Origin of the sequence: Curtobacterium sp. VKM Ac-2922 (assembly GCF_022815645.1) — a bacterium.
Taxonomy (GTDB): Bacteria; Actinomycetota; Actinomycetes; order Actinomycetales; family Microbacteriaceae; genus Curtobacterium.
Genome location: NZ_JALGRO010000003.1, coordinates 1 through 230,686 on the forward strand (window position 1 = coordinate 1; position 230,686 = coordinate 230,686).

Annotated in this window: 198 protein-coding genes, 4 tRNA genes, 1 other RNA gene and 1 pseudogene (1 of these 204 cut by a window edge); 78 read left to right on the top strand and 126 right to left on the bottom strand. The window is 71.6% G+C overall.

The features are described from left to right. Window positions 1-520 precede the first annotated feature (520 nt). From MT346_RS03785 to otsA, 13 genes are all read right to left on the bottom strand, one after another. Entirely contained in the window at window positions 521-1,291 is a 771-nt protein-coding gene (locus tag MT346_RS03785) for a fumarylacetoacetate hydrolase family protein (RefSeq protein WP_243561458.1), read from the bottom strand. Between the two features lie 30 nt (window positions 1,292-1,321). Then, the gene (locus tag MT346_RS03790; RefSeq protein ID WP_243561459.1) at window positions 1,322-2,446 is read right to left on the bottom strand and encodes a branched-chain amino acid aminotransferase; all 1,125 of its coding nucleotides are present in this window, start codon (window positions 2,444-2,446) and stop codon (window positions 1,322-1,324) included. Between the two features lie 15 nt (window positions 2,447-2,461). Further along, window positions 2,462-3,529 (bottom strand): 3-isopropylmalate dehydrogenase, encoded by a 1,068-nt coding sequence (locus MT346_RS03795; protein WP_243561460.1) that lies wholly within the window; start codon window positions 3,527-3,529, stop codon window positions 2,462-2,464. Between the two features lie 12 nt (window positions 3,530-3,541). Next, window positions 3,542-5,131, bottom strand: a complete 1,590-nt coding sequence (gene serA, locus MT346_RS03800) for a phosphoglycerate dehydrogenase (protein WP_243561461.1) — start codon at window positions 5,129-5,131, stop codon at window positions 3,542-3,544. A 155-nt stretch (window positions 5,132-5,286) separates the two neighbouring features. Further along, window positions 5,287-5,661, bottom strand: a complete 375-nt coding sequence (locus MT346_RS03805; RefSeq protein ID WP_243561463.1) for a hypothetical protein — start codon at window positions 5,659-5,661, stop codon at window positions 5,287-5,289. Further along, window positions 5,658-6,122, bottom strand: coding sequence for a hypothetical protein (locus tag MT346_RS03810; RefSeq protein WP_243561464.1), 465 nt, complete (start codon window positions 6,120-6,122; stop codon window positions 5,658-5,660). The genes MT346_RS03805 and MT346_RS03810 overlap by 4 nt, the downstream gene beginning before the upstream one ends. 96 nt (window positions 6,123-6,218) lie before the next feature. Next, window positions 6,219-7,409 (bottom strand): mannitol-1-phosphate 5-dehydrogenase, encoded by a 1,191-nt coding sequence (locus MT346_RS03815; RefSeq protein ID WP_243561465.1) that lies wholly within the window; start codon window positions 7,407-7,409, stop codon window positions 6,219-6,221. Window positions 7,410-7,577: 168 nt separating this feature from the next. Continuing rightward, window positions 7,578-8,603, bottom strand: a complete 1,026-nt coding sequence (gene ilvC / locus MT346_RS03820) for a ketol-acid reductoisomerase (protein WP_243561466.1) — start codon at window positions 8,601-8,603, stop codon at window positions 7,578-7,580. A gap of 45 nt (window positions 8,604-8,648) precedes the next feature. Beyond that, window positions 8,649-9,149 carry an acetolactate synthase small subunit gene (gene ilvN / locus MT346_RS03825; RefSeq protein ID WP_243561468.1) on the bottom strand — a complete coding sequence of 167 codons (501 nt, stop codon included), beginning with the start codon at window positions 9,147-9,149 and terminating at the stop codon, window positions 8,649-8,651. Beyond that, window positions 9,146-10,969, bottom strand: coding sequence for an acetolactate synthase large subunit (locus tag MT346_RS03830; RefSeq protein WP_243561469.1), 1,824 nt, complete (start codon window positions 10,967-10,969; stop codon window positions 9,146-9,148). The genes ilvN and MT346_RS03830 overlap by 4 nt, the downstream gene beginning before the upstream one ends. A 41-nt stretch (window positions 10,970-11,010) precedes the next feature. Then, entirely contained in the window at window positions 11,011-12,705 is a 1,695-nt protein-coding gene (ilvD, locus tag MT346_RS03835; protein ID WP_243561471.1) for a dihydroxy-acid dehydratase, read from the bottom strand. Window positions 12,706-12,824: 119 nt separating this feature from the next. After that, window positions 12,825-13,622, bottom strand: coding sequence for a trehalose-phosphatase (gene otsB / locus MT346_RS03840; RefSeq protein ID WP_243561472.1), 798 nt, complete (start codon window positions 13,620-13,622; stop codon window positions 12,825-12,827). Beyond that, window positions 13,615-15,201, bottom strand: a complete 1,587-nt coding sequence (gene otsA / locus MT346_RS03845; RefSeq protein ID WP_243561475.1) for an alpha,alpha-trehalose-phosphate synthase (UDP-forming) — start codon at window positions 15,199-15,201, stop codon at window positions 13,615-13,617. The genes otsB and otsA overlap by 8 nt, the downstream gene beginning before the upstream one ends. 179 nt (window positions 15,202-15,380) lie before the next feature. On the opposite strand from otsA, the gene MT346_RS03850 reads away from it, so the two are divergent. Next, on the top strand, window positions 15,381-17,888 hold the full coding sequence (locus tag MT346_RS03850; RefSeq protein WP_243561477.1) for a hypothetical protein: 2,508 nt from the start codon (window positions 15,381-15,383) through the stop codon (window positions 17,886-17,888). An 85-nt stretch (window positions 17,889-17,973) separates the two neighbouring features. Then, window positions 17,974-18,945 (top strand): magnesium transporter CorA family protein, encoded by a 972-nt coding sequence (locus MT346_RS03855; protein ID WP_243561480.1) that lies wholly within the window; start codon window positions 17,974-17,976, stop codon window positions 18,943-18,945. Window positions 18,946-19,089: 144 nt separating this feature from the next. Here the strand turns inward: MT346_RS03855 and MT346_RS03860 are convergent, their stop codons facing one another. Continuing rightward, window positions 19,090-20,241 carry an SLC13 family permease gene (locus tag MT346_RS03860; RefSeq protein ID WP_243561482.1) on the bottom strand — a complete coding sequence of 384 codons (1,152 nt, stop codon included), beginning with the start codon at window positions 20,239-20,241 and terminating at the stop codon, window positions 19,090-19,092. A gap of 87 nt (window positions 20,242-20,328) precedes the next feature. On the opposite strand from MT346_RS03860, the gene MT346_RS03865 reads away from it, so the two are divergent. After that, the gene (locus MT346_RS03865; protein ID WP_243561484.1) at window positions 20,329-20,547 is read left to right on the top strand and encodes a hypothetical protein; all 219 of its coding nucleotides are present in this window, start codon (window positions 20,329-20,331) and stop codon (window positions 20,545-20,547) included. Window positions 20,548-20,604: 57 nt separating this feature from the next. On the opposite strand, the gene MT346_RS03870 is transcribed toward MT346_RS03865, so the two are convergent. Continuing rightward, the gene (locus tag MT346_RS03870) at window positions 20,605-21,765 is read right to left on the bottom strand and encodes a mechanosensitive ion channel family protein (RefSeq protein WP_243561486.1); all 1,161 of its coding nucleotides are present in this window, start codon (window positions 21,763-21,765) and stop codon (window positions 20,605-20,607) included. 75 nt (window positions 21,766-21,840) lie between these two features. Here MT346_RS03870 and MT346_RS03875 point away from each other — a divergent pair, with 75 nt between their 5' ends. Then, window positions 21,841-23,373, top strand: coding sequence for an amino acid permease (locus MT346_RS03875; protein WP_243561488.1), 1,533 nt, complete (start codon window positions 21,841-21,843; stop codon window positions 23,371-23,373). A gap of 71 nt (window positions 23,374-23,444) precedes the next feature. Beyond that, on the top strand, window positions 23,445-23,750 hold the full coding sequence (locus tag MT346_RS03880; protein WP_243561489.1) for a hypothetical protein: 306 nt from the start codon (window positions 23,445-23,447) through the stop codon (window positions 23,748-23,750). A gap of 98 nt (window positions 23,751-23,848) precedes the next feature. Here the strand turns inward: MT346_RS03880 and MT346_RS03885 are convergent, their stop codons facing one another. From MT346_RS03885 to MT346_RS03930, 10 genes are all read right to left on the bottom strand, one after another. Continuing rightward, complete coding sequence (locus MT346_RS03885; RefSeq protein ID WP_243561490.1) at window positions 23,849-24,679, bottom strand: VOC family protein; 831 nt, start codon at window positions 24,677-24,679, stop codon at window positions 23,849-23,851. 88 nt (window positions 24,680-24,767) lie between these two features. After that, window positions 24,768-25,382, bottom strand: coding sequence for a PepSY domain-containing protein (locus tag MT346_RS03890; RefSeq protein WP_243561491.1), 615 nt, complete (start codon window positions 25,380-25,382; stop codon window positions 24,768-24,770). Window positions 25,383-25,458: 76 nt separating this feature from the next. After that, a complete protein-coding gene (locus MT346_RS03895) occupies window positions 25,459-26,796 on the bottom strand; it encodes a cell wall metabolism sensor histidine kinase WalK (protein ID WP_243561493.1) in 1,338 nt (445 codons plus the stop codon). After that, the gene (locus MT346_RS03900) at window positions 26,789-27,466 is read right to left on the bottom strand and encodes a response regulator transcription factor (protein WP_243561494.1); all 678 of its coding nucleotides are present in this window, start codon (window positions 27,464-27,466) and stop codon (window positions 26,789-26,791) included. Before MT346_RS03900 ends, MT346_RS03895 begins: the two co-directional genes overlap by 8 nt. 126 nt (window positions 27,467-27,592) lie before the next feature. Beyond that, window positions 27,593-27,805 carry an SCO4848 family membrane protein gene (locus MT346_RS03905; RefSeq protein ID WP_243561496.1) on the bottom strand — a complete coding sequence of 71 codons (213 nt, stop codon included), beginning with the start codon at window positions 27,803-27,805 and terminating at the stop codon, window positions 27,593-27,595. 132 nt (window positions 27,806-27,937) lie between these two features. Then, window positions 27,938-28,849 (bottom strand): alpha/beta hydrolase, encoded by a 912-nt coding sequence (locus MT346_RS03910; protein WP_243561497.1) that lies wholly within the window; start codon window positions 28,847-28,849, stop codon window positions 27,938-27,940. Then, entirely contained in the window at window positions 28,839-29,765 is a 927-nt protein-coding gene (locus MT346_RS03915) for a hypothetical protein (protein WP_243561499.1), read from the bottom strand. Before MT346_RS03915 ends, MT346_RS03910 begins: the two co-directional genes overlap by 11 nt. 31 nt (window positions 29,766-29,796) lie before the next feature. Continuing rightward, the gene (locus MT346_RS03920; protein WP_243561500.1) at window positions 29,797-30,255 is read right to left on the bottom strand and encodes an ImmA/IrrE family metallo-endopeptidase; all 459 of its coding nucleotides are present in this window, start codon (window positions 30,253-30,255) and stop codon (window positions 29,797-29,799) included. Then, window positions 30,252-30,689 carry a hypothetical protein gene (locus tag MT346_RS03925; protein ID WP_243561501.1) on the bottom strand — a complete coding sequence of 146 codons (438 nt, stop codon included), beginning with the start codon at window positions 30,687-30,689 and terminating at the stop codon, window positions 30,252-30,254. The genes MT346_RS03920 and MT346_RS03925 overlap by 4 nt, the downstream gene beginning before the upstream one ends. Window positions 30,690-30,750: 61 nt before the next feature. Then, window positions 30,751-30,826: transfer RNA gene (locus MT346_RS03930), tRNA-Lys, on the bottom strand. 111 nt (window positions 30,827-30,937) lie between these two features. Here MT346_RS03930 and bcp point away from each other — a divergent pair. Next, the gene (bcp, locus tag MT346_RS03935) at window positions 30,938-31,408 is read left to right on the top strand and encodes a thioredoxin-dependent thiol peroxidase (RefSeq protein ID WP_243561503.1); all 471 of its coding nucleotides are present in this window, start codon (window positions 30,938-30,940) and stop codon (window positions 31,406-31,408) included. 70 nt (window positions 31,409-31,478) lie between these two features. Here the strand turns inward: bcp and MT346_RS03940 are convergent, their stop codons facing one another. Next, complete coding sequence (locus MT346_RS03940; protein WP_243561505.1) at window positions 31,479-31,913, bottom strand: hypothetical protein; 435 nt, start codon at window positions 31,911-31,913, stop codon at window positions 31,479-31,481. A 263-nt stretch (window positions 31,914-32,176) separates the two neighbouring features. Here MT346_RS03940 and MT346_RS03945 point away from each other — a divergent pair, with 263 nt between their 5' ends. After that, window positions 32,177-32,425, top strand: coding sequence for a WhiB family transcriptional regulator (locus tag MT346_RS03945; RefSeq protein ID WP_017888820.1), 249 nt, complete (start codon window positions 32,177-32,179; stop codon window positions 32,423-32,425). 242 nt (window positions 32,426-32,667) lie between these two features. On the opposite strand, the gene MT346_RS03950 is transcribed toward MT346_RS03945, so the two are convergent. Further along, window positions 32,668-34,167, bottom strand: coding sequence for a sensor histidine kinase (locus MT346_RS03950; protein WP_243561506.1), 1,500 nt, complete (start codon window positions 34,165-34,167; stop codon window positions 32,668-32,670). A gap of 117 nt (window positions 34,168-34,284) precedes the next feature. On the opposite strand from MT346_RS03950, the gene MT346_RS03955 reads away from it, so the two are divergent. Then, entirely contained in the window at window positions 34,285-34,755 is a 471-nt protein-coding gene (locus MT346_RS03955; protein WP_243561507.1) for an Rv3235 family protein, read from the top strand. Window positions 34,756-35,431: 676 nt separating this feature from the next. On the opposite strand, the gene secA is transcribed toward MT346_RS03955, so the two are convergent. The 6 genes from secA to mtrA all read right to left on the bottom strand — a co-directional run bounded on the left by secA (window position 35,432) and on the right by mtrA (window position 44,120). Next, complete coding sequence (secA, locus tag MT346_RS03960; protein ID WP_243561508.1) at window positions 35,432-38,212, bottom strand: preprotein translocase subunit SecA; 2,781 nt, start codon at window positions 38,210-38,212, stop codon at window positions 35,432-35,434. Window positions 38,213-38,355: 143 nt separating this feature from the next. Continuing rightward, window positions 38,356-39,066, bottom strand: coding sequence for a ribosome hibernation-promoting factor, HPF/YfiA family (hpf, locus tag MT346_RS03965; protein WP_243561509.1), 711 nt, complete (start codon window positions 39,064-39,066; stop codon window positions 38,356-38,358). Between the two features lie 161 nt (window positions 39,067-39,227). Beyond that, a complete protein-coding gene (locus MT346_RS03970; RefSeq protein ID WP_243561510.1) occupies window positions 39,228-39,929 on the bottom strand; it encodes a phosphoribosyltransferase family protein in 702 nt (233 codons plus the stop codon). A gap of 107 nt (window positions 39,930-40,036) precedes the next feature. Beyond that, window positions 40,037-41,779, bottom strand: coding sequence for an LpqB family beta-propeller domain-containing protein (locus MT346_RS03975; RefSeq protein ID WP_243561511.1), 1,743 nt, complete (start codon window positions 41,777-41,779; stop codon window positions 40,037-40,039). Then, entirely contained in the window at window positions 41,776-43,440 is a 1,665-nt protein-coding gene (gene mtrB / locus MT346_RS03980; protein ID WP_243561512.1) for an MtrAB system histidine kinase MtrB, read from the bottom strand. Before mtrB ends, MT346_RS03975 begins: the two co-directional genes overlap by 4 nt. Window positions 43,441-43,445: 5 nt before the next feature. Next, window positions 43,446-44,120 carry an MtrAB system response regulator MtrA gene (gene mtrA / locus MT346_RS03985; RefSeq protein WP_243561513.1) on the bottom strand — a complete coding sequence of 225 codons (675 nt, stop codon included), beginning with the start codon at window positions 44,118-44,120 and terminating at the stop codon, window positions 43,446-43,448. A 145-nt stretch (window positions 44,121-44,265) separates the two neighbouring features. Between mtrA and MT346_RS03990 the strand changes: the two genes are divergently transcribed. Genes MT346_RS03990 through MT346_RS04010 form a run of 5 tightly spaced genes read left to right on the top strand, consistent with a single transcriptional unit; the run spans window position 44,266 to window position 49,898 of the window. Then, window positions 44,266-45,654 (top strand): glycerophosphoryl diester phosphodiesterase membrane domain-containing protein, encoded by a 1,389-nt coding sequence (locus MT346_RS03990; RefSeq protein WP_243561514.1) that lies wholly within the window; start codon window positions 44,266-44,268, stop codon window positions 45,652-45,654. Next, on the top strand, window positions 45,651-46,292 hold the full coding sequence (locus MT346_RS03995) for a DUF4129 domain-containing protein (protein WP_243561516.1): 642 nt from the start codon (window positions 45,651-45,653) through the stop codon (window positions 46,290-46,292). The genes MT346_RS03990 and MT346_RS03995 overlap by 4 nt, the downstream gene beginning before the upstream one ends. Then, complete coding sequence (locus MT346_RS04000; RefSeq protein ID WP_243561518.1) at window positions 46,289-47,590, top strand: DUF4350 domain-containing protein; 1,302 nt, start codon at window positions 46,289-46,291, stop codon at window positions 47,588-47,590. Before MT346_RS03995 ends, MT346_RS04000 begins: the two co-directional genes overlap by 4 nt. After that, entirely contained in the window at window positions 47,587-48,564 is a 978-nt protein-coding gene (locus MT346_RS04005) for a MoxR family ATPase (RefSeq protein WP_243561520.1), read from the top strand. Before MT346_RS04000 ends, MT346_RS04005 begins: the two co-directional genes overlap by 4 nt. Further along, window positions 48,564-49,898: a DUF58 domain-containing protein gene (locus tag MT346_RS04010; RefSeq protein WP_243561521.1), complete on the top strand. Its 1,335-nt coding sequence runs from the start codon at window positions 48,564-48,566 to the stop codon at window positions 49,896-49,898. Before MT346_RS04005 ends, MT346_RS04010 begins: the two co-directional genes overlap by 1 nt. A 117-nt stretch (window positions 49,899-50,015) precedes the next feature. Here MT346_RS04010 and MT346_RS04015 read toward each other — a convergent pair whose 3' ends face one another. Then, entirely contained in the window at window positions 50,016-51,011 is a 996-nt protein-coding gene (locus MT346_RS04015; RefSeq protein WP_243561523.1) for a stage II sporulation protein M, read from the bottom strand. Between the two features lie 47 nt (window positions 51,012-51,058). Between MT346_RS04015 and MT346_RS04020 the strand changes: the two genes are divergently transcribed. Next, window positions 51,059-51,928 carry an RDD family protein gene (locus MT346_RS04020; RefSeq protein WP_243561524.1) on the top strand — a complete coding sequence of 290 codons (870 nt, stop codon included), beginning with the start codon at window positions 51,059-51,061 and terminating at the stop codon, window positions 51,926-51,928. 34 nt (window positions 51,929-51,962) lie between these two features. Here MT346_RS04020 and ahcY read toward each other — a convergent pair whose 3' ends face one another. Further along, window positions 51,963-53,438 carry an adenosylhomocysteinase gene (gene ahcY / locus MT346_RS04025; protein ID WP_243561525.1) on the bottom strand — a complete coding sequence of 492 codons (1,476 nt, stop codon included), beginning with the start codon at window positions 53,436-53,438 and terminating at the stop codon, window positions 51,963-51,965. Window positions 53,439-53,569: 131 nt separating this feature from the next. Beyond that, window positions 53,570-53,791: a DUF3499 family protein gene (locus MT346_RS04030; RefSeq protein WP_243561526.1), complete on the bottom strand. Its 222-nt coding sequence runs from the start codon at window positions 53,789-53,791 to the stop codon at window positions 53,570-53,572. A 56-nt stretch (window positions 53,792-53,847) separates the two neighbouring features. On the opposite strand from MT346_RS04030, the gene MT346_RS04035 reads away from it, so the two are divergent. Next, a complete protein-coding gene (locus tag MT346_RS04035) occupies window positions 53,848-54,288 on the top strand; it encodes a metallopeptidase family protein (protein ID WP_243561528.1) in 441 nt (146 codons plus the stop codon). A gap of 64 nt (window positions 54,289-54,352) precedes the next feature. Here the strand turns inward: MT346_RS04035 and MT346_RS04040 are convergent, their stop codons facing one another. The 5 genes from MT346_RS04040 to manA all read right to left on the bottom strand — a co-directional run bounded on the left by MT346_RS04040 (window position 54,353) and on the right by manA (window position 61,501). Continuing rightward, window positions 54,353-55,747, bottom strand: a complete 1,395-nt coding sequence (locus tag MT346_RS04040) for a DUF5719 family protein (protein WP_243561529.1) — start codon at window positions 55,745-55,747, stop codon at window positions 54,353-54,355. Continuing rightward, window positions 55,744-58,596 (bottom strand): glycosyltransferase family 2 protein, encoded by a 2,853-nt coding sequence (locus MT346_RS04045; protein ID WP_243561531.1) that lies wholly within the window; start codon window positions 58,594-58,596, stop codon window positions 55,744-55,746. The genes MT346_RS04040 and MT346_RS04045 overlap by 4 nt, the downstream gene beginning before the upstream one ends. 140 nt (window positions 58,597-58,736) lie before the next feature. After that, window positions 58,737-59,066, bottom strand: a complete 330-nt coding sequence (locus MT346_RS04050) for a WhiB family transcriptional regulator (protein ID WP_374202500.1) — start codon at window positions 59,064-59,066, stop codon at window positions 58,737-58,739. 214 nt (window positions 59,067-59,280) lie between these two features. After that, window positions 59,281-60,243: a UDP-glucose 4-epimerase GalE gene (gene galE, locus MT346_RS04055; protein ID WP_243561535.1), complete on the bottom strand. Its 963-nt coding sequence runs from the start codon at window positions 60,241-60,243 to the stop codon at window positions 59,281-59,283. A 46-nt stretch (window positions 60,244-60,289) separates the two neighbouring features. Continuing rightward, window positions 60,290-61,501: a mannose-6-phosphate isomerase, class I gene (gene manA / locus MT346_RS04060; protein ID WP_243561537.1), complete on the bottom strand. Its 1,212-nt coding sequence runs from the start codon at window positions 61,499-61,501 to the stop codon at window positions 60,290-60,292. Window positions 61,502-61,545: 44 nt separating this feature from the next. On the opposite strand from manA, the gene MT346_RS18320 reads away from it, so the two are divergent. Further along, a complete protein-coding gene (locus MT346_RS18320) occupies window positions 61,546-62,925 on the top strand; it encodes an O-antigen ligase (protein ID WP_243561539.1) in 1,380 nt (459 codons plus the stop codon). Between the two features lie 9 nt (window positions 62,926-62,934). On the opposite strand, the gene MT346_RS04070 is transcribed toward MT346_RS18320, so the two are convergent. Further along, window positions 62,935-64,272: a hypothetical protein gene (locus tag MT346_RS04070; RefSeq protein WP_243561542.1), complete on the bottom strand. Its 1,338-nt coding sequence runs from the start codon at window positions 64,270-64,272 to the stop codon at window positions 62,935-62,937. A 199-nt stretch (window positions 64,273-64,471) separates the two neighbouring features. Here MT346_RS04070 and MT346_RS04075 point away from each other — a divergent pair, with 199 nt between their 5' ends. From MT346_RS04075 to MT346_RS04085, 3 genes are all read left to right on the top strand, one after another. Then, window positions 64,472-65,785: an exopolysaccharide production protein gene (locus MT346_RS04075; protein WP_243561544.1), complete on the top strand. Its 1,314-nt coding sequence runs from the start codon at window positions 64,472-64,474 to the stop codon at window positions 65,783-65,785. A 112-nt stretch (window positions 65,786-65,897) separates the two neighbouring features. After that, window positions 65,898-67,205 (top strand): hypothetical protein, encoded by a 1,308-nt coding sequence (locus tag MT346_RS04080; RefSeq protein ID WP_243561545.1) that lies wholly within the window; start codon window positions 65,898-65,900, stop codon window positions 67,203-67,205. Further along, on the top strand, window positions 67,202-69,070 hold the full coding sequence (locus MT346_RS04085; protein ID WP_243561547.1) for a hypothetical protein: 1,869 nt from the start codon (window positions 67,202-67,204) through the stop codon (window positions 69,068-69,070). Before MT346_RS04080 ends, MT346_RS04085 begins: the two co-directional genes overlap by 4 nt. A gap of 12 nt (window positions 69,071-69,082) precedes the next feature. Here the strand turns inward: MT346_RS04085 and MT346_RS04090 are convergent, their stop codons facing one another. Together MT346_RS04090 and MT346_RS04095 are read right to left on the bottom strand one after the other, a co-directional pair. Further along, window positions 69,083-69,817, bottom strand: coding sequence for a polyprenol monophosphomannose synthase (locus MT346_RS04090; RefSeq protein WP_243561548.1), 735 nt, complete (start codon window positions 69,815-69,817; stop codon window positions 69,083-69,085). Further along, complete coding sequence (locus MT346_RS04095) at window positions 69,814-70,857, bottom strand: glycosyltransferase family 2 protein (protein WP_243561549.1); 1,044 nt, start codon at window positions 70,855-70,857, stop codon at window positions 69,814-69,816. Before MT346_RS04095 ends, MT346_RS04090 begins: the two co-directional genes overlap by 4 nt. Before the next feature lie 124 nt (window positions 70,858-70,981). Between MT346_RS04095 and MT346_RS04100 the strand changes: the two genes are divergently transcribed. Beyond that, the gene (locus MT346_RS04100) at window positions 70,982-71,458 is read left to right on the top strand and encodes a GtrA family protein (RefSeq protein WP_243561550.1); all 477 of its coding nucleotides are present in this window, start codon (window positions 70,982-70,984) and stop codon (window positions 71,456-71,458) included. Between the two features lie 46 nt (window positions 71,459-71,504). On the opposite strand, the gene MT346_RS04105 is transcribed toward MT346_RS04100, so the two are convergent. The 3 genes from MT346_RS04105 to MT346_RS18325 all read right to left on the bottom strand — a co-directional run bounded on the left by MT346_RS04105 (window position 71,505) and on the right by MT346_RS18325 (window position 77,001). Continuing rightward, window positions 71,505-73,613: a hypothetical protein gene (locus tag MT346_RS04105; protein WP_243561551.1), complete on the bottom strand. Its 2,109-nt coding sequence runs from the start codon at window positions 73,611-73,613 to the stop codon at window positions 71,505-71,507. A gap of 49 nt (window positions 73,614-73,662) precedes the next feature. Next, complete coding sequence (locus MT346_RS04110) at window positions 73,663-75,756, bottom strand: hypothetical protein (RefSeq protein WP_243561552.1); 2,094 nt, start codon at window positions 75,754-75,756, stop codon at window positions 73,663-73,665. Between the two features lie 222 nt (window positions 75,757-75,978). Then, window positions 75,979-77,001: a glycosyltransferase family 2 protein gene (locus tag MT346_RS18325; RefSeq protein WP_243561553.1), complete on the bottom strand. Its 1,023-nt coding sequence runs from the start codon at window positions 76,999-77,001 to the stop codon at window positions 75,979-75,981. Window positions 77,002-77,111: 110 nt separating this feature from the next. Here MT346_RS18325 and MT346_RS04120 point away from each other — a divergent pair, with 110 nt between their 5' ends. The 6 genes from MT346_RS04120 to MT346_RS04145 all read left to right on the top strand — a co-directional run bounded on the left by MT346_RS04120 (window position 77,112) and on the right by MT346_RS04145 (window position 85,092). After that, a complete protein-coding gene (locus MT346_RS04120; RefSeq protein WP_243561558.1) occupies window positions 77,112-79,679 on the top strand; it encodes a glycosyltransferase in 2,568 nt (855 codons plus the stop codon). Between the two features lie 70 nt (window positions 79,680-79,749). Then, entirely contained in the window at window positions 79,750-80,646 is an 897-nt protein-coding gene (locus tag MT346_RS04125; protein ID WP_243561559.1) for an ABC transporter permease, read from the top strand. A gap of 4 nt (window positions 80,647-80,650) precedes the next feature. After that, window positions 80,651-81,895, top strand: a complete 1,245-nt coding sequence (locus MT346_RS04130; protein ID WP_243561560.1) for an ABC transporter ATP-binding protein — start codon at window positions 80,651-80,653, stop codon at window positions 81,893-81,895. 2 nt (window positions 81,896-81,897) lie between these two features. Continuing rightward, complete coding sequence (locus MT346_RS04135; RefSeq protein ID WP_243561561.1) at window positions 81,898-83,025, top strand: glycosyltransferase family 1 protein; 1,128 nt, start codon at window positions 81,898-81,900, stop codon at window positions 83,023-83,025. Beyond that, window positions 83,022-83,876, top strand: a complete 855-nt coding sequence (locus MT346_RS04140; RefSeq protein ID WP_243561562.1) for a glycosyltransferase family 2 protein — start codon at window positions 83,022-83,024, stop codon at window positions 83,874-83,876. Before MT346_RS04135 ends, MT346_RS04140 begins: the two co-directional genes overlap by 4 nt. A 73-nt stretch (window positions 83,877-83,949) precedes the next feature. After that, the gene (locus tag MT346_RS04145; protein ID WP_243561563.1) at window positions 83,950-85,092 is read left to right on the top strand and encodes a glycosyltransferase family 2 protein; all 1,143 of its coding nucleotides are present in this window, start codon (window positions 83,950-83,952) and stop codon (window positions 85,090-85,092) included. A 269-nt stretch (window positions 85,093-85,361) separates the two neighbouring features. Here the strand turns inward: MT346_RS04145 and MT346_RS18330 are convergent, their stop codons facing one another. The 6 genes from MT346_RS18330 to MT346_RS04175 all read right to left on the bottom strand — a co-directional run bounded on the left by MT346_RS18330 (window position 85,362) and on the right by MT346_RS04175 (window position 93,115). After that, window positions 85,362-87,161 carry a glycosyltransferase gene (locus MT346_RS18330; protein ID WP_243561564.1) on the bottom strand — a complete coding sequence of 600 codons (1,800 nt, stop codon included), beginning with the start codon at window positions 87,159-87,161 and terminating at the stop codon, window positions 85,362-85,364. Window positions 87,162-87,283: 122 nt separating this feature from the next. Continuing rightward, entirely contained in the window at window positions 87,284-88,147 is an 864-nt protein-coding gene (gene rfbA / locus MT346_RS04155) for a glucose-1-phosphate thymidylyltransferase RfbA (protein WP_243561565.1), read from the bottom strand. Then, window positions 88,144-88,752: a dTDP-4-dehydrorhamnose 3,5-epimerase family protein gene (locus tag MT346_RS04160; RefSeq protein WP_243561566.1), complete on the bottom strand. Its 609-nt coding sequence runs from the start codon at window positions 88,750-88,752 to the stop codon at window positions 88,144-88,146. The genes rfbA and MT346_RS04160 overlap by 4 nt, the downstream gene beginning before the upstream one ends. Next, on the bottom strand, window positions 88,734-90,323 hold the full coding sequence (locus MT346_RS04165; protein ID WP_243561567.1) for a DUF2142 domain-containing protein: 1,590 nt from the start codon (window positions 90,321-90,323) through the stop codon (window positions 88,734-88,736). Before MT346_RS04165 ends, MT346_RS04160 begins: the two co-directional genes overlap by 19 nt. Further along, window positions 90,320-91,948 (bottom strand): DUF2142 domain-containing protein, encoded by a 1,629-nt coding sequence (locus MT346_RS04170; RefSeq protein WP_243561568.1) that lies wholly within the window; start codon window positions 91,946-91,948, stop codon window positions 90,320-90,322. Before MT346_RS04170 ends, MT346_RS04165 begins: the two co-directional genes overlap by 4 nt. A 72-nt stretch (window positions 91,949-92,020) precedes the next feature. Next, window positions 92,021-93,115, bottom strand: a complete 1,095-nt coding sequence (locus MT346_RS04175) for a hypothetical protein (protein WP_243561569.1) — start codon at window positions 93,113-93,115, stop codon at window positions 92,021-92,023. A 130-nt stretch (window positions 93,116-93,245) separates the two neighbouring features. On the opposite strand from MT346_RS04175, the gene MT346_RS04180 reads away from it, so the two are divergent. The 6 genes from MT346_RS04180 to MT346_RS04205 all read left to right on the top strand — a co-directional run bounded on the left by MT346_RS04180 (window position 93,246) and on the right by MT346_RS04205 (window position 101,876). Beyond that, on the top strand, window positions 93,246-94,187 hold the full coding sequence (locus MT346_RS04180; protein WP_243561570.1) for a glycosyltransferase family 2 protein: 942 nt from the start codon (window positions 93,246-93,248) through the stop codon (window positions 94,185-94,187). After that, the gene (locus MT346_RS04185) at window positions 94,180-95,772 is read left to right on the top strand and encodes a glycosyltransferase family 39 protein (RefSeq protein WP_243561571.1); all 1,593 of its coding nucleotides are present in this window, start codon (window positions 94,180-94,182) and stop codon (window positions 95,770-95,772) included. The genes MT346_RS04180 and MT346_RS04185 overlap by 8 nt, the downstream gene beginning before the upstream one ends. Window positions 95,773-97,475: 1,703 nt before the next feature. Further along, window positions 97,476-98,462, top strand: a complete 987-nt coding sequence (rfbB, locus tag MT346_RS04190; protein ID WP_243561805.1) for a dTDP-glucose 4,6-dehydratase — start codon at window positions 97,476-97,478, stop codon at window positions 98,460-98,462. 14 nt (window positions 98,463-98,476) lie between these two features. Further along, complete coding sequence (gene rfbD, locus MT346_RS04195; RefSeq protein WP_243561572.1) at window positions 98,477-99,328, top strand: dTDP-4-dehydrorhamnose reductase; 852 nt, start codon at window positions 98,477-98,479, stop codon at window positions 99,326-99,328. Then, window positions 99,325-100,347, top strand: a complete 1,023-nt coding sequence (locus MT346_RS04200) for an NAD(P)-dependent oxidoreductase (RefSeq protein WP_243561574.1) — start codon at window positions 99,325-99,327, stop codon at window positions 100,345-100,347. Before rfbD ends, MT346_RS04200 begins: the two co-directional genes overlap by 4 nt. Continuing rightward, window positions 100,344-101,876 (top strand): hypothetical protein, encoded by a 1,533-nt coding sequence (locus MT346_RS04205; protein WP_243561575.1) that lies wholly within the window; start codon window positions 100,344-100,346, stop codon window positions 101,874-101,876. The genes MT346_RS04200 and MT346_RS04205 overlap by 4 nt, the downstream gene beginning before the upstream one ends. On the opposite strand, the gene MT346_RS04210 is transcribed toward MT346_RS04205, so the two are convergent. Next, complete coding sequence (locus MT346_RS04210; RefSeq protein ID WP_243561576.1) at window positions 101,840-103,021, bottom strand: glycosyltransferase; 1,182 nt, start codon at window positions 103,019-103,021, stop codon at window positions 101,840-101,842. The two genes, MT346_RS04205 and MT346_RS04210, sit on opposite strands and share 37 nt — an antisense overlap. Before the next feature lie 29 nt (window positions 103,022-103,050). On the opposite strand from MT346_RS04210, the gene MT346_RS04215 reads away from it, so the two are divergent. The 4 genes from MT346_RS04215 to MT346_RS04230 all read left to right on the top strand — a co-directional run bounded on the left by MT346_RS04215 (window position 103,051) and on the right by MT346_RS04230 (window position 107,113). Then, window positions 103,051-104,100, top strand: coding sequence for a YbhN family protein (locus tag MT346_RS04215; RefSeq protein ID WP_243561577.1), 1,050 nt, complete (start codon window positions 103,051-103,053; stop codon window positions 104,098-104,100). 61 nt (window positions 104,101-104,161) lie between these two features. Further along, window positions 104,162-105,304 (top strand): glycosyltransferase family 1 protein, encoded by a 1,143-nt coding sequence (locus MT346_RS04220; RefSeq protein ID WP_243561578.1) that lies wholly within the window; start codon window positions 104,162-104,164, stop codon window positions 105,302-105,304. Between the two features lie 89 nt (window positions 105,305-105,393). Then, window positions 105,394-106,071 (top strand): hypothetical protein, encoded by a 678-nt coding sequence (locus MT346_RS04225; protein ID WP_243561579.1) that lies wholly within the window; start codon window positions 105,394-105,396, stop codon window positions 106,069-106,071. A 94-nt stretch (window positions 106,072-106,165) separates the two neighbouring features. Beyond that, window positions 106,166-107,113 carry a GH25 family lysozyme gene (locus MT346_RS04230; RefSeq protein ID WP_243561580.1) on the top strand — a complete coding sequence of 316 codons (948 nt, stop codon included), beginning with the start codon at window positions 106,166-106,168 and terminating at the stop codon, window positions 107,111-107,113. 30 nt (window positions 107,114-107,143) lie between these two features. On the opposite strand, the gene purE is transcribed toward MT346_RS04230, so the two are convergent. The 6 genes from purE to MT346_RS04260 all read right to left on the bottom strand — a co-directional run bounded on the left by purE (window position 107,144) and on the right by MT346_RS04260 (window position 113,578). Then, the gene (gene purE / locus MT346_RS04235) at window positions 107,144-107,653 is read right to left on the bottom strand and encodes a 5-(carboxyamino)imidazole ribonucleotide mutase (RefSeq protein ID WP_243561581.1); all 510 of its coding nucleotides are present in this window, start codon (window positions 107,651-107,653) and stop codon (window positions 107,144-107,146) included. A 58-nt stretch (window positions 107,654-107,711) separates the two neighbouring features. After that, window positions 107,712-109,409: a glycoside hydrolase family 6 protein gene (locus tag MT346_RS04240; RefSeq protein ID WP_243561583.1), complete on the bottom strand. Its 1,698-nt coding sequence runs from the start codon at window positions 109,407-109,409 to the stop codon at window positions 107,712-107,714. 111 nt (window positions 109,410-109,520) lie between these two features. Further along, window positions 109,521-110,657, bottom strand: coding sequence for a 5-(carboxyamino)imidazole ribonucleotide synthase (locus MT346_RS04245; RefSeq protein ID WP_243561585.1), 1,137 nt, complete (start codon window positions 110,655-110,657; stop codon window positions 109,521-109,523). Between the two features lie 191 nt (window positions 110,658-110,848). Continuing rightward, window positions 110,849-112,156 carry a UDP-glucose/GDP-mannose dehydrogenase family protein gene (locus MT346_RS04250; protein WP_243561586.1) on the bottom strand — a complete coding sequence of 436 codons (1,308 nt, stop codon included), beginning with the start codon at window positions 112,154-112,156 and terminating at the stop codon, window positions 110,849-110,851. A gap of 38 nt (window positions 112,157-112,194) precedes the next feature. Further along, entirely contained in the window at window positions 112,195-112,743 is a 549-nt protein-coding gene (locus MT346_RS04255; RefSeq protein WP_243561587.1) for a PH domain-containing protein, read from the bottom strand. A gap of 4 nt (window positions 112,744-112,747) precedes the next feature. After that, the gene (locus MT346_RS04260) at window positions 112,748-113,578 is read right to left on the bottom strand and encodes a biotin--[acetyl-CoA-carboxylase] ligase (RefSeq protein WP_243561588.1); all 831 of its coding nucleotides are present in this window, start codon (window positions 113,576-113,578) and stop codon (window positions 112,748-112,750) included. A gap of 74 nt (window positions 113,579-113,652) precedes the next feature. Here MT346_RS04260 and MT346_RS04265 point away from each other — a divergent pair, with 74 nt between their 5' ends. Both MT346_RS04265 and MT346_RS04270 read left to right on the top strand, forming a co-directional pair. Next, window positions 113,653-115,248, top strand: a complete 1,596-nt coding sequence (locus MT346_RS04265) for an acyl-CoA carboxylase subunit beta (RefSeq protein ID WP_243561590.1) — start codon at window positions 113,653-113,655, stop codon at window positions 115,246-115,248. A 10-nt stretch (window positions 115,249-115,258) separates the two neighbouring features. Further along, entirely contained in the window at window positions 115,259-115,513 is a 255-nt protein-coding gene (locus MT346_RS04270) for an acyl-CoA carboxylase subunit epsilon (RefSeq protein WP_243561591.1), read from the top strand. A 584-nt stretch (window positions 115,514-116,097) separates the two neighbouring features. Here MT346_RS04270 and MT346_RS04275 read toward each other — a convergent pair. The 4 genes from MT346_RS04275 to MT346_RS04290 all read right to left on the bottom strand — a co-directional run bounded on the left by MT346_RS04275 (window position 116,098) and on the right by MT346_RS04290 (window position 120,552). Next, window positions 116,098-117,150 (bottom strand): hypothetical protein, encoded by a 1,053-nt coding sequence (locus tag MT346_RS04275; RefSeq protein ID WP_243561592.1) that lies wholly within the window; start codon window positions 117,148-117,150, stop codon window positions 116,098-116,100. Continuing rightward, complete coding sequence (locus MT346_RS04280) at window positions 117,147-118,397, bottom strand: sensor histidine kinase (RefSeq protein WP_243561594.1); 1,251 nt, start codon at window positions 118,395-118,397, stop codon at window positions 117,147-117,149. Before MT346_RS04280 ends, MT346_RS04275 begins: the two co-directional genes overlap by 4 nt. Window positions 118,398-118,469: 72 nt before the next feature. After that, the gene (locus MT346_RS04285; RefSeq protein WP_308221871.1) at window positions 118,470-119,132 is read right to left on the bottom strand and encodes a response regulator transcription factor; all 663 of its coding nucleotides are present in this window, start codon (window positions 119,130-119,132) and stop codon (window positions 118,470-118,472) included. Window positions 119,133-119,292: 160 nt separating this feature from the next. After that, window positions 119,293-120,552 carry a class I SAM-dependent RNA methyltransferase gene (locus MT346_RS04290; protein ID WP_243561596.1) on the bottom strand — a complete coding sequence of 420 codons (1,260 nt, stop codon included), beginning with the start codon at window positions 120,550-120,552 and terminating at the stop codon, window positions 119,293-119,295. Window positions 120,553-120,566: 14 nt separating this feature from the next. Between MT346_RS04290 and MT346_RS04295 the strand changes: the two genes are divergently transcribed. Both MT346_RS04295 and MT346_RS04300 read left to right on the top strand, forming a co-directional pair. Then, on the top strand, window positions 120,567-121,397 hold the full coding sequence (locus MT346_RS04295; RefSeq protein WP_243561597.1) for a nucleoside triphosphate pyrophosphatase: 831 nt from the start codon (window positions 120,567-120,569) through the stop codon (window positions 121,395-121,397). A gap of 79 nt (window positions 121,398-121,476) precedes the next feature. Then, window positions 121,477-123,258 (top strand): biotin carboxylase N-terminal domain-containing protein, encoded by a 1,782-nt coding sequence (locus MT346_RS04300; protein ID WP_243561599.1) that lies wholly within the window; start codon window positions 121,477-121,479, stop codon window positions 123,256-123,258. Window positions 123,259-123,351: 93 nt separating this feature from the next. On the opposite strand, the gene MT346_RS04305 is transcribed toward MT346_RS04300, so the two are convergent. The 18 genes from MT346_RS04305 to MT346_RS04390 all read right to left on the bottom strand — a co-directional run bounded on the left by MT346_RS04305 (window position 123,352) and on the right by MT346_RS04390 (window position 141,644). Then, a complete protein-coding gene (locus MT346_RS04305) occupies window positions 123,352-124,311 on the bottom strand; it encodes a hypothetical protein (protein WP_243561601.1) in 960 nt (319 codons plus the stop codon). Between the two features lie 218 nt (window positions 124,312-124,529). Further along, window positions 124,530-126,191 carry a phospho-sugar mutase gene (locus MT346_RS04310; protein WP_243561806.1) on the bottom strand — a complete coding sequence of 554 codons (1,662 nt, stop codon included), beginning with the start codon at window positions 126,189-126,191 and terminating at the stop codon, window positions 124,530-124,532. A gap of 44 nt (window positions 126,192-126,235) precedes the next feature. Continuing rightward, window positions 126,236-127,063, bottom strand: a complete 828-nt coding sequence (locus MT346_RS04315) for a purine-nucleoside phosphorylase (protein ID WP_243561602.1) — start codon at window positions 127,061-127,063, stop codon at window positions 126,236-126,238. A 9-nt stretch (window positions 127,064-127,072) separates the two neighbouring features. Further along, on the bottom strand, window positions 127,073-127,360 hold the full coding sequence (locus MT346_RS04320) for a PTS sugar transporter subunit IIB (protein ID WP_243561603.1): 288 nt from the start codon (window positions 127,358-127,360) through the stop codon (window positions 127,073-127,075). Next, entirely contained in the window at window positions 127,357-127,803 is a 447-nt protein-coding gene (locus MT346_RS04325) for a PTS sugar transporter subunit IIA (RefSeq protein ID WP_243561604.1), read from the bottom strand. The genes MT346_RS04320 and MT346_RS04325 overlap by 4 nt, the downstream gene beginning before the upstream one ends. Window positions 127,804-127,807: 4 nt before the next feature. Then, window positions 127,808-128,923 (bottom strand): adenosine deaminase, encoded by a 1,116-nt coding sequence (locus tag MT346_RS04330; protein ID WP_243561605.1) that lies wholly within the window; start codon window positions 128,921-128,923, stop codon window positions 127,808-127,810. 151 nt (window positions 128,924-129,074) lie between these two features. Further along, a complete protein-coding gene (locus tag MT346_RS04335; RefSeq protein ID WP_243561606.1) occupies window positions 129,075-130,364 on the bottom strand; it encodes a thymidine phosphorylase in 1,290 nt (429 codons plus the stop codon). A 5-nt stretch (window positions 130,365-130,369) separates the two neighbouring features. Beyond that, complete coding sequence (locus MT346_RS04340) at window positions 130,370-130,873, bottom strand: cytidine deaminase (RefSeq protein ID WP_279396683.1); 504 nt, start codon at window positions 130,871-130,873, stop codon at window positions 130,370-130,372. Between the two features lie 16 nt (window positions 130,874-130,889). Further along, on the bottom strand, window positions 130,890-132,173 hold the full coding sequence (locus MT346_RS04345; protein WP_243561808.1) for an ABC transporter permease: 1,284 nt from the start codon (window positions 132,171-132,173) through the stop codon (window positions 130,890-130,892). A gap of 5 nt (window positions 132,174-132,178) precedes the next feature. Continuing rightward, window positions 132,179-133,510 (bottom strand): ABC transporter permease, encoded by a 1,332-nt coding sequence (locus MT346_RS04350; RefSeq protein WP_374202501.1) that lies wholly within the window; start codon window positions 133,508-133,510, stop codon window positions 132,179-132,181. Further along, complete coding sequence (locus MT346_RS04355) at window positions 133,507-135,027, bottom strand: ABC transporter ATP-binding protein (protein WP_243561607.1); 1,521 nt, start codon at window positions 135,025-135,027, stop codon at window positions 133,507-133,509. The genes MT346_RS04350 and MT346_RS04355 overlap by 4 nt, the downstream gene beginning before the upstream one ends. A 73-nt stretch (window positions 135,028-135,100) precedes the next feature. Then, the gene (locus MT346_RS04360) at window positions 135,101-136,174 is read right to left on the bottom strand and encodes a BMP family protein (RefSeq protein ID WP_243561608.1); all 1,074 of its coding nucleotides are present in this window, start codon (window positions 136,172-136,174) and stop codon (window positions 135,101-135,103) included. A 242-nt stretch (window positions 136,175-136,416) separates the two neighbouring features. Beyond that, window positions 136,417-136,629: a hypothetical protein gene (locus tag MT346_RS04365; protein ID WP_243561609.1), complete on the bottom strand. Its 213-nt coding sequence runs from the start codon at window positions 136,627-136,629 to the stop codon at window positions 136,417-136,419. Window positions 136,630-136,982: 353 nt separating this feature from the next. Next, window positions 136,983-137,432 carry a hypothetical protein gene (locus tag MT346_RS04370; RefSeq protein WP_243561610.1) on the bottom strand — a complete coding sequence of 150 codons (450 nt, stop codon included), beginning with the start codon at window positions 137,430-137,432 and terminating at the stop codon, window positions 136,983-136,985. 55 nt (window positions 137,433-137,487) lie between these two features. Continuing rightward, complete coding sequence (locus tag MT346_RS04375; RefSeq protein ID WP_243561611.1) at window positions 137,488-137,955, bottom strand: hypothetical protein; 468 nt, start codon at window positions 137,953-137,955, stop codon at window positions 137,488-137,490. 68 nt (window positions 137,956-138,023) lie between these two features. Then, window positions 138,024-138,521, bottom strand: coding sequence for a hypothetical protein (locus tag MT346_RS04380; protein ID WP_243561612.1), 498 nt, complete (start codon window positions 138,519-138,521; stop codon window positions 138,024-138,026). A 25-nt stretch (window positions 138,522-138,546) separates the two neighbouring features. Next, on the bottom strand, window positions 138,547-140,469 hold the full coding sequence (locus tag MT346_RS04385) for an alpha/beta hydrolase (RefSeq protein WP_243561613.1): 1,923 nt from the start codon (window positions 140,467-140,469) through the stop codon (window positions 138,547-138,549). 62 nt (window positions 140,470-140,531) lie between these two features. Further along, the gene (locus tag MT346_RS04390) at window positions 140,532-141,644 is read right to left on the bottom strand and encodes a mannose-1-phosphate guanylyltransferase (protein WP_243561614.1); all 1,113 of its coding nucleotides are present in this window, start codon (window positions 141,642-141,644) and stop codon (window positions 140,532-140,534) included. A 150-nt stretch (window positions 141,645-141,794) separates the two neighbouring features. Here MT346_RS04390 and MT346_RS04395 point away from each other — a divergent pair, with 150 nt between their 5' ends. The 6 genes from MT346_RS04395 to MT346_RS04420 all read left to right on the top strand — a co-directional run bounded on the left by MT346_RS04395 (window position 141,795) and on the right by MT346_RS04420 (window position 147,336). Continuing rightward, window positions 141,795-143,030, top strand: coding sequence for a glycosyltransferase family 1 protein (locus MT346_RS04395; RefSeq protein ID WP_243561615.1), 1,236 nt, complete (start codon window positions 141,795-141,797; stop codon window positions 143,028-143,030). Window positions 143,031-143,105: 75 nt separating this feature from the next. Continuing rightward, the gene (gene sdhC, locus MT346_RS04400) at window positions 143,106-143,585 is read left to right on the top strand and encodes a succinate dehydrogenase, cytochrome b556 subunit (RefSeq protein WP_279396684.1); all 480 of its coding nucleotides are present in this window, start codon (window positions 143,106-143,108) and stop codon (window positions 143,583-143,585) included. Window positions 143,586-143,599: 14 nt separating this feature from the next. After that, complete coding sequence (gene sdhD, locus MT346_RS04405) at window positions 143,600-144,046, top strand: succinate dehydrogenase, hydrophobic membrane anchor protein (RefSeq protein WP_243561616.1); 447 nt, start codon at window positions 143,600-143,602, stop codon at window positions 144,044-144,046. Between the two features lie 55 nt (window positions 144,047-144,101). Then, window positions 144,102-145,895, top strand: a complete 1,794-nt coding sequence (sdhA, locus tag MT346_RS04410) for a succinate dehydrogenase flavoprotein subunit (protein ID WP_243561617.1) — start codon at window positions 144,102-144,104, stop codon at window positions 145,893-145,895. Beyond that, entirely contained in the window at window positions 145,895-146,668 is a 774-nt protein-coding gene (locus MT346_RS04415; protein WP_243561618.1) for a succinate dehydrogenase iron-sulfur subunit, read from the top strand. The genes sdhA and MT346_RS04415 overlap by 1 nt, the downstream gene beginning before the upstream one ends. Before the next feature lie 23 nt (window positions 146,669-146,691). Further along, complete coding sequence (locus MT346_RS04420; RefSeq protein ID WP_243561619.1) at window positions 146,692-147,336, top strand: TNT domain-containing protein; 645 nt, start codon at window positions 146,692-146,694, stop codon at window positions 147,334-147,336. Window positions 147,337-147,408: 72 nt separating this feature from the next. Here MT346_RS04420 and MT346_RS04425 read toward each other — a convergent pair whose 3' ends face one another. The 3 genes from MT346_RS04425 to MT346_RS04435 form a co-directional block, all read right to left on the bottom strand. Then, window positions 147,409-148,044 carry a DUF805 domain-containing protein gene (locus MT346_RS04425; RefSeq protein ID WP_308221872.1) on the bottom strand — a complete coding sequence of 212 codons (636 nt, stop codon included), beginning with the start codon at window positions 148,042-148,044 and terminating at the stop codon, window positions 147,409-147,411. A gap of 83 nt (window positions 148,045-148,127) precedes the next feature. Then, window positions 148,128-148,790, bottom strand: a complete 663-nt coding sequence (locus tag MT346_RS04430; protein WP_243561620.1) for a DUF805 domain-containing protein — start codon at window positions 148,788-148,790, stop codon at window positions 148,128-148,130. A gap of 45 nt (window positions 148,791-148,835) precedes the next feature. Then, the gene (locus MT346_RS04435; protein ID WP_243561621.1) at window positions 148,836-149,768 is read right to left on the bottom strand and encodes an NADP-dependent oxidoreductase; all 933 of its coding nucleotides are present in this window, start codon (window positions 149,766-149,768) and stop codon (window positions 148,836-148,838) included. Between the two features lie 39 nt (window positions 149,769-149,807). Between MT346_RS04435 and MT346_RS04440 the strand changes: the two genes are divergently transcribed. Further along, window positions 149,808-150,779: a diacylglycerol kinase family protein gene (locus tag MT346_RS04440; RefSeq protein ID WP_243561622.1), complete on the top strand. Its 972-nt coding sequence runs from the start codon at window positions 149,808-149,810 to the stop codon at window positions 150,777-150,779. 85 nt (window positions 150,780-150,864) lie between these two features. Here MT346_RS04440 and MT346_RS04445 read toward each other — a convergent pair whose 3' ends face one another. The 4 genes from MT346_RS04445 to ptsP all read right to left on the bottom strand — a co-directional run bounded on the left by MT346_RS04445 (window position 150,865) and on the right by ptsP (window position 155,833). Continuing rightward, the gene (locus MT346_RS04445) at window positions 150,865-152,028 is read right to left on the bottom strand and encodes a mannitol-1-phosphate 5-dehydrogenase (protein ID WP_243561623.1); all 1,164 of its coding nucleotides are present in this window, start codon (window positions 152,026-152,028) and stop codon (window positions 150,865-150,867) included. Continuing rightward, on the bottom strand, window positions 152,025-152,462 hold the full coding sequence (locus MT346_RS04450) for a PTS sugar transporter subunit IIA (RefSeq protein ID WP_243561624.1): 438 nt from the start codon (window positions 152,460-152,462) through the stop codon (window positions 152,025-152,027). Before MT346_RS04450 ends, MT346_RS04445 begins: the two co-directional genes overlap by 4 nt. 92 nt (window positions 152,463-152,554) lie before the next feature. Then, entirely contained in the window at window positions 152,555-154,111 is a 1,557-nt protein-coding gene (locus tag MT346_RS04455; RefSeq protein ID WP_243561625.1) for a PTS mannitol transporter subunit IICB, read from the bottom strand. A gap of 66 nt (window positions 154,112-154,177) precedes the next feature. Continuing rightward, window positions 154,178-155,833, bottom strand: a complete 1,656-nt coding sequence (ptsP, locus tag MT346_RS04460) for a phosphoenolpyruvate--protein phosphotransferase (protein ID WP_243561626.1) — start codon at window positions 155,831-155,833, stop codon at window positions 154,178-154,180. A 282-nt stretch (window positions 155,834-156,115) separates the two neighbouring features. On the opposite strand from ptsP, the gene MT346_RS04465 reads away from it, so the two are divergent. The 10 genes and pseudogenes from MT346_RS04465 to MT346_RS04510 all read left to right on the top strand — a co-directional run bounded on the left by MT346_RS04465 (window position 156,116) and on the right by MT346_RS04510 (window position 165,442). Continuing rightward, the gene (locus MT346_RS04465; protein ID WP_243561627.1) at window positions 156,116-156,886 is read left to right on the top strand and encodes a DeoR/GlpR family DNA-binding transcription regulator; all 771 of its coding nucleotides are present in this window, start codon (window positions 156,116-156,118) and stop codon (window positions 156,884-156,886) included. Window positions 156,887-156,957: 71 nt separating this feature from the next. Continuing rightward, window positions 156,958-157,230 (top strand): HPr family phosphocarrier protein, encoded by a 273-nt coding sequence (locus MT346_RS04470; RefSeq protein WP_243561628.1) that lies wholly within the window; start codon window positions 156,958-156,960, stop codon window positions 157,228-157,230. Window positions 157,231-157,359: 129 nt separating this feature from the next. Further along, window positions 157,360-158,202, top strand: a complete 843-nt coding sequence (locus tag MT346_RS04475; RefSeq protein WP_243561629.1) for an exodeoxyribonuclease III — start codon at window positions 157,360-157,362, stop codon at window positions 158,200-158,202. A 40-nt stretch (window positions 158,203-158,242) separates the two neighbouring features. Further along, window positions 158,243-159,253, top strand: coding sequence for a tryptophan--tRNA ligase (gene trpS, locus MT346_RS04480; protein WP_243561630.1), 1,011 nt, complete (start codon window positions 158,243-158,245; stop codon window positions 159,251-159,253). A 1-nt stretch (window position 159,254) separates the two neighbouring features. Beyond that, complete coding sequence (locus MT346_RS04485) at window positions 159,255-159,869, top strand: GNAT family N-acetyltransferase (RefSeq protein ID WP_243561631.1); 615 nt, start codon at window positions 159,255-159,257, stop codon at window positions 159,867-159,869. Between the two features lie 44 nt (window positions 159,870-159,913). After that, complete coding sequence (gene ribD, locus MT346_RS04490; RefSeq protein ID WP_243561812.1) at window positions 159,914-160,969, top strand: bifunctional diaminohydroxyphosphoribosylaminopyrimidine deaminase/5-amino-6-(5-phosphoribosylamino)uracil reductase RibD; 1,056 nt, start codon at window positions 159,914-159,916, stop codon at window positions 160,967-160,969. 11 nt (window positions 160,970-160,980) lie between these two features. Beyond that, a pseudogene (gene ribA / locus MT346_RS04495) lies at window positions 160,981-161,622 on the top strand (GTP cyclohydrolase II); the annotation flags it as partial. A gap of 200 nt (window positions 161,623-161,822) precedes the next feature. Then, window positions 161,823-163,211, top strand: a complete 1,389-nt coding sequence (locus MT346_RS04500; RefSeq protein WP_243561632.1) for an MFS transporter — start codon at window positions 161,823-161,825, stop codon at window positions 163,209-163,211. Window positions 163,212-163,375: 164 nt separating this feature from the next. After that, window positions 163,376-163,591, top strand: a complete 216-nt coding sequence (locus MT346_RS04505; protein ID WP_056118685.1) for a hypothetical protein — start codon at window positions 163,376-163,378, stop codon at window positions 163,589-163,591. 6 nt (window positions 163,592-163,597) lie between these two features. Next, on the top strand, window positions 163,598-165,442 hold the full coding sequence (locus MT346_RS04510; RefSeq protein ID WP_243561633.1) for an ABC transporter ATP-binding protein: 1,845 nt from the start codon (window positions 163,598-163,600) through the stop codon (window positions 165,440-165,442). Between the two features lie 42 nt (window positions 165,443-165,484). Here MT346_RS04510 and MT346_RS04515 read toward each other — a convergent pair whose 3' ends face one another. The 3 genes from MT346_RS04515 to MT346_RS04525 all read right to left on the bottom strand — a co-directional run bounded on the left by MT346_RS04515 (window position 165,485) and on the right by MT346_RS04525 (window position 168,761). After that, window positions 165,485-166,105, bottom strand: a complete 621-nt coding sequence (locus MT346_RS04515) for an isochorismatase family protein (RefSeq protein ID WP_243561634.1) — start codon at window positions 166,103-166,105, stop codon at window positions 165,485-165,487. Window positions 166,106-166,146: 41 nt separating this feature from the next. Then, complete coding sequence (dacB, locus tag MT346_RS04520) at window positions 166,147-167,694, bottom strand: D-alanyl-D-alanine carboxypeptidase/D-alanyl-D-alanine-endopeptidase (protein WP_243561635.1); 1,548 nt, start codon at window positions 167,692-167,694, stop codon at window positions 166,147-166,149. Window positions 167,695-167,765: 71 nt separating this feature from the next. Next, window positions 167,766-168,761, bottom strand: a complete 996-nt coding sequence (locus MT346_RS04525) for a Gfo/Idh/MocA family protein (RefSeq protein ID WP_243561636.1) — start codon at window positions 168,759-168,761, stop codon at window positions 167,766-167,768. Window positions 168,762-168,938: 177 nt separating this feature from the next. On the opposite strand from MT346_RS04525, the gene MT346_RS04530 reads away from it, so the two are divergent. The 3 genes from MT346_RS04530 (at window position 168,939) to MT346_RS04540 (ending at window position 172,473) form a co-directional block, all read left to right on the top strand. Continuing rightward, window positions 168,939-170,651: an alpha-glucosidase gene (locus MT346_RS04530; RefSeq protein WP_243561637.1), complete on the top strand. Its 1,713-nt coding sequence runs from the start codon at window positions 168,939-168,941 to the stop codon at window positions 170,649-170,651. A gap of 68 nt (window positions 170,652-170,719) precedes the next feature. After that, a complete protein-coding gene (locus MT346_RS04535; RefSeq protein WP_243561638.1) occupies window positions 170,720-171,637 on the top strand; it encodes an ABC transporter ATP-binding protein in 918 nt (305 codons plus the stop codon). Further along, window positions 171,634-172,473 (top strand): ABC transporter permease, encoded by an 840-nt coding sequence (locus MT346_RS04540; RefSeq protein WP_243561639.1) that lies wholly within the window; start codon window positions 171,634-171,636, stop codon window positions 172,471-172,473. Before MT346_RS04535 ends, MT346_RS04540 begins: the two co-directional genes overlap by 4 nt. Window positions 172,474-172,532: 59 nt before the next feature. Here MT346_RS04540 and MT346_RS04545 read toward each other — a convergent pair. The 10 genes from MT346_RS04545 to MT346_RS04590 all read right to left on the bottom strand — a co-directional run bounded on the left by MT346_RS04545 (window position 172,533) and on the right by MT346_RS04590 (window position 181,108). After that, window positions 172,533-172,608: transfer RNA gene (locus MT346_RS04545), tRNA-Thr, on the bottom strand. A 45-nt stretch (window positions 172,609-172,653) separates the two neighbouring features. Beyond that, complete coding sequence (locus MT346_RS04550; protein ID WP_243561640.1) at window positions 172,654-173,289, bottom strand: TetR/AcrR family transcriptional regulator; 636 nt, start codon at window positions 173,287-173,289, stop codon at window positions 172,654-172,656. A gap of 81 nt (window positions 173,290-173,370) precedes the next feature. Continuing rightward, a complete protein-coding gene (locus tag MT346_RS04555) occupies window positions 173,371-174,513 on the bottom strand; it encodes a DNA polymerase III subunit delta' (protein ID WP_243561641.1) in 1,143 nt (380 codons plus the stop codon). Window positions 174,514-174,538: 25 nt separating this feature from the next. Continuing rightward, entirely contained in the window at window positions 174,539-175,171 is a 633-nt protein-coding gene (gene tmk, locus MT346_RS04560) for a dTMP kinase (protein ID WP_243561642.1), read from the bottom strand. Then, window positions 175,168-177,972 carry a type I DNA topoisomerase gene (gene topA / locus MT346_RS04565; RefSeq protein WP_243561643.1) on the bottom strand — a complete coding sequence of 935 codons (2,805 nt, stop codon included), beginning with the start codon at window positions 177,970-177,972 and terminating at the stop codon, window positions 175,168-175,170. Before topA ends, tmk begins: the two co-directional genes overlap by 4 nt. A 128-nt stretch (window positions 177,973-178,100) precedes the next feature. Next, on the bottom strand, window positions 178,101-178,466 hold the full coding sequence (locus tag MT346_RS04570) for an Rv3654c family TadE-like protein (protein WP_243561644.1): 366 nt from the start codon (window positions 178,464-178,466) through the stop codon (window positions 178,101-178,103). Continuing rightward, on the bottom strand, window positions 178,463-178,795 hold the full coding sequence (locus tag MT346_RS04575) for a TadE/TadG family type IV pilus assembly protein (RefSeq protein WP_243561645.1): 333 nt from the start codon (window positions 178,793-178,795) through the stop codon (window positions 178,463-178,465). The genes MT346_RS04570 and MT346_RS04575 overlap by 4 nt, the downstream gene beginning before the upstream one ends. Continuing rightward, a complete protein-coding gene (locus MT346_RS04580; RefSeq protein ID WP_243561646.1) occupies window positions 178,776-178,937 on the bottom strand; it encodes a DUF4244 domain-containing protein in 162 nt (53 codons plus the stop codon). Before MT346_RS04580 ends, MT346_RS04575 begins: the two co-directional genes overlap by 20 nt. Window positions 178,938-179,144: 207 nt before the next feature. After that, window positions 179,145-180,086, bottom strand: a complete 942-nt coding sequence (locus MT346_RS04585) for a type II secretion system F family protein (protein WP_243561647.1) — start codon at window positions 180,084-180,086, stop codon at window positions 179,145-179,147. After that, the gene (locus tag MT346_RS04590; RefSeq protein ID WP_243561648.1) at window positions 180,083-181,108 is read right to left on the bottom strand and encodes a TadA family conjugal transfer-associated ATPase; all 1,026 of its coding nucleotides are present in this window, start codon (window positions 181,106-181,108) and stop codon (window positions 180,083-180,085) included. Before MT346_RS04590 ends, MT346_RS04585 begins: the two co-directional genes overlap by 4 nt. A gap of 610 nt (window positions 181,109-181,718) precedes the next feature. On the opposite strand from MT346_RS04590, the gene acs reads away from it, so the two are divergent. After that, the gene (gene acs / locus MT346_RS04595; RefSeq protein WP_243561649.1) at window positions 181,719-183,689 is read left to right on the top strand and encodes an acetate--CoA ligase; all 1,971 of its coding nucleotides are present in this window, start codon (window positions 181,719-181,721) and stop codon (window positions 183,687-183,689) included. 79 nt (window positions 183,690-183,768) lie between these two features. Here acs and MT346_RS04600 read toward each other — a convergent pair whose 3' ends face one another. After that, window positions 183,769-184,230, bottom strand: coding sequence for a RidA family protein (locus MT346_RS04600; protein WP_243561650.1), 462 nt, complete (start codon window positions 184,228-184,230; stop codon window positions 183,769-183,771). After that, on the bottom strand, window positions 184,227-184,385 hold the full coding sequence (locus tag MT346_RS04605) for a DUF4177 domain-containing protein (RefSeq protein ID WP_111227112.1): 159 nt from the start codon (window positions 184,383-184,385) through the stop codon (window positions 184,227-184,229). Before MT346_RS04605 ends, MT346_RS04600 begins: the two co-directional genes overlap by 4 nt. A 50-nt stretch (window positions 184,386-184,435) precedes the next feature. Between MT346_RS04605 and MT346_RS04610 the strand changes: the two genes are divergently transcribed. The 5 genes from MT346_RS04610 to MT346_RS04630 all read left to right on the top strand — a co-directional run bounded on the left by MT346_RS04610 (window position 184,436) and on the right by MT346_RS04630 (window position 189,871). Beyond that, window positions 184,436-186,997, top strand: a complete 2,562-nt coding sequence (locus MT346_RS04610) for a transglycosylase domain-containing protein (RefSeq protein WP_243561651.1) — start codon at window positions 184,436-184,438, stop codon at window positions 186,995-186,997. Beyond that, window positions 186,994-187,950, top strand: coding sequence for a metallophosphoesterase (locus tag MT346_RS04615; RefSeq protein WP_243561652.1), 957 nt, complete (start codon window positions 186,994-186,996; stop codon window positions 187,948-187,950). The genes MT346_RS04610 and MT346_RS04615 overlap by 4 nt, the downstream gene beginning before the upstream one ends. A gap of 81 nt (window positions 187,951-188,031) precedes the next feature. Beyond that, a tRNA-Pro gene (locus tag MT346_RS04620) sits at window positions 188,032-188,105 on the top strand. 120 nt (window positions 188,106-188,225) lie between these two features. Continuing rightward, complete coding sequence (locus MT346_RS04625) at window positions 188,226-189,251, top strand: sensor histidine kinase (protein ID WP_243561653.1); 1,026 nt, start codon at window positions 188,226-188,228, stop codon at window positions 189,249-189,251. Next, window positions 189,248-189,871, top strand: a complete 624-nt coding sequence (locus MT346_RS04630) for a response regulator transcription factor (protein WP_243561654.1) — start codon at window positions 189,248-189,250, stop codon at window positions 189,869-189,871. Before MT346_RS04625 ends, MT346_RS04630 begins: the two co-directional genes overlap by 4 nt. Window positions 189,872-189,996: 125 nt before the next feature. On the opposite strand, the gene MT346_RS04635 is transcribed toward MT346_RS04630, so the two are convergent. The 12 genes from MT346_RS04635 to ffs all read right to left on the bottom strand — a co-directional run bounded on the left by MT346_RS04635 (window position 189,997) and on the right by ffs (window position 204,002). Beyond that, window positions 189,997-191,034 (bottom strand): LLM class flavin-dependent oxidoreductase, encoded by a 1,038-nt coding sequence (locus MT346_RS04635; protein WP_243561655.1) that lies wholly within the window; start codon window positions 191,032-191,034, stop codon window positions 189,997-189,999. A gap of 117 nt (window positions 191,035-191,151) precedes the next feature. After that, window positions 191,152-191,784 carry a thymidine kinase gene (locus MT346_RS04640; protein WP_243561656.1) on the bottom strand — a complete coding sequence of 211 codons (633 nt, stop codon included), beginning with the start codon at window positions 191,782-191,784 and terminating at the stop codon, window positions 191,152-191,154. Then, a complete protein-coding gene (locus MT346_RS04645; protein WP_235515382.1) occupies window positions 191,784-192,485 on the bottom strand; it encodes a response regulator in 702 nt (233 codons plus the stop codon). Before MT346_RS04645 ends, MT346_RS04640 begins: the two co-directional genes overlap by 1 nt. Then, window positions 192,472-193,704 (bottom strand): hypothetical protein, encoded by a 1,233-nt coding sequence (locus MT346_RS04650; protein WP_243561657.1) that lies wholly within the window; start codon window positions 193,702-193,704, stop codon window positions 192,472-192,474. Before MT346_RS04650 ends, MT346_RS04645 begins: the two co-directional genes overlap by 14 nt. Further along, window positions 193,701-194,906: a sensor histidine kinase gene (locus tag MT346_RS04655; protein ID WP_243561658.1), complete on the bottom strand. Its 1,206-nt coding sequence runs from the start codon at window positions 194,904-194,906 to the stop codon at window positions 193,701-193,703. The genes MT346_RS04650 and MT346_RS04655 overlap by 4 nt, the downstream gene beginning before the upstream one ends. 181 nt (window positions 194,907-195,087) lie before the next feature. Then, entirely contained in the window at window positions 195,088-196,329 is a 1,242-nt protein-coding gene (locus tag MT346_RS04660; protein WP_243561659.1) for an Rv2578c family radical SAM protein, read from the bottom strand. 46 nt (window positions 196,330-196,375) lie between these two features. After that, on the bottom strand, window positions 196,376-197,863 hold the full coding sequence (locus tag MT346_RS04665) for a malate:quinone oxidoreductase (protein ID WP_308221873.1): 1,488 nt from the start codon (window positions 197,861-197,863) through the stop codon (window positions 196,376-196,378). 97 nt (window positions 197,864-197,960) lie between these two features. Then, entirely contained in the window at window positions 197,961-199,013 is a 1,053-nt protein-coding gene (locus tag MT346_RS04670) for an aspartate-semialdehyde dehydrogenase (RefSeq protein ID WP_308221874.1), read from the bottom strand. Window positions 199,014-199,055: 42 nt separating this feature from the next. After that, entirely contained in the window at window positions 199,056-200,318 is a 1,263-nt protein-coding gene (locus MT346_RS04675; protein WP_243561660.1) for an aspartate kinase, read from the bottom strand. 138 nt (window positions 200,319-200,456) lie between these two features. Next, window positions 200,457-201,056: a recombination mediator RecR gene (gene recR / locus MT346_RS04680; RefSeq protein ID WP_243561661.1), complete on the bottom strand. Its 600-nt coding sequence runs from the start codon at window positions 201,054-201,056 to the stop codon at window positions 200,457-200,459. After that, entirely contained in the window at window positions 201,056-203,821 is a 2,766-nt protein-coding gene (locus tag MT346_RS04685) for a DNA polymerase III subunit gamma and tau (protein ID WP_243561662.1), read from the bottom strand. Before MT346_RS04685 ends, recR begins: the two co-directional genes overlap by 1 nt. Window positions 203,822-203,905: 84 nt before the next feature. After that, window positions 203,906-204,002: signal recognition particle sRNA small type (gene ffs, locus MT346_RS04690), an RNA gene on the bottom strand. Between the two features lie 36 nt (window positions 204,003-204,038). Between ffs and MT346_RS04695 the strand changes: the two genes are divergently transcribed. Further along, window positions 204,039-204,713, top strand: a complete 675-nt coding sequence (locus tag MT346_RS04695; RefSeq protein WP_243561663.1) for an NAD(P)H-binding protein — start codon at window positions 204,039-204,041, stop codon at window positions 204,711-204,713. 100 nt (window positions 204,714-204,813) lie between these two features. Here MT346_RS04695 and MT346_RS04700 read toward each other — a convergent pair whose 3' ends face one another. Further along, a complete protein-coding gene (locus MT346_RS04700) occupies window positions 204,814-206,010 on the bottom strand; it encodes an acetate/propionate family kinase (RefSeq protein WP_243561664.1) in 1,197 nt (398 codons plus the stop codon). A gap of 64 nt (window positions 206,011-206,074) precedes the next feature. After that, window positions 206,075-208,207, bottom strand: a complete 2,133-nt coding sequence (gene pta / locus MT346_RS04705) for a phosphate acetyltransferase (RefSeq protein WP_243561665.1) — start codon at window positions 208,205-208,207, stop codon at window positions 206,075-206,077. A gap of 121 nt (window positions 208,208-208,328) precedes the next feature. Between pta and MT346_RS04710 the strand changes: the two genes are divergently transcribed. The 10 genes from MT346_RS04710 to MT346_RS04755 all read left to right on the top strand — a co-directional run bounded on the left by MT346_RS04710 (window position 208,329) and on the right by MT346_RS04755 (window position 217,476). Then, window positions 208,329-208,413: transfer RNA gene (locus tag MT346_RS04710), tRNA-Ser, on the top strand. 276 nt (window positions 208,414-208,689) lie between these two features. Next, entirely contained in the window at window positions 208,690-209,241 is a 552-nt protein-coding gene (locus MT346_RS04715; protein ID WP_243561666.1) for a hypothetical protein, read from the top strand. Between the two features lie 558 nt (window positions 209,242-209,799). Beyond that, window positions 209,800-211,032, top strand: a complete 1,233-nt coding sequence (locus MT346_RS04720; RefSeq protein WP_243561667.1) for a choice-of-anchor G family protein — start codon at window positions 209,800-209,802, stop codon at window positions 211,030-211,032. Beyond that, a complete protein-coding gene (locus MT346_RS04725) occupies window positions 211,032-211,205 on the top strand; it encodes a hypothetical protein (RefSeq protein ID WP_243561668.1) in 174 nt (57 codons plus the stop codon). Before MT346_RS04720 ends, MT346_RS04725 begins: the two co-directional genes overlap by 1 nt. A 214-nt stretch (window positions 211,206-211,419) precedes the next feature. Next, window positions 211,420-212,769, top strand: a complete 1,350-nt coding sequence (locus MT346_RS04730) for a glycosyltransferase family 2 protein (RefSeq protein WP_243561669.1) — start codon at window positions 211,420-211,422, stop codon at window positions 212,767-212,769. Beyond that, entirely contained in the window at window positions 212,769-213,365 is a 597-nt protein-coding gene (gene xrtS / locus MT346_RS04735; protein ID WP_243561670.1) for an exosortase S, read from the top strand. The genes MT346_RS04730 and xrtS overlap by 1 nt, the downstream gene beginning before the upstream one ends. Then, complete coding sequence (locus MT346_RS04740; protein WP_243561671.1) at window positions 213,362-214,219, top strand: septum formation family protein; 858 nt, start codon at window positions 213,362-213,364, stop codon at window positions 214,217-214,219. Before xrtS ends, MT346_RS04740 begins: the two co-directional genes overlap by 4 nt. After that, window positions 214,182-215,657 carry a hypothetical protein gene (locus MT346_RS04745; RefSeq protein WP_243561672.1) on the top strand — a complete coding sequence of 492 codons (1,476 nt, stop codon included), beginning with the start codon at window positions 214,182-214,184 and terminating at the stop codon, window positions 215,655-215,657. The genes MT346_RS04740 and MT346_RS04745 overlap by 38 nt, the downstream gene beginning before the upstream one ends. Continuing rightward, window positions 215,654-216,841, top strand: coding sequence for a non-hydrolyzing UDP-N-acetylglucosamine 2-epimerase (gene wecB, locus MT346_RS04750; protein ID WP_243561673.1), 1,188 nt, complete (start codon window positions 215,654-215,656; stop codon window positions 216,839-216,841). Before MT346_RS04745 ends, wecB begins: the two co-directional genes overlap by 4 nt. Next, the gene (locus tag MT346_RS04755) at window positions 216,838-217,476 is read left to right on the top strand and encodes a class F sortase (protein ID WP_243561674.1); all 639 of its coding nucleotides are present in this window, start codon (window positions 216,838-216,840) and stop codon (window positions 217,474-217,476) included. Before wecB ends, MT346_RS04755 begins: the two co-directional genes overlap by 4 nt. Before the next feature lie 37 nt (window positions 217,477-217,513). On the opposite strand, the gene MT346_RS04760 is transcribed toward MT346_RS04755, so the two are convergent. Together MT346_RS04760 and MT346_RS04765 are read right to left on the bottom strand one after the other, a co-directional pair. Then, window positions 217,514-219,511 (bottom strand): helicase HerA-like domain-containing protein, encoded by a 1,998-nt coding sequence (locus MT346_RS04760; RefSeq protein WP_243561675.1) that lies wholly within the window; start codon window positions 219,509-219,511, stop codon window positions 217,514-217,516. 215 nt (window positions 219,512-219,726) lie between these two features. Beyond that, the gene (locus MT346_RS04765; RefSeq protein WP_243561676.1) at window positions 219,727-220,983 is read right to left on the bottom strand and encodes a multidrug effflux MFS transporter; all 1,257 of its coding nucleotides are present in this window, start codon (window positions 220,981-220,983) and stop codon (window positions 219,727-219,729) included. A gap of 226 nt (window positions 220,984-221,209) precedes the next feature. On the opposite strand from MT346_RS04765, the gene MT346_RS04770 reads away from it, so the two are divergent. Further along, complete coding sequence (locus tag MT346_RS04770) at window positions 221,210-221,791, top strand: TetR/AcrR family transcriptional regulator (protein ID WP_243561677.1); 582 nt, start codon at window positions 221,210-221,212, stop codon at window positions 221,789-221,791. A gap of 113 nt (window positions 221,792-221,904) precedes the next feature. Here MT346_RS04770 and MT346_RS04775 read toward each other — a convergent pair whose 3' ends face one another. From MT346_RS04775 to MT346_RS04800, 6 genes are all read right to left on the bottom strand, one after another. Continuing rightward, window positions 221,905-223,899, bottom strand: coding sequence for a protease pro-enzyme activation domain-containing protein (locus MT346_RS04775; protein ID WP_243561678.1), 1,995 nt, complete (start codon window positions 223,897-223,899; stop codon window positions 221,905-221,907). Between the two features lie 349 nt (window positions 223,900-224,248). Beyond that, the gene (locus MT346_RS04780; RefSeq protein ID WP_243561679.1) at window positions 224,249-224,821 is read right to left on the bottom strand and encodes a substrate-binding domain-containing protein; all 573 of its coding nucleotides are present in this window, start codon (window positions 224,819-224,821) and stop codon (window positions 224,249-224,251) included. Between the two features lie 28 nt (window positions 224,822-224,849). After that, a complete protein-coding gene (locus tag MT346_RS04785) occupies window positions 224,850-226,328 on the bottom strand; it encodes an MFS transporter (RefSeq protein ID WP_243561680.1) in 1,479 nt (492 codons plus the stop codon). Between the two features lie 82 nt (window positions 226,329-226,410). Continuing rightward, window positions 226,411-227,556 carry a cystathionine gamma-synthase gene (locus MT346_RS04790; RefSeq protein ID WP_243561681.1) on the bottom strand — a complete coding sequence of 382 codons (1,146 nt, stop codon included), beginning with the start codon at window positions 227,554-227,556 and terminating at the stop codon, window positions 226,411-226,413. A gap of 79 nt (window positions 227,557-227,635) precedes the next feature. Next, a complete protein-coding gene (locus MT346_RS04795; protein ID WP_243561682.1) occupies window positions 227,636-229,000 on the bottom strand; it encodes a cystathionine beta-synthase in 1,365 nt (454 codons plus the stop codon). A 103-nt stretch (window positions 229,001-229,103) separates the two neighbouring features. Further along, a protein-coding gene (locus tag MT346_RS04800) for an ABC transporter ATP-binding protein (protein ID WP_243561683.1) crosses the window boundary here: on the bottom strand, window positions 229,104-230,686 show its 3' portion. 283 nt of this gene lie beyond the right edge of the window; only the last 1,583 of its 1,866 coding nucleotides appear in the window; its start codon lies off the right edge, out of view; its stop codon occupies window positions 229,104-229,106.

Below are 230,686 nucleotides of genomic sequence, written 5' to 3' on the forward strand. Positions count from 1 at the left end.
CCGAAAGCATCAGACCGAGTTGATCTTGACTGTTGACTGTCTACTGACAATCTTCAATCCAAAAGGAATTGTCTCCGGACGTCCCACAAGTGGAACGCCACGGGGTCAATAAATTGGCATTGACAATGTGCACGCTGTTGAGTTCTCAAGGACCAGACGCACCGAGCTTCTTCTCCGTCAAGGAATGCCTGCTCGGGCAACTTCGGTACTGTACCACTACTTCAGTGGCGGTCGAATCGACCGGCTTCATTGGAGTGGGTGGTCCCGCTTGAGGTCGGCTCCGTCGGACTGCATTTTCCGTGAACTCGCGTTCCGGGTGACCGTCTCGGCTTCTCCGCCGCACCTTTGGGGTGACGAGTAAGAACTCTACGGGCGATCCCCCGATCGGGCAAACCGGGCGCGCACCACGGCGTGTCGCCCGGAACGACGGGGAACAGGTGTCGTCGAACGACAACGGCCCGACATCCGGGTGGATGTCGGGCCGTCGGTGTTCGTGACCGGACGCGCAGGGGTCCGGAGCTCAGTGACGCGCGATGACCGGGTTCTTCAGGGTGCCGATGCCGGAGATGGTGACCTCGACGACCTCGCCGTCACGGATCTCCCCCACACCGGCGGGTGTCCCCGTCAGGATGACGTCACCCGGCAGCAGTGTCCAGATCGACGACACGAACTCGACGAGCGACGGGATGTCGTGGACCATCTCGTTGGTGGACGCGACCTGACGCAGGTCGCCGTCGACGCGGGTCTCGAGTCGGATGTCCGACGGATCGATCTCGGTCTCGATGACGGGGCCGAGCGGGCAGAACGTGTCGAAGCCCTTGGCCCTGGCCCACTGGCCGTCGCGCGCCTGCAGGTCGCGAGCGGTCACGTCGTTGGCGATCGTGTAGCCCAGGATCACGCTCGCGAAGTCCTCGCGCTTGACGTTCTTGGCGAGGGAGCCGATCACGATGGCGAGCTCCCCCTCGTGGTCGACGCGGCCGATTCCCTCGGGCAGACGGATCGGCTCGTCGGGTCCGATCACCGAGGTGTTCGGCTTGAGGAACACCACGGGGTCGTCACCCGACACGTCGTCCATCTCGGCCGCGTGCTCGGCGTAGTTGAGCCCGACACCGATGACCTTCGAGCGGGGGATCACCGGGGCCAGGAGCTTGGCCTCGGAGAGCGGGACGCGCTCCCCCGTCGTCTCGAACCCCTGGTACATCGGGTCACCCGCCAGCACCACCAGAGCGCGCTCGTCGAGGATGCCGTACCGGGGGTCTTCACCCTTGCTGCTGAACCGTGCGATCTTCACCGTTCGACCCTACCGACGTCCGCGCCGCGATCAGGACGCGTCGGTCAGCTTGGTCATCCACCCGTGCGGGTCGGGACGCCGGCCGGACTGGATGTCGGTGAGTTCCTGGCGCAGGGACATCGTCAGCTCGCCGGCGCCCTCGGTCGGGGAACCGATCGTGAAGCCGTCGCCCCGGAGCTCGGCGATCGGCGTGACCACGGCGGCAGTGCCACAGGCGAACGCCTCGGTGATCGTGCCGTCGGCCACTCCGTCACGCCACTCGTCGAGCGTCACGCGACGCTTCTCGACGCGCAGCCCGCGGTCTTCGGCCAGCTGCAGGATCGAGTCGCGGGTGATGCCCTCGAGGATCGAGTCGGAGTCGGGGGTGACGAGCGTGCCGTCGGCCTTGACGAGCACGACGTTCATGCCGCCGAGCTCTTCGAGGTACTTGCCCTGTTCGGAGTCCAGGAACATCACCTGCTGGCAGCCGTGCTCGTACGCCTCTTGCTGCGGGAGCAGCGACGCCGCGTAGTTGCCACCGGTCTTGGCGGCCCCGGTCCCCCCGCGGCCGGCCCGGGCGTACGTCGTCGACAACCAGATCGAGACGGGCTTCGGCCCCGAGGTGAAGTACGCACCGGCGGGACTGGCGATCAGGTGGTACGCGACGGCCTGGGCTGCGCGGACCCCGAGGAACGACTCGGTCGCGATCATGAACGGGCGCAGGTACAGGCTGGTCTCGGGCGCGGACGGCACCCAGTCGACGTCGGTCTGGACGAGCTGTCGGATCGACTCGACGAACACCTCGGTCGGCAGCTCCGGCAGGGCCAGGCGCCGCGCGGACCGCTGGAACCGACGGGCGTTCGCGTCGGGTCGGAACGTCCACACGGATCCGTCGGGGTGGCGGTACGCCTTGAGCCCCTCGAAGATCTCTTGTGCGTAGTGCAGCACGCTCGCGCTCGGGTCGAGCGAGAGCGGCCCGTACGGGTGGATCGATGCGTCGTGCCAGCCGGCGTCGAGGGTCCACTGGACGGTGGCCATGTGGTCGGTGAAGTGCTTGCCGAAGCCCGGGTCGGCCAGGATGACCTCGCGCTCGGCCTCCGCACGCCGCTCTGCCGACGGGGTGGTGGAGAACTCGAGCCCGAAGACGGGTTCGGCGCTGACGGTGTCGGTGCTCATCGGTGTGGCTCCTTCTCAGGCGGTGGTGGTGCGTGCCGTGGCCGCGGCGGCGATCGCGTCGCCGATCTGGGCCGTGCTGCGCTGCGATGTGCCCCGGTCAGCCAGGTCCGCTTCGACGGCCCGCGTCACCGCCGTCGCCAGGTCCCCGCGACCGATGTGGTCGAGGAGGAGTGCGACGGAGAGGATGGCGGCCGTCGGATCGGCCTTCTGCTGACCCGCGATGTCCGGCGCGGATCCGTGCACCGGCTCGAACATGCTGGGGAAGGTGCCGTCCGGGTTGATGTTGCCCGAGGCCGCCAGACCGATGCCGCCGCTGATCGCGCCGGCCAGGTCGGTGATGATGTCGCCGAACAGGTTGTCGGTGACGATGACGTCGAACCGCGAGGGCTCACGCACCATGTGGATGGTGACCGCGTCCACGTGCTGGTAGTCCACGGTGACGTCCGGGTACTCCTGCCCGACGGCGGCGACGGTCCGCTGCCAGAGGGCTCCGGCGTGCACGAGCACGTTGCTCTTGTGCACGAGCGTCAGGTGCCTGCGTGGGCGGCGGTTCGCCAGGTCGAAGGCGTACCGGACCGTGCGTTCCACCCCGTACGCGGTGTTCAGGGAGACCTCGGTCGCGATCTCGTGCGGGGTGCCGACGCGGATCGCCCCGCCGTTGCCGACGTACGGGCCCTCGGTTCCTTCACGGATGACGACGAAGTCGACGGTGCCGGGTGACGCGAGCGGTGTTTCCACGGCGTCGTAGACCTTGGTCGGACGCAGGTTGACGTAGTGGTCGAACGCGAACCGGAGCTTGAGCAACAGCCCGCGCTCGATGATCCCGCCGGCCAGCCGTGGGTCGCGGGGGTCCCCGCCGACGGCACCGAGCAGGATCGCGTCGTGCGCGGCGATCGCCGCCATGTCGTCCTCGGTGAGGATGTCGCCGGTCTCGAGGTACCGGGTGGCACCCAGCGAGAACGGGGTCTCGTCGATCACCAGGTCGTCGGGTGTGACGGCGCGCAGGACCTTGAGGGCCTCGTCGACCACCTCGGGTCCGATGCCGTCGCCGCGGATGACCGCGAGCCGGAGGGTCTGCGTCATGTGGGTGCTCCCCTACAGGGTGATGTCGATCTCGCGGAGCGAGGAGGCGTCGATCGTCCGGCGGACGTGTTCGAGGATCTCGGTCGGGACGGGCGAGTCGACGGTCAGGACGCTGAGGGCCTGTCCGCCGGCGGCCTGACGGGCGATCTGCATGGCGGCGATGTTGATGCCCGCCTCGCCGAACTCCTTGCCGTAGACCGCGACGATGCCCGGTCGGTCGGTGTAGTCCATCACGACGTGGTGCTTGTCGAGCGCGACCTCGACGTCGTAGCCGTTGATCTCGACGAGCTTCTCGACCTGCTTGGGGCCGGTGAGCGTGCCGGAGACGCTGATGGCCGGTCCGTCGGACTGGGCACCGCGGATCGTGAGCACGTTCCGGTACTCAGGGCTGTCGACGTCGGTGATGAGCCGCACGCTCACACCACGTTGCTCGGCGATCAACGGTGCGTTGACGTAGGACACCTGGTCGCTGACGACGTCGGTGAAGACGCCCTTGAGCGCAGCGAGCTTGAGCACGCTGACGTCGTACTGGGCGAGCTCGCCGTGCACCTCGACGTCGATGCTGGTGACGGGCGAGGTGGCGAGCGCCGTGAAGACCTGACCGAGCTTCTCGACGAGCGGGATGCCGGGACGGACGTAGGGGTCGATGATGCCGCCGGCGACGTTCACCGCGTCCGGGACGAGTTCGCCGCCGAGTGCCAGACGGACCGACCTGGCCACGGAGACGCCCGCCTTCTCCTGGGCTTCGCCCGTGGACGCGCCGAGGTGCGGGGTCACGACGACGTTCGGCAGCGCCACGAGCGGCGAGTCGGTCGGGGGCTCGGACACGAAGACGTCGAGTCCGGCACCCGCGATCTGCCCGCTGATGAGCGCACGGTGCAGCGCGTCCTCGTCGATGAGGCCGCCGCGGGCCACGTTCACGACGAAGGCCGTCGGCTTCATGATCGCGAACTGCTCGTCCGAGATCATGCCGAGGGTCTCGGGGGTCTTGGGCATGTGGATCGTGACGAAGTCCGCGCGGCGGAGCAGGTCGTCGAGCGGGACGAGTTCGACCCCGAGCTGCTGGGCACGGGCGGTCGTGACGTAGGGGTCGTACGCGATGACCGAGACCCCGAAGGCCTGCAGCCGCTGCGTGATCAGCGCGCCGATCCGGCCGAGGCCGATGATGCCCACCGTCTTCTCGTAGAGCTCGACGCCGGTGTAGGCGGACCGCTTCCACGCGCCGGCGGCGAGCGACGCGTGCGCTGCCGGGATGTGGCGGGCGAGCGACAGGATGTGGCCGACGGTCAGCTCGGCGGCCGAGATGATGTTCGACGTCGGCGCGTTCACGACCATGACCCCGGCGGTGGTCGCCGCCTTGATGTCGACGTTGTCCAGGCCGACCCCGGCGCGCGCGACGACCTTGAGGTTCGGCGCGGCGGCGATCGCCTCGGCGTCGACCTTGGTGGCGGAGCGCACCAGCACGGCGTGCGCGTCGGCGAGGGCGGCCAGGAGAGCCGGACGGTCGGTCCCGTCCACGTTCCGGATCTCGAAGTCGGGCCCGAGGGCGTCGACGGTGGCGGGCGAGAGTTCTTCGGCGATCAGGACGACCGGCTTCGGCACAGTTGCTGTTTCCTCACACGAGACGGGCGATGTCCGACCATCGTATCGACGCGACCGGTCCGTTACGACCGCGCGTCACGGTCCTGGGGACGCCGGAACCGACAGGTGGCCCGTGGCGGGATCGCCACGGGCCTCCTGTCGGTGGGGATGGTGCGTCAGGCACCGATCCGGAGCGTCGAGGACACGTACTGCAGGAGCGTGAACCAGAGTGCCGACACCGCGCAGAGCGCGGCGACGAAGACCACGACGGTCCGGACCAGGTCCATCCGCCGCGACACCAGCCAGGCCACGACGAAACCGACCGGCGCGATGAGCACGTCGATCATCAGGACGGTCCAGGGGGTGGCGGTCTCGAGGCCCTTGCCGCCGTTCTGGCGCACGAAGGCGTTGAAGTCGGACACCGACTTCGCGACGCCGACCAGGTTGCCGACGGCCTGCCAGGTCACCCAGGCCAGGCACACGGCGGCGACCACCCACACGGCGACCTTGCCCGGTGTGACGGTGCGGGGACGGTCGGTCACGACGCTCACCCGAAGCTCCTGGTCATGATGAAGGGCCACGGGATCAGCACGAGGGCGCCGACCAGCAACCACGTGAACTTGGTGCGGTCCCGGCTGCCCTGACCGAGCCAGAGCGTGGCGGCGAACCAGAACGCCGGCGCCATGATCGCCAGGACGCGCATGGCCTCGGACGCGATGCCGGCGACGCCCGTGCCGGTGACCGTCAGCAGGCTCGCACTGACGAGCCAGGCGACCGTGTACAGCAGGTAGATGCCACCGAAGACGCCCATGCCCACCAGGGCACCGGAGCCCAGCGGGCGTTCGGCGTCGGGTTCGGGTCGGGCCTTCGCACGGACCGGGTTGTGGGCGGCGTCGACGTGGGTGGCGTCGTCGGCGTCGTCCCAGGACAGCGCGGCTTCGTCGTCGTGGTCGACCGCGCCGTCCGGCGGGGACGCCGCGTGGCCGTCGCGTGCGGGAGGTGCCGGAGTCATGCCGTCGATTCTACGAGAGCCACGGCCTCCCGTCCGACGTCGGCCGACTCAGACGTCGGCCGACTCAGACGTCGGCCGGCTCAGACGTCGGCCGGCTCAGACGTCGGCGGCCTGGGCCTGCAGGACCTCGGCGACGACGTCACGCACGGCGGGGAACAGCGGGTGGCTCTCCATCAGGCCCGTGAGGATCTCGGTGAGCGCGTGTGCGGTCGCGCCCGAGCGGAGCAGCGCGTGCAGCTCGATCGACTCGGGGTCGTCCTGGTCGTCGAACGCCAGCGCCACGCGGATCGCACCGAGCAGGTGGTCGACGGGCATCCCCCGCTCGGCGAGCTGTGCGGCCGGCCCGACGAACCGTTCGCGGCGCCCGAGCTTGCGGAGGGGGTTGCGTCCGACGCGGACCGTGGTGTCGGGCAGGTGCGGGTTCGCGATGCGGGACAGGTTCGCCGCGACGTAGCGCGCGTGGTCGGCCGGGTCGAAGCCGTGCTTGGCGACCAGGAGCTCGGTGGTCTCGGCGAGGACGCCGTCGACCTCGGCGCGGACGTCGTGGTCCTCGAGCGCCTCGCGGATGAGCCCGATACCGCGCACGTACCCGTGGTACGCGGCCGTGGCGTGCGCGGTGTTGACCGTGTAGAGCTTGCGCTCGACGAACGGCTGCAGGTCGTCGACCCAGGTGACCCCGTGGATCTCGGGCGGTTCGACGTCGGAGTCGGCGAAGGGCGTGCGCTCGATGACCCACTCGTAGAACGGCTCGAGCACGACGTCCAGACCACCGGACTGTCCGAGCACGCCGGACTGGTCGGGGACGATCCGGTCGATCGCGCAGTTCGCGAAGACCGCGGCGATGTCACGGTCTTCGAGGATGGGGGCGCGACGGATGCTGGCGTGCAGCGAGTCCGTGGCGTTGAACGCGTTCTCGCAGGCGACGATGGTCACGTCACCGCGCTCGAGCGGGCGGGCAGCCAGACCCTCGGCGATGACGGGTGCGACGAGCGGCAGGGTCCGGGCGCCGACGGCCGTGGTGACGACGTCGGCGTTCGCGATGGCCTGCACCACGCGGGCGCGGTCGGTCTTGCTGTTGAGCGCCGTGAAGCCGTACACCAGGTGCTCGACCGGCATCTCGCCGACCTCGTGCACGACGAACCGGCCCGCTTCGTTGAGCGCGGAGACGACCCGGTCGTCGACGTCGACGAAGGTGAGCTCGTAGCCGCTCGCGACGAGGAACTGGCCCACGAAACCGCGCCCGATCTTGCCGGCGCCGATGTGGACCGCTCGTTTCGTCACCGCCATCCGATGATCATCCCATGCGGAACGGGCGTGCTCTGACGCAGGGCAGGGGCGTGCTCGGGTGGGGCGCTCGTGGTGGTGGAGAGTTGCTGCATACCGTTCGGGTCACATCGAGAGGCGGCGGTGCACCGGAGCACACCGCCGCCTCGTCATCGAGTGGTCTCCGGAAGACTACCGCGCGGCGGAACCGTCGACGTAGTCGGAGTCCGTCTGCTTCCACGCGAAGAGCGCACGCAGCTCGCGACCGGTGGCCTCGATCGGGTGGCCCTCGCCCTTCTCGCGCAGGGCCGTGAACTCCGGAGCGCCGGCGTCCTGGTCCTCGATGAAGCGCTTGGCGAACGTGCCGTCCTGGATGTCGCTCAGCACGGCCTTCATGTTCTCCTTGACCTCGGGCGAGATCACGCGCGGGCCGGAGACGTAGTCACCGAACTCGGCGGTGTCGGAGATCGACCAGCGCTGCTTGGTGAGGCCGCCCTCCCAGATCAGGTCCACGATGAGCTTGAGCTCGTGCAGGACCTCGAAGTAGGCGATCTGCGGCTGGTACCCGGCCTCGACCAGGGTCTCGAAGCCGTACTGGATCAGCTGCGAGGTGCCACCGCACAGGACGGCCTGCTCGCCGAACAGGTCGGTCTCGGTCTCCTCGGTGAACGTGGTCTTGATGCCGCCGGAGCGCAGACCGCCGATGGCCTTGGCGTACGACCATGCCAGGTCCCAGGCGCTGCCCGAGGCGTCGACCTCGACGGCGACGATCACCGGGACGCCGCGGCCGGCCTCGTACTCGCGGCGGACGGTGTGGCCGGGGCCCTTCGGCGCGACGAGCGACACGTCGACGCCCTCGGGAGCCTGGATGTAGCCGTAGCGGATGTTGAAGCCGTGGCCGAAGACGAGCGTCGCGCCCGGCTGCAGGTTCGGCTCGATGTCGTCCTTGTAGACGATGCGCTGGACCTGGTCCGGAGCCAGGATGACGACGACGTCCGCCCACTTCGTGACCTCGGCCGGGGTGTGGACCGCGAAGCCTGCCTCTTCGGCCTTCTGGCGGCTCTTCGAGCCCTCCTGCAGGCCGATCTGCACCTCGACGCCGGAGTCGCGGAGGTTGAGTGCGTGGGCGTGGCCCTGCGAGCCGTAGCCGATGACCGCGACCTTCTTGCCCTGGATGAGCGTCAGGTCGGCGTCGGCGTCGTACACGATGTCAGTCACGGTGCGTGATCTCCTTGTTGGTGGTTCGTTGATCGGCCGGCGCGCTCAGCGCACGCGGTCGGTGATGCTCTTCGGTCCGCGGCCCATGCCGAGGAGTCCGGCGCGTGCCAGCTCCTTGATGCCGTAGGGCTCGAGCACGCGGAGGATCGCCTGGATCTTGCCGGGGTCGCCGGTCACCTCGACGATGAGCGAGTCGTTCGCGACGTCGACCACCTGGGCACGGAACAGGGTCACTGCTTCGAGCACGGCAGAGCGCGTCTGGTTGTCGACACGGACCTTGACGAGCATGTGCTCGCGTTGGACCGACTGCGAGAAGTCGAGTTCGACGATCTTGATGACGTTGACGAGCTTGTTGAGCTGCTTGGTCACCTGTTCGAGCGGCAGGTCCTCGACGTCGACGACGACCGTGATGCGGGACAGGCCCGCGACCTCGGTGTTGCCGACGGCGAGGGACTCGATGTTGAAGCCCCGTCGGGCGAAGAGCCCGGCGACGCGGGTCAGCAGGCCCGGCTTGTCCTCGACCAGGAGTGACAGGACGTGGCTCATGCGGGTTCTCCGGTCATGTCGGCGTCCTCGTCGTCCCACGTCGGAGCGAGGTCGCGGGCGTACTCGATCGAGGAGTTGCCGGTGCCCTGCGGGACCATCGGCCACACCATGGAGTCACGGCTGACGACGAAGTCGATGACGACCGGACGGTCGTTCGTGTCGAGCGCGAGCTGGATGGCGGCGTCGACGTCCTCGGCCTTCTCGACGCGGATGCCGAGCGCGCCGTACGCGTCCGCCAACTTGACGAAGTCCGGGACCCGGCGGGTGCCGTGGCCGGTCTGCAGGTCGGTGAACGAGTGACGACCGTCGTAGAACAGGGTCTGCCACTGCCGCACCATGCCGAGCGACGAGTTGTTGATGATCGCGACCTTGATCGGGATGTCGTTGATGACACAGGTCGCGAGCTCCTGGTTGGTCATCTGGAAGCAGCCGTCACCGTCGATCGCCCACACCACGCGGTCGGGCTGAGCCACCTTGGCGCCCATCGCGGCCGGCACCGAGTAGCCCATCGTGCCGGCGCCACCGGAGTTCAGCCACGCGTTCGGGCGCTCGTACTTGATGAACTGCGCGGACCACATCTGGTGCTGCCCGACGCCCGAGGCGAAGACGCCCTCGGGTCCGGTCATCTCGCCGATGCGCTTGATGATCGCCTGCGGGGCGAGCAACCCGTCGGTGGGCTCGGTGTACCCGAGTGGGAACTCGGTGCGGAGCTGCTGCAGGTGCGCGTGCCAGTCGGCGGTCGACGCGCGCTCGGCGACGGGGACCTCGGCCCACGCGGCGGTGAGGTCGACCAGGACCTCGCGCGCGTCGCCCACGATGGGGACGTCGGCGTACCGGATCTTGGAGATCTCGGCGGGGTCGATGTCGACGTGCACGACCTTGGCATCGGGCGCGAAGTCGTCGACCTTGCCCGTCACGCGGTCGTCGAACCGGGCGCCGAGCGCGATGATCAGGTCGCTCTCCTGCAGCCCGAGCACTGCCGGCACCGTGCCGTGCATGCCGGGCATGCCGAGGTGCTGCGGGTGCGAGTCGGGGAACGCGCCGCGCGCCATCAGCGTGGTGACGACGGGTGCGCCGGTGGCCTCGGCGAAGGCGAGCAGCTCGGCGGAGGCTCGGGAGCGGATCACGCCACCACCGACGTAGAGCACGGGCTTCGACGACTCGGCGAGCAGCTGCGCGGCCGCGGTGATCTGCTTGCCGTGCGCCTTGGTGACCGGCCGGTAGCCGGGCAGGTCCACCTTGGGCGGCCACACGTAGGGTGCCGACTTCTGCTGGGCGTCCTTGGTGATGTCGACCAGCACCGGGCCCGGACGGCCCGTCGTCGCGATCTGGTACGCCGCGGCGAGCGTCGCGGGGACGTCCTCGGGCTTGGTGACCAGGAACGAGTGCTTGGTGATCGGCATCGTGATGCCGACGATGTCGGCCTCTTGGAAGGCGTCGGTGCCCATGAGCGTCGAGAACACCTGGCCGGTGATCGCGATCAGCGGCACCGAGTCCATGTAGGCGTCCGCGATCGCGGTGACCAGGTTGGTCGCACCCGGACCGGACGTGGCGATGGCGACCCCGACCTTGCCGGACGAGGACGCGTAGCCCTCGGCCGCGTGCCCGGCGCCCTGCTCGTGCCGGACCAGGATGTGCCGGATGGTCGTCGACGCCATGAGCTCGTCGTAGAACGGGATGATCGCGCCGCCGGGCAGACCGAAGACGTCGGTGATCCCGAGGTGCTCGAGCGACCGCAGGACGGCGCCCGAGCCGGTCAGGACCTCCGGCGAACGGCGTGTTCCGGTGGCCGCGGAGAGCGGTGTGGCTTCCGTGGGCATGAGGGGTTCCTTGCCTGACGAGATGGCGATGGTGCGAACGGCTAGCCGGTGACCGCGCCCTTGGCGGCGGACTGCACGAGCTTGGCGTACTTCGCGAGGACTCCGCGGGTGTAGCGCGGGGGCAGCGGTGCCCAGCCGTCACGGCGGGACTCCAGCTCGGCCGGGTCGACCAGTAGGTCGAGCGAGCGAGCCGCGATGTCGACACGGATGCGGTCGCCATCGCGCACGAAGGCGACTGGACCTGCGTCCACCGCTTCTGGTGCGATGTGGCCGATGCACAGGCCGGTTGTGCCGCCCGAGAACCTGCCGTCGGTCAAGAGTAGTACATCCTTGCCCAGCCCAGCGCCCTTGATCGCGGCGGTGATGGCGAGCATCTCGCGCATCCCCGGCCCGCCCTTCGGGCCCTCGTAGCGGATGACGACGACGTCGCCCTTGGCGATCCCGCCCTCGGTCAGGGCGTCCATCGCGGCGCGCTCGCGGTCGAACACCCGCGCGGGGCCCTCGAACACCTCGGCGTCGAAGCCGGCGGTCTTCACGACGGCGCCCTCGGGCGCGAAGGTGCCTTGCAGCACGGTCAGCCCGCCGGTGGCGTGGATCGGGTTGTCGAGCGTGCGGAAGACCTTGCCGTCGAGCGCGGGCGGGTCGATCTCGGCGAGGTTCTCGGCGACGGTCTTGCCCGTCACGGTCATGCAGTCACCGTGCAGCAGGCCGGCGTCGAGCAGCGCCTTCATGATGACCGGGATGCCGCCGTTGCGGTCGACGTCGACCATGACGTACTGGCCGAAGGGCTTCATGTCGGCCAGGTGCGGGACCTTCGCGCCGATGCGGTTGAAGTCGTCGAGGTCGAGTTCGACCTCGGCCTCGTGCGCGATGGCGAGCAGGTGCAGCACGGCGTTGGTCGAGCCGCCGAGCGCCATGAGCACGGTGATCGCGTTCTCGAACGCCTGTCGGGTCAGGATCTGCCGCGCGGTGATCCCGTGGCGCAGCATGTTCACGACGGCTTCGCCCGAGCGGTGGGCGTAGTAGTCGCGGCGGCGGTCGGCGCTGGGCGGTGCCGCGGAGCCGGGGAGCGACATGCCGAGGGCCTCGGCCAGGCTCGCCATCGTGTTGGCCGTGTACATCCCGCCGCAGGCACCTTCGCCCGGGACGATCGCGCACTCGATCTCCTTGAGCTCGGCCTCGGTCATCGTGCCCGCCTTGCAGGCGCCGACGCCCTCGAAGGAGTCGATGATCGTGACTTCCTTCATCGAGCCGTCGGCCTGCTTGACGTAGCCCGGCATGACCGATCCGGCGTACAGGAAGACGCTCGCCAGGTCGAGGCGCGCGGCGGCCATGAGCATGCCCGGCAGCGACTTGTCGCAGCCCGCCAGCAACACCGTGCCGTCCAGGCGCTCGGCGCTGACCACGGTCTCGACGCTGTCCGCGATGACCTCGCGCGAGACGAGCGAGAAGTGCATGCCCTCGTGACCCATCGAGATGCCGTCCGACACCGAGATGGTGCCGAACTGCAGCGGGTACCCGCCGCCGCCGTGGACGCCTTCCTTGGCGCCCTGGGCGAGCCGGTCGAGGCTCAGGTTGCAGGGGGTGATCTCGTTCCACGACGAGGCGATGCCGATCTGCGGCTTCTCCCAGTCCTCGTCGCCCATCCCGACGGCCCGCAGCATGCCACGCGAGGTGGTTGCTTCGATCCCGTCGGTGACGACCCGGCTGCGCGGCTTCACGTCGATGTCAGGCATGGCCTGAGTCTAGGACGGATTGGGATACCAGTGGTGCACCTGCATGCGTCCGCATGTTCCGGCCCGACGGACGCACCGGCCTGGAGGCACGGATCACCCGGGCGGGCGCGCCCGGTCCGTCAGCGTGTCGCCCGCAGGCGAGCGAGCTGCTTCAGCACGTCGGTCAGGGCCGCCGGGTCGGCGACGCGGTACCCGGCGACGGTGTCGCCCGGGCCGACCTTCACGCCGACGTCACCGGCGCCGAGCACCCGGAAGGCGTCCTCGTCGGTGACGTCGTCCCCGGCGAAGAGGACCGAGTCCGCGCGGCGGAGCTCGCGCAACCGGGCGATCGCGTCGCCCTTCGTGACGTGCCGGACGGCGAACTCGACGATGTCCTTGCCGCCGCGCTCGAGCACCTGGGGGTCTGCGTCGTGCGCGGCCTGGCTGGCGGCGGCGTTCGCCTGGGCGGCGACCTCGGCGCTGACCCGGCGGGTGTGCACGCCGTGCCCCGCGGGCTTGTGCTCGATGACGACGCCGGGGAAGCGCTCCCCCACGGCGTCGAGCGCGGCACCGATGCGGGCGACACGCGCCCGTTCGTCGTCGGTCAGGGCCGCTTCGTCGTGGCCGTCCACCCGCCACTCGACGCCGTGCGACCCCACGAGGGACATGTCGTCGGGTGCGTGGCTGACGCGGGCCAGGCTGTCCAGGGGACGCCCGGACACCAGCACGACCTCGGTCCGTGCCGCGCGCTGCAGGGTCAGGACGGCCGCCCAGCTGCCGGGGAGCGCACCGACCTGGCCGGGGTCGTCGGCGAAGGGTGCCAGCGTGCCGTCGAAGTCGAGCGCGACCAGGAGCGTGCCGGAGCCGGCGAGGTCTGCCAGGGCCGTGTCGAGCCCTGGGGCTGCCGTCTCGTCGACGTGCGGGGTCTGCTCAGGCATCACGGTCCTCCCGGGTGTCCTCGGCGGCACGCGCGGTCTGCGCGTCCTGGTCGAAGATGGACATGTTGTCGGTCTGTGCCTCGCGGTGTGCGGGCTCGGTCGCGGACGGATCGATCCGCGCGTCGCGGGGGGCGTGCCGGTCGAGCGCCTCGAGGAACGACCGCGACCAGCGCGCCACGTCGTTGTCGCGGACGCGCTTGCGGAGCGCGCGCATGCGGGTCGAACGCTCGCGGCGGGGCATCTCGATCGCGCGTTCGATCGAGTCCTTCAGCGCGCCGATGTCGTGCGGGTTGATGATGACCGCCTGCTTCAGCTCGTCGGCGGCACCGGCGAACTCGGACAGGATCAGCACCCCGTCGTTGTCGAACCGACTGGCGACGTACTCCTTCGCGACCAGGTTCATGCCGTCGCGCAGGGCGGTCACGAGCATGATGTCGGCGGCCAGGTAGAGCGCGACCATCTCCTCGCGCGGGTAGCCGTGGTGCAGGTACGAGATCGGCTGGTGACCGATGGTGCCCAGGTCGCCGTTGAGCCGTCCGACGCTCAGTTCGATCTCGTCGCGGAGCAGCCGGTACGAGTCGACCCGTTCGCGGCTGGGGCTGGCGACCTGCACGAGGGTGGCGTCCTCGACCGCGACCCGGCCGTCCTCGACCAGTTCACCGAACGCCTTGATGCGGTGCCGGATGCCCTTGGTGTAGTCGAGTCGGTCGACCCCGAGCAGCACGGTCTTGGGGTTGCCGAGGCCCTCGCGGATCGCACGGGCCCGTTCCTGCACCTCGGGGCGGCGGGCGATCTCCTCGAAGCTCTCGGCGTCGATCGAGATCGGGAAGTGGCGCGCCTCGACGTGACGGACGGTGATCCCCTTGCGGCTGCGCGGTGCATCCGGGTCGTCGACCGGCACGTCGATCGTCGTGCCCTTGGTCGTGTAGCCCTTGATGTGGCGGACGGCCCGCAGGAAGTCGCTGGCGTCGTCGTGGCGCTGGAACCCGATGACGTCCGCCCCGAGCAGCCCGTCCAGGATCTGCGCACGCCACGGCAGCTGCGCGTAGATGCCGACCGGGGGGAACGGGATGTGGTTGAAGAAGCCGATCGTCAGGTCGGGGCGCAGTTCGCGCAGCAGCGCGGGCACGAGCTGCAGCTGGTAGTCCTGCACCCAGACGATGCCGTCCTGCTCGACGATCTCGGCGATCTGCTCGGCGAAGCGCTGGTTGACGCTCTTGTACGCGTTCCACCAGTCGCGGTGGTAGCTCGGGTGCTCGATGACGTCGTGGTACAGCGGCCACAGGGTGTCGTTGCTGAAGCCCTCGTAGTAGTCCTCGACGTCGCTCGCGCTGAGGGGCACCGGGACGATGTGGATGCCCTCGTTGTCGAACGGCTCGACCTCGACGTCCGGCTGGCCGACCCATCCGACCCAGGCGCCGTCGTTCGCGCGCATGACCGGCTCGAGCGCCGTGACCAGCCCGCCGGGCGAGTGCCGCCAGCCCTCGTTGCCGTCCTCGTCGACGACGCGGTCCACCGGCAGGCGGTTCGAGGCGACGACGAAGGAGTACTTGCTGGACGAACTGGAAGGAGCAGACACGGCTCGCAACCTACCAGCGCGCCGACACCCGGTTCCCGGCTGCCCTGCGGCTGAGCGTATGCTGAGCGTCGTGTCGGGGGGACACGGCGTGCCGGAGGGCGGTGCGCGGCCGCCCGGCCGGAGAGGAATCCGCCGTGAGCGACGTCCCGCCCGAATCCTGGGGTCCTTCAGGACCGCCCATGCCCGGTCCGGGGGCCGACGGCAGCGGTGGTGCCGGTGCTGCCGGTGGCCCTGGTGGCCCTGGTGGCCCCGGTGGTGCCGGTGCCGCCGCTGGACCGCCGCGTGAGCCGGACGCCCTCGGTCGTCTGCTCGGCTCGATCGGCGGACGCGACTGGCTCGCCGCCGCCCTGGCCGGAGTCGGCGCCTGGGTGGCCGCGTACGTCGTCGCCGGGATCTCGCTGCTGCTCACCGTCGCCGTGGTGGCGGCCGGCGGATCGGGCGACTCGTTCGGTGGCGCCACACTGCCGGAGACGGGTGGCGCTGCATCGACCCCGGACGTGCAGAGCCTGCTGTCCGGTGTCAGCGTGCTGCTCGGTGCCCCGGCGCAACTCGTCGCGCTGGCCGACTTCGGCCGGTTGCACGTGTCGGGGTCCGTCGCCCTGTTCGGGGTGTCCGGCGCAGCGTCGATCGGGGTCGTCCCGCTCCTGGTGCTCGTCGCCCAGGTCGTGCTCGCCGTGGTGCTGACCCGTCGGATCCGCAGCCGTGTGCTCGGACTCCCCCAGGTGCTCGTCACGTCCGCTGTGACCGGGATCGTGCTGACGGCGTTCACGACGATCGCCGGGCTCGTGCTCGCGATCCGCTTCCCGGCGACCTCCGGCGTCACGATCGGGGCGGTGCACGCCGTCGGTGCGAGCAGCATCGTCGGCGCGTTCGTCGTCGGTGCCGCGTCGGCGTTCCTCGCCCGTCCCGCGATGCTCGTCCGGGGTCGTGTGGTGCTGGCCCGCGCGCTCGGGACCGCACGGGTGGCGACCCTGCAGCTCGGGTCCCTGACCGTGGTGGTCGCCGTCGTGCTGGTGCTCGTTGCGCTCGTTACCCAGCCGTCGTGGGGGTCGGCGCTGCCCGTCGCCATCGGCAACCTCGCGCTCGCACTCGTCGCACTCGGGTTCCTCGGGGGCATCGGGGCGTCCGGCTTCGGCAGCGCGGCACAGACCGGCTCGGCGTTCGGCGGGACCACCGGGTGGATCTGGCTGGTCGTCCTGCTCGTCGTCGTCGCCGCGCTCGTCGCCGGGCTGTTGCTCGCCGTGCGCCGCAACGACCGGGTCCGCACGACGCTGGACTGGGTGGTGACCCCGGCGGTCTGGCTGCTCGCCGGTGTCGTGGTGTTCGTGCTCGGGACGGTCGTCGTGTCGTACAGCGCGACCGGGTCGAGCGCGGTGTCCGGCGCCGGGTCGGCGGGCGTCGCGCCGTGGACGCCCGTCGTGTTCGCCGTCTGGGGTGCGGTGATCGAGGTCGTCGCACGGTTCCTGGCGCCCCTGCTGCTGCCCGTGCTGGGTGGGCGCGTCGTGCTGCTGGCGTCGAAGGTCGTCGGCGCTGATCCGCGTGCGGTCGTCGCCCCGGCGTGGGGAGCCGCTCCTCCGGCGTGGGACGGCGGCCGGTCCGGTGTCGGCACGGCTGGCCCCGCCTCGGCTGCCGACACCGGTACGGTCGGTACCGGGTCGCAGGACTTCGCCGGTGCCGGGTCGCGGGCCTTCGTCGGGCCGGAGGCGGCGAGCGCCGCTGCGCCGATGTCGCCCCGCGCCCGCAAGGTCCTCGTCCGCTCCCTGGTCGCGGCCGGCGTGGTCGTCGTCGTGGTCGTCGCGGGAGCGGTCACCACCGGCGTGCTCCGGTCGAACGTGTGGGGCCCCGCCCCGACCGTCCGCAGCTACGTCGCGGCGATCGCCCGCGGCGACGCCACGGCCGCCGACCGCATGAGCGAGGTCCCGGGCGACGCGTCGATGCTCGACGCCACGGTGCTGCGGAGCGCGACGGACCGGCCGGCCGACGTCCGCGTCGGTCGCGTCGTGACGAGTGGTGACACCGCGACCGCGACGGTGAGCTACACGCAGGGCGGCAAGAACCGCTCCGGGCAGGTCGCGCTGCGCCGCACGGGCACCAGCTGGCTGGTCAAGGACGAGTGGCGGATCACGACGCCGCTCGCGACCCGGCTGTCGGTGGCCGCGTCGTCGGCACTCGAAGGCGCTCCGGTGACGGTCGCGGGCAAGCGCGTCGGGAAGATCGAGGACGGCACGTTCGCCTCGCTCGCCTACCCCGGCACGTACCGCATCCAGGTCGGTGGGTCGAAGTACTTCGTCGGCGGCACGAAGACGGTGTCGGCCGGCTCGTCGGCGTCGAGCTCGTACGTGGACTTCGAGCCGAAGGCGACGGAGCAGCTGACGACCGACGCCCAGAAGTGGGTGGAGGACCTCATCACCACCTGCGCCGCCAAGACCGACGTCGACGCGCTGGACGGCTGCCCCTGGTACGGGCCGTACGACGCCGACGGCCCGGTGAAGTACACGGTCACCACGATGCCGAAGCTCGAGATCGAGGCGACCGGGTCGGGCACGGTCGAGGTGCGGAGCACGTCGGACGGCGTCATCGGGTACGACTACACGTCGTTCTTCGGGGACTCCGGCCACGCCGAGGACAACTTCGACGTGAACGAGTACCTGAAGGTGCAGGACGGCAAGCTCGTCAGCGCCTACTGACGACGATCCGGACCCTGTCCGTCCTGCGAGCCCCGGGCACCACGTTGCCCGGGGCGCGCAGTCGTCGCTCACTACGCTGTGGCACATGGTCAGCACGCGCTCGTGGCGGAACGGATCGGCAGCCGAGCGGGACTTCCCGGTGGAGCGGGTGTCGGACTGCATCGCGGACGGTGACGGCTTCGTGTGGGTGGACTACACGGACCCACAGGCGTCGGACCTGCGACAGCTCGAAGAGGAACTCGACATCCACGCGCTCGCCGTCGAGGACGCGGTCGAACGGGGGCAGCGACCGAAGCTCGACCGGTACCGCGACAGCCTGTTCCTGGTCGTCTACGACGTGCAGGGACGCGACGACGCCGGCGCGCTGGTCACCCGCGAGGTCAAGGCGTTCATCACGAAGCACGCGCTGGTGACGATCCACGGACCCGAGGTCGACACCGGGGCGATGGAACGCCGGCTGGACTCGAACGCCGACCTGGCCGGGCACGGTGTGCCCTGGTTGGTGTGGGCACTGCTCGATGCGGTCGTCGACCACGCCACGGCCGAGGTCGAGGCGATCGAGCAGGACATCGACGAGCTCGAGGACGACCTGTTCGAGCGCAGCGACCCGCGCGAACAGCAGATCCAGCGCCGGTCGTTCGCCCTGCGGAAGGCCCTCGGGGTGCTCCGGCGGCTGGTCGTGCCCACCAGGGACAGCGTGGCGTCGCTGCTGCACGGCGACGCCGACACGATCGTCGACGGCGTGCGTCCGTACCTGCGCGACGTCGAGGACCACCTGGTGTCGATCGCCGACTCGGTCGACCAGCTCCGCGACGCCGTGTCGAGCGTGCTGGACACGAACTTGAACCTGGCGTCGAACCGGCAGAACACCGTCATGAAGAAGGTCACGAGCTGGGCAGCGATCATCGCCATCCCCACCGCCATCACCGGCTTCTTCGGGCAGAACGTGACGTTCCCGGGCGAGAGTTCGTGGAGCGGGCTGTTCCTGTCGCTCTCGCTCATCGTGGTGACGTCGCTCGTGCTCTACCGCGCGTTCAAGCACCGCGACTGGCTGTAGCCGCAGCGCACGACCTCGCACGGCGCTGGCGAGCACCGTGCGAGGTTCGCGCCACGTGCCCGGTTGACGGCGTGGTGCGAGGAAACAAGCACGCACGGGGCGAACAAGCTCGCACCAGCAGACAACCGAGCACGGCGCGCTCCGCTACAGCCGCAGCGCGAGGACGCCGGCGACGACGGTGAGCGGGGCGACGACGCAGCCGAGCGCCATGTACCGACCCCACGACAGGTGCACACCCTCGGCGGCGAGCCGCGCGTGCCACAGCAGCGTCGCGAGCGAGGCCCACGGCGTGATGAGGCAGCCCGCGTTCGCGCCGATCAGCAGGGCCGCGTAGCGCAGGGCGTCGTGCCCGGCCGCCGGCTCGAGCACCAGGTACGCCGGCAGGTTGTCGATCGCGTTGGCGGCGACCCCGCCAGCGCCGGCCAGCGCCAGCAGCGAGCCGGTGCCCGAGCCGCCCGGCAGCGCGTTCACGAGCGGGTCGGTGATGCCGGTCGTGTGCAGCGTCTCGACGACCACGAACAGCCCGGCCGCGAACACGAGCGTCGACCATGGCACGCGCGAGGGCTTCAGTTCGGACGGTGCCCGGAACGCGGCGACCACGACGAGCGCGAGTGCGGCGAGGACCGCGGCGATCCACACGGTGACACCGGCGGTCAGCGCGATCACCAGGGCGACCAGCACGATCGACGCGGCGGTGAAGAACACCCGGTCGGCCGGCGGGCGCACCGACACCGGTGTGTACCGGCCGAAGAGCTTGCCGCGGAACACGACGAGCAGCACCGCGCACGGCACGACGACCCCCGCGAGCGCCGCCCACACCATCAGCCCGGCGAACGGGATGGGTCCGTCGAGCCCGATCTTGTCGACGGCCAGCAGGTTGGTCAGGTTCGACACGGGCAACAGCAGCGACGCGGTGTTCGCCAGCCACACGGTGGTGAGCGCGAACGGCATCGGCGGCAGGCCCACCCGGCGGGCGAGGGCGATGACGATGGGTGTCAGCAGCACGGCGGTGGTGTCGATGGACAGGAACACGGTGCACAGCACGGCGAGCACGACGACCGCGCCCCACAGCCCGATGGCGCGGCCACCACCGACGCGCGCGGCCAGGTCGGCCAGACGGTCGAAGACCCCGGCGTCGGCGGCGAGCTCGGACACGATCGTCAGGCCGAGCACGAACCCCAGCACGGGCAGCACCCGGTCGGCGAGTTCGATCAGGTCGGGAACGGGCAGCAGGCCGAGCGCGACGCACACCGCGCCGATGACCAACAGCACTGCACCGATGACGGCTTGACGCACGACGACTCCTTGTGTGGGGTACCGCCACCGGCGGCGCTCCAATGTAGCGACCAGTAGCGTGGCCTGAGACGACGACAGGAGGAATCCGTGCGCAAGTTCTTGTTCAACGGTGCGGTGTGGAGTTCGATCATCAGCGGCTACAGCGTGATCCAGACGACGCGTCAGGGTCCGCGTGACTGGCGCCTCGCCCTGACGTGGGTTGCCTGGCTGGCGACCACGGTGGTGGCGATCGGCACGGTGGTGGAGGACGACCGCGCGGTCCGCGCGCGGCAGCCGTGCCCTGCGGGGTCAATCATCGGGGGCTGAGGGACCGGAGGCCGGGTGCCTGCTGGCACCGGGCCTCCTGTGTGTCCCGGGTCTGGTCTACCGCTCGGACGGCGGGATGTGCGCGGTCTGGATCGGTCCGGTGAAGAGCGCTCCGCGCTCGTCGTCCTCGCGGAAGAGCGAGCTGTCCCCCTCGGTGGAGCGGCCGCGTCGGCGCAGCGGCGTCGCAGGCTCGGCGAGCTGCACGCGTTGGACGGGCAGGGCGTCCGGGTGGGTGCGCTGCAGCCAGTCGACCATCTCCTCGCGGACGTAGCACCGCAGGTCGAACAGGCCGCCCGCGTCCGGGGCGGTGACCAGGACACGGACCCGGACCAGCCCGCCCACGGCGTCGGTGACCTGCAGCACCTTGGTCCGGCGGTCCCAGATCGTCGACGTCTCGAGGATCCGGTCGAGTTCCTTCCGCATCTCGGCGGGGCTGACACGCCAGTCCAGGTCGAACTCCACCGCGCCGAGCAGTTCGCTGCTGGTGCGCGTCCAGTTCTCGAACGGGGTGGACGTGAAGTACGTCGAGGGCAGCACGAACCGGCGGTCGTCCCACAGGTGGACGACGACGTAGGTCAGCGTGATCTCCTCGATCCGGCCCCACTGGGTCTCGACCACGACGACGTCGTCGACGCGGATCGACCCGGAGAACGCGAGCTGCATGCCGGCGATGACGTTGCCCAGGGTGGACTGCGCTGCGAGGCCCGCGATCACGGAGATGAGTCCGGCCGAGGCCAGGACGCTCGCGCCGGCGGCCTCGACCCCGGGGAAGGTCAGCAGGATCGCGCCGACGCCGATGATGACGAGCACGGCGACGGTGACCCGCCGCAGGATCAGCACCTGCGTGCGGACCCGTCGCGCGACGCGGTTGTCCGGGACGTCGACGCGGTAGCGGTGCAGGCCGAGGCTCTCGAGGAACACCGCGAGCTCGCACGCCAGCCAGGTCCCGACACCGATCGTGACGACGAGGAACGCGTGCGAGACGTGGTCACGCCACGGGTACGCGTCGGTGTTCGGGATGGATGACGCGAACGCGATCCAGAGCAGCACGACGAGCAGCATCGTGCGGACGGGGTGCTTGGTGCGCCGCGAGAGCGCGGCGGCCCAGCGTTCGCGTCGACCGAGCCCGCGGAACACCAGGTGCAGGACGAGAGCGGCCACGGCGGTCGCCAGCAGGGCGAACCCGACCGCGACCAGGAGCTGGAGGAGGATGTCCATCCGCCCATGGTGCCAACTCGACGACGGGCGTGGCCCAGTCGCCGGACGACTCGGTGCGCATGTAGCGTGTCGGCCATGACAGCGCAGAACGACACAGGCGTGGAGCAGGCGCCAGCGAACGACTTCTCGCACGAGCAAGAGGGCTACCAGCACGGGCTGAAGCCCCGGCAGCTGCAGATGATCGCGATCGGCGGTGCGATCGGGACCGGGTTGTTCCTGGGTGCCGGTGGACGCCTGCACACCGCCGGGCCCGCCCTGGCCGTCGTGTACCTGATCGCGGGCGTGTTCGCGTTCTTCATCCTGCGGGCGCTCGGCGAGCTCGTGCTGCACCGTCCGTCGTCCGGGTCCTTCATCTCGTACGCGCGCGAGTTCTACGGCGAGAAGTTCGCCTACGCCGCGGGCTGGATGTACTTCCTGAACTGGGCGATGACCTCGATCGTCGACACCACCGCGGTCGCGCTCTACCTGCAGTACTGGCGGGCCTTCACCGCGGCGCCGCAGTGGCTGCTCGCCCTGATCGCGCTCGTGGTCGTGCTCGCCGCCAACATGGTGGCCGTCAAGGTCTTCGGTGAGCTGGAGTTCTGGTTCGCCATCATCAAGGTCGTCGCCCTGGTGGCGTTCCTGGTCGTCGCCCTGATCTGGCTGATCTTCGCGTTCCCGGTCGAGACGGGTGGCGAGGCCGTCCGGACGGGCTTCTCGATCTGGCAGGACAACGGCGGCCTGATCCCGAACGGCCTGCTGCCCGCGGTGCTCGTGGTGCAGGGCGTCGTCTTCGCCTACGCCGCGATCGAGCTCGTCGGTACGGCGTCCGGCGAGACCCAGGACACCGAGAAGGTCATCCCCCGCGCCATCAACTCCGTCGTGTTCCGCATCGCGGTGTTCTACGTCGGGTCGGTCGTGCTGCTGTCGCTGCTGCTGCCGTACACGTCGTACAAGGAGGGCGAGAGCCCCTTCGTGACGTTCTTCTCGTCGCTCGGCAACCCGCAGGTCGGGGTGATCGTCGGTTCGATCATGAACTTCGTGGTGCTGACCGCGGCGCTGTCGTCGCTCAACGCCGGGCTGTACTCGACCGGCCGCGCACTGCACTCGATGGGCATGAACGGTTCGGCGCCGAAGTGGACCACGAAGATGACCAAGGGCGGTGTGCCGTTCGCCGGCATCCTGCTCACCGCGGCCTTCACCGTCGCCGGTGTCGCCCTGAACTACTTCGTCCCGAAGCAGGCCTTCGAGATCGCGCTCAACATCGCCAGCCTCGGCATCATCACCGCCTGGGGCACGATCATCCTGTGCCAGATGCGGCTGCGGCAGTGGGCGAAGCAGGGCAAGGCGAAGGAACCGTCGTTCAAGCTGCCCGGCGCCCCCGTGACCGCGTGGCTCACGCTGGCGTTCCTGGTGTCGGTGCTCGTGCTCATGGCGATCGACTGGCCCGTCGGCACGCTCACCATCGCGTCGCTCGTGATCATCATCCCGCTGCTGATCGTGGGCTGGTTCCTGCAGCGCGACCGCATCCTGCGCATCGCCCAGCTGCGCGAGGGGGTCACGGGCCCGTACCCGATCACCGGGCGCGACCCCGCGAACCAGGTGCGCCGCGACGGCGACGGGAACTGACCCTGTCCATCCAGCGCGAACCGCGCGGCGACAGCGTCGGCCGGTCGGGCACCCGCCAGTACGATCAGCGGGTGCCTGACCGTGCCGCTCCCCCGATGCTCGACCTCCAGCTGACCTGGCGGGGCTGCTTCGGGCGCGTCCGGGTGTTCCCCGACCGGGTGCACGCCGAGACCAGCTTCGAGCGGGACGCCCTCGAGCCGGTGCCGATGGACGCGGTGCGCGGCTGGCGCATCGAGCCGTGCGACTTCGATGCCGTGTGCGTGGAGTTCCTCACCCCGGACGACACCTGGCGGGTGCTGCTCGACACGTCCGACGAGCAGGTCGCCGCGCTGGCGCTCCGCCGGGTCCTCGGGCAGCCGGCACCCACCGAGTCCTGACCGACCGGCGCAGCCCACCCCGCGGCGCGGACCGGTGCGGGTCCACCCCGCGGCGCGGACCGGCGCGGGTCCACCCCGCGGCGCGGGCCGGCGCGGGTTCAGCCCACGGCGTACTGCATCACCCGGAACGGTGCCCCCTGCGGGTCGACGTCGTCCGCGGCGCGGGTGAACGGCCCCTCCCACGTCGAGCGCACCTGGCCACCGAGCGACTCGATCAGCGCCGTCGTCCGGTCGCGGTCGACGACCCCGAACGTGACGTACCAGTCGTCGGGGCCGGCGTCGATGCGGGCCAGGGCGGCCACGACGTCGGCGAACCCGGGCGGCGCACCGGCCTGACGTTCGCGGATGTGCGGGTCCGACGTCGCGGCCAGGTGGTCGCCGTACCCGGGGAGCAAGAGCATCGTGCTCGGCCCCTCCTGCACACCGGAGAGCTCCCAGCCGAACAGCTGCTGGTAGAACGAGAACGCCGCGTCGGGCTCGGTGGAACGCAGGTCGCTGAACACCCAGCCCCCGGGCGCGTTGATGTGCTGCGCGCCGAGGCGGTCGCGGGCCTGCCACAGCGCGAAGGCTGCCCCGCGCGGATCGACACACGTCGCGCCGCGTCCGGCGCTGCCACCCGGTCCGGCGTCCGTCGGCGCGGTCGCCGTCCCGCCCAGGTCGACGACGCGGGTGACGACCTGGTCGACGTCGTCCACCGCGATGGTGGTCCACCACGCGGCGGGGTCGTCGCTCGAGGCGATCGCGCCGACGTCACGGCCGTCGAGTGTGGCGATCCGGTACGACCCCGGCACGGACGGCGGCAGTCGCTCCTCGAGCTGCCAGCCGAACAGGGCGGCGTAGAAGTCGGCGGCGGCGTCGGGATCGGGGAAGCTCCCCTCGATCCAGCTCGGGACGCCCTGCGGGTACGTGCGCGGTGTCGCGTCGGTCATCGTGGCCTCCGGTCAGGTGCGGCGGATGCGCCCCGGTCTACTCCGTCACCGTGCTCCGTGACCAGCTCCCGGACCGGGACTGAGCGCCTCAGTCGTCGGTGTCGACGGTGTTCGTGACGACGTCACCGGACCCTGCGTCGATCCGGATGCTGTGCTTCGTACCCGAGGCATCGCGGACGTCGCCCTCCCAGACGACGGTGCCGGCGTGGTCGTCGAGTCCGAGCTCGGTGACCGAGCCCGCGACGGCGCCGGTGAGTCGGTCGGCAGCTTCCGCCACGTCGAGCTCGGCAGCGTCGACGATCCGCTGGTTCTCTTCGACGTCGTCGGGGTCCGTGCCGTCGGTCCGCGGCGCACCCTCGGCCCCGGTGCCCGCGGCGTCGGTGTGGACTTCGCGCTCGGTGCCGTCCTCGGCGACGACCAGCACCTCCCAGGCTGAGCCGTTCCGCTCCTGCTCGATCGACACCACGGTGCCAGAGCCGACGGCCTTGCGGGCGGTGGCGGCTGCGTCGACGAGGGCGTCGTTCGACCGGGCAGCGGCGCTGGGAGCGGTCGTGGCCCCGCCGGGGGTGTCGCCGGCGGCCACCGTGGCGCCGTCCGAGGGGTCGTCAGCATCGGCACAGCCGCTGACGGCGAGGCCGCCTGCGAGGAGGACGGCGGCGGAGAGCGCGATGCGGCTGGTCCGGGTCATGTCGGTGATCATCATGGGAGCGAGCCTGGCTGGCGAGTGCTGAAGCAGACCTGAAGTGGGCTGAGCGGAGACCGGGCGCCCGGGACGCGCGTCAGTCGCCGACCGGCATACGCACGACGAACCGTGCACCACCACCGGGCGCGTCCTCGACCACCACGCTGCCACCGTGCGCGCTCACGGCGTCGCGGACGATCGCCAGGCCCAGGCCGGACCCGCCGTCATCGCGACCACGGGCCTCGTCCAACCGGACGAACCGGTCGAACACCCGCTCCCGCTCCGCCACGGCGATCCCGTCGCCGTCGTCCTGGACCGTCAGCTCGGCGATGGTCCCGACCTGCCGCACCCCGACCGCGACGATGCCGCTGGCATGGCGTGCAGCGTTGTCGACGAGGTTCCGGACGACCTGGCCGAGCAGCCGCCGGTCGCCGCTGACGCGAGCAGGGCCGATCCCCGAGCCGTCCGCGCGCACCCGGCCCTCGGCGCGCACCCGTGACACCTCGGACAGCGCCAGGTCGTCGAGGTCCACCGGCCGCCGCTCGACGAGCCCGCGTTCGTCCAGGCGGGAGAGTTCCAGCAGCCCGTCGACGAGCGCGGCCAACCGGTCGTTCTCGGCGAGCACGACGTCGGTCAGGTCGGTCAGACCGATCCGGTCCGGATGTGCCCGGGCAACCGACGCGTGCTGGCGCACCGAGGCGATCGGCGACCGCAGTTCGTGGGAGGCGTCCGACACGAACCGACGCTGCGCGGCAGCCGACCGGTCCAGTCGCTCGAGCATGTCGTTCATGGTCGCGGCGAGCCGAGCGACCTCATCGCCCGTCGACGGCACCACGACGCGAACACCTCGGGACCCACCGCCGACCTCGGCGACCTGGCTCCGGATCCGTTCGACCGGTCGCAACGACCGGCCCACGACGACCCACGTGCCGATGCCCATGAGCAGGACCAGCAGCGGCACCCCGACCGCGAGCAGTGTCACCACCGTGGTCGTCGCCGTGTCCGCCGCCTCGAGCGACGACCCGAACACCACGGTGGCCTCGGAACCGTCCGGCAGGTCGACGTCGTCCGCCACGAGCAGCCACCGCTCCCCGTCGTGCGACCACCGAGACTCGTCGGTGCTCGGCAGCGCGGGTGGGTCGGCGTCGTCGCCGTGCGCCAGGACCCGACCGTCATCGCCGACGACCTGCACGAGCACGTCGTCGTACCCGTCGACCGCCCGTGCGCCGTCGGTCTCGACCCGGGCGGTTGCCTGTTCCAGTCCGCTCTCGGCGCTGGTCCGCACGCCGTCGAGCAGCACCAGCCGCAGGACCGTCACGAACAGCACGGACCCGACGACCAGCGCGGCGGACACCAGCAGCACGGCGGCCAGCGTCGTCTGTGCCCGCACACTCCGCGGCGGCCGCAGCAGGGAGCGTGCTGTGCGCTCACCCACCGTGCACCGCCAGCCGGTAGCCGGCACCGCGTACCGTCTCGATCGTGGCTCGCCCGAACGGCCGGTCGACCTTGCGCCGCAGGTGCCCGACGTACACCTCGACGATGTTCGGGTCGCCGTCGAAGTCGACGTCCCAGACGTTCTCGATGACCTGCCGCTTCGAGCAGACCTGGCCTGCCCGGCGGACCAGGAACTCGAGGACCGCGAACTCTCGACTCGTCAGGTCGAGCGGGACGTCGCCGCGCGAGACGGTGCGGGCCGCCGGGTCGAGCGCCAGGTCGTCGACGGTCAGGACCGCCGGGCGCTCGCGAGCACCACGACGCACCAGGGCACGCAGGCGCGCGACGAGCACCGGGTGCGAGAACGGCTTCGTGACGTAGTCGTCGGCGCCGGCATCGAGCGCCTCGACCTGGTCCCACTCGCCGTCCTTCGCGGTGAGCATGAGCACCGGCGTCCAGTCCTGCTCAGCGCGCAGTGCGGCGCAGACCGCCCAGCCGCTCAGGCCGGGCATCATCAGGTCGAGGACGATGGCGTCGTAGTCGAACTCCCGCGCGTGCCAGAGGCCGTCGACGCCGTCGTGCGCCACGTCGACCGCCCATCCCTCGGCCTCGAGCCCTCGGCGGACGCCGTCCGCCAGCCGGACCTCGTCATCGACCACCAGGACACGCATGGACGGCAGTCTGTCGGGTGCCGCTGAAGCGCCGCTGAAGTCGCGGCTGGCGCCGAGATGGACGGGAGGCCCGTGGCGGCGTCGCCACGGGCCTCCCGTCCGGTGTGGGCCGGGGTCAGACCGCGGTCAGACCAGTAGCAGGATCCCCGCGACCACTGACGCGAGCGTGATCGCCATCGCGATGACCAGCAGGACCAGGTGCACGCGGTAGAAGGTGGTCGGACGGCCCGATGCGTCGCGTGCGCGGGTGTCCTTGGCGACGCGCTGGAAGAAGCGCGGCCAGGCGACCAGGTTGAAGAGGGCACCGACGAACAGGACGACTGCGGCGAAGACGAGCACCCGTTGATCCTACCGATCGGCCGAGCGGGCCTGATGCCAGCGGGCCAGATGCCAGCGGTGGCGCTCGGCCGCCCCCAACGCGGCCGAGTCCCACCGGCGATCACCACACGGATGTAGCAATTGCTACAGACCTTACACGGTGGTCGAGACGTCGTCGAGCCACCCGTTCGGGGCGACGTCGCGTTCGGCGCCGTGCCGGGCTCCGTGCACGATCCGCAGTCGTGCCGGACCGGTCCACGCCGCGACGAGGGCACGACTGGTCGCCAGGGGAACGGTTCGATCGGCGTCGCTGTGCACGACGAGCAGCGGCATCGCGTGCCCGGTCACCCTGGGCCGTCGGAGCTGGACGGGTGCGGCCTGTCCGGCGAGTCGCGACAGTCCGGGCACCGCGAGCACCACCGACACGGCACGACCCAGGCTCCGTCCCAGCACGCCACCGCCGACGCCGTGCGCGATGGTGGGGACCCAGTCGGTGAGCGGTCCGGTGAGCACCACGGCGCGGACCGTCACCGGCAGCGGGTCGTCGGACGCCAGCGCTCGCAGCCACAGGAACGCGCCGAAGGACCAGCCGAGCAGGACGACCTGTTGCGCACCGTGCTCGGCGGCGTACCGCAGCCACGCGCGGGCCTCGTCGGTCTCCCGCACGCCGAAGCCGTGGCGCCGCGTCGGCCAGTGGGCGGAGTGCGCCGCGAACAGGCAGGTGTACCCGAGCACGGCGAGACCCGGGGCGATCTCCTGGTGGCGGAGCGGGTGCGAACCCAGGCCCGGCAGAGCCAGGGCCCACCGCGAACCGTCGCCGACGCTCGGCGCGACCCACCCCCGCAGCTCGTGTCCGTCGACGTCGTGCACGTGCACGCCACGCAGTCCGGCGTCGGGCTGCGGTGCGGGCGCGGGTGGCTCGTGCACCGCAGCCGCACGGCGGGCGACGAGCGCGGTCGCCGTGAGCGCGAACGTGGCCGCGGCGAGGGCGACTCCGACCGCGGTGGCACGAGCCGGTGGGCCGGGTCTGCCGACGACGAGCGCGGGGCGGCCGCTACGCCACATCGAGCGCGGCTTCGGCGCGGGCGAGCACCGCGCGCTCGCGATCACTCAGCGAGGACCGTGTGCTGCGGACGCCGTCGTTGATCTCGACGATGAGCCGACTGAGCCGCGTCGCCGGGTCGTCAGTGTCGGGGTACTCGTTGTCGCTGCCGAGCCGGGCGTGCAGCGGCGCGAGGGTCTGGATCGCCCGTTCGACCTGGCGTGACCGTCGCGCACGGGCGGTCCGGTGTCCGATGACCAGCAGGAGCATGCCCGATGCGACGAAGACCACCGCGCCCGGGGTCAGGACGTCGTAGGGCAGCGAGAGTGCCCGCGTGACGGACAGGTCCCCCAGCACGTGTGCCAGGTCCATCACCACGACGACGACCATCCGCACGACGCCGAACACCCCGCCGACCACGAGCACCCACAGTCCGACCAGGTCGGTGCGGGAGCGGGCTTCGCGCAGGCGCAGCACGCAGATCACGCCCGTGGCGCCGAGCGCGACGCCCAGGTACACCGTCTGCGCGATCGAGTACACCGCCGCCGCAGCGTGGCCGCCGGCGTCGAGCATGAAGGTCGTCGTGGTCGGGGGCTTGTCGAGCACGGTGAACGCGGTGACGATCACGATGCCGACGACCGCGCACGCCACGATGATCGCGTTGCGCAGCCAGGGCCCAGCGGCACCGACGGCCTTCGCCACGCCCCACAGCAGCGTGCTCGTCCCCGCGATCATCAGGCAGTCGCTGATCACCGTCACCAGGTTGAACCCGCCGAACACCGGGTCGAGCCAGCGGTACAGCGGGTCGATGTTGGTGACGATCGTGGCGCAGAACAGCAGGAAGGTGACGGCGAGGGTGCGATCCTGCCCGCGCTGCAGCACGAAGAGCACGACGGCCCCCACGACCAGCAGCGCCGCCTGGACGACGGCCAGGATCACCGCGACGCTCCCGTCGGCGAGCGACGCGGCATCATCCGAAGACGCCGCGGAACGCGCTCGGGCGCCCGCGGTGGTCGCGGATCAGGGCGGCGAGTTCGTCGGCGAACAGCTCGGCTTCGCGCTCGAAGTCGTTCTCGAACAGCCCGCGGGCCATCGCCCGTTCGACCTTGTACTCGGGCAGGTCGGGGATGACGTCACGGATGTACGCCGCCTGCGCCGAGGCCTGGTGGTGCGCGTGCAGCACGTGGCCGAGCTCGTGGCCGATGACGAACGACCGGAAGGTCGAGGAGGGGGTGGGCGAGATCATGATGAGGTGCTGGTGCTCGAGCGTCGCGACGAACCCGCACACGGGTTCAGCGGCCAGGAAGGCTTCTTCGCGGACGACGATCGGCTTGCCGACCACCTGCGCAGCAGCGGAGACGGCCTGGTCGACGCTCGACCATCCCTCGGCACGACCCCGTGCCCAGAACTCGGCGACGTGGTCGCTCACGGCACGATCCCGCGCTGGGACTCTTCCTCGATCACCGAGGCGATGCGCCGGAGTGCCTCGGGCGAGAGCTCGCCGGGGAACGTCCGCGCTGCGAACCCGCTGACCCGGGCGGACCGCAGCGAACGGACGAGGGCGAGCTGGGCGCCGATGCGCTCGGGGACGTCGCTGTCCTCGAGCAGGAAGCGCTCGTCGACCTCGAAGAAGCCGGCGAGCAGCTGCAGCAGCGCGGTGTCCCGGTTGCGCCGACCGTCACCGGAGAGCATGTAGGTCCACTTGGCCCGCGAGAGCGACCCTCCGCGCGAGTCGACGTAGTCCTCGATCGCCGAGAACGGCACCGGCGTGCCGCGCTGGGACTCCTCGAAGTCGAGCAGCAGGTTGAGACGGCGAGCGAGCTCGGCCGCGTCGAGGGCACCACCCTTGGGTTCCCGTGTCATCACGTTTCCCGACCCCCTCGGATACACGGGAACCCCCGCCGGAGCGAGGGTTCCTTGTTCGTGGTGCACCCCCTCGGACTTGAACCGAGAACCCACTGATTAAGAGTCAGTTGCTCTGCCAATTGAGCTAGAGGTGCATGCCCGTGATGCTTGGGCGGTGTTGTGGTGTGTGCCGCAACGGGAATCAACAATAGCATGGGTTTCGCGTGCCGGAGACCACCTGTCGGCACCGACTGAACAGGAGCACCATGACCGATCGTCTCGCCGCCGGCGACACCGCACCCGACTTCACGCTGCCCGACCAGGACGGTGTCGAGCACGCCCTGGGATCGCTCCGTGGGCGCAAGGTCATCGTGTACTTCTACCCCGCCGCGTCCACCCCGGGCTGCACCACCGAGGCGTGCGACTTCCGCGACAACATGTCGTCGTTGCAGGCCGCCGGGTACCAGGTCCTCGGCGTCTCGAAGGACGACCTGCCGGCGCTCAAGCGGTTCCAGCACGAGCAGGCACTGACCTTCCCGCTGCTCAGCGACCCCGACCTGGCCGTGCACCGGGCGTACGGCGCGTGGGGCGAGAAGAACAACTACGGCAAGGTCGTCACCGGCACCATCCGTTCGACGATCGTCGTCGACGAGGACGGCCGCGTCGAGCTGCCGCTGTACAACGTCAAGGCCACGGGCCACGTGGCGAGCCTGCGGAAGAAGCTCGGCCTGGTCTGACCGGACGCAGCGCACGGACCGGAGGCGCGGGGGGCGCCGGGCCCCCGCCCCCGGTCCGTGCGGTGCGGGGCTACTCGACGCGACGCGCCAGCGCGGCCGTCACCGACTTCGACAGCACCAGCGTGATGGCGACCAGGGCGGGTAGCAGCAGCGCCCAGCCGACCGACGGGACGCGGAACACGCCCTGGAACGCACCGATCGCCAGCGCTCCCTGCAGGACCTGCCACACGATGATGCCGCTGCGCACCCACGAGCGAGACCGCCAGAGTCCGACGAGCATCGAACCGAGCCAGAGCGCGGCGATGGCCGTCAGCACCGTGAGCGCGATGCCCGAGGCGATGCTCGACGCCGGCGAGACCAGGACCTCGACCAGCAGGAACACCGTCGCTGCCACCAGGGCCGCGAACTCGAGCGCGACCACCACGAGCAGCACGAGCATCGCCCGGGAACGCGGCTGGCGCGGCGGCTCGTGGGGGTCGAGCAGATTCGAGGTGGGCTCAGACACAGTGATCCTCCAGCATTGCAACCCTTGATTTGGCCATATCAGTATGGAACGATGTTCGAGGTCGTTTGGACGGCACGATGTGGTGTGCGTCTCCCGTGGTTCGATGCTCCTCCCCTGAGCATCTGCGGGCGTCGGACTCTCCCCGCACGGTTTCCTCCCCACAGGATCCTCCCGTACGTCACATGAGCATGTGCAGAGTCCTCGAGCCCCGAACCACGGCCCCGGCCTGCCGTTCGAGCATCGACATCAAGGAGCACCACCACATGGACTGGCGTGACAAGGCAGCCTGCCTCACCGCGGACCCCGAGCTCTTCTTCCCCGTCGGGAACACTGGTCCCGCGGTGGACCAGATCGAGAAGGCCAAGTCGGTGTGCGCACGGTGCACCGTGACCGAGATGTGCCTGCAGTACGCCCTCGAGAACAACCAGGACTCGGGCGTCTGGGGCGGCCTCAGCGAGGACGAGCGTCGCGCGCTCAAGCGCCGCGCCGCTCGCGCTCGCCGCGCCTCCTGACGCAGCAGCACTGACGCACCAGCACTGACGACGACGCCCGCCGGGCCCCTCGGGGCGCGGCGGGCGTCGTCGTGCGCGCGCGGTGCGGGGTGCATGCCGGCCCGTTCGCACAACCAGGAGCACGGCGCACCACGCGAACACGTGGCGCGGGGTGACTTCCGTTGTGCGGGGGCAGTCGCAACCGCCTGGAGGCCCGCGACCGGTCCGACGGATCGGTGGCGGGCCTCCAGGCGGTCGCGTCGCTACGCGGCGGCGGTCTCCCACCGGAACGGGATCGAGATCGTGACCTCGGTGCCGCTGCCGGTCAGGGTGTGCCAGTCGATCGTGCCGCCGAGCTCACCCTGGATGAGCGTCCGGACGATCTGCGTGCCGAGCCCCGAGCCGACCTTGCCCTCGGGGAGCCCGACGCCGTTGTCGCGGACCTGGATCGACAGGTGGTCGTCGGAGCGGTGCGCGACGATCTCGACCTCGCCGTCACGACCGTCGAGGCCGTGCTCGACCGCGTTGGTCACGAGCTCCGTGAGCCCGAGGGCCAGGGGTGTGGCCGCTTCGGACGGCAGCACGCCGAACTCCCCCGTCTTCTTCGGGTGCACCGTGGTGTTGTGCGACGCCGCGACCTCGGTGACGAGCTTGAGCACGGAGTCGAACACCTCGTCGAAGTCGACGTTCTGGCTGAGCCCGGTCGACAGCGTGTCGTGCACGACGGCGATCGCGGCGACGCGGCGCATGGCGTTCTGCAACGACGTGCGGGCTTCGTCCGAGTGGGTCCGCCGAGCCTGGATGCGCAGCAGGGACGCCACCGTCTGCAGGTTGTTCTTGACGCGGTGGTGGATCTCGCGGATCGTCGCGTCCTTGGTGATGAGCTCGCGCTCCTGGTGCCGCATCTCGGTGACGTCGCGGCAGAGCACCACGGCGCCGATCCGCTCGCCGTGGTCGCGGAGCGGGATCGACCGCAGGGTGACCGTGACGCCCTTGGACTCGATGTCCGCGCGCCACGGTGCGCGACCGGTGACGACGAGCGGCAGGGACTCGTCGACGTCGAGCTGCTGCCCGAGGAGCTCGGTGGTGACCTCGGCCAGGGACTTCCGCTCGAGCTCTTCCTCGTAGCCCATGCGGTTGAAGGCACTGAGTCCGTTCGGGCTCGCGAAGGTGACGATGCCGTTCGTGTCGAGGCGCAGCAGACCGTCACTCGCGCGCGGGGCACCGCGGCGCGGGCCGGCCGGTGCGCCGAGGTCCGGGAAGTCCCCGGTCGCGATCATGCCGAACAGGTCGTTCGCACTCGCGGTGAAGTTCAGTTCCTGACGACTCGGCGTGCGGGACTCGTCCTGGTTCGAGTGGCGGGTGACCACCGCGATCGGACGGTCGGTCGTCTGCTTGCTCTTCGGGCTGAGCCGCCGCAGCACCGGGATGGCGCGGACGCGGGTCGGGGTGTCCTCGTACCAGTCCGGCTCGGCGGAGTCCGTGACGCGCGCGCTGGCGAAGCTCTGGGTGACCTGCTCGCGCCACTCCTCGCGGATCTCCTGCCCGACGATGTCGCGGTAGAACAGGGTCGCAGCGGACGACGGACGGGCGTGGGCGACCGCGACGAACGAGCCGTCCTCGGCAGTCGGGACCCACAGCACCATGTCCGCGAAGGACAGGTCCGCCAGGAGCTGCCAGTCGCCGACGAGCAGATGGAGCCACTCCACGTCGGCTTCGGAGGACCGGCCTTGCGCGAGGACGAGATCACTGAGGGTCGACACCGCATCAGTCTAGGTGCGACGGCCTGTGGAGAATCGCTCTCCGTCCACAGGTGAACGGTCGATGAAATCTGAATGTTGCATTCCCCATACGCTCGATCTCCGACGGAAGGGGCCCGGGTGGCGCGGGAAGCACAACGGATCGATGACGATGCGGAGGAGCCGCGACGAGCACTGCGGCCGGGCTCGGGCGGCGCAGTCGCACGCCGGCCCGACCAGCCAGCGGGCGGGGCCGACGGCCAGGCGACCGGGCCAGGTGACCCGGCGGAGACAGCCCGCGCGCTGGCGCTCTGCGTCGCCGAGATCCTCACGGGAGCACGAGAGGTCGACAGCATCGCGCGGTGGATCACCGAGGACGTGCATCGACATCTGCAGCAGCGTGCCGCGTACGCCGCGCGGGCTCGATCGGCGGCGCGACGACACAGCCGGCGGGCGTCGATCCGCGTCGGCGGTGCCGTGGTCAGCCGTCCGGCAGAGGGCGTGGCCGAGGCGAGTGTCGTGGTGCACACGCGGTCGCACGCCCGAGCGGTGGCGATCCGGCTCGAGGTGCGGTCGGGCCGGTGGCGGGCGACCGCGGTCGCCATGCTCTGACGGCGGCGACGCGCTCGACGGGGTGTGCCCGGCGTGGTGTGCCCGGCATGCGACGCGCCCGGCGGGGCGTGCCCGGCGGGGCGTGCCCGGCGGGGCGTGCCCGGCGGGGCGCGAGCACGGTGTGCGACGCGCCCGGCGTGCCGTGCCGCGAGCACGGTGTGCGACGCGCCCGGCGTGCCGTGAGCGGCACGCCGCGACGCGCCCGGCTTTGCGCCGCACCCGCGTGCGGACGTCGCACCCCGTCACCCCCGGGCGCGACGTCCGCCCGGGGGTGCGACGGAACCGCCCCGGGGCAGGTTCGACCTGCCAGACCCACACCGAGCCTCCACAGCGGCACACACGCGCGCACCGCACCCCCCGTGCGCACATCGCACCCCGTCAGCCACGGGCGCGACGCCTGCCCGGGGGTGCAACGCGCCCACCCCGGGGACAGGCACCACCCGTCAGACCGACGCCGAGCCTCCGCAGCGGCACACACACGCACCGCACCCCCGTGCGCACGTCGCGCCCCGTCACCGACGGGCGCGATGTCCGCCCGGGGGTCCGACGCGACCGCTCGGCGGCAACGGCGCCGACGCCGACGCCGGCCACGACGAAGCCGCCCTGAGTCCGGCGCGGTCGTGTCGGACCGTCGCCGGGCCCCTGAGCGGCTCGTCGTGGGCGGTGTCCGGGAGCGTCAGCCCTTCTTGGCGGCCTGACGACGGTCGGCACGGTTGGTCGCCGTCGCCTGGCCGGTAGCCGTGGCAGCCGAGCCGAACGCCGAGCCCTTCTCGGGCGCGACTTCCGCTTCTTCCTCGGCCTGGGCGCGCTGCGCGAGCGCGGTTGCGGCCTGTTCGAGGCGCCCCTGCTCGTCGCGGACCTCGACCTCGCCGTCGATGGACGGTGCCGAGAACTCGAGGCCAGCGACCTCTTCTTCGTCCAGGCCCTTCGCCTGGATGACCGCGTTCTCGCCGTCGGACTGCACCTGCACCTCGAGGTTGAACAGGAAGCCGACCGACTCTTCGCGGATCTGGCCCATCATGCTCTGGAACAGCGCGAAGCCCTCGCGCTGGTACTCGACGAGCGGGTCGCGCTGCGCCATGGCACGCAGGCCGATGCCGTCCTTCAGGTAGTCCATCTCGTACAGGTGGTCGCGCCAGCGGCGGTCGACCACGGAGAGGACCACGCGGCGCTCGAGCTCACGCATGGCCTCTTCGCCGAGGGTCTCCTCGCGCTGGGTGTAGGCCAGCTTGGCGTCGGAGAGGATCTCGCGACCGAGGAACTCGCGCGTCGCCTTGCCCTTGGAGCCGGCCTCGGTGATGACCTCGTCGATGGTGATCGAGATCGGGTACAGCGTGCCGAGCTCGGTCCACATCGCGTCGAGGTCCCAGTCGTCCGGGGAACCTTCGCTGGTGTGGGTGTCGATGACGTCGTCGATGACGCTCTTCAGGAACGACTGCGTGCGTTCGTGCAGGTCGTCGCCCTCCAAGATGTGGCGACGGTCACTGTAGATCGCCTCGCGCTGGCGGTTCAGGACGTCGTCGTACTTCAGCACGTTCTTGCGGATCTCGGCGTTGCGGCCCTCGACCTGCGACTGGGCCGAGCGGATCGCACGCCCGACGAGCTTGTTCTCGATCGCCAGGTCGTCCGGCACGTTCGAGCGGCCCATGAGGCTCTCGGCGGCGCCGGAGTTGAAGAGCCGCATCAGGTCGTCGGTGAGCGAGAGGTAGAAACGGCTCTCGCCCGGGTCACCCTGACGGCCGGAACGACCACGGAGCTGGTTGTCGATGCGACGCGACTCGTGGCGCTCCGTGCCGAGGACGTACAGTCCGCCGGCTTCGCGGACCTTGTCACCCTCGGTCTCGACGATGGCCTTCGTCGCGGCGAACACCTCGTCCCACGCGGCCTCGTACTCGTCCGGGGTCTCGGTCGGCGACAGGCCCTTGGCGTGCATCTCCTGGACCGCGAGGAACTCCGCGTTGCCGCCGAGCATGATGTCGGTACCACGACCGGCCATGTTCGTGGCGACGGTCACAGCGCCGACGCGACCCGCCTGGGCGACGATCGCTGCTTCGCGTGCGTGGTTCTTCGCGTTGAGGACCTCGTGCTTGACGCCCTTCTTGGCGAGCAGCTTGGACAGGTACTCGGACTTCTCGACGCTGGTGGTACCGACCAGGACCGGCTGGCCCTTCTCGTGCCGCTCGGCGATGTCCTCGGCGACCTGCTCGAACTTGGCCTTCTCGTTCTTGTAGACCAGGTCGGTCTGGTCGAGACGCTGCATCGGCTTGTTGGTCGGGATCGGGACCACGCCGAGCTTGTAGGTCGACATGAACTCGGCCGCTTCGGTCTCGGCGGTGCCCGTCATGCCCGAGAGCTTCTGGTACAGCCGGAAGTAGTTCTGCAGCGTGACTGTGGCCAGCGTCTGGTTCTCCGCCTTGACCTCGACGCCTTCCTTGGCCTCGATCGCCTGGTGGATGCCCTCGTTGTAGCGACGGCCCATCAGGATGCGACCGGTGTGCTCGTCGACGATCAGGACCTCGCCGTTCATCACGACGTAGTCCTTGTCGCGCTTGAACAGGGCGTCGGCCTTGATCGCGTTGTTGAGGAACGAGATCAGCGGGGTGTTCGCCGACTCGTAGAGGTTGTCGATGCCGAGGTAGTCCTCGACCTTCTCGATGCCGGGCTCGAGCACGCCGACGGTGCGCTTCTTCTCGTCGACCTCGAAGTCCTCGCCCGCGGTCAGACGACCCGCGATCGAGGCGAACTCGGTGAACCAGCGGTTGGCTTCGCCAGAAGACGGGCCGGAGATGATGAGCGGCGTGCGGGCTTCGTCGATGAGGATCGAGTCGACCTCGTCGACGATCGCGAAGAAGTGGCCGCGCTGCACCATGTCGGCGGCCTGCCACGCCATGTTGTCGCGCAGGTAGTCGAAGCCGAACTCGTTGTTCGTGCCGTAGGTGATGTCCGCGGCGTACTGCTCGCGGCGTTCGATCGGCGACTGGTTCGCCACGATGCACCCGGTCGTCATGCCGAGCGCGCGGAACACGCGGCCCATGAGCTCGGACTGGTACGACGCCAGGAAGTCGTTGACGGTGATGACGTGCACGCCGCGGGACGGGATCGCGTTGAGGTACGCGGCGGTCGTCGCGACGAGGGTCTTGCCCTCACCGGTCTTCATCTCGGCGATGTTGCCGAGGTGCAGTGCGGCGCCGCCCATGAGCTGGACGTCGAAGTGCCGCATGCCGAGCGTGCGCTTGGCGGCTTCGCGAACGGCGGCGAAGGCCTCGGGCAGCAGGTCGTCGAGGGTCTCGCCGTTGGCGTACCGCTCGCGGAGCTCCTTGGTCTCGTCCTGGAGCTCGGCGTCGGTGAGACTCGCGAAGTCGTCCTCGAGGTCGTTGATGGCCGAGGCGTACGCCTTCAGCCGACGGAGGGTGCGCCCTTCACCGATGCGGAGGACCTTCTCCAGCACGTTTGCCACGTGAACTCCTTACGGGGTCGTCGCGCGCGGGTGGCGCGCCGATCAGCCAGTCATGCTAGCAACCCGCACGAGCGGGCTGCTGTGAGCAGCGGTGTGCACGGCCCGCGGACGAACCGTGCACACCGACTGGTCGTCGTCCGTTGCTAGGCGATGGCGCTGGCCGGCTCGGTGCGGCGGTCCTGGGCGTCGGCAGCTGCGGTGCTGTCGGTGCCGTCGAGACCGATGACGCCGTAGTCCCAGCCCTTGCGCCGGTAGACGACACTCGGACGGTGGGTGTCGGCGTCGACGAACAGGTAGAAGTCGTGCCCGACGAGCTCCATGTGGTAGAGCGCGTCGTCGACGGTCATCGGGGCCGCTTCGAACACCTTCTCGCGGATGACGACGGGCGAGTAGACCTCTTCGGCGTCCTCACGCGCGGCTTCGTCCACGACGCTGATCGTCCCCGTCGCCACGTCCTCGATGAGCTTGGCGTCGGCCGGGACCACACCCATGCCGTCGAAGGCCGACCCCGACGCCTCGGCCACCGAGGTGGGACGGTGACGCCCACGGTGGACCTTCTTGCGGTCGCGTGCCCGACGCAGCCGTTCCGACATCCTGGCGAACGCCAGGTCGAACGCCGCGTACTTGTCCGATGCCGCCGACTCGGCCCGGACGAGCGGCCCGGGTCCGATCAGGGTCAGCTCGACGCGGTCCTCGCCCTGGCTGCTGCCGCTCTTCTCGTGGTGGCGGCTGATGCGCACCTCGAAGGCGAGGGCGCGGTCGGCGAGCACGTCGAGCTTGTCGGACTTCTGTTCGACGTAGGTGCGGAATCGATCGGTGATCCCGACGTTCCGGCCCGTGATCGTCACGTCCATGGCGGCTCCCATCCGTACTTCGGCGCGTCGCCTCCATCCGGCGATCTACGGCGCCTTGTCGCCACACGCTAGACCCGCAGACCATCGCGCGTCACGTCGGAACCGTGGTTCGCGAAGACACCCACCGGATGCACAGTGGACACCGGGCGTTCACCCGGCCGTCAGCGCTCGACACTGGCCGTCGCCACGCACCGCACCACCCGACCGCCGGCCGCCCGGACGGCCCGGACCGCCTCGGCCATGGTGACGCCCGTCGTGACGACGTCGTCGACCAGCACGACGTGCCGCCCGCGGACACCGACCGCGCGCAGGGTGCCGACCGTGGCGTCGACCCGCTCGAGCGCCGTCCGTTCCTTCTGTCCGCCACCACCGCCGCCCGTCCGGTCGGACACGGACCGCCGCGACCGGCGCAGTCGTCCGGTGCGGTGCACGCCGCCCCGCGCCAGCAGGAGCACCACGGTGTCGAACCCGCGGCGTCGACGGCCCCGGGGAGACGGAGGCACCCGGAGGACGCGGGTACCCGGCGGTGCTCCGGCGAGCGCCTGACGCACGAGCGCGGCCGTCGGTCGTCCGAGCGGTGTGGCGACGTCGACCCGCCCCCGGAGCTTGAGTTCGAGCAGCAGCGTGCGGACGAGCCCCTCGTACTCGAAGGCGGCATCGAGCCGGGCGCCGGCGACGAGCCGGACCCGTCGGGGTCGGGCGGCGAGGTCGGCGCGACACCGCCGACAGAGGGCCCGGTCGGGTGCCCCGCACCCCAGGCAGGCGACGGGCAGGAACAGCCCGACCACCGCGGCCACGGCGTCCGACCAGGGACGCGGTGGGGAATCGGTGTCGGGTCGGGGTGGCGGCGGTGTCGATGACATGCGCCGAGTCTGGTGGCCGGAGCCCACCGGACGGCGGCCGACCCCGGGGACGGTGGACGAGCCTCCGGTCCGGCGGGGTGTGGGGGACCAGCCGACGGGACCGGTCGTCAGCGCTGCGTGCCGAGCACCGAGGCCTTGATGCCGGTGCGGTCCCATCCGCCCCCGGCCGACTGCAGCACCTGGCCGTCGGACATCCGCAGCAGCAGCGCTCCCCCGCTGCCGCCGACGATCTGCTTCGCCGTGCCGTCCGGCTTCTGCAGGGTCGTCGCCTGCCCGCCGATGGTCGACCGGACGATGCTCGGCCCGCTGGCGGTCTGCCCGAGCGTCGCGACGTCGAGGTCGCTCACCCAGGTGGCACCGACCGCCGTGCCCGTTGCGGCCTGCAGACGGACCGGGGCACCGAGCGCGGTGGGGGCGCGGTCGGAGTCGCGGACGATCGCCATGACGTAGAGCGCCGGGCCTCCGTCCGTGTCGATCAGGGCGAGCGCCCTGGTCGAGTCGCGGGACACCTGGAACGACACGAGCTGGCCGTCCGGCAGCGTCGAGGTCACCTGGTGCTGCTCGCCGCGGAAGCTCCACGCGGTGATCGCCCGCGGGTTCGTGGACTGCGCCGTCCAGACGAACCCCTGGTCGTCGACGGACGGCGGGACGAGGTCCTGGCTCGAGGTGACGCGGACGGGCTTCTTGCCGCTCTGGACGACGAAGACCCCGTCGCCGTTGCGCACCGCGGCGTCGGTCCCGGCCGCGTTCAGGGACAGCGCGTCCGGGGTGAGTGCGGCGATCGCGTCGCCGAGACCACTGCCGAGCTTCGCGACGTCGCCGGTCCCGGGAGCGGCGTAGCCCACCCCGTCGGAGGACACCACGAGCGGCCTGGGGTCGACGTCGGGGTTGACCACCGCGCTCGTGCCGCTGGAGTCGGGGATCGAGAAGCTGCCGCCCTCGATGGTCAGCTCGACCGACGAGATCGTCGCGACCGAGGACAGGGACCGGGCGAGCTGCTCGCGCATCCGCACCTTGTCGACGGTGCTGGCCCGGAGCGCTTCGCTCGACAGGTCCACCTGGGCGCTGCCGTTGTCCACCGTCACCGCGTTCAGCGAGAGCTGCGTGCCCTCGGGGAACGACGACAGCACGGCACCCTTCATCCAGTCCGCCGGGCCGGCCAGCAGGGCGCTGACGATCCGCGTGCTGGTGGAGGACCTGGCGAGGAACCAGCGCTCGTCGGGGACCAGGTAGCGGTAGGTCGGGTCGTAGAAGTACAGCGCGTGGGGCTGGAACACCTGCCCGAAGCTGCCCGGTGTCAGGATGATGCCGTCGGGCGCGTAGCTGATCCGCCACTCGCCGTCCTGCTTCGTGAACTGGAACGTGAGCGTCGACGACGTCGGTCGGACCGCCTGGGTGTACTCGCCGTCGCTGTCCACCGTGGCACTCGCGGTGAGCGTGTAGGTCAGCTCGCGGTCCCCCACCTGTTCCACGTCGCCGTCCCCCTGCCGGATCGTGGTGCTCTGGCGCGGGTTCCACTTCTGGGCGAACCCATCGCTCAGGAACTCGCGGGCGACGGCGTAGTTGTCCTGCGCGCCGGTGGCGGCGTTCACGAACCCGCGCAGGATCGCACTCTGCGTGGAGCCGTCCTCGGGGGCGCTCGGCCGGTAGTCGACACCGGAGACCGACTCGTCCTTGAGGCTCTGGCCGGTGCGGACCGGACCGCCGGTGGGGATCGCCGCACAGGCGGACACGGCGACGAGCGTCAGGGCGGCGAGCGCCACCGCGAGGGCGCGGCGGACGGGGCGCGTGCGGACGCGTGCGGGGCGCGTGCGGACGGGTGCGGACGTGGCGGGGCGCGTGCGGCTCATCGGGTGGGCTCCTCTCGCGGGCCGTCGTAGGACTCGTCGAGCTCCGGCAACCGGATCGCACTCGTCGCGGTGGGTTCCTGCCCCTGCCGTGGGACGGTCAGCACGAACGCCGATCCCTCACCGAGCCGCGACCACACGTCGATGCGGCCCCCGTGCAGCTTGGCGTCGCCGAGGCTGATGGCCAGTCCCAGGCCGGTCCCGCCGATCGTGCGCTTGCGGCTGGGATCAGCCCGCCAGAAGCGGTCGAACACCCGCGTGGTGTCCTCGGCGGGCATGCCGACGCCGTGGTCCCGCACGGCGATGGCGACGGTCTTCGCGTCGCTGTCGACGACGACGTGCACGGGCTTGGCGTCCCCGTGCTCGATCGCGTTGCCGACCAGGTTGCGCAGGATCCGTCGGATGCGGCGGGCGTCGAGCTGCATCGTCGTGTGGCCCCCCGGCGTCGCCAGCCGGAGTTCCACGCCGGCGCGTTCGGCGAGCGGCCGGAACTCGTCGACGATGTCGGTGGCGAGTGCCGCGGGGACGACCGGTTCGGTCTCGAGCTCGACCGCCTGGGCGTCGTACCGCGAGATCTCCAACAGGTCGGACAGCAGCAGCTCGAACCGCTCGATCTGGTCGTGCATGAGCTCCGCCGAGCGACCCGCCGACGGTTCGAACGCGTGCCGCGCGTCGTACAGGACGTCACCGGCCAGGCGGATGGTCGTCAGCGGCGTCCGGAGCTCGTGGGAGACGTCGGACACGAACCGCTGCTGCACCCGCGAGAGCTCGGCGAGCTGGGTGATCTGCCGGCTGACGGCGTCCGCCATGCCGTTGAAGCTCCGAGCGAGGGTGGCGACGTCGTCCTGCCCGCGGACCGGGATGCGTTCGTCCAGGCGTCCGGCGGCGATCTTGCGGCTCGTCTCGGCAGCACCGCGGATCGGGACGACGACGAGCCGGACGACGAGGGACGTGACCAGGGCGATGAGCACGATGAGCGCGACGCCGCCGATCGACAGCGTCTGCGACACGAAGTCCAGGGTCTTCTGCGCGTCGGACAGGTCGTACACCAGGTACAGCTCGTACTGCCCGGCGCTCGGCACCTGCAGCGTCGACCCGACCGCGATCCCCGGCTCGCGCCGACCGCCGTCGTCGAGACGGACCGCCTGCAGGTGCAACCGCCCGGTGTCCTTGCCCACCTCCTTCCGGAGCGCGTCGGTGATGACCGCGTCGGGGAAGTACTGGCTCGCCCGGTTCTGCAGGGTCTGCGGCGTCGACTGGTTCGGGGACCGCTCGATCGCGATGCTCGTGCCGCCCGGGCTGGTCGTGTTCGACAGGATCGCGCGCTGCGCCTCGTTCTGCAGCGTCTCGAGTTCGGACTGGTTGTTGTCCTCGGCCGCGGTCGCCGCGTCGAAGATGCCCTGCGCGACGTTCGTCGCCCGAGCGGACTCCGCCTCGATCTGGTCGCGGCGCTGCGCGTACACGTTGCTCGAGATGCTCAGCATGACCGCGGTGCCGATCACGACCACCGCGAGTCCGGTCGTGGTGACGGTGATGGCCACCGACCGGAACATCAGCGATCGACGCCACAGGTACGCGACGGCGCGCCACCCGCGTCGGGCCCAGTGGCGCAACCGCCGGCGCACCTGGCCGAGGCCCGACGCACCGGACGTCGTCGGCGGCACGGTGCTCAGGCTCCCCCGGCGCGGTACCCGACGCCGCGGACGGTGGTCACGATGCGCGGGTTGTCCGGATCGTGCTCGATCTTCGCGCGGAGGCGCTGCACGTGGACGTTCACCAGACGGGTGTCGGCCTTGTAGTGGTAGCCCCAGACCTGTTCGAGCAGCATCTCGCGGGTGAACACCTGGTTCGGCTTCTCGGCGAGGGCCCGCAGCAGGTCGAACTCGAGCGGGGTGAGCGCGATGACCGCGTCACCGCGACGGACCTCGTGCCCGGGGACGTCGACCGTCAGGTCCCCGACGTTCAGGACGGTGGCGTCCGAGGCCGCCGGTCGCAGCCGCGTGCGGATCCGCGCGACGAGCTCCTTCGGGTTGAACGGCTTCACCACGTAGTCGTCGGCGCCGTTCTCGAGCCCGGCGACGACGTCCGAGGTGTCGCCTCGGGCGGTCAGCATGATGATCGGCGTGCCGCTCTCGGCGCGGATCCGACGGCACACCTCGATGCCGTCGATCCCCGGCAGCATCACGTCGAGCAGCACCAGGTCGGGCTTGGTCGCGTGGAAGGCGTCGACGGCGTCGTTGCCGTCGGCGCTGAACTCGGGCTCGTAGCCCTCGGAGCGGAGGACGATGCCGATCATCTCGGCGAGGGCCTGGTCGTCGTCGACGACGAGGATGCGCGGTGTCATGGTGATGGCTGCTCTTCGGTGGCGTGCGGACGTACCCGAGCGGGCACGTGTCGTTCACGATAGCCGAGGCCCCATCACGACGGGTTTTCCGCCAGGATGGACGTGTCCGCGTGTCCCAGCGCGGCCGACGTGAGGGGGCGGTCCGATGGCGAACGACGAATGGCGTGCACCCGGGGCGTCCGACGGTCCGGACGACCGACCAGGAGGCCCACGGCAGCCGCCGACGCAGCCGCCGTCCCAGGGCACACCAGCAGCCCCCGCATGGTCCGGCCAGCAGGGCTGGTCCGGGCAGCAGGCTCCGTCCGGCCAGCAGGGTCCGTCCGGCCAGCAGGGCCCGCCGCCGTCGCAGCGTCCGGTCATCCCGCTCCGTCCGCTCGGGTTCGGGGACGTACTGGCCGGAGCGTTCACCGTCTTCCGCCGGAACCCCCGCGTGCTGGTCCTGTGGGCGGTGCTGCTGTCCGGCGTGCTCGGGCTGGTATCGACCCTCGTGACGACGTTCGGGCAACGCTCGCTGCAGTCCCGGATGCTGTCGGCGTTCGACGGTGGGGACGACGGCACCAGCATCATCGCGGGCAGTCTGACCCTGTACCTGGTCCTGGCCACCGTGGTGCCCTTCCTGGCCTACCTCGGCCGCGGCTTCCTGGTCGCACCGGTCGCCGTGGACACCGGGCAGCGTGTGCTCGGACGTCGCGGCACCTTCCGCGGACTCTGGTCGCTGCTGGCCGGGCGCCGGTGGAGCGTCGTGTGGTGGATCCTGCTGCAGCTGGCGGCCGGCATCGTCGTCGCCGTGCTGTTCCTGCTGGTCGTCGTCGGGCTGGTCGGTGCCGTCTCCGCGAACAGCGGCGGCACGATCGCGGCCTTCGTGCTCGGCATCATCGGCATGGCGCTCGGGTTGTTCGTCCTGCTGGCGTTCCTGAGCACCCGGTTCGCCTTCACCGTCCCCACCATCGCGCTCGAGGGCCGCGGCGTGTTCGCGGCGGCCGCGCAGTCCTGGCGGCTCACGCGCGGCGCGTTCTGGCGCACGTTCGGCATCCTGCTGCTCGTGCAGATCGGGTTCGGCATCGCGGCGGGCATCGCGGGCATCCCCCTGTCGCTCGGAGCGAGCCTGGTGTCGGGGGTGTTCGACCCGCTCGGCCAGACGAGCACCGGACCGGGCGCGTCGGTCGGAGCGGTCGTCGCACTCGTCGTCGGCAGCCTGCTGGTGATCGCGGTGCAGTGCGTCACCGACGTGCTCAGCGCCGCTGTCACCACCTTCCTGGCGATCGACCGGCGCATCCGGACCGAGGCCCTCGACCAGCGCATCGCGTCGCACCTGGAGACCGGGTCGCCGAGTGACCCGTTCGCCCCGGCCGAACCCGTCGCACGCCCGCCGTGGGGCGGACCGCAGCCGAGCCAGCAGCAGTGGCAGCAGCAGCCGGGCCCGTGGCCGCAGCAGCCTCCGCAGCAGCAGTGGCCCCAGCCGCCGCAGCAGCCGGGCCCGTGGCCCCAGCAGCAGCCGCCGTGGGGACCCCCCGGTGACGGCGGGCGCGGATGACGGGCGTCGACCCGGACCAGGCTCGCCGACTGCTCGAACGCGAGCTCGCCAAGCAGGACTACAGCGGCGCCCACGTGACCTGGTGGGACCGTGCCTCGCGGTCGTTCCTCGACTGGCTCGGTTCGCTGCGCCCGGACGGGCTGGGCTCCGAGGGCTTCGGCCGCACGGTGCTGGTCATCGCCGTCGTGGTGCTCGTGGCGGTCGTCGTGCTCGTCGTCGTCGCGCGCGGTCTGCCCCGGCGTCGGGCGCGGCTCGCGGCCGAGGGTCCCGGCGGGGTCTTCGACGGCGACGACCAGCGCAGCGCCGCCACCATCGCGGCCGCAGCTCGCGCGGCACTGGCAGCGGGCGACCTCGACCGGGCCGTGCTCGAGGGCTACCGAGCGCTCGCGCGCGGCCTCGGCGAACGCGACCTGGTCCCCGACGTCCCGGGAGCCACGGCGCGGGCGATCGCCGTCCGTGCCAGCACGCCGTTCCCGGCGCTCGCCGATGCCGTGCACACCGCCGCGACGACGTTCGACCGGGTCCGGTACCTCGACGAGCACGCCGACGACGCCGCGGCCCGCCAGGTCCTCGAGACGACACGCGCAGTGCAGGACGCCCGACCGACACGAGTCGACGGTCCGGTGGTGCCCGCATGAGCGCGCCGACGGTCGCACCCCGACGCACCGACGAGCGGCCACACGACACCGAGAGCGCCGAGGCGCCGGTGCGGGCGGGCCGTGGACTGCGCATCGTGTCCTGGGTCGCGATCGTCCTGATCGGGGTCCTGCTCGCCGCGCTCACGGCGGCCATCGGCGGCGGCACGGGCCCGACGGACACACCGCTCGACCCGACCTCGACCGCGGCGAGCGGGTCCCGCGCGCTCGTCCGGGTCCTCGAGCAGCAGGGCACCGACGTCGACGTCGTCCACGACGCCGACCGGCTCGGCGCCGACCCCGGCACGGTGTTCGTCGACGACTCGGCCGGTGTGCTGGCCCCGTCGGTCGCCCGGCGCATCGCCCGCACCGTGCCCGACGTCGTGCTCGTGACGACGGACAGTGCCGTGCTCGAGGCCTTCCGCACGCGGGCCACCCCCGCCGCACAGGTCGAGTCGGACGACACCGTCAGCACCGCGTCGTGCGGCATCCCGGCAGCCGGCTCGGCGCGCCGGGTCTCGACCACCGGGGTCGCCTACAGCGCGCACGGGAGCGGAGTGGTGCGCTGTGCCCCCACCGGGACCGGGAGCGACCGGGCGTGGGGACTCGTCCAGGCGTCGACGCCTGCCGGTCAGGTCACCCTGGTGGGCACGACCGGTGCCTTCCGGAACGACTCGATCACGACCGCCGGCAACGCCGCCCTGGCGCTCGGACTGCTCGGTGGCGACGACCGGCTGGCCTGGTACGTCCCGACCGCGGGCAGCACGGACGCGGCGCCCTCGCTCGGCGAACTCGCACCGCTGTGGGTCCCGAGCGCGATCGCGCTGCTGGCAGCCGTGGCGGTCGCCGCCGGGATCTGGCGGGGCCGTCGGCTCGGCCCGCTCGTGGTGGAGCAGCTACCGGTCGTGGTCCGTGCGTCGGAGACCACCGAGGGTCGCGCTCGCCTGGCTGCGCGGACCCGCGACCGCACCCACGCCCTCGACACCCTGCGGATCGCGGCGGTCCGTCGCCTGGGTCGTGCGCTCGGGCTCCCCCGCTCCGCCCACGTCGACGAGGTCGTCCGACGGGTCGCGGCGGCCACCGGTCGTCCGGCCGACGCGGTCGGGGCCGTGCTCGTCGGTGGTCCGGCCACCGACGACCGGAGCCTCGTCGGCGGCGCGCGGGCACTGGACGAACTCGAGCACGCCGTGACGCGCGCCGTCGCCGGGGACGCACCACGGGCCTCCCGTCCGACCGACCACACGACCGGACCACCGCAGCCGGAACCGCCGACCGACCCCCGACCAGGAGGACGACCATGACCGACCTGCCCACCACCACCAGCACCACGGACCTGCGCGACGCCTTCGGCCAGGTCCGCGCCGAGGTCGGCAAGGCCGTCGTCGGGCAAGAGGGGGCGGTCTCCGGCATGATCGTCGGCCTGCTCGCCCAGGGCCACGTCCTGCTCGAGGGCGTCCCCGGCGTGGCGAAGACGCTGATGGTCCGCAGCCTGGCCGCCGCGATGTCGCTCGACACCAAGCGGATCCAGTTCACGCCCGACCTGATGCCCGGCGACGTCACCGGTTCGCTGGTCTACGACGCCTCGACGGGGACGTTCCCGTTCCGCCAGGGGCCGGTGTTCACGAACGTGCTGCTGGCGGACGAGGTGAACCGCACACCGCCGAAGACCCAGTCCGCCCTGCTCGAGGCGATGGAGGAACGCCAGGTCAGCGTCGACGGGTCCCCCAAGCCGCTGCCCGACCCGTTCTTCGTCGCAGCGACCATGAACCCGATCGAGTTCGAGGGCACCTACACGCTGCCCGAGGCCCAGCTCGACCGGTTCCTCATGAAGCTCACGCTCGAGATCCCGCCGCGGGACGTCGAGTGGCAGGTGCTCCGCCGCCATGCCGACGGTTTCGTGGCACGCGACGTCCGGTCGGCGGGCATCACCCCCGTGGTGGGTGTCGACGAGGTCCTCGCCGCACAGCGCGCCGTCCGCGCCGTCGGAGCACGCGACGACGTGCTGGCGTACGTGGTCGACCTGGCCCGTGCGACCCGCGCGGCACCGTCGGTGCGGGTCGGCGTGAGCCCACGCGGCGCGACGGCGCTGCTGGCCGCCGCCAAGGCCTGGGCGTGGCTGACCGGCTACGACGCGATCACGCCCGACCACGTGCAGGCCATGCTGCTGCCCGTGTGGCGGCACCGGATGCGGGTCGCCGCGGACGCCGAACTCGAGGGAATCGGGGCCGACGGCGTGCTGCAGCAGGTGCTCGAGCAGGTGCGGGTGCCGATCTAGTGGCGATCTCCGGGCGGTTCGTCGCGCTGCTCGCGGTCGCGATCGTCCCCACCGTGCTGCTCGGCAGCGGGTGGGGTGGTCTGGCGTGGGTCGGCGTGATGCTGGTCGCGGCGACCGCCGACGTCCTGCTGGCCGCAGACCTGCGCGCCGTCCGCGTCGAGCGCCGGATGCCCCGGCTCGCCCGGCGCGACACCACCGCCGAGGGCACGCTCGTGCTGGAAAACGACGGCCAGCGCCCCCTGCGCGCCCTGGTCCGCGACATGTGGGAGCCGTCAGCCGGGCACACCCCGAACCGGATCCGCCTGACCGTGCCGCCCGGCGAACGACGCACGGCGCGGATGCGGTTCACACCGTTCCGCCGCGGCCGTCGCCGGAGCGCCGGGGTCGCCGTGCGGGCGTTCGGTCCCCTCGGGCTGGCCGCCCGGCAGCGCGTCCTGGTCGCCCCGGCGGAGCTGGTCGTCACGCCGCCGTTCCGGTCACGCCGACACCTGCCCTCGCGGTTGGCCCGCCTGCGCGAGCTCGACGGTGAGACGACCCTGCAGCTGCGCGGGCACGGCACCGAGTTCGACTCGCTGCGCGACTACGTCCGCGGCGACGACGTGCGCTCGATCGACTGGCGGGCCACGGCGCGGCGGCAGGACCTGGTCGTGCGGACCTGGCGACCCGAGCGCGACCGCCGCGTCGTGGTCGTCGTCGACGCCGGTCGCGCGGGTGCGGGCCGGATCGGTGACGAACCCCGGCTCGACACCGCGATCGAGGCCGCGCTGCTCACCGGGGCCCTGGCCGCGGCGGCGGGCGACCGGGTCGACCTGGCCGTCGTCGACGACCGGGTCCGGGGCCGTGTGCACGGCGCCACCCGCGTGGACGTGGTGCAGCGGTTCGGCGAGACCCTCGCGCTCGCCGAGCCGGGCCTGGCGGCGACCGACTGGGCCGGGGTGCCGGCGCTCGTCGACGCTGTCACGACGCAGCGCTCCCTGGTGGTGCTCGCCACCAGCCTGGACTCCGTCGGCGCCTCGGGCGACCTGCTCGCGGTGCTCCCGACGCTGGCGCGGCGGCACGCCGTCGTGGTGACCGCGATCGAGGACCCGGCCGTGACGATGATGGCGAGCGCCGGCGGCGGCGCGGGGCGGGACGGGGGCGCCCCGGGCCTCCCGACCGCTGCCGGACGTGATGTCTACCGCCGGGCCGCCGCCGCACGCACGCTGCTCGATGCGGACGGCGTGGCCGACGTCGCCCGCCGCGCGGGCGCGGAGGTGGTCAGCGGCACGCCGGAACAGGTGCCGCCGCTGGTCGCGGACGCCTACCTGCGGGCCAAGGCGGCCGGGAGGCTCTGACCGGCCGCCGGCCAGGCGCGGGGTCAGGTCGTGCCGTTTCGCGCCCGGGTGCGGACGTCGCGCCCCGGTGCGCAGGGGCGCGACGTCACCCCGGGGGTGCGATCTACGGCGGACCGCTCAGCCGGCGACGATGGCCGACGCGCCACGCTCGAACTCCTCGACGTCGCCACGCTCGCCCGCCCGGGCCGCACGCCCGCCGATCACCCACTGGTAGTACAGGACGAGCGCCAGGGCCACGGTGCCGATGCCGATCTTCACGGGCCAGGGCCAGTCCTGCCGCGTCACGGTGCCCTCGACGATGCCCGAGAGCAGCAGCGTCAGCACGAGTCCGGCGGCGACGGCGATGAGCGCTCGACCGTCCTGCGCCAACGCGTCGGCGCGGGTCCGGGCACCGGGTGCGACCCACGACCAGAAGATCATCAGCCCCGCGCCACCAGCCAGGAAGATCGAGTACAGCTCGAGCTGCCCGTGCGGGGCGATGTACAGGAAGAAGTCGCCGAGCCGGCCCTGCGAGTGCATGATCGACGCCGAGACGCCGAGGTTCAGCGCGTTCTGCACGATCGAGTACGGCACGAACAGCCCCGTGATCCCGAACGCCACCATGCTCGCGGCGATGTACGCGTTGTTGGTCCAGACCTGCGCCGTGAACGCCCCGAGCCCGTGGGCGGAGTAGTAGTCGACGAAGTCCTGCGTGGCGTACTGCCGCAGCGCCGCATCGGTGCCGAACGTCGCCACCGCGCCGGGGGTGGTGCTGATCCAGACCGCAGTGATGCCGGCGATGGCGAACGTCGCCACGGCGACCCAGATCGTGACCCAGCGGATCCGGTGGAGCGCCGCGGGCAGCTGTCGGCCGAAGAACGTGGTCAGCACGGTCAGGGGGTCGGTCGGGGTCCCGGTGAACCGCAGCCGGGCGCGGTGCAGCGTCAGCGAGAGGCGGTCACCCGTGGTCGAACGGGGCGCGACACCGCGGATCCGCGCCAGGTCGGTCGCGGCGGACTGGTACCCGGCGACCAGGCGGTCGACGTCCTCGCCCGTGCGGGGCCGCCGCGCGGCCAGCGCGTCGAGGTCCTGCCACGCGTCGCGGTGCACCTCGGAGTACGCGTCCAGGTCCATGCGGCTCCCCCTCGTGCGCTGTGCGGTCCTTCCGCCAGTATGGTCCCATGCCGAAGCGATCGACGCCCCGTGACCTGACGGACGCCCGGTTCGTCCGGGCGCTCGACGACGCCGGGGACGAGCTCGTCGTCGGCGAGGCCGTGGCGCTCGACGTCCTGCCCGCCGGCATCGTGCTCCGCCTGGCCGCGGCGCTGCTCGACGGCCTCTGCCTGGTGGTGCTGTACGTGATGCTGCTGCTCGGGCTCGCCCGGCTCTGGCCGCGCGGGCTCGACGACGCGTGGCTGGCGGCGGCCCAGATCGCGTCGCTCGTCGTCGTGCTCGTGCTGGTGCCGGCGGCGGTCGAGACCGTCACGCGCGGCAAGAGCGTCGGCCGGTACGCGTTCGGCACCCGGGTCGTGCGGCTCGACGGGGGTGCGGTGTCGTTCCGGCACGCCGTCACCCGGGCCCTCGTCGGCCTGCTCGAGCTGTGGAGCACGTTCGGCTCGGTCGCGCTGCTGGTGGCACTGTTCGGGTCACGGCCCCGGCGGCTCGGGGACCTGCTCGCCGGCACGGTCGTGCAGCACGAACGCCTCCCCCGCACCCGCGACCCGATCGTGCTGATGCCGCCGACCCTGGCGGGGTGGGCCTCGGTCGCCGACGTCCGGGCGCTCCCCCAGGGTCTGGAGAACCGGCTCGGGGCGTTCTTCCGCGGGGCCGCGACGGTGCAGCCCGCGCTCCGCGACGCCACGGCCCGGTCACTGGCCGCCGAGGTCGCCGCCTACGCCCACCCGGTGCCGCCGGTGCCCGCCGAGGAGTTCCTGGCCGGTGTCGTCGCCCTCCGCCGCAGCCGCGATCGCCGGGCGTTCGAGACCCGCGCGCGGGTGCTCGCCGACGCTGCCGTCACCGCCACGGCCCGCCCGCCGGGCTTCCCGCGCTGACGCCGGGGCCGGCGTCGACGGGACCGGCCCGCCGTCAGTAGCGGTAGTGGTCGGGCTTGAAGGGGCCCTCGACGGGGACCCCGATGTAGGCGGCCTGCTCCGGGCGGAGGGTGGTGAGCCGGACGCCGAGCGCGTCGAGGTGCAGGCGCGCGACCTTCTCGTCCAGGTGCTTCGGCAGCACGTACACGCCGGTCGGGTACTCCGACCGCCGGGTGTGCAACTCGATCTGCGCCAGGACCTGGTTCGTGAACGAGTTGCTCATCACGAAGGACGGGTGCCCGGTGGCGTTGCCGAGGTTCATCAGCCGGCCCTCGCTGAGCACCAGGATCGACCGGCCGGTCGGCAGCCGCCACTCGTGCACCTGCGGCTTGATCTCGACCTTCTCGGCACCGGCCAACGACTCGAGCCCCGCCATGTCGATCTCGTTGTCGAAGTGCCCCACGTTCGCCACGATCGCCAGGTGCTTGAGCGCCAGCATGTCGTCGACGCCCACGACGCCGAGGTTGCCCGTGCACGTCACCACGATGTCGACCTGGTCGGCGACGTCGGCCAGCCGCGCGACCTGGTAGCCGTCCATCGCGGCCTGCAGCGCGCAGATCGGGTCGACCTCGCTGACGATGACCCGGGCACCCTGGCCGCGCATCGCCTCGGCGGCGCCCTTGCCGACGTCGCCGTAGCCCACCACGAACACGACCTTGCCGCCGATCAGCACGTCGGTGGCACGGTTCAGGCCGTCGGGCAGCGAGTGCCGGATGCCGTACTTGTTGTCGAACTTCGACTTCGTGACCGAGTCGTTCACGTTGATCGCCGGGAACTTCAGCTCGCCGGTGCGGAACAGCTCGTACAGCCGGTGCACGCCCGTCGTGGTCTCCTCGGTGACGCCCTGCACGTCGGCGGCGATCCGGGTCCAACGGTCCGGTGACGACGCGAGCGAGGCGGCGATCGTGTCGAGCACGATCCGGTGTTCGGCACTGGCGTCGGGGCCGGCGTCCGGCACACGACCGGCGGCCTCGGCGTCCGCTCCGGTGTGCACGAGCATCGTCGCGTCGCCACCGTCGTCGAGGATCAGGTTCGGGCCGGTCCAGGACGCCCCGGCCGCGGCGGCCTCGGCGCTCCAGTCGAAGATCCGGCTGGTGCACCACCAGTAGTCCTGCAGGGTCTCGCCCTTCCAGGCGAACACCGGCACGCCCGCGGGTGCGTCGGGGGTGCCGGTCGGCCCGACGGCGACGGCCGCGGCGGCTTCGTCCTGCGTGGAGAAGATGTTGCAGCTGGCCCACCGCACCTGGGCGCCGAGCGCCGTCAGGGTCTCGATGAGCACCGCGGTCTGCACGGTCATGTGCAGCGACCCGGCGATGCGGGCACCGGCGAGCGGCTGCGTGGGGCCGAACTCCTCGCGCAGGGACATCAGCCCCGGCATCTCGTTCTCGGCGAGTCGGATCTGGTGACGACCGGCCGCGGCGAGGCCGAGGTCGGCCACGCGGAACGGTGCGGCCTGGGTGTCGGTGGTCATGCCGCAAGTCTGGCACGGGCACCGTGCCGGGGGCCCCGGACTGCGCGGGATGACGGACAGGAGGCCCGTGGCGGGCCCGGCCCGTGCCTCCCGTCCGGCCGTGGCCCGGTCGCGGACCGGTCGTGGCCAGGTCAGTCGGCGGTGCGCTCCTCGCGCAGGGGCGCTCGGCGGATGACGTGCCAACCCTGCGGGACGCGCAGGCCGGCGGCGTGCCGTGCGCAGAGGTCGTAGCCGTGCGGCTCGACCCGGGTGGAGAGGGGCCCGACGACGACCATCGAGTCGCCGTAGTCGTACGTCAGGGTCGCCGATGCACTCGCGCCACACGCGACCTTGCTGCAGATCCGTACGTCCATCCCGACCTCGACCCTACCGGCCCGGCCCCGGGGCGCCCGCCGCGTACGATGTGGGGATGCGCCGCAAGCCCCGACTCGTCATCCCGGTCGACCGCGGACGGGGACGTTCCCGTCACGGTCGCGGCTCGCGGTCGAGCGTCACGGGGCCCGAGCTCGCGCCGATCATCACGCGGGCCGAGGCCTTCGACCGCATCGTCGGCGACACCGCCCACTACCTGCTCGGGCTGTGGCCGGAGGAACTGCACGGCGTGGTGTTCCAGGTGGCGGACATGCCGACCGACACCGCCGTCCCGGACGCCATGCCCCGGTGGCGGGTCGAGCACGACGAACGCCGTGTGACGGTGTTCCGGATCCCGGTCGAGCGGGTCACCCGGTCGCCGGAGAAGGACGACACCGATCGTCGGGTGATCGTCGAGACCGCGGTGTTCCGCGCCGTCGCCGAGCTGCTCGACAAGGACCCGTGGGACCTGGCGCCGGACCGCTACCGTCACTGGTGACGACGCGGTTCCGGGCCGGAGAGCTCCGCCGTGTCCGCCCCGCGCGGGACGACGGCGTCGCGGGTCAGGGGTAGACGCGCAGGGGGGTCGAGACCTCGCTGGCCGGCCGGACCGGGAACCCAGCGACCCCGTCGCGTCCGGAGTAGGTCACCCCGACCGAGAGTCCGCGCGCTCCGGTGATGACGAGCTGCTTCGACGTCGGCACGGACACCGACGCGGTGGACTGCGACGGCACCTCGACGCGCTGTCGGTCGTCACCGGAACGGATCGTGACCTGGGCGTCGCGCGTGGTCGGGTTGACCAGGTTCATCCGGCTGGTGTCCCCGGGGGCGACCGCCGTGATCACGCGGCTGCCGAGGGGCTCGGCCGATGCGAACCACCCCACGTCGGTCGCGCCGTCCTCGGTCGGGGTCGTGGTGCGCGCACCCGTGACGACCGGCTCGGTGGAGCTCACGGTGAACGAGTACCGACCGTCGGGGAAGTCGTCGAGCGCGACGTCGGTGACGACACCCGGCTCGGCGGTGGTGTTCACGGTCGTGCCGCCGCCGTCGGCCGTGGTGATGCCGAGGGTGACCCGCGCCGCGGTCGTGCCCGGCACGAAGATCCGGACGACGGGCGCGGCGTCGGCGGTGTCGTCGCCGCGCTGGGACTCCTGCGCACCCCGCAGTGCGACCGCGGGGATGACCTGGTTGCGTGACGGTGCGGCGCCGCCCGAGACGATGTCGAACCCGCCGGGGGTGAGTGTGCGCACGACGCTCTCCTGCAAGTGGGCGACGATCTGCCCGCCGGACGAGGTGACGTGCACCACCGTCGAGCCCTGGTCCGAGACGAAGCCGGACAGCGGCACGACCTTCTGCGAGTTCGGTGCGACGACGATGCCCGTCGTGCCCGGGGCGCTGACGGAGCCGGTCGCGTCGTAGATCGCCAGGTCGACCGTCGCGTTGACGTCCGTCGGGTTCGACAGCGTGATCAGGCTGGTGCGCCCGGTCTCGGTGGAACCGCCCACCAGCCAGGTCGACGGCGACGGGTCGTCGCAGGACGCTGCCGCGATCCCGACCAGGTCGCCGTCGGAGACGCTCTGGTAGCTCGACCCGGCGACCTGCGGGGTGGTGTCCCCCGCGGGCGCGGTGAGCAGGGTCGGGTCACTGCTGCCGGTCGATCCGGCCTGCAGGTCGGTCCGGTCGACGGTCTGCCCGGTGGTCGCCGTCGCGATCGTCGGGCGGCCCACCGTGCTGGCCGTGGTCGCGTCGTTGCCCGACTCGTCGGAGAGCCGCAGGGCGCTGCCGGCGCAGACACGCTCGGCGTCCGCGGGCACCGGCGTGACGGTGCGGCCGGCGGGGCGACCAGGGGTCTCGGTGGTGCCGAGCGTGTGCGCGGCGGCGATGGTGCCCGCCGCGACGACGACGGCGATCGCGGTGGCCGTGCCGCGGAGGACCCAGCGGCGAGCGGTGGAGGTCATTCGTCGCGCTCCTCGTCGAAGGTGGTGGCGGGTTCGTCGGCCTCGAGGACGTTCGAGGTGGCGCGGCGTCGGCGCGGTGCGGTCGGCACGGCGAGCAGTGCCGCTGCGCCGAACACCACCCCGAGCACGACCAGGTACAGCGCGTGGGTCGCCTTCGACGCGCTGGAGCCACCGCCCGTGCGGTCGACCGTGCCGTCGTAGTGGAACAGCTGGCCGTTCGTGGTGTCGCCGATGCTGGTGAACCGGGCGTCCTGCCCGATCGCACCGGCAGCACGGTCGTGCACCTGCTGGGCGAGTGCGTCGTCCGAGGCGTCGTCGAGCAGCACGAAGCTGATGCCGAGCTCGCGGAGCGCGGGTTCCGGGTCGTAGCCGCTGCGGCTGGCCAGGTTGCCCGCGAGCGTCGCCAACCGCGACCCGGACGGGCTCAGCGACAACGCGGTCGCGTCGAGCGTCGACTGGTCGTCGAGGGTGGACCCCTGCCCACGCTCGAGCGACACCGCGAGGGAGCCGTCCGACTGCGGTTCGACGACGAGCGTGCCGACGTCGGGGTTCGCCTGCGCCTCGGCGTTGACGTACGCGCTGAGCACGCGGCCGGTGGTCGGCTGGATGACCGCGGTGCCGAGGTAGAAGGCCGCGAAGGCCGGCGCGACCGCGACCCCGGCGAAGACCGTCGCGACGAGGCCGACCACGGGCGCCTGGCGTGGCACGGTGTCCACGCCGATGCAGGCCGCGACGACGATCGCGAGCCAGTACACGCTGAGCCCGCTGCCCGGCCAGACGATCGTGGTGGTCGACCCGACGCCGGTGACGGTCACGTGGGTCGCGGCGAAGGCGGTCGCGAACCCGAGCAGCGCCGCGAGCAGCGCCGTGCCGGCGACCGACCAGCGGTGCCCGAGCACCGCACCGATCGCGGTCGCGGCGATGGGCAGTGCCAGGACGGCCAGGGCGACGGGGAGCGCCGCGGCGACCAGGTCGAGCGGGGAGCTCGCCGACAGCCAGCCGTTCCAGTCGGGCAGGGGCTGCCCGATCGCGAGTTGCAGCGCCGAGGGCGCCCGGGTGGCCGAGGGCACGCCCGGGTCGGCGAAGACGCCGAGCAGGTTGCCGCGGGCGACCTGGGTCAGGACGAGCGGGACGAACAGCACCGCGGCCGGCACGGGGATGAAGACCCGGCGGTGCGCGTGACGCCATCCAGCAGCCAGCGCGACGAGCCACCCGATCAGCAGGACGGGCAGCAGCGACGGAGCACTCGCTGCGACGGCGGCGAACAGCAGCGCGGCGCCCGAGGCCGAGGCCCACGACCGGTGCGCCTCGAGCACGGTGAGGAACAGCCACGGCAGCAGCACGTGGGCGATGACCGCGCCGAGGTGCCCCGTGGTCACGGCACCGACCAGCGTGGGAGCGATCGTGTAGAGCGCCGCGCCGATGACGGGCACCCACATGCGGGTGGTCAGCTTCCGCACGACGAACCACGCGCCGAGCGCGGACACCGGGAACGCCAGCAGCACGACGACCACGACGGCGGTCGACGGCGACCAGAACACGATCGAGCCGAGCACCGCGAGCACCGCGGCGAAGGGGTCGCTCGGCCCGGTGAACCCCGTGCCCAGCGAGTGCCAGCCGTAGCCGACGTTCTGCCACAGCTGCGCGACCGAGGTCGACAGCGGCAGCAGACCCCCGCCGGTCAGCGCCGGCGAGCCGAGCAGCGGGAAGAGCGTGACGACGCTGAGCAGGGCGGCCGCCAGCACGACCCAGATGCCGCCGTCGCCCAGGAACGACGCGCGGGCCAGCGGTGCGTCCTCGACCCGCGCGAGTTCGACGTCGCGCGAGGTCGTCCGCCGCTCGTGCACCCGCCGCCAGCTGATGCGCAGGGGTTCGACCGCGGCCCACCCGAGGCGCTTCGAGCGCGCGAGTGCCGTGCGGGACCGCGCGGTGCCACCGCCGAACGCGACCGCGAACGCCGCGGCGAGTTCGCCGGACACGGCGGCCGGGTGCTTCGCGACGAGGTGCCCGACCGCGCGTCCGACCGCGAACGGCACGAGCGTCAGCCAGTGCAGCCACAGCAGGCCGGCGGGCGCGTAGGTCATGCGACGGTGCAGCTGCGCCTGACGGTGCAACCGGACCCGGCGGGCCTCGGACACGCGCTTGCGGCCGAACTCCTCGATCGGGCCGGCCGTCGTCGCGCGGGCGTCCGGGACGACGGCGACACGGTGGCCGGCGAGGCGGACGCGCACGCAGAAGTCCAGGGCGGCGTCCACGTCGGGCAGCGCGGGGTCGAAGCCGCCGAGCACCTTCCAGACCGAACGACGCACGAGCATGCCGCCGGCGGCGACGGCCATCACGTCGGTGTTCCGGTCGTGCTGGCCCTGGTCGAGCTCGTCCTGCACCAGGACGAGCGACCGGCCGAACCGGGTCATGCTCTCGCCGAACGCCCGGATGCGGGACGGGTCGTCGACCGCGGTGAGCTTCGGGCCGGCGACCGCGACGGACGGAGCGATCTCGACCGCGGCGAGCATCTCGGCGAGCGCGGTCGGCGCGGGCGCGTTGTCGTGCCCGACGAGCCAGAGCCACTCGTCGACGGACTCGTCCGACTCGGGGTGCGGTGCGGCCTGTTCGCCGACGGCGACCGCGTCGCCGAACGACCGTCCGGCGGGGATGCGCGTCAGCTGGGCCGAGCCGCCGAACTCGAGTTCGGCGGTGGAGCCGTCCGTGGACCCGACGTCGACGACGACCAGGTTGTCGGGGTGGCGGGTCTGGCTCGCGAGGGCTGCCAGGGTCCGGTCGAGGTGGTCGGCCCCGTTCGCGACCACCAGGACGGCTGTGACACGGGGCTGAGCGGAACTGGGCTGCATGACGGGCGTCACTCTACGGTCTGGAGGCTCGGCACCGGCCCGCCGTGGCGGCGCGCCGTGAACCTGTGGAGACGATCACCGCAGGGTGCGGGGCGGGCCCGCACCGGGCCTCCACGGCGGGTTCCCGTCGCGCTGACCGCTCAGGCGCGCTTCCGCAGCTTCCGGCGCTCACGCTCGGACAGGCCGCCCCAGATGCCGAACCGCTCGTCGTTCTCGAGCGCGTACTCCAGGCACTGCGACCGGACCTCGCACGACGTGCAGATCTTCTTCGCTTCGCGGGTGGAGCCGCCCTTCTCGGGGAAGAAGGCCTCGGGGTCGGTCTGCGCGCAGAGCGAGTCGACCTGCCACGCGAGGGCGTCGTCCTGGTCGGTGTCCGCTCGTCGGACACCGGGGACGCCGAGCGCCACGGGGTCGACGTGCCAGTCTTCCGGAACTCCGGCGTGGAAGTCGGAACCGCTCACCCTGATCACCCCTTGGTTTCTCGCTCGCAACGCAGCGCCCCGGACCCTGTCGGACGATGTCGTTGCCTGTAATTACAGCGGTGTGATTCCGAAAGGTCAAGTCGCGGATCATAGAACGCACTGACCGTTCCGGCGTGTCATGTCCCCCGTACGGGCGTGTCGCGCCGGTTCTGTCGGCCGAGCGGGGGACAGTTCCTGTCCCTCAGGACACGCGCCCTGTGCCTCAGGCCACGCGTCGGCGGGCTTCCCAGGCACTCGTGACCATCTGGTCGAGCGTGTGCCGCATCGCCCAGTCCAGGTCGCGCGCCGCTGCCTCGCCCGTGGCGACGATGCGGGCGGGGTCCCCGGCGCGTCGCGGCGCGACCTCGGGCTCGAAGGCGATGCCGGTGCCCCGCGCCATGGCGTCCATGATCTGGCGGACGCTCACGCCGTCCCCGCTGCCGAGGTTGTAGGCGCGGTCGAGGGGCGCACCCGCCTCGAGCTTCGCGGCCGCGACGGCGTGCGAGTGCGCCAGGTCGGCCACGTGCACGTAGTCCCGCACGCACGTGCCGTCGGGCGTCGGGTAGTCCGTGCCGTTGATGCGGGGCGTGCGACCGGCCAGCAGCGCGTCGAACACGAGCGGGAACAGGTTGTGCGGGCTGGCGTCGTACAGGTCGGGCTCCCCCGAGCCGACGACGTTGAAGTAGCGCAACGACGTCGTGGTGAAGCCCCGGGCGACCTCCATGTCGCGCAGCAGCCACTCGCCGATGAGCTTGGACTCGCCGTACGGCGACTCCGGGGCCTTGGGCGTGGACTCGACGACGTTCTCGACGTCGGGCGTGCCGTAGACCGCGGCACTCGACGAGAAGACGACCTTGTCGACGCCGACCTCGGCCATCGCGCGCAGCAGCGTCGCCATGCCCGTGACGTTCTGCTCGTAGGTGTGCAGCGGGCGCTCCACCGAGACGCCGGCGTACTTGAAGCCCGCGACGTGCACGACGCCGGTCACCGCGTGCTGGCGCATCGTGTCGGCCAGCAGCGCGCCGTCGAGGATCGTGCCCTCGACGAACGGGACGTCCCGGGGCACGAAGCCGCGGAACCCGCTCGAGAGGTCGTCGAACGCGACGGTGTCGATGCCGGCGGCGCCGAGGGCGCGGACGACGTGGGACCCGATGTACCCGGCACCGCCGGTGACCAGCCAACTCATGCTGGTCACGGTAGCGGACCCGGACGACGCGGTCGGCGTCCGTGCGTCAGTCGGTCGGCGTGCCGGTCGCGATGAAGACCGTCGAGGTGAGCCCGGCCGCCGAGTCGGCCTCGACCGTGACGTCGCCCTCGTCCGGCGTGATGAAGCAGGACTCCCCCTGGCGCAGCAGGGTCGCCGACGTCGCGCCCACCAGCGTCACGACCCCCTCGGTGCAGACGGCGATCGAGGGACCGGACAGCGGGGCGACGCCGCCGGTGCTCAACCCGACGGGCGCACCGTCCCCGGTCACCCGGACCAGGGCGAACCCGACGCCGGCCGGGGCGAAGCGGTCGACGCCGACGGCGAGCTGCTCGGGTTCGAGCAGCGGCGCCGGGTACGCGGTGAAGTCGAGCACGCGCAACAGCTCCGGCACGTCGACGTGCTTGGGGGTGAGACCGCCGCGCAACACGTTGTCCGACGGCGCCATCAGCTCGATGCCGAGTCCGTCGAGGTACGCGTGGATGTTGCCTGCCGGCAGGTACATCGCCTGGCCGCGGGTCAGGGTGACGCGGTGCATCAGCAGCGAGACCACGATGCCGGGGTCACCGGGGTACGACGCAGCGAGCGACGCCACCGTGGCGGTGTTCGGGCTCGGGTCCGGCACGTCCTGGGCCAGGTGGCTGGCGGCGTCGACGACCGCCTGCGCCGACGGGTCGGCCGTCTCGAGCCAGCGGACCGTGTCCTCGAGGCCCTGCTGCAGGTGCGCCACCAGTGGGCCGAGCCGCCCGCTGCCGGCGTCGAGCGCCCGGACGTCGGCCAGGGTCTCGGCGACCGGTCGGAAGCCGCTCAGGGCCTCGAACCGGTCGCTCAGGGCCACCACGAGCTCGGGCTTCGGGAACGGGTCCTTGTAGTTGCGCGCCGGGTCGTCGATCGGGACGCCCGCCGCCTGTTCGCGGTCGAAGCCCTCGCGCGCCTGCTCGGGTGTCGGGTGCGCCTGCAGCGACAGCGGTGCCGCGGCGGCCAGGACCTTGAGCAGGAACGGCAGGCCCGTGCGGTCCGCGCCGAGCGCCGTCTGCGGCTCGTCGGCGATCCAGTCGAGGACGGTGTCGGCACCACCGACCATCGCCGGGTTCACGACGACGCTCGGGCTGCCCGGGTGGGCGCCGAGCCAGAGTTCGGCCTGCGGGGCGCCGGTGACGGTCCGTCCGAGCAGCTCCGGGAGGGCCGTGACGGACCCCCAGGCGTAGTCGCGCGGGGTGTTGGTGATGCCGAGGAACATGCCCCGAGCGTATCGGCCGCTCGCGCGGCGTTAGCCTGGACCCCGTGACGAACACCTGGCCGCTGGCCCGCGGAGCCGTGTCCGAGCGCGAGGCCTTCGCCTTCGGCGCCGCCGTGCTGTTCACGGTGTTCGCCGGCGACGCCGTGCCGAACGCGCTGACCTGGTACGGAGCCGCACTCGTGTGGGCGGCCATGGGCGCCTGGGGCGTGGTGCTGACGGTGCGCGCGAAGCCGACCGTCGCCCGGACACCGCGCGCGCTGTGGATCTTCCTGGCGTGGTGCCTGGTCACGGTGGCGTGGTCGCACTGGCACGCCGCGACGCTCGCCAGCATGGTGGCGCAGGTGCTCTGCGCGCTGGTCGCCTTCGTGATCGCCTCGACCCTGACGTGGCGCCGCATCCTCGACGCGGTGAGCCTGGCGATGCGGTGGGTGCTGCTGCTGTCCCTGCTCTTCGAGGCCGTCGTCGCCGTGGTCGTCCGGCACCCGATCGCCCCGATCTGGACCGACTACGGCGACCGGACGGTGCCGGACGCCTTCTACTTCTCGCGCGCCGAGCTGTTCACCGGCGGGCGCATCCAGGGTCTGCCCGGCAACGCCAACCTGCTCGCGATGGTGGCGCTGCTCGCCGCGATCGCGGTGGCGGTCCAGCTCGCCGAGGGCCGGATGCGTCGCGCCCGGGCGATCGGCTGGCTCGTCGTCGCCGCGGTCGTGTTCCTGCTGACGCGTTCGTCCACGGTGGTGGTCGCCGCCCTGGTCGTCGGGGTCGTGTTCCTGGTGGCCGTGTGGATCCGTCGCACGCCGACGGACCGCCGGACACCCCGGTACCTCGCGCTCGCCGGGGTCGTCGTCGTGGTGGCCGGCGTCGGCGTCGCAGCGCGCGGCGTGCTGCTCGGACTGCTCGGCAAGAGCTCGGACCTGACCGGCCGCGGCGAGATCTGGGGGCACGTGCAGGGCCTGATCGACCAGCACTCGGTCATCGGCTGGGGCTGGATCGGGTACTGGTGGCCGTCGATCCCGACGCTCGCCGACCTGGCCCACCGCAAGGGCGTGACCTACCTGCAGGCGCACGACGCGTACCTGGACGTCTGGATGCAGACCGGTGTCGTCGGGCTCGCGCTGTTCGTCGTCTACGTCGCCACCACGCTCGCCCGGTCGTGGGCGTGCGCGACGCGGATCGGGTACGACGCCGCACTCCGACCCCGCTCGTTCGACCCGGTGTCCCTGCTGCCCCTGCTCGTCGTGGTCGCCCTGCTCGTGCAGTCCGTCGCCGAGTCACGGCTGCTGTACCAGGGCAACTGGATCCTCTTCGCGCTCATCGCGATCAAGTCCCGCATCGTGCTGGTCGGCGAAGAGCCGGTGTCGATCGGTGACGGCCCGCGCACACCGCCGGCGAAGCGGGAGTTCCGCTGGGCCGGCACCCGCTGACGCGTCCCGTCAGCGCAGCACGAGGGCGCAGGGGACGGCCGTGCTCCACGGTGCCGTCCGGACCTCGACGGATCCGGACGGGTCCGCCCGGCAGGCGGTCACCCCCGCCTGCACCTGTGGGGCCCAGGCCGGACCGTCACTGCGCTGGGTGACGCCCGGCGCGACGTTCGTGACCGCCGCGGCGACCACCACGGCGATCGCGACCCAGGCCGCGGTGCCGCCGGCCAGCCCGGCGACGACCCCCCGTCGCGAAGCCGGCCGTCGCAGGGACCAGGTCCGTGCGTCGGCGAGGACCGCCGCCGCGAGCACGACCGCGGACGTGAGCAGCACCGCCGACGCGGCCCCGTAGCGGGACGGCTCGGCGCCGACGAACTCGGCGACGGCCCGCTCACCCCACCCGCCGTTCGCCGTGACGTTGGCGACGAGCCCCGCGGTCCAGACGGCGACCGACCCGCCCGCGAGTGCGACGACCTGGATCCGGGCACGCCAGGTGCCGACCACCAGGGCTGCGACGACCAGGACGGCCACCACGGCCACGGGGACCGCCAGGACGACCCAGCCGTGTCTGCCCACCGCGTCGGCGACCGAGCCGACCCCGCGGGTCCAGGCGCCAGCGACGGGCTGCAGCAGGTAGCCGCGCACGACGTCGCGGACGGTCGGGTCACCCGGGTGCGACGGCCGGTACGTGGTGAGCGCGGTGACGACCTGCAGGGTGCCGGCAGCGACGACCACGATCGTCACCGGGAGTGCCCGCAGGCGTTCCGCGGTTGTCGGCCGCCACCACGCGACGGCGAGCAGCGGCAGGAACAGCAGCGTCTGCGGTTCCGTGAGCACCGCGGCGGCCGCCAGCAGCGCGACGACGGCCGACGACCACCACGTGCGCACCCGTGCGCTGACGAGCCACGGGACGAGCACGAGCATGAACCAGTGCAGGTTGGCCGCGTTCCCGCTGATCTCGTACGGCACGACCGGCACGAGCACGGGGACGGCGGCCAGCACCAGCCGGAGTGGCCACGCGGGCACGAGGTCACGGGCCAGGACGAACACCGACCCGGCGACGATCCCGACGACCACGCAACAGGTGGCGGCGACCGTCACCGCGTACTGCTCGATCGGACGGGCGAACCCGACGTCGACGACCAGCCGCGGGAGCAGGTGCAGGTACCCGGCGTACGGGTGGAACAGCGACTCGCCGGCGCCGTACGCCACCCGGTCCCGGAAGAAGGGGCCCCCGTCCTCGGCCCAGACCGTCGCACGGGTGAGGGGCCCGAGTCGGTACCAGGCCACACCGGCGGCGCACACCGCGACCACCAGCGCGGCGATCGCCGTCGACAGGGTCCTCGGCACGCGCTCCATCGCCCGCCGACGCTACCCGAGATATCGCGTCCCGCGATATCGACGCACCGCGATGCCGACTCGGCACGAGCCCGACGCACCGCGATGCCGACTCGGCACGAGCCCGACGCACCGCGATGCCGACTCGGCACGAGCCCGACGCACCGCGTCAGCGGCGGCGACACCCAGAGGGGTGCGAGAGGATGGAGCGGTGACGGACCACCGGGTGACCAGGCGCGCGCTCGCGCGCCGGTACCTGTCCGCGTGGATCGGGTTCTCGGCGGGCGGGCGGTTCAGTCAGGCCCTCGCCACCGTGGTGCTGCTGTTCGCCTTCGGGCAGCCGACGGTGCACGCATTGGTCGGCACCGCGGGCACGTGGGCGATCCTGGTCACGCTCGTCGTCCTGGCCGGGCTCAGCCTGCTCGGCCAGCGCTACCGCATCGAGTGGCACGGCGTGCTCCCACTGTCCCTGCTCGCCTTCGTCGGCTACTGCGCGCTGAGCGTCCTGTGGAGCGAGTACTCGTGGGTGGCGCTCCGCGGGTTCGTGGCCACCGTGTGCTTCATCGGCCTCGGGCTCTACCTGGCGCTCGGCCGCGACCTGGTGCAGGTCATCCGCGCCGCCGGCGACGCGTTCCGCATCCTGCTCGTCGTCGCCCTCGGCCTCGAGGTCCTGTCCGGGCTGGTGCTGGACGTCCCCCTCCCCGCGTTCGGCATCCGCGGCGACATCGCGTACGGCGGCCCGATCCAGGGCATCGGGGGCACCCGCAACGTCATGGGGTTCGTCGCCGCGGTCGCCCTGGTGACGTTCGTGGTCGAGTTCCTCACGCGCTCGGTGACGATGTGGCGCGCCGTGACCTCGACGGCACTGGCCGTGATCACCCTGATGCTGGTGCAGTCCCCCATCACGGGCCTGGCGATGATCGCGCTGGCCGTCACCGCCCTGGCACTGTGGTCGCTCCGGCACGCGCAGCCCCGTACCCGACCGGTCGTCAACACGGTGCTCGGGGCCGTGGTCGTGGGGATGGGGATCGTCGGGGTGCTCGCGCGGCACCGGATCCTGGCCGAGATCGGTGCCGCCGGCGGCAGCGCCATCCGCCTCGACCTGTGGGCACAGATCCGGCTGCTCAGCACGCAGTACCCCATCCAGGGCTGGGGCTGGGTCGGCACCTGGCCGCACGAGGCCGTCGTGCCGTACTCCACGTTCATCGGTCCCGACGGGGTGCGCTTCACCTCGGGCCTGAACGCCTTCGTCGACGCCTGGCTGCAGATCGGCCTGGCCGGCATGCTCATCCTGCTCGCCACCGCGCTGCTGGCCTTCGCACGCGCCTGGGTCACCGCCACCACCTTCCCCGGCGTGGCGTACGTCTGGCCCGCGGCGATCCTGGTCCTGCTCGGGGTGACGAGCACCGCCGAGAGCTACCTGCTGCACGGCGCCGGCCTGATGCTCTTCGCCACCGTCATCGTCGTCGCGGCGCGCCGCCGCTCCTGGCGGCGGCACCTGCCGCGCACCGAGCACCCGACCTGACCCGTCGGGTGCGGGCCGGTCCCCGTACCGGACAGGAGGCCCGGGACCCGACCGCCACGGACCTCCCGTCCGTCGCGGACCGGTCCGGGCCGTGAACGGCTACCGTGTTCGGGTGCACCCCCGCCTGCCCGAACGTCTCGCCATGTGCGTGGTCGCCGCCGTCGCCACGGTCCTGAACGTGCTGCTGAAGCTGCCGTGCACGGTCCCGGGGCCACCGGACGTGCCACGTGGTGCCTTCGTGTCACGGTACGGCTGCTGGTCGGACGTGGCCGCGCTGTGGAACTCACGGCAGCTCGTCGGGCACGTGTTCCCCTACGTCACCGGGTCCCAGCTCGGCAACGGCACCGTCGAGTACCCGACGCTGACGGGCGTCTGGGTCTGGTTGACCGCGCTGCCCGTCGGCTCGGCGCACGGCTTCCTGCTGGTGACGGGCGCGGTCGCCGGCGTCCTCGCGGTCGTCGTGACCCTGCTGCTGGTGCGCGTCGCCGGTCGTCGCGCCTGGATCTGGGCGGCCACACCCCCGCTCGCGCTGTACGCCGCGTACAACTGGGACCTGCTGGCCGTCGTCTGCACGGTCGCCGGGCTGGTCGTGATGCTGCGCCCGCCGTCGTCGTGGTCGACCACCACGCGGTACGCCGTCGCCGGGTTGGCCTTCGGGCTCGGGGGCGCGTTCAAGCTCTACCCGCTGATGTTCCTGGCACCGCTGGCGATCGCCGCGCTGCTCGACCAGGACGCCGTGCTCCGCGTCCGCGTCCGGCGGACCGTCGCCGCCCTGGGCTCCGGGGTCGGGGTCGTGCTCGCCGCGAACGTGCCCTTCGTCCTGGTCAACGCCCCCGGCTGGCTGTCGGTGTTCGAGTTCCAGGCGTCCCGACCGATCGGCGCGTCGACGATGTCGGTCTGGTACTACGGTCTGCTCCCCTGGTCCGCCGACCTGGACGGACCGGCCCAGCAGGCGATGGGCACCATGTCGACCCTGGCGACGGCCCTCGGCATCATCGCCGTGCTCGTGGTCACGGTCGTGCTCGCCCGGCGCCGTGGCAGCGCACCGTGGGTGCAGTCCGCCGCCGCGCTGCTGGCCGTCTACATGGTCTGCAACAAGGTCGCCTCGCCGCAGTACGTCCTGTGGCTGCTGCCGTTCCTCGTCGTCGTGCGGATCTCCGGGTGGTGGATCGGGGCGTACCTGGTCGCCGACGTCTGCGCCGTCGTGGGGTTCTTCCGGAACACCTACTACCAGGCGATCGGCGCCGGCACGGACACCTGGGCGTACCAGGCGATGACGGTGGGCATCTGGGGTCGGGCGGCGTTGCTCGTGGTGTTCGTGGTGTTCTTCCTCAGGTCGACGGTCGTGACACGGCCACCGGGCCCCAATACACTGCCGGTGGCCGTCAGGGGGACGGTCGTGACCGAAGGAACGCCATGACGCGTCTGCTCCACAGCTCCGCCGTCCGCCCGCTCGTCACCGCCGTCGTCGCGGTCGTGCTCGTCGCCCTGGCCGTCCTGGCGGGCCCACCGGCACCGGCGCACGCGGCGGCACCGTCGACCGGCCGGTACGTCCCGCTCGACACGTCCCGGGTCTTCGCCGGCACCGTCGGCACGACGCCCCGGGTCGTCCCCGTCGCCGGGACCGGTGGCGTGCCGGCGAACGCGACGGCCGTCGTGGTGAACGTCGAGGTCGCGAACCCGACCGCAGCCGGGTACGTCCGCGTGACCGCCGCGGGGACCGACGCCCAGGTCGCGACGCAGGAGTTCGGCGCCGGGCAGAGCATCTCGAACCTGGCGACGGTCAAGCTCGCTCCCGGCGGCGTCCAGCTGAAGCTCTCCGCGGGCTCCGCCACCGTGTTCCTCGACGTCTCCGGGTACTACGTCGACGGAGACGGGGCGACCTACACGCCCGTCGCCGCGTCCCGTGTGTTCCGGCAGCAGGTCGGCACGAGTCCGGTCGCGGTCCCGCTCGCCGGTGCCGGTGGCATCCCCGACGACGCCACCGCCGTGGCCGTGAACACGCAGGTCGAGGCCACCACGGCCAACGGCTACGTCCGTGTCACCCCGGCCGGTCAGGACCCTGCCGTGGCCGCCCAGGTGTACACCGCCGGCGCAGCCGTCTCGAACCTCGTCATCGTGAAGCTCGTGGGCGGTGCGGCACAGGTGAAGGTGTCGGCCGGCACCGCGGTCGTGTCGATGGACGTGACGGGCTACTACAGCGACTCGGACACGGGCTCGGTGTTCGTCCCGATCGACACCACCCGCGCGTACGCCGGTCCGGTGACGACGACGCCACGCAGCATCCGCCTCACCGGCACCGCGGGCGTGCCCGGCACGGCCACCGCGGTCGTGGCCAACGCCGAGACCGAGAAGACGACCTCGGGCGGGTACCTCCGCATCACCCCGGCGGGCACCGACGCCCAGGTCGCGACGCAGGTGTTCCGCGCCGGCCAGGCCATCTCGAACCTCACGATGACCGGCGTCACCGGCAGCACGGCGGACCGCCGGGTGCAGGCGAAGGTCTCCGCGGGCTCGGCCACCCTCGACCTGGACGTCTCCGGGTACTTCATGGACGGCTCCACCGGCGCCGGGACCGGCGCCGACGTGTCGTGGCCGCAGTGCGACGCCCCCTCCTCGTGGCCCGCCGACGCGGCCTTCGGGATCGTGGGCGTGAACGACGGCATCGCGAACACCACGAACCCCTGCTTCGCCGAGCAGCGCGCCTGGGCCGAGCAGACCACCGGCGGTGCCGGGCAGGCGCAGCTGCAGCTGTACGTCAACACCGCGAACCCGGGCAACAAGGCCTCGGTGTGGCCCCGCAGCAACACCGTCCCGAACGGCCCGACGCTCACCGGCAGCCAGAACCCGTACGGTGTGTGCACGGGCGCCTACGACCTCGCGTGCACCTTCATGTACGGCTACACGCGCGCGTACGAGGACGGGACGGTCCGTGGCGTCGCCGACCCGGGCGCCCACCGCTGGTGGCTGGACGCCGAGACGGACGGCACGTGGCAGAGCAGCACCGCGCTCAACCGCGCGAGCCTCGAGGGGATGACCGCGTACTTCACCAGCGTCGGCGGCAGCGTGGGGCTGTACTCGTCGCCTGCCGAGTGGACGCAGCTGTTCGGCTCCGTGCCGCAGTCCAGCTCGCTGTACAGCCTGCCGACCTGGCGTCCGATCGGCACCGGCACGCTGGCCGCAGCGCAGGCTGCGTGCTCGTCCACGCCGTTCAAGGCCGGTGGCCGCGTCGAGATGACCCAGTACCAGTCAGCCGGCGTCCTGCGCGACGTCAGCTGCGTGTGAGGACCGGTGGGGTCAGCCGCGGCGGGTGAACCGTCGCTGCAGGCCCCACTGCGTCACGCGCAGCATGGCCTCGGCCACGATGGCCTGACTCATCTTGGAGACCCCGTGCAGGCGGTCGCGGAACCGGATCGGGACCTCGACGATGCGGCCGCCCAGGTCGTGCACCCGCAGCGTCATGTCGACCTGGAAGCAGTACCCCTTGGAGTCGATGGTGTCGAGGGCCATCCGGGCGATGACCTGTGCCCGGTAGACCCGGAACCCGGCGGTGATGTCCCGCACGTCGATCCGCAGCATCCACCGGGCGTAGGCGTTGCCGCCACGGCTCAGGGCCTGGCGGTACCAGGGCCAGTCGACGACCGATCCCCCGGGGACCCAGCGCGACCCGATCGCGAGCTGCACGTCGGGCTGCGAGCGGACCGCGTCGACGAGCGCGGGCAGCCGATCGGCCGGGTGCGAGCCGTCCGCGTCCATCTCGACGAGCAGCTCGTAGCCGCGTTCCAGACCCCAGCGGAAGCCCGCGACGTAGGCCGTGCCGAGCCCGAGCTTGCCCGTCCGGCGCAGCAGGTGCACGCGGTCGTCGGACGCGGCGATGGCCTGCACCACGTCGCCGGTGCCGTCGGGGCTGGCGTCGTCGACGACCAGCACGTGCGCATCGGGGACCGCGGCGAGCACGAGGGCCAGGGCGTCCGTGATGTTCTCGGCCTCGTCGTACGTCGGGACGATGACCAGGGCGGACGGCACCGTCATCGGGCCGTGCTGTCGTCTGGTCGCTCACGACCCATCGTCTGCCGCGCGACCTCGGACGGGGTGTCGCCCTCGGGTGCGGAGTGCTCCGTCAGCAGCCGTCGGACCGTGCCACCGGGTGCCGAGTAGGTCAGGTAGTTCAGTCGGCTGGTCTCGCGACGCAACCGGGTGACGCCCTCGAGGATAAAGCCGAGGGTCCACGTCAGGAAGGCGATGACCATGAGCGACGCGGCCAGGAACGCCGTCGGGAACCGGGGCACGAGCCCGGTGCGGCCGAACTCGATGAACAGCGGGATCGCGAGGACGATCGCGACGACGGCGAACACGGCACCGATGAGACCGTGGAACAGCACCGGGCGCTCGAAGCGGATCAGGTGCGCGATCAGCGAGAGGATCTTGAAGCCGTCGCTGTAGGTGTTGAGCTTGGACTCGGTGCCCTCGGCGCGGTCCTTGAAGCCCACCGGGACCTCGGTGTGCGGGACGCGCAGGTTCATCACGTGCACGGTGAGCTCGGTCTCGGTCTCGAACTCGCGCGACAGGGCGGGGAACGACTTCACGAAGCGGCGCGACATCACGCGGTAGCCGCTGAGCATGTCGGAGACGGGGGTGCCGAACAGCTTGCCGACCACACGGTTGAACATCCGGTTGCCGGCTTCGTGACCGGGCCGGTAGGCGGTGGCGTTCGGGTCGTCCTGCCGCACGCCGAGGATGTGGTCGTAGGGGCCCTCGAGCAGGGTCCTGATCATCTCGGGTGCCGCGGACGCGTCGTAGGTGTCGTCGCCGTCGATCATCAGGTAGACGTCGGCGTCGATGTCGCCGAACGCGCGGCGGATGACGTTGCCCTTGCCCTTGGTGTGCTCGTACCGGACCTCGGCCCCGGCGCGACGGGCTTCCTCGTCCGTGCCGTCGGAGCTGTTGTTGTCGTAGACGTACACGTGGATGCCCGGCACGGCGGCCTTGAGGTCGGTCACGACCTTGTGGATCGCCGGTGCCTCGTTGTGGCAGGGAACGATCGCGGCGATGACGAGGTCGTCGGGAGTCACGGGATAGGGTCCTTCAGTGGTCGCGGATCCGTCGAGCGGCGGGGCCTGCGGTCACGAAACCCCTGCGAGAGATTAACAGTTCCCCGGGTCGACGGCGCTCGCCACCCGGGACGGGAAGGACAGCGTGTCGAACGCATCGGAGTGGTTCCTCGGGCACCTGAAGCGCGGGGGCTCGTTCCTCGTCGTCGGTGGGATCGGCTTCGTCGTCGACGCGGTCGTGTACAACGCCCTGGTGTTCTGGGGCGGACACGGCCCGCTCTTCGCGCTGCCCCTGGTGGGCAAGATCATCGCGATCGCCGTCGCCAGCGTGGTCACCTACTTCGGCAGCCGGCTCTGGACCTACCGGGACCGAGCGGACGCGCAGACCCTCAGGAGCTTCCTGGTGTTCGCCCTGCTCAACGTCGTCGCGATCCTGCTGCAACTCGGCTGCCTCGGGTTCTCCCGCTACGTGCTGCACCTGGACTCACCGCTGGCCGACAACGTCTCGGGCACGCTGATCGGGCAGGGCGTCGCGACCGTGTTCCGCTACTTCGCCTACGGCAAGTTCGTCTTCAAGGACGACAAGGAAGGCGCTGCCGAGGCGGTCGCCGAGATCGTCTGACCCCGGGCAGGAGAGCGCACCGGTCGACCCGGCGCGCTCCCCGCCGTCAGCGCCGGTCGACCCGGTAGATCCAGAGCGACTGCTGCCCCTGGGTCACCTCGCGCACCTCGGAGACGCACTGGTCGGTGACGGGCTGGTCGGAGAGCACGTACTGCACGTTCTGCTGCGCGAACCGGCTGCAGCCGTCGAAGCTCACGCGGATCTGGTCGCGGACCGGCAGTGAGAGCTTCGGCGCGCCGTCACCGTCGAGCCAGTTCACGTTGGCCAGGCGGTTCCAGATCGGTTCGTACCGGCCACTCGGGTCGATCTCGTGCCACATCTCCTCGGGCGGGTAGGTCTGCACGCCGTTGTACGAGTGCGCCCCGGTCTCCAGGAGCATCGCCGTCGGCACGTAGCCGCCGATGCCCACCCAGCGGGCATCCGGCTGCCGGTCGACGATCCGGCTGACGGCCTTGCCCGCCGTCGTCTGTGTCGCCAGGTCGAACACGCCGCGGTACAGCGGGTTGACGCCCCCACCGACCACGACCGCCGCGACGAGCAGCAGCAGGGCGCCCGGGGCGATCCACCGCCGGGCGACCAGCAGGACGCCCACGGCGAGCAGTACGACGACGATGCGCCATGCGTGCGAGGCGCCGAGGACGTTCGAGCCACCGATGCGCAGGCCGATGTAGACGAAGCCGGCGCTCACCAGGACCAGGACCGGGCCGTAGCCGGCGGTCCCCCACGGCACGCGCGAGCGCACGGGTGCACCGACGTCCCCGGTCGGTGCGTCCTCCACCGGACGCGCGCCCACCCCGGCGTCGAGCCGCGCCGCGACGAGCGCCACCGCGACGAGTCCGAGCAGGTCGAACGCCAGCCGGATGCGTGCGTCCGTGCTCCGGTCGAGCAGCAGCAGGTGGGCGACGGCGTCCCAGTGTGGGACCAGCAGGAAGGCGAACAGCACGCCGAGCACGACGACGGTCGCCAGGACCGGCCAGTCCATCGCGCGGCGGCGACGGAGGCCCGCCCACAGGACCCAGAGCAGGGCCGGCAGCAGGAACACCACGACCATCAGGGGTGCAGCGGCCTCGGACTGGTTGACGGACAGGCCGCCGACCGCGCCGTACTGCAGCGACCGCTGGAACGGGCCGCTGAACAGGGAGCCGAGCGCCTCGACGCTCGTCGCCCCGGTCAGCTCGAGGCGCTGCCCGGGGTAGACCGTCCCCAGGACGGCCTTGATCGTGTCGAGCCGTGTGAGGGCCCAGACGCCGATGACGACGACGGCGCCCGCGGCGGCGAACGCGAGGGGCACGAGGCTGCGGACCGTGCGCCACCACGTCGTGCCGGGGGTCCGGAGCCGCTCGACCAGGAACCCGACCGCCACGGCGACCAGGACGACCGCCGCCGGGACCATGTACGGCACGTAGATGCTCATGACCATCGTGACCGTCAGGTACCCGGTGACGACCGCCGCGACGACCGCCGGCCAGCGCCGTGACGACCGGAAGGCCCAGAGCACCGCCGTCAACCCGGCGAACGCCCAGGCCACCGGCCAGATCGTCGTCGGCAGGAACCACCACTGGATCATCGGCGACAGGCAGAGCGCGATCGCCAGGAACGCGGCGGTCGCGGGGCGGCGCGGCATCACGGTCACGGCGAAGACGTAGGCCGCGATCAGCGCGGACACCACGGGCAGCCACCAGCGGACCGCCATGCCCTGGTCGAGGGGCAGGAACAGGAAGCCGACGACGTGCGGGCGGAACAGGCTGGACCAGTCCCACGTGGGCAGGTCGTTCTGGATGGTGGCGTCCATCCCGCCGGGGAACGACTGGTTGACGACCGGGAAGCCCTCGCGGACCTGCGAGAGGATCCAGCTCGACTGCACCAGCCACTCGTCGCTGCGGATGCCCTGCGGCCGCCCGGCGAGCAGGTCCGGGTCAGCGCCGCCCGTCCCGAAGGACTGCCAGTACACGCCGCTGGAGTTGCCCGAGACCCCGAGGGCGACGAGCACCACGACGATCAGCAGCGCGACCACCGGGAAGCCGACCAGGACGAGCAGGTTCGGCAGACCTGACGGCCGCGGTGCGACCACGCGCTGCCAGGCGGTCTCCGTCCGCATCCACAACGCGAGCAGACGGTTGTCGGGTCGAGGTCGGTCGACGGTGGGACGGCTCACGCGGTGGGTCTCTCGGTTCGGGGGCGGTGGTCGTCGCCGACCGCCGGCGTCACCGAACGGTGACGACCTGGCAGCCGAGCAACACGTTCTTCCCGGCCCCGACATTTATCGCATACGAGCAGACCGTGTGCGAACCGGCTCGCGCAGCGAAGGACTGGTTGATGCCGTGCGCGGCCCCGGCGGCCGGGTACTTCCGTCCGATGTCCGACCGTGCGGCGTTCGCGGGCCCGGACGCGACGCCCACCCCGTCGAGGTAGGTGTCGACGCGCAGCGCGGTGGCCTGCTGGTCCGGGTCGATCGTCCACCCGTTGACCTGCACACGACCGGCGACGCTCGACGCCGCGTCCATGCCGCCGAACGGCGACGAGCTCGCGCCGATCGTGACGGTGTCGCACCCGAGGGCCTTGTCCGCGCCGCCGGCGACGTTCACCGCGGTGACACAGATGGTGTGCGCTCCGGGACGCAGGTCGTAGACGGCCTTGATCCCGTGGTTCGGACCCGCCGCCGGGTACCGACGACCGACGTCGCCACGCGGGGCGTTCGCGGTCGAGGTGCCGACCTGGACGCCGTCGATCGCGACCCGGACCTGCAGTGCGTTCTTGGTGTCGGGGTCGATCGTCCAGCCGTTCACGGTCGCGGTCGACCCGCTCGTGGTGACGTCCATGCCGCCGAAGGGTGAGGTGTCCGCGACCGTCACGGTGTCGCAGCCGAGCCGTGTGGTCGCACCCGTCCCGACCATGTTGAAGGCGTAGGCGCAGACCTGGTGCGTGCCGCCGGTCGCGGCGACCGTGGTCGCGATCCCGTGCGCGTCCCCGTAGTTGACGTAGCGGCGGCCGACGTCCGGGCGCGAGGCGTTCGCCGTCGTCCGGCTGGCCATCACGTCGTCGACGTACACGTCCACGACCACGGGCGACGCGGTGTCGGGGTCGATCGTCCACCCGTTCACCGTCACCTGGCCGGCGGTCGCCGACGCCGCGTCCATGCCACCGATCGGCGAACCGCTCATCACGGTCACGGTCTGACAGGCACCGATCTGGGCGTTCGAACCGGCGCCGATGTTCACGCCGACCGCGCAGATGGAGTGCGTGCCGCCGCCCACGGTCAGCGTGCTCAGGATGCCGTGGTTGTTCCCCGTGCCCGGGTAGCGCCGTCCGACGTCGGGTCGGGACGCGTTCGCGGGCAGGGTGCCGAGGAGCTTGCCGTCGGAGTACCACTGCACCTGCACGGTCTGCGTGCCGGCGTTCGGGTCGAGCGCCCAGCCACCGACCTGCACGTAGCCCGGGCCGAACTGCTTGGCGTCGATGCCGCCGAAGGGGTTGTCGGCGGTCGAGACGCCGAACCAGTCGTTGTACAGCCGCCAGAAGTTCCGGTTGCCGTACGCCGAGCACGAGTCGCCCGAGCCGTAGAGGTTGGTCAGCGCGGCCTGGTTCGGCGTGTAGGGCGTGTAGTAGTACAGCGCCGCGGTGGCCTTGTTCTGGATGTAGACGGTCTTCGTGCCGCAGCCGGCGTTCGGGTTGTACTGCACGGCGCGGTTCGCTCCGGGGCCGAACCACGTGAAGTAGTTGCTGGTGCCGGCGGGGTTGCCGTACCGCTTCCACTGCCACGACGCCCAGAACACCTGGTTGCCGACGCCGCCGTACGCCGGGTCGCAGCCGCCGTTGGCGCTGTCCGGGCAGGCGTAGCCCATCGCGCGGTCCAGCCGACCGGCCGACGGCCCGCGAGCAGTGGAGCCGTTGATGAGCGTCTGCTCCTTCTGGAGCGTGACGATGATGACCTTCGGGTTGATCCCGCACGCGGCACCGACGCGGGCGATGATCTGCGCGGCGGAGAGCGAGGAGCCACCCGTGAGCGCGTTGCACATCGCGTCGGCGCCGTGACTGTTCAGCGAGAAGCGTCCGACGTTCAGGCAGGATGAGTTCGAGCACGTGCCGATCTGCGCGTTCAGGAACGTCTGGATCGCGGACTCGCTCATGCCGGAGCCGTTGTAGAACTCGGAGTCCGGGATGATGTTGCCCGGGTCGAACTGCGATCCGCTCAGGGCAGAGGCCGGTTCCACGGACGCCTGTGGTCCGGCGATCTGGAATCCGACGAGGATGCTCGCGACTGCGAGCACGCTCGCGACGGCGGCGATGGCCTTCTTCACGACGGGGTGCCTCCCTGGGCGGCGACGCGGTGTGGTGAGCACGCGGGCTGTGGGGTGCGGTCGGTCTGGCCCTGTCCGGACCGAGTCACACGAGTCACATCAGGCTACCTGGATCACAGCGATCACACAGCCCCCAAGTGCACCCCCGAACGGGAGGGGCGCCGTGCGTCCGCCGCGGACCGCACCTCGAGCGCCTGGTCGCGCCTGAGTGCCCACTCAGTGTCAGCCCGCCAGGAGCGTTTCGACGCGGCGACGCGCCGCCGCGTCGTGACCGTCGTCGCGCCGGGCGCGACGCGCGTGACGGAGGACGGCAGGGGCCTCCAGGACGAGCCGCCGCCACGCGGCCGGTGCGAGCTGCGCCCGACGCGGCTGCGCCAGGTCGCGCACCATCCGCACCAGGGTGCGGAACACGACCCGCGTGACCAGGGCCGGCGAGCCGTTCCGCACCACGACCGCCAGGCGGTTCCGCATGCTCTGGTACCGGACCAGCGGACCGTTGCTGCCGGAGCTGGCGGCGTGGCGGTGCACCACGACCGCGTCGGGCGCGTGCCGGATCTCGTACCCGGCCAGGCGGAGCCGCCACGCGACGTCGAGGTCCTCGTAGTACATGAACAGCGTCGGGTCGAAGCCGCCCACCTCGGCCACCGCAGCGCGGCGCAGGAAGGCGGCGCCACCGGAGAACCCGAAGAGCGGCGCAGACTCCGGGGCGTCGTCGATCGGACGCAGCCAGTCGCGGTCACGGCCGTTGCCCGAGCGGTCGAGCACGACGCCGGTGCCGTTGACCAGTGTCTGTCCCACCTCGGCGCGACGCCACCGACGCCCGTCCCCCGCGACCAGGTCGTCCGGGGCGCGCGAGTCCGACGGCGCGGCGACGAAGCGCCCCTCGAGCACCGCCGTGGCGGCGACGACGGCCACGCCGGGTCCACCCGCGGCGAGGACGGCGAGCCCCCGGTCGAGGAACCCGTGGTCGGCGACGGCGTCGTTGTTCACCAGGACGAGCACGGCACCACTCGATGCGGCGATCCCGCGCTCGACCCCACCGGCGAACCCGGCGTTCGTCGGTTCGGCGACCAGGACGACGTCGGGGTACTCGGCACGGTAGGCGTCGACCGTGGCGTCGTCGGCCTCGTTCACCACGAGCACGACCTCGACGGAGGCGTCGACGCGCTGCGAGAGCACCGAGTCGATCGCGCGGCGGGTGAGGTCCGGCTGGTGCCAGTCGACGATGATGACGGAGAGGTCCACCGGGCCAGTCTCCCAGGCGCGCGCCGGCCGACCGGGACCCCGGTGGTCTGGTCGGTATAGTGGTGCCGCCTTCCGAGGCACCACCGCCTGCCGACGTATGGAGTCCTTCCGTGTCCACTTTCGCGCCCCGCGTGTCCGTCGTCGTCATCAACTTCCGCGGCACCGACGACACGCTCGAGTGCATCGCCCGTCTGAGCGAGGTCGACTGGCCGGCGGACCGGCTCGAGATCGTGGTCGTCGAGAACGGCTCCGGCGACGACAGCGAAGCGCGCCTGCGGGCGGCGCTCGGCGGCCAGGCGAACGTGCGCATCATCGTGTCGCCGGAGAACCTCGGGTTCACCGGCGGCAGCAACCTCGGCGCGCGTGAGGCCACCGGGGACGTCGTGGCGTTCCTCAACAACGACGCCAAGCCCGACGTCAACTGGGTGAAGGAGGGCGTCGCCGGGTTCGCGCCGAGCCCCCGCGTCGCCGCCGTCGCCAGCAAGGTGCTGGACTGGGAGGGCAAGACGATCGACTTCGTCGAGTCCGGCCTGAGCTGGTTCGGCATGGGCTACAAGAACCACATCGCCGAGCTCGACGACGGCCGTTTCGACGAGCCGCAGGACCTGCTGTTCGGTACCGGCTCGGCGCTGTTCGTCCGTCGCGACGTCTTCTTGGAGGTGGGCGGCTTCGACGAGGGCCTGTTCATGTTCTACGACGACGTGGACCTGGGCTGGCGCCTCAACCTGCTCGGCTACCGTGTCCGGTTCGCGCCACGCTCGGTCGTCTACCACAAGCACCACGGCTCGATGAAGTCGTTCGGCGACCACCGCGAGATGTACCTGCTCGAGCGGAACGCCCTGCACCTGCTCTACAAGAACCTGTCGGACGAGAACCTCGGCACCTTCCTGCCGGCAGCCCTGGCGCTGCTGGCGCGTCGCGCGGTCGCCAAGAGCGGGCGCGACTCCGAGGAGTTCGACATCCGCCGGTTCACGGGTGCGCCGGACGAGTTCGACCCGACGACGCCGATGTCCAAGGAAGCCGTCGCGGGGCTGTACGCGCTCGACCAGTTCGTGTCCGACCTGCCGCGGTTGTCCGAAGAGCGCCGCCGGATCCAGGGGCAGCGCGTCAAGACCGACAAAGAGGTCTTCCGCCTGTTCGGGGACGCCTTCAAGCCACTGTTCGAGGACGGCTACTTCCTGGAGGGCTACCAGGCCATCATCGAGGCCTTCGACGTCGAACAGCCGATGCACCGCACCCGCGTGCTCGTCATCACCGGCGACGCGCTCGGCGAGAAGATGGCCGGTCCGGGCATGCGCGCGTGGAAGATCGCCGAGGCCCTCAGCGAGCACAACGACGTCCGACTGGTGACCTGGAACGTCGCGAACCGCAAGTCCACCGCCTTCGAGGTTTCCCGCGTGCCGCTGCAGCACGAACGCGCGATGCGGGAGCACGAGGAGTGGGCCGACGTCATCTTCTTCCAGGGCTACGCCCTGCACCACTTCACGACGCTGCAGCACTCGAACAAGATCATGGTCGTCGACCTGTACGACCCGATGCACCTCGAGCAGCTCGAGCAGGCCCGCGACAACGGCGACGTCGGCTGGCGCAACCAGGTGACCTCGACCACCGACGTCATCAACCGCCAGCTCGAGCGCGGCGACTTCTTCCTGTGCGCGTCCGAGCGGCAGCGCCTGTTCTGGCTCGGACAGCTGGCCGCCGTCGGTCGCGTCAACCCGGACAACTACCTGGCGGACGACAACCTCAACAAGCTCATCGCGATCGCGCCGTTCGGCATGGACTCCACGCCGCCCGAGCACACCCGCAAGGCGATCCGCGGCGTCACGCCCGGCATCGGTGAGGACGACAAGGTCGTCATCTGGGGTGGCGGCATCTACAACTGGTTCGACACCCCGTCGCTCGTCCGCGCGATCGCCAAGGTCGCCGAGACGCACGACGACATCCGGCTCTTCTTCCTGGGCGTCGCGCACCCGAACCCGGACGTGCCGGAGATGGCGATCGTCTCCGAGACCCGCCGGATCAGCGAGCACCTGGGGCTGACGAACAAGCACGTCTTCTTCAACGAGCAGTGGGTCGCCCTCGACGACCGCCAGAACTACCTGCTCGAGGCGGACGCCGGCGTCAGCACCCACTTCGCGCACATCGAGACCACGTTCTCGTTCCGCACCCGCATCCTCGACTACATGTGGGCGAACCTGCCGATCGTCACGACCGACGGCGACAGCTTCGGCGACCTGATCGGTGCCGAGGGCATGGGCGTCGCGGTCAAGGAGCGCGACGTCGACGGACTCGCCGCCGCGCTCGAGTCGATGCTGTACGACCCCGAAGCGGCCCAGGCGGCTCGCGACGCGGTCAGCCGGGTCCGCTCCGACTTCACGTGGGAGCGCGCCCTGGCGCCGCTGGTCGAGTTCTGCAAGGACCCGCACGTGGCCGCCGACCGCGCCCACGACGCCGCCGTGCCGGCCGGATCGCTGTCGGCCGCGAGCCGTCCGCGGGTGGCACTCAGCCCGGCACGGCAGCGTGAGCTGCAGTTCCACCAGATCGCCAACAGTCGTCACGGGATCTCCCGCGACGTGCGCCTCGCCACGTGGTACCTCCGCGAGAACGGCGTCTCGGGGCTGCGGAACAAGGTGCAGAACCGCGTGCGCATCATGCGCGAGAGCAAGAACGGGCGCTGATGCCCCGGTGGTCGCCCCGGGCCGCCGATGTACAGTTGTCCGTCGCCCGCGTCGAACGTAAGGACCCCCTTTGAGCAACATCGTCACCGAGCGGTTCGAGCGCCTCCGGGAAGAACGGATGGTCCCGGCCGGCCGCCCGGCCACCGCCGTCATCGGGTCGATCCGCGAGATCTTCGCCCACCGGCAGCTGCTCGACCTGCTGATCCGCCGCGACCTGAAGTCCCGGTACAAGGACAGTGCGCTCGGCTTCGCCTGGACGCTGATCCGCCCGCTGGTGCAGCTGGCGATCTACTACTTCGTCCTCGGCAAGATCCTCGGCGCGTCGCGCAACATCCCCGAGTTCGCCGTCTACGTGTTCGCCGGGCTGACCCTCTACGGGCTGTTCAGCGAGATCGTCGCCGCCGGGACGGCGTCGATCGTCTCGAACGGCGGGTTGATCAAGAAGATCTACCTGCCGCGCGAGATCTACCCGCTGGCGAGCGTCGGAGCAGCGCTGTTCAACTTCGGCGTGCAGATCGTCGTGCTCCTGGTGGCGACGATCCTGCAGAGCGGCTTCGCGTGGGTCCGGCTCGACCTGCTCTACTTCTTCCCCGCCACGCTCGTGATCCTGATCTGGGCGACGGCTCTGGCGCTGCTCCTCGCCGCTGCCAACGTGTACCTCCGCGACATGCAGTACCTCGTCGAGGTCCTGGTGCTCCTGCTGATGTGGGCGTCGCCCATCGTCTACAGCTGGCAGCAGGTCGCGAACGCTGCGCCGCAGTGGCTGCTGAACCTCTACACCGCCAACCCGATCACCCTCGCGGTCCTCGGGTTCCACCGGGCGTTCTGGACCGCTGGGCCCGACTCCGAGTACCCGACGCACCTGCTGATCCGTCTCGTGGTCGTCGGTGTCGTCGGCCTGATCGCACTCCTGCTGTGCCAGCGCGTGTTCGCCAAGCTGCAGGGCAACTTCGCCCAGGAGATCTGACCCGATGAGCATCGACAGCAACATCGCCACGCAGGAGACCGCGTCGCCCTTCAAGGACGCCCCCGCCGTCGTCACGGTGAAGAACGTCTCGAAGCGCTTCACGATCCGCAAGGACAACTCGCTCAAGGAGCGCGTCGTCACGCTGGGCCGCGCCGGCCGCCGCCACAGCGAGGACTTCTGGGCGCTGCGCGACATCAACCTCGACATCCCCGCCGGCACCACGATCGGTCTGCTCGGCCCGAACGGCTCGGGCAAGTCGACGCTGCTGAAGACCATCGGCGGCATCCTCGAGCCGACCACCGGATCCGTCGAGCGACGCGGTCGCCTGGCCGCGCTCATCGAACTCGGTGCCGGGTTCCACCCCGACCTGACGGGGCGCGAGAACGTCTACCTGAACGCGGCGATCCTCGGCCAGACGCAAGAGGAGACCGAGGCCCGGTTCGACGACATCCTGCAGTTCTCGGGCATCGGCGACTTCATCGACACCCAGGTGAAGTTCTACTCGTCCGGCATGTACGTCCGACTGGCCTTCGCGGTCGCGATCAACACCGACCCCGACGTCCTGCTGGTCGACGAGGTGCTGGCCGTCGGCGACGAGCAGTTCCAGAAGAAGTGCCTCGACAAGATCCGCGAGTTCCAGGCGCAGGGTCGCACGATCATCCTGGTGTCGCACTCGCTCGGCCAGGTGCAGGAGCTCTGCGACTCCGCGGTGGTGCTGCACCACGGCGAGGTCAAGTTCCAGGGCTCGGCCCGGCTGGCCGTCAAGAACTTCCGCGAGATCCTCGAGGGACGACGGATCGCCGAGGCCGAGGCCGCGCACCCGGAAGAGGACGCCAAGCCCGGCAAGGTCGAGCACGTCACGCTCGAGATCCCCGGTCGCGCCCCCGGCGCCGAACACCACCACGGCGACGACCTGGTCATCCGCGCGACGTTCTCGCACAAGGACGTCCTGCCCGAGTGGCGCGCCGGCATCAAGATCGAGAACCACCTCGGCAACCCCGCGTTCGGCGTCGACAGCCGCCAGACCCAGGTCCGGCACGACCCCCTGCGCGGTTCGGCCACCATCGAGTGGCGCCTGAGCGACCTGCGCCTGGGCGGTGGCCAGTACTTCGTGCACGTGTTCCTGGCGAAGCCGAACGGTGAGCACATCGTCATGGAGCGCGAGGCCGCACGGTTCGTCGTCGCCGACGAGGACACGCAGTCGGGCATCGCCTGGACGAAGAACACCGAGCGACAGGTCAAGGGCTGACGTTGCGGGACCTGCCGGTGCTGGTCGACGCCACGTCGATCCCGCCGAACCGCGGAGGCGTGGCCCGGTACATCTCCGGCCTGCTCACCGGGCTCGCGGAACTCGACGTGCGCGTGCAGGTCGTCGGCAAGGCGGCCGACCTCGACTGGCTCCGCGGGCTCGCACCCGTGCACGGGTACCACGCGGCCCCGGCGTGGACGTCCTCGCGTCCGCTCCGCCTGCTGTGGGAGCAGACCGGCCTGCCCGCCCTGGTGGGGCGGGTCGGGGCGACCACCCTGCACAGCCCGCACTACACGTTCCCGGTGACCAGGGCCTCCCGGACGGTCGTCACCCTGCACGACGCGACGTTCTTCAGCGACCCGGCCGCGCACTCGCGCCTCAAGGTGCTGTTCTTCCGGACCTGGACGCGGCTCGCCCGTCGACGGGCCCGCGCGACCGTGGCCCCGAGCGCGGCGACCGTCCGCGAGCTCGACCGGTTCACCGGTCGGCCCCGTCGCCCCACCGTCGTCGCGCACCTCGGCGTCGACGCCACCCAGTTCCACGAGCCGACCGCTGACGAGGTCAGCGCGTTCCGGCGGGCCCACGACATCGCGCCGGACACCGAGTGGATCGCCTTCCTGGGCACCATCGAACCACGCAAGCGCGTCCCCGAGCTCATCGCGGCGCACCGGGCGCTCGACACGGCATCGGGCGCAGCACCCGCGCTGCTCGTCGCGGGTGGCCTCGGGTGGGACGACACCGCCGCCGCCGAGCTCCGCACGGCCGGGGACGTGCCCGGCGAACCGCTGCGGTACCTGGGGTACCTGCCGGTCGACGAGCTGCGGGCGTTCCTCGGCGGCTCGCGTGTCGTGGCGTACCCGAGCATCGCCGAGGGCTTCGGGCTGCCCGTACTCGAGGCGATGGCCTCGGGTGCCGACGTCCTGACCACCGACCGGCTGGCGATCCCCGAGGTCGGCGGCGACGCCGTCACCTACACCGAACCCGACGCCGGACCGATCCGCGCCGCTCTCGAACGCCTGCTCGCCGACGCCCCCGGGGCCCGCGCCGACCGCGTCGGCCGTGCCCGCGCCCGCGCCGCCGGGTTCACGTGGTCCGCCTGCGCGCGCGCCCACCTCGAGGTGTTCGGATGAGCGGCGGCAGCGCACGAGCCGCCATCGTCACCGTGACGTACGACTCGGTGGACGTCCTGCCCGCGTTCCTGGCGTCGACCCAGGACGCCAGCGCCGGGCGCGTCGAGGTCGTCGTCGCCGACAACGACTCCGCCACGGCCGACGAGCTCCGGCAGATCACCGAGGCCGCGTCCGCACGCTTCTACGCGGTCGGGGCGAACCGGGGCTACGGCACCGCGGTGAACCGCGCGGTCGCGACGCTCGACCCCGACGTCGGGTGGGTGCTCGTGTCGAACCCGGACGTCGTGCTCGAACCGCTGGCCCTCGACCGGATGATCGACACCGCCGCGGCGGACCCGAGCATCGGCGCGGTCGGACCACGGTTGCTCGAGCCCTCGGGCGAGGTCTACCCGTCGGCCCGGGCGGTGCCCTCGCTGCGCACCGGACTCGGGCACGCCCTGTTCGCCAACGTCTGGACGAGCAACCCCTGGACCAAGCGGTACCGGCAGGACGGCGACCACTCCGGTCGGCGCGACGCGGGGTGGCTGTCCGGCGCGTGCGTCCTGGTGCGCCGTGACGTGTTCGACCGCCTCGGTGGCTTCGACGAGGACTACTTCATGTACTTCGAGGACGTCGACCTCGGATGGCGCATCGGCCGGGCGGGGCTGCGCAACGTGTACGAGCCCGCCGCCACAGCGATCCACATCGGCGGCACCGCCACACAGGGGTCCTCGGACCGGATGCGCCGCGCACACCACCACAGCGCGTACCGGTTCCTGGCGCAGAAGTACGCGGCCTGGTGGCTCTGGCCGCTGCGCGCCGTGCTGCGGGTCGCACTCGCCGTGCGCGCCCGCGCCACGCACACGCGCTGACGCGGTAGCGTCGCTGGGACGCCCCGGCGCCCGCCCCGAACGACTCCTCCCCCGAACCAGCACAGGAGTGCCCATGAACCTCGCTGTCACGCTGATGGTCCGCGACGAAGCGGACGTCATGCCCGCCTGGCTCGACCACCACGTCGCCCAGGGCTTCGACGTGTTCGTGATCACCGACAACGGTTCGGTCGACGGCACCACCGAGATCCTGACCGCCTTCGCCGCCCGCGACGACGTCACCGTGGACCTGCGGCACGACCCGTTGCACCACAAGCAGCAGGGGGTCGTCGTGACCGGCATGGCCCGCGACGCCGCCAGCATCCACCACGCCGACTGGGTCGTCAACGCCGACGCCGACGAGTTCATCCTGCCCGTCGACCGGTCGCTGACCGTGCGCCGGGTGTTCGACCAGCTCGACCCGGCGATCGGTGCCTTCACGGTGCCCGTGGTCAACCTGACCGGACGTCTGGCCGAGTCGGGCAGCGGCGTCGAGCGGCTGCACTGGCGGGACGAGCGTCCGCTCGACGCGCTGCACGCCGCGGGGCTGCTCGCACCGCCCTCGACGAACGCGGTGCACGTCGGCGACCCCGAGGTCACCGTCGTGCAGGGCAACCACCAGGTCAGCGTCGCGAACGGCGCCCCGGTGCCCGACGGGCTGCGGCTCGAGGTCCTGCACCTGCCGTGGCGGTCCTGGGCGCAGTACGAACACCGCGTCGAGGTGAGCGGCCGCGCCTACGAGGCGAACCCCGACCTGACGCCGAGCCCGCGCCACCACGGCATGCGCGACTACCGGCGGCTGCACGAGGGCGTCCTGCAGGCGACCTTCGCGCTGCGCTTCGTCACCGACGAGGACGCCGAGGCCGGCCCGTTCACCCGCGACGACGGCATCGCCGAGGTCCTGCGGCGCGCTGGTTCGCCGGTGCTCGACGGTCCGGCCGACCCGCTCGTGCCCGTCGACGACCTGGCACGGCTGCAGGCGCTCGGCCGGGCCGTCGTGACGCGGGACCTGCGCATCGAGGAACTCGAGGACGCGGTCCGCGCCGGCGAGGCCACGGCGGACACGCTGCGCGCCACGGTGCAGTTCGAGCGCGACCGGGCGATGGCCGCGCAGCGCGAGACCGCCGCGCGCGACGCCGAGCTCACGGCGATGCACGCGCGGCGGGTCGTCCGGCTCGCCGACAAGGTGGGCGAGGTCGCACGGCGCGTCCGCCGCTGAGCCCCGGCGGGCGCGTGCGCCGCGCCGGCGCACGTGGCCGCCGCGCCGCGCGTCCGCCGCGCTGGCCGCCGCGCCGCGCGTCCGCCGCGCTGCCCGCCGCGCCGCGCTGGCCGACGCGTCCGCCGCACGGCGTGCACGGCGCGGGTCGCACCCCCGCACGGACATCGCGCCCCGCGGCGACGGGGCGCGATGTGCGTGACGGGGAGCGACGCTGCCAGCGGCAGCCAGCGCCAGCCACCGGCGGCGGGCCCGGCCTGCGGGAACCGCGCTCAGCGCCCCGACCGCGCCGCGTGCGCAGCCCGCACGGCGTCGAGCAGCGTCTCCGCCCGGCGTGTGAAGGAGTGTTCCGCGCCGATCCGAGCACCGCGCGCGGCACGGTCGTCCGACGACACGGACTCCCCCGCCCGCACCAGCGCACCGAGGCCCTCCACCGAGTCGTACGTGCGGACCGCCCCGTGGAACAGTTCGTCGACGCCGGGCACCGGGTCCGTGACCACGAGCGCGCCCGAAGCAGCGGCGTCGAACAGCCGGTTCGACAGGAAGCCGTCGCGCGCCATGTCGTCCCAGTGGTCGTTGAGCACCACGCGGGCACTCCGGTACAGGGCCGGCAGCGCGTCGTTCGCCACGAACACGCCCCGGTGGACGCCGTCCGGCAGCAGTCCTTCCCACCCCTCGCCCCACACCGCCAGGTCGACGCCGGCATCCACCGCGTCGCGGACCACCGGCCGGAAGACCGCGCGCGTCTTGCCGACGAAGGCGGTGTCGAGCCCGGCGTACGCGGGGTCGACCGGGCCCGGGTGGAACCGGGTCGGGTCGGTGGCCTGCAGCAGCGGTGCGACGGGCAGCCCCGTCTGCTCGGCGACCCGGGAAGCCCAGACCGGTCCGGCGGCGAACCGCAGGTCGTACCGGGCGAGCTCGGCTGCGGTCACCAGGTCGGGGTGCGAGATCACCCAGAGCACGTTCACGGCGCTCGGGTGCACCGGGGTGTCGTCGAGCCCGCGCAGCGTCAGGGCGACGTCGTCGAGGTGCTCCGAGAACGGTCGGACGTGCGACTCGCGGTGGTCGACCACCACCTCTTGTCCCAGGCCCCGGAGCGCAGCGGCCAGGTCGCGCGCGAAGAACGTGTCCCCCCAGTCGTCGCCGCGTGGCCCGGGGTGCGCCGCGATGCGGATCGACCACCGCAACCGCTCGCCCCGGTCGCGCAGCGCGATCCGATCGGCGCCGCGCTCGGCCCGCACGACGGGTTCCCGCAGTGCGACGGGCGCACCGGCGGCGTCGGCCGAGGGCGTGCCCGGGACGAACCCGGCGGCCGCCAGTGCCCGGACGGCCGCGTCGTCCGTGCGCGCACGCCACACGGCCAGGGCCTCGGCAGCGTCGGTGTCGTAGCGCTGCTCGCGCATGGTCCGCGACCGGTACACGCGGCCGAGGGGCACGACGACGCACCGGCCGCCCGCGGCGTCGGCGGTGTCACGGGTCAGGCGGGCGACCGCGGTGCGGGTGTCGACGGTGCGGATCGGCACGGCCAGTGCATCGGTCCGTGCCGCGAAGCAGGGCTCGTCGGCGGCGAAGACGGCGACCCCCGCCAGCGCCTCGGCGTCCTCCGGCGGGTGCCCACGCAGGAGCGACGCGACCGGCGCCGATCCGCGGACCAGGGCGGCGCCCGCACTGGCGACCACGTCGTCGACGGTCCGGACGACGGCCACGGCGACCGGGGCCTCCTGGTCGGTCGCGGCGACCAGCACGTCGTACCCGCCCTGCGGCAGGGTCACGGAGGCGTCCTGCACCACCACGACCGCGCTCGCGAGCAGCGGGCGGGCGGCAGCGACCGCGCCGCCCCACGTTGCCGCCACCGTGGGCCGCGCGACGACGTGGTCGGCTCCCCCGGTGACCGCCGGGTAGGTGCTGGTCGGGCCGGCGTGCACGTCGTACGGCGCCACCACCACGACGACGGCACCAGCTGCCCGGGCCGCGGACACCGCGGGCAGGTGTGCGCCGTCGCGGAACGACGACTCGGCGACCGTCACGACGACGTCGAACCCGCCGTCACCGGGGTGCGGCGGGTCCGACACGAGCGACGTGTCGACCGGGAGGCCCGGGTCGGCTCCGCCCTGCGTCGCCGGTTCCGACGGGGTCGCCTGGACCGCGCCTGGCCGTCCCAGCAGCCGGCCGAGTCGCGACGGCCGCACCATCGTCAGCCGCGCAGCAGGTTCTGCAGGTAGACCCCGTAGCCGCCCTTGACGAGCGGTGCTGCGAGGTCGGCGAGCTGCGCGTCGTCGATCCACCCGTTGCGCCAGGCGATCTCCTCGATGCAGCCGATCTTGAAGCCCTGACGGTCCTCGATGACCTTGACGTACTCGGAGGCCTGCATCATCGACTCGAACGTGCCGGTGTCCAGCCATGCGGTGCCACGGTCGAGCACCTGCACGCCGAGCTCGCCCGCGTCGAGGTAGCGCTCGTTGACCGTCGAGATCTCGAGCTCGCCGCGTGCGCTCGGCTCGATGGTCTTGGCGATCTCGATGACCTTGTTGTCGTAGAAGTACAGCCCGGGGACCGCGTAGTTCGACTTCGGCGCGGTCGGCTTCTCCTCGATGGAGACCGCGGTGAAGTCGTCGTCGAACTCCACGACGCCGTACGCCGTCGGGTCGGCCACGTGGTACGCGAAGATCGTCGCGCCCTGCACCCGGGTGTTCTGCTTCAGGCTGGTGCCCAGGCCCGTGCCGTGGAAGATGTTGTCGCCGAGCACCAGTGCGACGCTGTCGTCACCGATGAAGTCCTCGCCGATGACGAACGCCTGGGCCAGGCCGTCCGGACTCGGCTGCACGGCGTACTCGATCTGCATGCCGAGGCTGGACCCGTCGCCCAGCAGCGCCTTGAACTGCTCGTTGTACTCCGGCGTCGTGATCACGAGGACCTCGTTGATGCCGGCCATCATGAGCGTCGACAGCGGGTAGTAGACCATCGGCTTGTCGTAGATCGGCATGAGCTGCTTGCTGATGCCCTTGGTGATGGGCCACAGGCGCGTACCGGAACCGCCGGCCAGGATGATGCCCTTCACTTGCTGCTCCTCAGGGACTCCGTGTAGGCGATGCACTCGTCGTAGGTCGGCAGGAGGCCCTGCTCGGCGGCCTGCACGAGGGTCGGGGCGCTGGTGTCCTTCTCGCTCAGCACCGGCTCGCCGATGCCGTCGGGCAGGACCAGGCCGACCGTCGGGTCGAGGATGCTGATCCCCTTCTCGCGCTGGGGGTCGTAGTGCGCACTGACCAGGTAGTTCACCGTCGACTGGTCCTCGAGCGCGACGATCGCGTGGCCCAGACCCTCGGACAGGTACACGGCCTTGCGGTCGACGTCGTCGATGCGGACCGAGTCCCACTGCCCGAACGTCGGCGACCCGACGCGGATGTCGATGATGTAGTCGATGAACGCCCCGCGCACGGCGGTGACGTACTTCGCCTGGCTGGGGGCGACGAGCGCGTAGTGGATCCCGCGCGCGACACCGCGCGACGAGATCGACATGTTCACCTGACGGAGGTCGAGGGGGTGTCCGACGGTGGTCTCGAGCACGTCGGCGCGGTAGGCCTCGAGGAAGGCTCCTCGTGCGTCGCCGTGCTGGACGGGGGTGAACTCCCACGCGCCTTGGATCTTCAGTTCGCGGATCTGCACCCGGACACCCTAGCAACCCCGCTCACGGCGGAGACCTCGGTCCGCAGCGCGTCCCGGGAACGCGGGCCGAGGGCCACCAGGATCGCCACGGCGAGCAGTCCGGCCGAGCCGATCACGTCCAGGGCGAGCCACGGCGCGAGACCGTGCGGCGCCTGCCATCCGCCACCGCGCCACACGACGTCCCATGGCCCCCCGACCCCCACGGAGTACCGGTGGTAGACCATCACGAACGACGTCACCTGCGCCACGCCCCAGGCGGTCCACAGCACGGCGGTGAGCGGTACCGGTGAGGTCCGGACGGAGGCCGCACGTCCGCCGAGCGCGACGGCGACGAGCACCAGGGCGACCAGGACCGGCAGTCCGTAGCGGCCCTGCCAGACGTACCCGAGCCGGTGCGCGGACGTGGCCTGCAGCAGAGCCGGCAACAGCAGCACCGAGGCCGACAGCAGCCCGACCGGCATCCAGGCCCGTCGGATCGTCACGAGACCGAGCACGACGGCAGCGCCGATGCCCGCCGTCCACCCGGTGAGGACCGGTCCGGGCGCGACGGAGTCCTGCCATCCGAAGACGCCGATCATCCCCTGACCGTAGGAACCCAGGCTCCAGAGCGCGTGCCAGACCGCAGCACGGATGCCCGGGCGGGCGGGGTCCGACGAGGGGATGTACCCGCCGGGCACCGCCACGGCTACGGTCCACACCAGCGCTGGGACCACCAGCACCGCCGCCACGATCGCCGCGCGCCAGACCGTCCGCGTACCGGCGACCGCGAGCAGACGCGCCCAGGGCACGGTGCAGCACAGCGCGACGAGGACGATGACCACGAAGAGCGGTGAGGTCGTCCTGGCGCTCGCGGTCAGGACGACCGCGACGGCGAACAGCACCACCTCACTCGTGGCGGGTCGTCGTCGCCCGTGCAGGATCGACCAGCCGAGCGCCGTGACGGCCGCGGTGCCGCTGACCTCGAGGCCGCTGGCGTTGACGACCGCACCGAGGTAGAGCACCATCGGCGTCGTCGCGATCGCCGCACCGATCACGAGCGGCCGCGAACGGTCGGACCGTGCCGCGACCCAGAACACGATCGCGAGCAGGAACGTGCTGAGCAACGCCGACGTCGCGCGCATCGCGAAGAACGAGTGCGCGCCGTGCAGCACCAGGGACGGCCAGCCGACCAGCGCGTAGTACAGCGGGTCGTAGGAGCCGACACCGGAACGGACCACGTGCGCCGCGCGGGACAGGCTGTCGGCCGACGGCGCGCACGCCGCCCACCGGTTCGGGTTCCCGGCGAAGCACGTCATCGCGCCGCCGACATCACCGACGTCGGCGGGGACCCGGAACGTCGTGACGCCCGCGCTGGAGGTCGGAGCGCCGTCGAGCTGGTCGCGGACCACGCCGGCGGCCTTCGCCACGTGCCCGCTCTCGTCCGGGCCGGAGGACAGCGGACTCGCGACGACCCAGGCCATGGCGACGACGAAGAGCGCCGCCCAGGCCCCCAGGAAGACCAGCGTCGACCGGGTGGCGAGCCGGCGGCGGAGGCCGACCCGTCCCCGGACGGCGAGCGAGGACCTGGTCATCCCCAGAACGGTGTGACGGACTGGTAGAAGTGCAGGTCGATCGTCACGATCGCCGCGACGAGGGACACGGCCGCCACCGCGAACACGACGACCCGCACCCCTCGCGTGGACACCAGGCGTCCGCCGATGAACAGCAGCATCACCGCCGGGACGACCGGCAGGAAGTACCGGCCCTGCAGGCCCTGCAGCCACTGGCCACGGTCCTCGGTGTAGTAGACGTACAGCGCCAGGCAGACACCGGCGACGACGATGGTGATGGCGACCACGACGACGACCCGCCAGAGGACGCCGGACCGCAGGCGTGCGACGGCGCCCCGCTCGTGCCGCTCGACGACGAGCATGGACAGCACCAACGTGATGACCAACAGGATCACGAAGGCCATCGGCAGGGGGGCGCGCAGCCACGAGAAGGACCCGAACACGCCGCGCCAGATCTCGCCCTTCTGCGTGGTGAGCCCGGTCGGGTAGTCGAGGACGATCGACCGGAACACGGCCTTGACGAAGACGAGCGGGTGCTCGAGCAGGAACGCGCGCTGCTGGTCCGGGTGGTTCAGCGGGTTGACGCCCTGCGTCACCCACGAGGTCGCGCGCAGCCAGCCGAGCGTCACGCCCGCTGCGATCGCGATGACGGCCCCGGCGCCGACCAGGTGCCACAGCCGACGAGCCGCCGGGTTGAGGACGGGGATGACGGCAGCCACCACGGCGATGGGCGCGTAGGTCGGTTTGACGAGCGCCACGGCGACGAACAGCACCCCGAGCAGCACCCATCGCCACCAGGTCGGTGCGCCTTCGCGCAGGGCCCACCGCAGCGCCAGCGCCGTCGCCAGGAAGCACAGCGCGATCGTGACGCCGTCGGCACTGAAGGACGCTGCCTGCCCGACGACCGACGGCAGCAGACCGACCGCGAAGAACGCCAGCCGTCCGACCGGGGTGAGCCGGGCTGCGGCGAGCAGCAGGCCGGCGACCGCGAGGAGCCCGAGGGCACGGCCGAGTTCGAGCTGGGCGAGCACACCGAGGCCCAGCGCCTCGCCGACACGGAGCGCCACCGCCTGCGGCACGTACGCGACCGGGGGGTACTGCACCGTGTTCGTGAAGGTCTGCCATCCCGTCGTCCCGTCCTCGTGGAGCGCGGCGAGCGCCGACCAGTCCAGGTCGCGGAAGGAGGTCTCGTCGTCGAACCCGCGGGTGAAGTGGGACTCGGAGAAGAGCTTCGGCCACGCCGTGGGGATGTACCCGCCCGGGTCGCCGTCGTGGATGCCCTCGATGCCCTTCGCCTCCTGCGCGACGAGCCCACCGTGTGCCACCTGGTAGGCGCGGTAGACGTGGGCGGGCTCATCCGGGTTCAGCCCCGGCGGGGTCACCGCGATGAACGTGGCGCCGCCGAGCACGAAGAGCAACAGGAACGCGATGTACTGCCAGAGCGCGCCGGGTCCGGTGAACCCGCTGCGGACCGGAGTGCGTCGTCGGGGGTCGTCGACACGGTGCGCGGTCGTGGGTGTCTCGGCACCGAGGGGGACGGTCGGGCTCGTCGCGGGCGTCGACTCCGTCGCCGGCACCGGGTGCGAGGACGTCTCCCCGGGGGTCGCGGTCGTCGACGCCATCGGCGTGGGTGCGGTGTCGGACAACGGTTCTCCTCTGTCGGGCGGCGCGCGGGCAGCGCGGTCGGGCAACCCGGACGACGATACCGGCTGCGCGCCTCAGATCCCGAGCGCCACTCGCCACTGCGGCTCGGCGCCGTCGACGACGACGCGTTCGGCGAGCACGTGCTCCCGAGCGCGCGCCACCAGGGCGTCGGCGTCGCGGAAGGCCGTGCGGAGCGCACGCCGCCACGACTCCGGATCGTCGGCCGCCAGCAGACCGCCGACAGCGTCCACCCCGGCGTACGACGGCCGGTCCGATCCGACGAAGGGCAGTCCGAGCATCGTGTACTCCAGGAACTTCAGGTCGCTCTTGGCGTCGTTGAACCGGTCGTCGGTCAACGGGGCGACGCCCGCCGACCAGCGGCGCGTGTGCTGCCGCAGGAACGCGACGAAGTCCGGGTAGTGCGTCCCGCCCTCGGGCACCGGCAGGCGGTCGTACCACCCGTCGTCATCGGAGGTGACCCCGACGACCTCGAGCCGCACCGGTCGGCCGTCGTCGTCGACGAAACCGTCGAACACCGGCCGCAGCAGGTCGAGGTCGCCACCGTGCGTGGCCGTCCCCATGTAGAGGACCCGCCGGGGGCCGTCCGTGTCGGGCCGGACCGGCTCCGTCGACCACAGGCCGGGCTGCACAGCGTTCGGGACGACGACGGATGCGATGCCCTCGGCCGCCAGGACCTCCTGCAGCGCCGTGGTGGAGACCACGACGGCGTCCGCGGACCGGACGAGCCGGTCGACCGACGCGAGCCGCTGCGGGTCGTACTCGGCCCGCGCGAGCCGGGCACGGGCCTCCTGGGAGAAGAAGTCGTCGTCGACCTCGGCCACGATGCGGGTGCCCTCGGACCGGGCGCGGGCGAAGGCCGCGTCGAGGGCGGTCACCGGGAACGCGTCCCGTTGGACCAGGACGGCGTCGAGGTGCGCGGTGTCGGTGCCGTCTGCCCAGCGGACCGGGTCGACCTGGGCGACGCGGGCGGCGCCCGAGGCGGCCAGCGCCGACATCCGACCGGTCACGCGGATGTGGGCGGACGCCGGGTGGACACCGCCTGCGCCGTGCACCACGAACCCGATCAACGGGGTCGGCGGCGGCGTGGGCGCGGTGGGACGGGCATCCCGTCCGAGCAGGCGAGCGAGACGGGAACGCATGGTCGACACCGCGTCATCCTGCCACGGCATCCCCCTTCGGGATGATCTCGCATAGGGTGTCGGTGGCCATGTGACCACCAGGGACGACCATGACGCTGCGCAGCCGCCCACCCGAGACAGAACGAGACCGCAGAACTCCGTGAAGCTCTTCATCCAGATCCCGTGCCTGAACGAGGAGCAGACGCTCCCGTCCGTGCTCGAGTCCATCCCGACCGTGATCGACGGCGTCGATGAGATCGAGATCCTCGTCATCGACGACGGATCGACCGACCGCACCGTCGAGGTCGCCCGTGCCCACGGGGTCCGGCACGTCGTCCGACACACGACGAACATGGGACTCGCCCGGTCGTTCCGGGACGGCGTCGACTACGCCCTGCTGCACGGTGCGGACATCGTCGTGAACACCGACGGGGACAACCAGTACCCGCAGGCGCAGATTGCCGACCTCGTCCAGCCGATCGTGCACGGCGACGCGGAGATCGTCATCGGCGACCGGCAGACCCGCACGATCGAGCACTTCTCCGGCTTCAAGAAGGTCATGCAGCGGTTCGGCTCCTGGGTCGCCAGCCGTGCCGCGGGGCTCGACCTGCCCGACGCGGCCAGCGGGTTCCGTGCCTACTCGAAGTACTCGCTGATCCGGCTCAACATCGTGACGCGCTTCAGCTACTGCATGGAGACCATCGTGCAGGCCGGCTACAAGCGGCTGGCGATCGCGAGCATCCCGATCACCACGAACGCGAAGACCCGCGAGTCCCGGCTCTTCAAGAACATCTGGCAGCACATGTTCCAGTCCGGATCCGCGATCGCGCGCGTCTACCTGATGTACCGACCGATGGCCCTGTTCGCCGGGGTGAGTGCGGTCTTCGGCGCGGCGGGGCTCATCCCCTTCGTGCGGTACCTGGTGTTGCTGTGGACGGACAGCGGCGGCAACCACCTGCAGTCGCTGATCCTCGGCGTCACCCTCGTGATCGCCGCCCTGCTCTCCATCACGATCGGTGTGGTGGCGGACCTGACCCGGCTGAACCGCACGCTGGCGGAGGAACAGCTCGACCTGCAGAAGCTCCAGCGGTACGGTGACTGACCGGCCGGCCGTCGGGCGCCGCGAACGTCTCGCGGTCGCGTCGCTGACGGTCGTCTTCGTGCTCGTCCTGCTGCTGTTCGCGGTCGTCACGAAGCCGTACGACGCTGCTGACGAGATGGCGCACTTCGACGCCGTGATGCAGCTGGCCCTCGGCAACGGGTGGGGAACGCCCGGGACCGTGCACGTCCTCGACGCCGTGCGGGCCAGCGTGACGTCGCCCTCGGCGGCGACCGCGACCTGGGGCGACCTGCTGCGGGCCTACCCGGGCGCGTCGGACCCGGCGGTCGACCAGATGACCCAGCACCCGCCGACCTACTACCTCGTCGCCGCGGGCCTGCTGCACCTCATCGGGTTCCGCGACCTGCTGTGGTCCGACGCGTTCCTGGCCGTCCGCTTGCTCGACGTCGCGATCGTCGCCGCACTGCCGGTGATCGCCTGGGCCACCGTCCGCCGGCTCACCCGGTCCGCACGCGGCGGGGTGGTGGCCGCAGCGGCGGTGCTCCTCGTGCCGCAGATCGCCGTGGTGGGCAGCGTCGTGACGAACGACGCACCCGTCCTGCTGCTGGCCGGCCTGGTGACCCTGGTCACCGTCCGCGTCCTCACCGGGGACGACCGACGGCGCACGCTCGTGCTCCTCGTCCTGCTGCTCGGCGCGCTCGTCTGGGTGAAGGGGACCGGCCTGCCGGCGGTCCCCTTCGTCCTGGTCGCGGTGTTCGTCGCCGGCCGCCGTGTCAGCTGGCGGCGCGCGCTGGTCCGCACGGTCGCGGTCGGCGCCGGGACCGCCCTCGTCGGTGCGTGGTGGTGGCTGCAGAACATCGTCGTCTTCGGGCGTCTGCAGCCCGACGGGTTCGTCGGGCGCACGGACCAGTCGTTCCCGAAGGGACAGGGGCCCGACCTGGCCGAGTTCGTCCAGGTGAGCTGGGACACGATCACCCGGACCTTCTGGGGCAGCAGCGGCCACAACGCCGGTCACGCGGTGTCGCCGGTGCTGAGCGACGTCGCCACCGTGCTGACCGTCGTCGTCCTGGTGGCCTACGCCTTCCGACGTGGACGCACCCTCGTGCCGGCCGTCGTCCTGGCGGTGTTCCCGCTCCTGCTCATCCTGCTGCAGACCGCGACGACCTGGTCCTCGTACCTGCGGACCACCGGCGTGAACGGCACGCAGGGCCGGTACTACTTCCCCGCACTCATCGCACTCATCGCACTCAGTGCGCTCGCCTGGCGGCGCCTGCCGCGGACCGACGCCGGACGCGGGCGGCTGGCGTCCGGCCTGGTGGTCACGTCCCTCGTCGTCGCCGCGTACGGCGTCTGGTTCCAGTGGCGTGTGAGCTGGGAAGGCGGGACCATCCTGGTCACCAGGGGCGGCATGGACGCCTACGCCGACGCGGGTCCGGTGCCCGGTGCCGTCGTCCTCGTGCTCGTCGTGCTGCTGGGCGTCGGAGCCGTCGTCGCGGGCGGACTCGCCCTGCGGGTGACCGGCGGGACCGCGACCACGTGCCCGCCCGACAGGCCCGCGCCGTCGACAGCGACGTCGACGTCGGCGTCGGCGTCGTCCGGCACGTCCCACTCGGAGGCCCCCCGGTGAGCGCCGCGACGACCCGCCGTCCCGTCGACGTCCGCCGCGCCACCGTGCTGCTGCTCGTCGTCACCACGCTCCTCTGGGTGGCGCTCCTGACGCTCTGGGCGCTGGTCACCCCGCTGTTCGGCGCACCGGGAGAGACCGACACCGTCGACGCGGTGTTCCGGACCGCTCTCGGTGCCGGCTGGCCGCCGCCCGGTTCCATGCACGCGCTGGCCGCCAGCCGATGGGTCATCGACAACCCCGGCGACCGGTCGACCTTCGCAGCCGTCCTGGCAGCGCACCCGGGCGAGACGTCGATCGTGAACCCGCTGTCGCAGAACCCGCAGACCTGGTTCCTCGCCGCCGGCGCGGTCCTGCGCGTCCTGCACTTCGAGACGCTGCGGTGGGACCTCGCCGTCCTCGCGCTCCGGCTCGTGGACGTGGTCCTGCTGGCCCCGGTCCCCGTGCTCGTCTGGGCGATCGCCCGTCGGTTGTCCGGCATCCGGCTGCTCGCGGCCATCGCACCGGTCCTGATGCTCGCGATCCCCAAGGCGGCGCAGTTCGGTGCGGCGGTCACGATCTGGACCGCCGTCGTCCTGCTCGCGACCGTCGCCGTCTGGCTCGCGGCACGGGTGCTCACCGGCGACCGCTCGTGGTGGGCGTCGATCGGGCTGGCACTGGTGGCTGGGGCTGCGGCGACCCTCAACGCGATGGGCCTGGTGCTCCTCGGCTTCGCCCTCGTCGTGCTCGTGGTCGCGCGACGTCCCCGTGCTCGCCGGCTGGTCGACACGGCCGTCGCCGTCGTCGTCGACCTGGCCGTCGGGCTCGCGCTGTGGCGGTCCCTGCGCTCGGGGTGGGTGCCGGACGGCGCGCCGGCCCCGGCGACTCCCCCGGCCGACGTCCCGGGCGGGCTGAACATCGGGACCTTCCTCGACGTCCAGTGGCGTGGCGGCATCGGGTCCTTCTGGGGCTCGCTCGGACTCGAGACGTACGGGCTCACCCCGCCGCTCGTCACCGGCCTGTCCGCGACCGCGCTCGGGCTCCTCGTCTGGGCTGCGCTGCGCCGGGACCGAGCACTCCGACCCACCTGGACCGTGCTGGTCTGGCCAGCGTCGGTCGTGGTGGCGACGCTCGTCTACGCGTGGCGGAACGCCGTCGCCGACGGGCAGATCGCGACGTCGAACGGCAGCGTGCTGCTCGTGGCAGCGCCGGTGCTCGCCGCTTCCTTCGCGGTGGTGACCGCCAGCGTCTGGCCCGCACGACGGACCCGGCGGCGCGCCGCGGTGGTGGGGACCATCGGGTCCGTGCTGATCGCCGGGTACGGCCTGGCGGTCGGTGTCGCCGGCGCCTACCAGGGCGGACGGCTCACGCCCACCACTGCCGGCCTGCACGCCCTCGCCGCCGCGACACCGCTCGGCATCCGCCCTGTCGCGGCCGTCGGCCTGGTCGTGGTCGTGGCGGCGGTCGCGCTCGTCACACTCGTCGTCCTCGCGACCCGCCCCGCCCACCAGTCCGAGGACACCGTCACCGGCACCGCCGCCGATGCTGGTTCGGCTGCCGATCCGGACGCGGGTGCGGCCGGCGAGACCGACGCCGATCCCGGGCACGTGGCGGCCCAGACCACCGACGACCCCCGGGCACGTGGCGGCCCAGACCACCGACGACCCCGGGCACGGCGCCCCGCTAGACTCTCCGCCGACCGTGGAACCGACCAGAAGGAACAACGCGTGAAGATCCTCGTCACCGGAGGGGCCGGTTTCATCGGCTCGAACTTCGTCCGCCGCACCCTGCAGGACGCCTACCCCGGCCTCGAAGGCGCCGACGTCGTGGTGTACGACGCGCTGACCTACTCGGGCAACCTCGAGAACCTGGCGCCCGTCGCGGACTCGCCGCGCTACTCGTTCGTGCAGGGCGACATCACCGACGCCGCGAAGCTCGACGAGGTCGTGCCGGGCATCGACGCGATCGTGCACTTCGCCGCCGAGTCCCACGTCGACCGCTCGGTCCGCGACTCCGGCATCTTCGTCGAGACCAACGTCGTCGGCACGCAGCGTCTGCTCGACGCGGCGCTCCGGCACGGCACCGAGCGCTTCGTGCACGTCTCCACGGACGAGGTCTACGGCTCCATCAGCGAGGGCTCGTGGGCCGAGGACCGTCCGCTCGAGCCGAACTCGCCGTACTCGGCGTCGAAGGCCGGCAGCGACCTGCTCGCCCGCAGTTACCACCGCACGCACGGGTTGAACCTGTCGATCACGCGCTGCTCGAACAACTACGGGCCGTACCACTTCCCCGAGAAGGTCATCCCGCTCTTCGTCACGAACCTGATCGACGACCGGCACGTCCCGCTCTACGGCGAGGGCAACAACATCCGCGACTGGCTGCACGTCGACGACCACACCCGTGGCATCGCGATGGTGCTCACCAGGGGCCGCGCGGGCGAGATCTACAACATCGGCGGCGGCACCGAGCTCACGAACAAGGAGCTCACCGAGATGCTGCTCGAGGCGACCGGCAAGGACTGGTCGTACGTCGACCGCGTCGCCGACCGTCTGGGGCACGACCTGCGCTACTCCGTCGACATCTCCAAGATCCAGGCCGAGCTCGGCTACGAGCCCCAGGTGCCGTTCGAGCAGGGCCTGGCCGACGTCGTGCAGTGGTACCGCGACAACCGCGCGTGGTGGGAGCCCCTCAAGGAGCGCGCGGCGCTCGCCTGAGCCGGACGGACACCATGACCCGCTACCTGATCACCGGCGCTGCCGGCATGCTCGGCCAGGACCTCCAGCAGGCCCTCGCCGGGCGTGACGTCACCGCGCTCGCGCGCGCCGATCTCGACATCACCGACCCGGACGCCGTCGCGGCGGCCGTCGCCGGACACGACGTCGTCATCAACGCCGCCGCCTACACCAAGGTCGACGACGCCGAGTCCCACGAGGACGACGCGTACGCCGTGAACGCGCGCGGCCCCGAGGTGCTCGCGACTGCCGCGGTCGCTGCCGGCGCGAAGCTCGTGCACGTGTCGACCGACTACGTGTTCGACGGCAACGGCACATCGCCGTACGCCGAGGACGAGCCGACCGACCCGATCGGTGCCTACGGTCGCACCAAGGCCGCCGGCGAAGCCGCTGTTCGCCGGATCGCACCGGACTCGTCGTACATCGTCCGCGCCGCCTGGCTCTACGGGGCCGGTGGCCCGAACTTCGCGAAGACCATGATCCGGCTCGCCGGCTCGCACGACACCGTCAGCGTCGTCACCGACCAGGTCGGCCAGCCGACGTGGACCGGCGACCTGGCACGGCAGATCGTCGCGATGCTCGACGCCGACGCACCGGCCGGCATCTACCACGGCACGAACGCCGGCCAGGGGTCGTGGCTCGACTTCACGAAGGCGATCTTCGCCGAGGTCGGACTCGACCCCGAGCGGGTGCTGCCGACCGACAGCTCGGCGTTCGTCCGACCGGCACCCCGACCGGCCTACAGCGTCCTGGGGCACGACGGCTGGGCACGCGCGGGCGTCCCCCCGATGCGCGACTGGCGCGAAGCCCTGCACGCCGCTGCCCGGGCTGGGGTCCTCGCCGCGTGACGGCGTCCACCGCACTCGTCGTCGGGGGCGGCGGCTTCCTCGGTCGCGCCGTCGTCCGCGCACTCGTGGCCGCGGGCACCGACGTGGTCGTCCCCCGCGTCCGCTGGTCGGTGACCGCGGACGCGGCAGCCGACCTGGTCGACGCGATCCGGTCGATGCGTGCGGGCGGCCGCCCGTGGTCCCTGGTGTGGTGCGCCGGGACCGGCATCGTGGCGACCGGCGCCGACGCGTTCGCCGCCGAGGCCGAGCTCCTCGAGCGGGTGCTCGACCCGGTGGCCACCGCACCCGCGGCAGCCGGCGCCCCGGGCGCCGTGTTCTTCGCGTCCTCCGCCGGGGCTGCCTACGCGGGGTCCGTCGGTGTCCCGTTCGACGAGACGAGCGAGCCGCGCCCGCTGGCGCCCTACGGGTCCAGCCGGCTGCTGGCCGAGCAGCGGTTCCGTGACTGGGCCGAGGCCGTCGGTGCCCGTGCGCTGATCGGCCGCATCGCCAACCTCTACGGGCCTGGCGCGAACCTGGGCAAGCCGCAGGGACTGGTCTCGCAACTCGCGCTCGCCCACGTCGAAGGGCGCCCGTCCTCGCTGTACGTCCCGCTCGACACCACCCGCGACTACCTGTTCATCGACGATGCCGCCGCGATGGTCGTCGACGCCCTGGACCGCGTGCGTGCGGAGCCCGGCGCACCGGTCACCAAGATCTTCGCGTCGCAGCAGGGCCGCACCATCCGCGAGGTCCTCGACGCCGTCGGGGCCGCCGTCGGCGTGGATCTCGACGTCCGCACGGGCGAGGACCCCTCCGCGTCGGCCCAGGGCCGGGACCTGCGGTTCCGGTCGATCGTGCTGCCGGAGGTCGACGACCGCCTCCTGACGCCGTTCGACGCGGGCGTGCGACGTACCGTCGACGACGTCCGACGCACCGTCGACGTCCAACGCACCGTCGACGACGTCCGACACGCTGCCCGAGCCGACGGCCACCCGCCTGCCGGACCCGTGCCGCCGCACCGAGGAGACCTGTCACGATGACCCGCACCGAACCCCGCTGGGCACGGACCACCGCCTGGATCGCACGGCACCCGTGGGCCGGCCTCACCGTCTGGGCCGCCGTGGTGTTCATGCTGGCGGCCTCCGTCGCCCGTGCGTTCACCTACCCCCCGCTGAACGGCGGTGACGAGCCCGCACACCTCGACTACGTCATCAGCGTGTGGCACCTGCACCTGCCGGTGTTCGAGAAGGGCATCACGTACCACGCCCCCTTCGGCGCGACGACGCCCGTGCAGTGGGTCTCCCAGCACCCGCCCCTGTACTACCTGGTGCTCGCGCCCGTCGTCGGCCCGCTCTTCGACGGCGGCCACCCGCTCGTCGCGGTCATCGCCGGACGCCTGATGAGCGGCCTGATGGCCGGCGGTGTCGTCGTGGCGTCCGCGTGGGCGGCCTGGCGGTGCTTCCCGGGTTCACGTCGGCTCCCTGGTGCGGTCGCCGTCGTGACGGCGTTCGCGGGCATGGTCATCCAGCAGGGCGGCTCCATCTACAACGACATCCTGTTCGTGCTGCTCCTGGTGCTGGCCTGCGGCGTCGCCGGCGCGGCGATCCGCACCGGCATGGGGCCCGGTCTCGCCGTCGCCTCGGCGGTCGTCGGCGCCGCGGGCATGACGACCCGTCTGTCCTTCGCGCTGTGGCTGGTCGCGCTGGTCGTCGCCACCGTGCTCGCCCGTCGGGTGCAGCTCTGGGGGCTCGGCGGCGTGTGGGCGAGGATCGTCGCCGCGGCCGCTCCCGTCGTCGCGGCAGGAGCGGCGTCGGGGTGGTTCTACCTGCACAACAAGGCGACGTCGGGCAACTTCAGTGGCCGGCACGCCGAGTGGGGCATCGAGAACATGGGCCGTGTCGTCCGCCCCGTGCGCGAGGTCGCACTCGACGGCGGCTTCTGGACCGGCCTGTTCGGCATCTACCGCGGCGTGCTCCCCCCGAGCACCCCGGTGCAGTGGGTGCTCATGATCCTGCCGATGCTGCTCGCAGCGGTCGTCGGCGTGGTCGTGCTCATCCGACGTCGCCGCTCCCCCGCCGTCGGCCGCGCCGCCGCACGGTTCCGGCGTCGCGACCGCCTGTCCACCTGGCTGATCGTGGCGATGTTCGTCGTCGTCTCGGCGCTGCTGACGGTGATCGAGATCGACTACGTCCACGGCGGCGGTGCGGCGAACACCCGCTACGCCCTGACCATCCTGCCGGTGATCACGATCGCGATGGCAGCGGGACTGACCGGCTTCCGCCGTGCCTCCGGCGCGCTCGTCCTGCTCTGGGTGGCCGTGTCGTTCGTGCCGTACCTGTCCCTGGTCGACCTGCACGTGGCGGGGATCGTCCCGCATGCCGCTCGCGTGGTGCAGCTGATGTTCGCCGTCTCGGTCCTCGCCGCGGTCGGCTGCGTCGTCGGTGCCTTCGTCGACCAGCGCCACCGGGAACCGGCCGCTCTGCCCGCCGGACCGCGGGCCTTCCGCGACACCCCGCCGGCGTCCGCGGTCGATCAGGAGGCGCGGGCCTCGGCCAACAGCGTGCGGTAGCGGTCGGCCACGGCGTCGACGGTGTGCGCTGCCGCCGTCCGCGCGGCCGCCGCCCCGAGGGACGCGGCCCACTCCGGGTCGCCCAGCAGTCGGTCCACGGCGGCTGCCAGGTCGTCGGCGTCCCCGGGCGTCACGAGCAGCCCGTTGACGCCGTCCTCGATGACGTCGACGATGCCGGGGACCGCGGACGCGACGATCGCGCACCCCGCGCTCATGGCCTCCAGGAGCGCCACGGGCAGTCCGTCACGGTCGCCGTTCGCTGCGGGGACGGACGGGTAGAGCGCGACGGCGGCACGGGCGTACTCCGCGGCCAGGGCGTCCTTGCCCTGCGCACCCACGAAGGAGACCTCGGCTCGGGCGCGACGTTCGAGGTCCGCCCGGAGCGGCCCGTCCCCCACCACGACGACCGTCGCCGGGCGCTCGGCCATCCGGTCGAGGGCATCGAGCAGGACGACGGCGCCCTTCTTCTCGACGAGCCGTCCGACGAAGAGCACCCGCCCGGCGACCCGGTCCTCGCGTGCCACCGCGGCGGTGATCGGTGCCAGGTCCACCCCCATCGGGACGACGTGGACCTGGTCGGCGCGGGCACCGAGCGCGCCGAGCTCGCGGGCCATGTCCGTGCTCATGCACGTCACCGACGATGCGTTCCGCACGACGGCGCGCTTGACGGCCTGGAGGACCGGGTGCCGCAGCGCGTACAGGTCACCACCCAGCGTGGTCACGACGCGGGGCAGCCTGCCCAGCACGAGCCGGCCGACGGCACCCTGCGGGATGATCCAGTGCAGCAGTGCGACGTCGGGACGCGACCGGCGCCGTTCGCGCACGAGTGCGGCGGCCATGGCCGCGAAGAAGGACGGGACCTGCAGCCACCGCGCGGGCTCCGCCCGCAGGTTGTCCACGATCGCACCGTCGGCCAGGTCACGCCAGCGCGCCGGGAAGTACCCGTACCGGTGGACCTCGACGTCACCGATGCGCTGGTGTGCCGCTGCACCGCGGGTCATGGGTGCCACGACGACCACGCGGTACTCGTCGGAGAGCGCCAGTGCCAGGTCGAGCACGAACCCCGGGGTCCCGTCGCCCGGCTCGGCCGGGAACGTCGACGCGGCGACGAGCAGGGTCGGACGGACGGCGGAGTCGGGTTGCATGCAGCGCGCTCGCTTAGAGTTGTCGGTCGATGGACGCACGACAGCCTACGGGGTCCCAGGCGGCACACCCCGGACCGACGACCACACCCGCCGCGGACGGCACGCCCGCCCGCCGTGGCCGCCGCGCGCGCGCCCTGACGGCCGTCAAGTGGGCCGCTGCCGTGGTCGCCGTCGGTCTGCTCGTGCTCGGCATCGCGCGGCAGTGGGACGCGATCGTCGCGGACTTCGCCCGGTTGGACGTGCTCACCGTCGTCGTCGGCCTCGTCGCCACGGTCGCGGCCCTGGTGGCGAACATGCTGTCCTGGCGCGCGATGATGGCGGCCACCGGTTTCCGGGTGCGACTCGCGGCGGCGGCGTCGATCTTCTTCGTGGGGCAGCTCGGCAAGTACATCCCCGGCGGTGTGTGGTCGATCGCCGCGCAGGCCGAACTCGGGCGGGCCCACGGTCTCGCGCGGACGGGCAGCGCGGTCGCCTCGCTCGCCTCGATGCTCGTGAGCATGGTGACGGCGGCACTGGTCGGCATCGTGGCGCTGCTGGCCTCGGCGAGCGACGGTCTGGCGCACTACTGGTGGCTGGTCGTCGTCGTCGCCATCGGTCTGGTCGCACTCACGCCGCCGGTCCTCGGTCGCCTCATCGCCCTGGCCCTCCGGCTGCTCCGTCGCCCTCCCGAAGCGGTCGCGCTCACGTGGAGCGGCACCGCGGCGTCGATGGCGTGGTCCGTCGTGATGTGGCTGCTCTACGGCATCCAGGCGACGTTCGTCCTGCACGCCTTCGGCGCGGACTCGCCGTCGGTGTTCGCGGTGTCGACCGGTGCGTACGCGGTGGCGTGGCTCGTGGGCTTCCTGGTCGTGGTCGCTCCCGCCGGGCTCGGGGCACGCGAGGGCGTCCTCGTGCTGCTGCTGGCGAGCGTCGCATCGCCCTCCGGGGGTGCAGCCCTGGCGCTGGCGGTGGTGAGCCGGGTGTTCATGACGATCGGCGACGTGCTGCTCGCCGGGGTGGGGTCCGCGCTGGCGGTCCGGCACCGCAGGGCCGTCGCACGGTCCGCGGCGACGCCGCCCGGTGCACACGACCGCCACTGATACCCTCGCTGTCGACCTTCCCGGGGACGTCCCCGCCCGAACCCTCGAGGAGCCCCACGAGATGACCACACTCCGCGTGATCGTGGACCAGGTGATCGCCCCGGTCCCCGGCGGCATCGGCCGCTACGCGGAGGAACTCACGCGGCAGCTCATCGCGACGGCTCCGGCGGGGTGCGACGTCGAAGGGGTGGTGTCCGCGGCACCCCCGGCCGACATCGAGCACCTGCGCACCCTCCTGCCCGGCCTCGCCGGGCTGGAACGCCTCGCGCTCCCCCGTCGCGAACTGGCGCTCGCGTGGCAGGGCGGCATGGCGCGTGGCGCGTCGCGCGGGATGGTCCACGCACCGAGCGTCCTCGCGCCGCTGGTCGGGCACAACCGCTTCCAGGAGCCGGGACGGCAGACCGTGGTCACCGTGCACGACACGGTGCCGTGGACGCACCCGGAGACCCTGACCAGCCGGGGGGTGCACTTCCACAAGGCGATGGTGAAGCGGGCGTTCCGGCACGCCGACGCCGTGGTGGTCCCGACGCACGCCGTGGCTGCGCAGCTCAACGAGATCCGCCGCTTCGACGACCGTCTGCGCGTCATCGGGGGTGCACCGAGCGGACGCCTCCGGGTCCCCGTGGACGCCGACCTGCGCGCCGAACGCCTCGGTCTGCCGGACCGGTACGTGCTGGCCGTCGGCACGCTCGAGCCGCGGAAGGGACTGACCGCGCTGATCCAGGCGATGGCCCACCCCGATGCGCCGCAGGACGTCCCGCTCGTCATCGCGGGCCCGGACGGCTGGGGGGACGTCGACGTGGTCGGCACCGCGGAACGGGCTGGGCTGGCAGCGGACCGGGTGAAGGTGCTCGGCCGTGTCGACGATCCGGACCTGGCCGTGGTGTACGACCGGGCGACGGTCTTCGTCTTCCCCAGCCTGGCCGAGGGGTTCGGCCTGCCGGTCATCGAGGCGATGTCCTTCGGCACGCCGGTCATCCACTCCGACGACGACGCCGTGCGCGAAGTGGCGTCCGACGCCGGGGTCAGCGTCGCCCGAGAACCGCGGGACAGCTACCCCGAGCGACTCGCGCAGGCCGCCTACCAGGTCGTCAACGACACCCACCTCGCCAGTCAGCTCGCGGTCGCCGGACCGGACCGGGCGCGGATGTTCGACTGGCACGACTCGGCACTCGAGACCTGGCAGCTGCACGCCGACCTGTAGGCGGCCCTGCATCACGGGACGGCATCGATCCCTGGACGGACCGTGTGTCGGCGAGCGGCGCGACACGTGCGGACTGCCATCATCGGCGCATGGCACGCCGACACCACGCACCGGTCCTGACCGCCTCGATCGTCATCGCCGTCGCCCTGACGACCGTGCTCAGCGCGTGCTCGGGCGGGTCGGACCCGGCCCCGAGCGCCTCGGCGACCTCGTCGCGCAGCAGCTCGCCCGCACCGTCGGCGAGCGGCGGCGCGGCGGCACCGAGCGCGACCCCGTCGGACGACCAGACCGGATCGGCCGACGACGGGACCGGTCCGGGGACGGGCAACGGCAGCGGAGTCGACGCTCCGACCTCGGTCGACTGGGCAACGGTCACGCAGCAGGGCATCGCCGCCGCGGGGGGCGGCGCGGTCCTGTCGCTCGCCGGTTCCGGGGACTCTTGGACGGTCGTCGTGGTCAACGGCCCGGACGGTGCCGAGACCCAGTCCGTCGTGTCGGCGACGCTCGGCCGTGTGACCTCGGGTCCGTTCCCGAAGTCCGTCGACGCGGCCACCGGGACGGCGGACCTCGCGCGCGCAACGGCGGCGAAGACGACCGCCTCCGCCGCCGCGACCGCGGCCGAACGGGCCGTACCGGGCAGCACGTTGGCGTCGCTGGTCCTCGGCGGCGCTGCCGGCGCACCGGTGTGGACGGCGACCGTCACGGCCAGCGGCGCGACCCGCACCGTGACCGTGGACGGCCTGACGGGCGCTGCCACGGCCTCCTGACCGACCTCGGAACGTCGTCGGTCAGGCGTATGCTCGCCGGACGCGACCGAGGTGGGTCCGCCGCGGTCGTCCTCGACAGGGAGCACGAGACGGCATGCAGAAGAACACGTTGACGAGCATCGCGACGACGACGGTCCTGGGGATGGCCGTGGTCACCGCGCTGGCCGCGGGACCGGCGAGCGCCGCACCCCCGGTGAGCACACCAGCACCGACCGCCGCTCCGGCGGCCGGGTCGGCCCAGGCGACGACCACTCCGGATCCGTCACTCGCCACGATGGACGCCACCGGCAACCACGCGATGGGTGCCAGCATCGCTGCCCACGTGGCGCCCGTGGGTACTGCGGCCGGTGCACGGGCGCAGGCGAGCGTGCAGGCGACCGCCGGGGGGCCTCCGCCCGGCCGGCTGCAGGGGATGGACGTCAGTGCCTGGCAGCACGACGTCGACTTCGGTGTTGCATACGCCAAGGGTGCCCGGTTCGCCTACATGAAGGTGAGCGAGGGCGTCAGCTACACCAGCCCGTACTACGTGCGGCAGTACAACGCGTCGGCGGTCTCCGGGTTGATCCGGGGTGGGTACGTGTACGCGCAGCCGTCCCAGGCGAGCGGGGCCGCCACGGCCGCGTACTTCTTCGCACACGGGGGCGGCTGGAGCAACGACGGCAAGACCCTGCCGCCGCTGCTCGACATCGAGTACGGCACCGCCGCCCAGGGCACCTGCTACGGGATGACCCAGGGCGCGATGTCGGCGTGGATCTCGCAGTTCTCCAACGCCGTGTACCAGCGGATCCACCGCTGGCCGGCGATCTACACCACGACGGACTGGTGGAAGCGCTGCACGGGCAACTCGTCGTCGTTCGCCGGGAACCCGCTCTTCGTGGCGCTCTACCCGGTCAACGACTTCACGACCCCGGGCACCGTCGGCGCGAGCTGGGGTCGGTGGACCTTCTGGCAGTGGGCAGCCGAGGGCACGTTCCCGGGCGATCAGGACGTGACGGTGCACTCGATCCGGTCGCTCCGGATCTTCGCGGCGCGGACCGACTGACCACGCGACGCGTGGCCGTCCGCGACGGGCTCAGAGCGCGTCGCGGAGGGCCTGCGCCTTGCGCTCGACGACCTGCTCGAGTCCCTCGGCGTAGCGTGCCAGCCGGCCGGCCACGACCGGGTCGGCGCTGCCGATGATGCGGGCGGCGAACAGGCCGGCGTTCGCGGCGCCGTTGATCGCCATGGTCGCGACGGGGACGCCTGCCGGCATCTGCACGATCGACAGCAGCGAGTCCAGACCGTCGAGCCGGGCGAGCTGCACCGGGACGCCGATGACCGGCAACGTGGTCACCGCGGCGACCATCCCGGGCAGGTGCGCGGCGCCGCCGGCACCGGCGATGACGACCCGGATGCCCCGCGCAGCGGCGCCGCGTCCGAACGCCATCATCTTGTCCGGGGTGCGGTGTGCCGAGACGACGTCGGCCTCGAACGGGATGCCGAGCTCGCCCAGCAGGTCCGCCGCGGCCCGCATGGTGGGCCAGTCCGAGTCGGAGCCCATGATGATCGAGACGAGCGGTGCGGGAGCAGTGGTGTCGGTCACGGGTCGAGCCTAGCGGCGGTCGTGCGGGCCCTCCGGACGCTCGTGCGCCGCCGGCCGGTCAGCGGACGGTGACCGTCCGGCACCCGAGCACGGTGTCGCCGCCGGCCCCGAGCCCGGACGCCGTCACGCAGAGCCGGTGCTGCCCCGAGGGGCTGACGACCCGCGCGGCGAACCCGTGGGCGGGGCCGGACGCGTACGACCGGTCGACGTCGGGTCGGGCGGCGTCGGCGGCGAACCGGGCCGTCCGCGATCCGTCCACGGTGACCGTGACCGTGACCGCCGAGGCGATCTGGTCGCGGTCGAAGACCCACCCCGCCACGTCGACGCGACGCTTCGACGGCGATGATGCGGAGCCGAACGTGCCGAAGGGGGCGCTCGCCGTCACGCTCACGGTCCGACAGGTCTCCGGGCTGTCGCTGCCCGGCCCCAGGTTGCGTGCGACGGCACAGACACGGTGCGTCCCCGCCCCACCGGGGACCGTCGCCGACCACCCGTGTGCCGTGCCTGCCCCGGTCGGCAGCCCGACCAGGTCCGGGCGCTGGGCGTCGGCGGTCAGCGTCGCGACGGACCGCCCGTCGACGGTGACCGCGACGGTGACGGCCGAGGCCGGCTCGTCCTCGTCGATGCTCCAGCCGGACACGGTCATGCCGGAGCGTGCGACGCCAGCCCGGTCGAACGCCAGGACCGGGGTGTGTGGGACGTCGTCGGTCGCGTCGTCCCCGGGTGCCGACACCGACGACGCCGGGGACCCCTGCGGGCCACCGAGCTGGGCCGCGCCGACCAGACCCTGTGCGGCGGCCGACCACCACGTGCCTGCTGCCGGACCGCCGTTGCAGGTCCCGTCGCTCGCGCCCGGGGTCTTGACCCACAGCAGCGCGTCGAGTCCGGTGCCGTCGGCAGCGACCCGTGGCGACGTCCCGAGCCCGGCGCCGGGCGCGTTGCACCAGGTCCCCCGCCAGCCCGTGCCGTTGCGCGAGGTGTCGATGACGTAGTGCGAGCCTCCGGTGAGGGCCGAGACCTGCTCGGCGTACGCCTGCTCCCGTGCCGTCGGGTAGTAGTTCGCCACGTTCGTGAAGAACCCGCGCCCGCCGCGCACCCCGGCCGCCTGCAGGCGTTCGGCCATCAGCGCCGGGCGGATCCAGTTCGAGTTGCCGGCGTCCAGGTACGCCGGCACGCCCGCCGCGGTGAACGCGGCGATCTCGCGGGAAAGGATGCGGAAGCGCTGTTGCCCGAGTGCTGCCGTGCACCGGGAGTCGCTCAGCATCGCGAGCGAGTCGGGCTCGACGACGACGGCCGCCCGCTTGCCGGCGACGGCGCGCACGACCTGGTCGATCCACGCGTCGTACGACGCCTCGTCGAACCCGCCGGCCGAGTACCCGCCGCAGTCGCGGTCAGGGATCGCGTAGGTGACGAAGACCGCGGTGGTCCCCGTCGCGTCGGCGCCGGCAGTCGCGGCGGCGATCGTCTTCGTCAACGTCGCCCCCGTGGTCCACTCCCCGAGCCAGGTCGCCACCGGGTAGCGGGCGATGGTCGCGGCCGCGTCCGCGCCCGCCGGGTCGGTGGCGCGGAGGGCTGCCGCGGCCTTCGCGGCCTCGCTCGTCGGCGACCGGTACTGCCCGGCGCCGAAGAGCTGCGATGCCGTCCGGGCGCGCATGTCCGTGGCCGTCGTGGCTGCGTCGGCGCTGATCGGTGTCAGCACGCCGCACAGCACGGCGACGAGCGCGATCGCAGAAGCGGCGACCGTGGTGGTGCGCATGTGGTGGTTCCCCTGGTCGGTCGGTGTTCCCTGGCCCCCCATGGGACCATCCGCGGGTCCCGACCGCCAGCCGCCAGTCCGGGTGCCACCCGTCGAGGTGGCATCCGCAGGTCAGTCGTCGAAGTGCGCCGCGGCGGACCGTGCCCGGTACACGACGTCGTCGACGTCGTCACCGGTCACCGTCACGTGTCCGATCTTCCGGCCGGGCCGCGGGGCCTTGCCGTAGAAGTGGTACTTCGCCTCGGGGAACGCGGCGAGCGCGGCGGGGTACCGGGCGGCGAGGTCGCCGTCGGCGGGGCCACCGAGCACGTTCACCATCACGGCGTGCGGGGCGTGCATGCCCGTGGCGCCCAACGGCAGGTCGAGCACGGCGCGCAGGTGCTGTTCGAACTGGCTCGTGGTCGCACCGTCGATCGACCAGTGCCCGGTGTTGTGCGGACGCATCGCGAGCTCGTTGACGAGGATGCGTTCGTCGCCGGTCTGGAACAGCTCGACGGCGAGGACCCCGGTGACACCGAGTGCCTCGGCGACGCGGACGGCGATGGACTCGGCCACGTCGGCGATCCGTCCGGCGCTGTCCGGAGCGGGGGCGACCACCTCGGCGCAGACCCCGTCGCGCTGCACCGTCTCGACGAGTGGCCACGCCACGATGTCGCCCGAGGGCCGGCGTGCCACGGACTGGGCGAGCTCGCGGGTGAACGGGACGAGTTCCTCGACCAGCAGCGCCTGGTCCCCGCCGGACTCGGCCGCGGCCGCGAACCAGTCCTCGACCTGGTCCGGGTCGGACACGACGCGGACGCCCTTGCCGTCGTAGCCACCGCGCGGGGTCTTCACGACCGCTCGGCCCCCGTGCTCGGCGATGAACGCACCGAGGGTGTCGGGGTCGCGCACCGCCGCCCAGTCCGGGACGGGGAGCGCGAGCTCGGACAGCCGGGCGCGCATCGTGATCTTGTCCTGGGCGACCGCGAGCGGCTCGGGCCCGGGGCGCACCGCCACGCCGGCGTCGACCAGCGCCCGCAGGACGTCCTGGGGGACGTGCTCGTGGTCGAACGTCACCACGTCGACCTCGCGTGCGAAGGCGAGCACGGTGTCCACGTCGTGGTAGTCCCCTTCGGCCGTCGCGGCGATCGCGGCGGACATGCCGGGTCCCTCGGCGAGCACCCGGATGTCGATCCCGAGTTCCACCGCCGCCGGCACCATCATCCGAGCGAGTTGCCCGCCACCGATCACACCCACGCGCAGGGTCATGCTGAACGTTCCTTCCGCGCTCTCCCACGTTGACGGGAGCAGCGCACCTCGACGATTCCGGAGGCTGCCACGGCAGCACCACCGCCCGACCGGGCGGTCGGCTCAACTCTACGGATTCCCGGAGGCTCCGTGCTGCGACGCATCCCGCGGCCGGCCCGATCGCGTTCGGGTGTTCCTCGTCCCCCGGGCGCTCAGCGACCCATCCCGCGCACGGTGAACCCGGCAGCGGTCCACGCGTCCCGGTCCAGGCAGTTGCGTCCGTCGACCACGACCGGCCGTGCCACCAGGTCAGCGACCGTGGCCGGGTCGAGCGTGCGGAACTCCGACCACTCGGTGAGCACGAGCACCAGGTCGGCGTCCTGCACCGCCTGGGTGGCGGAGTCGACGTAGGTCAGCTCCGGGCGGATGCGGGCCGCGGTGCCGTTCGCCTCGGGGTCGTACGCGCTGACGACGGCGCCGAGCTCGTGCAGACGGGCCGCGATGTCGAGCGCCGGCGAGTCGCGGACGTCGTCGGAGTTCGGCTTGAAGGCGAGCCCGAGCACCCCGACGCGCTTGCCGGTGACGTCGCCGTCGAGCAGCTCCTGGGCGAGGGTGACGACGTGCGCGCGGCGGCGCAGGTTGATCGCGTCGACGTCGGCCAGGAAGTCGAGCGACTCCCCCACGCCGAGCTCGGTCGCCCGGGCCTGGAACGCGCGGATGTCCTTCGGCAGGCACCCGCCGCCGAAGCCGAGCCCGGCGTTCAGGAACTTCCGTCCGATGCGCTCGTCGTGGCCGATGGCGTCGGCGAGCGCCGTGACGTCGGCTCCGACGACCTCGGCGATCTCGGCCATCGCGTTGATGAACGAGATCTTCGTCGCCAGGAACGCGTTCGCGCTGACCTTGACGAGCTCGGCGGTGGCCAGGTCGACGACCAGGCGCGGGGTGCCGGCAGCGATGGTGGTCGCGTAGACCTCGTCGAGTGCGTCGACGGCAGCCTGGCCGTCGGGCCCGGACGGCACGCCGTACACCAGGCGGTCGGGCGAGACGGTGTCCTTGACCGCGAAGCCCTCGCGCAGGAACTCCGGGTTCCACACCAGCGTCGCGCCGGGCACCGCCTGGGAGACCGACGCTGCCAGCCGTGCGGCCGTGCCCACGGGGACGGTGGACTTGCCGGCGACGACGTCACCGGCGGACAGGTGCGGGACGAGGGCAGCGACGGCGGCGTCGACGTAGGTGACGTCGGCCGCACCGGTCGGGCCCTGGGGCGTGCCGACGGCGACGAAGTGCACACGGGACCCGGCGACCTCGGCCACGTCGGTCGTGAACCGGATGCGCCCGGACGCGATGGCCTCGGACAGGATCTCGGGCAGTCCGGGTTCGAAGAACGGGGCGTCGCCCGCGGCGAGCCGTTCGATCTTCACCGGGTCGACGTCGACGGCGACGACCTCGTGTCCGAGCTTGGCCATGGAGGCGGCGTGCACGGCACCGAGGTACCCGCAGCCGATGACGGAGATCTTCACGCCACGACGCTACCGGACGTCGACCGGCTGCCGGACGTTCAGCGCCGCACGTCACCCCACGGCGGCCGGTCGGGTCCGCCGACGATCTCGTCCCAGTCCGGTTCGCGGTGGCGGCGACGGGCCTCGTACGTCTCGACCAGGTCGTGCAGCACGGCGACGACCAGGTCGGCGTGCGGGACGTCCGCCAGCACCACGGCGGGGTCGTCACCGGGGAACACCAGCACGTCACCGGAGCGGAACAGCCCCTGCAGGCCGCGTCGGCGCACCGTGACGTCGTAGCCGCGCGAGTGCAGCAGTTCCTGGCGCGTCCGGGTGCCGAGTCCCCGCACGACGACGAGCCGCCGCGTGGTCACGACGTACCGCTGGGTGAGCCACCGGACCAGGGGCACGAGGCCGCCGAACAGCACCAGCACGACCACGAGCACCGCGATCACCACGTTGATCCACGCGAGCTGCGCCTGGAAGACCCCGAAGCCGAAGCCCCCGGCGACGGCCACGAGCACGACGAACACCGCCGGTCGCACCAAGCTCCGGGCGTGCGGCCGGAGGCGTGCGACCACGCGTTCCGGCGGCGGCTCGGCGGTCATGGCGTCATGCATACCGCAGGTGGGTGAGGTCTCCCACGGCGACGCCCCTGGTCGAGCCGTCTCGGTCCCGGATCGTGATGCGACCCTCGTCGTCGATGCCGACCGCGTCCGCCTCGACCACCGTGCCGTCGGGCAGCTCGAGCCGCACCCGCGCGCCGATGGTGCCGCAGACCGCGCGGACGTGGGAGCGCACCGACTCGGCGGCCGCACCGCCGGCCGTCAGGCCGACCACCGCCTGTCGGACGGCGACGACGAAGGCGGAGAGCACGGCGTCGGCCAGCGCAGCCGCGTCGTCCGTCGCGCCGGCGACGGCCAGCGAGGTCGCGGTCGGCGTCGGCAGCCGGTCCGCCGGGATGGTCAGGTTGACACCGGCGCCGACCACGACGGAGCCGTCGGGCGCGACCTGGCAGAGGATCCCGCACACCTTGCGGCCGTCGACGAGCACGTCGTTCGGCCACTTCACCGCGACCCGGGAGGCGCGCCCCACGGCCGTCACGCCGGTCGCGTCCGCCGGTGCGGGCCCCAGGGCCGCCGCCACCGCGTCGCGCATGGCCGCGCCCGCCACGAGCGGCAGCCAGCCGCGGCTGCGGTCGTCGAGGTCGGCACGGACCAGCAGGCTGGCGGCGAGGGTCTCGCCGGCCGGGGCGGACCACGTCCGGTCGAGCCGTCCGCGCCCGGCGGTCTGGTCGAGGGTCACGACGACGCTGCCGTCGGCCAGGTCCGGCGCCGCGCTGAGCAGGTCGGCGTTGGTCGAACCGGTCGTCTCCCGCAGGTCCAGGACGGCTCCGGCGGACGCGACGACGGCACGGGAGCGCGGGAGCGCGGGTGTGGACATGCACGCAAATGTACGGGCAGGAACCGTGGGGGTCCTCCAACCGTCGGCCGTGGGTCCCCCGGTAGGGTGAGCGGGTGACTCAAGGCGACACCCCCGATCTCTCCACGACGGCCGGCCGGCTCGCCGACCTGCGCGTGCGGTACCACGAAGCCGTGACCGCCGCAGGCGAAGCCGCCATCGCGAAGCAGCACGCCAAGGGCAAGACCACGGCGCGCGAGCGGATCGAACAGCTCCTCGACGAGAACTCCTTCGTCGAGCTCGACGAGTTCGTCCGGCACCGCACGACCGCCTTCGGCATGGACGCCAAGCGCCCGTACGGCGACGCGGTCGTCACCGGCTTCGGCACGATCCACGGCCGTCAGGTCGCGGTCTACGCGCAGGACTTCACGGTCTTCGGCGGCTCGCTGGGCGAGGTCGCGGGCGAGAAGATCATCAAGGTGATGCAGCACGCGCTGAAGACGGGGGTGCCGATCATCGGCATCCTCGACTCGGGCGGCGCCCGCATCCAGGAGGGCGTCGTCGCCCTCGGCAAGTACGGCGAGATCTTCCGGCTCAACACGCAGGCGTCCGGGGTCATCCCGCAGATCTCGATCGTGATGGGGCCGGCGGCCGGCGGTGCCGTGTACTCCCCCGCCCTCACCGACTTCGTCATCATGGTCGACAAGACCAGCCACATGTTCGTCACCGGGCCCGACGTCATCAAGACCGTCACGGGCGAGGACGTCGGCTTCGAGGAACTCGGCGGCGCGCAGACCCACAACGCGATCTCCGGCGTGGCGCACTACCTGGCCGAGGACGAGTCCGACGCACTGGACTACGCCCGGTCGCTCATCGGCTTCCTGCCGGACAACAACCTGTCGGACCCGCCGGCCTACGACGTCGCCCCCGAGCTCGAGACGACCGACGCCGACCGCGAGCTCGACGTCGTGATCCCGGACTCCGCCAACCAGCCCTACGACGTCCGCCAGGTCATCGAGCACGTGGTGGACGACGGCGACTTCCTCGAGGTGCAGCCGCTCTTCGCGCCGAACATCCTGATCGGGTTCGGCCGGGTCGAAGGCCGGACCGTCGGCATCATCGCCAACCAGCCGCAGGCGATGGCGGGCACCCTCAACATCGACGCGGGCGAGAAGGCCGCGCGCTTCGTCCGGTTCTGCGACGCGTTCGGCATCCCGATCCTGACCCTCGTCGACGTGCCCGGGTACCTGCCCGGCACCGACCAGGAGTGGACCGGTGTGATCCGCCGCGGCGCCAAGCTGCTGTACGCCTACGCCGAGGCCACGGTCCCGCTCGTCACCGTCATCACGCGCAAGGCCTACGGCGGCGCGTACATCGTGATGGGGTCGAAGCAGCTCGGCGCGGACATCAACCTGGCGTGGCCGACGGCCGAGATCGCGGTGATGGGCGGCCAGGGCGCCGTCAACATCCTGTACCGGTCCGAGATCAAGCGCGCCGAAGAAGCCGGCGAGGACGTCGCCGCCGTGCGCTCCCGACTGGCGAACGAGTACACCTACAACGTCGCGTCGCCGTACCTGGCGGCCGAGCGCGGGGAGCTCGACGGCATCATCCAACCGCACGCCACCCGCGTGTCCGTGATCAAGGCCCTCCGTGCACTCCGGGGCAAGCGTGCGTCGCTGCCGCCGAAGAAGCACGGCAACATCCCGCTGTGACGGTGCGCTGATGGCCAAGCACGCAGCAGCGGTCCCCGCGGACGAACCGGCATCGGTGGCGGACGTGCGGGTCGTGTCCGGCGACCCCACACCCGAGGAACTGGCCGCGGTCGTCGCCGTCCTGCAGCGACAGGCCGACGAGGCCGCCGCATCCGGTCGAGCACGGATCACGGTCTCGCCGCGCGCATCGTGGGACGCATCGGCGCGTGGGCTCCGCGGTTCCCTGCCCGCGGGTCACGGGGCCTGGTCGCGCTCGTTGCGGTAGCCCGCAACCCGCCCGCACGACGCTCGAGCCCCCTTCCGTGGCGCGGGAGCTCCGTGCAACGATGTACCCCTGCCCTCGACCACCCCGTCGGCGTCGTCCCCTGCACTTCCCGGTCCGTCTCCCCTCGATCGGGGGGCAGGATTCCTGAGGAACTCGGCGAAATGGGCAGAATTGTCCCCCGAAATGACGACTGACATGCGGGATCGCAGTCGGCATAGTAGTCAGTGTTCGGTGTCCTTCTACGAAGTACATCGCCGGACGGTGGCCGACTAGGGTACGACGCCATCGTCCATTGCGAGTCAGGGCGATATTCGGGTTGTCGCTCTGCCTCGGGTCGTGAACGGGCCGGTCGGGTTCTCCGGCCGGCCCGTTCCCCGTTCCCTCGTCGTCCACGGCCGACTGGTCGCGACACCCCGCTCAGTACCGCCGACTGATCGAAGAAGGTCGGCTCGAGTCCTGCGGACCGACGATCTGCGACCACTCGACGTTCGGCTCCGGATCCGGCGACGTGACCGGCCAGCCCGGGCGAGGTCCTTGGCGGACCCACACCGAGCCTCCAGACCGGGTCGGCGGCCCCGGCCGCCTCAGACGGACTCGTGCCGCGGGATCTCGAGCCACAGGGCGACGGAGTCGTCCTCGTCGCCGTCCTCGTCGTCGTCGTTGCCCGCGCCCAGCGCCGCCGACTCGCTCGCCGCCAGGTCCAGCCGCAGGCCCACGACCGTGACGGCCGCGCCGGAGCCCTCGGGGACGGTGCGCACGATGACGTTGTCGGCGTCGTGGGCCTGCCGGAGGGCATCGGCCAGGCGCAGGTGGATGCGACGCAGGTCGTCGACCGGCAACTCGTCGAGACCACCGTCGTCGTGCAGCTGCACCACGGCCCCGCGCCGACGCAGGCGCATCACCTCGTCGCGGACGTCGTCGGACAGCAGCGAGCGACCGCGGATCTCGTCGCGGATTGCCTGTTCGAGGTGCAGGCACTCGGTGCGCTCGTCCTCGGTCAGGTCGCCGCGGACGTCGATGATCCGCTGGAGCATCGGCAGCGCCATCCGCGTGGTCTGGCTCAGGCGGAACTGCCGCTCGAACACGTGCGCGTCCTGGGCGGCCTGCCAGTCGGCGGTCTCCTGTTCGGCCCGCATGAAGTCCCGGGTGACGCGGGTCGCACGGTTCATCGCCGCGGTGAACACTGACGCCACGCCCAACCAGGCGGTGCTGCCGAGCACGCCGAGCGACACGAGCGCGCCCGGGCCCGCCCAGAACAGCGTGTAGACGGCCAGGAACAGGACCCCCGCCCACGCGAACGGTGCCCGCCCACGGACCGCCAGCACGACCATCAGCGTGCAGACGGCGGCGACCCACCACGTGGTGTGGCCGAGCGGCTCGCCCACGTCGACCGTGGGTGACGCGACGACGGGGATCGCGACCACCGTCGCCAGCGAGAAGCACGCGACCCACACGGGCAGCGCACGCCCGCGGACGAACAGCGCCGCACCCGTGGCAGCCGCGTACAGCACCATGCACGCCACGACCGGCCCGACCGAGGTCATCTGCGGCAGCGTCGTCAGCGCGAGGACCAGGTGGTAGACGGAGAACAGCGTCGCCAGGCCGGTCGCGATGCTCGCCGGGATCGAGACCCTCATCCGCGGAGCTCCTCGTCGTCATCGTGCCGCTGGGTCCCGGTCCAGGTCAGCACGATCCGCGTCCCGGCTCCCGGTGCCGAGTCGATGTGTGCGACCCCGCCCGCCGTCGCGACCCGTTCGATGATCGACCGTCGGACGCCGAGTCGCTCGGGCGGGATCGAGCCCACGTCGAAGCCGGCACCGTCGTCCCCGACCTCGACCCGCACCGTGTCACCGTCGACGTGTCGGACGGCCACCCACCGGTCGACGCAGTCACCGGCGTGCTGCACGCTGTTGACGGCTGCCTGCAGCGCGGCGGATGCGATCGCGTCCGCCACCGACGCCGGCAGACTCGTGGCGGCGGCACCGGCGGGGGCCGCCGTGACGCGGACCGGGGCCGCCAGGGCAGCGACGCCCGCGGCGATCCGCTGTCGGAGCTCCACCAGGGTCACGGGCGGCACGTCGCCCGGGGCGTCGGCAGCCGCCGCGCCCAGGTGGTCGATCGCGTTCCTGGCCATCCGCGCGGACAGCTGCATGCCGTCAGGCGTGTCGGCGCGTGCGGAAGACAGCAGGGTCGTCAGGACGCTGTCGTGCACGATCGAGTCGACCTGCACACGCTCCACCTCGGTCGCGTGCGCGCGGATCGCATCGGCGTACCGCCGGACCGCGGTCGCCTGGGCCGTGTCGACCGCCGCGGCTGCACGACGCAGCACGACGATGATGACGAGCCCCGCGCCACCGAGGATCGCGACGTACACGCCGTCCAGCAGCGCACGGGTGAACCCGAGACCACCACCGGCCGGCAGCATCCGGATGACGACGTACCCCGCCGGCACGACGACGTTGTACACGGTCGCGCGCCACGGTGCCATGCCGATCGCGGCCGCGATGGTCCCGACGTTGCAGAACCACCACGGCCACGGCGCCTTGCCGGGGTCGAGCGGATCGACGACCGTGGCCGGCCAGGTGAAGAGCGCGACCACGAAGAGCAGTGCGCAGACGATCTGCGCCGGCTGCGCCAGCTGCGGGGCGAACGCCGAAGCGCCCACGAACAGCAGCGCCGCGCCGAAGACGCCGACCGCGACCGGACCCCAGAACGGATCGAGGTGCGGGAGCTGGTCGAGCACCTGGGCCGCGTTGACCAGCCCGAGGCACACGCCGCCGACGGCGAGCATGATCGAGAGCACCCGTTCGACCGACCGCTCGGAGATCGTCGCCCGCACGCCACGTGCGGGGTCCGACCCGAAGGGTGCGACCTCGGACGTCATCGTGTCACCGCCGCGGATCGACGGTCCATGGTCGAGTCAGCGCCCGCCGCGGATCGACGGTCCATGGTCGGGTCAGCGCCCGTCGCCGTCGGTGTCCAGCCCGGAGTCGAGGCCGGGGAGGATGCCGTCCTCGACCGCACGACGGAGCAGGTCGACCTTGGTCGGCGCGGGACGCCCCACCTCGACGTACTTGACGCGGATGCGGTCGAGGTACTCACGGGCGGTCGAGTACCCGATGCCGAGCTGCTGTGCCGCGAGCTTGAGCGGCAGGCCCGATGCGTACAGGTGCAGGATCTCGCGCTCACGCCGACCCAGCTGAGCCTTGGCGAAGTCACGGTCGGCGTCGATCGCGCTCGCCCACTCGAGGTTGTTGAGCACGTCACCGCGCGCCACGGTGGCGACGGCCGCCATCACGGTCTTCGTCGCCGAGGACTTCGGGATCACGCCGGCAGCCCCTGCTGCCAGCGCCTCACGCACGTTCGCGACGCGGTCGGCGATGCTGTGCACCAGGACGGCGGACCCGGTGCCCTGGACGCCCTTGACGTTCTCGGTGACGGTCGAGCCGTCACCGAGCGACAGGTCGAGGACGACGACGTCGACCTCGCGGCCGTCGAGGTTCGCGATGTACTCGGGGACGCTCGCCGCGGTCAGCACGACCTCGAAGCCCTCGTTCTGACACGCGGCCTGGATGCCGAGCCGGACGGACTCGTGGTCGTCGACGATCGCGACGCGCACCGGCCTGGTGGTCAGTCCGGTCGTCCCTGTGGTTGTGGTCGTTTCTGCTGGCACGGTGACCTCTCGTTCCGACGGGCCCGGCCCCTGAAACCGGGTTGTCGTCAGCAACGAGGATACCCAGGTCGCCAGGGGGTCTGAGCCCCGACCCGGCCACCCGGCGCTATGCGATCGGCACGAGGCGTGCGACGGCCTCCATGTGGTGCGTGTGCGGGAACAGGTCGAACGCCCGCAGCGCCTGGAGCCGGTAGCCCAGGTCGGCGAACGTGGCGACGTCACGCGCCAGGGCGACGGGGTCGCAGGCAACGTAGACGACCTGCGCCGGCTGGAGTGCCGCGATCTGCACCACCACCTCACGCCCGGCTCCGGAGCGCGGCGGGTCGAGCACGATCGTTCCCGCGCGGTACCGCTGCCGCTCGGCGGGCGTGGCGGTCGACGCGGTGCGGGCCAGCCAGCGGTCGACCCGGGCGGTCTCGGCGCGGGCGCCGATCCACTCCGCCAGGTTCTCCTGCGCGTGCTCGGTCGCCCGGCCGGAGCTCTCGACGCTCGTGATGCGTGCCTTCGGGCCGACCAGGTCGCCGAGCGCCGCCGCCAGCAGTCCGACGCCGCCGTACAGGTCCAGGTGGGTGCCCTCGGCATCCAGGCGCTCGCGGTCGACCAGGTCCTGCACGGCCTCGGTCAGCACGGCCGCCGCGGCGTGGTGCACCTGCCAGAACCCGGTGTCGTCGACCTGGAACGTCCGCTCGCCGACCGTCTCGGTGATGACGGTCGGCTTCTGGTCGTCGATGACCAGGCGCGCTCCGTCGACGTCGCTCGGCGCCAGCACGTCGATGACCGACGCGCCGGGCATCGCGGCACGGCCGAGCGGGGCGCTCTGCTGCACGGCGGCGGTCGCCAGGGGCAGCGAACGGACCGGGACCACGTCGTGCGACCGTGCGGCGAAGGGGCCGGCCGTGCCGTCCTCGGCGACGTGCAGCCGGACGCGGGTGCGCCAGCCCAGGCCGTTCGCCGCGTCGTCGCCGGGTGCGGCCTCGACCACGACGTCGTGGCCGAGCGTCTCGGCCAGGTCGAGGTGGGCGAACCGCGCGAACGCGTCGACCAGCACGTCGTGCTTGAGCGTGCGCTGGTGGGCCAGCGCGATGTGGCCGAACTCGGCGCCGCCGGGACGCTCGGCGGGGTCGCGGTCGAGCGCGGCCTCGGGCCAGACGTGGTCGACGCGGTGCTCGCTGGGCGTGACGACGCTGACCGTGTCCGCGCGCCAGAACGACTTCTTGCGGTCCTCGGTCACCCGGGCCACCACGCGCTCACCCGGGATCGCATCCGAGACGAACACCACGCGCCCCTCGTGTCGTGCCACCGAGATCCCGCCGTGGGCGATCCCGGTGACGTCGAGCTCGAGCAGCGTTCCGACCGATTCACCCATGGTTCGATGTTCCCATGCGTCTGTACCTCGCGAGTACGTCCCCCGCCCGCCGAGCCCTGCTCGCCCAGTCCGGCATCGAGCCGGTACTGGTGTCGCCGGGGGTCGACGAGGACGCCGCCGCGGCCGCCGAGTCGGCGCGGCTCGGGCGCGCCCTGACCGGACCCGAACTCGTGTCGCTGCTCGCGATGGCCAAGGCGTCGGCGGTCGCGGACGCCGCCGTCGCCGGGTCGCCGGTGGACGGGTTCGTGTTCGGGGGCGACTCGGCGTTCGAGGTCGACGGGCGCCTGTACGGCAAGCCCCACGACCCACAGGTGGCTCGGGAGCGCTGGCGGGGGATGCTGGCCGCCGGCGGCGGGACGCTGTGGAGCGGGCACTGTGTGGTGGACCGGCGCCGCGACGTGGACCCGGCCGCGGTCCGGACGGGAGGCCCGGGTGCGGCCCGCACCGCGCCTCCCGTCCGTCGCGGTGCCGGTGCCGACCCGGTGGCCGGTGCCGACGCGATGGCCGGTGCCGACACGGTGGCCGGTCCGGACCCGCTCGCCGCGCTCCGTGACGTCGCGCCCGGCGGGTCCGCGCTCGTCGTCGACGGCGACCGTGTCGTCGCGGTCGACAGCGCGGTGCTCACCTTCGCCGACGACGTGTCCCCGGACGAGATCGACGCGTACGTCGCGACGGGCGAACCGCTCGAGGTGGCGGGGGCGTTCACGATCGACGGCCGGGCCGCCGCGTACATCACCCGGATCGACGGCGCCCCGTCGGCCGTGGTCGGACTGTCGCTGCCGGTCCTGCGCTCGATGCTGCTGCGGGGGTTCGGCGTGGCGTGGCACGATCTGTGGGCACTGTAGACATCCACACTGCTTCGGGGCCGTTCTTTGTGGATGCCGCTCAATTCACGGGTGCGCTGCACGAATACGCTGGCTTACCATGCCCCGTATCAGCAAGGTCCTCATCGCGAACCGCGGCGAGATCGCCGTCCGCATCATCCGTGCGGCCCGCGATGCTGGAAAGGCCTCGGTCGCCGTCTACGCCGACCAGGACCGTGACGCCCTGCACGCACGCCTCGCTGACGAGGCCTACGCGCTGAACGGCACCACCAGCGCCGACACGTACCTGGTGATCGACAAGATCATCTCGGTCGCCCGTCGCTCCGGCGCGGACGCCGTGCACCCCGGGTACGGCTTCCTGGCCGAGAACGCCGACTTCGCCCGCGCGGTCATCGACGCGGGTCTGGTCTGGATCGGCCCGTCGCCCGACTCGATCGAGCGCCTCGGGGACAAGGTCTCCGCGCGCCACGTCGCCGAGAAGGTCGGCGCGCCGCTCGCCCCCGGCACCATCGAGCCGGTGCAGGACGTGTCCGAGGTCGTCGACTTCGTCGACCAGGTCGGCCTGCCCGTCGCGATCAAGGCGGCGTTCGGCGGCGGCGGCCGTGGCCTCAAGGTCGTGCGCTCGCGCGACGAGGTGGAAGCGCAGTTCGAGTCCGCGACGCGCGAGGCCATCGCCGCCTTCGGACGCGGCGAGTGCTTCGTCGAGAAGTACCTCGACAAGCCCCGGCATGTCGAGACCCAGTGCCTGGCCGACCAGCACGGCAACGTGGTCGTCGTGTCGACGCGCGACTGCTCGCTGCAGCGCCGCCACCAGAAGCTCGTCGAAGAAGCACCCGCGCCGTACCTGACCGACGCCCAGACGGCCGCACTCTACGACTCGTCGAAGGCGATCCTGCGCGAGGTCGGCTACGTCGGTGCCGGCACGTGCGAGTTCCTCATCGGGGCCGACGGCACCGTGTCGTTCCTCGAGGTGAACACGCGCCTGCAGGTCGAGCACTGCGTGTCCGAAGAGGTCACCGGCATCGACCTGGTGCGCGAGCAGTTCCGCATCGCCGAGGGCGGCGTGCTCGACTACGACGACCCGGCGCCGCGCGGGCACTCGTTCGAGTTCCGGATCAACGGCGAGGACGCTGGCCGCAACTTCTTCCCCGCGCCCGGACCCGTGCACGTGTTCCACGCACCGTCCGGCCCCGGCGTGCGCGTCGACTCCGGCGTGGTGTCGGGTGACGTCGTCTCCGGGTCGTTCGACTCGATGCTCGCGAAGCTGATCGTCACCGGGGCCACCCGCGCCGAGGCGCTCGAGCGGTCGCGGCGTGCCCTCGCCGAGTTCGAGGTCGCCGGGCTGCCCACGGTCATCCCGTTCCACCGCGCCGTCGTGTCCGACCCGGCGTTCGCCACCCCCGACGACGTCCCGTTCAGCGTGTACACGCAGTGGATCGAGACCGACTTCGTCAACGAGATCCCGGCGTGGAGCGGCTCCCCCGAGGAACTGCCGTCGCCCGTCGAGCGCGACACCGTCGTGGTCGAGGTGCAGGGCAAGCGCATCGAGGTCACCATGCCCGCGATCGTCGGCGGCGGCGCTGCCGGTGCCGCGGGTCGTCGCCCGGCCGGTCCGTCCGCTCCCCCGCGTCGTCGTTCGTCTGCCGTGCGCGGAGGCCTGGCGTCCTCGGGTGCCGCGGTGACCTCGCCGATGCAGGCCACCGTGGTCAAGCTGGCGGTCGCCGAGGGTGACACCGTGGTGAAGGGCGACCTGCTCGTCGTGCTCGAGGCCATGAAGATGGAACAGCCCGTGCAGGCCCACAAGGACGGCGTCGTCACGTCGCTCAACGCCCCCGTCGGCCAGACGATCTCGTCCGGCCACGTCCTGCTCGAGCTCGCGTAGCCGCGGCGCGGCCGCGGCCGGCGGCCGCTGCGCCGCGCCGCTTAGCACCCCTGCACGAACATCGCGCCCCGTTGCCACGGGGCGCGATGTTCTTCAGAGGGCGCGAAGCGCTGCGGCACGCCAAGCACCCGCCCAGTTCGGCCCGAGAGCGACCCCGGCGTCGTGGAGTCGCCGCGGCAGCTGCCCGCCCGGCATGGCATCAGCCCAGACGACTCGGCCGAAGTGCATGACCCCGGGCTTCCGGCGGAGGGAGTCCTCGCGTCGCTTCTCTTCGACGACGACCTCGTCAGGCGACCGCCCCTTCCGGAGTCGAGGATCCAGGTACTTCACGTCACCGTCGAACTCGATCACCGTGCCCGATGCAGGGAACCAGAAGTCGACCCGCTCCTGCCCGCCCCATTCGGTGTCGAAGGCGTGCTGCAGGACCGGCTCTGGTGCCCCGAGGACGTGCGCACCCCATCGCGTGATGCTCTCGCCGGGTGACTCTGCCCCGGCATCAGCGACCTCGATGAGCTCCGCAGCACGCCGCCGCGCTCGTGCCGCGCCTCGACTGGCGAGTTCCGCGCACAGGGCGGCTCGTGTGATGCCACGACGGAGGACGGCGTCGAGGACGACGATCGCTCGCCACGGATGCTCCGAGAGCGCAACATCGACCGCCGTCACGACGAGGGACGTGGTCGCGACCCCCGACAGCAGCACCATGTCCGGGATCCGGCCCGCCGTACCGACTCGCCGGATGACACCCTTGCTCTGCCCACGGTCGCGCGACGGGTCGGTGACGATCACGTGGTCGCCGAACGCGCCGATCCACGGCAGGCCGTGCAGCGCGACGGCCGATCGGTGGGACACGACGAGCCCCGATCCGGGCAGCCAGTCCACGGCCCGGACGAGCGCTGCGTGACGATCACGTGCACTCGCTCCGTTCCACTGCGTCGCGTCTGCGAAGTGCCCTCGGCGGACCCTGACCAGGACGCCGCGGTCCGCACTGCGTCGGACCTGAGCGGCTGACGCGGCGTCCATGCCGGCGCCCGTGGAGACCAGTTCGATGCACATCGGTCGACGATCGCACTCGTCACGGGTGCCGGGGACTGACCGAGCGAGCCGGTGGACGGGGCTGAGCGGAGCCTCCGCTGTGGAGGAGCGGGCTGATCGACAATGCACCCCCGCACGAACATCGCGCCCCGAGGAGACGGGGCGCGATGTTCGTGCGGGGGTGCGAAGCGGCGGGGCGGCCGGGCGGCCAGGCGGCCGGGCCGCGGGGCCCGCGGCCCCTACGACACGCGGGGGCGGATCGCCTCGGCGAGGGCGTCGACCAGCGACTGGGCCTGGGCGGGCGTCCCTGCGACGGTGTCGATGTAGACCTTCACCTTGGGCTCGGTGCCACTCGGGCGGACGATGACCCGCGCCTCGCCCTGCAGGTCGTAGCGCAGGATGTCGGACGGCGGGAAGCCGTCCACCCCACCGGCGTAGTCGGTGCTCCGGAGCACGGTCAGCGGCCCCAGCATCGACGGCGGCGACGACCGGAGTTCCTGCATGATCGTGCCGATGCGGGCGAGGTCGTCCACCCGGGTCGCGACCTGCCCGGAGGCGAACGCACCGAACTCCGTCGCGAAGGCCTCGAGCTCCCCGGCGATGCTCGAACCGGCTGCCGCCACGGACGTCGCCAGGTCGAGCAGCACGAGCGCCGCCGAGATGCCGTCCTTGTCGCGGACGACGTCGGGGTCGACCAGGTAACCGAGGGCTTCTTCGTACCCGAACAGCAGGTCGGGCACGCGCGAGACCCACTTGAAGCCCGTGAGCGTGTCGCGGTACCCGAGACCGTGCCGGGCCGCGACCCGGGACAGCGCCGGCGACGACACGATCGACGCGGCGAGCACACCGGAGCGCCCTGCCGCTGTCGCACGCTTGGCCGCGCTCCACCCGAGCAGCCACCCGACCTCGTTGCCGGAGAGCCGCCGGTACGATCCGGCACCGTCCGGGATCGCCAGTGCGAGCCGGTCGGCGTCCGGGTCGTTCGCGATGACCAGGTCGGCGCCGACGGCCACGCCGCGGGCGATCGCCAGGTCCATCGCTCCTGGTTCTTCGGGGTTCGGGAACGCCACGGTCGGGAAGGCGCCGTCGGGCTCGATCTGCTCGGTCACGACGGCCGGCTCGGCGAACCCGGCAGCGGTGAACACCGCGCGGGCGGTCTGCCACCCGACCCCGTGCATGGCCGTGTAGACGACGCGTGGCTGCGCATCGACCGGGAGGGCCGGGGCCGGCACGATCGCGGCCGTCGCGGCCACGTACGCCTGGACCAGGTCCGTACCCGCCACGACGAAGTCAGTCGCCCTGGGCAGGTCCCCCAGCGGCGCTGCCGCGACGGCATCGATGGCCGCGGCGATCGCACCGTCGACGGGCGGCACGATCTGCGAACCGTCGTCGTCGCCACCGAGGTAGACCTTGTAGCCGTTGTCACGCGGTGGGTTGTGGCTCGCGGTGACCATCACACCGGCACCGACGCCCAGGTGCCGCACGGCGAAAGCCAGCACGGGTGTTGGCAGCGCCGACGGCAGCAGCGTGACGTCGAGGCCCAGGCCCCGCATGACCTCGGCAGAGTCGCGCGCGAAGACGTCGGAGTTCACCCGGCCGTCGTACCCGATCACGACGCTGCGGTCACGACCGGTGTCGATGAGGAACCGGGCGAGCCCGGCCGCAGCCTGTGTGACGACCACGCGGTTCATCCGCAGCGGTCCCCACCCGAGCTCGGCGCGGAGCCCGGCCGTGCCGAACTGCAGCCGACCGGCGAACCGTTCCTGCAGCTCGGCGAGGGCCGACGTGTCCCCGCTGCCGGCCGCCGCGACCACGGCGTCGAGCGCGTCGCGGGTCTCGGGGTCGGGGTCCTGCACGAGCCACGCCCGCGCGGTGTCGAGCGGCGTGGTGTCGGCGGTCAGGTCACCGTCGGCGATCGCGCCGTCCGAGGGGCCGGCGTACCCGGTCACAGTGCAGCCACGACCCGGGCGAGCAGGTCCGCGATCACCGGCTCGGCCTGACGACCGGCCTCGAGCACCTCGGTGTGGGACAGCGGCGTCGTCTGGATGCCGGCTGCCAGGTTCGTGATGAGCGAGAAGCCCAGGATCTCCATGCCGGCCTGGCGCGCGGCGATCGCTTCGAGCGCGGTGGACATGCCGACGATGTGCCCGCCGATCGTCTTGGCCATCTGGACCTCGGCCGGGGTCTCGTAGTGGGGCCCGCGGAACTGGGTGTAGACGCCCTCGTCCAGCGAGGGGTCGACCGTGCGCGCGATGTCCCGCAGCCGGGCGGAGTACAGGTCGGTCAGGTCGACGAACGTCGCGCCTTCGAGCGGGCTGTCCGCCGTCAGGTTGATGTGGTCACTGATGAGCACGGGCGTGCCGGGCGTCCAGTGTTCCTTGATGCCACCGGCTCCGTTCGTCAGCACCATCGTGCCGGCACCGGTCGCTGCCGCGGTACGGACGCTGTGCACGACCCGACGGACGCCGTGGCCTTCGTAGTAGTGCGTGCGCGCGCCGATGACGAGCGCGTGCCGCCCGTCGGCCAGGCGGATGGACCGGACCGTGCCGGAGTGCCCGGGCACCGCCGAGGCGCTGAAGCCGGGGACCTGGTCGGCCGGGATCTCGGAGACGGTCTCACCGATCAGGTCGGCGGCCTTACCCCACCCGGAACCGAGCGTGAGGGCGATGTCGTGCCGCTCGATGCCGGACGTCGTGGCGATGACGGCGGCGGCATCGCGAGCGACGTCGAAGGGGTCGACGGAGGGGTCGTTGAGCGGGTTCGTGCTTGCCATGCCGCAATGCTACGGGGCGGTCGGATCCCCCAGGGACTTCTCCACAGCCGCGGTGATCTCGCTCTGGTCGAAGTGGTTCCGGATGACGATGACCTCGGCGTAGGTGTCGCCGATCGCCGCGACGAACTCCTGCGACGTCAGGATCACGTTCGCGTCGTCGGAGACCTGTCGCACGGATGCCACGTCGGCCGCCACGACCTCGGCGGACAGGCCGAGCGTCGCCAGGGCCTTCTCGGCGTTGACCTTCAGGATGCCGCTCGAGCCGATGCCCGCGCCGCAGATCGTCACGATCTTCATGCCGAGACCCCCATGATGGCGCGCACGTCGGACGCCGAGGTGGCAGCGGCGAGGCGCGAGGTCACCGAGGCGTCGTTGAACAGGTTGGCGATCTCGCCGATGGACTCGAGGTGCGTGCCGATCCCCGCGACGGCCAGGCCGAGCACGACGCTGACGGGGTCGTTGTGGGGGTGCCCGAACGCGACCGGCGTGGCGAGCGTGACCACGGACAGCCCGTCGCGCAGCACCGACGACCCGGGTCGGGCGTGCGCGAAGGCCAGTCCGGGCGAGATGACGATGTACGGGCCGTGCTCCTCGACCATGGCGATCATGGCGTCCGTGTACTCGTCGGTGGCCGCCCCCGACGCCACCAGGGCGCCGCCGGCGAGCCGGAGGGCGTCACGCCACGACGGCGCGGTCGCGCCGAGCACGACGGCGGCGTCGGAGAGCGGCGGGAGCGGCATCGGCTCAGGCCTCCGCGTACCCGGAGGTGATCAGCGCGATGATCTCCTCGCGGTCCTCGAGCGGCAGGAACGACGACAGTGCCGCGTTGATCTGGAACGCGGCCAGGTCGTCGAGGTCGTAGCCGAACGTGCCGGCGAGCAGCGCCAGCTCGCGGGTGAGCGTCGTGTTGCTCATCAGTCGGTTGTCGGTGTTCACCGTCACCCGGAAGCCCAGCTGGTAGAGCACGTCGAACGGGTGGTCGGCGAGGTCGTCGCCCCACGCGGCGATCGCCCCGGTCTGCAGGTTCGACGACGGCGAGACCTCGAGCGGGATCTCGCGGTCGCGCACCCACGACGCGACCTCGCCGAGCGACGCCAACGTCGAGCCGTCGCCGGCGTCCGACAGGGTGACGTCCTCGAACAGGCGGACGCCGTGCCCCAGGCGCAGTGCCCGACCGTCGACGAGTGCGCTGCGGATCGACGCCAGGCCGTCGGCTTCGCCCGCGTGCACCGTGACCGGGAAGAGCTCGGACGCCAGGTAGTCGAAGGCGGCACGGTGGTTCGAGGCCGGGAACCCGGCTTCGGCCCCGGCGATGTCGAACCCCACGACGCCGCGGTCGCGGTGCCGCACGGCGAGCTCGGCGATCTCGAGGGCGCGGTCGGCGTGCCGCATCGCGGTGACGAGCTGTCCGATCCGGATGGCTCCGCCGGCGGCGTCGACCGCGGACTCGACGCCGGCCTGGACGGCCTCGACCGCCTGGTCGAGCGTCAGGCCGCGCTGCAGGTGCTGCTCGGGTGCCCAGCGGACCTCGCCGTAGACGACGCCGTCGGCGACCAGGTCCTCGACGAACTCGCGAGCGACGCGCTCGAGCCCGTCGGCGGTCTGCATGACGCTGGTGGTGACGTCGAACGTCTTCAGGTACTCGACCAGCGATCCGGAGTCGGACTGGTCGGCGAACCACTGGCGCAGCGCGTCGGCGTCGGTCGTGGGCAGCGTGACCCCGTCGGCCGCCGCGAGCTCGATGATGGTCGCCGGGCGAAGCCCGCCGTCGAGGTGGTCGTGCAGCGACACCTTGGGCAGGTCGTTGATGACGGCGCCCGCGTCGGGCAGTCGGTACGTGGGGACGGCGTCGGCGCTCATGGGGACCAGGCTAGCGGTGGTCACCGACTCCGCGCTGGCGCCGGTGCACAACGCTGGGCGCACCGGGCTGGAGGCTCCCCACCGGTCCGGTGCGGAGCCTCCGGTCCGGTGCGGCGCACGTCCGGTACGGCGCAGCCGGCCAGCCGACGGGTCAGTGCGCGATGCGCTCGCGCACGATCGGCCCGCGTGCCGCGGCCGACTCGCCGATCGACCAGGCCCCCTCGAGCGACTCGAGCGCCCGCGGGATGCGCGACGCGTCGTCGGTGTGCAGCGTCCAGAGCGGCTGCCCCTGGGTCACCGTGTCGCCGGGCTTGGCGTGCAGCTCGATGCCCGCACCGGCCTGCACCGGGTCCTGGGCTCGCGCGCGTCCGGCACCGAGCCGCCAGGCGGCCACGCCGAACGGCAGCGCCTGCTGCTCGGCGAGCACGCCGGACGTCGGCGCCGTCACGACGTGCTGTTCGCGGGCGACGGGCAGCGCCGCGTCGGGGTCCCCGCCCTGCGCCTGGATCATCCGGCGCCAGCTGTCCATCGCCCGTCCGTCGGCCAGGGCCGCCGCGGGGTCCGCGTCGGGCAGCCCGGCGAGCCGCAGCATCTCGGACGCCAGCGCCAGGGTCAGCTCGACCACGTCGGCAGGTCCCCCGCCGGCGAGCACCTCGACGGACTCGCGGACCTCGAGGGCGTTGCCGATGGTCAGCCCGAGCGGGACCTCCATGTCGGTCAGCAGCGCGCTCGTGGCGACACCGGCGTCGTTGCCGAGGTCGACCATCGTCTGCGCGAGCTCCTTCGACGCCGCGTACGTCGGCATGAACGCGCCGGACCCGAACTTCACGTCGAGCACGAGCGCACCGGTGCCCTCGGCGATCTTCTTCGACATGATGCTCGACGCGATGAGCGGGATGCACTCGACCGTGCCGGTGATGTCACGGAGTGCGTAGAGCTTCTTGTCGGCCGGAGCCAACCCCGAGCCGGCGGCGCAGATCACCGCGCCCACGTCGGCCAGCACGTCCATCATCCGCTCGTTCGACAGCGCGGCCTGCCAGCCCGACACGGACTCGAGCTTGTCGAGCGTGCCACCGGTGTGCCCGAGCCCGCGCCCGGACAGCTGCGGCACGGCGACGCCGAACGACGCCACCAGCGGAGCCAGCGGCAGCGTGATCTTGTCGCCGACACCGCCGGTCGAGTGCTTGTCGACCGTGGTCTTGCCGAGCGCGGAGAACGACATCCGCTCCCCCGACGCGATCATCGCGAGCGTCAGGTCCTTGATCTCGCGGCGTTCCATCCCGTTCAGGAAGATCGCCATCGCCAGGGCCGCCATCTGCGGGTCCTCGACGTAGCCGCGCGTGTAGGCGTCGACCAGCCAGTCGATCTCGGGCGTGCTGAGCGCGTCACCGGAACGCTTGGTGCGGATCAGGTCGACGGTGTCGAACGGCTCGACGGCCATGGGGATCAGTGCTCCTGCTGGTAGGTGACCAGGGTGCGCGGCCCGAACGCGTCGGGCAGGACCTGGTCGATGGTGCGGACGCCGGAGACGGTCTCCAGCAGCATGCCCTCGGCGGAGTGCTCGAACAGCAGCTGCCGGCACCGCCCGCAGGGCATCAGGGTCGCGCCGTCGCCGTCCACGCACGTGAACGCGACGAGCTTGCCGCCGCCGGTCATGTGCAGCTGCGAGACGAGCGAGCACTCGGCGCACAGGGTCACCCCGTACGACGCGTTCTCGACGTTGCAGCCGGACACGATCCGGCCGTCGTCGGTCAGGGCCGCAGCCCCCACCGGGAACGACGAGTACGGCGCGTAGGCACGGCCCATGGCCGTGGTCGCGGCCTGCCGCAGGGCCGTCCAGTCGACGTCGACGCTCGCGTCGACCGCAGGGTCGGACTGGAGGGCCGTGGCCGGGTCCGTCCAGGCGGGCTCGCCGGCCGTCTGGTCACCCGGAGCATTCGTGTGGGTCATGTGCCGGGCCTCCTGGCTAGCTCTTGACGTACGGTCTGCCGCTGGCGGCAGGACCACGCGACTGCCCGACCAGGCCGGCCACCGCGAAGATCGTCACCACGTAGGGCAGCATCAGCAGGAACTCGCTCGGGACGGGCGAGTTGATCGACCCGAGCACGTTCTGCAGGTTCGACGCGAAGCCGAACAGCAGCGCGGCCAGGGTGGCGCGGATCGGGTCCCACCGACCGAAGATGACGGCGGCGAGCGCGATGTAGCCGGCGCCCGCGGTCATGTCCTTGGCGAACGGCCCGACGGAGCCGAGCGTGAAGTACGCCCCGCCCAGGCCCGCGATCGCGCCGGCGAGCGACACGTTCCAGAACCGGGTGCTCAGCACGTTGATGCCGACGGTGTCCGCCGCCTGCGGGTGCTCGCCGACGGCACGCAGCCGCAGACCCCAGCGGGTCTTGAAGAGCGCGAACGTGACGACCGCGACCGCGATGTACGCCAGGTAGACGATGACGTTCTGCTCGAAGAACACCGGGCCGATGACCGGGATCTGGTGCAGGACCGGGATCGGCAGCACCGGGAAGCGGATGCCCGTGTTGAGCGTCTGCTCGGCCGGCGAGAGCACCTGCGAGTACAGGAAGCCCGTCAGACCCGAGATGAAGGCGTTGATGACGACACCGACGATGACCTGGTCGACCAGGTACTTGATGCTGAAGGCAGCCAACACGAACGACACGAGCACGCCGGCAACCAGGGCACCGACCAGGCCGACCCAGGCGGACCCGGTCAGCGAGCCGATCATGGCGGAGACGAACGCCCCGGCCAGGAACTGCCCCTCGATCGCGATGTTGACGACGCCGACCTTCTCGGAGATCACACCGCCCAGCGCGCCGAACACCAGCGGGACGCTCAGGCCGAGCGCGCCGACCAGCAGGCCGGGCAGCGGGATCGTGGCGCCGGCCGCGGCCCACGCCAGGAACCCGACCACGAACAGCAGCGCGAAGACCGACGTGACCCACAGCGGGACCTTGCGGAAGCCGCGGACCTGCACGATCGCGACGACGGTGGTCAGGGCGAGCAGGACCGTGACGACGATCCCGGTGCCGGTGGCGGGCAGCGGCACGTCGGGCAGCTGCACGAAGTCGCCCGCGTTGGCGAGCCGGAAGGTGGCGTCGCCGGAACGGTGCAGCAGCACGAAGAAGACGAGCGCGACGACCGTGAAGACGGCGTACGCGATCGGCAGCTTCCAGCTGCGGGTGGTCTCGACCGCGCGCTCCGCCACGGGGGCGTGCGGCGCGGGGGCGGTGGGGCTCATGGTGCTCACGCGGCGACTGCCTTCCGCTCGGACTTCGTGGAGCGCTTGCGACGGGCGCCGGGCTGCGGGATCCGGAAGATCGCACGGACCAGGGGCGGTGCAGCGATGAACAGGACGATCAGGGCCTGGATGACCCCGACGATGTCGATCGGGATGCCGTTGGCGGCCTGCATGGCGTAGCCGCCGTTCTTCAGCACGCCGAACAGGATGGCCGCCCAGAACACGCCCCACGGCTTCGAACGCCCGAGCAATGCCACCGTGATCGCGTCGAAACCGATGCCGGCATCGATGTTCGAGGTGAACCCGCTCGTGACCGCGCCCTGCACCTGGTAGGCGCCCGCGATGCCGACGAGCGCACCGGAGATGACCAGGACCCAGAAGGTCAGCGACGGCACGCTCATGCCGGCGACCCGTGCCGCACGCGGGTTCTCGCCGATCGTGCGGAACCGGAACCCGAGCGAGGACTTGTTGAGCAGCCACCACACGACGACGACCGCGATGATCGCCACGATGAAGCCGAGGTCGACCCCGTACCGCGGGCCGAACAGCGCCGGCAGGACCGAGGTGTCCTTCATCGCGGGCGAGATCGGGTTCGGGCTGCCGCCGGCCTGCAGCAGCCCCGGGGTGCGCAGCATGTAGCTGACCAGGTACAGCGCGACGTAGTTCAGCATGATCGTCAGGACGACCTCGTTGGCGCCGGTGCGGGCCTTCAACAGTCCGACGATGCCACCCCAGACCGCACCACCGACGATGCCGGCGACGATCGTCAGCGGGATGTGGATCGCGGCGGGCAGGTCGAACGAGAAGCCGAACCAGCCGGCGGCTGCGGCCCCCATCAGGATCTGCCCCTGGCCGCCGATGTTGAACAGACCGGCGCGGAACGACACCGCGATGCCGAGCCCGGCGACGATGAGCGGCACGGCGTAGTCGATCGACCGGGTGATCGGCACGACCGCCTGGGCGAACGAGTCCGCGCCGAAGTTCACGACCGAGCCCTGGAACAGCGACGCGTACGAACCACCCACGGCGGTGCCGATCGCACGCAGCGTGTCACCGGGCCGGGCGAAGAAGTACCCGGCGGCCTGCTGCACGCCCTGGTCGGTGATCGCGATGAGGATGCCGCACGCGACCAGGGCCAGCACGACGGCCAGGATCGTGACGAGCACGGAACCGTTCACGATGCCGTGCACTGCGGCCTGCCAGCGTTCGGCGCCGGAACGGTCCGCGGCACGGCGCTCGGTGTCGGCCGCGGAGTCCGTCATCAGGTGCGGAGTGCTCTCAACGTCCTGCAGACGGTCGTCGGTCACCGGGGTGTTGTCTGGCGTGGGGGTGCTCACGCTGCCAGCTCCGTTCCTTCTGGTAGCTCGCCGGCCATCATGAGACCGAGGACGTCGCGGGGGGTGTCCGCGGGGACGATGCCGATGACCGCGCCGCGGTACATCACGGCGATCCGGTCGGCGAGCGCGACGACCTCGTCGAGCTCGGTGGAGACGACGATCACGGGGACACCGGCGTCGCGGGTGGCGACGATGCGCTTGTGCACGAACTCGATGGACCCGACATCGATGCCGCGCGTGGGCTGGGCGGCGACGAACAGGCGGAGTTCGCGGCTGAGCTCGCGGGCCAGCACGATCTTCTGCTGGTTGCCGCCGGACAGCCGACCGGCCGCCGTCGTACGTCCGGGGGTGCGGATGTCGAACTCGGCGATCTTGTCGTCGGCGAAGGCGTCACGCTCGGCGGCGCGGATGGTGCCGGCGCGGACGAACTCGGCGTGGTCGGCCCGGTCGAGCATCAGGTTCTCGGCGATGGTGAACTCGCCGACCAGCCCGTCTTCCTTCCGGTCCTCGGGCACGAACCCGACGCCGGCGTCGAGCACCTGCTTGACGCTGCGGCCGGTGAGCTCCTTGCCGTCGAGCGTGACGCGGCCGGCGCGGACGGGCTCGAGCCCGATGATCGCCTCGGTCAGCTCGGTCTGGCCGTTGCCCTGCACGCCGGCGATCGCCAGCACCTCGCCCCGGCGCACGGTGAACGAGACGTCGTCGACGAGCACGATGCCGTTCGGATCGGTGACGGTGAGCCCCTCGACGACCAGGGCGTCCTCGCCACCGGTCGACGGCGCCTTCTCGACGACGAGCGACACCGCGCGACCGACCATCAGGGCCGCGAGCTCGTTGTTGGTCGCGGTGGGCGATGCCTCGCCGACGACCTTGCCGAGCCGGATCACCGTGATGCGGTCGGCGACCTCGCGGACCTCACGGAGCTTGTGGGTGATGAAGACGATCGCGGTGCCGGCCTCGCGCAGCTGGCGCATGATGCCCATCAGCTCGTCGGTCTCCTGCGGTGTGAGCACGGCCGTGGGCTCGTCGAACACCAGGACGGAGGCGTCGCGGGACAGGGCCTTGATGATCTCCACGCGCTGCTGCACGCCGACGGGCAGGTCCTCGACACGGGCGTCGGGATCGACGTCGAAGCCGAACCGGTCGGAGATCTCGCGGACACGTCGACGGGCGCCGGCCAGGTTCAGGCGGCCACCGAACGACGTCTCCTCTTGTCCCAGCATGACGTTCTCGGCGACGGTGAACACCGGCACGAGCATGAAGTGCTGGTGCACCATGCCGATGCCGGCACGCATCGCGTCGCCGGGGCCGTCGAAGTCCTGGACGACGTCGTCCAGCAGGATCTCGCCCTCTTCGGCCTGGTACATGCCGTACAGCACGTTCATCAGCGTCGACTTGCCGGCGCCGTTCTCGCCGAGCAGGCAGTGCACCTCGCCGGGTTCGACGGTGAGGGAGATGTGGTCGTTCGCGACCAGCGGGCCGAACCGCTTGGTGATGCCGCGGAGTTCGAGCTTCATGGGGCGGGTTCTTCTTCTCTCGAGCGCACGGTGATGCGGGCGGAGGATCGCTCCCCCGCCCGCATCGATGGTGTTACTTGACGGTTGCCTTGGTCTTGACCGCGATCGAGCCGTCGATGATGCCGGACTTGATCGTGTCGAGCTCCTTCGACAGACCCGAGTCGACCTTGGACTCGTAGTCGTGGAACGGGGCGATGCCGACGCCTTCGTTCTTCAGCGTGCCGACGTAGGGGGTCTTCGAGAAGTCGCCCTTGGCGGCCTGCTCGACGACGTCCTTGGTCGCCGGGCGCATGCCCTTCTCGACCGAGGTCAGCGCGATGTCCTTGTAGCGGGGGTCGGCCTCGTACAGGTCGCTGTCCGCGCCGATCAGCACGGAACCGTTGTTCGCGTCCTTGATCGCTTCTGCTGCGGACTGGTAGATCGGACCACCCACGGGCAGGATCACGTCGGCACCCTGGTCGATGAGCGTCTGCGCGACCGACTTGGCCTGCGTGCCCGCCTCGAAGCCGCCCGTGAACGAGCCCTTCTGGCTGTCGACGTCCCAGCCGACGACCTTGACGTCCTTCTTCTTCTGGTCGTTGTAGTACTTCACGCCGTCCGCGAAGCCGTCCATGAAGATCGTGACGGTCGGGATCTGCATGCCGCCGAACGTGCCGACGACGCCGCTCTTGGAGTACGACGCGGCCGCGTAGCCGGCCAGGAACGCCGCCTGCGAGGTGTCGAACGTGATCGGCTTGACGTTCTTGGCGTCGATCGAGTTGTCGTCGATGATCGCGAAGTCGGTGTCGGGGTTCGCCGCAGCCTGCTTCTTCGTGGCGTCAGCGAGGTTGAAGCCGACCGTGACGATGAGCTTGCAGTTCTGGTTGACGAGCTGCTCGATGTTCGAGTCGTAGACCGTGGAGTCCTTGGACTCGGCCGACTTGTACGTCGCGCCGAGCTCCTTGGCGGCGTCCTGCAGGCCCTCGTAGCCGAGCTGGTTGAACGACTTGTCGTCGAACCCGCCGGAGTCCGACACCATGCACGGACGGAAGCTGGTGGTCTTCGCCGACGAGGTGTCGGAGGGAGCGGCGGAGCAGCCGGCGAGGACGGCGACGGTGCCGACGAGTGCGAGGCCGCTGAGTGCGATCTGACGGGTGCGGGATGACACGGGTGGGTTCCTCCGGGGAGTTCGGCCCGGTCACTGCACCGGGCGATCGTGGCGACAGTACACGACCGCCCGGCCGGTACAGAACGCCCCGGAGGGCCCCTGTGGATCGGTTACGGGATCGGGACCGCGCCGAAACGCGCCCGTAACGCGGGGCCCGCTGGGGCCGCCGTGTTTCCGCCTTTCGTGATGGAGCGCTACAGGACCGGCGTGCGTCTGTCTGTCGTTGGGGGAACGAGCACACGTCACCCCAGATCGGCGTCGTCCGCGGTGTCGTCGTCGATCCGGTCAGCGTCGCCCGGGAAGCACAGCGACACCGCCTGCACGGTGGAGTTCCCCGAGTACGCGTACACACTGATCGCCGCGATCTTCCCCCCACCACGGCCGAACACCGCAGGACCGTCGCTGGAGTCCCGCTGCACGATGCTCATCCCCTGCGCACGCCAGTGCTCCGACATCCGCGCAGCATCCTCCGCCGGACTTCCCGTGATCGTGCTCCCCGTCAGGTAGCGCCAGTGAGCGCCCCGCTCACCGCTGGGCAACACACAGTGCTCCGCGTAATCGGGTCCAGTTCGAGGACGCCACTCACCCCCGAGACGCGCTGTCGCGTCATCCACCGCGTCGATCGTCTGCTGCTTCGCGGTCCCAGCATCCACGGTCGCGGAAGCGTGTGGTTGCGGCTGCGCAGGTCCGCGAGCGCAACTCGTCGCCGCGAGACCGACGAGGACCACGGAGAGAAGGCTGAACGCCGCCCGGTCAGTTCCGCGCTGCCAGGTCGCCGACTTCAGCGTGGACGCCCTCAGCGGACGCGTCACAGGCGGTCGGCGTCGCCGCGGAAACACAGCGAGACGGCCTGCACGGTGTAGTTGCCGGGGAACGCATAGAGACTGATCGAGTCCACGGAATCTCCCCCTCGGCCGACGATCGCCGGCCCGTCCGGATCAGCCCACCGTTCGACGGTCATCCCCTGCGACTTCCAGAGGTGACGCGTCGCCGCAGCGTCTGGTTCCGGGTCTCCGCCGTCGGCTCTGCCGGTGAGGTACACCCAGTTCGCGCCCTCGTCACCGGTCTCGAGCTCGCAGCTCTCTGCGTAGTCGGGCCCGGTCCGTGGCGTCCACGTGCCTCCGAGCCGTCCCGTGACTGTGTCGACGGCATCGATCATCTTCTGCTTCGCGGTTTCAGCGGTGACCGCGGGGCCCCTGTGTTCTGGCGGATTGGCAGAGCAACCGGCGAGCACGGGCACCGCGGCGAGCACCATCATCGTGCTGGCCCTCGTTCGTAGGACGGTCGTGGTTGCGACGATCATCGCTCTCCTCTCACAGGCGGTCGGCGTCGCCGCGGAAACACAGCGAGACGGCCTGCACGGTGTAGTTGCGGGGGGACGCATAGAGACTGATCGACTCCACGGAATCTCGCCGTCGACCGACGATCCCCGGCCCGTCTGGATCAGCCCAACGTTCGACGGTCATCCCCTGCGACTTCCAGAGCGCGGTCGTCGCCGCGGCGTCTGGCTCCGGGTCGCCGCCTTCCGCATTGGCGACGAGATTGACCCAGTGCGCACCGGACTCGCCGTTTGGCAGCTGACAGATCTGGGTGTAACCAGGTCCAGAACGAGTCGTCCAGACACCGCCGAGACGCTCGGTCACCGCGCTGACCGTGTCGATCACCTTCTGCTTCGCTGACGCAGCGTTGGTCGGCGAAGTGCCTTCTGGTTGCGGCTGCGCGGTCCTTCCTGCACACGCAGCTGTCGAAACTCCGCAGGCGATCACCGCGATCAGGCCCACCGTCGTGCGGCAGATCCTTTTCCGCAAGCTCGTCGCCTTCCGTCTGGAGAACCGTGTTCGGCGCTGCGTCACAATCGGTCAGCGTCGCCGGGGAAACACAACGAAATTGCTTCAACGGTGTAGTTACCAGGGAAGGCGTAGAGGTTGATCGAGTCCACCGACCCCCCGCCCCGACCGACGATCACCGGGCCGTCCGGGTCGGCCCACCGTTCGACGGCCATCCCCTGGGACCTCCAGAGCTTCTTCGTCGCCGCAGCGTCAGGCTCCGGGTCTCCCCCGTCTGCGCTGCCGGTGAGGTAGACCCAGTGGGCTCCCTTTTGACCGTTCGACAGCTGACAGCTCTCCGGCGCATCAGGCCCAGTTCGCGGCTTCCACTGGCCGCCAAGTCGGCCAATCACGTCATTGACTGCATCGATCATCTTCTGCTTCGCGACATCTGGATCCATCGACGGCTTCCCCTCTTCCACGTGCTGGGCGGTGCATCCGACGAGCACAGAGGCCACCATCACGATCGCCGATGTGATTGTCACGACACGACGTCGGGACCGGATATTCGAAACGTTCATCGTTCTCCTTTGTCACGGCGCACGATCATCGAGGTTCCGCCGGAGAGAGTTCCGTATCCCGACCAGTGGTGGCAAGCCCCACGTTGTGCACCGACTCTGTGCCACGGTCTAGGTAGCCCTGCCCATCGCCGTTGAGCGGATCGTGGTGGAGGACGGGCTTCAATCGCTCTCCACCGGCCGTCGTCGTTCCGTCGGAACCGAACACGGTCGCGCCGAACGACGGCGCCGTGGGATCGACCTTGTGAGCGACACTGTGGTCGCGTCCAAAAGACGCCCACTCATCACCCTGTCCGACGTGTCCCAGCGGGGCGTCTTTCGCTTGTGATGCGTACACGTGTCCAGCGTGAAGGTCGTCAGCCGTCTTGATGTTGTCCGGCAAGCCAGCCGAACCAAGCGCGACGAACCGGTCGACACTCACGTCGTCCTCGGCGAGCGCAACAGCCGCGGTCGTCGTGCCGTAGGAGTGCGCGACGATGTTCGTCTCCGGTGTGTGTCCGGGGCGGACGGATGCCAATCCCCTGATCGATGCCGCGAGCTGAGCACCACCCTTCGTTGCCTTGCTCATGAACAAGACCTCGGATGGTGTTGGGGCGTCGTACCCGATCCAAGCGACAACGGCACGGTCAGGAGCGTTGCCACGTCGGTTCTGTTGGTCGTAGATGTTCTGCGCCGCCGTCGTCCACGAGCTCATGTCAGCGGTCGTCGTGTTCATCCCCGGCACCGCCCAGGTGACCGAGTCGGCGGTGTCCAGGTCACCGATCGACACGGCCGCCAGCGGAGGCTCGTCATCGGTGAGCGAGATGAGGTACCGAGGGCCGTCAAACCGCTTCTCGTTGAGGGTCGCGTTGATGTTCCGCAACGACCGCAGGTCCGATCGGAGCGTCGTCAGCTGCTGCGCGAGCACTCGGGATCCGTCGCCCGCCGACGCCACCATCGACTGCAGCCGATCGATCTCGAGCTCGACGTCGGCCATCCGCTGGTTCAGCACCACGACGTTGGCAGCGCTCTTGGCCCAGTACGGGATGCCCTCGAGGTTGCCGAGCTCGGAGAGCACCGACGTCGGGAGCGCGCGCAAGGCAGACACGTCGGCCTTGGTCAGGCCGAGCGCAGCCCACTTCGCTGCGACCGCTGCGGGTGTGAGTCCCGCGGCCAGCAGCCCCTGGACAGCCGGAGCAGCCCGCCCGACCGCGGCGATGTCGAGCACGGCATCGGACAGTGCACCGTTGCCGCCGGCGTCCTCGAACGCCTGGGCGACCTTCGTGATCCACGAGCGGGCCTCGTCGTTCTCGTGGACGTACCGGTCGAATCCGGCCGGCATGCTCCCCCGGTCGACCTGCACCCAGGCGCACGAGGACCGGAACCTCGACCAGGCAGCTCGGACCCGTGTGGCCTCGCCCGACGCTGCCGTGTCGAGCCCCGAGGTCGCGGACACGAAGCCGCGCAACGCCGCCGGGTCCGCCGAGCTCCTGCCACCGCGCGCCCCGGTGCCGTACCGGGACCGTTCGCGACCACGGAACTCAGCATCGACGACCGGGCGTGGCAGCGGTTCGCTGGAGGGCTCCGGGTCGGTCAGCGCGTCCCACACCGACACCGCTGCCCCGGAGAAGGGGCCGGCCAGCGCGTGGACGCCCGCCGCGCGGCGCGCGGATTCTCGGTCCTGCCACGCCGCGCGCGAACGCACCCGGTCACGTTCGTGCTCGGCCACGAGGATGCTGCGGTCGACCGCGGACGCCAGGTCGGTCAGCACGCCGACCAGCCGACCGCGGTCCTCGGCTTCGACGACCGCGGCGTCGCGGAAGCGGTCTGCGTACGAACCGTCGAAGTCCGTCAGCGCCGACGTGACGGCCGACGACCGGGCTCCGCCCTGCCCACGGAGCGTCCGGGCCGCCGCTCGCGCAGCCGTCGCCAGTGCCCTCGCGCTGTCAGCGTCGAACTCGATGTCCGCCATGGTGGTCCCCCCGCCTCGATCCCCCGATCGAACCTACATCTGGTACTTCAGCGTTCGCAACCTCAGAGCACGTCGTCCCGGCCGCTGATCTTCAGGGCATCCACCACACCCTTGACCCGCTGCGCGTTCGCGCTGGTGGTCACGAGGAGTGCGTCCGGGGTGTCCACGACCACGATGTCGTCGACACCGATCAGCGAGATGAGCCGCTGGCTGTGCGACACCACGATGCCGCTGGACGAGTCCGCCAGGATCCGGGCCCCGTCGCCGAGCACGGCCAGGTGGTTCGCGAGCCCGCCGGACTGCAGCTTCGCCAGCGACGCGAAGTCGCCCACGTCGTCCCAGTCGAAGTCGCCCGGCACGACGGCCAGGCGTCCGGCGGCGGCTGCGGGCTCGGCGACCGAGTAGTCGATGGCGATCTTCTTGAGCTCGGGCCAGACGGCGTCGACGACCGCGCCCCGGGCCGAGGTGTCCCACGCGGCGGCCAGTTCCTCGATGCCGGCGAGCAGCTTCGGCTCGTTGCGGCCGATCTCGGCGAGCAGCACGTCGGCGCGCGAGATGAACATGCCCGCGTTCCACAGGTAGTTGCCGTCGTCCAGGTACCCGGTGGCGGTCTCGAGGTCGGGCTTCTCGACGAACGACCTGACCGTGTGGGCCTGCGGCGCGGACTCGATGCCCAGCGAGTCGCCGACGTGGATGTAGCCGAAGCCGATCGCCGGCTCGGACGGCGTGATGCCGATCGTGGTCACGTACCCGGCGCGGGCAGCCGCCACTGCTTCGGCGACCGACCGGCGGAACCCGCGTGCGTCCCCGATCACGTGGTCGGCGGCGAAGGACCCGATGACGACGTCCGGCTCGCGCCGGTGCAGGATGGCCGCGGCCAGGCCGATCGCCGCCGTGGAGTCCTTCGGCTCGCTCTCGAGCACGATGTTGTGGTCGGGCACGCCCGGCAGCTGCGACTCCACGGCCACCCGGTGCGCACGACCCGTGACGACCATGATGCGGTCGGCGCCGGCCAGCGGCGCGAGCCGGTCCCAGGTCTGGCGCAGCAGCGACGTCCCCGACCCGGTCAGGTCGTGCAGGAACTTGGGGGCGTCGGCGCGCGACAGGGGCCAGAGGCGCGATCCGATGCCGCCGGCAGGGATGATCGCGTAGAAGTCGTCCAGGGGTGCAGCCACGCGCTCAATCTACCGTCGCGTCCGTCCGATCGCTGGGTGCTGCCCGGACGTTCGGCGGGAAACCGCACGACCTGTTCACCCCCTCCGTGCGTCCCGTTCACCGCGGCGACCCGCTGCGGGACACGTCCGGCGAACAGCATGGGCGTCGCCATGAACGCACGCAGCGTGGAGCGCGGCACGTCCTCACGGACCGTCGCCGTCGTGACCGAGAGCTTCCTGCCCACCCTCAACGGCGTGACCACGAGCGTCCTCGCGGTCCTGGACCACCTGGAACGCCGTGGCCACCGCGCGGTCGTGATCGCGCCGGACACCCCCGGCCTGGCCGGGCTGCGGTCGCGCACCCAGCTCGAGCGGTACCGCGGCTTCGACGTGCATCGCGTGCCCGCGGTAGCCTACCGCCAGTTCCCCGTCGCCCTGCCGCACCCTGTGCTCGACACCATCCTCGCCGCCTCCGGCGCCGACGTGTTGCACGCCGCCAGCCCGTTCCTGCTGGGTGGGCGCGCCATCACGGCGGCCGGGAGGCTCGGCATCCCCTCCGTCGCCGTGTTCCAGACCGACGTGGCCGGGTTCGCCCGCCGGAACGGCCTGGCAGCGACCGCTCCCCTGGTGCGCAAGGTGCTCGGGCGCATCCACGCCGGCGCCTCGCTGACGCTCGCGCCCTCGTCCGCCACCGCGGCGATGCTGCTGGAGGACGGCGTGCCACGGGTCGCACGCTGGGGCCGCGGGGTCGACACCACGCTGTTCCACCCGTCGCGCCGCAGTTCGTCGGCGGTGCGCGCCCTGCGGCGGCGACTCGCTCCGCACGGCGAGACCATCGTGGGCTACGTGGGCCGGCTGGCACCGGAGAAGGAGGTCGAACGGCTCGCCGAGCTCGGTGGCATCCCGGGCATCCGCGTCGTGGTCGCGGGAGGGGGACCCTCCCGTCCGGCCCTGGAGCGGCGACTCCGCCACCTGGACGCGACGTTCACCGGTCCGCTCCGCGGTGACGACCTGGCCGACACGTACGCGGCGCTCGACGTCTTCGTGCACACCGGACCCGCCGAGACCTTCGGGCAGACCCTGCAAGAGGCGCACGCCTCGGGGCTGCCGGTCGTCGCACCGGCGTCCGGCGGACCGCTCGACCTGGTGGCACCGGGGCTCGACGGCGAGCTGTACGACCCGGACCAGCCGCAGGCACTCCGGGCGGCCGTGCTCGGCCTGCACCTGGACCGCGCCCGGGCTGCACGCATGGGGTCGGCGGGACGGTTGCGGGTCGAGGGCACCACGTGGGAAGCCGTCGGCGACGAGCTGCTGGCGCACCACGACACCGCGCGGAACATCGGCGCTCCGCCCGCGGCGCGCGGCGTTCTCACGGGGTGGAACGAGAAGGTCAGCGGCCGGTCGTAGGATGGACGTGTTCCACCAGAACATGACGGCAACGGCTCGCCGATCGACGAGCCAGTCCTACGGAAGGGCGAGCTCATGGCCGAGCAGACCGCAGGCGGTGCGGCGACGACCGCAGCACCATCGGTGTCGATAGACGGACGGACCTCTCGCGGGTCCACGATCGAGGCGCCGCGCACACGCAGCCCGCAGGGCACGCTGTACCGCGGCAGCATCGGGATGTGGTCCTGGGTGCTCCACCGCATCACCGGCGTCGCGATCTACTTCTTCCTGCTGGTGCACATCCTCGACACGGCGCTCGTGCGGCTGTCACCCGAGGCCTACAACGCCGTCATCAGCACCTACAAGACCCCCATCATGAACCTCGGCGAGATCGCCCTGGTGATGGCGATCGTCTTCCACGCGTTCAACGGGCTGCGCATCATCCTGGTCGACTTCTGGTCCAAGGGGCCGAAGTACCAGCGCGCGATGTTCTGGATCGTCCTGGTGCTGTGGGCCGTGGCGATCGCGGGCTTCCTGCCGCGCCAGCTCATGAACCTCGTCGCCGACTTCCACTGAACCAGGGGCACTCCATGACCACGCAGACCATCGCGCCCCCTCGCAGTGCCGAGGCCGCTCGCCGCACCACCAACTGGGAGAAGTGGGGCTGGATCTACATGCGCGGCTCGGGCATCCTGCTCGTCGTGCTGATCTTCGGCCACCTCTTCGTCAACATGGTGGCCGGCCAGGGCGTCAAGCAGATCGACTTCGCATTCGTCGCCGGCAAGTGGGCCAGCCCGTTCTGGCAGGTGTGGGACACACTCATGCTCTGGCTCGCGCTGATCCACGGCTCGAACGGCATGCGCACCATCGTCAACGACTACGTCGCCAAGCCGGGCATCCGCAAGACCCTGCTCATCGCGATCCTGGTCGCGTGCGTGCTGCTCATCGTCCTCGGCACCCTGGTGTGCTGGACGTTCGACCCGTGCCCCGCCGGAGCAGCCGCGGCAGACCTGCCGTCGTTCTGCCCCGCGCAGTAGCAGCCCGGCACCAGCCGATCCCCGCGACCGTCACCCGACCGACCGAGAGACATCCTTGAGCGACATCACCGTCCACCACCACCAGTTCGACATCGTCATCATCGGCGCCGGAGGGGCCGGCATGCGTGCCGCCATCGAAGCCGGTCCGAAGGCGAACACCGCGGTCATCTCCAAGCTCTACCCGACGCGCTCGCACACCGGCGCGGCACAGGGTGGCATGGCCGCAGCGCTGGCGAACGTCGAAGAGGACTCGTGGGAGTGGCACACCTTCGACACGATCAAGGGCGGCGACTACCTGGTCGACCAGGACGCCGCCGAGATCCTGGCGAAAGAGGCGATCGACGCGGTCATCGACCTCGAGAACATGGGTCTGCCGTTCAACCGCACGCCCGAGGGCAAGATCGACCAGCGGCGGTTCGGTGGCCACACCCGCGACCACGGCAAGGCCCCGGTCCGCCGCGCCTGCTACGCCGCCGACCGCACCGGCCACATGATCCTGCAGACGCTGTTCCAGAACTGCGTCAAGCTCGGCGTGAACTTCTTCAACGAGTTCTACGCGCTCGACCTCATCATGGTCGACGTCGTCGGCGACGACGGCGTCACGCGCAAGCAGCCCGCCGGCGTGGTGGCCTTCGAGCTGTCGACCGGCGAACTGCACGTCTTCCACGCGAAGGCGATGATCTTCGCCACCGGCGGCTTCGGCAAGATGTTCAAGACGACCTCGAACGCGCACACCCTGACCGGCGACGGCGTCGGCATCGTCTGGCGCACGGGCCTGCCGCTCGAGGACATGGAGTTCTTCCAGTTCCACCCGACCGGGCTCGCGGGACTCGGCATCCTGCTGACCGAGGGTGCCCGCGGCGAGGGCGCGATCCTGCGCAACGCCTCGGGTGAGCGCTTCATGGAGCGCTACGCACCGACCATCAAGGACCTCGCCCCACGCGACATCGTCGCGCGCTGCATGGTGCAGGAAGTCGCCGAGGGACGCGGCGCCGGTCCGAACAAGGACTACGTGCTGCTCGACTGCACGCACCTGGGCGCCGAGGTCCTCGAGACCAAGCTCCCGGACATCACGGAGTTCGCGCGCACCTACCTCGGTGTCGACCCCGTGGTCGAACCCGTTCCCGTGATGCCGACCGCGCACTACGCCATGGGTGGCATCCCGACCAACGTCAAGGCCGAGGTCCTGTCGGACAACGACACCGTGGTCCCCGGCATGTACGCCGCCGGCGAGTGCGCCTGTGTCTCGGTGCACGGCTCGAACCGCCTGGGCACGAACTCGCTGCTCGACATCAACGTGTTCGGCAAGCGCTCGGGCAACAACGCCGCCGAGTGGGTGCAGACCGCCGAGTTCCTCCCCCTGCCCGAGGACCCCGCAGCCAACGTGCGCGGGATGCTCGAGCAGCTCCGTGCCGCCACCGGCACCGAGAAGGTCGCGCTGCTCCGCAAGGAACTGCAAGAGGAGATGGACAAGAACGCGCAGGTCTTCCGGACCGACGAGTCCCTGGCCCGCGTCACCGAGACCATCCACACCCTGCGCAACCGGTTCATGAACGTCTCGATCCAGGACAAGGGCAAGCGGTTCAACACCGACCTGCTCGAGGCCGTCGAGCTCGGGTTCCTGCTCGACCTGGCCGAGGTGGTCGTGTACTCCGCGCGCAACCGCAAGGAATCGCGCGGTGGTCACATGCGCGACGACTACCCCAAGCGCGACGACGAGAACTACATGCAGCACACCATGGCGTACCTGACGGGCGATCCGCACTCGTCACTCGCCGACGACCACATCACGCTCGGCTGGAAGCCCGTCGTCGTGACGCGGTACGAGCCGATGGAGAGGAAGTACTGATGACCGACACGCTGGTCTCCGACGCCCCCCGCACCGACACGGTGCAGGCGGCCCCTCCCGGATCGTTCCCGGTGACGATCATCGTCCGCCGGTTCGACCCGGACGTCGACGATGAGCCGCGCTGGCAGGACTTCGACGTCATGATGCTGCCGACCGACCGCATCCTCGACGCGCTGCATCAGATCAAGTGGGAGCAGGACGGCTCCCTGACCTTCCGTCGCTCGTGCGCGCACGGCGTGTGCGGGTCGGACGCGATGCGGATCAACGGCCGCAACCGCCTGGCCTGCAAGACGCTGATCAAGGACCTCGACGTGTCGAAGCCGATCTACGTCGAGGCGATCAAGGGCCTGCCGCTCGAGAAGGACCTCATCGTCGACATGGAGCCCTTCTTCAAGTCGTTCCGCGAGGTCCAGCCGTTCCTGCAGGCCAAGTCGGTCCCCGAGAAGGGCAAGGAGCGCGTGCAGTCCGTCGCCGACCGTGCCCGTTTCGACGACACCACCAAGTGCATCCTCTGCGCCGCGTGCACGTCGTCCTGCCCGGTGTTCTGGACGGACGGGCAATACTTCGGCCCTGCTGCGATCGTGAACGCCCACCGGTTCATCTTCGACTCGCGCGACGACGCCGCCGACGTGCGCCTCGACATCCTCAACGACAAGGAAGGCGTCTGGCGGTGCCGCACGACCTTCAACTGCACCGACGCGTGCCCGCGTGGGATCCAGGTGACGAAGGCGATCTCCGAGGTCAAGCAGGCCGTCATGCGAGGGCGCGCATAGGTCCGACCGATAGGCTCCCCGTCATGACGTTCGCGGACACGCGCCCCATCCTCGACCAGCTCGGATACACGATCCGGTACGTGCAGCTCCCCGGTGAGAGCCTGCACGAACCGCCGGTCGAGGGGGCGTTGCGCATCGTCCCTGCCGATGGCACCGACACCTTCGCGCTCGAGGTCGTCGACTACGGCACCGCCCGTCGTCTGGCGAGCGCGCGTGGCGAGGACGACGCTGTCGAGATGCTCCGTCGGTTCCTGAACCGGCCGTTCCCCGCACCGCGCGACCTGCCGCGCCACGAGCTCGACGGGCTGCGTGACCGTGCGGCCTCGACGTACCCGCAACTCGCGCAGCAGGTCTCGCAGGCCGGACCGGACGGTCTGACGATCCAGATCCCGGCGGGCGTGCCCGTCGACCGCATCGGCGGCCCGGACGGGTACCTGCTGCACCCGCTCGACACCCCGATGCCATCGCGTTCGCTGCCGCACCACGTGCTGGCCGCGCCCGAGGTGCACCGCTACGTGGTCGACCGTCCGTTCCTGGTGTCGGTCCGCTTCGTGCAGCCGTGGTTCGAGCAGCCGGGTGGCGCGCTGCGCTTCGTGGTCGCGAACCCGACCACGACCATCCGCGACCTGGTCGTCGACGGCTCACTCGTGCGGGTCCGCGCCGTCTGATCCGCACCGTCACGAACGACGAAGCCGCCGTCCCCTCTCCAGGGAATGGCGGCTTCGTCGTTGCGGGTGCGGTCAGCCGCGGTCGGGCTGGTCGAATCGCTGACCCTCGGGGTTCGACGGCAGCAGGGCGAAGACGATGCCCACGATGCCGACGACGAGCGCGATGAGCCAGAGGGCGCCGGGCAGGTTCGCGTCGTGCAGCCGTCGCCAGCCGAGCGCCAGGCTCGGCACCAGCGTCCCGAGCCACCACAGCCCGAACAGGATGATCGGGATCGCGATGAGCGGCGAGGTCGAGCCCGCCGAGGCCTGCACGCCGGTTGCGGTGGTCGTCGTCGAGGTCGAGCCCGTGCTGAAGATGACAGCCAGCAGGATGACGTAGAGCACGATCAGGACGATCGCGTTGGCCAAGACCCACCACCAGTACTCGCTGCGGCTGGCGCGTCCGTCGAACCGGGCGTACTTCGTGAAGAAGCGCTTGACAGCTTTCGGCAGCGAGATGCCGTACCACGGTGCCCACAGCGGCGGCTCGCCACCGGGCCCAGCCGGCACCGGAGCACCGTACTGCGGCTGACCCGACCCGGGCTGGCCGTACGGGTTCGGCTGCGCGTACTGGTTCGGCTGCCCGTTCTGCCCGGGTTGGCCGTACGGGTTCGGCTGCCCGCCGGGTTGCTGCCCGTTCGGGTCCTGCGGCGGGTACTGGTCGGACACGGGTTCCCCCTGGGAGTCGAGTGGTCGTCGCCCTGAGTCAACCAGAACGCGGGCACGACCGCCCTCGCGGCCGACCACCCCGTTCAGGGGCCGGGAACGCGATCGAACCGCTGCCCGGTGGGGTTCGACGACAGCATCGCCATGATCCACAGCACGATCCACCCCAGGGTGTTCACGAAGAAGAACGCGAAGTAGCCGCTGAGGTTCACGTCGTGCAGTCGCCGGACCATCAGCGCGATGTTGCCGACGGCCGTCCCCAGGAACCAGAGCGCCCAGATCCAGATCGGGATCACCCACCAGATCGAGTCGGTGTGCAACTGGCTGGTCGTCTGCCCGTACACGTCGGTGGTCCACTCGCGGGTGCCCGTCAGCGTGACGATGAGCGCGGCGACCGCGCCGAGGACCGCCGCGACGATCGCGTTCACCATGAACCACCACCAGAACTCGCTCCGGCTGGCGCGGCCGTCGAAGCGCGCGTACTTGCGGAAGAACCGCCCGATGGCGTCACCGATGCCGGCGCCGTACCACGGAGCCCAGAGCGGCGGGACACCGTCGGCGTCCAGGGGGATCGGCCGCGGCGGCTGCCATCCGGGCTGCTGCTGCCAGGCCTGCGGTGGCTGCTGCTGCCATCCAGGCTGCTGCTGCTGCCAGGCCTGCGGCGGCGGCTGCTGCCAGGCCGGTGGCTGCTGGGGCCACCCCGGTGTCGGCGGCACGCCCCGCCCCTGGTCGATCCCGTCGTTGCTCATCGGCGTCTCCCCCGCTCGTCGCGCTCCAGTCTGGCAGGAAGGGCGTCAGGGGACGAGCGCGAGCTTGCCGCCCGGGTGTCCGGACTCCAGCAGCTCGGCGGCCTGTCGGGCATCCGCGAGCGGGAAGGTCCGCGCCACCGGGACCTCGAGCTGGCCCGCCGCAGCCAGGTCGATGAGCCGCTGCCGCACGGAGTCGCGGAACGCCTTGCTCTCCGGCTGCGCTCCCCCGACCATCGGGATGCCCTCGGCAGACGCGCGCTGCTGCGCCGCGATCGTGACGATCCGACTGCGGTCGGCCACGAGCGCCAGCGAGACGTCGATCGCCTCGTCCGTGCCGACGCAGTCGATGGCCACGTCGATCCCGTCCGGTGCGAGATCACGCAGACGAGCCTCCAGTCCGTCGCCGTAGGCGACCCACTCGCCGCCGTACCCCCGGACGGTGTCCGCACCACGCTCCGACGCCGTGCCGATCACGCGCGCGCCCAGCGGGCGGAGCTGCTGCAGGACGCTCACGCCGACCGCGCCGGACGCCCCGTGCAGCAGGACGGTGTCCCGCCCGGAGGCCCGGGTCACCCGGATCACGTCGGCTGCGGTCGTGCCCGCCAGCAGCAGGTTCGCGGCCTGCGGGAAGTCCAGGGACGCCGGCTTGGCGAACACGTCGGCGGCCGGCACGGTGAGCGCCTCGGTCCAGCCGCCCGCGACGCGGAAGGCCAGGACCTCGTCGCCGACGGCTCCGCCGCCGGACGCGATCTGCGTGTCCGGACCGATCGCGCTGATGACCCCTGCCACCTCGTACCCGATCGGCATCGGGTAGGCGTCGGCGCTCCCACCGCGGGTGTGCTTCGTGTCGGCTGGGTTCATGCCCGCCGCACGGACCGCGATCGTGACCTCCCCCGGCCCCGGCGGGCGCACGTCGGTGTCGATGGACTCCAGGACCTCGCTCGCGCCGGGGCGCGATGCCACCCACTGTCTCGTCATGCACCAGACGCTACGCCGCGCCACGGTACCCTCGGCTGCGTGTCGTCGTCCCCCGCTGCCGCGCCGTTCGCCGCCGTCGTCGTCAACCCGTCCGGCATCGACGTCCGCGTGCTCCGTGCCGCCGTGACGACCGAGCAGGAGACGCTCGGCTGGGCCGACACCCGCTGGTTCGAGACCGACCGGCAGGACGACGGTCGCGCCGCCGCCCGCGCCGCCCGCGACAGCGGTGCCGCCGTGGTGCTGGTGGCGGGTGGGGACGGCACGCTCCGGGTCGCCGCCGAGGAACTGCACACCTCGGGCATCCCCCTGGCGCTCGTGCCGACCGGAACCGGCAACCTGTACGCCCGGAACCTCGGCCTGCGCCTCAACGACGTGGTGGGCTCGGTCCGTCGCGCCTTCCACGGCACGGACCGGCAGGTCGACATCGCCTTCGCCGAGCTGACGACCCAGGCCGGCGTGACCACCCGGCACGCGTTCCTGGTGATGGCGGGCATCGGCCTCGATGCGAGCATGGCCGCCAACACGAACGCCCGACTCAAGAAGCGGTTCGGCTGGGTGGCGTACTCCGACCCGATCGCCCGGTCGGTGATCGGCAACCGCCGGATCGACCTGCGCTACCGCCTCGACGACCAGGCCGAACGGCACATGCGCGCCCACACCGTCATCGTCGGGAACTGCGGCACGCTGACGGCCGGCATGCTCCTGCTGCCCGCGGCGCAGCCGGACGACGGGGTGCTCGACGCGGTCGCGTTCCGGCCCGACGGCGCGTTCGGGTGGACGAAGGTCGGTTACGGCCTGTCGATGAACCGGTTCCACCACCGCACGCGCTTCGGGCGCCTGTTCGCCTGGCTGCTGCCCCGGTCCCGCACGATGGGCTACACGCGGGCCCGACGGCTCGAGATGACGCTCGACGATCCGCAGCAGATCCAGCTGGACGGGGATCCGTTCGGCACGGTGGTGCGGGCGGTCCTGACGGTCCGTCACGGCGGGCTGACGCTCCGCGGCGCCTGAGCCGCGACCGCTGGTCGGCGACCCGCTGACGGACGGGAGGCCCGGTGCCAGCTGGCACCGGGCCTCCCGTCCGTCAGGGGTGACGCTACGAGCGCGCCGACCGGACCCGGTCCGCGAACGCCGCGTGCAGCGGGTGCGCCGTGTCGAGCCCGGTGATCTCGGTCGCGACCTCGGCATCGGACTTCTGCGATGCCAGCAGGGCCTGCAGCTCGACGCTCTGCTCGTCGTCGGGCACGTCGAAGCGGAGCGCCGCACCCATCGCGTCGAGCAGGGCGGTCGGCTCGGTGCCGTCCTCGGCCAGCGCCGCGGCGGGCGACACGAAGCGCTCGTCGCGCGACAGCTTGCGGAGCGGCTGACGCCCCACGCGGGTGACCGTGTCGGGCAGGTGCACGTTCTCGAACCGCGCGATGATCGCCTGCACGTACGCGCGGTGCACCTCGGGGTCGAGTTCGTGCCGGCGGACCAGCAGGTCGCTCGTCTCGGCGAGCACGGCTTCGAGCTCGGAGCGGACCGCGGGGATCGCGATCGCGTCGGAGATCTTGTCCGCGCCGGCCAGGAAGCCGTGGTACGCGACCGTGGCGTGCCCGGTGTTCACCGTGAAGAGCTTGCGCTCGATCGACGCGGCCAGGCCGTCGACGTAGTGCGCGCCGGGGATCTCCGGCTCGTTCCCGCCGAACGGCGTGCGGTCGATGGCCCACTCGTAGTACGTCTCGACGGTCACGTCGAGACCACCGTCGGCGGCCTGGGCCGGGACGATGCGGTCGACGGCGGTGTTCGCGAAGACGGCCTTGGCGAGCGTCTGGTCGCGGGTGTCCGACGGCAGGTCGTCGACGATGAACCCACGCAGCCGGTCGGTGGCGTTCAGGGCGTTCTCGCACGCCATCACCGCGACCGGTGCCGCACCGGCCGCGCGCGCGGCGAGGCCCTTCGCGATGACCGGGGCGATGAACTTCAGGACGTTCGGCCCGACGGCGCACGTGACGATCTCGGCAGTCGCGATCGCGTCGATGACGGCCTGCTCGTCCTGGGCACTGTTGAGGGCCCGGAAGCCGGTGACCCGGTGGTCCTGGGCGTCGGCGCCGACCTCGTGCACGGTGTACGCGTCGGCCGCGGCCAGGGCGTCGATGAGCGGTGCAGCGACGTCCGCGAAGACGACCTCGTAGCCCGCCTGGTGCAGCAGCAGCCCGACGAACCCGCGGCCGATGTTGCCGGCGCCGAAGTGGACCGCGGTGCGGTGGCCGTTGCTCACTCGTTGACCTCGCCGAGGATCGACAGGATCGCGGCGGTGTCGGGAGCGTCGGTCAGCTTGGCGACCTCGTCCTCGTCGGAGAACACGATCGCGATCTTGGACAGGATGTCGAGGTGCTCGTTGTTGACGCCGGCGATGCCGACCACGAAGCGGACCTCGTTGCCGTCCCAGTCGATCGGCGCTGCGTAGCGGATGAACGACAGGGCCGAGGACTTGATCGCGTCCTTGGCGTCGTTCGTGCCGTGCGGGATGGCGAGGAAGTTGCCCATGTACGTCGAGACGCTCTTCTCACGCTCGAGCATCGCCGGGTAGTACTCCGCCGTGACCGCGCCTGCAGCCTCGAGGATCTCGGCCGCCTCCTTCATCGCCTCCGACTTGGTCGGGGCGGTGTCCTCGGTGTGGATCCGGATCTGGCTCTCCTGCAGGACGGGCATCGGGGGTTCTCCTTCGTTGGTGGACGTGGTGGAGGGGACGAGCCGTGGCCCGTCCCCTCCGATACTGCACTGTCTGACTGGACCGTGCTGTGTTACTGGTTCTTGAGCTGCTCGACGACCTGGTCGTACTGCGGCGCGTTCATGAAGTTGCCGACCGACACGTGCTGCGCGTTCGGGTTCTTCTGCTTGGCGCGGTCGGTCAGCTCTTCCTGCGTGATGATCAGGTCCTCGTCACCGGACAGGTTCGCGATCGCCTTGTTGACGACGGTCACGCCCTCGATGCCGGCCTTCTTGACCTTGTTGCGCAGGACGCTGGCGCCCATCGCGCTGGACCCCATGCCGGCGTCACAGGCGAACACGACGTTGTGGATCTTCGTCGCGGTCGTGGTGGCAGCCGAGCCGGCACCGCCGAGCACCGCCTCGGACTCCTGCTCGTTGGCGGGGCTGGTGTTGCCGAGCAGCCCGGCCGTCGCGGCGTTGACGTCGCGGCCCTTGTTCGCCTGCAGCTTGGCCATCGCGGCGCTCATGTCGCCACCGCCGTTTGCCAGGTCGCGCTTGCGGGTCGTGATGAGGAAGAACGAGGCGACCGCGAACGTGACCGCTGCCGACAGGATGACCGACAGGATGACGCCGACGAAGCTGTCCTTGGCCGTCGCACCGAGCACCGCGAAGATCGACCCGGGCGACGCCGGAGCAACGAGGCCGGAGTGGAACGCGACGTTCGTCGCGACACCGGTCGCACCACCCAGGATGACGGCGATGAACAGGACCGGCTTCTGCAGCACGTACGGGAAGTAGATCTCGTGGATGCCGCCGAGGAACTGGATGATGATCGCGCCGGGAGCGGTCGAGCGGGCGATGCCGACACCGAAGAAGGTGAAGGCGAGCAGGATGCCGAGGCCGGGGCCGGGGTTCGCCTCGAGCAGGAACAGGATGCTCTTGCCGGACGACTGCACCTGCTGCGCGCCGAGCTGGTCGAGCACGCCGTGGTTGATCGCGTTGTTGAGGAAGAAGACCTTCGCCGGCTCGATGATGACGCTGGCGAGGGGCAGCAGCGAGTGCTGCACGAGGAAGTTCACCGCGGACCCCAGGCCCTCGGCGATGAGCTTGAACAGCGGCGCGAGCCAGAAGAAGCCGATCATCGCGAGCACGAAGCCGAGGATGCCGGCCGCGTAGTTGTTGACGAGCATCTCGAAGCCGGGCTTGATCTTGCCGTCCCAGATCTTGTCGATCTGCTTGATGAGGTACGCGCCGAGCGGCCCGCAGATCATCGCGCCGAGGATCATCGTGGTGCCCGAGGCCCCGACGATGACACCCATGGTCATGATCGAGCCGACGACCGCACCGCGGGTGTCGTAGACCATCCGGCCACCCTGGATCGCGATCGCGAGCGGGATCAGGTAGGTCAGGATCGGACCGACCAGGCCCGGGTTCGCGACACCACCGGTCTCGCCGAAGCCGCCGAGCACGCCGACGGGCGTCCACCCGGTCTGGATGAAGAAGGCGGTGATGATGCCCCACGCGATGAAGATCGCGATGTTGGGCATCACCATGCCGGACAGGAACGTGCCGAACTTCTGGACGGCGACGCGGGCGCCTCCTCGCGAGTTCGCGGGAGCGTCAGGCGCTGCAACGGACGACGTTGTCATGTGCGGTGACTTTCTGTGTGGTGGTGCTGCTGCTGTGTGGAGGGTGACGGGTTGTGGAGCAGGGGTCTAGACGGCGTGCGCTGCCGCGGCGGCGGACTTGGCGGCCGCTGCCGTGGACGCGGCGAGGGCCGCCCGGGCCATCTCGCGGGCCTGGTCGAGCGTGTGCTTGCCGAGTTCGGCACGCACGTCGGCCAGGGCTGCGGGGGTCATGGAGAGGGTCGTGGCGCCGAGACCGACCAGGACGACGGCGAGCAGCGGGTCGGCCGCGGCCTCGCCGCAGATCCCGACCCCCTTGCCGGCGTCGGCACCGGCGCTGCCGAGCTGCGCGACCAGGCGCAGGACGGCGGGGTGCCACGGGTCCTGGTACGACGCGACGGTGCCGAGCATGCGGTCGGCCGCCATCGTGTACTGGGTCAGGTCGTTCGTGCCGATCGACACGAAGTCGGCGGACTGGAACACCTGCTCGGCCATGAGCGCGAGCGAGGGGACCTCGGCCATCACGCCCGCGGTGCGGATGCCGAGTTCGCGGGCCAGGTCGACGAAGTACGCGGTCTCCTCGGCGTCGGCGACCATCGGTGCCATGACCCACAGGTCCGCTTCGGTCTCGGCGTCGGCCCGGGCCAGCGCGGTGAGCTGGTCACGGAGCACCTCGGGGTGGTTCCGCAGCGCACGCAGTCCGCGGCGGCCGAGCGCCGGGTTCTCCTCGTCCTTGTCGGTGAGGAACGGCAGGGGCTTGTCGGCACCGGCGTCGAGCGCCCGGACGACGACCTTCTTGCCGGGGAACGCCGCGAGCAGCTGCCGGTAGGACTCCTGCTGCTCGTCGACGGTCGGTGCCTTCGGCGAGTCCAGGAAGAGGAACTCGGTGCGGAAGAGCCCCACGCCCTCCGCACCGAGAGCTACGGCGCCGGCGGCGTCGGCTGGGCTGCCGAGGTTCGCCAGCAGCGGGACGGTGTGGCCGTCGGCCAGGGCACCCGCGGTCAGGGGTGCGGCAGCGGCGGCCAGGCGGTCGGCGATGCGCTGGTCGACGTCGGCGACGAGCTCGGCCGACGGCTCGGTGACGACGGTGCCGGCGGCGGCGTCGACCACGACGTGCGTGCCGTCCGACAGGCCGTCGGCGCCGGTCACCCCGACGATCGCGGTGATGCCCTTGGCGCGGGCCAGGATCGCGGTGTGCGACGTCGGTCCGCCGTCGCGGGTGACGAGCGCCAGGACCTTGTCGAGGTCGAGCAGCGCGGTGTCGGCCGGGGCCAGGTCACGGGCGACCAGGACGAACGGTGTGTCCGACTCGGGGACGCCCGGGGCGTGCACCCCGCGGAGCTTGGCGATGATGCGCTGGGCGACGTCGTCGAGGTCGGCGGCGCGCTCGCCCATGTAGCCGCCCATCGAGACGAGCAGGTCGCGGAACTGGGCGAAGGCCTCGTACACCGCGCGCTCGGGGTTGGTGCCACCGTCGATGCGCGCGGTCACGTCGTCGAGCAGCGTCGGGTCCTGCGCCATGAGCGCCTGGGCCTCGAGCACGGCCTGGGCATCGCCACCGGCGAGCTGCCCGCGCGCGTTGAGGTCGTCCGCCACCGCGGCGAGCGCGTCGTGCACGTGCTGCTTGGCGTCGTCGGCAGGTCCCTCGAGTGCCGCGGTCGACGGTTCGCCGAGCGGGTCCGCCATCCGGAGCACGGGGCCGTGGGCGACGCCACGGCCGACGCCGGTTCCGAGCAGTTCGGGCATTCGAGACTCCTTCATCTCACGCGCGGGGCGGTTGGCCGACGGCGGTGGGGCGGTGGGGCTGAGTGGTTCGAGTCGGTGCAGTGCACCACCGAACGGACCACGCCCGTGCGGCTTGGCAGCACCATACCCCGATCCGCGTTGACAAACAAACACATCCGGGGATAAAAATACACAAACAGATGCCCGTTTCGGTCTGTGGACAACCCGCTCGCCGGGTGTCCGCGGCGGAACCTGCCCGTCCGTGTCCGTTCCGCCCCGATCCCAGCCCGACAACGAGGTCCCATGTACGCACCAGAGCGTCACCAGCGCATCGTCGACCAGGCACGCGCGGCGGGCCGGGTCGACGTCAAGGAGCTCGCCGAGCTGCTGGAGGTCACTCCGGAGACCATCCGTCGCGACCTCACCTCGCTCGAGCGCCGCGGACTCGTCCGGCGCGCACACGGCGGCGCCATCCCGGTCGAGCGCATCACGCTGCACCCCGGTGTCGGCGACCGCGGCGGCATCAACCAGACCGAGAAGATGGTCATCGCCGAGGCCGCGATCGAGGAGCTCCCCGAGAACGGCTCGATCATGATCGACGCCGGCACCTCGACGATCTGCCTGGCCGAGCTGCTGCCGACGGACCGCGGCCTGACCGTCGTCACGCACTCGCTGCCGGTGGCGATGGCCGTCGCGAACCGTGCCGGGATCGACCTGCACCTGCTCGGCGGCAACATCCGCAGTGACTCGCTGGCCGGCGTCGGCACGTGGACGCACCAGCTGATCGGGATGGTGAGCGTCGACGTGGCGTTCATCAGCATCAACGGGATCACGCCGGAACGCGGCCTGACCACGCACAACATGGCCGAGGCCGCCGTGAAGTCCGCGATGATCAAGTCCGCACGCCGGAGCATCCTGCTGGCGGACCACACCAAGTTCGGGCGCGAGGAGTTCGGCCGCGTCGCCCCCCTGGCCGCGATCGACACGATCATCACCGACCCGGGCGTCAACCTCGACCTGGTCCGCGAGGTCGAGGCCGCCGGCACCGAGGTCTTCTGGCCCGGCCGCTCCTGAGTGCCGTACCGGCGCCACCCACCCCGTGCTCGCTACCATGAGCGCTCCACCCATCGACGAGGAGTCAATCGATGTCCGAAGCCACCCGCACCGTCACCGTCGCCAGCGGATCCGGTCTGCACGCCCGTCCGGCGTCGCTGTTCGTCCAGACCGTCACCGCGTCGGGCCACCAGGTCACGATCGCCAAGGGCGACAAGTCGGCCAACGCCGGCAGCATCCTCGGTCTGCTCGGCCTGGGGGTCGAGAACGGCGACGAGGTCACCCTGACCGTGACCGGTGACGACGCCGAGACCACCTCGGACAGCCTGGTCGAGTTCCTGAAGACGGACCACGACGCGGCCTGACCGCGACCGTCGCGTCGACGACGCGACCACCAGACGGACGGGAGGCCCGTGGCTGCGCAGCCACGGGCCTCCCGTCCGTCTGTCGGCCGTGTCCACAGGCCGTCGGCCGCCGCCGATAAGGTGGTCGGCATGACCCGCCTGCGCCTTGCATCCGTCAACGTGAACGGCGTCCGCGCCGCCTTCCGCAAGGGCATGGGCGACTGGCTGGCCACGCGGGACGTCGACGTGCTCGCCCTGCAAGAGGTGCGCGCCTCGACCGACGACCTGACCGGGCTGCTCGGCGACGAGTGGGACGTCCTGCACGACCCGGCGTCGGCGAAGGGCCGCGCGGGTGTCGCGATCGCCTCGCGGCACCGGGCGCACGTCCACCGGGTCGAGCTCGGCCCGTCGGAGTTCGACTCCGCCGGCCGCTGGCTCGAGGCCGACTACGAGATCGGCGGCACCCTGGTGACCGTCGTGTCGACCTACGTGCACTCCGGCGAGGTCGGCACCGACAAGCAGGAGCAGAAGTGGCAGTTCCTCGACGCGATGACCGAGCGGCTGCCGGCACTGCGGGCGCACAACCCGCTCGCGGTCGTCGTCGGTGACCTGAACGTCGGACACGACGAGCGGGACATCAAGAACTGGAAGGGCAACGTCAAGCGGGCCGGGTTCCTGCCGCAGGAGCGCGCGTACTTCAGCCGCTTCTTCGGGGCCGAGGGCACGGACGTCACCGGGGCCGACGGCTCGACCGGGCCGGGGCTCGGCTGGGTGGACGTCGGTCGCGAACAGGCCGGCGACGTGGACGGTCCGTACACGTGGTGGTCGTGGCGCGGCCAGGCCTTCGACAACGACTCCGGCTGGCGCATCGACTACCAGATGGCCACGCCCGAGCTCGCGGCGAAGGTCCGCTCGTACACGGTCGACCGCGCCGACGCGTACGACCAGCGGTGGTCCGACCACGCCCCCGTGGTCGTCGACTACGAACTCTGACTCCCCCACTTCCCAGCACGTCACGTACAGGACCAGCACCATGACCAAGACCCGCATCTTCTCGGGCATCCAGCCGTCCGCCGGCTCACTCCACCTCGGCAACTACATCGGCGCTCTGATGCAGTGGAGGGACCTGCAGGACGAGCATGACGCCATCTACTGCGTCGTCGACATGCACGCCATCACCTCGCCGCAGGACCCGGCCGCGCTGCGGGAGAACACCCGCCGCACGGCCGCGCAGTACATCGCTGCGGGCATCGACCCCGACAAGTCGACGCTGTTCATCCAGTCGCACGTGCCCGCACACGCGCAGCTCGCCTGGGTCCTCAACACCATCACCGGCTTCGGCGAGGCCAGCCGGATGACCCAGTTCAAGGACAAGTCCGCGCGCCAGGGTGCCGAGGCCGCGTCGGTGGGGCTGTTCACCTACCCGATGCTGATGGCCGCCGACATCCTGCTCTACGACGCCCAGGTCGTCCCCGTGGGTGACGACCAGCGGCAGCACGTCGAGCTGACCCGAGACCTGGCCGGCCGGTTCAACAGCCGCTTCGGCGAGACGTTCGTGGTGCCCGAAGCCCGCATCCTGACCGACACGGCCCGCATCTACGACCTGCAGGACCCGACCAGCAAGATGAGCAAGTCCGCCGCCACCGACTCCGGCCTGGTGCTCATGCTCGACGAGCCCAAGCGCACCACCAAGAAGATCAAGTCGGCGGTGACCGACACCGAGCGCGAGATCCGTGCCGACCGCCAGGCCAAGCCCGGTGTCACGAACCTGCTGTCGATCCTGTCGGCGTTCACCCGCACGCCGGTCGCCGAGCTCGAGACCGCGTTCGCGGGCAAGGGCTACGGGGACCTGAAGGGCGAGGTCGCGGACGCCGTGATCGCCGAGCTCGAACCGGTCCGGGCACGCACGCTCGAGCTGCTCGACGACCCGGCCGAGCTCGACCGGCTGCTCGCGGTCGGGGCCGACCGCGCCGCAGCCATCGCCGAGGACACCCTCGCCCGGGTGTACGACCGGATCGGCTTCGTGCCGCGCGGGCGTCGCTGACGTGCTGCCCGTCACGCTGCGCTCGGACCGGGTCCTGCTCGAGGTCCCGACCCGCGCCGACACCGTCGCGATCACCGAGGGCTGCCAGGACCCCGAGGTCATCCGGTGGACGACCATCCCGACGCCCTACCGGCCGCAGGACGCCAACGCCTTCGTCGACGCGCTCGTCGGTCCCGGGTGGGCCTCGGACCGCGAGTACACGTGGGCGATCCGGCAGCCGGGATCGACGTGGCTCGACGGTGTGATCTCGTGGCGCGCCGAGCGACGCGACCTCGGTTTCTGGCTCGCGCCGTCCGCCCGCGGCAAGGGCCTGGTGCACGACGCCGTCGCCCTGGTCGTCGGCTGGGCCTTCGACCGTGGCGCGCCCGACGTGTACTGGGAGTGCTACGTCGGCAACACGGCGTCCGCGGCGGTGGCACGGCGTGCGGGGTTCTCGTACACCGGCACCGGTGACGCGAACATCCCGAACCGTGACGGCTCGCCGGCGTCGGCGTGGAAGGGGCTGCTGCGTGCCGACGGCCGGCCGGCGTCCGACCTGCCGTGGCCGGCGGAGTCGTTCCGGCCAGGTGCAGGCGACGCCACGGGTGCCGGTCCCGCCGGTAGTCTCGGGTCGTGAACGAGCAGCCGTCGGCCGGGGCGTCACCGGCCGAGGTCCGCGCGATGCGCCGCGGCCTCGAACTCGCCGCGCGCGGTCCCGCCCTCGGCGACCATGCCCGGGTCGGCGCGGTCGTCCTGTCCGCCGAGGGCGAGCCGCTCGCCGAGGGCTGGCACCGCGGCGCCGGCACCCCGCACGCCGAGGTCGATGCGATGTCGCACCTGTCGCCGGAGCAGCTCCGCGGCGCGACCGTCGTGGTCACCCTCGAACCCTGCAACCACACCGGCCGCACCGGCCCGTGCTCGGTCGCGCTCATCCAGGCGGGTGTCGCGCGGGTCGTGTACGCGATCGACGACCCGGGACCCCAGGCGCACGGTGGGGCCGACCGGCTGCGAGACGCCGGCGTCGACGTGACCTCCGGCGTCCTCGCCGACCAGGCGAGCGCGTTCCTCGAGCGCTGGCTCGTCTCCGTCCGCCAGGGCCGTCCGTGGGTGACCGTGAAGTGGGCATCGAGCCTGGACGGCCGCGCGGCTGCGGCCGACGGCACCAGTCGGTGGATCACCGGCGCAGCCGCACGCCAGCACGTGCACGAGCAGCGAGCCCTGCACGACGCGATCCTGGTCGGCACGGGCACGGTGCTCGCGGACGACGCATCGCTGACCGCCCGCGGGGACGCCGGCGAACTGCTGGCCGACCAGCCGCTCCCCGTCGTGCTCGGCGACCGTGACGTGCCCGACGACGCCGCGGTCCGTCGGCACCCGCGTGGGCTCGTGCACCTGCCCGGCCACGACCTGCACGTCGCACTGCGGTCCCTGGCGGACCGCGGTGTCCGGACCGTCTTCGTCGAGGGCGGCCCCACCGTCGCGTCGGCGTTCATCGCGGCCGGCCTCGTCGACGAGGTCCTGGTCTACCTGGCCCCGGTGCTGCTCGGCGGTCAGAATGTTGCACTTTCCGACATCGGTGTGGGAAGCATGAACCAACGTCGGCGGTTGGACGTACTATCGACCACCAGCCTCGGCCCCGACCTGCTGGTGCGTGCTCGACCCGTCCACACCGATTCCCCTCGGCCCCACGACGAGCACGCTGACGACGGGGCCCGTACCGACCGGAGCACCCCATGACCGACGCACTGACATCCCCCACCCCGGGCAGTCCGGTCCAGTTCGAAGTCGCCACGAACGTCCCGACCACCCACGGCCCGTTCGAGATGCGCGCCTACCGCGACCTGGTCACCGGCGCCGAGCACGTCGCCATCATCGGCACGATGCCCGACGGGTCCGCCCCCACCGACGGCGCGCTGGTCCGCGTGCACTCGGAGTGCCTGACCGGCGAGGCGTTCGGGTCGCTCAAGTGCGAGTGCGGCCCCCAGCTCGACGCCGCCCTCGACACGATCGCCACCGAGGGCGGCGTGGTCGTCTACCTGCGCGGGCAGGAAGGGCGTGGCATCGGCCTGGTCAACAAGCTCAAGGCCTACCGACTGCAGGAAGACGGCCTCGACACGCTCGATGCCAACCTGGCGCTCGGCCTGCCCGCCGACTCGCGCGCGTACGGCGGCGCGGCCGGCATCCTCGCCGACCTCGGCATCAACCGCGTGCGACTGCTGTCGAACAACCCGGAGAAGCAGCGTCAGCTCGAAGAGCACGGCATCGCGGTCGACACCCTCGTGCCGCTCGTGGTCGGCATCTCCGTGCAGAACGCGGGCTACCTGGACACCAAGCGCGACCGGATGGGCCACCAGCTGCCCGAGCACCTGGAAGCCGGCGCGCACCACTAGGTTCGACGTCACGGGGTGGGACACCGCTCGCTCGGCGGATTCGCAGGTTCGCGACATCCGTCGTAGACTCGAGACCCCGTCACGAGCGGCCCACCACCACCCGAACGCACCCGACCGATCCCCCGCGCACCACGCGGAACGGTCGGTGTCCGCCGTTCGCGCCGCCTGCGTCCCCCGACGCTCTCCTCGGAGTCCCCCGCATGTCTGCCACCTCGGCTGCCCCCACCCCCGCCACGACCAACCCGCGCTCGCGCGTCGTCATCGCGAGCCTGATCGGCACCTCGATCGAGTTCTACGACTTCTACGTCTACGCGACCGCCGCGGTCCTGGTGTTCCCGACGCTGTTCTTCCCGAACGAGGACCCGACGGCGTCGCAGCTGTCGTCCTTCGTCACCTTCGCGCTGGCGTTCTTCGCCCGGCCGGTCGGCTCGGTGGTCTTCGGCCACTTCGGTGACCGCATCGGCCGCAAGACCACCCTCGTCGCGTCGCTGCTCGTCATGGGCACGGCCACGTTCCTGATCGGGTGCCTGCCCACGTTCGACTCGATCGGCGTCTGGGCACCGGTGCTGCTCGCCGTGCTGCGCTTCGCCCAGGGAGTCGGGCTCGGCGGCGAGTGGTCGGGAGCCGCACTGCTGGCGACCGAGAACGCCCCGGCAGGCAAGCGCGGCGTCTTCGGCTCGATGCCGCAGCTGGGCGCACCGATCGGCTTCCTGCTCGCCAACGGCCTGTTCATCGTGATCAACGCCGCGATGCCGGCGGGCGCGGACGGCACCCCGAACCCCGACTTCCAGGCGTGGGGCTGGCGGCTGCCCTTCCTGCTGTCCGCCGTCCTGGTGGTCATCGGCCTGTACGTGCGGTTCCGCCTGGTCGAGTCGACCGTGTTCCGCGGCGTGCAGGAGTCCGGCACCGTCGCGAAGATCCCGCTCGGCCGCGTGTTCCGCACCTCGTGGAAGGCGCTGATCGTCGGCACCTTCGGGATGGTCGCCACCTACGTGCTCTTCTACTTCATGACCACGTTCACGCTGTCCTACGGCACGACGGCGTCGACCCTCGTCCCCAAGATCGGACTGGGCTACTCCCGCGGGGAGTTCCTGACCCTGCTGATGATCGGCGTCGTCTTCTTCGGCATCTTCACCCCGATCGCCGGGCTGCTCGCCGACCGGTTCGGCCGTCGGAAGACCCTCATCCCGACCACGATCGGCATCGCGCTGTTCGGGCTGACGTTCCAGTTCTGGTTCGCGGCGTCGACCGGTCCGATCACCGTCGTGACGTTCCTGATCGTGGGACTCTCGCTGATGGGGCTGACGTTCGGACCGATGGGTGCCCTGCTGCCCGAGCTCTTCCCGACGAACGTCCGCTACACGGGCTCGGCGATCGCCTACAACGTGGCGTCGATCATCGGCGCCTCGCTCGCGCCGACCATCGCGTTCGCACTCTGGAAGGCCGACGGCAACATCGTCCTGGTCGGGCTCTACCTGACCGTCGCGGCCGTCGTCACCCTGGTCGCCCTGCTGTTCGTCCGCGAGACCCGCGGCAGCGACTTCGACGCCGCCGACGCGGTACCGACGGAGGACGCCGCACGGGTCTGACGACGCACGCGACACCTCAGAGGAAGTCGGATCGCGCGTTCGAGGTCGGAAGTTCCGACTGCCAACGCGCGATTCGACTTCCCATGCGCGGAACGGCCACCAGGAGAACGCCTGCACGTCAACTCAGGTTGACACGGTCGGTGCGTCAATGTAGGTTGACAGGCATGGACCGGCCGACCATCACGCACCTCGCGGCGGGCGCCAGCGGGGACGACCCGTTCGACGCCCTGGCCAGCGTGCGCGAACTCCGGCGCGAACTCGACCGCACCGAGGAGCTCGCTGCCCGCCGTGCGCGGAACGCCGGTGCCTCGTGGCAGGAGATCGCCACGCTGCTCGGCGTGAGTCGCCAGGCAGTGCACAAGAAGTACGGCAGAAACTAGGACACGATGAGTCTCCCCTTCGCCCGCCCCAAGAAGACCGACGGACCGCGCGCCACGTTCGGTCGACTGCTGTCGTACCTGTTCGAGAACAAGCCCGCGATGGTGGTCATCATCGTGCTGAGCATCCTGGGCGCGGGTGCCTCGCTCGCGCAGCCCCTGCTGGTCAACCAGGTCGTCACCGCGGTGCAGCACGGCAACACGCTGAGCACCCTCGTCTGGCTGCTGGTGGTGCTGGTCATCGTGTCCGGACTGCTCAACGGCATCCAGCACTTCCTGCTCCAGCGCGCGGGTGAAGGCGTCGTGCTGTCGACCCGCCGCAAGCTCATCGCCCGGATCCTCAACCTGCCGATCTCCGAGTTCGACACCCGCCGCACCGGCGACCTGGTGTCCCGCGTCGGCAGCGACACCACCCTGCTGCGCGCGGTCCTGACACAGGGACTCATCGAGTCGATCGGCGGTGCACTGACGTTCATCGGCGCGATCATCGCGATGGCGATCATCGACCCGCTGCTGCTCGGCATCACCCTGGCCATCGTGGTCGTGGCCATCGTCGTCGTCGGTGGCCTCAGCCGGCGCATCCGCATCGCGTCGAAGCGCGCGCAGGAGAAGGTCGGCGACCTGACCGCCGCCGTCGAGCGTGGCATCGGCGCGGTCCGGACCATCCGTGCCGCCGGTGCCACCGAGCGCGAGGTGCACGAGGTCGACGCACACGCGACCGAGGCCTACAAGCGCGGTCTCGACATCGCCAAGATGTCGGCGTTCGTCGTCCCCGTCGCCAGCATCGTGATGCAGGTGGCGTTCATCGCCGTGCTCGGGGTCGGTGGCGCACAGGTCGCCGCGGGGACGATCACGATCGCCACGCTGATCACGTTCATCCTGCTGCTGTTCATGATGATCATGCCGCTCGGCCAGGCGATGGGCGCCGCGGTCGCCGTCGCCCAGGCACTCGGCGCGCTCGGTCGGATCGAGGAGATCCTGCACCTGCCCACCGAGGACCAGGACGACGCAGCCGTCCGCCCCGCAGCCGCCATCGCGACCGAGGACGCGATCACCTTCGAGCACGTCTCGTTCCGGTACGCCCGGTCCGCCGACGCATCGGGTGCCGACGGCGCCGAAGCCGCCACCCGCCCTGGAGGCCCCGGTGCCGCTCCCGACACCGGTGACACCGACCAGGTGGTGCTGCACGACGTGTCGTTCCGCGTGCCCCGCGGCTCGCGTGTCGCCCTCGTGGGACCGTCGGGCGCCGGCAAGTCGACGACCCTGTCGCTCATCGAACGCTTCTACGACCCCACCGACGGCGTCATCCGCCTGGGCGGCATCGACGTGCGCGGGCTCGACCGCGACGAGCTCCGCGCGCAGATCGGGTACGTCGAACAGGACGCCCCCGTGCTCGCCGGCACGATCCGCGCGAACCTGCTGCTCGGGTCGCCGAACGCCGACGAGGCCGAGTGCGTCCGCGTGCTCGAGGCCGTGAACCTGGGCGACGTCCTGCACCGCGATCCGCGCGGCCTCGACGCGCAGGTCGGCGAGGACGGCGTGATGCTGTCCGGTGGTGAACGTCAGCGGCTGGCGATCGCCCGCGCCCTGCTCGCCGCTCCCCCGATCCTGCTGCTCGACGAGTCCACCTCGTCGCTCGACGGCGTCAACGAGCAGAAGATGCGTTTGGCGATCGACGCCGTGGCCGAGGACCGCACCCTGCTGGTCATCGCGCACCGCCTGTCGACCGTGGTGGACTCCGACGTCATCGTCGTGCTCGAGCACGGCCGAGTCGTCGGCGTCGGGACCCACTCCGAGCTCGTCGAGTCGACGCCGCTGTACCGCGACCTGGCGAAGCACCAGCTGCTGGTCTGAGCCCCGGACCGCGTCGTCGACAGGCCCGGCGTGCGGACGTCGTCAGAGCTGCGCGCCCCCGGGCCGGCCGATCCCCTCGTCCATGTCGCTCTGATCGACGTGACCACCGGCGTTGTCGATCTCGGCGAGCGCGGTGGCGCTGCGGTCCGGGTCGACGCCCACGACCAGGTCGCGGTACACGACGACGTCGAGTCCGGCGCGCAGACCGTCCTGCGCGGTGGCGCGCACGCAGTGGTCGGTCGCGATGCCGACGATCGCGATCTCGTGGACGGAGCGGTCGAACAGCACGTCGGCCAGGTCCTGGCCCGTGTCGGTCGTCCCCTCGAACGCCGAGTAGGCGGGCTCTCCCTGCCCCTTCATCACGTGCACGTCGATCGGTGTCGTGTCGAGGTCGGGGTGGTACTCGGCCCCCGGGGTCCCACCGACGCAGTGCACCGGCCAGGTGGTGACGAAGTCCGGATCGCCGCCGACGGCGAAGTGCCCGCCGTTGTCGTCGTCGCCGTGGTGCCAGTCGCGGGACCCCACGATCAGGTCGTACTCGTCAGCGTGCCGGGCGAGGAACGCAGTGATGCGACGGGCGAGGTCGTCTCCGCCGGTTACGCCGAGCGCACCGCCCTCGGTGAAGTCGTTCTGCACGTCGACGACGATGAGTGCGCGGGTCATGGACCCATCCAACACCGACCGGCCAGCGGCCCGGGACCAGGTCAGCTGTTCGTGAGCTTGTTGCCGCACGTGTAGGCGGCCGTGGTGACCGCGTCGAGCGCCGGCAACGCTGCAGCCCGCGAGGACCCGATGGCGTAGAACGCGAACGTCAGCTTCGTGCCGTCCGCGGCGTCGATGTACCCGCCCAGGGTGTTCGCGCTGTCGATCCACCCGGTCTTGGCGTGCACCTTGCCCCGGGCGACGGCGTTCGCCCCCGTGAAGCGCCCGGCCAACGTGCCGGACTGCCCCGACACCGGCAGGACCTGGGCCAGGGTGCCGAGGCCCTTCGCGCCCGAGGCCACCTGCACCATGAGGTGCGCGACGAAGTTCGGCGACACGGCGTTCGCGGCGCTCTCTCCCGAACCGTCCTTGATGACGATGCCGGCCGGATCGACCCCGTACGAGGACAGCGCCTTCTGGTAGACCCCGGTCAGCGACGCCGCGGAGCCGTTCGCCCCGGACTCGCGGGAGGAGATCCGCGCGAGCATCTCGGCCAGGGTGTTGTCGGAGTTCGGGATCATCTGCCCGATCAGCGTGGACACCGGCTGCGAGTCGACCTGGGCGATGGTGGACTGGCTGGTGGTGGCCCGCTTGACGACCTGGGCGTTGCCCGCGCCGACGACCCCCGCGTTCGCCAGTGCCGTGCGGAAGGCGGCTCCGGCGCGGCCGACCGGGTCCTCGGAGCGCGGTGAGGTCGCAGCGCCGGGGTTCGCGCGGTCGCCGTCGACCATGAGCGCCGTGACTTCGGGCTGGTACCCGATGGTCCGCTCGCTGACCGGCCAGGTCGGGTCCCAGGCGTCGGCGTCGTCCCAGTAGGTGTCGTCGGTGACGATCGTGGTCACCGGGGTGGTGCCGAGCTTCGCCTTCACCTGCTGCGCGAGCTGGCCGAGCGTCGGCGCGCCCGGGTAGACGGTCGCGCCACCCGCCGACAGCGTGGCGTCACCGTGGCCGACGATGGCGATCGTGCCGTTGCCTTCGTCCGTGACGGTCGTGGGAATGGTGTAGCCACCACCGAGCACGGCGAGCGCGGTCGCCGTGGTGAGGGTCTTCATGACGCTGCCGGTCTGCGCCGCGGTGTCGCCGTTCCGCGAGAACAGCATCTCGCCGGTGCTGGCGTTCATGACGTAGCCCTCGAAGTTGCCGAGGCCCGCGGCCGAGGCAGCACCGGCGATCGAGCACGTGCGCAGGGCGCTCGGACCGGGGGCGTCCGACGGCACGGTGCGCGGCGGGACCGTCGGCGTGACGGACGGCGCCGGTGTGGACGACGACGGGTCGCTCGACGCGCTCGCCCGCGTCGAGGCCGCCGCGACCGGCGAACGCGCGGCCCCCGGAGCGGTGGCCGAGGCGACCGCGACGGCGCCACCCGACCCGAGCACCAGGACGGCGACCAGGCCACCGACGGCCCAGGCCACCGGCTTGCGCGCGATCGAGGCGCGGACCGCAGCGACGACGCCGCTCACGCGACCCGCGCGTGGCGCGCCCGGCTTCGACGCGCCAGCGCGCGCGTCAGGGTCGGACGGTCGGTCGGGGTGGGTCGGCTGCTCGGACATCGCAAGCGATCCTACGGAACTGCGGCAGGAGCCTCCAGGGTGGACCCGTGGTCGTGGAGGACGACCGCGCGTTACGGGGCTGTGGAGGGGTCGTCGGCGGCGTAGCGGACGCCGACCTGACGACGGGCCTCGTCCATGACGGCCATCACCGCGATCGTGCCCGCCGGGGACATCGCACTGGTCTCGTGGTCGCCGGACGCGATCATGCCCTCGAACGCGCGGACCTCGTGCGCGTAGCCGGCCAGGTGCTCGTGGCCGTCGAACTCCTCGACCACGACGCCGTCACCGTCGCGGATCCGCCACGTGGTCGGGGTGTACCACGTGGCGTCGATGTCGATCCGGCCGTCCTCGCCGATCACCGACGCGGTGTTCGGGCTCCCCACGTCCAGGGCGAAGTGCACGATCGACTGTGCTCCCCCCTCGTGGGTCAGCACGATGCCCATCTGCGTGTCGACGCCACGGTCGCTCAGCGTGCCGTCCGCGACGACGCTCGTCGGCACGCCGAGCACGTCGACCGCGAACGAGATCGGGTAGACACCCAGGTCGAGGATCGCGCCACCACCGAGTGCCGGGTCGTTGAGGCGGTGGTCCGGGTCACTCGGCAAGGACTGGTGGTGCGTCGCCTCGACGACGCGCGGACGGCCGATGCGCCCCTCGGCGATCACCTGCCGGATCATCGTCATCTGGGGCAGGAAGCGTGTCCACATCGCCTCCATCACGACGACACCCGCCGCGCGAGCCGCGTCGATGACCAGCCGGGCCTCGGCTGCGGTGATGGTGAAGGCCTTCTCGACCAGCACGTGCTTGCCGGCCGCGATCGCGAGCAGGGCGTCCTCGGCGTGCCGCGAGTGCGGCGTCGCCACGTACACCGCGTCGACCCGCGGGTCGGCGACCAGTTCCTCGTAGCTGCCGTGTGCCTGCGCGATGCCGAACTCGGCTGCGAAGGCCTGAGCGCCCTGCAGCGTCCGGCTGCCCACCGCGACGAACTCCACCCCCGCCCGGGCGCAGTCGCCGACGAAGGACCGGGCGATGCCGCCGGTCCCGATGACTCCCCATCGAACGGTCATGGGGCCTGTCTACCAGGCACGCCTCCGGAGTCCGGACGGGCCCTCGGGCGGCGCGCGTACCGTCCGCGGTGACCGGCCGACGTCCTGGAGGCCCGTGGCGGGCCCGCCACGATCCTCCCGTGCCGTCCGTGATCCGGTCCCGTGCTGCGGCACGGTGTGCGCGAGGAGGCGGCGGACATGACGGATCGACAGCCATGGTGGACCGGTGCGGTCGTGTACCAGGTGTACCCACGCAGCTTCGCCGACGGCAACGGCGACGGGATCGGGGACCTGGCGGGGATCCGACAGCACCTGCAGCACATCGCCGACCTGGGGGTCGACGTCGTCTGGCTGTCGCCGGTCTACCGGTCGCCGCAGGCCGACAACGGCTACGACATCAGCGACTACGAGGACATCGACCCGCTGTTCGGCACGCTCGACGAGTTCGACGCGCTGCTGGTCGAGGTGCACCGGCTCGGCATGAAGCTCGTCATGGACCTCGTGGTCAACCACTCGAGCGACCAACACCCGTGGTTCCGCGCGGCCAAGCTGTCCCGCACCTGCCCGAAACACGACTGGTACATCTGGCGCGACCCGGTGGACGGCCACGAACCGAACGAGTGGCGCGCCGCGTTCGGCGGACCGGCGTGGTCGTGGGACCCCGGCACCGGGCAGTACTACCTGCACATGTTCACGCCCCAGCAGCCCGACCTGAACTGGGACGACGCGGACATGCGCCACGCGGTGTACGCGATGATGAACCACTGGCTCGACCGCGGCGTCGACGGCTTCCGCATGGACGTCATCAACCACATCGCCAAGGACCCGGCGGCGCTCGTCGACGGCAGCGCCGCGTACGTCATGCAGCCGCGCATCCACGACCACCTGCAGGAGATGCACGAGCAGGTCTTCGCCGGTCGCGACGCCCTGCTGACCGTCGGCGAGATGCCCGGCGTGACCGTCGACGACGCCGTGCTGTTCACCGACCCGGACCGCCACGAGCTCGACATGGTGTTCCAGTTCGAGCACGTCGGACTCGACCACGGCCCGGCGTCCAAGTTCGACAACCGACCCTTCGACCTGCCCGCGCTGAAGGCCTCGCTGGGGCGCTGGCAGACCAGCCTCGCCGACACCGGGTGGAACTCGCTGTACCTGGCGAACCACGACCAGCCGCGGCCGGTGTCGCGGTTCGGTGCCGCCGCCGTCGCGACCGCCCAGGGCTCCGACGCGGACCCCTTCGCGCTCCGGTACGAGTCCGCCACGCTGCTGGCGACGGTCCTGCACCTGCACCGCGGCACGCCCTACCTGTACCAGGGCGACGAGATCGGCATGGTCAACGCGGGCTTCACCGCGATCGAGCAGTACCGCGACATCGAGTCGCTCAACTGGTACCGCGGCGCGGTCGGGCGCGGCATGCCCGTGGGCGAGGCGCTGCAGGCCCTGGCGTTCCGCAGCCGCGACAACGCCCGCACACCGATCCCGTGGGACGACTCCGCGCCGGCCGGCGGGTTCTCCGACGTCGAGCCCTGGATCGGCATGGGACAGGGCTGGCCGCGGGTCACCGTGGCCGGGGACCGGGCGGCCGGTGAGCGCTCGGTCTTCGAGCACCACCGCCGGCTCATCGCGCTCCGGCATGCGTCGCGGACGGTGCAGCTCGGCGACTTCACCCTGCTCGAGCCGGACCACCCCGAGCTGTGGGCGTTCACGCGCTCGCTCGAGGACGCCTCGGAACCCGGGCTCGTCGTCGTCGCGAACCTGTCCTCCACCAGCATGCTGCTGCCGGACGGGATCGCGGAGCGGCTCGGCGGCTGCGTGCTGGGGAACCTCGGGGTCCCCGCACCGGACGGCGTGGGTGCGTTGCGGCCCTGGGAAGCCCGGGTGCACGAGGACCTGCGCCGCCCCCGGGGATGACATCTCGCCGGTGATGTCAACCTTCCGGGGGAGGCTCCGAGCGTGAGCCCTGCCGTACCGTGGCCGCCGTGATCGAAGTCGACCATCTCTCCAAACGATACGGTCCGAAGCTCGCTGTCGACGACGTCTCCTTCGTCGTCCGACCGGGCAGCGTGACCGGCTTCCTCGGACCCAACGGCGCCGGGAAGTCCACCACGATGCGCATGATCATGGGACTCGACCGGCCGACCGCCGGACGTGCCACCGTGAACGGGAAGTCCTACCAGGCACTCCGCGACCCGCTGCGGCAGGTCGGGGCCCTGCTCGAGGCCAAGGCGGTGCACACCGGCCGCAGCGCGTACAACCACCTGCTCTCCCTCGCAGCGACCCACGGCATCCCGAAGGCCCGGGTGCACGAGGTCATCGACATGACCGGGCTGGAGTCCGTGGCGCGCAAACGTGTCGGCGGGTTCTCGCTCGGCATGGGGCAGCGCCTGGGCATCGCCGCGGCACTCCTCGGCGATCCCCGGACCCTCATCCTGGACGAACCCGTCAACGGCCTCGACCCGGACGGCGTGCTGTGGGTCAGGCAGCTCGCCCGACGTCTGGCCGCGGACGGCCGGACGGTGTTCCTGTCGAGCCACCTGATGAGCGAGATGGCGCAGACCGCCGACCGCGTCGTCGTGCTCGGCCGGGGCAAGGTACTGGCCGACGCCCCCATCGCGGAGTTCGTGGCCGGGTCCGACGGCGGTGGCACCCGCGTCGTCGTCCGCACACCGACCCCCGACCGGTTGTTCCCCGCCATCGGCACGGCCGCCTCCGCGGTCACGCCACGGGACGACGGGTCCTTCCTGGTCGTCGGTCCCGACGCTCCCACGATCGGGGCGATCGCCGCGCAGGCGGGGGTCGTCCTGCACGAACTCACCCCGATGGGCGCCAGCCTCGAGGAGGCCTACATGGCCCTGACCCGCGACGACGTCGAGTACCGGTCGGAGGGCACCCGTTGACCGCCACTGCCACCATGCCGGCCGACGCCCGCCTGTCCTTCCCGCGACTGATCCGCAGCGAGTGGATCAAGCTCCGGAGCATCCGCTCCACCGTCTGGTGCTACGGGGTGCTCGTCGTCCTGACGATCGCCATGGCCGTGCTGCTCGGTGCGCTCGTCAACCAGGACGGCGCCACGTTGCCCACCGACCAGGCGAACGCGCAGATCGTCAACATCAACACCGCCGGGGTGACCATCACGGCGCTCGTCGTCGGCGTGCTCGGCGTGCTCATCATCACGGGCGAGTACGGCACCGGTCAGATCCGGTCGACCTTCACCGCCGATCCCGGCCGCATCGGTGTGGTCCTGGCGAAGGCCTTCGTCCTCGCGCTGACGACCTTCCTGGTCAGTGCCGTGTCGACCTGGATCGGCGTCGTGGTGTCGACCGCGCTGCAGGCGGCGAACAACGTCCATCCCGACCTCGGCGACCCCGCCGTGGTCCTGCCGATCCTCGGCTCGTCGGTCTACGTCACGCTGCTGGCGCTGCTGGCGTACGGCATCGGCCTGCTCGTCCGATCCAGCGCCGGTGGGATCGCGATCACGCTCGGCATCCTGCTCGTGCTGCCGGTCATCCTGTCGATCTTCTTCAGCCTGACGAACGCACAGTGGATCGTCGACGTGACGAACCTGCTGCCGTCCCAGGCCGGCGGCCAGCTCTTCGCCTACGCGGCCCCGGGGGCGCCGGCGGCGCAGTCGGGGCTCGTGCTCAACGGCTGGGGCGGCTTCGGCGTGCTCGCGGCCGAGGTCGTCGTGGTCGGCGCCCTGGCGATGACGGCAGCACGGTCGCGCGACGTGTGACGCCCCAGGCACCGGAACGACGAAACCCCCGGGTGACCGGGGGTTTCGTTGTTGCCCTGTGGAGCCGCCTGTCGGAATCGAACCGACGACCTATTCATTACGAGTGAATCGCTCTACCGACTGAGCTAAGGCGGCGGACGCTCCGGTGACCGGAGCGGCACGGGTCACGACTATACAGGTTCAGACGAGCGAGCGCGAAACGAGCGACCCGAGCTCGTCGAACGACCGCTGCAGATCGTCCACCAGGTGCGAGTCAGCCGCGGAGTCGGACCACTCCCACCACGCGTGCCGCAGGGTCGCCAACGAGACCAGCGACGCCAGCCGGGCGCGACGATGGAGCCCGGCCTGGTCGTCGGCGACCGTCGGGTCGTCGTGGGTCATGCGCCGGGCGATCACCGACTCGAGCTCGGCCTGGAACTCCTTCATCGACGCCATCCGCTGGCTGAAGAGCTCCGGGTTCGCGCGCAACACCTGCTGCCGCTCGCCGATCAGGCCCCGTTCCTCGATGAGTTCGCGGGCCGAGTGCACCAGCAGCGCCCCGACGTCACCGAGCATCTGCCCCGTCGGACCGCCCGTGACGAAGGCATCGACGGCGTCGTCGTCCGGCAGGGTCGGATCGTCGCCCAGGATCGCCTGTTCCTTGCTCGGGAAGTAGTTGAAGAAGGTGCGCGGGGAGATGTCGGCGCGCCGCGAGACCTCGTCCACGGTGACCGCCGCCAGCCCGTCCTCGATTGCGATGCGCAGGGCAGCCTGCTGGATGGCAAGTCGGGTGGCGCGTCGCTTCCGTTCACGCAGGCCGGGTTCTGCTTCGGGCATGGGCTGATTGTCCCATGTCGAAGGGCACCGATGGCGCTGCCTCGGTCTGCTCTCAGCGGAGCGTTCCGACGGGCAGGCCGCTCAGCGGAGCGCTCGGACGACCGTGACGAGCAGGGCCTCGAGAGCCAGCAGTGCCGCGACGTTCGCCGCGATCCGCTGACGGGCAAGCGCGACGGCGTCGAGGATCTCGAGCGCTGCCGCCGGCGGCACCGATCCGAGCGCACGGTCGAGTTCGTCCTGCATCGCCAGGTTGACGGGCTCACCCGGCGCACCCAGCCCCATCAGCAGCAGGTCGCGGTACAGCGAGGACACGTCGACCAGGATCCGGTCGAGACCGTCCCGCAGGCTGCGTGTCGCCCGACGCTTCTGGTCGTCCTCCATCGCGCGCAGCTGGGACCGGAGCGCCGGTGGGATCGTCCCGCCCGGTTCCACGCCGAGCGAGCGCAGCGCGGCGTCGCGTTCCTCGGCGTCACGCTCGAGGGTGATGGCCTTGGCGTCCTCGTCCGCGACGGCCAGCAGTTCGGCGGCGGCGGTCACGGCCTCGCCGACGCTCCGGATGCGCAGGACGGTCTGCAGGGTCCGACGTCGGCGGTCGCGGGCGTCCGCGCTGGTGGCCAGGCGTTGCGCCATGCCGATGTGGCTCTGCGCCTGCCGCGCGGCGTCGAGCGCCAGGGAGCGGTCGACGCCGTTGCGCGCGACCAGCAGGTCGGCGACGGCTTCGACGCCCGGCACACGCAGGCGCACCGAGCGGACACGGGACCGGATGGTGGGCAGCAGGTCCGCTTCGCTGGGCGCGCAGAGGATCCACACCGTGCGCTCCGGCGGTTCTTCGAGCGCCTTGAGCAACAGGTTCGAGGTGCGCTCCGTCATGCGGTCGGCGTCCTCGATGATGACGACGCGCCACCGGCCCACGGACGGTGAGTAGTACGACGAGGTGACGAGGTGACGGATCTCGTCGATGGTGATGATGACGCGCTGGGTCGTGAGCACGGAGACGTCGGGGTGGGTGTGCGCCGTGATCTGGCGGAGGGTGTGGTCGTCGTCCGGACCGGAACCGACGAGGGCCGCGGCGAACGCCGTCGCGACGTTCGACCGTCCGGACCCGGGCGGACCGGTGATCAACCACGAGTGGGTCATCCCGCCGCTGCCGTCGGGCGACTCGGCCGCGTTGCGGAGCGACGCGACCGCTTCTTCCTGCCCGGTCAGGCCGTCCCAGACGCTCACGAGCCCATCCTGACAGCGACCACCGTCACGACGCGATCCCGACGAGCGGACCGATGCCGGCGCGGATGGCTGCCTGCACCTGCTCGGAGGGCGCGGCGGCATCGACGACCAGGAAGCGGTCGGGCTCGTGGGCGGCCATGCCGAGGAAGGCCTGCCGGACCGACTCGTGGAACGCCGCCGCCTGGGACTCGAGCCGGTCGAAGGTGTCCCCCCGAGCGGCTGCGACGCGGGCACGCCCCACGGTCACGTCGAGGTCGAGCAGGACGGTGACGTCCGGGACCAGTCCGTCGGCAGCCCAGTCGGACACGCCGCGGACCTGGTCGGCACCGAGACCGCGGGCGACGCCCTGGTAGGCGACCGACGAGTCGATGTAGCGGTCCTGCAGCACGACGTCGCCGCGCGCGACGGCCGGTCGCACGACCGTCTCGACGTGGTGTGCACGGTCGGCCGCGTACAGCAGGGCCTCGGCCCGGGGCGACACGTGGCCGCGTTCGTGCAGGACGATCTCGCGGATGCGGAGCCCGAGGTCGGTGCCTCCGGGCTCACGCGTCCGCACGACCGTCCGACCGTGCGCTTCGAGCCACGCCGTGAGCAGCTCGGCCTGGGTGGTCTTCCCCGCACCGTCGCCGCCCTCGAGCGTGATGAAGCGTCCGGTCACTTCTTCTTCGCCGGTGCGCGGCGTGCGGCGGGCTTCTTCTTGACCGGACCCTTGGCACGCTTGTCGGCGAGCAGCTGGACGGCACGCTCGAAGTCGACGTCCTCGACCTCTTCACCGCGCGGGATCGTGGCGTTCGTCTCGCCGTCGGTCACGTAGGGACCGAAGCGGCCGTCCTTGACCTTGATCGCCTTGCCGGACACCGGGTCGGCCTCGAACTCCTTCAGCGCCGCGGTCGCAGCCCGCTTCGCGCCGTACTTCGGCTGCGCGAACAGTTCGAGCGCACCGGGCAGGTCGACGTCGAAGATGGCGTCTTCGCTCGGCAGGGTCCGGGTGTCCGTGCCCTTCTTGAGGTAGGGGCCGTACCGACCGTTCTGCGCGGTGATCTCGGCACCGGACTCGGGGTCGAGCCCGACCGTGCGCGGCAGGTCGAGGAGCTTCAGCGCCGTCTCGAGGTCGACGGACTGCGGGTCCATCGACTTGAAGAGCGATGCGGTGCGTTCCTTCGGGGCCGCGGCTTTCTTCGTCGTCTTCTTCTTCGGCGCGGGAGCGGTGTCGTCCTTCGCGCCAGCACCGGTCGCCGACTTCGCGGTCGACGTGGTGGCGGTCGCGGTGCTCGCTGTTGCGGCCTGGTCGAGGACCTCGCCGGTGGCGGGGTCGACCGACGGCTCGGGCTCGGGCGTGCGCTCGGTCACGTAGGGACCGAACCGACCGTCCTTCGCCAGGACCTCTTTCCCGGTGTCGGGGTTGATGCCCACGACGCGGTCGCTGACGACCGGTGCCTCGACGAGTTCGCGGGCCTTCTCCGGGGTGAGCTCGTCGGGTGCCAGGTCCTCGGGGACGTTGACGCGGCGGGGCTTCTCCGGGTCGTCGCTCGGCGTCTCGATGTACGGCCCGTAGCGACCGATCCGCAGGGTCAGCCCCGGCGAGAGCTCGACCGAGTTGATCTCCCGGGCGTCGATCTCCCCCAGGTTGTCGATGACCGTGCGCAGACCGCGCTGGTCACCTCCACCGAAGTAGAAGCCCTTGAGCCAGTCGACCCGGTCCGCGTCGCCCGCGGCGATCCGGTCGAGGTCGTTCTCCATCTCGGCGGTGAAGTCGTACTCGACCAGGTCGCCGAAGTAGTCCTCGAGCAGCCGGACGACGCTGAACGCGATCCAGTTCGGGACGAGCGAGGTGCCCCGCGGCGTGACGTACCCGCGGTCCACGATGGTCGAGATGATCGCGGCGTACGTGGACGGGCGGCCGATCCCGAGCTCTTCCAACGTCTTCACCAGGCTGGCCTCGGTGTACCGCGGCGGAGCCGACGTGTCGTGCCCCTTCGCCTCGACCTCGTCGACACCCAGGTGGTCACCCTCGGTCATCGCCGGGAGCTTGGCGTCCGCGCCGTTCGCCGAGGCTTCGTGGCGCTCTTCGTCGCGACCTTCCTCGTACGCGTTGAGGAACCCGCGGAAGGTGATGACGGTGCCGGACGCGGTGAACTCGACGTCGGTGCCGGACGCCGTCGACGCCAGCCCCGTGACGGACTCGGTCGACGTGATGCCCAGCACCACGGACGCGGTGGAGCCCTTGGCGTCGGCCATCTGCGAGGCGACGGTGCGCTTCCAGATGAGGTCGTAGAGCCGCCAGTCGTTGCCGCGCAGCACCTTCTCCATCTGCGACGGCGTGCGGAACACGTCACCGGCGGGACGGATCGCCTCGTGCGCTTCCTGCGCGTTCTTGCTCTTGCCGGCGTAGCTGCGCGGCTTGTCCGGCACGGTGTCCGCGCCGTACAGGTCTGCTGCCTGCTTGCGGGCAGCGGTCACGGCCTGCTGCGAGAGCGACGCGGAGTCGGTTCGCATGTAGGTGATGTGACCGTTCTCGTAGAGCGACTGCGCGACGCTCATCGTCTGCCGCGCCGAGAACCGGAGCTTGCGCGCGGCTTCCTGCTGCAGGGTCGACGTGGTGAACGGCGCCGCCGGGCGACGCGTGTACGGCTTCGAGTCGACGCTGCGGACGACGGCGTCACCAGCACGCTCGAGCACGCCGGTGAGCGCGGTGGCCGAGGCCTCGTCGAGACGGACGGCTTCGGACGTGGTCTGTCCGCGGTCGTCGAAGTCGCGTCCGGAGGCGACGCGGGTCCCGTGGATGCGGGCGAGCCGGGCGGTGAAGGCACTGTCGCCGGCCTTCTCGAACCGGGCGGTCAGGTCCCAGTAGTTCGCCGAGACGAACGCCAGGCGCTCACGCTCACGGTCCACGACCAGACGGGTGGCGGCCGACTGCACACGACCAGCGGACAGACCGGGGCCGACCTTGCGCCACAGCACGGGCGAGACCTCGAAGCCGTAGAGACGGTCGAGGATGCGTCGGGTCTCCTGCGCGTCGACGAGCGCCGTGTCGAGTTCGCGGGTGGCTTCCTGTGCGCGCTGGATCGCTTCCTTGGTGATCTCGTGGAACACCATGCGCTTGACGGGGACCTTCGGCTTCAGCACCTGGAGCAGGTGCCATGCGATGGCTTCGCCTTCGCGGTCCTCATCAGTGGCGAGGTAGAGCTCGTCGGCGTCCTTCAGGGCACGCTTGAGGTCAGCGACCGTCTTCTTCTTGGCGTCGGAGACGACGTAGTAGGGCTCGAACCCGTTGTCGACGTCGACGGAGAACTTGCCGATCGAACCCTTCTTGAGTTCGGCGGGGAGGTTCTTGGGCTCGATGAGGTCACGGATGTGCCCGACTGACGCCTGGACTTCGTATCCGTCACCGAGGTATTGCGCGATCGTCTTCGCCTTCGCAGGGCTCTCGACGATCACGAGCTTCTTCGTGCCTGGCACGTGACTCCTTGATCGATGGTGCTGTCGGCCCTGGGACGCGGAAGCGTCCGGGTCGACCGGGACATCGATGACCGGCGGGCCGACAGGCACACCATACACACCGTGCCGGGGATGCCCGCCGGTCTCGGTCATCGGTGGAGAGGGGAGGGAGCGGGCTCGGGACCTGCCACGGCGTCCGCCCCGACCGTGATCGGTCCGGAGCGGACCGTCACGGCCACGCGGACCACACTGCCTGCCGTGTCGCACGAGGCCAGGCTCGCCGCGGCGGCGACCACGACCGTGGCGGCGATCGAGCACGGCGTGCCGGGCACGAGCCCGACGAGCGCAGCGGCCCCGGACAGTGCAGCAGCGTCGGCGGCGCCCTGGGCACGGACCTCGGCACCTCGGATCGCCGCCGCGGCGAGCACGCTGCTGCTGAGCACGAGCACCGCCGCCACGACCGCGACCATCACGACGGTGGCCGATCCACGGTCGCGCGTGTCCGGGGTGGTCACCCGCCGCCGTCCGCAGCGCAGGCAGCACCCCGCAGGACCACGGGGAGCGGGCCACCGGGTCGGCGTTCGACCGTGACGCACACCAGGTGGCCGTGGCGGGACACCGCACTGGACGCGTCGGCGCCGAGGGCGGCCAACGCTGCCTGTCCGGTCTCGGCGTCGCCGCGACCGAGCGCGCGCGACGCAGTTGCCGCGGCGAGCTGCAGCCGGCCCTGGGTGTCGACGAGCAGGACGCCCGCGATCGCCAGCGTCACGACGATCGCGATGACGGGCAGCGCGACGGCGAACTCGACCGTGACGGCCCCCCGGTCACAGCGAGAGCGCACCACGCACCAGGTCGGTGAGGATCGACTGCACCTCGCCGGATCGCATCACGGCGACGAGGACCCCGGCGAACGCGACGGCCGCCAGGATCACGACCGCGTACTCGGCCGTGGCGGATCCCCGGTCCCCCTGCAGGCGGATCCGCACGGACCGGTCGCCGAGGACCCGCGGCGAGCGCAGGAGATCACGGTGGCGCAGCGCGCGGTGCGCGCGCGAACGCGCACGGCACGGGAGAACACGGTGTGGGCGGTCAGGGTGTGTGAGCGGTGTCATGGGGTGTCCCTTCTCGGTGGTGGTCCCAGCCTGGCGACGTCGACACATGCCAGGGGCTCGCCGGACGACGCTGTGGAGACGTCACCCCAGGCCCGCGACGGTGGAGGAGAGGAGCGCGACGACGACGGGCACGACGCCGACCAGGACGAACGCGGGCAGGACGCACACCCCGAGCGGGACGACGAGTCGCACACCCAGCCGTTCCGCCGCCGCGAGGGATGCCGCGGCGACGTCGTCGCGCAGGTCCTCGGCAGCCGACCGGAGCAGGGCCGCCGCAGGGACACCGGCCCGACGCGCGAGCGACAGGGTCTCGGCGAGCCGGTCCTGTGCGTCCGCGTCGACCGGGCGGGAGCCGGCTGCCTGGTGCACGACGTCGCCGGCCCCGGACCACGAGCCTCCGCCGGACAGCGCGACCGCCCAGGCGTCGAGCAGCACACCGGGGATCCGGCCGTCGGGCTCGACGGACCGGACCAACCGTCGGGACCACTCGCGCCCGACGCCGACGAGACCCCCGGCAGCGGCGAGGGAGAGCCATCCGAACGGCGAGCCGAGCAGCACCCCGAGGGTGTCGACACCCCACAGGGACGCGAGCACCACCCCGAGCACGGGGAGCGCCAGGACGACGTTCGCGCTGGTGCGGGGTCCGGCGAGCGCGACGTGGACGGCCCGGTCTGCCGCAGCCGTCCGGCGGAGCGCCGCAGCCAGGGCGCGGAGGGTCGGAGCGACCGGCGCGCCGGTCCGTGCCGCGACCGCCAGCACCATCCGGACGTCCGCCTCCGCCGACACCGAGCGTGCACGACCACCACCACGACCACGACCGAAACCACGAAGTCGAGCACCCGCGCCAGCGCCAGCACCCGCACCCGCGCCGTCGCCGTCCCCCGCGGCATCGCCCCCCACGAGCTCCCAGGCCCGCGTCGGCGCCGCGCCAGCCGCCACCAGCGTGGCCACGCGGTCCAGCACCCGCGCACTCGCCAGCGGACCCGCGCCAGCGACACCGCTCGCCCCCGGCGGGACGGTCATCCCCGGCGCGACGACGTCCCCACTCCCCCGGTCACCCGCTCGACGACGAGCCGTCCGTGCGGGTCGAGACGGAACCGGCCCGCGGCCCCGAGCCGGCGCATCCCGCGGCGGCGCTCGACGTGCAGCACGAGGTGGAAGGCACTGACCGCCTGCCGAGCCAGTGCTGTCGGGTCGAGTCCCGCCAGTGCCCCGAGCGCTTCGAGCCGTGCCGGGACGTCGTCGAGACCGTTGGCGTGCACGGTGCCCGCGCCGCCGTCGTGGCCGGTGTTCAACGCCGACATGAGCTCGCGGACCTCGGCGCCACGGCACTCCCCGACGACCAGCCGGTCGGGGCGCATGCGCAGTGCTTCCCGCACGAGACGGTCGAGCCCGAGCGCGCCGGCCCCCTCGGCGTTGGCCTGCCGGGCCTCGAGTCCGACGACGTGCGGGTGGTCGATCCGGAGCTCGGCGACGTCCTCGACGGTCACGATGCGTTCGGTGTGGGGCACCCGCGCGAGCATCGCGCCGAGCAGGGTGGTCTTGCCGCTGCCGGTGGCGCCGGACACCAGCACGTTCCGTCGCAGCCGGACGGCGTCTTCGACGACCCGTCGTGGGACGCGACAGAAGGTGTCGGAGCCTTCCAGGTCGTCGAGCGTCGGACGTCGCCCGGCGGGGAGCCGGATGGAGATCGCCGTGCCCCGGACCGCGACCGGAGCGAGCACGACGTGGACCCGGATGCCGTCCCCGTGCCGGACGTCGGCCACGGGGGTCGTCTCGTCGACGTGTCGACCGCCCGCGGCCACCAGGCTCGTCGCGAGCTCGCGCGTGCGGCGCTCGCGCAGGCGGATGCCGGTCTGGACGAGCCCCGAGCCCCGGTCGACCCACACGCCGGTATCGCCCTGCACCAGGACGTCGGAGACCGCATCGTCGAGGACGAGCGGCGCGAGCTCCTCGAACACCAGGGGGTCCGGGCCGTGGCGCAGGCGGACAGGGGTGTGCTGACCGGGGAGGAACGGTGCGGACTCGGCGCGGTGACGGTGCATCCCGGCACGCTAGGTCTGCTCGACCAGCAGCCGGGACGCCGTGGATGCACCTGTGGAGGACAGAGCATGTCCCCAAGCAGTGGGACGATTTGTACCCCGTTGATTCGACGCGTACCCCGCCGAGTGCCGCACTCCGCGGACAGCCCGTTCCACGCCGACCGCGACGCCCGGGCGCGCTTCAGCGATGTCAAACCGGGTGGATGTTGTATCGCAACTGCATGCATCAGCATGGACCGGTCTGTCCACGGTTCCGCGCAACCATGCCGATCGACGCCGACGCGGCCCGTCCTGATCTCAACGACACGTGTCGTCGGAGTGCAGGAAAAAGAAGAGGCGGCACCGGTTGGGGGGAACAGGTGCCGCCAGGACAACGGAGGATTGGGGGGAATCCGATCCGATGCCGCCGGAAACGAGTCCGGCAGGAACGAGTGTACCCCACGAGACGGCATCCCGGGCAATCCCGACGCGCCGGTGTGCGTCGAGCGGCTGGTCGGGTGCACACACCCGCGGGCGTCCGGGGATCGGAGCGGCCGAGGCCCGGAGTATTCTCCGAGGGCGCGCTCCAGCGGCACGCGATGCACCACGGACGCAACGACGCGAAAGGACATCGATGTCCACTCCGACCCAGGTCGACCCCCGGAACGACGACGCAGCCCCCGACGGCGCGCCGACGTTCCCGCCCTCCCCCGACTTCGTCGCCGATGCGGTCGCCCACGAAGACCTGCACGACGCCGCCAGTGCCGACCGCCCGGCGTTCTGGGGCGACCAGGCACGACAGCTGCTCGACTGGCGGACACCGTTCACGCAGACCCTGGACTGGACGAACGCCCCGTTCGCCACGTGGTTCGCCGACGGCACGCTCAACGTCGCCGAGAACTGCCTCGACCGCCACGTCCGGGCCGGCAACGGCGACCGGGTGGCCATCCACTTCGAAGGCGCCCCCGGTGACACGCGACGCATCACCTACGCCGAACTGACGGCCGACGTGCAGCGCGCCGCGAACATGCTCACCGACCTGGGCGTGACGCAGGGCGACCGCGTCGTCGTCTACCTGCCGCTCATCCCCGAGGCCGTCGTCACGATGCTCGCCGTGGCACGGATCGGCGCGGTGCACTCCGTCGTGTTCGGCGGGTTCAGCGCCGAGAGCCTGCGCGCCCGCATCGAGGACGCCGGCGCGAAGCTCGTCGTCACCGCCGACGGCGGTTGGCGCCGCGGCGCCGTCACCCCGCTCAAGCCCGCGGTCGACGAGGCCCTGGCCGGCGAGGGCACCGACAGCGTCGAGCACGTGGTCGTCGTCAAGCGCGGCGGCAACGAGGTCGCCTGGGACGACGACCGCGACCTGTGGTGGCACGACGAGTTCGCCAAGGCCGACCCGCACCACGACGCACAGGCCTTCCCCGCCGAGAACCCGCTGTTCATCCTCTACACGTCAGGCACGACCGGCAAGCCGAAGGGGATCGTGCACACCTCGGGCGGGTACCTCACGCAGGCGACGTACACCCACCGCAACGTGTTCGACATGCACCCCGACAAGGACGTGTACTGGTGCACGGCCGACATCGGCTGGATCACCGGCCACAGCTACGTCGTCTACGGTCCGCTGGCGAACGGCGTCACCCAGGTCCTGTACGAGGGCACTCCGGACGAGCCGAAGCCCGGCCGCTGGTGGGACATCGTCGACGCGTACGGCGTCACGGTCCTGTACACGGCCCCCACCGCGGTCCGCGCCGCGATGAAGGGCGGTCGCCAGGTCCCGGACGCCCGCAGCCTGGACACCCTCCGGCTGCTCGGCAGCGTCGGCGAGCCGATCAACCCCGAGGCCTGGCACTGGTTCCGCCAGGTGATCGGCCATGACCGCACGCCGATCGTCGACACCTGGTGGCAGACCGAGACCGGCGCGATCATGATCTCGGCGCTGCCGGGGGTCACCAAGCTCAAGCCCGGTGCCGCGCAGACCCCGCTGCCCGGGATCGTCGCCGAGATCGTGGACGAGGACGGCAACCGCGCCGACCCGGGCGAGAGCGGCTACCTCACGATCACCGAGCCGTGGCCGTCGATGGCGCGCGGCATCTGGAACGACCCGGACCGCTTCGTCGAGACGTACTGGGACCGGTTCCCCGGCCGCTACTTCGCCGGTGACGGGGCACGGCTGGACGGCCAGGGCGACATATGGGTGCAGGGCCGGGTCGACGACGTCATGAACGTGTCCGGCCACCGGCTCTCGACCGCCGAGATCGAGTCCGCGCTCGTCGGGCACGAGGGTGTCGCCGAGGCGGCGGTCGTGGGCGCTGCGGACGAGACCACCGGTCAGGCCATCGTCGCCTTCGTCATCCTGACGACCGAGGCCGCCGAGGGCGTCGACCGTGACGCCGTCGCCGCGGAGCTGCGCGCCTGGGTCGGGCAGCGCATCGGTGCGATCGCCAAGCCACGACAGGTCGTCATCGTGCCGGAACTGCCGAAGACCCGGTCCGGCAAGATCATGCGCCGGCTGCTCCGCGACGCGGCCGAGGGCCGCAGGATCGGTGACACGACCACCCTGGCCGACCCGACGATCATGGCGACCATCGCCGAACTGATGTAGTCGTGCGGACGCGAGTGGGGCCTCCTGTCCGGATCCGGACGGGAGGCCCCACTTGCGTGTGCAGCGTCGGTCACCGCCGTCAGGCGGTGAGCTCCACCACCAGCTCGACCTCGACCGGCGCGTCCAGCGGCAGCACTGCGACACCCACCGCACTCCGCGCGTGGACCCCCGCGTCACCGAAGACGTCCCCGACGAGCGAGGACGCACCGTTCGCGACGCCGGGCTGGCCGGTGAACGCCGGGTCCGAGGCGACGAACACGGTGACCTTCACGACGCGGGCGACACGGTCGAGCGAGCCGGCGACCGACTGCACGGCGGCCAGCGCGTTGAGCGCCGCCTGTCGCGCCTGGGCGGTGGCGGTCTCGGCGTCCACCGAGGCACCGACCTTGCCGGTCACCGGCAGCGCGCCGTCGACGAACGGCAGCTGGCCGGCCGTGTAGACGTACTGTCCGGTCACGACGGCCGGCACGTAGGCGGCGACGGGGGCCGCGACGGCCGGGATCTCGAGCCCGAGCTCCTGCAGGCGTGCCGCGATGCTCACGCGTCGGCCTTCGGGCGCTTCAGGTAGGCGACGAGTCCACCCTCGGGTCCGGTGACGACCTGGACCAGCTCCCAGCCCTCGTCCCCGTGGGCGTTGAGGATGGCGGCGGTGTTGTGGATCATCAGCGGTGTGGTGAAGTACTCCCAGCGAGTCATGCGGTTCCTTGCCAGCCTTTCAGTCATGGGTGTCGTTTAGGCTGCATCATATGTCTGCCCAGAAGACGTCTGCCTCGCGGACCAAACCAGTCTCTGCAGTCGGCGCCTTCGTCGGTTTCGTCGGTTTCAGCGTGCTGGCCGGCCTGCTGGTCACCATCGGTGTGACCCCGGCGATCGCGGTGGCCGGGGTCACCACGACCTCGACGATCGGCGTGTTCGAGTCGCTGCCGGAGTACATCGAGATCGGTGACCTCCCGCAGCGCAACGAGGTCCTGGCGTACCAGGGCGGACAGTCGGTCCACCTGGCGACGGTCTACGACCAGAACCGGCAGGAACTCAAGTTCGACCAGATCAGCGACCAGCTGAAGAACGCCGCGATCGACGGCGAGGACAAGCGCTTCTACGACCACGGCGGCGTCGACATGACGTCACTGGTGCGCGCCGGTGTCGGTTCGCTCGCCGGTGGGCTCGGCGAGTCCGGCGGTGGTTCGACGCTGACCATGCAGCTGGTCCGCAACATCAAGATGCAGCAGGCCCTCGAGCTCCCCACACAAGAAGAGCGCACGAAGGCCTACAACGACGCGGTCGAGCAGACCATCCCCCGCAAGCTCGAGGAGATGAAGCTCGCGATCGGCCTGGCGAAGAAGTACTCGCACCAGACGATCCTGACCGGGTACCTCAACATCGCCTACTTCGGCGACCAGACCTACGGCGTGCAGGCCGCTGCGCAGCACTACTTCAACAAGAACGCCACGGACCTGACCCCGCAAGAGGCAGCCTCGATCCTGGCCATCGTGCAGTCGCCCAACACGCGCAACCTGTCCGACCCGAAGTACTACGACGCCAACGTCGCCCGCCGCGACGTCATCCTCAAGTCGATGTACGCGCAGAAGCACCTGACGAAGGAGCAGTACGACGCGGCCATCGCCTCGAAGCCGGCCGACTACGTGCACCTGACGGCCCCGAACCAGGGTTGCCAGTCTGCCGCCGGCAACGGGTCCCAGTTCTTCTGCGACTACGCGATCAAGGTCGTCAAGCAGATGTCCCAGCTCGGTGGCACCCAGAAGGAGCGCGATGCAGCGTGGCGGAACGGTGGCTACACCATCCAGACCACGCTCAACCTCGACCTGAACAGCCAGCAGAAGGACCTGCTCAACACCTACGACCCGAACACCGAGGCCCGGTTCCAGCTGGGCGCCACGTTCAACTCGGTCGAGGCCGCGACGGGGCGCATCCTGACGATGGCGCAGAACAAGGACTACGACCAGTCGATCCAGTCACCGTCCACCGCGACGTCACTGAACTTCAGCGCGGACAAGGAGTACGGCGGCTCGTCCGGGTTCCAGACCGGGTCCACGTACAAGCTCTTCACGTTGCTCGACTGGCTCAAGGACGGACACGGCCTGAACGAGACCGTGAACGGCACGCCGCACATCATCAACCGGTGGACCCACTGCGGTTCGCCTGATTACACCGCCTACGGCCCGAAGAACGACTCCGCGGGCGAGAACGGCAACTTCACCGTGGCCCGCGCGACCGCGCTCTCGGTGAACGCGGCCTTCGCGTCCATGGCCGCCAAGCTCGACCTGTGCGACATCAAGCAGACCGCGCAGGACCTCGGCGTGCACTCGGCGGACGAGAAGACCGAACTCAACTCGTACCCGTCGTCGATTCTCGGCACCAACACGATCGCCCCGATGACGATGGCCTCGGCCTACGCGACGATCGCCAACAACGGCACCTACTGCAAGCCCATCGCGATCGACAACGTCACGAACGCCGAGGGAAAGAGCCTGGGCGGACAGCCCAAGGAGTGCAAGCAGGTCCTCGACCCGAGCGTGGCGGCCACCGCGGCGTACGCGCTGCAAGGCACGATCAAGTACGGCACCGCGGTCGGAGCACAGACGGCTGACGGAACCCCGATGTTCGCCAAGACCGGCACCACCGACGACGCCGACCAGATCTGGCTCGTGGGCGGCAGCTCGAAGGTCGCAACGGCCTACTGGCAGGGCAACTGGGACGGCGGCAAGACCAACCTGCGGCACTACTACAGCGGTGCCGGCGGGTCGTACGCCAGCGCCCGTGCCAGCGTGTGGCGTCAGGCCATGACCCCCATCAACCAGTACTTCCCGGGCGAGGCCTTCCCCACGCCGTCGCAGTCCGCCATCCGCGGCAACAGCATCGCGGTGCCGGACCTGGCGGGCAAGACCACCGACGAGGCCCGCTCCTTGATCGCGAACGCCGGGTTCACGTACGTCGACGGCGGCACGCAGCCCGGCGGCGGGACGGCGGGCACGGTCTCGTCCACCTCGCCCGGTTCCGGGTCGCTGCTGTCGAAGGGTTCGACGGTCACCGTGTACACGACCGACGGCTCACAGGCCACGGTGCCCGAGGTGACCGGCAAGTCCGTCGGCGACGCCCGCTCGGCCATCAACGGAGCCGGCTTCGGCAACGTCGCCGTCGCCGGGGACTTCGAGAACGGCGACGGCAAGAACCAGTGCACGGTCGCCAGCATCGACCCGGCAGCTGGCACCGCCACCTCGAAGGACACCGCCGTCACCGTGAAGCTCTACGGGGACAAGGACGGCAAGGCGCCGAAGGGCTGCAAGTGACGCGCACCAGTCGAGCGGCACTCGGGGTCCTGGCCGCGGGTGCCGCCGCCGGTGCTGCTGCCGCCGCGTGGGGAACGCTCGTCGAGCGGCGACGGTTCGGCATCCGGTGGGAGACCGTCCCGGTCCTGCCGCCGGGGTCGCGTGACGTCACGGTCCTGCACCTGTCCGACATCCACATGGCGCCGTGGCAGTCCGACAAGCAGCAGTGGCTGCGCGATCTGAGCCTGGTCGAACCGGACTTCATCGTGAACACCGGCGACAACCTGGGCCACGAGACCGCCAACGCCGCGATCGAGTACGCGCTCGAACCGTTCCGGGGCGTCCCCGGCGCGTTCGTGTACGGCTCGAACGACTTCTACGGCCCGTCGCCCCGCAACCCGCTGCGCTACTTCAGCGGCCCGAGCGCCGTGCACCAGAAGGCGCAGGTCGATCTCGACGTGGAGCGCCAGACGGCGTTCTTCGAGTCGCTCGGGTGGCTCGACCTCAACGACCACGCCCGGGCGATCGAGGTCCGGGGGTCGCGCTTCGAGCTCTTCGGCACCTCGGACGCGCACCGCGACTGGGACCGTCTCGACCTGCTGCCCACCAACGTCGACGAGATGCGCGGCGAGGTCCCCTGGTCCGAGGACGAGGACGGCCCCGCACCGGTGTCGATCGGCGTCACGCACGCGCCCTACCGGCGGGTCCTCGACGCCTTCGTCACCCAGGGCGCGGACATCGTCTTCGCGGGACACACCCACGGCGGCCAGGTCCAGGTGCCCGGCGTCGGCGCACTCGTGACCAACTGCGACCTGCCGCGCGAGTACGTCAGCGGTTTGCACCGGTGGCAGAACAAGACGCACTGGTCGTGGCTCGAGGTGTCGGCCGGGCTCGGCACGTCGATCTACGCCCCCGTGCGGTTCTCCTGCCGCCCGGAAGCCGTCGTCGTCACCCTGACGGCCCGCACGGTCTGACCGGCCGGGCGGTGGTCGAGAACACCCTCGATCATCCGCTAGACTGCTTCAGGTCGCTTCACGCAAGTGGCCAACACACCTCGGGGTGTGGCGCAGCTTGGTAGCGCGCCTCGTTCGGGACGAGGAGGTCGCAGGTTCAAATCCTGTCACCCCGACAGTCGAAGGCCCGGATCCACACGGATCCGGGCCTTCCGCATGTCGTGCTTGTGTCCCGGGACACACCGGCGGGCCCGCACACCGGGCCGTCTCCGCTCCCCCGCTAGCCTGACAGGGCCATGGAGATCGCCGAGCACCTGACGCCCGTCCTGCACCGCATCGCCGCGATGTCACCCGACCTGGGCGACGACCCGGTCCTGGCGGCGAGCCTGGTCGAGAACGTCACGTCGATGCTGGCCGACGCACACCGGCACTACGCCAGCGGGCACGACGCCTCGATCACGAGCGACACGCTGATCGCCGACGAGCACCTGGCGACGGGAGCGCTGCACGCCGAGCGCATGCAGCACCCGGCGGGCGCGATGCTGGCGGCCGAGGTGCTGTTCGACGAGTACCTGCCCGTCTTCGTCGCCGAGGTCGGCGCGACCACCCTCGACGAACTGCTCCGTGCCTCCAGGGCACTGCACGCGGGCATCTGGCGACGGTTCCCTGCCGGGGCCATCGCGTACACCGAAGCACTCCGCCAACGCGTCACGACGGCGAACCTGGACTCGCGAGCGCACATCGCCCGCGACCTGCACGACCGGGTCGCCCACGGGATCCTGGCCGGGCTGCAGCGCATCGACCTCGCCCTGCTCACCGATCCCCCGGCACCGGAGCGCACCGCGCAGCTCGAGGCCGCGGCGGCACAGCTCCGACGGGCACTCGGTGACGTCCAGAACCTGGCCGTCGCGTTGCACGCCCGTGTCGGGGACGACCTGCTCGACGCCGCGCTGGCCCGACACGTCGCCGACCTGTTCCCGGACACCGAGCACGTCACGATCGAGTCCCACGGCACACCGAGCGTCCTGGTGAACTGGCGCGCCGAGGAGTCCCTGACGATCCTGCTCGAGGCGCTGTCGAACTGGTGGAAGCACGCCCGCGACGCCGCCGTCCGCGTGGTGTTCACGTGGACCGACGACACCGTCACGATCACTGTGCAGGACGACGGCCCCGGGTTCGACCAGGCGAAGCGCGTCGGCGGTCGGCTCGGTCAGTCCACGATGCGTGAGCGCGCGGCCCTGGTCGGTGCCACCCTCGACGTCGTGAGCGCCCCCGGTGCTGGCACGACCGTGACGCTCGTCGTGCCGGAGGGCGCGCTGTGAGCCCCGGCATCACCCACGTCGCCATCGTCGACGACCACCGGCTGTTCCGTGAGGGACTGGCGACGATCCTGGCCTCGGTGCCGACGATCCGCGTGGTCGCCCACGGCGAACGGCCGTCCGACGTGCTGGACGGCCCCGAGGCGGCCGCCGTCGACGTGCTGCTGCTCGACGTCGAACTCGACGGGCCGCCCGCACGCACCACCATCGCGACCGTGCGGCGGAACCACCCGGGCATCGCCGTCGTGGTCCTGACCATGCACCGGGACGCCGTGCTGCGCCGGGCACTGCTCGACGCGGGGGCGGTCGACTTCGTGACCAAGGACACCCCGAGCCGCGAACTCGTCGAGCGCATCGTCCGCGCCGGCACCGAGCCGGGCGCACCCGTGACGTTCCCGGTCGACGTCGTCACCGACGCCCGCGCGGGGTCACCGCTCAGCGACCGCGAGGTCGAGGTCCTGCAGCGCATCGCCAACGCACGCTCGAACGCCGAGATCGCCGCGGACCTGGGACTCGCCGTCGGGACGGTCAAGCGCCACGTCTACAACCTGTTCCGGAAGCTCGACGTGACCAGCAGGGTCGGAGCCGTGGCGACGGCCACGCGACTCGGTCTGCTGCGCTGAGCCGGGCCTCCTGGCCGTCCGACGCGCAGTCGAGGGAGCAGCTGTCGTGGGTGCCACCCGGCGACCCGACGATTGCTGCTCCCTCGACGGAGAGTGGAGCGCAGCGCGGAGCACGCAGCAGCGCGTCAGGCCGCGACGGCGGCGCGGACCAGGCGGCTCTCGCGGTGCAGCGCGGCGACGACGTCGAGCGCCTGGTGCCGGTACCGCGCCTGCGCCGCGCCCGGGGCGACGATCACACCGTTCGCACCCGTCGACTCGACCAGCGCGTTGATCTTGTCCGCCACCTGCTCGGCCGAGCCGTAGGCCTGACGCTCCGTGCGCGCGGCGATGAACCGGCGCTCCAGGTCGCTGAACTCGTAGGCGCGGGCCTCGTCCATCGAGACCGGCTCTGGCTTCACACCCTGCCGCATCCGGATGAACGAGATCATGCCCGGGGCACTCTGCTCGTCGATGACACGGGGGTCCTCGTCGGTGACGACCTGCACGCCGATCAGGGCGTTCGGCTCGGACCGGAAGCGCGACGGACGGAACGCATCGCGGTACAGGGCCAGTGCGGCCTCGGTGTTGTCCGACGCGAAGTGGTGTGCGAACGCGAACGAGATGCCGAGGGCACCGGCGACCTGCGCGCTGTACCCGGACGACCCGAGCAGCCAGAACTCCGGCACGTCGCCGTAGCCGGGCACAGCGCGGATCCGCGACAGCGGGTTGTCGGCGTCCATGCCGGTGAAGAAGCCGATCAGGTCGGCCAGGCGCTGGGGGAAGTCGTCGACGTCGAGCCGGTCGGTGCGGCGGAGCGCCATCGCGGTCGCGCCGTCGGTTCCCGGCGCGCGGCCGAGCCCCAGGTCGACGCGGTCGCCGTACAGCGCGCGCAGGGTGCCGAACTGCTCGGCGACGACGAGCGGGGCGTGGTTCGGCAGCATCACGCCACCCGACCCGATGCGGATGGTGCTGGTGGCGGCGCCCACCGCGCTGAGCAGCACCGCGGGGGCCGACGAGGTGATGCCGGGCATGCCGTGGTGCTCGGCGACCCAGAACCGTTCGTACCCGAGTTGCTCGGCGTGCACGGCCATGTCGATGGAGCCCTGCAGGGCCTCGGTGTTGCTCTGGCCGTACTCACGGGTGGCCAGGTCGAGGACCGACAGGTGCAGGGGGGCGTCGCTCATGTCGGTCACAACGCGGGTCACCGCGGGCGCATTCCGCCGGACGGGAGGCCCGGTGCACGGTGGTGCCCCGCCGGCCGTCCGGCAGGTGGCCGGGTCACGACGCGACGGCCGGGTCCGTCAGCCCAGGTCGCCGTCGAGTCGTCCGCCCGACTCGGTCAGGTAGCAGTTCGCACACAGCGACTCGTACTCGACGTCGACGCCGTCGATCGCCACCTGGGAGCCGTCGAACACGAACCGGCCGTCGACCTTGCGCGCGTTGAAGACCGCCTTGCGACCACACCGGCAGATCGTCTTGAGTTCTTCGAGCGAGTGCGCGAGCTCGAGCAGGCGTCGGCTGCCGGGGAATGCCTCGGTCCGGAAGTCGGTGCGGATGCCGTACGCGATCACCGGGATCTGGTCGATGACCGCGATCCGCAGCAGGTCGTCCACCTGCCGTGGGCTGAGGAACTGCGCCTCGTCGACGAGCACGCAGCTGACCGGCCGGACCATGCCGTCGAGCCGCGGCGCCCGCGGGTCGACCGCGCCGGCCTGGGCCACGGCGTGCCGGACGTCGGCGTCGGCAGCCAGCACGATGTCGACCTGCCGGGTGACGCCGAGCCGCGACACGATCTCGCGGTCGCCCTTGGTGTCGACCGACGGCTTCGCCAGCAGGACGCGGTGGCCGCGTTCCTCGTAGTTGTAGGCGGCCTGCACCAGTCCGGTGCTCTTGCCGCTGTTCATCGCGCCGTACCGGAAGTAGAGCTTCGCCACTACGCCAGGAAGCCGTCCTCCGCCGCGCGACGGATCAGGTCGGACTTCTTCGACGCCGGACGGCCGACCTTGGCGTACTTCTCGCGGACGCGCCGCAGGTAGGTCTTGGCGGTCTCGTACTGCACGTTCATCTGGCTGGCGACCTCGTTCGTCGAGTAGCCGGACACGTACAGGCGCAGCGCTTCTTCTTCGCCGTGACTGAGCTTCGGGCGCTGGTGCGCGGCGGCACCGGTGGGCAGCGGACGCCACTCGCGCTGCGGCGGGGTCTCACGTGCGACGCCCATGACGTCGCGTGCCACGTCCATGACCTCGCGCATCGGCAGGGACTTGGACAGGAACGCCGCCGCACCGGCCGCCAGGGCGCGGTCGCGGGACTCGCGGGTGTCAACGCTGGACAGCACGATGACCTTCGCACCGGCGGCACGACAGGTGCGCACACGGGCTTCGATCGAGACGGGTTCCTTGAGCTGGAAGTCGAGGAACACCAGGTCGGTCGGGAAGCTGTCGCTGTGCACCATCTCGAGCCAGGTGTGCGCGGTCAGGGCCAGGTCGAAGTCGAACGCGTTGACGGCGATCCAGCTCGACAGACTGTCCAGCAGCACCTCGTGGTCGTCGAGGATGGCCAGACGGACCCGGCGGGAGCCCGGGTTCGGCAGGGCAGGGGTGCCTTCCGTCAGCCTGTTCGGGTCAGTGCTGGTCATAGGAGAACCTTAATGCGAGGGACGAGGGACGGACGGCGACGTCGAGGTCGGGGAACGTGACGCGCAGGACGGCGAAGTAGGGGTCGAACGTGCGGTGGATGCCGACGTCGGAGTCGTCCACCCCGACGTCGAGCGCGACGGACACACGGTCGGTCGACGGGCTGCCGTCGGCGGCGGTCCCGGGTCGGACCGTCGCGCGGAAGGCCGCGGGGTCGACGGTCGGAGCGCCGAGCACGGCCCGGACCACCGTGCGGACGACGGTGCGCTGGTCGGTGTCGAGCGTGGCGATCAGCCCGTCGGGGTCGTCGACCACCGCGGCAGCCCCACCGTCGGCGCGGACGGCCTGCTCGAACCACGTGCGGTCCGCATCGGCGACCATGGCGCGACGGATGCCGTCGGCGATCGACCGGGCCCGATTGCGATCGGCGTCGGTGATGGTCTCGCGGGTGCGCAGCTCGGCGAAGAACGGCCCGACGTCCCGCGCCAGGATCGTCGACCGGTCTGCCTCGACGCTGGCGGCGATGCCGTCGCGCTCTGCCCGCTCGACCGAGTACGACCCCGCCCGGATCTGGACCCGCTCGGCCAGGCCGCTGAACGTCCACGCGAAGACCCCCGCCGCCACCGTGAGCACGAGGGTCGGCGCGGCCGCCAGGAACGCGGCAACGGACACCGGGACCCCGTGCGGGAAGACCGACGCTGCGGTCCCCCAGGCCAGCGCATCGACGACGGCCAGCACGACACCACCGACGACCAGGTCGACCCAGGGACGGTAGGGCGCGGCCATCACGATGCCGGTCGCCGTGAGCAACGCCATGAAGTCGTTCAACGCGTTGCGGTCCGGCCCCCACTGCGCGGCGACGCTGGAGACCGCTGCCGCGGCGAGCAGCCCGACGTGCAGGACGAACGCCCATCGCGGGAACGGGGCCCGGAACGGACTCGACGCCACCAGGACCACCGCTGCCGACGCGGCGAGCAGCAGGACCGCCATCGCGCTGAGGGTGGGACTGCCGACGACGTCACGGTCGAAGACCGAGGTGACGATCCCCCACAGCACCCCGGCGGCCCCCAGGACGACGGCGAGCGGCCGTGCGCCCATCGCGCCGAGCGGGTCGTACTGCTGCGCGGTCCGTCCCGCCGGTGGACGCACGATGCCGTGCGGCGGACGCCGGGCACCGTCGCGGCGACGTCGTCCGGACGGCACCGCAGCCCTGGCGGTCACGAAGCCACTCCGTCGGCGACCTGGACGACGCCGGTCCGCGCGCCGAAGGGCACCGTCATCATGACGCTCGTACCGGTGCCCGGGGACGACCAGACCTGCACGTCACCGCCGACCCGACCGATGCGTTCGCGGACCGAGTTGCGGAGCCCCATGCGGTCCGCACCCGTCTGCTGCTCGTCGAAGCCGCGTCCGTCGTCGACGACCATCACGGTGCACGCGACGCCGTCGTCGAACACGCTGACCTCGGCCGAGTCGGTGCCCGCGTGCTTGCGGACGTTGGCCAGACACTGCCCGACCGCGCGCACCAGTGCCGTGACCGTGCCGGGTTCGAGTCGGTCCATCGCTGCGGGGTCACCGGTCATCAGGACCTCGAGCCCCTCGGCGCGCTCCTGGTCGAGCATGTGTTCGAAGGCGTCGACCGCCGCACCGGCATCGGTCTCCGGTGCCGGCGCCAACCACTCGGACCCCGTGAGCATGGCGACGTCCGACTCGACCATCCGGGCGAGCTGGGCGTCCATCGGCCCGTCCGCAGCCAGGGTGATCGCCCCGAGGTGGTTGAGCACGGTGTCGTGCAGGACGGCGGACGCCTCGAGTTCGACGCCCGCACGGTACGCCGAGGCGTGTTCTTCGCGCGCGGACCGCAGGAGCTCGGGTTGCACGCGCTGGGACCGGCGCGTCGTCCGGCCGGCGACCAGCACGATGGCCACCACGAACGCCAGGGTGAACCAGGCGAGCACGAGGGGGTGCTCCGGACCACCGGTCTGCAGCGTGGCGAGGGACGTCGCCACCCGCCCGACCAGCAGCCCGCCGACCGACCACAGCACGACGCGACCGGGCACCGCGCCCGCGCCGCCGACCAGCACGAGGGGCACGACGACGAGCGAGAGCAGGTACGAGGCGACCCACGGCACCGGGACCTCGTGCAGGACGACGACCGAGAACCACCAGGCGCAGACACCGCCGACGGCGAGGAACGCGACCGCGGATCGCCGGGTGCTGAACTGCACGTGGACGGCGGTCATCGCGAGCATGGGCAGCAGGGCCACCACGGCGGGCACGACCCCGACGCGGGGGTCGTCGATCCGGAACAGCACGAGGGTGATCGCCGCCGCGACGAGCGACCCGATCGCGGCGGCGTGGAAGGCACGGACCGTGGACCACGCGTTGACTCGCGGTGCGAGGTGCGTGGGGATGCCGAGCACGGTGCGTCGTCCTTCCGGGAGCCAGGGAGCGCCGCCCACGATCCAACCACCATCGAGGCGACCGTGTACCCCGGATCGGGTACCGGGAGACGACTGCCTCGATGATACCGGCCCCCACTGACCCCCGGTGTCCCCCGAACGCGCTCCTCGGCCACCGCACGGCCGCGGATGCCGGCGCCCGTCAGAACAGGGTCGGACCACCGTTCGAGATGCCGGTGGTCCGCACACCGACGGGGACGAGCGCGCGCGTGCGGACGTCGCGTGCGTCGCTCCGGTGCCCGTCGTGGCGGTGCCGGTCGTCCCACGTGCGGTCGGCGCGCTTGAGCGGTGAGATGCCGGCGGCGCGATCGCTGCCGGGACCGTCGGCCGGGTGACCGGGCAGCCCGCTCGCCGCACCCGCCTGCGCACCCGCATCCGTCTGCGCACCCACCGGGTCCGAGAACCCCATCGAGCCCGTGGCCGGGTCGACGTGCCCGACGCCGACGCCGTGCACACGGAGGATCGGTCGGATGCGCTCCCCGAGCCATCGGCGGTAGTCCTTCGGGGCGTGGGTGTTGTCCAGGTACATCGCGCGGTACCGGGGCACCAGGTCCGGGTGCGTGCGCGAGAGCCACTCGAGGTACCAGGGCTTGACCCCGGGCTTGAGGTGCAGGGCGGAGTACATCACGCTCGACGCACCCGCCGCTGCGGCGCGACCGATCGCGTCGTCCAGGTGCGCCACCGTGTCGGTGATGTACGGCAGGACCGGCATCAGGAACACCGAGCACGACAGCCCGGCGTCACGGACGGCCCGCACCGTGGCCAGCCGAGCGGCCGTGCTGGGTGTCCCGGGTTCGACCGACTGCTGCAGGTCGTCGTCGTACACCGCGATCGACATCGCCAGGTCGACGGGCACCGTGCGGGCGGCTTCGACCAGCGCGGGGATGTCCCGCCGCAGCAGCGTGCCCTTGGTGAGGATGCTGAACGGCGTGCCCGAGTCGGCCAGGGCCGCGATGATGCCGGGCATCAGCCGGTACTTGCCCTCGGCCCGCTGGTACGGGTCGGTGTTCGTGCCGAGGGCGACCGGGTGGCGGTCCCACGTGGGCTTGGCCAGCTCGCGCCGCAGGACGTCGGCGACGTTGGTCTTCACGACGATCTGCTGGTCGAAGTCCGCACCGCCGTCGAACTCGAGGTAGGTGTGGGTCGGCCGGGCGAAGCAGTACACGCAGGCGTGCGAGCAGCCGCGGTAGGGGTTGATCGTCATCCCCCAGGTCCCGCCCTGGATCGCACCGACGCGGTTGAGCGCCGACTTCGCCAGGACTTCGTGGAAGGTGACACCCGCGAACTCCGGCGTCGTCACGCTGCGGACGAACCCGCTGTTCGACTCGAGCCCCGGCAGCATGTCACTGCGTGTGGCATCGATCGCCTGTCCGTCCCATCGCATGCACTCATTCGAACACACGTTCGAATGCGACGCAAGCCTGGACGGGTCAGTGGTGCAGTCCGAGGACCTTCGCGGTGTGGGTCAGGGTCTCGTCCGCCAGCGCCGGGTCCTCGCCGAGGTCCTTGCCGTAGGTCGGCACCATGACGCGGACGGCGTCTTCCCACCGGTCCCACCGGTCCGGGAAGCACTTGCGCAGCAGCCCGAGCATGATCGGCACGGCGGTCGACGCACCCGGCGATGCCCCCAGCAGGCCCGAGATCGAGCCGTCGGCGCTGGTGATGACCTCGGTGCCGAACTGCAGGACGCCGCCCTTGTCCTTGTCGGGCTTGATGACCTGCACGCGCTGTCCGGCGATGATCTTGTGCCAGTTCTCGGGTTCGGCGGCCGGCATGAACTCGCGCAGCGCCTCGAACTTGGTCTGCTTCGACGCCAGCAGCTGCCCGATCAGGTACCGGAGCAGGTCGAAGTTCGAGAACGCGACACTGAGCATCGGGCGGAGGTTGTGCGGCCGGATCGAGCGGACCAGGTCGAACAGCGAACCCTGCTTCAGGAACTTCGGGCTGAACCCGGCGTACGGGCCGAACATCAGCGAGGACGAGCCGTCGACGATGCGGGTGTCGAGGTGCGGGACCGACATCGGCGGAGCGCCGACACTGGCCTTGCCGTAGACCTTGGCCGCGTGCTTCTGCACGACCTCGGGGTCGTCGGTGCGCAGGAACTCGCCCGACACCGGGAAGCCGCCGTAGCCGCGGATCTCGGGGATGCCGGACTTCTGCAGCAGGTGCAGGGCCCCGCCGCCGGCGCCGACGAAGACGAACTTGGCGGCGATGGACTGGGTGGAGCGGCCGACCTCGTTGCGGACGTCCAGCGCCCACCCGTCGAACACCTTGCCGCGGCGGATGCCCCGGACCTGGTGGTTCGGCTCGAACTCGACCCCGTCGACCTCGAGCTGGTCGAACAGCTGCCGTGTGAGCGACCCGAAGTCGACGTCCGATCCAGCAGCCGAGTACGTGGCAGCGATGGGCTGGTCCTTCTTGCGCCCCGGGATGAGCGCGGGTGCCCACTTGCGGATCTGTTCGGCGTCGTCGCTGAACTCGAGCCCGGCGAACAGCGGGTGGTCCTTCATCGCCAGGTACCGCTTGCGCATGTACTCGACGTTGTCGGCACCCCACACGAACGAGATGTGCGGTGTCGGGTTGATGAAGCTGGACGGGTCGGGCAGCGTGCCGTTCTCGACCAGGAACGACCAGAACTGGCGCGACACCTGGAACTGCTCGTTGACGGTGACGGCCTTCGCGATCTCGACGCGACCGTCGGGCAGTTCGGGCGTGTAGTTCAGCTCGCACAGCGCCGAGTGCCCCGTACCCGCGTTGTTCCACGGGTTCGAGCTCTCTTGCGCGACACCGCCCAGGCGTTCGTACACGCGGATCTTCCAGCTCGGCTCGAGCCGGTGGATGAGCGCACCGAGCGTGGCGCTCATGATCCCTCCGCCGATGAGGACGACGTCGATCGGTTCCACCTGCTTCACTGCCACCACACGATCCTACAAGCGTGCGCCGACAGGGTGAACAGCAGACGGACACACTGGAGGCCCGGTGCCAGCTGGCACCGGGCCTCCGGTCAGGACGTCCCTACGCCGCGACCGCGCGGCGCGCGACGACCACTTCGGCGATCTGGACGGCGTTGAGCGCCGCCCCCTTGCGCAGGTTGTCGTTGCTGACGAACAGCACCAGGCCGTGTCCCTCGGGCGCGGACCGGTCGGCGCGGATGCGGCCGACGAACGTTGGGTCGGATCCCGCTGCCTGCAGCGGCGTGGGCACCTCGGACAGCTCGACGCCGGGGGCGTCCGCCAGGATCTCGGTCGCACGCTCGGGCGTCAGGGTCCGGTCGAACTCCGCGTGCACCGAGATCGAGTGCCCCGTGAACACCGGCACCCGCACGCAGGTGCCCGCGACGAGCAGGTCGGGCAGTTCGAGGATCTTGCGGCTCTCGTTGCGGAGCTTCTGTTCTTCGTCGGTCTCGCCCCAGCCGTCGTCGACGATGCTGCCCGCCAACGGGACGACGTCGAACGCGATCGGCCGGACGTACTTGACCGGGTCGGGGAACGTCACCGCGGAGCCGTCGTGGGTCAGGCCCGCGGTGTCCTGCTCGAGTGCCGCACGCGCCTGACCGAGCAGTTCCTCGACCCCGGCGAGCCCGGAACCGGACACGGCCTGGTAGGTCGTTGCGACCAGGCGGCGGAGACCGGCTTCGGCATCGAGGACCTTCAGGACCGGCATGATCGCCATGGTGGTGCAGTTCGGGTTGGCGATGATGCCCTTGCCGGCGGCGTCGATGGCGTGCGGGTTCACCTCGCTGACGACGAGCGGCACCTCGGGGTCGAGCCGCCACGCGCTCGAGTTGTCGATGACCAGGGCGCCGGCTGCCGCGAACTTCGGTGCGAGCGAGCGGGATGCGGTGGCTCCGGCGGAGAACAGCGCGATGTCGATGCCCGACGGGTCGGCGGTCTCGGAGTCCTCGACCACGATCTGCTCGCCGCGGAACGGCAGCGTCGTGCCGGCGGACCGGGCGCTCGCGAAGAAGCGCACGGTGGTGGCGGGGAAGGCGCGCTCCTCGAGCAGGCGGCGCATGACGGCGCCGACCTGGCCGGTCGCGCCGACGACGGCGATGGTGAGGTCAGACACGGTGGGGGCTCCTGCGGTGGTGGGTCGGCGGCCGGTGGTTGGTCAGCGGCCGGTGCCGGCGTAGACGACGGCTTCGTTGTCGGCGTCGAGGCCGAACGCCTCGTGCACCACGCGCATCGCCTCGTTGAGGGTGTCGGCACGGGTGACGACCGAGATCCGGATCTCCGACGTGGAGATCATCTCGATGTTGATCGACGCCTGGTGCAGCGCCCGGAACAGCTCGGCGGAGACCCCGGCGTTGGTGCGCATGCCGGCGCCGACCAGGGCGAGCTTGCCGATCTGGTCGTCGTACTGGATCCCCTCGAAGCCGATGTCGCTCTTCGCGACCCCGAGCGCGGTCAGGACGTTCTGGCCCTGGTCCTTCGGCAGGGTGAACGAGATGTCGGTCCGGCCGTTCGACGCTGACACGTTCTGCACGATCATGTCGATGTTCGCGCCGGCACGGGCCACGATCGTGAAGATCTCGGCGGCCTTGCCCGGCTGGTCGGGGACCCCGACGACGGTGATCTTGCCCTCGGAGAGGTCGCCGGCGATCCCGGTGATGATCGGTTCTTCCACGGTTTCCCCCTTCGCGGGGTTGTAGACGATGGTGCCCTCGGCGTTGCTGAACGACGAGCGGACATGGAGGGTGACGCCGTGCCGTCGGGCGTACTCGACGGCACGGATGTACAGGACCTTGGCGCCGGACGCCGCGAGCTCGAGCATCTCCTCGCTCGTGATCCGGTCGATCTTGTGGGCCTTGGGGACGACGCGCGGGTCGGCCGAGAAGATGCCGTCGACGTCCGTGTAGATCTCGCAGATGTCGGCGTCGAGCGCTGCGGCGAGTGCCACCGCAGTGGTGTCCGAGCCGCCCCGACCGAGCGTGGTGATCTCGCCGGTCGTGCGGTTGAAGCCCTGGAAGCCGGCGACGATCGCGACCTGGCCGGCGTCGAGGGCCTCGCGCACACGCTTCGGGGTGACGTCGACGATGCGTGCCTTGCCGTGCTGGGCATCGGTGAGCATGCCCGCCTGGCTGCCCGTGTACGACGAGGCTTCGACCCCGAGGCTCTTGATCGCCATCGCCAGCAGCGCCATCGAGATGCGCTCCCCCGCGGTCAGCAGCATGTCGAGTTCGCGGCCGGCGGGGATCGGCGTGACCGAGTGCGCCAGGTCGACGAGTTCGTCGGTGGTGTCGCCCATCGCGGACACCGCCACGACGACGTCGTTGCCGGCCTTCTTGGTCTCGACGATCCGTTTGGCCACGCGCTTGATGCTCTCGGCGTCCGCAACGGACGATCCACCGAACTTCTGCACGATCAAGGCCACGGGCGGGTACTCCTGGGACGAGGTTCCGCGACGGTGCGCGGCTTCGACAATCGTAGACGGTGTTTCGTGGATGTTGCGTCCGGGTGGCCGTCCACGCAAGGATCCTGCGCGGACGCCCGGGCCGTCGGGGTGCGGCGATCAGCCGCCGACGAGCCGCCGACCCTCGAACGCACGACCCAGCGTGACCTCGTCGGCGTACTCCAGGTCACCGCCGACGGGCAGACCGGATGCCAGCCGGGTCGTCCGGATCCCCATCGGCACGAGCAGGCGGCTCAGGTAGGTGGCCGTCGCCTCGCCCTCGAGGTTGGGGTCGGTCGCGATGATGACCTCTTCCACCGTGCCGTCGGCCAGGCGCGTCATGAGCTGCTGGATGCGCAGGTCGTCCGGGCCCACGCCGTCGATCGGGCTGATCGCGCCGCCGAGCACGTGGTACAGGCCGCGGAACTCACGGGTGCGCTCGATCGCGGCGACGTCCTTGGCCTCTTCGACCACGCAGATCACGGCCGGCTGGCGTCGGGGATCGCGACAGATGCTGCACCGCTCGGACTCGGTCACGTTGCCGCAGACCTCGCAGAACCGCACGCGTTCCTTGACGTCGGACAGCAGTTCGGACAGGCGCGTCGGGTCGAACGACTCGCTCTGCAGGATGTGGAAGGCGATGCGCTGCGCCGACTTCGGGCCGATGCCCGGCAGGCGGCCGAACTCGTCGATCAGGTCCTGGACGATGCCGTCGTACATCAGGCTCCCTCGCTCAACGAGGTCTCTTCGATGAACTGCGCACCGAGGATCTCACGCACCACGGCCTCGCCGTATCGGCCGGGGACCGCGGCGCGGCGGGGCTGCTGGGGCGGCCTGGGCGGTTCGGCAGGCGTCGCGGTCGACGTCGCAGGCACCGGGGCCGCCGCCGGGGCGGGCGCCGCCGTCGCCGGACCGATACCGCGAGCCATCCCACCGTCGTCGGGCGGGACGTCGTCGAACGGACCGTCGTCGAGCGGGTAGTCGTCCACCGGGACACCCGGTGCAGCGGCGGTCCGATCAGGAGGCCCTGCTGGCGTGGACCCGTCAGCCTGCGCTGGCGCGGAGGCCGGCGCGGGCGTGCGCTGCTGGTTGGACGCGGTCTGCGCGGACGGCGCGGGCCGATCGGTCGGTGCGGACTGCTGCGATGCCGCACCGGTGCCGGTGGCGGTGCCGGTGCCGGTGGCGACCGTGGCGGGTGCGACGGTGTCTCCCGGGCCGGTCGACCCGAAGGGGGCCCCCCAGGCGGGTTCGACGTCGTCGGGCACCGCGCCGGCCGTCGGGTCGGTCGCCGGGATGGATGCGACGGCCCAGGCGGTCACGGGCTCGTCGGACGGTGGTGCCGTCGTGGGCTCGGGCGACGGAACGGCAGGTGCGGACGCCCGTGCCGTGTCAGCGGTCTCGGACGTCGGTGCGGGAGCCGGGGACTGCGACGCAGACGCAGCAGCAGCGGGCGCCGTCGCCTGCGCCGTGTCTGCGCGCTCGGACGCCTGCGCCGGAGCGGCGGGAGCGGACGCCACCGCCGGTGCCGCGGGTTCGGCAGACGGTGTCTGCGTGGGGACGGCGGACGGACCACCCGCACCGGATGGACCCGCCGCGTCGGACAGCGCCGAAGCGCCACCGGTCGGACGCTGCTGGCCGGAGCCGCCCGGGCCCCCCTGGCCCGGACCACGAGCGACGAACTTCACCCGGAAGCCCAGGACGTCGATGATCGCCTGACGGACGAGTTCGCTCACGCTGGTCGCCGGGTCGGACATCTCCTTGAACGAGGCGACGTCCTGCTGGCTCGGGAACGTCAGCGCCAGCACGTCGTCGCGCAACGCGGTGACCTGCGCGGTGACGATGACCGTCCACGCGGAGCGCTTGGCCCGCTGGACGTGCTCGAGCACCTGGGGCCAGGCGTCGCGCAGTTGCTGCAGTCCGACCGCCGCGACGGGCTGGACCGCGGGCTCGGAGCCGATGACGGTGCCCTGCCCGGTCGAGGACGACGATGCCTGTTCGGAGGGCTCGGACGACGTGGCCGGCATGGTGGACTCCGCGTGCGGGGTGCTCGGCGCCACGGCAGCCCACGACGCCGCGGCGTCCTGCGCTGCGTTCGCCGCTGCCGCGGGCGCGCCCTGGGGCTGGGGCGACCCGGCGTTCGGAGCCTGCGCCGAGGTCGCGGGGGTCGAGGGCGCCTGCGCCGAGGGCGCCAGCGTCGCTGGGGCCGGCGTGGGAGCGGGCGTTGACGCAGCCGCAGCGACCGGACCCGCCTTCGGCGCTGCCTGCGGCGCGGCGGCACGCGATGTCGGCACCTCGGCTGCCGCCTGGTGTCCGCCGGCGTCACCGACACCGACCCGGCGCTCCAACCGTTCGACCCGGGCGAGCGCGCCACGCTGGGTGTCGTCGGCCTCGGGGACGAGCATCCGCGCGACCATCAGTTCGAGGTGCAGTCGGGGCGAGGTCGCACCGGTCATGTCCGTCAGGGCACGGTTGGCGATGTCAGCTGCGCGGGACAGCCCGGTGGCACCGAACACGCCGGCCTGCCGCGACATCGTGTCGAGTTCTTCGGGTGAGATGCCGCGCAGCACGGCGCCGGCGCTCTCGTTGGTGGCTGCGACGACGATCAGGTCACGGAGGCGTTCGAGCAGGTCCTCGACGAAGCGTCGCGGGTCCTGGCCGGTCTGCACGACACGGTCGACCGCCGCGAACGCCGAACCGGGGTCGGCCACGGCCAGGGCGTCGACGACGTCGTCGAGCAGGGCGCTGTCGGTGTACCCGAGCAGCGCGACGGCACGCTCGTAGCGCAGCGCGCCGTCTTCGCTGCCCGCGATGAGCTGGTCGAGCAACGAGAGCGTGTCGCGGACGGACCCACCGCCGGCACGCACGACCAGCGGCAGCACGCCGGGGTCGACCGTCACGGATTCCTGCGTGCAGAGCTGCTCGATGTACTCGAGCATCGCGGCCGGCGGGACCAGCCGGAACGGGTAGTGGTGCGTGCGCGAACGGATCGTGCCGATGACCTTCTCGGGCTCGGTCGTCGCGAAGATGAACTTGACGTGCTCGGGCGGTTCCTCGACCAGCTTGAGCAGCGCGTTGAAGCCCTGCGGCGTCACCATGTGCGCTTCGTCGAGGATGAAGATCTTGTAGCGGTCGCGTGCGGGCGCGAACACCGCGCGGTCGCGCAGGTCACGTGCGTCGTCGACACCGTTGTGGCTGGCCGCGTCGATCTCGATCACGTCGAGCGAACCGCTTCCGCCGCGCGCGAGCTCGAGGCAGCTCGGGCAGACCCCGCACGGGGTGTCCGTGGGGCCTTCGGCGCAGTTCAGGCAGCGGGCCAGGATGCGGGCCGAGGTCGTCTTGCCGCAGCCGCGCGGCCCACTGAACAGGTATGCGTGGTTGACACGGTTGGTGCGGAGGGCGGTGCGGAGCGGATCGGTGACCTGCGACTGCCCGATCAGCTCGGCGAAGTTCTCGGGCCGGTAACGGCGATACAGGGCGGTGACCACGCGACAAGGGTAGCCGGGACGGCCGACAGCCGGAGGCCGTTCTCCACAGGCGTCGGAACGGCTGTCCTGGACCGACCCGGGAACGAAGAAGACTCCTCACGCACCCGCCAGAGCCCGGTTGCCCTTGCTGCGTTTCCGCCCTGGGGGAGTTGGCCTGGATGGCGTCACGTGAGGAGCCTCCGGAAGTCTACCGGAACCCTCGGGCATCATCGGACACATGAAGATCGCCATCGCCGGAGGCCACGGCCAGATCGCCCTCCTCCTCGCCCGACTGATCGTCGACGCCGGACACGAGGCCATCGGCATCGTCCGGAACCCCGCACACGTCTCCGACGTCGAGCAGACCGGTGCCACGGCGATGATCGCCGACCTCGAACAGCTCGACGACGACGAGCTCGCCCTGCGGCTGCGCGGTGTGGACGCCGTGGTGTTCGCCGCCGGGGCCGGTCCGAACAGCGGTGCCGAGCGCAAGCTCACCGTCGACCGTGACGCGGCGATCCTGCTCGCCGACGCCGCCGTCCGACTGGGCATCGAGCGCTACGTGATGATCTCGGCGCTCGGGGCGGACGCCTACGACCGCGAGGCCGCCGTCGTGCCGGCGAAGGACGACCGCGCGGTGTTCCAGGTGTACCTGCGGGCGAAGTCCGAGGCTGACGCCGACCTCCGTGCCCGCCGGCTGCGGTGGACGATCGTCCGCCCGGGCGGGCTGCTCGACACGCCCCCACAGGGCACCGTCACGGTCGGGCGCACGGTCCCTCGGGGATCGATCCCCCGAGCCGACGTCGCCGCGCTGGTGCTGCACGCGCTGCTCGACGACACCGCCGTGGGTGTGCAGTTCGAGGTGACCAGCGGCAACACGCCGATCCCGGCGGCGCTGGGCGCGCTCAGCTGACGCGAGCCCGACAAGCCGACCCGAGCCAGACGAGCCGACCCGAGACGGACAGGAGGCCCGGCGCACCACGTGCGCCGGGCCTCCTGTCCGTCGGGTGTCGCTACAACGCGACCGCCGCGGACTGGCGCGCGATCTCGAGCTCTTCGTTCGTGGGGACGACCAGCACCGCCACCCGCGAGGAGTCGGTGGAGATGAGCCGCGCGTCCCGGGAGTGCAACTCGTTGCGGTCGTCGTCGATCTCGATGCCGAGGTGCTCGAGGCCGGCCAGCACCCGGCGCCGCAGCAGCGCGTTGTTCTCGCCCACGCCCGCGGTGAACACGACCGCGTCGAGTCCGCCGAGCTGCGCCGTGTACGCCCCGACGTAGCGGCGGATGCGGTGCCGGTACACGGCGAGCGCTGCCTCGGCGGTCTCGTCCCCGTCGACCGCCGCGGCCTGCACGTCGCGCATGTCGCCGTTGCCGGTCAGCCCGAGCAGGCCCGAGCGCTTGTTGAGCATGTCGTCGAGCTCGTCGAAGGACAGCCCGGCCTGCCGGTGCAGGTGGATGAGCACCGCGGGGTCCAGGTCGCCGGACCGGGTGCCCATCACCAGGCCCTCGAGCGGGGTCAGGCCCATCGACGTCTCGATGGAGCGACCACCGTCGATCGCCGCCGCGGACGCCCCGTTGCCCAGGTGCAGCACGATCGTCTTCAGCTCGGACAGCGGCCGGTCGAGGAACAGGGCGGTCTGCTCGGAGACGTACTTGTGGCTGGTGCCGTGCATGCCGTAGCGGCGGACGGCGTACTGCGACGCCAGGTCGGTCGGGATGGCGTACGTGTAGGCCTCGGGTGGCATCGTCTGGTGGAACGCGGTGTCGAACACGGCGACGTGCGGCACGTCGGCGAAGACCTGCCGCGCGGCGCGGATGCCCTCGAGGTTCGCCGGGTTGTGCAGCGGCGCCAGGCTGGAGAGCTCGTCGATCTGCTGTTCCACCTGCGGCGTCACGATCGTCGCCCGGTCGAAGGTGGTCCCGCCGTGCACGACCCGGTGGCCGACCACCGACGGCGGGTGTTCGTCGAACGACGGCCCGGTGCTCGCGAAGGCGTCGATCATCGCCTGGAACCCCGCGGCGTGGTCGGGGACCGCTGCGTGGTCGTTGGACGCGGACTCCCCCGTCAGCGCGTTCGTGTGCTTCCACGACCCCGAGGACTCACCGATGCGCTCGACGAGCCCGGACGCGAGCGTCCGCTCGCCGTCGAGTTCGATGAGCTGGTACTTGAACGAACTCGATCCGGAGTTGACGACGAGGGCGGAGGTCACGTGTGGCTCGCTTTCTGTGTGGCCCGGTGGGCCGGACGGGAGGCTCGGGTGCGGATCCGGCGGGTCAGACCGCGTCGGGCGCGGTGCCGTCCGCGGGTGCGTCGGCCGTTCCGGCCTGGATGGCGGTGATGGCGACGGTGTTCACGATGTCGCTGACGAGCGCCCCGCGGGACAGGTCGTTGATGGGCTTGCGGAGCCCCTGCAGCACCGGGCCGATCGCGACCGCACCGGCCGAGCGCTGCACGGCCTTGTAGGTGTTGTTGCCGGTGTTCAGGTCCGGGAAGATGAAGACCGTCGCGTGTCCGGCCACCGGGCTGTCCGGCATCTTCGTGCTGGCGACGGTGGGGTCGGCGGCTGCGTCGTACTGGATGGGACCCTCGACGAGCAGGTCCGGACGGCGCTCGCGCACGAAGGCCGTGCCGGCGCGGACCTTGTCGACGTCGGCGCCCGAGCCGCTGTCACCGGTCGAGTAGCTGAGCATCGCGACCCGCGGCTCGATGCCGAACTGCGTGGCGGTCTCGGCGGAGGAGATCGCGATGTCGGCCAGCTGCTCGCTCGACGGGTCCGGGATCACCGCGCAGTCGCCGTACACCAGCACGCGGTCGGCCAGTGCCATCAGGAAGACGCTCGACACGATCGAGGTGTCCGGACGGGTCTTGATGATCTCGAACGACGGGCGGATGGTGTGCGCGGTGGTGTGCTTGGCGCCGGAGACCATGCCGTCGGCGAGCCCGAGGTGCACCATCATCGTGCCGAAGTACGACACGTCGGTCACAGTGCCGCGCGCGAGCTCCATGCTCATGCCCTTGTGCGCACGCAGGCGGGTGTACTCGGTGGCGAAGCGCTCGCGCAGCTCGGGGTCGAACGGCGACAGCAGCTGGGCGGCGTCGAGGTCGAGCCCGAGCTCGGTGGCCCGGGTCCGGATGGCGGCGGGGTCGCCCAGGATGGTCAGCGTGCACACCTGGCGCTGCAGCAGCGTCGAGGCGGCCCGGAGGATCCGGTCGTCGTCACCCTCGGGCAGCACGATGCGCTTGGCGTGCTCGCGGGCCCGGTCGATGAGTCCGTGCTCGAACATCAGCGGCGTGACGACCCCGGACGGCGTCACCTGCAGCCGTGCCAGGAGCTCGTCGGCACCGACGTGCCGCTCGAACAGCGACAGCGCCAGGTCGGCCTTGCGCGGCGAGTCGGCTGCCAGCCGCCCGCGCGTCTGGGTGATGCGGAGCGCCGTGTCGTACGTGCCCAGGTGGTTCGTCGCGATCGGCAGCGAGCTGGACAGCCCCTCGAGCAGCCGGGTGATCTGCGGCGCGGTCTCGAACCCGCCGTTCAGGATCACCCCGGCCAGGCTCGGGAAGGTCTCCGACTGGTTCGCCAGCAGCGTGGCGATCAGGACGTCGTTGCGGTCGCCGGGCACGACGACGATGCCGCCCTCGATCAGCCGCGGCAGCACGTTCTCCATGCTCATGCCGGCGACGACGGTACCGAGGGCTTCACGGTCGAGCAGTGCTTCGTCGCCGCGGACGAACGTGGCGTCGGTCGCGGCCAGCAGCGCCCGTACCGTCGGGGCGACCAGGACCGCGTCCTCGGGGATCGCCCAGACCGGGGTGTCCGGGTGGTGGTCGGCGACCGCGACCGCGACGCTGTCACAGATCGCCGCCAGGGCGTCCGGGTCGGCGCGGTTCACCACGACGCCGAGCAGCTGGGCGTGCGCCGCCCGGAGTTCGCTCGTCGTGACGTCGGCGACCTGGCCCATGTCGGCCGGCGTCCGGGCGCCACGCTCGGCAGCGACGCGACCACCGAGCACCAGCAGGACCGGGGCACCGAGGTTCGCAGCCACCTTCGCGTTGAACGACAGCTCGGTCGGACTGCCGACGTCCGTGTAGTCAGATCCGAGCACCACGACCGCGTCGTACTGGCGCTCGACCTGACCGAAGCGGCCGACGATCGTGGCCAGGGCGGCGTCGGGGTCGGCGTGGACGTGGTCGTAGGTCACGCCGATCGCGTCGTCGTAGGCCTGGTTCGTGCCGGTGTGCTGCAACAGCAGCTGGAGCACGTAGTCGGGTTCCTCCACCGAACGGGCGACCGGCCGGAACACGCCGACGCGGCCGACCGTCCGTGCGAGGGTCTCGAGGACACCGAGCGCCACCGTGCTCTTGCCCGTGTGTCCTTCTGCTGACGTGATGTAGATGCGGGTCGACACGGTCCCAGCGTATCCGCGCGCTCACCGTGGCCACTGGGAGCGACGGACCGGTGGACGACGGTGGTCCTCCACAGGCGCGAAGACCTGTACCATGGGGTGTCGTCATCGCGAGATGGCACCAGGAGAATTCGCCTAGTGGCCTATGGCGCACGCTTGGAAAGCGTGTTGGGTGCAAGCCCTCGGGGGTTCGAATCCCCCATTCTCCGCACGATCACGAGCGCCTCCGCACGAACACGACCGTGTCCGTACGGTCGCGAACCGAAGCGCGGGACCCGTCAGGGCCCCGCGCTTCTGTCGTTCCCCGGGCACTCCGCCTGGGATGACGTGTCACCGGTCCCCCACCCTGCGGACCCCGCTGCACCCCGTCCGCCATGAATCTGACGCGAAGGGGTGGACCGGTCTGTCGCAGCCCCGGGACGCTCCCCTATGCTGACCGGACGGGCGGCCCGACACGGGTGCCCGAGGGGACGAGGAGAGCCACCGTGGGGGAGACGACCGTGCCGACGGCGGCGAAGGCCCGGCCGACGTACGACGTCGTCCTGCGCCCACGGTCGTCGCTCGTCCGCTCCACGGCACTGAGCATCGTCTTCTCGGTCGTCCCACTGGCCGTCGCCCTGGTCTGGGTCTCGTTCCCGCTCCGCCTCTGGCCCGTGTTCGCGGCGGTCGTCGTGGTGCTCGCGGTGCTGGTCGGCGTCGTGTTCGTGCGACTCCGGTCGGCGTTCGTCGGGATCGGTCCGGACACGGTCACCGCCCGCGGGCTGGTCCTCGCGGTCCGCAGCTTCCCACGCACCGAGGTCGCCGGCATCGTCCTCGGCACCACCTTCGGCAGCTCGGTCGACCGCACCACACGCGAACTCGTCGCCCTCGACGCCGACGGCGCGAAGCTCTTCCGGATGCGGGCGGACGTCTGGGGCGACCCGGCACTCGACCAGGTCGTCGAGGCCCTGGGCGTGCAGGTCACCGAACACCCCCGGCCGATGCCGGCGCGTGACTTCGCGCGCCGGGTGTTCGGCGCACGCAGCGACCGCTCGTAGCGCAGGTCCGGACGCTCCCGCACGACCGGACGGGGCCGCGGCTCGCCCGAACGCGCACACGCGCTTGACAGCCGCTGGGCCATGCGTGACCCTGACAGGGCCTCAACACGAGTGCCACCACATCCGGACCTCACCAGTCCGGCCGGGACCAACCACCCCGGAGGGTCGGGGGCGGCGCTCATGGGCCCCTACAGCCGGCCGCCCCCGGGACGGCCTGTCGTCGCGCGTGAACGCGGCGGCAGGTCATCAGGTGTTCCCGCGTATCCGACGGGAACCGGGCAAGCGTACCGGGTGCTGCCGTGGGAACGCGGTTTCCGACGTCGAACGTGCCCTGGTCGCGCCCGCGCTGCGCTCCCCTCCCCCGGACTGGGGTGGCGTCGGAGGACACATGCGGGCCGCACGTCCTGGCATTCCACTCAGCTTGGTCCTAACGTGACTCGGACATCGCACAGTCGGAACTCGAGGTCCCTACCCTCGCTTTCCGCGTATCCGAAAGAGGTTGCCATGTCGCAATCGCGTGCGCGTTCGTCGCGCCGTGGACCAGCACTGATGGGACTCATGGGAGTCTCCGTCGGCCTGGCCGTCACCCTGCTCGCCCCCTCCGCCGCGTCTGCCGCCCCTGTGGTCTCACAGGGCACCGGCCGTCTCGTGCAGACGTCACTGCTGAGCTCGACGGTGCTGGACACCGTCGCCTCCCTCCGCGGTGCCGCCGCCGTCAACGCGGACGCCACCGGCGACGTCGTGGTGAACACGCCGCTCGACGCCACGGCGGTCGGTGAACTCGTCCAGCTCCGGGCGGACGCATCGAACCTGTTCGGCACGAACGGGATCATCCAGCTCGGCGCCGTCGGCCAGTACGGCCGTGCCGCGGACGACGGCTCGTCGGCCGCGTTCTCCGGAGCGGTGTCCCAGGCCGCCAGCCTGATCGGTACCGGGACGACCGTCACCGGCGGCGACGTCGGGTCGCCCACCGCGGGCAGCAACGCCCAGGTCGCGGTGGGGACGAGCACCAGCCCGGTCTCGCTCAACGTCGCCCTCACCGGACTGGCAGCGTCCGCCCAGCAGACGGCGGACGGCACCCAGACGGGGCGCTACACGCTCACCGACGGCAGCGTCATCGTCGGTGGGACCGTGCTCGCGCCGACCCTGAACAGCCTGCGTGGACCGCTCACCACGGTCCTCGGGGTCGCGAGCGGGATCGGCGTCAACGTCGCCAACCCGATCGCTGCCGACGGCACGGTCCGGGTCACCCTGCAGCAGCTGCTGACGGCCGCGGGCGTCACCAGCGTCAACGACCTGCCGGCGAACACCAACCTGCTGACCTACGTCCCGCAGGCCGTGACCGCGCAGCTCACCACGTCGGTGAACGCCACGCTGACCGAGCTGACGACGCGCGCAGCGGCGCTCGGGCTCACCGGGGCGGTCCTGAACACGGCGCTCACCACCGCCCGTGGCCTGCTCAACCCGGTGCTCACCGGACTGGGCGCGACGCTGGCGACCAACCTGTCCCCGGTCATCGACGCCGCCCTGCAGCTGAACGTGAACCGGTCGTCGACGAGCGCGGACGGCGCCTTCACCCAGACGGCACTGCGTGTCGGTGTCGGTCCGAACGCCAGCGTGGCGGCGGTCGACCTGGCCAGCGCCACCGTGGGCCCGAACGCCGGCATCGCAGCGGTGCCGGTCGTGAACCCCGCGTCGGCGAGCATCGCCGGTGGTGGCGCCCTCGTCGCAGCCGCGATCGCCGCACTCATGGTGCAGCGTCGTCGTCGGGCCGCGACGGCAGCGGTCTGATGTACCGCGCAGGCTCGATCGGGCCGTCCGTCATGACGGGCGGCGTGGTCGCAGCGGGTGCCGGCGCCCCCGCGATGGGCATCGCGCTCCTGGTGCTCGGCGCCGTCCTGGCAGCGTTCGTGCTCTGGCGCGTGCTGTACCGCCGTCGACACGACTCCCGCGTCGACCGGTGACCCGTGCTCGTCTGCCCCGTCCTGTGGATCAGGAGGACGGGACGGGCGACGCCAGGAGGAGCCCGACGTCAGGGTCGTCGCACTCCTCCTGACCCGATGACCGTGGAGCCGGTCTGACCGCTCCACGGTGATCGCACCCGCGGACACGCACGCTCGGGACGTGCGTGTCCGCGGCCCCTCGCTCACACACCCTCTTCTCCAGGGAAAGGACCCCGTGTCCGCCTCCGAGTCCGCGCAGACCCTCGCGTTCGTCCTGCTCGTCGTCTTCCTCGCCTACGTCACCGCCATCCTCGTGCCCTTCCTCCGTCGCCGTCCGTCCGCCGACGGCGACCCCACGACACTCGACTGGCACGTGTTCGTCGCCTGCCGCGACGAGGTCGTCGTCATCGGCGACACGCTCACGCGGCTGCGTCGGGACTTCCCCACCGCGCACGTCTGGGTCGTCGACGACGCCAGCACCGACGGCACCGGCGACGTCGTCCGGCAGCGGACGGACCCGATGGTCCACCTCGTCGAACGCCGGCTGCCCGACGCCCGCACCGGCAAGGGCGCCGCACTGAACGCCGCGTACGCCGCCCTCGCCGCCTGGCTCCCCGCCGAGCACGACCACGACCGGGTCGTCGTCGTGGTCGTCGACGCCGACGGTCGCCTCGCCACGAACGCCCTCGCCCAGGCCGCCGGACCGACCGCGTTCGGCGACCCCCGGGTCGGTGCCGCACAGGCCGCGGTGTGGATGTCGAACCGGACACCGCTCGACGGCTCCTCCGCCGCCGGTGTCACGACGTCACGCTGGGGTCGCTGGCTCGTCCGGATGCAGGACATCGAGTTCCGCACGGCCATCGCCGCGATGCAGTGCCTGCGCGGCCACACGCTGTCGGTCGGCCTCGGTGGCAACGGGCAGTTCACCCGCCTGAGCACCCTCGACCGCATCGGCGCAGCGAACGGCACGCCGTGGCACGGGTCGTTGCTCGAGGACTACGAACTGGGCGTGCACGTGATGCTCGCCGGCTTCCGGAACGTGTACCTGCACGACACGCACGTCGAGCAAGAGGGACTGCCGTCCGTCCGTCGGCTGCTGACGCAGCGGACCCGGTGGTGCCAGGGCGGCATGCAGTGCGCCAAGTACCTCCCCCGGATCTTCGCCTCGCGGCACGTCACCCACGCCGGCGCGATCGAGGCGAGCTACTTCCTCGTGCAGCCGTTCACCCAGCTCGCCGGGGTCGTCCTGTGGCCGACGGTGCTGGTCACCATGCTCGCCGCCGGCACCGTCTCAGCGGGCAGCGCCGCGGCCTGGGCCGCCGAGAACTGGTGGCTGCTGCCGCTCGTCGTCGTCACCGGCATCGCGCCGTTCGCGATGTGGCCGCTGATCTACCGTCGCCGCGCCGAGCCCGGCACACGGGTGCTGACCGCGCTGCTCTGGGCGCTCGGTTACTGGCTGTACATGTACCAGAGCTACGTCTGCGTGCCCCGCGCCTTCGTCCGTCTGGTCCGCGGGCGCGCGGGCTGGGCGAAGACCCGCCGGAACGCCGAGTCCGGTCCGCTGTTGCTGGCCACGGAGGTCTGATGTCCCACGCCGTCGCGGTCGCCGACCGCCCCGCTCGCCGCCACGGCGGTCACCTGGTCCTCGCCGCGCTCGCCGTCGCCGCCGCGGTCGCCGTCCTGGCGACCTCCGGTCGCATCCACCCCCTGGAGGCCCGTGGCGTCGCCGCCGCGCTGGCTCCGCTCGCCGACGGTGGGACCGCCGCGTCCGGCAACGTCGCGTACTTCGGCATCGGCACCGCGACGGTGCACGGCATCCAGATCACGCCGATGTGCTCGAGCGTGGTGCTCGTCGTGCCGTTGCTGCTGCTGTCCGCGGTCCTGGCGCTCGTCACCCGCGGACGCCGGACACCCCGCGTCGCCCTCGCCCTGACCGCATCGGTCGTCCTCGTGGTGGCGTGCAACACCATCCGCTACCTCGGCTCGGCCCTCGCGCTGCAGGCCTGGGGCGAACAGGGGTTCGACGTCGTGCACGAGTACGCCGGTTCGCTGTTCGTGATCGCCGGGTTCGCCGCGGCCTTCCTGCTGCAGCTCGGCATGACGCTCGGCCGGTCGCGACCGGCCCGTGGACGCGGACGCCGTTCCGCCGGCCGGGAACCGCTGCCGGAGGTGGCCGGGTGATCGGGCGTGGACGGCTGCTCGGGGCGGTCCTCGCCGTCCTGACGAGCGGCGCCCTGGTGTGGGGTGCCGTGACCGTGGCGTCCGCCGCGGCACCGCCCCGCGCCGCCGCGACCGCGCTCGGCGTCGGGTCGTGCCTGGACCTGCCGACGGCCCGCGACCGCGCCGCCCGCACGGCGCCCGACACCGTGCCCTGCGCCGACGAGCACACCCACCAGGTCTTCGCCGTGGCCGCCGTCCCCGGTCAGGCGGGCGAGTGGACCACGCGTCCGACCGCGTCCGTGTTCGCCGCGGCGACCGCCGGTGTCTGCGGCCCGGAGGCACTCCGCGGGTTCCTCGGTGCCCAGGCCGTCGACGCGCTGACCGACCTGACCATCAGCCGGTTCGCGCCGTCGGCCCGGGGGTGGGCGGACGGGTCGCACCGCGTTGCCTGCACGGTGTCCGTGCCGGTCGATGCGAGCGCGACACCCCTGCCGCTCCGGACCTCGTTGCAGGGGATCGCCGGGCGTGCGGGCTCGGGGCGGGACGGGTCGGCCGTGGTCCGCGCGTGCCGTCAGCAGGCTCCCGCCGGCGCCGCGTGGGCCACGCACGGTGCCCGGGTGCGCTGCGACCTCCCGCACAGCACGCAAGAGGTGGGCGCCTGGATCGCCCTGCGCGACGGGGCGGCCGAGCTCTCGCCCGCGACCGTCGCCACACGCTGCCGCGACGCCGCCGAGACGTTCGTCGGCGGGCCGCTGCCGGACGGTCTGGCCCCGTCCGGGGTCGTCGTCCAGGCCGACGGTGCCAGCACGCTCCGCTGCACGATCGGAGGTGGACCCGGTGACGACCGCACCGACGTCGTCGTCCTCCCGCGCTGAGCACCGGGGAACCGGTCCCACGCGCACCGACGCCGCGCGCACAGCGCGCGCTGCCCGGGTGTCGACCACCGCCTCCCGCGTGTTCCGCTGGGCCCTCGGCCCGGTGACCTTCGCCGTGCTGCTCTGGCGCTGGTGCAGCGCACTGCCCGGCATCCGGGTCGACGACGCCGTCCTGTGCACGCTCGGCCTGGCACCGCCCGCGACCGCTGGTGCCACGACCTGGCCCGCGCACGCCTGGTCGGCCGCCGCGTGCTCTCCCGTCGACGGCACCGCGACCGTGACCAGCGCCGCCCTGCCCGCACGGCTCGCCGAACAGCTCACACCGCTCGTGACCGGCGCCACGGGACTCGACCTGCGCGTCCTCGCCGGGGTCCTCGCAGTCGTCATGACCGTCCTGGTCGTCGCGGGGTCAGCGGCGGTGCCCGGACGTCCCCTCGTCCGCGCCGGCGTCGCCGTGCTGGCCGTCGTCGTGCTCGTCGACCCCTGGTCGACGAAGGTCCTGCTCGGTGCCGGACCGGCGTCGGCGGCCCTCGTCGGTGCCGCGGCGACCGCGGTGTCGCTCGCCTGGCTGACCCGCCGTCCGTTCACCGCGACGATCGCAGCCACCGTGAGCACGGCCTCCTGGTCGACCGCCTCGCCGTCGCTCGGCTGGGTCGTCGTGCCGGTCGTCGCCGGCCTGGTCGTGGTGCTGGTCGTCCGCACCTCGGGCGTCGAGCGCGTCGTCGGGGTCGCCGTCGTCGCCGCAGCGATCGCGGCGCTCACGACCACGGCCTGGGCGGGCGCACGTCTGGCGTCCCAGGACGACGCCGTGGACGCCCGGACACGGCACGTCCAGATGGTCACGTCCGTGACCGGGTCCGACGTCGCACGCGCGACGTTCGGGCTCGGCCCGGGCACCGGGGACGGCGCCGTCCGCGACGGCGACCCCGACCCCGCTTTCGCGTCGCTCGACGACCTCGCCCTGGTCCGTGGGTCCCTCGTGCACCCCGCCACGACGGTCGTGCTGGCGGACCGGGCCGTCTCGGCGCTCCTCGACGCGGACACCGGGCCGGCCGAGGACGTCGGGACCACACCGGTGACGGTCGTCGCGGGGGCGTTCGCCGGCCTGCCGCTGCTGGCACTCGGACTGCACCTGGCGGTCGCAGCGGCATCGGCGGCCCTCGCCGGCCGCCGGCGACTCGGGTCGCGGGCCACCGGCGTGGGGATCGCCGCGCTGGTGATGCTGACGGCGTCGTGGGCGGTGTTCTGGGGCTGGGTGCTCACGGGCGACCCGGCCGACCCCGTCCCCGCGGTCGTCCTCACCGCCACCACCCTGGCACTCGTCCCGCTGCTGCCCGTGCAGCTCGCGGTCCTGCTGCGCAGCGGTCCCGCCGTCAGCGGACGGCAGCGACACCGCCGCATCGTCCTCACCACCGTCCGGACAGGAGCCCACCGATGACCACCCGCCCACGTGTCCTCGTCGTCTACGGCACCCGTCCCGAGGCCGTCAAGGTCGCGCCGGTCGTCCTCGCCCTGCGCGACGACCCGGACCTCGAGACCCTGGTGGTCGACACCGGACAGCACCCCGACCTGACGGCCGCCGTGCACACCGCGTTCGGCACCCACCCCGACCGCACGCTGTCGATCGCACGACCGGGACAGTCCGTCGGCGCCATCGCCGCACGCACCATGACGGCGGTCGGGTCGCTCGTCGAGGACTGGCGGCCGGACCTGGTGCTCGTGCACGGCGACACGACCGCGGCGGCGGCGACCGCACTCGCAGCCCACTACGCGCACGTGCCCGTCGCGCACCTCGAGGCGGGCCTGCGGTCCGGGGACCTCTGGTCGCCCTGGCCCGAGGAGGCGAACCGCAGCGTGATCGGTCGGATCGCCGGCCTGCACCTCGCTCCCACCCCGGCGGCCGAGCAGAACCTGCGGCGCGAGGGCATCGACGAGCGCCGCATCGTCGTCACGGGCAACACCGTCGTGGACGCGCTGCTGGACACCCTCGAGCGAACCCGGCCGAGCATGCCCGAGGAGCTCGAGACCCTGGTGTCGCGAGCGCGGCAGGTCGTCCTGTTCACCGCGCACCGCCGGGAGTCCTGGGGCGGCGGTCTCCGACAGGTCGCCGCAGGGCTCGCCGACGTGCTCGCCGACCGACCGGACACCCTGCTGCTCGCCCCGCTCCACCCGAACCCCGTCGTGCGGGCGGCCGTCGTCCCCGAGCTCGACCGGATCATGAACGCCGTCGTGACCGACCCCTTCACCCACCCGACGTTCTGCCGGGCGATGCAGGTGTCCACGGTCATCGTCACCGACTCCGGGGGCGTGCAGGAAGAGGCGCCCTCGCTCGGTGTGCCCGTGCTGGTCACCCGGGACACCACCGAACGCCCCGAGGCGGTCACCGCCGGGGCGAACCGCCTGGTCGGCACCGACCGCGACGGCGTCGCCACGGCACTCCGACGGGTGCTCGACGACCCGGCCGAGCGGGCGCGGATGGCGGCGGTGGCGAACCCCTACGGCGACGGACAGGCCGCGCGCCGGGTGGTGCGTGCCGTGCGGGCCCACCTCGACATCGCGGCACGACACCGGCGGCACGAGGACACCCCCGCGTTCGCCGACGTCGCCACGGGCCGCCCGTGAAGGCGCTGCCCGCGACCCTGCTGGGACTCGTCGCCGTCGCAGCGGTCGTCGGGGGGCTCGTCCTGCTGCACCAGCCGGCGCCCGCGCCCTCTGCCGCGCTGGACCTGGACGGACGACCGGTCTCCGTGGACGTCCGGACAACGGACGGGGGCACCGCCACGGCGACTCCGGCTCCAGCGCAGGGGGCGGTCCCGCCGGACTCGTCGGACCGGCTCGTCGTCCCCGCGGTCGGCCTGGACGTGCCACTCGGCACGATGTCCGTGCACGGTGGCGTGGTCGACCCACCCGGGTTCGCGGCCGCGTACCAGGTCGTGGGGCTGTCGAACAGCGTCCCGACCGCGACCGGCACCTACATCGCGATGCACGCCCTGCGTGGTGGCGGACGAGCGCCCGGGAACGCGCTCTGGGACACGGACGCCGGACGGGCGCGCATCGGGGTCGGGGACGTCGTGCGCGTCGAGGGCGCGTCGTGGCGGGTGACGAGCATCGGGACGCCCACCAAGCAGTCCGTCCCGGGCGACGACCGGCTGTGGTCGACCGGTCCCGACGAACTCGTGCTGCTGACGTGCCTGGAGCGTCCGGACGGCGGTCCCTCGACCCGGAACGTCGTCGTGACGGCCGAACGGACCGGCTGACACCACCCGGCCGGGGTTCCGGAGCGGGCTGCCCGGGCTACTTCCGTCGGCGCAGGGTCGAGAAGATCCCCTGCACCACCTCTTTCGCGATGGTCCCCCCGAGCCCGCCGCCGAGCAGGTCGGACAGCGGGTCCGTCGACCGGCGCCTCGACGTCGTCCGGGTGCTCGACCGGGACGAGCCGCGCGAGCGCTTCGCCTCGGCGGCACGCTCGGCCCGCTCGAACTCGCGCTGCGTCCGCTCGTACTCCTGCTGCGCGCTCGCGTGTTCCCGCGCCTCGCGCTTCGCGTCCGCAGCGGCCTGCTTCGCGGCGGCGGCAGCCGCGCGCGCCGCCTCCTTGTCCGCCTCGGCAGCAGCGGCCTCGGCCGCCTCGTGCGCGTCGGCTGCCGCGGCCTCGGCAGCAGCTGCCTCCATCCGGCGGGCCAGCATCTCGTGCGCGGAGTCGGGGTCGACGCGGGTGCCGTAGGTGGCGAGCAGCGGGGACGAGGCGACCCGGGCCTCCAGGTCGGTGGCCGGCATCGGCTCCATCGATCCCTGCGGTGCACGCAACCGGGTCCACGCGACCGGGGTGGGGGCACCCTTCTCGTTCATCACCGTGACGATCGCCTCGCCGGTGGCCAGCGACGTCAGGACCTCACCCAGGTCGTAGCCACTCGTCGGGTACGTCGACACGGTCGCCCGCAACGCCTTCGCGTCGTCGGGCGTGTGGGCACGGAGCTGGTGCTGCACGCGTGACCCGAGCTGCGCCAGCACGTCGTTCGGCACGTCCTTCGGGGTCTGCGTGACGAAGAAGATGCCGACGCCCTTCGACCGGATCAGTCGCACCGTGCGGGTGATCTGGTCGAGGAAGTCCTTCGAGGCACCGTCGAACAGCAGGTGGGCCTCGTCGAAGAAGAACACGAGCTTCGGCTTGTCCTGGTCGCCGACCTCGGGCAGCTCGTTGAACAGGTCCGCCAGCAACCACATCAGGAAGGTCGAGAACACCGCGGGCTGGTCCTGCACGCCGGGGACCTCGAGCAGGCTGACGATCCCCCGCCCGTCCGCCGCCGTCCGCAGGAAGACCTGGGTGTCGATCTCGGGTTCGCCGAAGAACTGGTCGGCGCCCTGGTCGGCGAACGTGATGAGCTCGCGCAGGATCACCCCGACGGTCTGCTTCGACAACCCACCCAGGTCGGCGAGCTCGGGCTTGCCGGCGTCGCTCGTCAGGAAGGTCAGGACGCTCCGCAGGTCGGTCAGGTCGACGAGCGGCAGCCCGGCCTGTTCGGCGTAGTGGAACACCAGCCCGAGCGAAGACTCCTGCGTGTCGTTCAGGCCGAGCACCTTCGACAGCAGCAGCGGCCCGAACCCGGACACCGTCGCGCGGATCGGCACACCGGTCCCCTGCCCGCCGAGCGAGTAGAACTCCGCCTGGCTGGCAGCGGGCGCCCACTGCTGCCCGATGCCGGCGGTCCGCGCCAGCAGCTTGTCGCTGCTCGCCCCGGCGACGGCCAGGCCGGACAGGTCGCCCTTGATGTCCGCGGCGAACACCGGTACACCGTTCGCGGCGATCTGCTCCGCCAGCACCTGCAGCGTGCGGGTCTTGCCGGTGCCGGTCGCACCCGCGACGAGCCCGTGCCGGTTGAGCATGCCGAGCGGAATGCGGACCTGCACGTCGGGCAGCGCCGCGCCGTTCACCAGGGCGCCGAGTTCGAGTGCGCTGCCCTGCACCGTGTAGCCGTCGCGGATCGCGGCGACGCCGGCGTCGTCGAGCGGACCGACGGGAGGCTCGGTGTCGGCCGACGGCGCGGGCGCCGGTACCGCGGTGGCCGGGTCCGGGGCCGCGGGTGCGGGTGCTGGTGCTGGTGCGGGTGCGGGTGCGGGGGCTTCCGGCGCGGGGGCGTCCGGCGCAGGGGCGTCGCTCGCGGGGGCTGCTGCAGCGAGCGCCGCTGCCAGTTCCTCGGCGCGGGCGACGGCCTGGTCAGCGAGTCGTCGTGCCTCGTCGGCGGCGGCCCGTGCTGCCTCGGCCGCTGCCCGTGCCTGCTCCACCGCGTCACTCATGGGCACAGCCTAGGGACGCGGCGGGTCGGGCGCCCGGGCGATCTCGCGACGTGCACCGACCCCGAACGACAGGCCCGCTGTCGTACGACGTCGGCGATGTCGCAGCGCGCGCAGCCCGCCACGTACGCGGACCCCGAACGACAAGTCCGCTGTCGTACGACGTCGGTCGTGTCGCGACACACGCACACGCGCAACCGACGACGCGGACCCGCCCCTCAGTGCGTCAGCGCCGGCACCGTCCGAGGTCGCACGACAATCCACAGCAGCAGGATCGCCACGGCCGCGGTGCACGCCATGACCGCGGCCATCGGCGCCGCCTGCGAGATCCCGAGCACGCCGACGATCGGCGAGATGAGCCCCGCGACGCCGAAGTTCAGCGCCCCGAGCACCGACGCGGCCGTCCCCGCCTCTTTTCCGTGCGAGGCCAGGCCGATGACCTGGACGAGCGGGAACGAGAACCCGCACGCCGCGATGAAGAACCACAGCGGGATCAGCACGCCGACCAGCCCCGCGCCGAGCAGGTCGAGGACGATGATCGCGACGGCGGCCAGGAACAGCGTGGCGGTCGAGCACGCCAGGATCCACTGCGGCCCGACCCGCTGTGCCAGCCGTGCGGAGATCTGCACTCCGAGCACGACGCCGATCGAGTTGACGGCGAACAGCAACCCGTACTGCTGGGCATCGAGGCCGTAGACACCCTGGAACAGGAACGGCGACGCGCTGAGGTACGAGAACAACCCGCTGAACACCATCGCGCCGATCAGTGCGACGCCGACGAAGATCCGGTCGCTGAACAGGGCCTTGTACCGCTGCCCGATCGTCGAGTGTCCGGCCTCGTGCCGACGTGCCGGCGGCAGCGTCTCGACGATGAGCAGGATCGACGCGATGACGACCGCCAGGCCGTAGCAGGCCAGGAAGACGAAGATGCCGCGCCAGCTGGTGAACCGCAGCATCTGCGAGCCGATGAGCGGCGCGAGGATCGGGGCCAGGCCGTTCACCATCGCCAGCCGTGACAGCATGCGGACCAGGGGCTTGCCACCGAACAGGTCGCGCACCGTGGCCATCGCGACCACACCACCGGCCGCGGCGCCCATGCCCTGCAGGACACGGAACAGCCCGAGGACCTCGATGTTCGGCGCGGTCGCAGCGCCGATCGACGCGGCGATGTGCACCGTGGTGGCGATGATGAGCGGCAGGCGCCGTCCGACCTTGTCACTCCAGGGTCCGACCAGCAGCTGTCCGGCCGCGAACCCGAGCGTGGTGGCGGTGAGCGTGAGCTGCACGGCTCCGTCGGTGACGCCGAACTGCTGTTTGAGCGACGGGAACGCCGGCAGGTAGAGGTCGATCGTGAACGGGCCGAGCGCGGTCAGCGCGCCGAGCACGAAGACGTACACCAGGCGCTGGGCGCGGGACAGGGAGTCCCCGGGGTGCAGGATGACCCGGATCGAACCGGTGGTCGCGGGCGCGGTCACAGCAGGGTCCTTCGGCGGTGAGGGGCGGTTGGCGGGAGTGCGGTCGGCGACGATCGAATCGATTCGCCCGTGGAACCATCCTACGGGCGACGACCCCGCCCGCGACACCCGTTGCCGCGTCGCACCGCGTGTCGAGCACCCTGCCGCGCAGCCGGGACATCCCACCTGCGGTACCGTCGTACCGCCCGGGAGCCCTCGGGCCGGCACGGAAGAGGGGGTGGGCGTCATGGTGGACGCTCGGATCCTGCACACGACGGCAGCCCTGCGCGAGGCCATCCTGCGACTCGCCGCTGGTCGGCCCGTCTCGGAGATCACCGTCGCGGACGTCACCCGCGCCGCCGGCATCAACCGTGCGACGTTCTACTCGCACGCCGTCTCGCCCGGGTCGCTGCTGGCCGACGTCCTGACACCGGAGCTCGACCACATCCGCGACGAGGACTCCGAGGCCCGTCGGGCAGCTGCCGAGCGTGGTGCCGACCGTGACGAGCTCGCGGCGATCACCCGGCGCGGCATCAACGCGGTCGTCGAGCACGTGGTCACGCACCGCGAGATCTACGTGCGGGCGCTCCCGGACCCGGACGACGGCTCGTTGCACCGGCTGCTCGTCGAGCACTTCACGCTGTCGAGCGCGATCCACATCCGCGAGCTCGACCCGGCCTCGCGCCCCGACCTGCTCGACGACGTCGCCGCGGGCTTCGTCGCGCAGGGCTTCGTCGGCGCGATCGAGGCCTGGCTCGCGGGCCCGCGGCGCTCGCGCAAGGCCCTCGTCGACACGATCACCCTGTCGTTCCCCGCCTGGTGGAGCTGACCCGCCTGGTGGAGCTGGCCCGCCTGCGGGCGACCGGGTCGGAGACGACCCGATGACGGACGGGAGGCCCGGTGCCAGCTGGCACCGGGCCTCCTGTCCGTCAGCACGTCACGTCAGTGACGCGCCACCTGCGACATCCCGGTGAACGAGACCGCACCGAGCCCCGTCACGTCGTCGTACCCCTTGGCGGTGGTCAGCGACGTGTCGTGGTCGAGCGTGACCAGGAAGTCCTTGCCGCTGGTCGCACTGGTGTAGGCCAGGGCGATCGGCGACTTCGGGCTGGTCACGTCCGAGAACGCACTCGGCGTCGTCTTGTAGGTCGCGTACAGCGTCGGGTTGGCGAACCCGAGCCGGGTGTTGGTCGACTGCTGCACGAGTGCCGAGAGCGCTGCCGTCAGGGGCGAGGCCAGCGAGGTGCCGCCGTAGGTCTCGTTGACGAACTCCCCCGCGGCGAGCGTGGTGTCGTCGGTGATCGGACGGATGCCGATCGAGAACCCGGTGTACGGGTCGGCCAGCGCGGCCAGGTCCGGCGAGACGCGCTTGCCACCGGCCAGGGACGCCGGGACGACGCCCTTCTGGTAGGCGGGCTGGTCGAACAGCGTGCTCTGGCCACCACCGGCGCCTCCGCCGTCCAGGTTGCCGGGCAGTGCTGCCGCGTAGACGTTGCCGCGCGGGCTGCTGACGATCTGGTCGAGCACGTCGCCCCAGCCGGTCTCGAACGACTTCTTCCCGGTCTTGTCGATGCCGAGGCTGGTGCCGCCGACCGACGTCACCCACGGGCTCGAGGCCGGGAAGTCCGGCTGCGCGCTGCCGAGCGCCGCGGACTCGTCGCCGTGGTCGCCGCTGGAGAAGTACAGGCCGATGCCCTCACCGGCCGCCTGGATGTGCAGGTTCTCCTGGCCGCGGATGCTCGACAGCGGGACGTTCTCGCCGACGTCGCCGTAGCTGTTGCTGACGATCGAGGCCAGGCCCTGGTCGAGGATCTTCGACATCGCGACGTCCAGGCCACCACCGCAGTTCGTGCCGCCGACGTACAGGATCTTCGCCGAGGGAGCGACCGCGTGCACGGACTGCACGTCGAGGGTCTCTTCGCCCTGCCACCCGCTCGGCTGCTGGCAGAGCACCTGGTCGGTGAACTGCGACGGCGACGGGATGCGCTGCTGGAACGTGGCGCTGGTCAGGCCCGGCTCACCGTGCTGCTGCGAGTACGTGTTCGTGTCGTGGATGATCGTCGGCGAGGCGTAGGCGTCGATGATCGCGACCGTCTGTCCCTGACCCGACACGCCCTGCTTCGCCAGGGTGTCGACCCCGTACGCCGAGCGGATCTGCGACGGCACGTAGCCACACGCGAAGGTCGGGACGACGGTCTTGCCGTACGCCGAGGGGACGGTCGCGGTGTGCTCACCGGCGTAGGCAGAGCACTTGGCGTTGATCCCGGTCGGTGCCGTCGCCTGCTGCTGCAGGGTCCGCGCCGGGGTCGACGTGGCGGGCGTCTGGCCCTGCTCGACGAGTTCGGGGTGGGTCAGGAGGCGTCCCTGGTCGACGCTCACGCCGCTCACGAGTCCGGCGATGGATGCCGGGAGGCTCGGTGCGGTCGACGGGGCGACCAGCGTCTGCTGGGCGTGCCGGTAGGAGTGCAGGGTCGTCCCGAGCACCGAGTTCACGACCGAGGCCGGGCCGCGGAACACGACGTACTCGTGGCTGGCGGGTACGGCGGTGATCGACAGGCCCTGCGCCCGGAGGAACCCGGTCACCTGGTCGACGTCGGTCTTGCTCGGTGCGTACGCCGCGATCCAGGCGGCGGGCGTGAGCGGCTTGCGGTACTGCGGCGACCCGGGGGTGGACACCGCGGTGGCGAGCGCCTCGGCGCCGGCCTGGTTCTTCAGGGGCAGGTAGACCTCGCCCTCGACGTCGGTCGATGTGGCGACGGAGCCGGCGTCGTCGGACGCGGTGGCCCAGGCGGGCACCGAGTCCGGCAGGACCTGGCGCGTCGCCGCGTCAGCCGGGCCGCCGGCGAACAGCACCGCGCCGACGGTGCACGCGGCGGTGGTGACGGCGAGCGCGGTCAGGCGCCTGCGGGTGGAGGTGGTGGGAGAGCGTCGTTGCACGTCGGGTCCTCTCGGGAACTACATCGGCTGCGGTGAGCTGACTGTAGTAAGTACCGAGAACGAACGAACAGTCGGTGGTTCGACCGACGCCGGGTGTCACCCGGACGGGGGGCGACCCTGTCGCTGTGCTCAGCCCGTGTCCCCCGTGCCGGACTGGGCACGGCGATGGTTCCTGAGTTCCGGCTGTGAACCCGGCGACGGGGGCTTGTGCTCGACGCGCGCAGTCACCGGCGGGCTTCGCGCGGCGTGCGTGCCCGCTGCGCGCAGTCGCCGGCGGGCTTCCCGCGGCGTGCGTTCCCGCTGCGCGCAGTCGCCGGCGGGCTTCCCGCGGCGTGCGTGCCCGCCGCGCTCAGTCGCCGGCGGGCTTCGTGCCGCGCTGCAGCGACTCGACGACCGCGATCGCCCTGCCGACGGTCGCGGCGTCCGAGTCGGCCCCCTGCACCCGGTAGTCGCCCGACAGTCCGTCGCCCCCCGTGCCGGACGACGGCAGCGGGTCGCCGAGCGCGACGACCACCACTCCGGCGTCGTGCGCGGTCTGCACCGCGCCGGTCAGGGCATCGGGGTCGGCTGCCTGCACCAGCAGGGCCTTGGCCCCGCGCCGGACCAGGTCACGGATGTCGCTCGTCTGCGACCCGGCCGGGTCGGTGGCGCTCGCCACGCGGACGTCGGGGCGGAAGCCCGCGGTCGTCAGGTCGGAGCGGAAGCGGTCGGGCAGCGCCACACCGCCCGAGGTCGCCCCGGGCGTGGCCGTGGCGGGCAGCAGGACGACGCCGATGACCGCGTGCTGGTCGAAGCCCCCGTCGGAGCTGGTGAGGTCCGTGCTCTGCACCGGGGTCGGCGCCGCGGTGGTCGTGCCCGTGCAGCCGCTCACCGCGATGGCGGCAGCGAGCATCAGTCCGGCGGAGACCAGGGTGCGGCGCACGGTTCCTCCTCGTCGTGGGTCTGCCACGCTACCCGGTTTGCGTCGCCTGGTCGCTCGCAGGCGCTGCCCGGTCGCTCGCAGGCGCTGCCGGATCGCTCGCAGGCGCTGCCTGGTCGCCCGCAGGCGCTGCCGGATCGCTCGTGGGCGGTGGGACGTGGCCCAGGCGGACCACGGCGAGCAGCCCGACGAGCGCGATGACGATCATCGCGGCGAACACGGCGGCGAAGGCCATCGGGTCGCTCCGCCCGCCCAGCCCGGTGAACAGCAGCCCCGCGACGGCCAGCCCGACCACGCTGCCGGCGGCGTCCGCGATCGTCAACGCCGAGCTGGCGAACCCGTCGTCGCCCTCGGTCGAGAACCGCAGCGTGAGCATCGACGTGCGCGGGTAGGCGATGCCCATGCCCGCACCGCCGACGAACCACCCGGCGACGAGCACCCACACGGGCAGGTCCGCGAGCGCCACGGCCAGCGCGGCCACCAGGCTCACGAGCACCAGCCCGAGGCCGACGGCGAACGCCCGGGCAGCGGTGAGCCGCCGCTCCCCCATCCGGCCGTGCACCCAGCTCGCACCCGCCCAGCTCAGCGCGGCGACGGTCAGTGCCAACCCGGCGGCCGACGGCGACAGCCCGTGCTGGGCCTGCAGCAGGAACGGCACGTAGGCCTCGCTGCCGAAGAAGCCCGCCGCCAGCACGCCGCGCAGCAGGACGACCGACGGCAGCCCCGGAGCCGCCGTGAGCGTCCGCCTCGGCAGCAGCGGGCGGAGCGCGAACCACGCGCCACCGAGCCCGACCACCACGGCGGCGATCCGGAGCGCGACAGGCAGGTCCGGCGCCACGTTGAGCAGCAGCACCGCGACCGCTGCGCCCGCCGACCAGGCGATCCGCCCGCGCTGCCACGGCGGACGGAGCGCCACGGCCGGTGCCTGCAGACGGCCGAGCGTCGGCACGAGCAGGGCGAACGCGGCGACGGCGATCACGAGCGCACCCGCGAACACCCAGTGCCAGCTGAACAGGTCGGTGACGATGCCGGCGAGCGCGGGACCGACGAGCGCGGGCACGACCCACGCGGCCGCGAACCCGGCGAACACGAGGCCGTGCAGGTCCTCGGGGAAGATCCGGGCGACCAGCACGTACAGCACGACGTCGATCGCACCCGCACCGAACCCCTCGACCAGGCGGCCGGCCAGGAACACCGGCATCGTCGGCGCGAGCATCACGATGGCGGTCCCGATCGCGAACAGGGACGCGGACACCCACGCGACGACCCGGCCGCCGGCTCGGTCGGTCCAGTTGCCCGCGAGCACCATGCCCGGCACACCGGCGGCCAGCGGGGCGGCGAAGCTCAGCGAGTACAGGGTCTCGCCGTGCAGGTCGCGGCTGATCTCCGGCATGATCGTCGTCATCGCCAGGTTCTGGAATGCCGCGACGGCCACGATCGCCACCATGCCGATGGTCGGGAGCGCGAGGCCCCGACTGAACAGGGTGGTCCGCGTCGCCGTCGTCGTCACGCGGTTCATCGTAGGGCCGGCCGGTGACGGCGGGTCGACGGGCGGGGGGTGCCGCCGGTGCACGGCCGCGCGTCCGGTGGGGTCAGCGGCGGAGTGCCTGCTGCACGTCGGCCACCAGGTCGCCGGCGTCCTCGATGCCGACGGACAGCCGCACGACGTTCTCGGGCACGGCGAGCTCGGTGCCCTTGACCGAGGCATGGGTCATCTCGCTCGGGTACCCGATCAGGGACTCCACCCCGCCGAGCGACTCGGCGAGCGCGAACACCTCGGTCGACTCCGCGAACCGCTTGGCCGCGTCGGCACCCCCGGCCAGCGCGACCGAGAGCATGCCGCCGAACCCACGCATCTGTCGGCTCGCGACGTCGTGCCCGGGGTGGTCGGGCAGTCCGGGGTAGTAGACACGCTCGACCGCGGGGTCGCCGACCAGGGCCTCGGCGACGGCCTGCGCGTTCCGCGAGTGCCGTTCCATGCGCACGGACAGGGTCTTGATGCCGCGGATCGTCAGCCAGGCGTCGAACGGCGACGAGATCGCTCCGGCACCGAACTGCACGAAGCCGACCCGTTCGGCCAGTTCCGGGTCCTTGAGCACGATCGCACCGCCGACGATGTCGGAGTGCCCGCCCAGGTACTTCGTCGTGGAGTAGGCCACCACGTCGGCGCCGAGCGACAGCGGCTGCTGCAGCGCCGGCGACGCGAAGGTGTTGTCCACGACGACGAGCGCGCCCGCGGCGTGCCCGACCTCGGCCAGCACGGCGACGTCGGCGATCTTCATGAGCGGGTTGGTCGGGGTCTCGACCCACAGCACGGTGGTGGCCGGTGCACCGTCGAGCGCAGCACGCACCAGGTCGACGTCGCTCATGTCGACCACCACGAGCTCCACACCCCACGGCACGTGCAGGCGGTTCACCAGGCGGTGGGTCCCGCCGTAGACGTCGTTGCCCATCACGACGCGGGCACCGGGGACCAGCACCGAGCGCAGCAGGGCGTCCTCGGCAGCCAGACCGGACGAGAACGAGTACGCGGCCGCGCCGCCGTCCAGGTCGGCGAGCAGCGTCTGCAGCGAGTCACGCGTCGGGTTGCCGGACCGCGAGTACTCGTAGCCGTTCCGCATCCCGCCCACGCCGTCCTGCACGTACGTCGAGGTCAGGTGCAGCGGGGGGATGACGGCGCCGGTGGCAGCGTCCGGCTCTTGGCCGGCGTGGACGGCGCGGGTGTCGAACTCGGTCATGTGGTGGTCCTTCAGATCGGGTCGGACGGGAGGCCCTGGTCGGCTGGGCGCGGACAGCACGTCGCGCGCGTGGCCGGGACTACTCCGACAGGTAGGTGAGCAGGTCGTGTCGCGTCAGCACGGTGACGGGTTTGCCGTCCTCGACGACCAGCAGCGCGTCGACGTCCTCGAGCGCGCGGCGCGCACCCGAGACGGACTCGCCGATGCCGATCAGCGGGAGCGGCTCGCCGACGAACCCGGTCAGGGCGTCCGCCATCTTCGCGGCCCCGGTGAAGACCTGCTCGAGCAGGTCCTTCTCGGCGACGGCGCCGATCACCTCGCCGATGACGACGGGTGGTTCCGCGCTCAGCACGGGCATCTGCGAGACGCCGTACTTGGTCATGATGTCGACGACCTCGCGCACGGAGTCGGTGGGGTGGGCGTGCACCAGGTCCGGCAGTCGGCCGTCCTTGCCGGCGATGAGGGACCCGACCGTGCGGGCGTCGTCGGTCTCGGCGAACCCGTACGAGCGCATCCAGCGGTCGTTGAAGATCTTGCCGAGGTAGCCGCGGCCGCCGTCGGGCAGCAGCACGACCACGACGTCGTCCTCGGTCAGGTCACGGGCGGCCCGCAGCGCGGCGACGACGGCCATGCCGCTGGAGCCGCCGACGAGCAGTCCCTCTTGTTGGGCGAGCCGGCGGGTCATCGCGAAGGACTCCGCGTCCGACACGGCGATGATCTCGTCCGGCACGTCGGGGTCGTAGGCGCTCGGCCAGAAGTCCTCGCCGACGCCCTCGACCAGGTACGGACGCCCGGTCCCGCCCGAGTACACCGATCCCTCGGGGTCGGCGCCGATGATCCGGACCCCGCCGTCGGACACCTCGTTCAGGAACCTGCCGGTGCCGGTGATGGTGCCGCCGGTACCGACGCCGGCAACGAAGTGCGTGATGCGCCCCTCGGTGTCGCGCCAGATCTCCGGACCGGTGGTCTCGTAGTGGCTGCGCGGGCCGTTCGGGTTCGCGTACTGGTTCGGCTTGTAGGCACCGGGGATCTCGCGGACCAGCCGGTCGGACACCGAGTAGTACGACTCGGGGTGGTCCGGCGCGACGGCGGTCGGCGTGACGACGATCTCGGCGCCGTAGGCCGTCAGCACGTTCCGCTTGTCCTCGCCGACCTTGTCGGGCAGGACGAACACGCAGCGGTAGCCGCGCTGCTGGGCGACCAGTGCCAACCCGACGCCCGTGTTGCCCGAGGTCGGTTCGACGATCGTGCCGCCGGGGCGCAACTCGCCGGATGCCTCGGCCGCGTCGAGGATCCGCGTGGCGATGCGGTCCTTCGACGAGCCGCCCGGGTTGAGGTACTCGACCTTGACCAGGACCGTCGCCCGGATCCCCTCGGTGACACGGTTCAGCCGGACGAGCGGGGTGTCGCCGACGAGGTCGACGACCGAGTTCGCGTAACGCACACCGCGAGTCTAGGCGCGGCCCCCGACGGCCTCACCGTTCGAGACGCCCGGTTGCGCGTTGCGACTCGACGTGCGCCGTCACCGCTGCCGACACCGTTCGCCGTCAGTGGCCGACGGCGTCGACCGGCGCTGCCTGCTGCTGGTGCAGGGTCGTGTAGATGCCGTCCAGCGCCAGGAGTTCGTCATGGGTGCCCTGCTCGACGATGCGTCCGTGGTCGAGCACGAAGATGACGTCCGCGTCGCGCACGGTCGACAGGCGGTGCGCGATCGAGATCGTCGTGCGCCCCCGGGCTGCGGCGTCGAGTGCGGTCTGGACGACCCGCTCGGAGATGGAGTCGAGCGCGCTGGTGGCCTCGTCGAGCACGAGCACCGGCGGGTCCTTGAGCATCACGCGGGCGATGGCGATCCGCTGCTTCTCGCCGCCGGAGAGCCGGTACCCACGCTCCCCCACCACGGTGTCGTACCCGTCGGGGAACGAGGCGATGGTCTCGTGGATGTTGGCTGCCCTGGCGGCGTGTTCGAGTTCGGCGTCGGTGGCGTCCGGCTTGGCGTACCGCAGGTTTTCGCCGATGGTGGCGTGGAACAGGTAGGTCTCCTGGCTCACGATCCCGACGTGGCGCATGAGGTCCTCGTGCTCGAGGTCGCGCACGTCCGCCCCGGCGAACCGCACCGACCCCTCGGTGGCCTCGTACAGGCGTGGCACCAGGTACGACACCGTCGTCTTGCCCGCTCCGGACGGCCCGACGAACGCGGCGAACTGCCCCGGTTGGAGTTCGAAGGAGACGCCGCGCAGGGTCGGCTTGTCGGCTTCGCCGTCCGGGTAGGTGAAGGTGACGTCCTCGAACGCCACGTGCCCGACCCGGCGCTCGTCGACCTTGGCGGCCGCGGGCGCGTCGGTGATCGCGGGCTCCAGGTCGAGGTACTCGAAGATCCGCGCGAACAGCGCCCCGGAGGTCTGCAGGTCGAGCACGACCCGCAGCAACCCCACCGTGGGGAACAGCAGCCGTGACTGCACGGTCGTGAACGCGACGATCGTGCCCGCGGTGATCGGGACACCGCCGAGGATCAGGGAGGCGGCCACCAGGTAGATGATCGCCGGGATGATCGACAGGAAGATCTGCACGATGGCGAAGAACCACTGCCCGGACATCTGCTGCCGGACCTGCAGCGAGATCTGGTTGCGGTTCTCGTCACCGTATCGGTGGGTCTCACTGCGCTGCTGGTTGAAGCTCTTGGCGAGCAGGATGCCCGAGACGCTCAGTGCCTCTTGCGTGATGGCCGTCATGTCCGACAGCGACTCCTGCGTCTGCCCCGCGATCTTGGCGCGCACCTGCCCGACCCGGCGCTGCGCGATGACCAGCAGGGGCAACAGCACCACGGCCACGATCGTCATCTGCCAGCTGAGCAGCAGCATCGCGACCACGGCCGCGATGACGGTGACGGTGTTGCCGAGCACCGACGAGATCGTGTTGTTCAGGACGCTCGCCACACCACCGACGTCGTTCTGCAGTCGGGACTGGATGACGCCCGTCTTGGTACGGGTGAAGAACGCCAGTTCCATGCGCTGCAGGTGTGCGAAGAGCCGCATCCGGAGCGCGCCCATCACCTTGTTGCCCACGGTCGCGGTCAGGTACGTCTGCCACACCCCGACGCCCGCACTCGCGATCCAGAGCACGACCATCGCCG

Excerpts from the sequence above, each read along its gene's own strand:
- MT346_RS03790 (WP_243561459.1), bottom strand. The coding sequence starts at position 2,446 with ATGAGCACCGACACCGTCAGCGCCGAACCCGTCTTCGGGCTCGAGTTC.
- MT346_RS03795 (WP_243561460.1), bottom strand. The coding sequence starts at position 3,529 with ATGACGCAGACCCTCCGGCTCGCGGTCATCCGCGGCGACGGCATCGGA.
- MT346_RS03810 (WP_243561464.1), bottom strand. The coding sequence starts at position 6,122 with ATGACTCCGGCACCTCCCGCACGCGACGGCCACGCGGCGTCCCCGCCG.
- MT346_RS03815 (WP_243561465.1), bottom strand. The coding sequence starts at position 7,409 with ATGGCGGTGACGAAACGAGCGGTCCACATCGGCGCCGGCAAGATCGGG.
- ilvN (WP_243561468.1), bottom strand. The coding sequence starts at position 9,149 with ATGAGCCACGTCCTGTCACTCCTGGTCGAGGACAAGCCGGGCCTGCTG.
- MT346_RS03830 (WP_243561469.1), bottom strand. The coding sequence starts at position 10,969 with ATGCCCACGGAAGCCACACCGCTCTCCGCGGCCACCGGAACACGCCGT.
- ilvD (WP_243561471.1), bottom strand. The coding sequence starts at position 12,705 with ATGCCTGACATCGACGTGAAGCCGCGCAGCCGGGTCGTCACCGACGGG.
- otsB (WP_243561472.1), bottom strand. The coding sequence starts at position 13,622 with ATGCCTGAGCAGACCCCGCACGTCGACGAGACGGCAGCCCCAGGGCTC.
- MT346_RS03850 (WP_243561477.1), top strand. The coding sequence starts at position 15,381 with ATGCCCGGTCCGGGGGCCGACGGCAGCGGTGGTGCCGGTGCTGCCGGT.
- MT346_RS03855 (WP_243561480.1), top strand. The coding sequence starts at position 17,974 with ATGGTCAGCACGCGCTCGTGGCGGAACGGATCGGCAGCCGAGCGGGAC.
- MT346_RS03870 (WP_243561486.1), bottom strand. The coding sequence starts at position 21,765 with ATGGACATCCTCCTCCAGCTCCTGGTCGCGGTCGGGTTCGCCCTGCTG.
- MT346_RS03875 (WP_243561488.1), top strand. The coding sequence starts at position 21,841 with ATGACAGCGCAGAACGACACAGGCGTGGAGCAGGCGCCAGCGAACGAC.
- MT346_RS03885 (WP_243561490.1), bottom strand. The coding sequence starts at position 24,679 with ATGACCGACGCGACACCGCGCACGTACCCGCAGGGCGTCCCGAGCTGG.
- MT346_RS03890 (WP_243561491.1), bottom strand. The coding sequence starts at position 25,382 with ATGATGATCACCGACATGACCCGGACCAGCCGCATCGCGCTCTCCGCC.
- MT346_RS03900 (WP_243561494.1), bottom strand. The coding sequence starts at position 27,466 with ATGCGTGTCCTGGTGGTCGATGACGAGGTCCGGCTGGCGGACGGCGTC.
- MT346_RS03910 (WP_243561497.1), bottom strand. The coding sequence starts at position 28,849 with ATGTGGCGTAGCGGCCGCCCCGCGCTCGTCGTCGGCAGACCCGGCCCA.
- MT346_RS03925 (WP_243561501.1), bottom strand. The coding sequence starts at position 30,689 with ATGACACGGGAACCCAAGGGTGGTGCCCTCGACGCGGCCGAGCTCGCT.
- bcp (WP_243561503.1), top strand. The coding sequence starts at position 30,938 with ATGACCGATCGTCTCGCCGCCGGCGACACCGCACCCGACTTCACGCTG.
- MT346_RS03945 (WP_017888820.1), top strand. The coding sequence starts at position 32,177 with ATGGACTGGCGTGACAAGGCAGCCTGCCTCACCGCGGACCCCGAGCTC.
- hpf (WP_243561509.1), bottom strand. The coding sequence starts at position 39,066 with ATGGACGTGACGATCACGGGCCGGAACGTCGGGATCACCGATCGATTC.
- MT346_RS03970 (WP_243561510.1), bottom strand. The coding sequence starts at position 39,929 with ATGTCATCGACACCGCCGCCACCCCGACCCGACACCGATTCCCCACCG.
- MT346_RS03975 (WP_243561511.1), bottom strand. The coding sequence starts at position 41,779 with ATGAGCCGCACGCGCCCCGCCACGTCCGCACCCGTCCGCACGCGCCCC.
- mtrA (WP_243561513.1), bottom strand. The coding sequence starts at position 44,120 with ATGACACCGCGCATCCTCGTCGTCGACGACGACCAGGCCCTCGCCGAG.
- MT346_RS03990 (WP_243561514.1), top strand. The coding sequence starts at position 44,266 with ATGGCGAACGACGAATGGCGTGCACCCGGGGCGTCCGACGGTCCGGAC.
- MT346_RS03995 (WP_243561516.1), top strand. The coding sequence starts at position 45,651 with ATGACGGGCGTCGACCCGGACCAGGCTCGCCGACTGCTCGAACGCGAG.
- MT346_RS04000 (WP_243561518.1), top strand. The coding sequence starts at position 46,289 with ATGAGCGCGCCGACGGTCGCACCCCGACGCACCGACGAGCGGCCACAC.
- MT346_RS04005 (WP_243561520.1), top strand. The coding sequence starts at position 47,587 with ATGACCGACCTGCCCACCACCACCAGCACCACGGACCTGCGCGACGCC.
- MT346_RS04015 (WP_243561523.1), bottom strand. The coding sequence starts at position 51,011 with ATGGACCTGGACGCGTACTCCGAGGTGCACCGCGACGCGTGGCAGGAC.
- MT346_RS04020 (WP_243561524.1), top strand. The coding sequence starts at position 51,059 with ATGCCGAAGCGATCGACGCCCCGTGACCTGACGGACGCCCGGTTCGTC.
- ahcY (WP_243561525.1), bottom strand. The coding sequence starts at position 53,438 with ATGACCACCGACACCCAGGCCGCACCGTTCCGCGTGGCCGACCTCGGC.
- MT346_RS04030 (WP_243561526.1), bottom strand. The coding sequence starts at position 53,791 with ATGGACGTACGGATCTGCAGCAAGGTCGCGTGTGGCGCGAGTGCATCG.
- MT346_RS04035 (WP_243561528.1), top strand. The coding sequence starts at position 53,848 with ATGCGCCGCAAGCCCCGACTCGTCATCCCGGTCGACCGCGGACGGGGA.
- MT346_RS04040 (WP_243561529.1), bottom strand. The coding sequence starts at position 55,747 with ATGACCTCCACCGCTCGCCGCTGGGTCCTCCGCGGCACGGCCACCGCG.
- MT346_RS04045 (WP_243561531.1), bottom strand. The coding sequence starts at position 58,596 with ATGCAGCCCAGTTCCGCTCAGCCCCGTGTCACAGCCGTCCTGGTGGTC.
- galE (WP_243561535.1), bottom strand. The coding sequence starts at position 60,243 with ATGAGTTGGCTGGTCACCGGCGGTGCCGGGTACATCGGGTCCCACGTC.
- manA (WP_243561537.1), bottom strand. The coding sequence starts at position 61,501 with ATGTTCCTCGGCATCACCAACACCCCGCGCGACTACGCCTGGGGGTCC.
- MT346_RS04085 (WP_243561547.1), top strand. The coding sequence starts at position 67,202 with ATGACGCGTCTGCTCCACAGCTCCGCCGTCCGCCCGCTCGTCACCGCC.
- MT346_RS04090 (WP_243561548.1), bottom strand. The coding sequence starts at position 69,817 with ATGACGGTGCCGTCCGCCCTGGTCATCGTCCCGACGTACGACGAGGCC.
- MT346_RS04130 (WP_243561560.1), top strand. The coding sequence starts at position 80,651 with ATGAGCATCGACAGCAACATCGCCACGCAGGAGACCGCGTCGCCCTTC.
- MT346_RS04140 (WP_243561562.1), top strand. The coding sequence starts at position 83,022 with ATGAGCGGCGGCAGCGCACGAGCCGCCATCGTCACCGTGACGTACGAC.
- MT346_RS04145 (WP_243561563.1), top strand. The coding sequence starts at position 83,950 with ATGAACCTCGCTGTCACGCTGATGGTCCGCGACGAAGCGGACGTCATG.
- MT346_RS04165 (WP_243561567.1), bottom strand. The coding sequence starts at position 90,323 with ATGACCAGGTCCTCGCTCGCCGTCCGGGGACGGGTCGGCCTCCGCCGC.
- rfbD (WP_243561572.1), top strand. The coding sequence starts at position 98,477 with ATGACCCGCTACCTGATCACCGGCGCTGCCGGCATGCTCGGCCAGGAC.
- MT346_RS04205 (WP_243561575.1), top strand. The coding sequence starts at position 100,344 with ATGACCCGCACCGAACCCCGCTGGGCACGGACCACCGCCTGGATCGCA.
- MT346_RS04210 (WP_243561576.1), bottom strand. The coding sequence starts at position 103,021 with ATGCAACCCGACTCCGCCGTCCGTCCGACCCTGCTCGTCGCCGCGTCG.
- MT346_RS04215 (WP_243561577.1), top strand. The coding sequence starts at position 103,051 with ATGGACGCACGACAGCCTACGGGGTCCCAGGCGGCACACCCCGGACCG.
- MT346_RS04220 (WP_243561578.1), top strand. The coding sequence starts at position 104,162 with ATGACCACACTCCGCGTGATCGTGGACCAGGTGATCGCCCCGGTCCCC.
- MT346_RS04225 (WP_243561579.1), top strand. The coding sequence starts at position 105,394 with ATGGCACGCCGACACCACGCACCGGTCCTGACCGCCTCGATCGTCATC.
- MT346_RS04230 (WP_243561580.1), top strand. The coding sequence starts at position 106,166 with ATGCAGAAGAACACGTTGACGAGCATCGCGACGACGACGGTCCTGGGG.
- MT346_RS04240 (WP_243561583.1), bottom strand. The coding sequence starts at position 109,409 with ATGCGCACCACCACGGTCGCCGCTTCTGCGATCGCGCTCGTCGCCGTG.
- MT346_RS04245 (WP_243561585.1), bottom strand. The coding sequence starts at position 110,657 with ATGACCCTGCGCGTGGGTGTGATCGGTGGCGGGCAACTCGCTCGGATG.
- MT346_RS04255 (WP_243561587.1), bottom strand. The coding sequence starts at position 112,743 with ATGACCGCCGAGCCGCCGCCGGAACGCGTGGTCGCACGCCTCCGGCCG.
- MT346_RS04260 (WP_243561588.1), bottom strand. The coding sequence starts at position 113,578 with ATGTCCACACCCGCGCTCCCGCGCTCCCGTGCCGTCGTCGCGTCCGCC.
- MT346_RS04270 (WP_243561591.1), top strand. The coding sequence starts at position 115,259 with ATGGCCAAGCACGCAGCAGCGGTCCCCGCGGACGAACCGGCATCGGTG.
- MT346_RS04275 (WP_243561592.1), bottom strand. The coding sequence starts at position 117,150 with ATGAGGGTCTCGATCCCGGCGAGCATCGCGACCGGCCTGGCGACGCTG.
- MT346_RS04280 (WP_243561594.1), bottom strand. The coding sequence starts at position 118,397 with ATGACGTCCGAGGTCGCACCCTTCGGGTCGGACCCCGCACGTGGCGTG.
- MT346_RS04290 (WP_243561596.1), bottom strand. The coding sequence starts at position 120,552 with ATGGGTGAATCGGTCGGAACGCTGCTCGAGCTCGACGTCACCGGGATC.
- MT346_RS04295 (WP_243561597.1), top strand. The coding sequence starts at position 120,567 with ATGCGTCTGTACCTCGCGAGTACGTCCCCCGCCCGCCGAGCCCTGCTC.
- MT346_RS04300 (WP_243561599.1), top strand. The coding sequence starts at position 121,477 with ATGCCCCGTATCAGCAAGGTCCTCATCGCGAACCGCGGCGAGATCGCC.
- MT346_RS04305 (WP_243561601.1), bottom strand. The coding sequence starts at position 124,311 with ATGTGCATCGAACTGGTCTCCACGGGCGCCGGCATGGACGCCGCGTCA.
- MT346_RS04315 (WP_243561602.1), bottom strand. The coding sequence starts at position 127,063 with ATGGCAAGCACGAACCCGCTCAACGACCCCTCCGTCGACCCCTTCGAC.
- MT346_RS04320 (WP_243561603.1), bottom strand. The coding sequence starts at position 127,360 with ATGAAGATCGTGACGATCTGCGGCGCGGGCATCGGCTCGAGCGGCATC.
- MT346_RS04325 (WP_243561604.1), bottom strand. The coding sequence starts at position 127,803 with ATGCCGCTCCCGCCGCTCTCCGACGCCGCCGTCGTGCTCGGCGCGACC.
- MT346_RS04330 (WP_243561605.1), bottom strand. The coding sequence starts at position 128,923 with ATGAGCGCCGACGCCGTCCCCACGTACCGACTGCCCGACGCGGGCGCC.
- MT346_RS04335 (WP_243561606.1), bottom strand. The coding sequence starts at position 130,364 with ATGGCCGTCGAGCCGTTCGACACCGTCGACCTGATCCGCACCAAGCGT.
- MT346_RS04340 (WP_279396683.1), bottom strand. The coding sequence starts at position 130,873 with ATGACCCACACGAATGCTCCGGGTGACCAGACGGCCGGCGAGCCCGCC.
- MT346_RS04345 (WP_243561808.1), bottom strand. The coding sequence starts at position 132,173 with ATGAGCCCCACCGCCCCCGCGCCGCACGCCCCCGTGGCGGAGCGCGCG.
- MT346_RS04355 (WP_243561607.1), bottom strand. The coding sequence starts at position 135,027 with ATGAAGCTCGAACTCCGCGGCATCACCAAGCGGTTCGGCCCGCTGGTC.
- MT346_RS04365 (WP_243561609.1), bottom strand. The coding sequence starts at position 136,629 with ATGTCGGAGCACTGGCGTGCGCAGGGGATGAGCATCGTGCAGCGGGAC.
- MT346_RS04370 (WP_243561610.1), bottom strand. The coding sequence starts at position 137,432 with ATGATGGTGCTCGCCGCGGTGCCCGTGCTCGCCGGTTGCTCTGCCAAT.
- MT346_RS04380 (WP_243561612.1), bottom strand. The coding sequence starts at position 138,521 with ATGAACGTTTCGAATATCCGGTCCCGACGTCGTGTCGTGACAATCACA.
- MT346_RS04385 (WP_243561613.1), bottom strand. The coding sequence starts at position 140,469 with ATGGCGGACATCGAGTTCGACGCTGACAGCGCGAGGGCACTGGCGACG.
- MT346_RS04395 (WP_243561615.1), top strand. The coding sequence starts at position 141,795 with ATGAACGCACGCAGCGTGGAGCGCGGCACGTCCTCACGGACCGTCGCC.
- sdhC (WP_279396684.1), top strand. The coding sequence starts at position 143,106 with ATGGCCGAGCAGACCGCAGGCGGTGCGGCGACGACCGCAGCACCATCG.
- sdhD (WP_243561616.1), top strand. The coding sequence starts at position 143,600 with ATGACCACGCAGACCATCGCGCCCCCTCGCAGTGCCGAGGCCGCTCGC.
- MT346_RS04415 (WP_243561618.1), top strand. The coding sequence starts at position 145,895 with ATGACCGACACGCTGGTCTCCGACGCCCCCCGCACCGACACGGTGCAG.
- MT346_RS04420 (WP_243561619.1), top strand. The coding sequence starts at position 146,692 with ATGACGTTCGCGGACACGCGCCCCATCCTCGACCAGCTCGGATACACG.
- MT346_RS04430 (WP_243561620.1), bottom strand. The coding sequence starts at position 148,790 with ATGAGCAACGACGGGATCGACCAGGGGCGGGGCGTGCCGCCGACACCG.
- MT346_RS04435 (WP_243561621.1), bottom strand. The coding sequence starts at position 149,768 with ATGACGAGACAGTGGGTGGCATCGCGCCCCGGCGCGAGCGAGGTCCTG.
- MT346_RS04450 (WP_243561624.1), bottom strand. The coding sequence starts at position 152,462 with ATGCCCGTCCTGCAGGAGAGCCAGATCCGGATCCACACCGAGGACACC.
- MT346_RS04455 (WP_243561625.1), bottom strand. The coding sequence starts at position 154,111 with ATGACAACGTCGTCCGTTGCAGCGCCTGACGCTCCCGCGAACTCGCGA.
- ptsP (WP_243561626.1), bottom strand. The coding sequence starts at position 155,833 with ATGCCCGAACTGCTCGGAACCGGCGTCGGCCGTGGCGTCGCCCACGGC.
- MT346_RS04465 (WP_243561627.1), top strand. The coding sequence starts at position 156,116 with ATGTACGCACCAGAGCGTCACCAGCGCATCGTCGACCAGGCACGCGCG.
- MT346_RS04470 (WP_243561628.1), top strand. The coding sequence starts at position 156,958 with ATGTCCGAAGCCACCCGCACCGTCACCGTCGCCAGCGGATCCGGTCTG.
- MT346_RS04475 (WP_243561629.1), top strand. The coding sequence starts at position 157,360 with ATGACCCGCCTGCGCCTTGCATCCGTCAACGTGAACGGCGTCCGCGCC.
- trpS (WP_243561630.1), top strand. The coding sequence starts at position 158,243 with ATGACCAAGACCCGCATCTTCTCGGGCATCCAGCCGTCCGCCGGCTCA.
- ribD (WP_243561812.1), top strand. The coding sequence starts at position 159,914 with ATGCGCCGCGGCCTCGAACTCGCCGCGCGCGGTCCCGCCCTCGGCGAC.
- MT346_RS04500 (WP_243561632.1), top strand. The coding sequence starts at position 161,823 with ATGTCTGCCACCTCGGCTGCCCCCACCCCCGCCACGACCAACCCGCGC.
- MT346_RS04505 (WP_056118685.1), top strand. The coding sequence starts at position 163,376 with ATGGACCGGCCGACCATCACGCACCTCGCGGCGGGCGCCAGCGGGGAC.
- MT346_RS04510 (WP_243561633.1), top strand. The coding sequence starts at position 163,598 with ATGAGTCTCCCCTTCGCCCGCCCCAAGAAGACCGACGGACCGCGCGCC.
- MT346_RS04515 (WP_243561634.1), bottom strand. The coding sequence starts at position 166,105 with ATGACCCGCGCACTCATCGTCGTCGACGTGCAGAACGACTTCACCGAG.
- dacB (WP_243561635.1), bottom strand. The coding sequence starts at position 167,694 with ATGTCCGAGCAGCCGACCCACCCCGACCGACCGTCCGACCCTGACGCG.
- MT346_RS04525 (WP_243561636.1), bottom strand. The coding sequence starts at position 168,761 with ATGACCGTTCGATGGGGAGTCATCGGGACCGGCGGCATCGCCCGGTCC.
- MT346_RS04530 (WP_243561637.1), top strand. The coding sequence starts at position 168,939 with ATGACGGATCGACAGCCATGGTGGACCGGTGCGGTCGTGTACCAGGTG.
- MT346_RS04550 (WP_243561640.1), bottom strand. The coding sequence starts at position 173,289 with ATGCCCGAAGCAGAACCCGGCCTGCGTGAACGGAAGCGACGCGCCACC.
- MT346_RS04585 (WP_243561647.1), bottom strand. The coding sequence starts at position 180,086 with ATGACCGTCCCGCCGGGGGCGAGCGGTGTCGCTGGCGCGGGTCCGCTG.
- MT346_RS04590 (WP_243561648.1), bottom strand. The coding sequence starts at position 181,108 with ATGCACCGTCACCGCGCCGAGTCCGCACCGTTCCTCCCCGGTCAGCAC.
- acs (WP_243561649.1), top strand. The coding sequence starts at position 181,719 with ATGTCCACTCCGACCCAGGTCGACCCCCGGAACGACGACGCAGCCCCC.
- MT346_RS04605 (WP_111227112.1), bottom strand. The coding sequence starts at position 184,385 with ATGACTCGCTGGGAGTACTTCACCACACCGCTGATGATCCACAACACC.
- MT346_RS04610 (WP_243561651.1), top strand. The coding sequence starts at position 184,436 with ATGTCTGCCCAGAAGACGTCTGCCTCGCGGACCAAACCAGTCTCTGCA.
- MT346_RS04625 (WP_243561653.1), top strand. The coding sequence starts at position 188,226 with ATGGAGATCGCCGAGCACCTGACGCCCGTCCTGCACCGCATCGCCGCG.
- MT346_RS04635 (WP_243561655.1), bottom strand. The coding sequence starts at position 191,034 with ATGAGCGACGCCCCCCTGCACCTGTCGGTCCTCGACCTGGCCACCCGT.
- MT346_RS04645 (WP_235515382.1), bottom strand. The coding sequence starts at position 192,485 with ATGACCAGCACTGACCCGAACAGGCTGACGGAAGGCACCCCTGCCCTG.
- MT346_RS04660 (WP_243561659.1), bottom strand. The coding sequence starts at position 196,329 with ATGCGATGGGACGGACAGGCGATCGATGCCACACGCAGTGACATGCTG.
- recR (WP_243561661.1), bottom strand. The coding sequence starts at position 201,056 with ATGTACGACGGCATCGTCCAGGACCTGATCGACGAGTTCGGCCGCCTG.
- MT346_RS04695 (WP_243561663.1), top strand. The coding sequence starts at position 204,039 with ATGAAGATCGCCATCGCCGGAGGCCACGGCCAGATCGCCCTCCTCCTC.
- MT346_RS04720 (WP_243561667.1), top strand. The coding sequence starts at position 209,800 with ATGGGAGTCTCCGTCGGCCTGGCCGTCACCCTGCTCGCCCCCTCCGCC.
- MT346_RS04725 (WP_243561668.1), top strand. The coding sequence starts at position 211,032 with ATGTACCGCGCAGGCTCGATCGGGCCGTCCGTCATGACGGGCGGCGTG.
- xrtS (WP_243561670.1), top strand. The coding sequence starts at position 212,769 with ATGTCCCACGCCGTCGCGGTCGCCGACCGCCCCGCTCGCCGCCACGGC.
- wecB (WP_243561673.1), top strand. The coding sequence starts at position 215,654 with ATGACCACCCGCCCACGTGTCCTCGTCGTCTACGGCACCCGTCCCGAG.
- MT346_RS04760 (WP_243561675.1), bottom strand. The coding sequence starts at position 219,511 with ATGAGTGACGCGGTGGAGCAGGCACGGGCAGCGGCCGAGGCAGCACGG.
- MT346_RS04770 (WP_243561677.1), top strand. The coding sequence starts at position 221,210 with ATGGTGGACGCTCGGATCCTGCACACGACGGCAGCCCTGCGCGAGGCC.
- MT346_RS04790 (WP_243561681.1), bottom strand. The coding sequence starts at position 227,556 with ATGACCGAGTTCGACACCCGCGCCGTCCACGCCGGCCAAGAGCCGGAC.